Genomic DNA, 224093 nt, shown 5'->3' on the forward strand with positions numbered 1-224093 from the left:
TGCGCGCCCATGCCCGCCAGGGCGAGGACGACCAGATCAGCGTGGCCATCGTCGGCGCCGGCGCCACCGGCGTCGAGCTGTCGGCCGAACTGCACCATGCCGCGCAGGAACTGGCCGCCTACGGGCTGACCGGCATCCAGCCGGAGAACATGCGCATCACCCTGATCGAGGCCGGCCCACGCGTGCTGCCGGCGCTGCCCGAGCGCATCAGCCAGCCGGTGCACCGCACCCTGGAGAAGCTCGGCGTGCGGGTGATGGTCGGCTCGCCGGTCAGCGAGGTGACCGCCGAGGGCCTGAAGACCGCCAGCGGCGAGTTCATCCCTGCCAGTCTCAAGGTCTGGGCCGCCGGCATCCGCGCCTCCAGCCTGCTCAAGGACCTGGACGGCCTGGAGAGCAACCGCATCAACCAGTTGGTGGTGCGCCCGACCCTGCAGACCACCCGCGACGACGACATCTTCGCCTTCGGCGACTGCGCCGCCTGCCCGCTCGGCGATGGCAGCGAACGCAACGTGCCGCCCCGCGCCCAGGCCGCGCACCAGCAGGCCTCGCTGCTGGCCAAGTCGCTGGTGGCGCGCCTGGACGGCAAGCCGCTGGGGGAATACCGCTACACCGACTACGGCTCGCTGATCTCGCTGTCGCGCTTCAGCGCCGTGGGCAACCTCATGGGCAACCTGATGGGCAGCGTGAAGCTGGAAGGCTGGCTGGCGCGGATGTTCTACATCTCGCTGTACCGCATGCACCAGATGGCGCTGTATGGCGTGACGCGCACGGCGCTGATGATGATCGGCGACCGCATCGGGCGCAGCACCGAGCCGCGGTTGAAGTTGCATTGACGGCCACAAGTGGCACGGTGCGGGGCAACCCGTAGGAGCGGATCTCATCCGCGAAACGCGCCGATACGTCCGGCTATCGCGGACAAGGTCCGCTCCTACGCCCGCCGGAAAATGCCGTGCTCCCTGTAGGAGCGCGCCCTGCGCGCGAATCACGGGCAGGGCCCGCTCCTACAGGAGGGTTCGGCGGTGGGTCTATTGTTCGCGAGCAAGCTCGCTCCTACGAAAAGCCGTGCGCGATCGCAGCGTAACGTTCGCGATGTTTTTTCAGGCATGAAAAAGCCGCCCCGAGAGGCGGCTTTTTCGTACCACTGGCTTGCCTTAGAGCGCCGCGACCAGCGCCGGGGCCGGGAGGCCCTGGAAGTCGATCGACATCATCAGGCTCAGCACGCTGATGGCGATGATGGAGAACGCGAACAGCTTGCGTGCCCACAGGCGATCGTCTTCGGCGCGGAAGCCCGACACGGCGATGAACAGCCACCAGGCGCTGACCGCCAGGGCCACCACTAGGTAACCGTAGCCGGCGAAGCCGGTCAGGGTCAGCAGCAGGGTGGCGGCGCCGAAGGCCAGCACGTAGTAGAGGATCTGCCGCTTGGTCGCTTCGATGCCGCGCGCCACCGGCCACACCGGGATACCCGCCGCCTTGTAGTCGTTCAGGCGGAAGATGGCGATGGCGTAGGAGTGCGGCATCTGCCACAGGCAGAAGATCAGCAGCAGCACCGCGGCGCCCATGTCGAAATGACCGGCCGCGGCGCAGTAGCCCACCACCGGCGGCATGGCCCCGGAGAGGCTGCCCACCAGGGTGCCGTAGATCGACGTGCGCTTGAGCCACAGGCTGTAGAAGCCGACGTAGACCACGAAGCCGAACGCCGCCATCAGGGTCGCCTGCAGGTTGGTCTTCCACAGCAGCAGGCCGAAGCCGGCCAGGCCGAGCACCACGCCGTGGGCCAGGGCGGCCTTCAGCGAGATCTGCCCGGTCACGGTCACGCGGCCGCGGGTCCGCTCCATGTGGCGGTCGATGTCGCGGTCGATGCAGTTGTTCAGCACGCACCCGCTGGCCACCACCAGCGACAGCCCGATCACCGTCGCCAGCAGCAGCATCGGGTCGACACTGCCGCGCGCGGCGAGGAAGAAGCCCCCCGCCACGGCGATCAGGTTGCCGAAGATGATGCCCGGCTTGGTCACCAGGAGATAACGCTTCAGCTTCACGTCGTCAGCCTCAGTTCACCATCGGCATCATCAGGCCATCGGCGCTGAAGATGATCCACAGCGACAGGCCCACCACCAGCAGGATGACGATCACCGTGAAGATGAACGCCATCACGTTCCAGCGGCCTTCCGAGGACATGTTCATGTGCAGGAAGCACACCAGGTGCACCACCACCTGCACCAGGCCGAGGATGACCATGGTGAGGATGGTCGCGTGGCGGGTGAAGCCGCCGTCCATGACCATGTAGAACGGAATCGCGGTGAGGATGATCGACAGCACGAAACCGATTGCGTAGGAACCCAGGCTGCCGTGGCCGGCGCCGTGGTTGTCGTGTGCAGCGGCGCTCATTACACGGCCCCCATCAGGTAGACGACTGTGAATACGCAGATCCAGACGATGTCCAGGAAGTGCCAGAACAGGCTCAGGCACATCATGCGGGTGTTGGTCTGCGCGGTCAGGCCACGGCTGCCGATCTGCGCCATCAGCACCAGCATCCACAGCAGGCCTGCGGTCACGTGCAGGCCGTGCATGCCGACCAGGGTGAAGAAGGACGACAGGAAGGCGCTGCGGCTCGGGCCGAAGCCTTCGACGATCAGGTGATGGAACTCGTTGACTTCCATCGCGATGAACGCGGCGCCGCAGAGGAAGGTCACGCCCAGCCAGGCGATGGCCTTGGCCTTGGCGCCCTTGTGCGCGGCCAGCATGGCCAGGCCGTAGGTGCAGCTGGAGATCAGCAGGATCGCGGTTTCGACGGCCACGTAGGGCAGTTCGAAGATGTCCTTGCCGCTGGGGCCGCCGGCCGTATGGCCGACGAGCACAGCGTAGGTGGCGAAGACACTGGCGAACAGGATGCAGTCGGTCATCAGGTACAGCCAGAAGCCGAAGACCGTCATGCCACCCGCGTCGTGGTGTTCGTGATCGTGGTCATGCCCCGCTTCGTGGGCGACCGAGTGTTTGCTCAATACTGCCGTAGACATGGATCAGACCTGTTTGGCGAGTTGCTGGAAGTGGCGGTTCTCGATGCGCTCGATCTCGTCCGGCTGGACGTAGTAGTCCAGGTCGGTGACGTAGCTGCGCACGATGACGGAGGCGATCATGCCGACGAAGCCGATACCCGCGAGCCACCAGATGTGCCAGATCGCAGCGAAGCCGAAGATGAAGGCGAACAGCGCGATGGAGAAGCCAGCGGCGGTGTTCTTCGGCATGTGGATCGGCTTGTACGAGGCCGGGGCCTGGTAGGCGCGGCCGTTCTGCTTCATTTCGTGGAAGGCGTCGACATCACGCACCACCGGCAGCTCGGCGAAGTTGTAGTACGGCGGCGGCGAGGAAGTGGACCATTCCAGGGTACGGCCGCCCCACGGGTCGCCGGTCACGTCGGCCAGTTGCTTGCGGTTCTTGATGGAGACGAACAGCTGGATCAGTTGGCTGAGGATGCCGAACAGGATCAGCACGGCGCCGAAGAACGCCACCACCAGGTACGGCTTCCACAGCGGGTTGTCGTAGTGGTTCAGGCGACGGGTCATGCCCATGAAGCCGAGGATGTACAGCGGCATGAAGGCCATGTAGAAGCCGACCAGCCAGCACCAGAAGGAACGCTTGCCCCACTTCTCGTCCAGCTTGAAGCCGAAGGCTTTCGGGAACCAGAAGACGAAGCCGGCCAGGTAGCCGAACACCGCGCCACCGATGATGGTGTTGTGGAAGTGGGCGATCAGGAACAGGCTGTTGTGCAGCAGGAAGTCAGCGCCCGGGATGGCCAGCAGAACGCCGGTCATGCCACCGATGGTGAAGGTGATCATGAAGCCCAGGGTCCACAGGATCGGGGTGTCGAAGCGCAGGCGGCCGCGGTAGATGGTGAACAGCCAGTTGAACAGCTTCACCCCGGTGGGGATGGAGATCAGCATGGTCGCAACGCCGAAGAAGCCGTTGACGTCGCCGCCCGAACCCATGGTGAAGAAGTGGTGCAGCCACACGGTGAAGCCGAGGAAGGTGATCGCGGCGCTCGCCCACACCATCGAGGTGTAGCCGAACATGCGCTTGCCGGCGAAGGTGGCGGTGACTTCGGAGAAGATACCGAAAGCCGGCAGGATCAGGATGTACACCTCAGGATGGCCCCAGGCCCAGAAGAGGTTGATGTACATCATGGCGTTGCCGCCGAGCTCGTTGGTGAAGAAGTGCATGTCCAGGTAGCGGTCCAGCGACAGCAGGCCCAGGGCCGCGGTCAGGATCGGGAAGGACGCGACGATCAGGATGTTGGCGAAGGTGCAGGTCCAGGTGAAGATCGGCATCTGCATCAGCTTCATGCCCGGGGTGCGCATCTTGAACACGGTGACCAGGAAGTTGATACCGGTCAGCAGCGTACCCATGCCGGATATCTGCAAGGCCCAGATGTAATAGTCCACACCCACGCCCGGGCTGTAGGCCAGCTCGGACAGCGGCGGGTAGGCCACCCAGCCGGTACGGGCGAATTCGCCCAGGCCCAGGGACACGTTGACCAGCATCGCACTGACCACCAGCAGCCAGAAGCTGAGGGAGTTCAGGAACGGGAAGGCCACGTCGCGGGCGCCGATCTGCAGCGGCACGGCCAGGTTCATCAGGCCGGTCATGAAGGGCATGGCCATGAAGATGATCATGATCATGCCGTGCGCGGTGAAGATCTGGTCGTAGTGCTCAGGCGGCAGGAAGCCGTGGTTGGCACCTTCGGCCAGGGCCAGCTGGCCGCGCATCATGATGGCGTCGGCGAAGCCGCGCAGCAGCATGATCAGGGCGACGATGATGTACATCACGCCGATCTTCTTGTGGTCGATGGAGGTCAGCCATTCGGTCCACAGGTAGGTCCACTTGCGGTAGTAGGTGATCGCGCCGAAGACGCCGATGCCCAACAGGGCAACGACCGCCAGCGTGACCATGATGATCGGCTCGTGATAAGGCACGGCCGACAGAGTCAGTTTCCCGAACATCTGCGCGGTTACTCCTGGATACTCGGATTGGATTGCGATTCTGCTTCGCCTTCGGCGTGCTCGGCCTTGCCCTTGCCCATGGCCAGACCGGCACGCTCGTGCTTGGTCAGGATGTGCTGGAACAGGTCCGGGGTGACCGAGGAGAAGTAGGTAGCCGGAACGTTTTCGCTCGGCTTGGCCAGCTCGGGGAAGCCTTCCTCGGTGAGGCCGGCCTGGGCGGACTTGACCTTGGCGACCCAGTCCTGGAAGCCCTGCTCGGAAGTGGCGATGGCCTTGAACTTCATGCCGGAGAAGCCGCTGCCGCTGTAGTTCGCGGAGATGCCGTCGAACACGCCTTCTTCGTTGGCGATCAGGTGCAGCTTGGTCAGCATCCCGGTCATCGAGTAGATCTGGCTACCCAGCTGCGGAATGAAGAAGGAGTTCATCACGGTGTCCGAGGTGATCTGGAAGTTCACCGGGGTGTCTTTCGGGAAGGCGATCTCGTTGACGGTCGCGATGCCCTGTTCCGGATAGATGAACAGCCACTTCCAGTCCAGCGAGACGGCCTGGATGGTGATCGGCTTGACGTCGGAATCCAGCGGGCGATAGGGGTCCAGCTTGTGGGTGGATTCCCAGGTCAGCCAGCCGAGGATGGCGATGATGATGCAGGGCACCAGCCACACCACCACCTCGATGCGGGTGGAGTGCGCCCAGTCGGGCATGTAGGTGGCCTTGGTGTTGGAAGCGCGGTATTTCCAGGCGAATGCCAGGGTCATGACGATGACCGGCACCACCACGAGCAGCATCAGCAGGGTGCAGGTGATGATCAGCGACTTCTCGTCGACGCCGATCTGCCCCTTGGGGTCGAACAGGACCATGTTGCAGCCACCCAGCGAGAGCAGGGGGAGCAGCACGGACAATCTCTTCAGGTATCCAGAGTACTGGTCTATTTTCATCTTGCGGCCTTAATGGATGAACATAGCTACACCGCCCATGAGATTTACCCACGCAGGGTTCATGCTCGACGAACTGCCCGCCGCGCCTTCCAAGGCGAGACGTCTTAGTGGATCCATGGGGTAGCGAATCGGCGCTGCAAGAAAACAAGGCAAAAGGAACCCAGCCCGGCTTTCGCGTAGCGAAACCGATCCGTGTGCTGATTCGTTCCGTGTTATTCAGCGTGTTGGCGCCTGCCCTGCCGCTTCCTCGGAAGCCTGCCTGGCCGACACCTGTTCACGAGCGGATTGCCCTACTCGTTGTTGAGCAGAAACCCACCACAGTCAGCCCCTCGTTGTTATTCCAGCACCGCCTGCGGCGGGTGCCTGCCAAGGTTCTGCGACGCTGGAACCGAGGCGCTATGGGGTCAGGAATGGGCGGGCGATATTACAAGACATTTCAGAAACCACTGGCAAGGCCTGATGGTCTCATTTTTAACAAGACATTATCTCGCCAGGGTTAAGAGTGGCCGCCACCACTGCTCGAAAAACGAGCAATTCCCACAGGAAATGCAAGGTTGGAAAGGCGCTTTCCGGAGCCTTCCGAAAGCCCTCGCCAGGAGGGCTGAATGCCCCGGCTGGCGCTGCATCCAGCCGCATCAGAAGGTGCCTTGGCGAGGTGCCCTAGAACAACCTCGCAAGGCTGGAAATGATCTCGATCAAGAGAGCCGAAAAAGCTGTCGCAAACGCCCTGCGCAGAGTGCGACACATCGCCGCAGCAAGCGATTCGAGCGGGAAAAGCGTTTCAGATTCTAACGGCGTGGCCGTTTTTGACTGGGAAAAATCCGGCCGGATATGACTGATTTCGCGAAGGACACAAACGGTGAAAAACATTAGTCCAGCGAAATGACAGCGTGATTGGATTTGTATTTCAGCGAGGTTTCAGTCGCACCAGCCGGCACTGGAGGGATGGTTCAGCTCTTCGTAGGAGCGAGCTTGCTCGCGAATGGAGGATGCCGGATGACTTGGTGTACATCCTCAAGAGCCCCTCTCCCCAGCCCTCTCCCTGAAGGGAGAGGGGGCTTGTCCGTGCCGAGAGGAGGAATGGTTTCAGCTGGAAACCTTCAGCGCTGCCGGCTAACTCAGGAATACCCACGCACTCCGAACGGTCCCCTCTCCCTTCAGGGAGAGGGTTAGGGAGAGGGAGCGGAGTGGAACCAAAGCGCAGATATCACCGGCCGGTTCGCGAGCAAGCTCGCTCCTACAAATCCCAGCCCCAGCCCAAACACCCCAGACGAAAAACGAAAAAGCCCGCGATCTCAACGAGACTGCGGGCTTTTCGATTGCCGTTCACCTGGGCGACCGGCTGGAAGATGGTGGGTCGTGTAGGATTCGAACCTACGACCAATTGGTTAAAAGCCAACTGCTCTACCGACTGAGCTAACGACCCTCGATATGGTCGGGGTAGAGAGATTCGAACTCCCGACATCCTGCTCCCAAAGCAGGCGCGCTACCGGACTGCGCTATACCCCGCTTGGAAGTTGGCTCCGCGACCTGGACTCGAACCAGGGACCCAGTGATTAACAGTCACTTGCTCTACCGACTGAGCTATCGCGGAACGACGAGCCTTCCAATCCCTTCTACGTTTCGGCGTTGCCGTTTCCCGTATCAGAGGCGCGCCATTTTACGGGTCTCGAACGGACTGTCAACCCTCTGATCCAAAAAGTTTTTCTTCTTTTTCTTTGCAGGCCGGCAGGCAGATTGCTATATCTGCATAAAACAAGTTGCCCTCGCCTGCAGGCGCTGAGATCACGGACAGGATCGCCCATGAGTTCGAAGGACACCCCGCCGTCTTCCAACGTCGCCAGCCGGGCCATCCAGCCACGCTTCGGCGAGCTGGTACAGGGCTGCCGGCAGTTGGCGATGAACCACCTGGCGGAACTCCTGGGAGCGGTCTTCGCCCAGGTCGACGACACCCTCTTCGAATGCGCCGAGAAGGCCGAGAACAACCAGGTGCAGGCGCTGTTCTTCGACAGCATGCGCGAGATCCGCCGCCAGCGCCCCACCCTCGAGCGCCTTTATCACCAGCGCTTCGCCAAGGGCCTTGGCGACTTCATGCAGGGCACCCTGCCCTCCCGGGCGCACCTGGAGGAGCTGGACGTCGAGCAGTTGTCCCTGGTCGGCAACGAGGAATACGAGGAAACCCTGCTCATCACCAACATGGTGAACCAGGTCAAGGCGCAGTGCGCGCAATCCCTGTTCGCCCTGGACCAGCGCCTGGCCCTGCTCAACAACGGCAGCAAGCTGGCCGAGGACAGCAACCCCTTCGGCCCCCAGGCGATCGCCCAGTGCTTCCGCGAGATGCTCGCGGAAAGCCGCTTCGCCCTGCGCATCAAGACCGTGCTCTATGTCTTGTTCGACCAGCAGGTGATGCGCAACCTGCCGCCTCTATATGAACAGCTGAACCGGCGCCTGACCGAGGCCGGCATCCTGCCCAACCTGCGCTACCGCGCCCAGCAGGGCTCTCGCCCGGCACCACGCCCGAGTGCAGCGGCCCCCGGGCAAGCCACGCCAGCGGCGCCGGCCGATACCGGCAGCGGAGGCAGCAACGCCACGGTACCTCCCGGCGCCCCGGGCGCGTCCGCCAGTACCGAAGCGCCGCCGCTGGACTTCAGCGAGCTGCCGCCCTACCCGCCCAGCGACCAGCAGGCGCTCTACGGCGGCCTCAACGCCCTGCTCGCCGAACACCGGCGGCGCGGCCTGGAGAACTTCGGCCATAGCGACAGCATCGCCCGCCTGACGCCACGCAGCGCTACCCGCACCTACAGCGCCGGGGAACTGCTCGACGCGCTCAACCGCCTGCAGCGCATCTCCGCCCAGGACCTCGCCCGGCGCATCCGCCAGCCCCAGGCGGTCCAGCAGTTCAAGGAGGACCTGCACCAGCAACTGGAAGCCGGCAGCGACCGCCCCGGGCAGAACAAGCTGACCGACCAGGAAGCCGACGTCATCGACCTGGTCGGCATGGTCTTCGACTTCATCCTCGACGACGAAAGCCTGCCGGACAGCTGCAAGACCACCCTCTCCCACCTGCACACGCCCTTCCTCAAGGTGGCCCTGCAGGACAAGGCGCTGTTCACCCAGCACCACCACCCGGCCCGCCGCCTGCTCAACGCCATGGCCCAGGCCGGTTCGCTGTACGGCGGCGACGGCGAGGAGCGCGGGCTGCTGGCGAAGATGCATTGGGTGGTCGAGCGGGTGATCCAGGACTTCGCCGGCGACCTGCGCCTGTTCGACGAGCTGCTCGGCGACTTCAACGAATACATCGGCAACATCCGCCAGAAGGCCGAACTGCGCGAACGCCGCGCCACCGAGGCGGCCCGCGGCCGCGACCGCCTGCTGGGCGCGCGCGAACAGGCGATCGAGGTCATCCGCAAGGCCTGCGCCGAACGCGAGCTGCCGCAGCTGGTGCGCAACTTCCTCGACCTCAGCTGGGCCGACGCCCTGACCTTCATCCTCCTGCGCAACGGCGAGGACAGCGACGAATGGCGCCGCGCCTGCGAGATCGCCGAGCAACTGGCCTGGAGCGTCACGCCGCAGGACAGCGCCGGCCGCGAACGCCTGCAAGCCATGCGCCCGGCGCTGCTGGAAGACCTGCGCAAGGGCCTGGAAGTGCTCGGCGGCTATCACGAGGAAGGCATCCGCCGCCTGCTGCAGGACCTGGTCGCCTGCCAGCACGCGATCCAGGCGCAGCAGCCGGAAATCGCCGCCAGGCTGCACCCCGAACTGCCGGAAAGCCCGCTGGGGGCGATGCTCGACGGCGAAAGCGTGGCCGAGCGGCAGACCGAGGAAAGCCTGTCCATCCGCGCCCGGGCGATCATGGAGGAACTGCGCCGCATCGAATTCGGCACTTGGTTCGAGTTCACCGACAGCACGCCGCCACGGCGCCTGAAGCTGTCCTGGTTCAGCCCCACCACGCGCAACTATATGTTCGTCGATCACCTGGGGCAGCGCGTCGCCGTCAAACCCATCGGCCAGTTGGCGCTGGAGATGGAACAGGGCAAGGTGCGCCTGGCCGGAGCCGGGGCCCAGCCCCTGGTCGACCGCGCGCTCGGCGCCATCTACCGCATGCTGCAGCGCTTTGCCGGGCGTCCCAACAGCCCATCCGAGGAGTAAGCGATGGACGAACGCCGCCAGCACAACCGGCACAGCACGGACCTGAAGGTCGAGGTCTTCGACCGCCACACCGGACGCAGCCTCGGCCGCCTGGCCGACCTCTCCGTCGAAGGCTTCATGCTCTGCGGCGTCGACGTGCCGGCGGCGGATTCGGTGCTGGAATGCCGCCTGGTGCCCCTGCCGCCGCTGCACGAGGTAGGCGAGATCACCCTGGGCGCCGACTGCCTGTGGAGCCGCAAGGGCACCGACGGGCAGCTGGGCTGGGCAGGCTTCCACATCATCGACCTGGCGGACGACCAGGCGAAGGCGCTGGAAGAGTTGATTGCGCATCTTTGAGGGGGCTTCGTGCTACACGGACCATTCCCGATTTCCCAGCTGGGCTCCTCGTAGGAGCGAGCTTGCTCGCGAATGGAGTTTCCAGGTGGCCTGGGTGCCTCGGCTTGACCCCGCTCCCTCTCCCCAGCCCTCTCCCTGAAGGGAGAGGGGGGCTTGTCCGTGCCGAGAAATGGCGTGGTTTCAGCCGGCAATCTCTGTGCTAGCCGGCTGATTCCAGAACATCAGCGTCTGCCCCCCTCTCCCTTCAGGGCGGGGCGCGCAGCCGAGGGTTAGGGAGAGGGCGTTCTTCAGGATATGCACCGAACCTGACCAGCAGAACGCTGTTCGCGAGCAAGCTCGCTCCTACAAAAGCAAAAAACAAAAGCAAAAAAGAAAAAGCCCCGCAATGCGGGGCTTTCTATCTATAGGCACCAAGATCAGGCAAACACGATCTCGTCGCCCTCCACCTTGGCATGGATCTTCGCCCCGGGAAGGAACTTGCCGGCCAGGATCAACTGCGCCAGCGGGTTCTCGATCCAGCGCTGGATCGCCCGCTTCAGCGGCCGCGCGCCGTATACCGGGTCGAAGCCGACGGCGATCAGCTTGTCCATCGCCTCCGTGCTCAGCTCCAGGCTCAGCTCGCGCTCGGCCAGGCGCTTGCGCAGGCGGCCCATCTGGATTTCGGCGATGCCGGCGATCTGCTCGCGGGCCAGCGGTTCGAACACCACCACCTCGTCGATCCGGTTGATGAACTCCGGACGGAAGTGCGCGTTCACCGCGTCCATCACCGCCGCGCGCTGGGCCTCCTGGTCGCCGACCAGCTCCTGTATCTGCGCCGAACCGAGGTTGGAGGTCATCACCACCACCGTGTTGCGGAAGTCCACGGTGCGGCCATGGCTGTCGGTCAGGCGGCCGTCTTCCAGCACCTGCAGGAGGATGTTGAAGACGTCCGGGTGGGCTTTCTCTACCTCGTCCATCAGCACCACCGAGTACGGCTTGCGGCGCACGGCCTCGGTCAGGTAGCCGCCTTCCTCGTAGCCGACGTAGCCCGGCGGGGCGCCGATCAGGCGGGCCACCGAGTGTTTTTCCATGAACTCGGACATGTCGATGCGCACCAGCGCCTCTTCGGTGTCGAAGAGGAATTCGGCCAGGGCCTTGCACAGCTCGGTCTTGCCCACCCCGGTCGGGCCGAGGAACAGGAAGGAACCGCTGGGCCGGTTGGGGTCGGCCAGGCCGGCGCGGGAACGGCGCACGGCGTTGGCCACCGCCACCACCGCTTCGTGCTGGCCGATGACGCGCTTGTGCAGCTCGTCTTCCATGCGCAGCAGCTTCTCGCGCTCGCCTTCGAGCATCTTCGACACCGGGATGCCGGTCCACTTGGACACGACCTCGGCGATTTCCTCGTCGGTCACCTTGTTGCGCAGCAGCTGGTTCTCCGCCTTGCCGTGCTGGTCGACCATCTGCAGGCTGCGCTCAAGGTCCGGGATCACCCCGTACTGCAGCTCGGCCATGCGGTTGAGGTCGCCCTTGCGGCGGGCCAGCTCCAGCTCGGTCTTGGCCTGCTCGATCTTCTGCTGGATCTGCGCCGAGCCTTGCACCTCGGCCTTCTCCGACTTCCAGATCTCTTCCAGGTCGGCGTATTCGCGTTCGAGCTTGGCGATGTCTTCTTCCAGCTTGGCCAAGCGCTTCTTGGTGGCCTCGTCGTCTTCCTTCTTCAGCGCCTCGCGCTCGATCTTCAGTTGGATCAGGCGGCGGTCCAGGCGGTCCAGTTCCTCCGGCTTGGAGTCGATCTCCATGCGGATGCGGCTGGCGGCCTCGTCGATCAGGTCGATGGCCTTGTCCGGCAGCTGGCGGTCGGTGATGTAGCGGTGCGACAGCTTGGCCGCGGCGATGATGGCGCCGTCGGTGATGGTCACCCCGTGGTGCACCTCGTAGCGCTCCTTCAGGCCACGCAGGATGGCGATGGTGTCTTCCTCGCTGGGCTCGTCCACCAGCACCTTCTGGAATCGCCGCTCCAGGGCCGCGTCCTTCTCGATGTACTGGCGGTATTCGTCCAGGGTGGTGGCGCCGACGCAGTGCAGCTCGCCGCGGGCCAGGGCCGGCTTGAGCATGTTGCCGGCGTCCATGGCGCCCTCGGCCTTGCCGGCGCCGACCATGGTGTGCAGTTCGTCGATGAACAGGATGATCCGCCCTTCCTGCTTGGACAGCTCGTTGAGCACCGCCTTCAGGCGCTCCTCGAACTCGCCGCGGAACTTGGCGCCGGCGATCAGCGCGCCCATGTCCAGGGCCAGCAGGCGCTTGTCCTTGAGGCCGTCGGGCACCTCGCCGTTGACGATGCGCTGGGCCAGGCCTTCGACGATGGCGGTCTTGCCCACGCCGGGCTCGCCGATCAGCACCGGGTTGTTCTTGGTGCGCCGCTGCAGGACCTGGATGGTGCGACGAATCTCGTCGTCACGGCCGATCACCGGGTCGAGCTTGCCGTCCTCGGCGCGCTTGGTCATGTCCACGGTGTACTTGTCCAGGGCCTGGCGCGACTCCTCGGCATTGGGGTCGTTGACCGCCTCGCCGCCGCGCAGGTTGTTCACCGCGTTCTCCAGGGCCTTCTTGCTCACGCCCTGGCCGAGCAGCAGCTTGCCGAGCTTGGCGTTGTCGTCCAGGGCAGCGAGCAGCACCAGCTCGCTGGAGATGAACTGGTCGCCCTTCTGCTGGGCCAGGCGGTCGGCCTGGTTGAGCAGGCGCGCCAGGTCCTGCGAGAGGTTCACATCGCCCGTGGGATTCTGGATCTTCGGCAGCGCGTCCAGCTCTTTATTCAGGGCAGCGCGCAGGGCCGGGATATCGAAGCCGACCTGCATCAGCAGGGGCTTGATGGAGCCGCCCTGCTGGTCGATCAGGGCGCAAAGCAGGTGCACCGGCTCGATGGCCGGGTGATCGTGGCCAACGGCCAGGGACTGGGCATCGGACAGCGCCAGTTGCAGCTTGCTGGTCAAACGGTCGATTCGCATGGAGTTCGTCCTTCCTTCTAGATAGCGGGTCGGGGCGATACCTGCCCCTGATGAAGAAACAACCCGCCGGGATGCCAGTTAGATAAGGACGATTTTGGCCGCTTCAAGCCAATTCGCCATGACGCCGGTCAGTTCGTGCCGGCGCAAGGCCACCACGGCATAGGCATCCGAATGCAGGGGAAGGGTATTGCCGACTGCGCCGAGGCGCTCTTCGTAGGATGGGTTGAGCGAAGCGATACCCATCACCACGACCGTATGGGTTTCGCAGGCTCAACCCATCCTACGGGGCTGCGGAACCTGTTCGCGAGCAAGCTCGCTCCTACGAAGATCGGGACCTACAGAGTCAGGTCAACCAGACCAGGCTGGCCTGGCGCCCGGTGCGCGGGTTGCGGCGGTAGGAATAGAAGCGCTCGGTATCGCTGAAGGTGCACAGCCCTCCGCCGTAGACGGCGGTCACGCCACGCGCGGCCAGGCGGATGCGCGCGAGCTGGTAGATATCGGCCATGTAGCGGCCGGCATTGACGCTGGGCACGAAGGCCGCCGCGGCCTCGGCGTGGTCGGCGAGGAAGGCTTCACGGACTTCCGGACCGACCTCGAAGGCCTGCGGGCCGATGGCCGGGCCGAGCCAGACCAGCACCTCGCCAGCCGGCACCGCCAGCCTGTCCAGGGTGGCTTCCAGCACGCCGCCGGCCAACCCGCGCCAGCCGGCGTGGGCCGCCGCAACGCGGGTGCCGGCGCGGTCGCAGAACAGCGCCGGCAGGCAATCGGCGGTGAGCACCGCGCAGGCGATGCCCGGCGTGGCGCTCCAGCTGGCGTCGGCAGTGGCGACGCGGGACGGATCGGCTTCCACCACCTCGATGCCGTGCACCTGGCTCAGCCAGGCCGGCCGGCAGCCCTGGGCCTGTTCCAGGCGGCGGCGGTTCTCGGCCACCGCGGCCGGCTCGTCGCCGACGTGGTCGCCGAGGTTGAAGCTGTCGAACGGCGCCTGGCTCACCCCGCCGGCGCGGGTGCTGACGCAGGCGCGCACGTTGGCCGGCGCCGGCCAGTCGGGGATGAGCCAGGGCGAGGTCATACGAAGGACTCGTTGTCCTGACGCAGCAGGCTGAGCAGCCAGGTGAAGTCGTCGGGCAGCGGCGACTCCCACTTCATGCGCTCGCCGGTCGCCGGGTGGTCCAGTTCGAGGAAGCGCGCATGCAGGGCCTGGCGCGGGAAGTCGCGCAGCGACTCGACCAGCGTCGGGCTGGCCCCTGGCGGAATGCGGAAGCGCCCGCCGTAGACCGGGTCGCCCACCAGCGGGAAGCCGATGTGCGACATATGTACGCGGATCTGGTGGGTGCGGCCGGTCTCCAGCTTCACCCGGGTATGGGTGTGCGAGCGGAAGCGCTCCAGCACCCGGTAATGACTGATCGCCTGCTTGCCGGTGGGCACCACCGCCATCTTCTGGCGCATCACGCCGTGGCGGCTGATGGGCGCGTCGATCTTGCCGCCGGCGACTATCACCCCGACCACGATGGCCTCGTAGATACGGCTCACCGAACGCGCCTGCAACTGGGCGACCAGGTTGGTATGGGCTTCGAGGGTCTTGGCCACCACCATCAGGCCGGTGGTGTCCTTGTCCAGGCGGTGCACGATGCCGGCGCGCGGCACGTTGGCCAGGTGCGGCACGTGGTGCAGCAGGGCGTTGAGCAAGGTGCCGTCCTGGTGCCCGGCGGCCGGGTGGACCACCAGCCCCGCGGGCTTGTCGATCACCAGGATGTGCTCGTCCTCGTAGACGATGTCCAGCTCGATGTCCTGGGCCTTCCATTCGCCCTGGGCCTCCAGCTGCACCTCCAGCGCCAGGTGCGAGCCGGCGTGGACGACGTCCTTCGGGCGCAGCACGGCGCCGTCGACGGTCAGGCGGCCGTCCTTGATCCAGCCGGCCAGGCGCGAGCGGGAGTGTTCGGGGAAGAGTTGTGCGGCGACCTGGTCGAGGCGTTGGCCGCCCAGGTCGAACGGCACTTCTGCCGCCAGTTGGATGAGATCGGACATGATGGGACACAGTAGGCGCGCCACCTTTTGGTGGGCGGCACGCTGTGGTTAAATACGGGGCCTTTGTCCCAGGGGTTCGCCTGGGGCGCCAATCATAACAGACGGATGCGGCCGCGACAGCCGACCGTCCAGGGACGCAAGCCGCCATGCAAGTGAAACACCTGCTGCTGATCGCCACCCTCGTCTTGGTCTCCGCCTGCTCGTCCAAGGGCGACAAGGTCGACGAGAACCTGAGCGAGAGCCAGCTGTATCAGCAGGCGCAGGAAGACCTCGGCAACAACAGCTACACCAATGCCATCAACAAGCTGAAGGCGCTGGAGTCGCGCTACCCGTTCGGCCGCTACGCCGAGCAGGCGCAGCTGGAGCTGATCTACGCCAACTACAAGAACGCTGAGCCGGAAGCCGCGCGTTCGGCGGCAGAGCGCTTCATCCGCCTGCACCCGCAGCACCCGAACGTCGACTACGCCTACTACATGAAGGGCCTGGCCTCCTTCGACCAGGACCGCGGCCTGATGGCGCGCTTCCTGCCGCTGGACCTGACCAAGCGCGACCCGGGCGCGGCGCGCGACTCCTTCAACGAGTTCGCCCAGCTCACCAGCCGCTTCCCCAACAGCCGCTACGCCCCGGACGCCAAGGCGCGCATGGTCTACCTGCGCAACCTGCTGGCGGCCTACGAAGTGCACGTCGGCCACTACTACCTCAAGCGCAAGGCCTACGTGGCCGCCGCCAACCGTGGCCGCTACGTGGTGGAGAACTTCCAGGAGACCCCGGCCGTCGGCGATGGCCTGGCGATCATGACCGAGGCCTACCAGCGCCTGGGCCTGAACGACCTGGCCGACAGCAGCCTGCAGACCCTCAAGCTCAACTACCCGGACAACCCCAGCCTGAAGGACGGCCAGTTCGAGCCCCGCGAGGACGACGACAGCAGCCGCTCCTGGCTGGCCAAGGCCACCCTCGGCCTGATCGACTCCAACACCGCGCCGCCGCAGATGGAAACCCAGGCGAGCAAGGACGTGATGCGCCAGTACGAAGACGCGCGCCAGCAAATCCCGCGCGAGCTGCAGCCCGAGCACCAGGACGAGGAAGTCGAGAAGCCGGACACCAGCGGCAAGAAGAGCCACTCCTGGTGGCACTACCTGACCTTCGGCCTGGTCGACTGATCGACCCGCCATGCAGAGGGAGGCTCCGGCCTCCCTTTTTCATGCCCGCGCGAATCTGCCGCACAGTACCGGCCCGCGCGACTTGTTCGCCGTGGTGGCTCGGATAAACTGCGGCTCTTCACGAAAAAAGGGAACGCCATGGTCCGCCTGCTGTTCTGGATCCTCCTCATTGCCCTGATCTGGTGGCTGTGGCGCAAGGCTACCCGCCCGCAACGCCCGCCCCAGGCGCCGCCGGACGACCCGGCCGAGCCCATGGTCCGCTGCGCCCAGTGCGGCGTGCACGTGCCGCGCGCCAACGCGCTGCAGCACGAGCAGCGCTGGTACTGCAGCCAGGCGCACCTGCAGCAGGACAGCCAGCGGCATGGCTAAGGCCATCCCCATCAGCGGCCAGCAGGGGCAGCGCATCCTCCGCCTGTACCACCTGTACCGCCTGAGCATCGGCCTGCTGCTGGTGCTGCTGATTTCCAGCGACCTCGACGACCGCGTGCTCAACGTCGGCCAGTCGGCGCTGTTCCATGCCAGCTGCTGGAGCTACCTGATCGTCAACATCCTGATCGCCGTGCTGATGCCGACGCCGCGCCAGTTGCTGCCGATCTTCCTCCTGGCGCTGTTCGACATCCTCGCGCTGTGCGGCCTGTTCTACGCCGCCGGCGGCGTGCCCAGCGGCATCGGCAACCTGCTGGTGGTGGCGGTGGGCATCGCCAACATCCTGCTGCGCGGGCGCATCGGCCTGCTGATCGCCGCCGTCGCCGCGATCGGCATGATCTACCTGACCTTCTACCTCAGCCTCAGCCAGCCCACGGCGATCAACCACTACGTCCAGGCCGGCAGCCTCGGCGCCCTGAGCTTCGCCGCCGCGCTGCTGCTGCAGGGCCTGGCGCGGCGCCAGCAACTCACCGAGCACCTGGCCGAGGAACGCGCCACCACCGTGGCCAACCTCGAAGAACTCAACGCCCTCATCCTGCAGCGCATGCGCACCGGCATCCTGGTACTGGACAGCCGGCACCGCGTGCTGCTGGCCAACCAGAGCGCCCTGGGCCTGCTGGCCCAGCCGGAACTGGCGGGCAAGCTCGCCACCGAGCATTGCCCGGAGCTGCTCGACAGCCTGCAGCAGTGGGAACGCAACCCCTCGCTGCGCCCGCCCAGCCTGCAGGCGCCCGAAGGCGGCCCCATGCTGCAGCCGAGCTTCATCCCGCTGCGCCGCGGCGAGGAACAGCACACCCTGGTGTTCCTCGAAGACATCTCGCAGATCGCCCAGCAGGCCCAGCAGCTCAAGCTGGCGGCCCTGGGCCGGCTCACCGCCGGCATCGCCCACGAGATCCGCAACCCGCTGGGCGCCATCAGCCACGCCGCGCAGCTGCTGCAGGAGTCCGAAACGCTCGATGCCCCCGACCGGCGCCTGACGCAGATCATCCAGGACCAGTCGCGGCGCATGAACCTGGTGATCGAGAACGTCCTGCAACTGTCGCGGCGGCGCCAGGCCGAGCCGCAACAGCTGGACCTCAGGCAGTGGCTGCAACGCTTCACCGACGAGCAGCGCGAAGGCCTGCGCGGCGACCAGCAGATCCACCTGCAACTGGGCGGCGGCGAGATCCAGACGCGCATGGACCCCAGCCAACTCACCCAGGTGCTGGGTAACCTGGTGCAGAATGGGTTACGGTACAGTGCCCGGCAGAACGGCAGCGGCCAGGTGTGGTTGAACCTGTTCCGCGACCGGGACAGCGACCTGCCGGTGCTGGAGGTGCTCGACGACGGCCCCGGCATCGCCCCGGAGCAGCTGGGCAAGCTGTTCGAACCCTTCTTCACCACCGAGAGCAAGGGCACCGGGCTGGGCCTGTACATTTCCCGCGAGCTGTGCGAAAGCAACCAGGCCCGCATCGACTTCAAGAACCGCGACGAAGGCGGTGGCAGCTTCCGCATCACCTTCGCCCACCCGCGCAAGCAGAGCTGAAAGAAAAGAGCATGAGCCGGCAAAAAGCCCTGATCGTCGACGACGAACCGGATATCCGCGAGCTGCTGGAGATCACCCTCGGCCGCATGAAGCTGGACACCCGCAGCGCCCGCAACGTCAAGGAGGCCAAGGAATACCTGGCCCGCGAGCCCTTCGACCTGTGCCTGACCGACATGCGCCTGCCCGACGGCACCGGCATGGACCTGGTGCAGCACATCCAGCAGCGCCACCCGCAGGTGCCGGTGGCCATGATCACCGCCTTCGGCAGCCTGGACACCGCGGTCAACGCGCTCAAGGCCGGCGCCTTCGACTTCCTCACCAAACCGGTGGACCTCGGCCGCCTGCGCGAACTGGTGGCCACGGCCCTGCGCCTGCGCTCGCCGGGCGCGGAAGACGCGCCGGTGGACAACCGCCTGCTGGGCGACTCGCCGCCCATGCGGCAGATGCGCAACCAGATCGCCAAGCTGGCGCGCAGCCAGGCGCCGGTCTACATCAGCGGCGAATCCGGCAGCGGCAAGGAACTGGTGGCCCGGCTGATCCACGAACAGGGCCCGCGCAGCGAAGTGGCCTTCGTCCCGGTGAACTGCGGCGCCATCCCGTCCGAGCTGATGGAAAGCGAATTCTTCGGGCACAAGAAAGGCAGCTTCACCGGCGCCGTGGAAGACAAGCAGGGCCTGTTCCAGGCCGCCAATGGCGGCACCCTGTTCCTCGACGAAGTGGCCGACCTGCCCTTGCCGATGCAGGTGAAACTGCTGCGCGCCATCCAGGAAAAGGCCGTGCGCGCAGTGGGCGGCCAGCAGGAAGTGGCGGTGGACGTGCGCGTGCTCTGCGCCACCCACAAGGACCTGGCCGCGGAAGTCGCCGCCGGCCGCTTCCGCCAAGACCTCTATTACCGCCTGAACGTCATCGAACTGCGCGTGCCGCCGCTGCGCGAGCGCCGCGAGGACATCCCGCTGCTCACCGAGCGCGTGCTCAAGCGCCTGGCCAGCGACAGCGGCCTGGCCGCGGCGCAGGTCAGCCCCGAAGCCCTGGAAAAGCTCAAGAGCTACCGCTTCCCGGGCAACGTGCGCGAACTGGAGAACATGCTCGAACGCGCCTACACCCTGTGCGAGGACGATGTCATCCAGCCCAACGACCTTCGTTTCGCCGAGGCCACCGGCGGCGGCGAAAGCGGCGAGGCCAGCCTGGCGCAAATCGACAATCTCGAGGATTACCTCGAAGAGATCGAACGCAAGCTGATCATGCAGGCCTTGGAAGAAACCCGCTGGAATCGTACCGCCGCGGCCCAGCGACTGGGGCTGACGTTCCGTTCGATGCGCTATCGCTTGAAGAAGCTAGGGATCGATTGAGCCCCTTACGCCCCGCCCAGGCAGAACGTAGGGCGGATAACCGTTCGCCCTACGCAAAGCCCATCTATTGCCGCCCTGCCCGTCCTCGCGAACGGGATCACGCCAACGGCGTCGCCACCAACCGCCCTTCCGGCGCATAGGGCTGCGCCTCGATGATCGGCTCGCGCTTCGACATCAGGTCCGCCAGCAACCGGCAGGACGCCGGCGCCAACACCAGGCCGTTGCGGTAGTGCCCGGTGTTCAGCCAAAGCCCTTCGTACCCCAGCACCTGGCCGATGAAGGGAATGCCCTCGGGCGAGCCCGGCCGCAGCCCTGCCCAATGCCCCACCGGCGCCAGCCCGGCGAGCGCCGGCAGCAATTCCTCGGCGGAAGCGCGCAGGCTGGCCAGGGCCTCGTCCGTGGGCGTCTTGTCGAAGCCGGCATGCTCCAGGGTGCTGCCCACCAGGACATGGCCGTCGCGCCGCGGAATGGCATAGCGCCCCTTGGCCAGCACCATGCTCGACAGGAAATCCGCCGCGCACTTGTAGAGAATCATCTGCCCCTTCACCGGCGCGACCGGCAGTTCCAGGCCCAGGCCGGCCAGTAGCTCGCCGCTCCAGGCGCCGGCCGCCAGCACGGTCGCATCGGCCCGCAGCTCGCCGGCGGCGCAACGCACGCCACGAATGGCGCCTTGCTCCTGGATGAAACCGCTGACCTCGCAGCCTTCACGCACCTCGACGTTCGGCATGCGCCGCAGCGCCTCGCGCAGCGAACGCGCCAGGCGCGGGTTGCGCACGTTGGCCACGCCCGGCATGTGGACCGCTTTCTGGAAGCCGGCTCCCAGTGCGGGGACGGCATCATGGACCGCCGAGATATCCACCTCTTGCAGCGGCCGGTCGTTGGCGCGGGCCCAGGCCAGCGCCTCGGCCTGGTCGTCCAGGTCCAGCCAGTAGAGGCCGGTGACGTGCACCTCGGGGTCGACGCCGGTGTCCTCCAGCAGTTGCTGGCCCAGCGCCGGATAGAAGTCCTGCGACCAGTGCGCCAGGTTCGCCACCGCCCGGCTGTAGCGCCAGGGGTAGAGCGGGGAAACGATGCCGCCGCCGGCCCAGGAGGCCTCGCGCCCGGTCTCGCCACGCTCGACCAGAGTCACCCGCAGCCCCTCGCGCCCCAGGGTCCAGGCACTCAACAGCCCGATAACGCCACCACCGACAAGCAGAACATCCGACATACCGCTGCACCTCGAACCGACAGGAAACCGGACGGTCATCCGGCGCGCCACTATACCAACCCCACCGAAGCGAAGCGTCCCACACCTTCGCCGGAATCGACGCACGACATCCAAGGCCCAGATAACGGACCAGAAGAAAGATACTGCGGCAGCAAGGCAAAGCCAGGGACGGCTCCTCATGCCCAAGAATCGCGGATTCAGCCTGCTGGAAGCATTGCTCTCGATTCTCCTGCTCTCGCTGCTCGCCAGCCTGGCCGTACCGGCCTTCGACAACCTGCTCCAGTCAAATCGCGCCCTTGTCGCCCTGCACAGCCTGCATGGCGCCCTGAGCCATGCCCGGCAAACCGCGGTACTGACCGGCCGCCCGGTCAGCGTCGTGGCCCACGAAGGCGATTGGGCCAAAGGCTGGGCGCTGTTCCACGACGACAACAACGACGGCCAACAGCAATCCGGCGAACCCCGGCTGCGCCTACACCCGCCCCTGGAAGGCGTGCAGATATACCCGGACGAAACCTCCCGCAGCTATATCCACTACCGCCCCCAGGGCCAGGCCATCCGCCCCAACGGCGCCTTCCACGCCGGCCATTTCCGGATCTGTGCCCAGCACGCCACAGCCCACCGGATCGTGATCAACCGCAGCGGCCGCATCCGCCACGAAAGCGCCCCCAGCGCCAGCCTCTGCCCACGCTGAGCAGCGCACAGCCGCTCTGCGACCGAGGTCACAGAAGACCAGCGGATATGACCGGACATCGCGCGTTTTGTATCGGCCATCCAACAAAAAGGGACATTTCCCACACAAATTGGCAGCATTTCCTTCAAGACAAACTGGAGGAATGCGCCATGTCGCGCCCCAAGGAAATGGCGGGGTTCACGTTGATCGAGTTGATGGTGGTAATCGTTCTGGTGGCGGTCTTCGCCTCGATCGCACTGCCCAGTTTCACCAGCACCATTCGCAATAACAACGTGCAGAGCTCGGCGGACGAACTTTATCGACTTTTGCAGTACACCAGAACCGAAGCGGTGGTGCGTCAGGCAAACGTCGTCTTGAGCGCCCCGGCAGCAGATACCTGGAATGGAGATCTGACGGTGAAAGTTGGGAACACCACACTTCGCCAATTGGGAGACTCCGGGCTGGGCAGCAATGTAGCCGCGTCTTCCAGCACTGCGAACGTGATATTCAACTCTTCCGGCAGTACGGGTAGCGCCTATTGCATCACCCTCTGCTCAACCCAGGATGACAGCGTTTGCCGTTATATCGGCGTTCAGGTTACCGGCCGTGTTCTTCCGCCCAGTACCAGCAAGCCCGGGGAATGCTCATGAGCGCGTCGAAATATCATCACATGGGTTTCAGCCTGATTGAAGTTCTCATCAGTCTGTTGCTGATCTGCGTAGGAATCCTTGGAATGGTGGCCCTTCAGAGCAAAGCCATTCCCTACACCCAGGATTCGGTCCAACGGAGCAGTGCTCAAATGTTGGCCAGCGACCTCATGGAACTGATTCGTAGCGACTCCGCGAACGTCAGCAGCTACGTGAAGAATACCGGTAGCGACTTTCCGAACGCCCCCGACTCTTGCGTGCCAATGCCAGATAGCGCCAGCGATCGCCTAGGCTGCTGGGCGGCAAGAGCCAAGACACTGTTGCCTGGGGCGGATTCGCTTCTAAAAGGCGACTTCTACATTTGCAAGAGTAAAACACCGGGAGCCTGCGACGCTTCGGGCTCAGCCGTAGAAATACAGATCGCCTGGACCAGCAAGGCAGGCGAATGCATGGACGAATCCAGCGGTACGACATGCCATTACCGGCTCAGGACGGGATTGTGATGATGAGAAGTTTGAATTCACGCCACCCCCAGGCTGGCCTGAGCTTGATCGAGTTGATGATCGCCCTGACCCTTGCCAGCTTCCTAATCCTTGGCGTCACGCAGATATTCATCGATAACAAACGCAGCTATGTCTTCCAGCAAAATCAGGCTGGAAACCAGGAAAATAGTCGTTACGCTCTGGGTTTTCTAGAACAGGAACTTGCCAAGGCGGGTTATCGGCGCCAGCCCAATATAGATCCCGCCTATGCGCTACCTGCGGATGACGGCTCGCTCAGCGGCTGCAACTTTGCCGCCGGCATCAGCATTGTCGCTAACAGCGAGCAAGACATCTGCATTCGCTACCAAGCCCGCGATCCTGCCGAAGTCGATTGCCAGGGGAAGGCATTGACTGAGACAGAAAAAGACGCCATCCAGAATCCCACTGCACTTAGCGCCACCCCGGATCCGGCAACGCCGGTATTCGTCGAGAGATTCACTGTGGCGCAGAGTGCCGACAAAAAGTCCTCCAGCCTGTATTGCACAAGCAGCAGGGGCACAAAAGCCCAGGAAGTAACTCCGAACGTCGTGGCTATACGTTTCGAGTTCGGTACCGGCCCCATCAGTGATCGCACCGTCACTACCTATACGACCTCCCCCAGCCTTCCAATCCGCGCCGTACGCTATGCGGTACTGATGCAGAGCCCCGGTAACGGCGTGCGCGAGAATGCCGACAACCCTGTCCTAAGCCAATGGCAGAGTCTCTACGGAACCGGCGACAAAATTACTGACAGCAAACAGATCTATCAGATCGCCGAAGGGACGGTCACCTTGAGGAACCTGATGCCATGAAAACATCTATTCCAAGGAACCAAGGCGGCGCCGCGCTGTTCATCGCCCTGATCATGCTATTGCTGGTCACCATGCTGGCAATCTCCAGTTTGAGGGATGTAACCCTCGAGTCACGGATGACCGCCAATAGTATCGAGAACAAGCGGTTGACCAACGCGGCTGAAGCCGGTCTGCGAGCGGGCGAAGGCAGTATCGGAGGCGCCCTCGTAAGCCCCGATAGCACCAGCGACTGCAGCGATACAAAAATTCCCTGTATTCCCTATGCCAGCAAGACGAGTTCCAACGACTACACCACACCCAAGTTCTCGGATACCGCGAAGCTGGCCAGTTATGCCCCCACCGACGGAACCGTCTTCAAGAACCCGGCGGCACCAGGCGCAACAGCTACTAAAACGAACATCCAATGGTATGCCGTACCAGTGGGTAGCACTTGCGTAGAGGACAACTGCGCACTTACCGGAAAGGGTGCAGCTTTCTTCTACGAAGTAAACAGCTGCGCTAGCGCTACCAACTGCAAGACCACCGATGGCAGCGTTCAACTCGTCATGCTGCGCTCAATCCTGGCAAAAGTATTCAACTAGCGTCACGCCGCAAACGGACAGGCCCCTATGAAAAGTAATCAAAGACCTATCTCCGCCCCCAGCCTGCTCGGACTCTGTGCTGTATTGGGCGCGACTCCGCTCGTGTACGCTGCTGATACCACCACCAGCCAGGTACCGGCTCAACTGCCGCTGTTCGTCAACCAGTCAGTACCACCGCTGAACATGCTGGTAGTTGGACGCGACCACAAGTTATTCTTCCCAGCCTACAACGATGCTTCAAATCTGAAGACCGGCTCGGCCATCACTGACGACGGTTCCCTAGACATCCATTATATCTCGAACGCGAAATTCACTTATTACGGCTATTTCGATTCGGGAAAGTGCTATAGCTATGATTCCACGAACTACTTCGTCCCCAAGTACATCACCAATGACAAGACCTGTAATGCCCATAGTGATGCACGCTGGAGCGGTGACTTCCTCAACTATGTAACCACCTCACGAGCCGATGCCCTGCGCAAGGTGCTTTACGGTGGCTATCGCAGCGTCGACACCGCCACCCAGACCTATCTGGAAAGGGCCTTCATCCGCCAGGACGCCCACGCTTGGGGCAAAGAGTACTTGAGCGTAAACAACGACGGCTACAACATCGCCAACTACACCCCCTACAGTGCCTCGACGAAAAACAACTACATCATCTTCTCCAACGCCAGCACTTCGGCTCTGTTTAGCAGCAAAACCGCCTTGGTGAGCCCTACACCTATGCCCTACCTGCGGGTACTGGCTGATAGTTCATCAGGCTATCCCTCTACCCAAAGCACCACGTCAGGGTCAGGTAACAACAAAACCACCACAACCACTACCTTCTCCAATGGCAGTTTGCGCGTCTGGAGTTGGGTTGCCCGCGAAACGCTGCAAGCAGGGGAGACAGTTTCGGCGACTGGTGTCCAAACAAAGTACGACAATAAAGGCAATGTGACATCTGGCCCGAGTAGTATTTCATTTGATTTCCCTGTTACACCGGATGACTTCGTCGTACGTACCCAGGTCTGCGTTCCCAACTTGCTGGAAAGCAACTGCAAGCTCTATCCCAACGGCAACTACAAGCCAACAGGCCTTCTCCACGACTATGGGGAAGGCAATCAAATGTACTTCGGGCTGCTCACGGGCTCCTACGCGAACAATCTGCAAGGCGGAGTATTGCGCAAGGCGATGAGTTCGTTTTCCGGTGAAGTAGATGCCAGTACTGGAGTATTCGGTATCGCCAGCACCAATGGAGGAAAGACGATCTATACCAAGCAGGGACTAATTTCCAGTCTGGATGGTATACGTCTCTCCGACCCGGCGAACTCTGGCAGCTACACCTACACTGGCAACACCAGTTCGACCAACTGCAGCACCGGCAATAACCTCGCCAACGGAGTCTGCCAGAACTGGGGTAACCCGCTGGGCGAAATGATGTATGAAGCGCTGAATTACTACAGCGGAGCCACGTCTCCTACTAGTGGCTATAGCTACGACTCCACCAAGCAGAGTACGGACAGCATCCTCGGCATGAGCCAGTTGACCAGTTGGGTTGATCCATACGCTAAGGGTGGAGTTACCGGCGGCACCGCTTACACCTGCTCCAAACCGTTCATGACCGTACTGAGCGACGTCAACCCGAACTATGATTCGGACCTCCCGGGCAGTCCCTTCACTACCACCAATTCACCCACCACAAGCGGCAGCCTCGCCAAACTCAACGTGTCGACGCTGGGTACCACCATGTGGAGCGCCGAAGGCCTGACGAGTGCCTCAAACATCAATATCGGGGAAATGTCCGGACAGGCTACTGACAATGCCCCTACGGCCAAGAAAGGTGCAACAAGCTTCGCCAGCTTCCGCGGCCTGCCCGAGGAACCAACCAAACAAGGCACCTACAACGCCTCTGCGGTGGCGTTCTATGGCAACAGCAATGCCATCACCTCCACCAAGCAGAGCGTCAAGACCTTTGCTGTCGCACTATCCTCACCTCTGCCGCGTATCCAGATGCCAGTCGGGGGCAGCATTGCGAACGGCAAGTACAGCGGTGGCAGCATCGTAACTCTGGTTCCGTTCGGCAAGGTCGTCACCGGCAACCCAGACGTGACCGAACAGATCACTGGCTTCTTCGTCCAGGCTATGTACAACATGCCAGGACAAACTCAAGATTCGACAAAAAACGGCGGTTATCCCCAGGCAATTTTCCGGGTAGTTTTCGATGACGGCGGACAGGGGGCCGACTACGATGAAGATGCTGCGGTGCTCTACACCGTATCGGTGAAATCCAACGGCACCTTGAGCGTGCAGCTACAAACCACTTACGCCAACGCCGGCTACGAGTCCCATATGGGCTATACCATTGCCGGCACTACGCAGAACGGCATATACCTCGACGTGACCGGAGGGGGCAGCGGCAATAACAAGTACGCTCTCGACACTCCGAAAGCTGACTCCCTGCCTGGCGGCTGCTCCGTCAATACGAATTCCTGCACCCAGGTCACCGCTACCGGCCCGACCCGAATCTTCACGCCCTCCAGCGCCACACTGGTGACTAACCTGCAGGACCCCTTGTGGTACGCGGCCAAGTGGGGCGGTTTCGACTACAGCACCACCAGCCCAAGGCCCATCAGCGGCAAGTGGGACTCGCGTAAGGCAGGAACCCCGGACAACTACTTCTTGGTCACCAACGCCACCACGCTGAAGGACCAGATGTCTAAGGCCTTCAACCAGATTCTGCAGAGCAACGACTCCATCGCGCGGCCAGCTATTCTGCCGGTGCTCAGCACCACCAACAACTACGATACCTACACCACCGATCTGAACGTCACCTACTGGACCGGTGACCTGATCAAGAGCACCAAGACCTCTGGCAGCACCACCACCACCCTGGACTGGAAGGCTAGCGAGCAGTTGCCGACCTGGAGCAGCCGCAAGATCCAGATAGCCAACTCGACGGCCACCGCCCTGCAGGACTTCACTTTCGATAACCTGGCCAGCCGAACGTTCGCCGGTATCAACCTGCAGACCAACCTGGACGCTAACAAGGTCAACTTCCTCAAGGGCGACACCACTAATGCAGGCAGCTATCGCACCCGCACCTCGTTGATCGGTGACATCATCAATTCCGGGCCCGTGCTGGTCGGCGACGCCCAGTACCTTTCCTCGGCGGCCAACATTATCGAGCCATCCGGCGACTATGCGGCCTTCAAGAAGAAGAACACCGCCTGCGCAGCAGGAACAACCAGCACGGCCGACGCTCCCTGCCGCCGCGCCCAAGTCTACGTCGGTGCCAACGACGGTATGCTGCATGCCTTCGACGCCAACAGCGGCGCCGAAAAATTCGCCTATATTCCGACACCTGTCATCCCCAACCTGTACTGGCTGGCAGACGCCAACTACAACAGTTCCAGTTCGTCCGAACACCGCTACTACGTGGACGGCACCCCGGTCGTCGCCGACGTATTCTTCGGCAATGCCTGGCATACGGTCCTCGTCGGAACGCTGCGCGGTGGTGGTCGCGGGGTATTCGCCCTGGACGTCACCGATCCGAACAATATCTCGCTGCTCTGGGAATACACGTCAGACAACGATACCGATCTGGGCTATACCTTCTCCATACCTACGATCTCCAAGCTGCACGACGGTAGCTGGGTAGTGCTGCTGGGCAATGGCTACGGCGGCAACAACGGCAAGGCCAGCCTGCTGATCCTGAACGTCGACCCCAGCGCCAAGACTCGCCTGATCAGTAAGCTGACACCCACTTCGACAGGCAATGTCAACAATGGCCTGTCCAGTGTCCGTGCTGCAGATATCGACTCCGACGGAATCGCAGACTATGCCTACGCAGGCGACCTGCAAGGCAACGTCTGGCGTTTCGATCTGACCAAGGGAGGTGCCGCGGCGTCGGTATCCTTCGGCGGCAGCCCACTGTACAGCGCAACAGTCAGCGCCGACGACGCCACCGTACAGTCAATCACCGCACCTCCGTCGCTGATACGCCACCCTAGCGGTACCGGCTTCATCGTGATTTTTGGCACCGGACGCTACTTCACCACCCCTGACAAGACCAGTACCGCCCTGCAGTCGGTCTATGGCATTTGGGACCAGATGAGCAATACCGCGCCATCCCTCGTCCGCAACGATCTGCTGGCACAGCAGATTGTACTGAGCACAACCGCCACTATAGGCGGCGTCACTCAAAACATCCGTACTCTGACGCAGAACGCCATGGACTGGACGAAGAAATCCGGCTGGGTACTCGACCTACTAGTCAAGGGAGGAAGCAACGATGGAGAGCGTGTTACCGACGAAATGTTTGCTCGCGGCAATCTGCTACTCGTACCGACACGTATACCCAACCAGGATCCTTGTTCCCCAGGTCTGACCGGCTGGACCTACGGTATCGATCCCTATAGTGGAGGCGCTACCACATTCAATGTATTCGACATGAACCGTAACGGTATCATCGACAACGCAGACCAATACAAGAACACTGTCATCAGCGCAGTGGGGAATACTGCGGGCGGCATAGCCCTAGGCAACGATCAACTCGCGACACCCGATGTCGATGATCCTCTACGCAAGGTGAACTTCGGCCCCAACTCCACCGGCCGGCAGAGCTGGCGCATGATTCCCCTCGCCACCCAATGAACAAACGACAGGAAAGGAATATGAGGGCAGCTCCCTGCAAACAGCGCGGCTTCACTCTTATCGAGATGATGATCGTGGTGGTGATCATCTCCATACTTGCCGCTATTGCCTATCCGAGCTACCGGCAGTACGTCCTGCGGACCAACCGCGCCGAAGGATTGGCGCTGCTGAACGACGCAGCAGCTCGTGAGGAGCGTTATTTCGCACAAAATAACACTTACGCCGATACGGCAGACAAGCTGGGCTATGAAACCTCCAACTCGACCAATGGCTTGTATCAACTGAGCATCGAGGATGTGAGCGCCTCAGGCTATACCCTGACTACCACACCGCAAGGCGCCCAGGCCGAGGACAGCTGTGGCAACCTGACGCTCAATGCCGCAGGCGTCAAGGGGCCCAACGCAGATTGCTGGAAGTAGAAACCTTCGATCAACAAAAAGCCCGGTCATGTGACCGGGCTTTTTCTTGGGCCCTAAACCGCCTTCACCCGCAGTTCCTTGGGCATCGAGAAGGTAATGTTCTCCTCCCGCCCATCCAGCTCCACCTCGGGCTCCGCGCCCCATTTGCGCAGTTGTTCGATCACCCCGCGCACCAGCACTTCCGGGGCGGAGGCGCCGGCGGTGATGCCGATGAGCCGCTTGCCTTCGAACCATTCGCGCTTGAGGTCCTCGGCGCCATCGATCAGGTAGCCGGGGGTGCCCATGCGTTCGGCGAGTTCGCGCAGGCGGTTGGAGTTGGAGCTGTTCGGGCTGCCCACCACCAGCACCAGGTCGCACTGGTCGGCCAGGTCCTTGACGGCGTCCTGGCGGTTCTGGGTGGCGTAGCAGATGTCGTTCTTGCGCGGGCCCTTGATGTACGGGAATTTCGCGCGCAGGGCGTCGATCACCTTGGAGGTGTCGTCCATCGACAGGGTGGTCTGGGTGACGAAGTGCAGGGCCTCGGGGTTGCGCACTTGCAGCGCGGCCACGTCTTCCTCGTCCTCGACCAGGTAGATGTCGCCGCCATTGTCGCGGTTGTACTGGCCCATGGTGCCTTCCACCTCGGGGTGGCCTTCGTGGCCGATGAGGATGCACTCCTGGCCGTCGCGGCTGTAGCGCACCACTTCCATGTGCACCTTGGTGACCAGCGGGCAGGTGGCGTCGAAGACCTTCAGGCCGCGGTTCTCGGCCTCCTTGCGCACGGCCTGGGAGACACCGTGGGCGCTGAAGATGACGATGGTGTCGTCCGGCACCTGGTCGAGTTCCTCGACGAACACCGCGCCGCGATTGCGCAGGTTCTCCACCACGAACTTGTTGTGCACCACTTCATGGCGCACGTAGATCGGCGGGCCGAACACGTCCAGGGCGCGGTTGACGATTTCGATCGCCCGGTCGACGCCGGCACAGAAGCCGCGGGGGTTGGCGAGTTTGATTTGCATGGTCGGTCTGTCTCGGCGCGCAGAGGGGATGGCGCGATGGGCATCGCTTGGCTCAACCCATCCTACGCCTGCGAAGGGCCCTCAGAGCGCCCTTACGTCGATGATTTCCACTTCGAAGGTCAGGCTCTTGCCGGCCAGCGGGTGGTTGAAATCGATGGTCACCTGCTGTTCGTCGAAGGCCTTGACCACGCCAGGCAGCTCGGTCTTGGCGGCGTCGTTGAAGATCACCAGCAGGCCTTCGGCCAGTTCCATGTCCTGGAACTGGTCGCGCGGCATCACCTGCACGTTGGCCGGGTTCGGCTGGCCGAAGCCCTGCTCCGGCTCGATGTTCAGGGTGCGCTTGTCGCCGGCCTTGAGGCCGAACAGCGCCTGCTCGAAGCCCGGCAGCAGGTTGCCGTCGCCGACCTTGAAGGTGGCCGGCTGCTTGTCGAAGGTGCTGTCGACGACGTTGCCGTCCTCCAGCTTGAGGGCGAAGTGCAGGGTGACTTCGGTATCCGCTCCGATGCGCTGGATATCACTGCTGCTGTCAGCCATGGGCGGTCTCTCCGGATTTCTTCGTCTTGAACATGTCCAGCGCCAGCATGATGGCGCCTACGGTGATGGCGCTGTCGGCCAGGTTGAACGCCGGGAAGTACCAGCGGTTCTGCCAGTGCACCAGGATGAAGTCGATCACGTGGCCGAGCACGATGCGGTCGTACAGGTTGCCCAGCGCGCCGCCCAGCACCAGGGCCAGGGCGATGGCCAGCCAGGTGTCGCTGGGCTTCAGGCGCTTGAGCCAGATGACCAGCACCGCGCTGACCACGATGGCGATCAGGGCGAACAGCCAGCGCTGCCAGCCGGAGCTGTCGGCCAGGAAGCTGAAGGCCGCGCCGGTGTTGTAGGCCAGGGTCCAGCTGAACAGGTCGGGGATGACCACGATCTGCTGGTACAGGCTCAGCGTGCCTTCGAAGTAGGCCTTGCTGACCTGGTCGAGGACCAGGACCAGCACGGTTATCCACAGCAGGCCGAGGCGGCCGAAGCGGTTAGGCATAGTGGCGAACCTCGCCGGCGCCTTCGATGTTCTCCACGCAGCGGCCGCAGATTTCCGGGTGCGCGGCGTGGCTGCCGACGTCCTCGCGGTGGTGCCAGCAACGGGCGCACTTGGCGTGGGCCGACTTCACTACCTTCAGCTTGAGGCCGGGCAGTTCGCTCTGCACGGCATCGGCCGGGGCATCGGCCAGGGGCGCGAGGGTGGCGATGGAGGTGATCAGCACGAAGCGCAGCTCGTTGCCCAGCTTGTCCAGGCTGCGGGCCAGGTCGTCCTCGGCGTAGAGGGTGACCTCGGCCTGCAGGTTGCCGCCGATGGCCTTGGCGGTGCGCTGGTTCTCCAGCTCCTTGTTGACCGCGGCCTTGGCGGCCATGACCTGCTCCCAGTAGGCGCGGCCCAGCTCGGCGTCGGCCGGCAGTTCGGACAGGCCGTCGTACCAGGTGGTCAGCATGACCGACTCGGCACGCTCGCCGGGCAGGAACTTCCACACTTCCTCGGCGGTGAAGGCCAAGATCGGCGCGACCCAGCGCACCAGCGCCTCGGCGATGTGGAACAGCGCGGTCTGGCAGGAGCGGCGGGCGACGCTGTCGGCCTGGGTGGTGTACTGGCGGTCCTTGATGATGTCCAGGTAGAAGCCGCCCAGCTCCTGCACGCAGAAGTTGTGCACCTTGGAGTAGACGTTCCAGAAGCGGTACTCGCGGTAGGCCTCTTCCAGCTCACGCTGCAGCAGCAGGGCGCGGTCCACGGCCCAGCGGTCCAGGGCCAGCAACTGGTCGTTGGGCAGCAGGTCCTTGGCCGGGTCGAAGCCGGTCAGGTTGGAGAGCAGGAAGCGCGTGGTGTTGCGGATGCGCCGGTAGGCGTCGGCGCTGCGCTGCAGGATGGTCTGGGAGACCGCGATCTCGCCGGAGTAGTCGGTGGAGGCCACCCACAGGCGCAGGATGTCGGCGCCCAGGGTGTCGATCACGGTCTGCGGCACCACGGTGTTGCCCAGGGACTTGGACATCTTGCGGCCGGACTCGTCCACGGTGAAGCCGTGGGTCAGCAGCTGGCGGTACGGCGCGTGGCCGTCGATGGCGCAGCCGGTCAGCAGCGAGGAGTGGAACCAGCCGCGGTGCTGGTCGGAACCTTCCAGGTAGAGGTCGGCGGCCGGGCCATCGGCATGGCCCAGCTCGGCGTGGGAGCCGCGCAGCACGTGCCAGTGGGTGGTGCCGGAGTCGAACCAGACGTCCAGGGTGTCGTTGATCTTGTCGTACTGCGCGGCTTCGTCACCCAGCAGTTCGGCGGCGTCGAGCTTGAACCAGGCCTCGATGCCCTCCTTCTCCACGCGCTGGGCGACTGCTTCCATCAGCTCGACGGTGCGCGGGTGCAGCTCGCCGGTGGCCTTGTGCAGGAAGAACGGGATGGGCACGCCCCAGTTGCGCTGGCGCGAGATGCACCAGTCCGGACGGCCGGCGATCATGCCGTGCAGGCGCGCCTGGCCCCAGCTGGGCACGAATTCGGTCTGGGTGATGGCTTCCAGCGCGCGCTCGCGCAGGGTCGCGCCGCTCTCCGGCTGCTTGTCCATGCCGACGAACCACTGCGCGGTGGCGCGGTAGATCAGCGGCGTCTTGTGGCGCCAGCAGTGCATGTAGCTGTGGTTGATGCTGGCGTGCTTGAGCAGCGCCCCCACTTCGTCCAGCTTGGCGACGATGTTCGGGTTGGCCTTCCAGATGAACTGGCCGCCGAAGAACGGCAGGTCCTGAACATACACGCCGTTGCTCTGCACCGGGCTGAGGATGTCGTCGTTGCTCATGCCGTACTGCTTGCAGGTACGGAAGTCGTCCTCGCCGTAGGCCGGCGCGGAGTGGACGATGCCGGTGCCGGCGTCCAGGGCCACGTACTCGGCCAAGTAGACCGGCGAGAAGCGCTCGTAGAACGGGTGGCGGAAGCGGATCAGGTCCAGCGCCTCGCCCTTGGCGGTGGCGATGACCTGGCCTTCCAGGCCGTAGCGCTGCAGGCAGGACTCGACCAGTTCCTCGGCCAGCACCAGCAGGCGCGCGCCGGTATCGACCAGGGCGTAGGTGAATTCGGGGTGGACGTTCAGCGCCTGGTTGGCCGGGATGGTCCAGGGGGTGGTGGTCCAGATGACGATGGCGGCGGGCTTGGCCAGGCTCGGCAGGCCGAAGGCGGCGGCCAGCTTGCCTTCGTCTTCCACCGGGAAGGCGACGTCGATGGCGTCGGACTTCTTGTCGGCGTACTCGACTTCCGCCTCGGCCAGGGCCGAGCCGCAGTCGAAGCACCAGTTCACCGGCTTCAGGCCCTTGAACACGAAGCCCTGCCTGACCATCTCGGCCAGGGCGCGGATTTCGCCGGCCTCGTTGGCGAAGTTCATGGTCTTGTAGGGGTTGTCCCACTCGCCGAGCACGCCCAGGCGGATGAAGTCGGCCTTCTGCCCCTCGATCTGCTCGGTGGCGTAGGCGCGGCACAGTTCGCGGGTCTTGTCCGCCGGCAGGTTCTTGCCGTGGGTGGTCTCGACCTTGTGCTCGATGGGCAGGCCGTGGCAGTCCCAGCCCGGCACGTAGGGGGCGTCGTAGCCGGCCAGGGTGCGCGAGCGGACGATCAGGTCCTTGAGGATCTTGTTGACCGCGTGACCGATGTGGATGCTGCCGTTGGCGTAGGGCGGGCCATCGTGCAGGATGAATTTCGGGCGACCTTCGCCGGCCTTCCGCAGCTTCTGGTACAGGCCGATGTCGTTCCAGAACTTCAGGGTTTCCGGCTCGCGCTGGGGCAGGCCGGCTTTCATCGGGAACTGGGTATCGGGAAGGTTCAGCGTGGCTTTGTAGTCGGTCATCTCAGGGCCTGTTCGGAATTTCTTCAATCAAGCGGTTGGCCCAGCCAGTAGGCCCGGGCGGCGGCTATGTCGGCGAGGATCGCCGCCTTCAGTGCCTCGAGGGAGGCGAAGCGCTGCTCATCTCGCAGCTTCTGGTGGAAGGTCACATCCAGGTGCAGGCCGTAGAGGTCGCCGGCGAAGTCCAGCAGATGCACTTCCAGGTGGGGCCGGCCATCACCGTTGACCGACGGCCGCGTGCCGATGTTGGCCACCCCATTGACGCGCTGGCCGGCCACTTCCGTGCTGACCAGGTAGACGCCGTTCAGCGGCGCCTTGCGGCGCTTGAGCTGGATGTTGGCGGTGGGCGAACCCAGGGTGCGGCCGAGCTTCTGCCCGTGCAGCACCCGCCCGCTCAGGCGGAACGGCCGGCCCAGCAGGCGCTCGGCCTGGTGCAGGTCGCCGTCGGCGAGCACCTTGCGGATGCGCGAGCTGCTCACCCGCATGCCGTCGACTTCCACCGTGGTGGCGGCCTCGACGGTGAAACCCTGCTCGGCGCTGGCCCGGACCAGGAAGGCGAAGTCGCCGGAACGGTCGCAGCCGAAGCGGAAGTCGTCGCCCACTTCCAGGTGGCGCACCGCCAGGCCGTCCACCAGCACCTGGCGGACGAACTCGGCGGCCGACAGTTCGCGCAGGCGGCGGTTGAAGGTCAGGCACAGGACGAAGTCGACGCCCTGCTCGCGCAGCAGTTCGAGCTTCTCGCGCAGGCGCGTCAGGCGCACCGGCGCGGCATCCGGGGCGAAGTATTCGCGCGGCTGCGGCTCGAAGATCACCACGCAGCTGGGCACGCCCAGCTCCTGCGAGCGCTCGCGCAGACGCGCCAGGATCGCCTGGTGGCCAAGGTGGACGCCGTCGAAATTGCCGATGGTGGCAACGCAGCCCCCGGACAGGGGCCGCAGGTTGTGGAGGCCTCGAAGCAGCTGCATAGCGCGCGTATTGCTCAGAAAGTGGTCGATTATACCTGCACCCGCCGCCGCGCGACAGGCACAAAGCCGCCGCGCGTCACGGATGCACCCAAGTGCCGGCGCCGGGCTAGCTCACCGCCCGCCGCGAGAAGTCGCGCAGGCGGAAGCCCAGCAGCGCCAGCATACCGAAATAGGCCACCACGCCGGCCACCACCAGCACGCCCAGGCGCGCCAGGCGCAACGGCATGCCGCCCAGGTCCCAGGCCGGCATGAAGTGCATCAGGCCCAGCAGCACGGCGGACATCACCAGCACCGCCAGCACCAGCTTGCCGAGGAACTTCGCCCAGCCCGGCTGCGGCTCGAACAGGTCGTGCTTGCGCAGCTGCCAGTACAGAAGGCCGGCGTTGAGGCAGGCCGCCAGGCTGATGGCCAGGGCCAGGCCCGCGTGCTTGAGCGGGCCGATGAACACCAGGTTCATCGCCTGGGTGGAAATCAGGGTGAAGAGCGCGATCTTCACCGGCGTGCGGATGTTCTGCCGGGCATAGAAGCCCGGCGCCAGCACCTTGACCAGGATGATCCCGAGCAGGCCCACGGCGTAGGCGATGAGCGCGCGCTGGGTCATGAGCGCGTCGTTGGCGCTGAACTTGCCGTACTGGAACAGCGACACGGTCAGCGGCTCGGCGATCAGCGCCAGGGCCAGGGCGCAGGGCAGCACCAGCAGGAAGCACAGGCGCAGGCCCCAGTCCATCAGGCGCGAATACTCGTGGCGGTCGTCGCTGGCGTAGGTCTTGGCCAGGGACGGCAGCAGGATGGTGCCCAGGGCCACGCCCAGCACGCCGGAGGGCAGCTCCATCAGGCGGTCGGCGTAGTACATCCAGGACACCGAGCCTGCGGCCAGGAAGGAAGCGAAGATGGTGTTGATGATCAGCGAGATCTGGCTCACCGACACGCCGAGGATCGCCGGGCCCATCTGCTTGAGCACGCGCCACACGCCGCTGTCGCGCAGGTTCAGGCGCGGCAGCACCAGCATGCCGATCTTCTTCAGGTGCGGCAGTTGGTAGAGCAGCTGCGCCAGGCCGCCGGCCAGCACCGCCCAGCCCAGGGCCATCACCGGCGGGTCGAAATACGGGGTGAGGAACAGCGAGAAGGCGATCATGCTGACGTTCAGCAGGGTCGGCACGAAGGCCGGCACCGAGAAGCGGTTCCAGGTATTGAGGATGGCCCCGGCCAGCGAGGCCAGGGAAATCAGCAGGATGTAGGGGAAGGTCACCCGCAGCAGCGCTGTGGTCAGGTCGAACTTCTCCGGAGTGTCGGCGAAGCCCGGCGCGGTGATCCAGATCACCCAGGGCGCGGCGAGGATGCCCAGCGCGGTGACCAGCGCCAGCACCAGGGTCAGCAGGCCGGAGACATAGGCGATGAAGGTGCGAGCGGCCTCCTCGCCCTGCTGCGTCTTGTATTCGGCGAGGATGGGCACGAAGGCCTGGGAGAAGGCGCCCTCGGCGAAGATGCGGCGCAGCAGGTTGGGCAGCTTGAAGGCGACGAAGAAGGCGTCGGTGGCCATGCCGGCGCCGAACATGCGCGCTACTATGGTGTCCCGGACGAAGCCGAGCACCCGCGAGATCATGGTCATGGAGCTGACCGCGGCCAGCGATTTGAGTAGATTCATTGCATCCGGGACTTGTCAGCGCAGGGTGGCCCTGCCCGCGGGCGGCCGGATCGCCCGGCGGCCAGTAAAGGGCGTCGAGTGTATGGCCGCCGGTCGAATAAATCACCCACCCAGTCCGCGAATCCCCGGTCATGCCGCTCGTCGGAGGCCGCTCATACCCTTGACAAGGCACGGACTCGACGGCATCATTCGCGGCCTTAATTTATTCGCTATATCCCAAGTTTTTCTCGAGGAGCTCGACGGTGGCCAACACACCTTCCGCCAAAAAACGCGCCAAACAGGCTGAGAAGCGTCGCAGCCACAACGCCAGCCTGCGTTCCATGGTTCGTACCTACATCAAGAACGTAGTCAAGGCAGTCGATGCCAAGGACCTGCCCAAGGCCCAGGCCGCTCTGGTTGCCGCCGTACCGGTCATCGACCGCATGGCTGACAAAGGCATCATCCACAAGAACAAGGCCGCTCGCCACAAGAGCCGCCTGAACGCCCACGTGAAGGCCCTGGCCACCGCGTAAGCGTTGCGTTCTTGAAAAACCGGCCCCAGTGGCCGGTTTTTTATTGCCTGCGGAAAGCCTAAACCCGGCCCCGGACCGTAGGAGCGGAGCTTCTCCGCGAGCCGTAATCCCCGGCGCGATTCGCGGATAAGATCTCCTACGCCGCCCCACCCACGCATTCCCCTGTAGGAGCGCGCCCTGCGCGCGAATCGCGGGCAGGGCCCGCTCCTACGCCTCCAGGGAAGCACGGCTTTTCGTAGGATGGTGTTGAGCGAAGCGATACCCATCACCACGGCAGCATGGGTATCGCAAGCTCAACCCATCCTACGACGAGCACATCGGCGCAAGACAGTTGCTCCTACGAAAAGCAAAAGGCTTTTATTTCGCCGGCCAGGGCATGATCGGGATGGCGGTCACCGCGTTCTGCGGGCTGCCTTCGATGATGCGGTCGCTGTAGACGAGGTAGACCAGCGCGTTGCGCTTCTTGTCGAAGAAGCGCACCACCTGCATGGACTTGAATACCAGCGAGGTACGCTGCTTGAACACTTCCTCGCCGTCCTTGAGCTCGCCGGCGAAGCGGATCGGCCCGACCTGGCGGCAGGCGATGGACGCCTCGGCGCGGTCCTCGGCCAGGCCCAGGCCGCCCTTGACGCCGCCGGTCTTGGCCCGCGACAGATAGCAGGTCACCCCTTCCACCTTGGGATCGTCGAAGGCCTCGACCACGATCTTGTCGTTCGGCCCCACCCACTTGAACACCGTGGAGACCTCGCCGATCTCCTCCGCCCCTGCCAGCGCCGGCAGCATCAGCAGGCCGGCGCACACGCTCTTCCACAGCCTCATGGACGACAGCTTCATCGGTGACTCCTTCAGACCAGCACGAGGTTGTCGCGGTGCACCAGCTCCGGGCCGTCGACGTAGCCGAGCAGGCCCTCGATGGCATCGGTCGGCTGGCCGATGATCTTCTGCGCCTCCAGGGCGCTGTAGTTGGCCAGGCCGCGGGCGATCTCGCGACCCTGCGGGTCCACGCAAACCACCATCTCGCCGCGGCGGAAGCTGCCCTGGACCTGCTTCACGCCCACCGGCAGCAGGCTCTTGTGGTCCTCGGCGATGGCCTTGACCGCGCCGGCGTCCAGCACCAGGGTGCCGCGCATCTGCAGGTGGCCGGCCAGCCACTGCTTGCGCGCGGCCTTGCGGCTCTGCTCGGGGGTCAGGAGGGTGCCCAGGCGCTCGCCGGAGCGCAGGCGGTCGAGCACGCGCTCGATGCGCCCGCCGACGATCACCGTGTGCGCGCCGGAACGCGCCGCCAGGCGCGCCGCGCGCAGCTTGGTCTGCATGCCGCCGCGGCCGAGGGCGCCGGCACTGCCGCCAGCTACCAGGTCGAGCTGGGCGTCGTCGGCGCGGGCTTCGTAGATCAGCTGGGCTTCGGGATTGTTGCGCGGGTCGGCGTCGAACATGCCGTCGCGGTCGGTGAGGATCACCAACAGGTCGGCCTCCACCAGGTTGGCCACCAGGGCCGCCAGGGTGTCGTTGTCGCCGAAGCGGATTTCGTCGGTGACCACGGTGTCGTTCTCGTTGATCACCGGGATCACGCCGAGGTCGACCAGGGTGCGCAGGGTGTTGCGGGCGTTCAGGTAGCGCTTGCGGTCGGACAGGTCGTCATGGGTCAGCAGCACCTGGGCGGTCTGCAGGCCGTGCTGGCCGAAGCTGGACTCCCAGGCCTGCACCAGGCCCATCTGGCCGACCGCCGCCGCGGCCTGCAGCTCGTGCATGTCGCTCGGCCGGGAGACCCAGCCCAGGCGGCTCATGCCCGCCGCCACGGCGCCGGAGGACACCAGCACCAGCTCGACGCCCGCGCAGTGCAGCGCGACCATCTGCTCGACCCACACCGCCATGGCGTCGCGGTCCAGCCCGCGGCCATCGGCCGTGAGCAGGGCGCTGCCGATCTTCACCACCCAGCGCCGCGCGCCGGTCACTTTCTCACGCATACATCAACCTTACGAAGTCAGGTTTCACCAGGTTGCTTCGGGACCGGCGCACGCGGCGCCGGTCAGGGCACGTAGAAGATTTCCGGCCCGTCGCCGTCGTCCTCGTCGTCGAAATCATCGTCGTCGTCGAGGTCGTCGGCATTCTTCAGGCCGGCACGGCGCAGCGCGCGCGCGTCGTCCATGGCCTGCAGACGGGAACGCGCCTCGTCCTCGATGCGCTGGTCGAGTTCGGCCAGGGCCTCGCCGTAGGCCGGGTCTTCCTCGATGCGCAGGCTGCGCTCGTCGAGGTACTTCATGATGTCCTGGCTGAGCGCCTCGGTGCCTTCGCGCTCCAGGGCGGAGATCACGTAGACCGGACCTTCCCAGCCCAGGCGCTCGACCACCTGCTGCTTGCGCCGCTCCTGCTCTTCCGGCTCGAGGATCTGGTCCATCTTGTTCAGCACCAGCCAGCGGTCACGCTCGGTGAGCGCCGGGCTGAACTTGGCCAGCTCGTTGACGATGGTCTCGGCGGCATCGGCCGGGTCGCTCTCGTCCAGCGGCGCCATGTCGACGATGTGCAGCAGCAGGCGGGTACGCGCCAGGTGCTTGAGGAAGCGGATGCCCAGGCCGGCGCCTTCGGCGGCGCCCTCGATCAGGCCGGGGATGTCGGCGACCACGAAGCTCTTGAAGCGCCCGACGCTGACCACGCCCAGGTTCGGCACCAGGGTGGTGAAGGGGTAGTCGGCGACTTTCGGCTTGGCCGCGGACACGGCGCGGATGAAGGTGCTCTTGCCGGCGTTCGGCAGGCCCAGCAGGCCGACGTCGGCCAGGACCTTCAGCTCCAGCTTGAGGTCGCGGGCCTCGCCGGGCTTGCCCGGGGTGGTCTGCCGCGGCGCGCGGTTGGTGCTGGACTTGAAGCGGGTGTTGCCCAGGCCGTGCCAGCCGCCCTGGGCGACCATCAGGCGCTGGCCGGGCTCGGTCAGGTCGCCGATGACTTCATGGGTGCTCGCATCGATCACGGTGGTGCCCACCGGCACCGGCAGGACCAGGTCGTCGCCCTTGGCGCCGGTGCAGTCCTTGCTGCCGCCGTTCTGCCCGCGCTGGGCATCGAAACGGCGGGTGTAGCGGTAGTCCACCAGGGTGTTCAGGCTTTCGTCGGCCTCGAGGAACACCGAGCCGCCGTCACCGCCGTCACCGCCGTTGGGGCCGCCCTTCTCGATGAACTTCTCGCGGCGAAAGCTCATGAGGCCATTGCCGCCGTCACCGGCTTTCACGTGGATGGATACTTCGTCGACGAATTTCATGGGAACGCCTCCCGCCAGCGTGGCGGGTTGAATAAGAAAAGGAGCATAGGATACAGCCAAGCCCGCGCAAACGCAGGAGCCCGGGATCCGTTGCCGGGAAACGCCAGAAACAAAAAAGCCCCGTCGCGAGACAGGGCTTTTTCAGTGAAGGCTCGCTTAGGCAGCGACGACGCTTACGTAGCGACGGCCGAAGGCGCCTTTCACTTCGAACTTGATCACGCCGTCGATTTTCGCGAACAGGGTGTGATCCTTGCCCATGCCAACGCCGTAGCCGGCGTGGAACTGGGTGCCGCGCTGACGCACGATGATGTTGCCTGCTTTGACAGCCTGGCTACCGAACAGCTTCACGCCAAGGCGTTTACTTTCGGAGTCGCGGCCGTTGCGGGTACTACCGCCAGCTTTCTTGTGTGCCATGAGTCATATCCTCCAAAAAAGGAATTAGGCCTGGATGCCGGTGATCTTGATTTCAGTGAACCACTGGCGGTGGCCCTGACGCTTCATGTGGTGCTTGCGGCGGCGGAACTTGATGATGCGCACTTTGTCGTGACGACCGTGGGAAACCACTTCAGCGGTCACTTTCGCGCCTTCTACCACCGGCAGGCCGATCTTGACGTCATCGCCATTGGCGACCAGCAGAACGCGATCCAGGTTGATCGCTTCGCCGGTGGCGACGTCGAGTTTCTCGACCTTGAGGAATTCGCCTTCGGCGACTTTGTATTGCTTGCCGCCGGTAACAATAACTGCGTACATCTGGATGTCTCCGTTAGACCTGCTCACCCGACGCTTTATAGGAAGAGGTATCGGTCGGCATGGCTGCATGGGGCCGGAAGAGCGCCCGTGCAATTGCGTAAGGCAGGGTATGCCAGGGAAGTTCGGGGCCGCGATTGTACGCAAAGCCCTACGCGGACACAAGCCTTGCGGCGCTTTCCTTGACAGCCCCCACCCCGGCACCTAGCATGCCGCGCATTCTTCGAGGAGCGCCTTCGTAATATGCAACCCCAGGCTTTCTATCGGGTGGTGGCGGACGACTTCACCGCCGTCGACGGCATCATCCGTCGCCAGCTCAGCTCCCGCGTTCCCCTGGTCGAGAAGATCGGCGACTATATCATCTCCGCCGGCGGCAAGCGTCTTCGCCCGCTGCTGGTGCTGCTCAGCGGCAAGGCCCTGGGCTACTCCGGGGACGACCTGCGCCTGCTGGCCGCCACCATCGAGTTCCTGCACACCTCCACCCTGCTGCACGACGACGTGGTCGACGCCTCCGGCCTGCGCCGCGGCCGCGCCACCGCCAACGCGCAGTGGGGCAACGCGCCCAGCGTGCTGGTCGGCGACTTCCTCTATGCCCGCTCCTTCGAAATGATGGTCGAACTCGGCTCCATGCCGGTGATGCGCATCATCTCCCAGGCCACCCGGGTGATCGCCGAGGGCGAGGTGCTGCAGCTGACCAAGGTGCGCGACGCCAGCACCACCGAAGAAACCTACATGGAAGTCATCCGCGGCAAGACCGCGATGCTCTTCGAGGCCTCCACCCACAGCGCCGCCGCCATCGCCGGCGCCACCGCGGAACAGGCCGAGGCCCTGCGCCAGTTCGGCGACGCCCTGGGCATCGCCTTCCAGCTGGTGGACGACCTGCTGGACTACCGCGGCGACGCCAGCACCCTGGGCAAGAACGTCGGCGACGACCTCGCCGAGGGCAAGCCCACCCTGCCGCTGATCGCCACCATGCGCGACGGCACCCCGGAACAGGCGCTACTGGTGCGCAAGGCCATCCAGCAGGGCGGCAGCCAGGACCTGGAGGGCATCCGCGCCGCCGTGGAAGCCGCCGGCGCCCTGGACTACACCGCGAAGCTGGCGCGCGAATACGCCGCCCGCGCCATCGACTGCCTCAAGGCGCTGCCGGACAACGAGTACCGTGACGCGCTGATCGAGCTCAGCGAGTTCGCCGTCGCCCGCACCCACTGATCCGCACGCGATCCGACGAACGCCCGCCCGGCCCTGCCGCGCGGGCGTTCTGCGTTATGCGCGGTTGATCCAGGCCATGGCATTGGTCGGTTGGTGGAAAAAAATTCTGCATAGGGGCTTGCCATTGAGATAATAAGAATTATTCTCATTAACTCGGCTACCAAGGAGATGCAGAGATGACCTACATGATCGATGCCTGGCTGGACCGCCCCCATCCCTATCTGCGCATCCTCAATCGCGATACCGGGGAAGTCTGCGCCCTGCTGCAGGAAGACGCCCTGGACGAGTTGCGCGAACAGGGCGGCCTGGACCTGCACGAACTGGGCACCAGCGAGCCGCAGGTGCTCAAGGAGCTGGTGCGCAACCTGTTCCTGTTCTGCTACGCCCGCGCGCTGCGTTGAACGCTGTGGCTGTTCGCGGGAGCGCCGGGGCTTTCGTAGGAGCGGACCTTGTCCGCGATAGCCGGACGATCCGGCGCGATTCGCGGATGAGATCCGCTCCTACGCCGCCCCACCCACGCCATTCCCCTGTAGGAGCGCGCCCTGCGCGCGAATCGCGGGCAGGCCCCTCCTACAGTTCCGGGGAAGCACGGGCGTAGGAGCGGACCTTGTCCGCGATGGCGGGATGAGCGCCGGCACTGCCGGCGGAATCGCGGATAAATCCGCTACATCTCATCTGGCAAACATAACGACCCGTAGGGCCGTTCGCGAGCAAGCTCGCTCCTACGAAGAGCAAGAGCGGGATGTACAGGGCTTTTTGCGATGGCGCAGGACGCGCCATCCGTGCGGTCGCCGCCCGGGAGGCGGCTGCACAGCGGGGGCAACGTGGAGCCCCCGGCACGCCGCGGCGGCCAGGGACGGCCGCCGCGGGCTGCATCCATCAGAGGATGTCGAGCAGCTCGACGTCAAACACCAGGGTGCTGTGCGGCGGGATGCTGCCCACCGCCTGGCCGCCGTAGGCCAGTTCGGCCGGCACGTGCAGGCGCCACTTGCTGCCGGTGTTCATCAGTTGCAGGGCCTCGACCCAGCCGGCGATCACGCCGCCCACCGGGAACTCGGCCGGCTGGCCGCGCTGGTAGGAGCTGTCGAACACGCTGCCGTCGATCAGGGTACCGTGGTAGTGGGTGCGCACGGTGTCGTCGCGGGACGGCTTGGCGCCCTCGCCGGCGACCAGCACTTCGTATTGCAGGCCGGACGGCAGCACGGTGACGCCCTCGCGCTTGGCGTTCTCCACCAGGTAGGCCTTGCCTTCGGCGGCGGCCGCATCGGCCTTGGCCTGGGCTTCGGCCTGCATGCGCTGGCGGATCACCTGGAAGCTGGCGGACAGCTGCTCGGCGGGCACCCGGCTATCGGCACCGGCGAAGGCGTCGGAGAGGCCGGCCAGCACCGCGTCCAGGCTCATGCCCGGGACCGGGTTGGCACGCAGCTGGTCGCCCAGCTGGCGGCCGACGCCGTAGCTGACGCGGGCTTCGTCGGTGGAAAGGTTGAGTTCGCTCATGGCGGGGGCTCCGCTGGGTAAAAAAGGGCGGCCAGCCTAGCACAGTCGACCGCCCCGCCCCACCGCGACCTCAGTGCAGCGGCATGGGCACGCCCTCGTCGTTCTGCGCGCTGCCGCTCTGCGAGCCGCACATCTCGTCCTGCACCGCGGCATGCACCAGTTGGAAAGGGATCGGTGGCAACGCCGTCAGCAATTGGCGGGCGTGCTCCAGCGAACGCACCCCGAGCACGTGCCCCTTGGCGTCCTGGATCGGGAAGAAACGCTGGCCCACGCGCGCCTCCAGCACGTAGATGCCGCCCTCCAGGGATACCAGGTTGAGTTCGTCGATATCCCCGGCGAGGGAACGGTTGGTCAGCTCTTGCAGGTTCATCGCGCACCTCCAGGGTAGGCTCCAACGCAGCCAGTCTGGTACAGCGCGCCGGCCGCGCCCAGCGCAAACGACACCGCCCGTCAGTTGTGGCTGACGGGCGGTGTGCTGGAGGCGGGAAAAGCGATCAGTGGTCGTGGCGCGTGGCCTTGTCCAGGTAACCCATGGCGAACGCGGAGAGGACGAAGGTGAGGTGGATGATCACGTACCACATCAGCTTGTTGTCCGGGACGTTCTTGGCGTCCATGAAGATGCGCAGCAGGTGGATCGAGGAGATCGCCACGATGGAAGCGGCCACCTTGTTCTTCAGCGAACTGGCGTCCATCTTGCCGAGCCAGCTGAGCTTTTCCTTGCCTTCGGAAATGTCCAGCTGCGAGACGAAGTTCTCGTAGCCGGAGAACATCACCATCACCAGCAGGCCGCCGACCAGGGCCATGTCGATCAGCGACAGCAGCACCAGGATCAGGTCGGCCTCGGCGATCGAGAAGATGTCCGGGAGGATGTGGAGGATTTCCTGGAAGAACTTGATGGTCAATGCCAGCAGCGCCAGCGACAGGCCGATATAGACCGGCGCCAGCAGCCAGCGGGCGGCGTACATGCTGTTTTCGATGAAACGTTCCATGGCCTTCGCAAAAGGAGTTCAGAAATGGCGCAGGATTATAGCTGAAGGCCTGCGGCGAGTTATCCAGTTATTCTGTGGATAAATATGTGCAGGAGCGCCGGAAGAAACGCGCCAGCCCCCGCCCGCCGTGGGTTGGCGGCGGTCGCTCAGAGACTGCGCAATGCGCCTTCAGGACTCGGGGTGAGACTGGTAGTCCCCGAAATTGCGCACGCGCTCGCCATTGATGCGGCGCAGCTCGGCCTGCAGGTGCAGTTGCCAGATGGGCAGGTCGTCGGCGGGCACGTAGCCCTGCTGGGCCAGGCAGTCGGCGATGGCGTCGAGCACGCCCTCGGCCACGAAAGGCCCGTAGAACGGGCCCTGGGCCTTGATGGCGGTGGGCTGGGCCCCCGCCATGCCCGCGGCGCAGAGCAGTGTCCAGAGTCCATTCTCTCCGGCCAGCGGCCTGATCACGCACTCGATGCGCGTGGTCAACCCCAGACAGGGGCGGATAAGGCAGAGGTTACGCGGCATGGCGGCACCCTCGCGGTTGTCCTGTTTTCGAGCCTACACCCGGGGTTGACCTCGGGAAAGCCCGTTTTATCCACCATAGCTGTGGATATCGTTGTGGACACCACGGGGGCAAAGGCGCCCGACGAGCGCCATTGCTGGGAACCCCGCCGCTGGTCAAGGACTGGCCAGCGGCAGCGGGCTCAGTCGCTGTCCTTCTTCTTGCGCGCCCGCTCCTTCTCCACCTGGGGCGCCTTGGCGGCCTTGGCGGCGGCCGGCGCGGCCTCCTTAGCGAGCTTTTCCTTGTCCTCCTCGTCCATGCCCATGGCGTCGATCTCCTTGAGGCGCTCGACCACCCGCGCGTTGACGCTGCCGGCCGGGAACTGGCCCTTGGCGTCCGGCGCGCCGGCCGGCTCGCCGACCAGCAGGCCCAGCGCCTCGTCGACGTGGCGCACCGCGTAGACATTGAACAGGCCGTTGCGCACCGCCTGCAGCACGCGCTCGTCGAGCATCAGGGTGGTGACGTTGGAACGCGGGATGATCACCCCCTGCTCGCCGGTCAGGCCGCGGGCCTCGCAGAGGCGGAAGAAACCTTCGATCTTCTCGTTGACGCCGCCCACCGCCTGCACTTCGCCGAACTGGTTGATCGAACCGGTGATGGCGAAGCACTGCCGCAGCGGCGTGCGCGACAGCGCCGAGATCAGCGTGCAGACCTCGCCGAGCGAGGCGCTGTCGCCGTCGACGTAGCCGTAGGACTGCTCCAGGGCGATGCTCGCGGAGATTTCCAGCGGGAACTCCTGGGCGTAGCGGCTGCCCAGGTAGCCGGTGAGGATCATCACGCCCTTGGAGTGGATCGGCTGGCCCAGGCTGACCTCGCGCTCGATGTCGACGATGCCGCTGCCGCCCGGGTAGACGGTGGCGGAGATGCGCGCCGGCACGCCGAACACCGAGTCGCCCACCTCCAGCACGGTGAGCCCGTTGCACTTGCCCACCGCGGCGCCTTCGGTGTCGATCAGCACGATGCCGGCCAGCATGTCGTCGAGGATCCGCGCCGAGACGCGGCCGGTGCGGGTTTCCTTGGCCTTGAGGGCGCGTTCGATGTGGCCCAGGTCGGTGACCGGTTCGTTGGCCAGCTGGCGGATGAAGTCCGCCTCGCTGACCAGCTGGAACAGGTCGCCGATGCGCGCCGACAGCCGCCCCTGGTGCTCGGCCAGGCGCGCGCTGTAGGTGGCCAAGCGCGCCACCGCGGTGGCGCTCAGCGGCGCCATGCCCTCTTCCGAGGTGCGCGTCTTGAGCAGTTGGGCGAACTGTTCGAGGCTGTCCTCGGCCAGCGGGATGTCCTCGTCGAAGTCGACCAGCACGCGGAACATCTCCTGGAAGTCCGGGTCCAGGTCCTGCAGGGTGTAGTAGATCTGCCGCGAGCCGATGATGATGACCTTCAGGTGCAGCGGGATCACCTGCGGCGTCAGGCTCATGGCGGCCAGGCGGCCGAGTTCGGCCAGCGGCGATTCCATCTTCAGCTGGCGCGACTGCAGGGCGCGCTTGAGCGCGTCCCAGACGAAGGGCTCGCCCAGCAGCTTCTCCGCCTCCAGCACCAGGAAGCCGCCGTTGGCGCGGTGCAGCGCGCCCGGGCGCAGCTGCCGGTAGCTGGTGTAGAGGGCGCCCTGGTCGGAGGCGTACTCGATGCGACCGAACAGGTTGTCGTAGGTCGGGTGCGACTCGAACACCACCGGCGCGCCGCTGGTGGTGTGGTGGCCGATCACCTGGTTGGGCGCGTACAGTTCCTGCAGCATCAGCTTGCGCTGAGCATCGCTGCGCTCGGTGTCCACCAGTTGGTCGACCACGGTCTTCAGCAGGTTCAACTGCATGGCCTGCAGGTAGGTGCAGACGCCGGTGTTGTTGTTGTACTTCTCCACCAGCGGCGCCAGCAGCGGCTGCAGCGCGAGGGTGATGGTCTCCTCGTTGAGCTGGCGCAACTGGTTGCTGGACTCGCGCTTCCACTGCGGCAGGCTGGCCAGCTCCTCGTTGAGCTGTTCCTCGAGGTCGGCGATATCGGCGTGGAAACGCTCGCGCTCGGCCTCCGGCAGTTGGGCGAACTCGGCCTCGTCGAGGGCCTTGCCGTCCTTCATCGGGGTGAAGGCGATGTTCGCGCTGTCGCGGTACAGCGCCACGTCCTTCTCCAGGGCCAGGCGCTCGACGGTGTCCAGGGCCTTGTCGTAGCGCTGGTTGAAGGCGCGGTCGATGGCGCTTTTCTTCTGCTGGTAGGCCGGGTTCTCGAACACCGAGGGGAAGGTCGACAGCAGGTTGTCGATCAGTTGGTCGATGTCCGCGCCGAAGTCGGCGGCGCTGCCCGGCGGCAGTTCGATGGCGCGCGGCTCGCGGCCCTCCTCGAAGTGGTTGACGTAGACCCAGTCGGCCGGCGTCGGCAGGCGCTTGGCCTCGGCCTTCAGATAGCGCTGCACGAAGGAGAAGCGCCCGGTCCCCGGCTCGCCCATGACGAACACGTTGTAGCCCGGCCGCGGCATCGCCACACCGAACTGCAGGGCCTCCACCGCACGCTCCTGTCCTAGGACGCCGAGGAAGGGCTCCAGATCGTCGGTGGTGGCGAAGGCAAACTGCTCGGGCGAGAAGGGACGGGTCAGTTCATCGGGCGCCAGGCGCAGGCCGGCGGCAACGGATTGGGGCATCGGAAATCCTTGCATCGGGCGGCACGGGGCCGCGGAGAGTTGCCCGCATTCTCGCGCTGCCCGCGCGCCACTGGCAAGGCGCGCGCAAGCCCTGGCCGATCAGTGCTGCAGATCGGCGCAGCGCAGGCAGTATTCCGTGGCCGGCAGGGCGCGCAGGCGGCGGGGCTCGATGGCTTCGCCGCAGCGTACGCACTGTCCGTAGGTTCCGTCCGCCAGACGCAGGCGCGCCAGGCCCACCAGGCGCATGCCCGCCTCGGCTTCGGCCAGCAGGGCCCGCAGCACATCGTCGTTCTCCCGCTGCTGGGCCTGTTCGGCAAAGTCCGGCGAGTGGGTCCGCGCCAGGTCGCTGCGGATCGCGGCGGCACGCTGGGAATATTCGCTGGCCAGCGCATCCAGGGCAGAACGGGGGTCGAAATCATCTACGGCCATGACGCCTCTCCGACGGACAAGGAACTGTTTCAAGTGTGGCCGGTTCCAAGGGAATCGCCGCTGATACCGATCAATAGCCTGTTGCAGGGAGCATGACGCGGTTCTCCCCGCCGAGGATTCAGGGACATCGCGCCTTGACACCCTCAGGATATTCCTACAAAGCTCTGGCAGGCGCTGTTTGCTGTCAGCGGCTACGTACAGCCATGCATTCGAACAAAGAGAGATACGCAGATGAAAAGGATTCTACTCGGTACCCTCCTCGCCACCGTTTCCATCGGCGCCTTCGCCGACGCCCCCGGCAGCGACGGCTGCGGCTGGGGCCAGATGCTCTTCAAGGGCCAGCGCGGCACCGCCACCCACGTGCTGGCGGCCACCACCAACGGCTCCTCGGGTAACAACACCTTCGGCATGACCACCGGCACCAACGGTTGCCACACCAATGGCGCGCTGACCTACGGCGGCAAGCCGATGATCGTGCTCAGCAGCATGATGGACGAGCTGTCCGAAGACATGGCCAAGGGTGACGGCGAAGCGCTGACCACCTACGCCGTGGTCCTGGGCGTGAAGCCCGAAGACCGCGCGCACTTCGCCGAAGTGACCCACGAGCACTTCGCGCAGATCTTCAACAAGTCCGACGTCACCGCCGAGGACGTCTACGCCAACACCCAGGCCGTGCTGAAACAGGACACCCGCCTGGCCAAGTACGCCGAACAGGCCTGAGCCTGATGGCCCGCCCCACCGGGGCGGGCTCCCCTACCTCGACCCGCTAAGGTCCCCATGCCCAAACGCCTGTTGCCATGGCTGGCGCTGTGCGCCTGCGCATCCCTGCACGCGAGCCCCCAGTTTCCCGAATCCCGCCTCCAGGCCCTGGCCGCGCAGCCCTACTGGCTGGCCCTGGGGCACTACACGCCGAGCAAGCTGGGCGGCTGGCGCAGCTTCGTCGACGACGACAGGTTCTTCCTCGCCGAGGACGGCGACCGCTCGCCGGAGCATGAGCTCAAGGCCACCGTCGACGCCCTCTACGCCGCCCCCGACCTCGGCGACAAGCATGCCCAGTGCGTCTACCCGGCGCGCACACGCTGGCTGAAGCAGCAATTGCAGCTGACCGGCCTGCCGCGGCCGGCGTGCAAGGAGTACGACACCTGGTACGGCGACATCAACCCGCACAGCGCCGTGCTGGTATTCCCCGCCGCCTACCTGAACAGCCCCTCGTCGATGTTCGGCCACACCCTGCTGCGCATCGACCAGGCCGACGTCGACAGCAACAACACCGCCCTGCTCAGCTACGCGCTGAACTTCGGCGCCTACATCGAGGGCATGGACAACAGCATCCTCTATGCCTGGAAGGGCCTGATGGGCGGCTACCCCGGCCTGTTCGCCCTGGTGCCCTACCGCGAGAAGCTCTCCGAATACAGCCGCCTGGAGAACCGCGACCTCTGGGAATACCGCCTGAACCTCACGCCCGAGGAGACCGGGCGCATGGTCGAGCACGTGTGGGAGCTCAAGCAGGTCCGCTTCAAGTACTTCTTCTTCGACGAGAACTGCTCCTTCCGCCTGCTCGAACTGCTGGAGATCGCCCGCCCCGGGGTGAAGCTGACCGGCGAATTCCCGCTCTACGCCATCCCCACCGACACGGTGCGCGCGGTGAAGCAGGCCGGGATGATCGACAAGGTCGACTACCGCCCCTCGCGGGAGAAGGAACTGCTGGCCCGCGCCGAGCCGCTGGACGCCGGCGAAAAGCAGCTGGCCCGGCGCCTGGCCGACGACGACCGGCTGCTCGATTCCCCCGAATTCAAGGCCCTGCCCGCGCCGCGCCAGGCGCTGGTGCAGGACACCGCCTTCCGCCTGCTGCGCTACCGCGCCACCGGCAAGGAGCGCGACGAGGCCGACGCCGCGCGCAGCTACCAGCTGCTGCGGGCGATCAACCAGAACCCACCGCCGCCGGCCCAGGTGGAACGCCCGGGGCAGCCGGAGGAAGGCCACCAGTCGCTGACCTGGCAGCTCGGCGCCGGCAGCCGCGACGGCCAGGCCTTCGCCGACTACGGCCTGCGCATGGCCTACCACGACCTGCTGGACAACAGCTACGGCTTCCCCCAGGGCGCGCAGCTGGAACTGGGCGACCTGCGCCTGCGCCAGTACGAGGGCAACCGCTGGCAGCTGCAGCGCTTCGACGTGGTCAGCATCCGCTCCATGACCCCGCGCAACGCCCTGCTGCAGCCGCTGTCCTGGCAGGTCACCGGCGGCTGGGAGCGGGTGCCCGGCAAGCACAGCGACGACGACCACGACACCCTGGCCGGCCACGTCAACGGCGGCGCCGGCGGCAGCTGGAAGCTCGCCGACGACCTGCAGGCCTACGCCCTGGGCACCGCGCGCATCGAGAACAACCCCGACTTCGCCGCGACCGTGGCGCCGGCAGTGGGCTTCGACACCGGCGTGCTCTGGCGCAACCCGCTGGGCAACCTGGCCCTGGAGGGCAAGGGCGACTACTTCCACAACGGCGAGGTGCGCCGCAGCCTGAGCCTCGGCCAGCAGGTGGAACTGGGCCGCAACCTGGGCCTGAGGCTGTCCGCCGAACGCCAGTTCAGCCACCAGGCCGGGCCGGTCAGCGAGGTCATGCTGGAGCTGCGCTGGTACCATTACTGAATCACCGGATTCAGCGCCCGCCGCGATGGTGGGCGGGTAGCGCGCCATGAAAACCCCAGCCCCCACCCTGCTCGAAGTCGCCGGCGGCAAGCCGATCAAGCTCTGGACCCAGGGCGTGCCCGTGGAAGACGAGGCGCGCCAGCAGTTGATGAACACCGCGCGCCTGCCGTTCATCTTCAGGCACCTGGCGGTGATGCCCGACGTGCACCTGGGCAAGGGCTCGACCATCGGCAGCGTGATTCCCACCGTCGGCGCCATCATCCCGGCCGCGGTCGGCGTGGACATCGGCTGCGGCATGATCGCCGCGCGCACCTCGCTGCTCGCCGCCGACCTGCCGGACAACCTGCACGGCCTGCGCAGCGCCATCGAAAAGGCGGTGCCCCACGGCAAGACCTTCGGCCGCCACGACCAGGGCGCCTGGAACGAGGTGCCGGCCCACGCCGACCAGGCCTGGAAGGGCCTGGCCCGGCGCTTCCGCGCCATCACCGACAAGTACCCGCGCCTGGAGAAGACCAACAACCGCAACCACCTGGGCACCCTGGGCACCGGCAACCACTTCATCGAGGTCTGCCTGGACGAGGCCGGGCGCGTGTGGTTCATGCTGCACAGCGGCTCGCGCGGGGTGGGCAACGCCATCGGCTGCCTGTTCATCGAACTGGCCCAGGCCGACATGCGCCAGCACCTGGCCAATCTGCCGGACAAGGACCTGGCCTACTTCGAGGAAGGCAGCCGGCACTTCGACGACTACGTGGAAGCGGTGGGCTGGGCCCAGGACTTCGCCCGGCAGAACCGCGAGCTGATGATGCAGGCGGTGATCGCCGCGGCGCGCAAGGTGATCCGCAAGCCCTTCGAGGCCAGCCTGGAAGCGGTGAACTGCCACCACAACTACGTGCAGCGCGAGCAGCATTTCGGCCGCGAGGTGCTGGTCACGCGCAAGGGCGCAGTCTCGGCGCAGAAGGGCCAGCTGGGCATCATTCCCGGCTCCATGGGCGCGAAGAGCTTCATCGTCCGCGGCCTGGGCAACGAAGAAGCGTTCTGCTCCTGCAGCCACGGCGCCGGGCGCAGCATGAGCCGCACCCAGGCGAAGAAGCGCTTCAGCGTCGAGGACCAGGTGCGCGCCACCGCCCACGTCGAATGCCGCAAGGACAAGGACGTGATCGACGAGATCCCCATGGCCTACAAGGACATAGACGCGGTGATGGCCGCCCAGCGCGACCTGGTGGAAGTGGTGCACACCCTGCGCCAGGTGGTCTGCGTGAAGGGTTGAAGCTGCGGCATATCCCCGCACCCATTGCCCCGGGAGGGGCGGCTTGATCCCGGTCAATTCTCGCCCTCGCCGCCTGGCCTCTCCTTGAAACAGGAAAAACCAATAGCCTGATAACGAGGAGAACACTCCATGCAGCCCCTGAAACTGGCCCTGGGCGGCCTGTTGTTGGCCGCCAGCAGCACCGCCGCCCACGCCGACGCCTTGCGCGACCAGGCCAACGCCATCTTCAAGCCCATTCCCGAGCAGACCACCGGGCTGGATGCGGCCCAGGTGGAGCTGGGCCGCCAGTTGTTCTTCGAGCCACGCCTGTCGGCCAGCCACGTGATCAGCTGCAACACCTGCCACAACATCGGCACTGGCGGCGCCGACAACGTGCCGGCCTCCAGCGGCCACGCCTGGCAGAAAGGCGCGCGCAACTCGCCGACGGTGTTCAACGCGGTATTCAACGTGGCGCAGTTCTGGGACGGCCGCGCCAAGGACCTGGAGGAACAGGCCAAGGGCCCGGTGCAGAACCCAGTGGAGATGCACAACACGCCGAAGAACGTCGAGGCCACGCTCAAGAGCATGCCCGAGTACGTGGCGGCCTTCGGAAAGGCCTTCCCCGGCGACAAGCAGGCGGTGAGCTTCGACAACATGGCCCGCGCGCTGCAGGCCTTCGAATCGACGCTGATCACCCCCGACTCGCGTTTCGACCAGTACCTCAAGGGTGACGACAAGGCCCTGGACGCCAAGGAGAAGAAAGGGCTGCAGGCCTTCATGAGCGCCGGCTGCATCAGCTGCCACAACGGCGTGAACCTGGGCGGCCAGGCCTACTTCCCGTTCGGCCTGGTGAAGAAGCCCGACGCCAGCATCCTGCCCAGCGGCGACAAGGGCCGCTTCGCGGTGACCAAGACGCAGAACGACGAATACGTGTTCCGCGCCGCGCCGCTGCGCAACGTGGCCCTCACCGCGCCCTACTTCCACAGCGGGCAGGTGTGGGACCTGGAGGAAGCGGTGACGATCATGGGCACCGCGCAGCTGGGCAAACAGCTGGATGCCGGCGAGGTGAGCGACATAGTCGCCTTCCTCAAGACCGTCACCGGCAAGCAGCCGCAGGTGGAATACCCGCTGCTGCCGCCGAGCACCGCCAGCACGCCGCGGCCGGTGGATTGACCAGGGGCCTCCCCCTGTAGGAGCAGGCCCTGCCTGCGATTCGCGCGCAGGGCGCGCTCCTACAGGGGAAAGGCATAGGTGGCGCAGTGTAGGAGCGGATCTCATCCGCGAATCGCGCCGGGATCTCCGGCGATCGCGAACAAGGTCCGCTCCTACGAAAGGCACCTCGGTGCGCTCGCGTAGGATGGGTGGAGCGAAGCGATACCCATCGCCGTGGCCGACCGGTACGTAGGGCGAATAACCGTTCGCGGTTATCCGCCGCTACACCTATCTCATGCCCGGCTTATTGGTCGGGATCGAAGCCCCGGGAACAGGTGCTCCGAAACCGAATCCGAGCGCGCCTGGAGCCATGGCCAGGCGGCGTATAACGCGGAGCGTCATACGCCCCCCGGGCTTCAGCAGGTCAGACCACCCCTTGCGCCAGCATGGCGTCGGCGACCTTGACGAAGCCGGCGATGTTGGCGCCCTTCACGTAGTTGATCCGGCCGTTCTCCTCGCCGTGGGCGACGCAGGCGTGGTGGATGTTCTGCATGATGCCGTGCAGGCGCTGGTCCACTTCGCCGGCGCTCCAGTGCAGGCGCATGGCGTTCTGGCTCATCTCCAGGCCGCTGGTGGCGACGCCGCCGGCGTTGGAGGCCTTGCCCGGCGCGTAGAGGATGCCGGCTTCGAGGAAGATATCCACAGCCTCGAGGGTCGACGGCATGTTGGCGCCCTCGGCCACGCAGATGCAGCCGTTGTCCAGCAGGGTGCGGGCGTCCTCGGCGTCCAGTTCGTTCTGCGTCGCGCAGGGCAGCGCGATGTCGCAGGGCAGCGACCAGGGGCGCTGGCCGGCCAGGAAGCGCAGGCCGGGGCCGGCCATTTCGCTGAGACGGCCGCGGCGGACGTTCTTCAGCTCCATCACCTCTTCCCACTGTTCCAGGCTCAGGCCGCCCTCGGCGAACAGGGTGCCTTCGGAGTCGGACAGCGAGATCACCTTGCCGCCCAGCTCCATCACCTTCTGCGCCGCGTACTGGGCCACGTTGCCGGAGCCGGAGATGGCCACGCGCTGGCCGTCGAAACCGCTTTCGCGGGCCTTGAGCATCTCCTGGGCGAAGTACACGCAGCCGTAGCCGGTGGCTTCCGGGCGGATCAGGCTGCCGCCGTAGGCCAGGCCCTTGCCGGTGAGCACCGAGCTGAACTCGTTGGCCAGGCGCTTGTACTGGCCGAACAGGTAGCCGATCTCGCGGGCGCCCACGCCGATGTCACCGGCCGGCACGTCCAGGTCGGCGCCGACGTGGCGGTACAGCTCGCTCATGAACGACTGGCAGAAGCGCATCACCTCGGCGTCGCTCTTGCCCTTGGGGTCGAAGTCCGAGCCGCCCTTGCCGCCGCCCATGGGCAGCGAGGTCAGGGAGTTCTTGAACACCTGCTCGAAGGCCAGGAACTTGAGCACGCCCAGGTTCACCGAGGGGTGGAAGCGCAGGCCGCCCTTGTACGGGCCGATGGCGCTGCTCATCTGTACGCGGAAGCCGCGGTTGACCCGCACCCGGCCCTGGTCGTCGACCCAGGGCACGCGGAACAGGATGGCGCGTTCGGGCTCGACGATGCGCTCGAGGATGCCGGCCTGCTGGTAGCGCGGGTTGGCTTCGAGGAACGGCCAGAGGGAACGCAGCACCTCTTCCACCGCCTGGTGGAATTCGGGCTGATCGGGGTCGCGCCGCTTGAGGCGCTCGAGGAACGAGTCAACGGATTGCGTCATGTCTACACCGGTCTTTCTGATTATGGGCGGGGCCCTTTTGCGGCGAGACTCTAACAACCGATATCGCACCGAGACAGTGCGACATGACGCCTTTATGAATCTTTTTGGTGCAAATCTGTAAGAAAGCCCTTTCAGCTACTGGGCTACAGCAAGTATTTCTAAATGTTTCAGATTGCTTCGTACACCTACGAAAACGGGGCCCGAAGGCCCCGTCTGTCGTGAGAAGCGGCTTACGCCAGCTTCTTGTAGCGCACGCGGTGCGGCTGCGCGGCAGCCTCGCCCAGGCGCTTCTTGCGGTCGGCTTCGAACTCGGTGTAGTTGCCTTCGAAGAAGGTCACCTTGCCGTCGTCCTCGTAGGACAGGATGTGGGTGGCGATACGGTCCAGGAACCAGCGATCGTGGGAAATCACGATGGCGGCGCCGGGGAAGTCCAGCAGCGCCTCTTCCAGGGCGCGCAGGGTTTCCACGTCGAGGTCGTTGGACGGTTCGTCGAGCAGCAGCACGTTGCCGCCCTGCTTCAGGGTCAGGGCCAGGTGCAGGCGGCCACGCTCACCGCCGGAGAGGTCCTTGACGAACTTCTGCTGGTCGGCGCCCTTGAAGTTGAAGCGGCCGACGTAGCTGCGCGAGGGGACTTCGTAGTTGCCGATCCTGATCTGCTCGAAACCGTCGGAAACCTGCTCCCACACGGTCTTGGTGCCGTCCAGGCTGTCGCGGCTCTGGTCGACGCTGGCGATCTGCACGGTTTCGCCGATCTCGATGGTGCCCGAGTCCGGTTGTTCCTTGCCGGTCAGCATGCGGAACAGGGTGGACTTGCCCGCGCCGTTGCCGCCGATCACGCCGACGATGGCGCCCTTGGGAATGCTCAGCGACAGGTCGTCGATCAGCACGCGGTCGCCGTAGCCCTTGCACACGTTGCGCAGCTCGATGACCTTGTCGCCCAGGCGCGGGCCGGCCGGGATGTAAATTTCGTTGGTCTCGCTGCGCTTCTGGAATTCCTGCGACTGCATTTCCTCGAAGCGCTGCAGACGGGCCTTGGACTTGGCCTGGCGGCCCTTGGCGCCCTGGCGCACCCACTCCAGCTCGGCCTTCATGGCCTTGGCGTGGGAGGCCTCCTGCTTGGCTTCCTGGGCCAGGCGGTTGGCCTTGGATTCCAGCCAGCCGGAGTAGTTGCCTTCGAAGGGGATGCCGTGGCCACGGTCCAGTTCGAGGATCCAGCCGGCGACGTTGTCGAGGAAGTAGCGGTCGTGGGTGATCGCCACCACGGTGCCGGGGAAATCGTGGAGGAAGTGTTCCAGCCAGGCGACGGAGTCGGCGTCCAGGTGGTTGGTCGGTTCGTCCAGCAGCAGCATGTCGGGAGCCGACAGCAGCAGGCGGCACAGCGCCACGCGGCGCTTCTCGCCGCCGGAGAGGTGTTCGATCTTCGCGTCCCACGGCGGCAGGCGCAGGGCGTCGGCGGCGACTTCCAGCTGGCGCTCCAGGTTGTGGCCGTCGGAGGAATGGATGATGGCTTCCAGCTTGGCCTGCTCGGCGGCCAGGGCGTCGAAGTCGGCGTCCGGCTCGGCGTAGGCGGCGTAGACCTCGTCCAGGCGGGCCTGGGCCTGCTTGACCTCGTCCACCGCTTCCTCGACCACGTCGCGCACGGTCTTCTGCGGGTCGAGCTGCGGCTCCTGCGGCAGGTAGCCGACCTTGATGCCCGGCATCGGGCGGGCTTCGCCCTCGATCTCGGTGTCGACGCCGGCCATGATGCGCAGCAGGGTGGATTTACCCGCGCCGTTCAGGCCCAGCACGCCGATCTTGGCGCCGGGGAAGAACGACAGGGAGATGTCCTTGAGGATTTCACGCTTGGGCGGCACGACCTTGCCGACCCGGTGCATGGTATAGACGTATTGAGCCATGGATACCTAGCTTCTGGGATGAAAGTGTGAATGGCCGTTATGGCTGTCGCGGCCTGCGGGCCGGTGTTGCCCGGGGCTCCGGGCGCGACCATTGGCCGCGGGCGACCGGCGAGAACGGCGACGGCAGGGCCGGACTCGCGGAAACAGGGCGCAGCGTTCAACGCGCGCGTGCGGCAAAGCTACCGGAATGGACCGTGAAGGGCAAACGACGCTCGTCGGCGATACTGGCACTTGGCCCTGCTTCCGGGCATGCTACTGCGCGCCGAACCCCGTCGCCCCGTTCCAGGTAGCCGCTCCTTGTCCAGACCTCCCCGCCCTCCGGCCAGCCTGGCCCGGCCTGAACGGCTGGCCATCAGGAGCGCCCTGCTGCTGGTGCCGCTGATGCTCGGCCTGCTGCTCTGGCAACTGGGCCAGGAATACTTCGGCCAGGCGCGGCTGGAGCGCGAGCGCGTGGTGCACCAGAGCCAGGAACTGGCGCACCAGCTGTCCCTGGCCCTGGAGCTCAAGGCCCTGGCCGCGCGCAGCCTGGCGCTGCAACGCCTGGGCCGCGGCGAGGAACCGGCGCTGCTGCTCGACGACCTGCGCCAGGTCTACCCCGCCCTGCGCAGCCTGGCCTGGTACGCGGCCAGCGGCGCCAGGCAACTGGACACCGCGCCGGACAGCGGCGACGACGCCTTCATCGCCGGCCTGCGCCAACGCGCCGGCGCCAGCCCCTTCCACTACGCCTACAGCGACGCCGATGGCGGCCACTTCTACCTGCTGCTGCGCCTCCAGGATACCGGCGGCCCCTTCGCCGTGCTCCGCCTGGACGCCGCCGAGGCACGCCGGCAATGGACCGGACGTATCCTGGACGGCGGCCACGCCTGGGTGCTGGAAGATGAGGTCGGCCACCCGATCCTGGCCGCGCCCGACGAGCCGACCGACGCCGCGCCGGAAAGCGTCGAAGCGCCGGCGCTGAAGGTCGCCAACAGCGACTGGCAGGTCCGCCCGCTGGTCGATGCGCCCGTCCTGCAGCCCAGGCTGCCGCCGCGCCTGCTCGGCGAGCTGGGCCTGCTGCTGTTGCTGGCCGGCATCAGCTGCGCCGCCCTGCTGCGCCTGCAACGCGAACAACAGAGCCTGCGCGCGCAGACCGCCGATTCGCAGTCGCGCCTGCGCCAGGCCGCCCAGGCCCTGGCGGCGGTGGACGAGCGGGTGCTGGTGACCAGCGCCGACGGCCGCCTGGTCTACCTCAACCCGCCGGCGGAGCGGCTGCTGGGCGTGAGCGCCGAAGACGCCCCGCAGCACCATCTCGCCCGCCTGCTGCCGGAACTGGAACGGCAGAGCGGCGAAGGCCAGCCATCGGGTACCCAGCACGTCACCCTGGAACGCAACGGCCGCCGCCGGCGCTATGCCGTCAGCCGCCATCCGCTGGAGGAATCCCCGCCGGGCGAGGCGCCCGGCTGGGTGCTGCGCGGCCAGCAGGCACCGGGCGGGCATGTCTGGGTGCTGCGCGACGTCACCGAGGAACAGCGCTCGCTGCAGGTGCTGGAAGAAACCCGGCGACGCTACCAGGACATCTTCGACGGCGTCGGCGTGGCGCTCTGCGTGCTCGACCTCTCGGACCTACAGCGCTTCTTCACCGACAACGGCCTGCGCGAGCCGGGCCGCCTGGAGGCCTGGCTGGATCGCCGCGAGGAACACTGGCCGCAGCTGCTGCGGCTGATCCGCATCAGCGAGGTCAACGAGGTGGCGCGCCGGCTGCTCGGCGTGGAGAGCGGCGAGCAGGCCTGGCGGCGCCTGATCAGCGACAGCCCGCGGCGCCCCGGCAGCGCCCGCGCGCGCATCATCGAGGCGATCCTCTGCGGCACCGGCCCCATCGAGCAGGAAGTCGCCATCCGCACCGGCCAGGGCGAGCTGCGCCACTTCTGGCTACAGTTGCGCATCCCCGAGCACCTGCCGGACTACCGCGCGGTCACCCTGAGCCTGTCCGACATCAGCAGCCGCAAGCAGGTCGAGCTATCGCTGATCGAGCGCGAGAAGTTCTGGTCCGACGCCGTGCGCGCGGTGCCCGACACCCTCTACATCCACGACATCACCGCGCGCCGGGTGATTTTCAGCAACCACCACCTGGGCAGCCAGCTGGGCTACGGCAAGGACGAGCTGCAGCAAATGGGCGAGCGCTTCTGGGAATGCCTGCTGCACCCGGACGACGTCGAGTACTACTGGCGCGTGCGCAACCTGCAACAGGTGATCGGCGACAACCTGCTGCTCGACAGCCTGCTGCGCTGGCGCCACCGCGACGGCAGCTGGCACTGGTTCGACATCCGCGAGCAGGCCTTCAGCCGCGACACCGACGGCCGCGTGGCGCGCCTGATCGGCGTGGCCAAGGACATCACCGACACGGTGGAGGCGAACAACTCGCTGCGCGAGAGCAGCCGCCGCTACCAGATGCTGGCGGAAAGCATCAGCGACGTGATCCTCACCACCGACGCCCAGCTGAACATCGACTACATCAGCCCGTCGATCGAGCAGACCTTCGGCTACAGCCCGGCCTGGCTGCTGCACAACGACCTGCAGCAGATCGCCGCCAACCCGGCGCAGCTGGGGCGCCTGCACGACCTGCTGGAGCGCGTGCGCGACGCCATAGGCGCGCCGCGCCGGCTGGCCGCCCTGCGCGAATCCAGCGCGGTGCACCTGTTCACCTTCGACTGCCTGCGCGCCGACGGCCGCAAGGTCCCGGTGGAGCTGCGCATCGCCCTGATGTGGGACGACAACGGGCGCTTCGTCGGCCTGCTCGGCGTGGCCCGCGACATCAGCCAGCAGCGCCGCGCCGAGCGCGAGATGCGCATGGCCGCCACCGTGTTCGAGCATTCCACCGCGGCCATCATGGTCACCGACCCGGCCGGCTACATCGTCCAGGTCAACGACTCCTTCTCGCGCCTGACCGGCTACAGCGCCGCCGAGGTGCTCGACCAGCAGCCGCGCCTGCTCACCGCCGACCAGCAGGAAGCCAACCAGCTCAAGCACGTGCTCGACAGCCTGCAGCGCAGCGGCAGCTGGGAGGGCGAGATCCTGCAGAAGCGCAAGAGCGGCGAGCTATACCCGTCCTGGGTGGGCATCACCGCGGTGCAGGACGAGGAAGGCGACCTGGTCAGCTTCGTCTGCTTCTTCAGCGACATCAGCGAGCGCAAGGCCAGCGAGCGGCGCATCCACCGCCTGGCCTACTACGACGCCCTCACCCACCTGCCCAACCGCACGCTGTTCCAGGACCGCCTGCACACCGCGCTGATGCAGGCCGAGCGGCACCGCCAGTGGGTGGTGCTGATGTTCCTCGACCTCGACCGCTTCAAGCCGATCAACGACTCCCTGGGCCACGCCGCGGGCGACCGCATGCTCAAGGAAGTGGCCGAGCGCCTGAACCAGTGCGTCAGCGACAACGACACCGTGGCGCGCATGGGCGGCGACGAGTTCACCCTGCTGCTGCCGGGCCTGGAGGACCGCGACAAGGCGCTCAAGCGCGCCATCCAGGTGGCCGAGCGCATCCTCGCCAGCCTCGCCCGGCCCTTCACCCTGGAAGGCCGCGAGTTCTTCGTCACCGCCAGCATCGGCGTGGCCCTGTCGCCGCAGGACGGCGCCGAGCTGAGCCAACTGATGAAGAACGCCGACACCGCCATGTACCACGCCAAGGAAGTGGGCAAGAACAACTTCCAGTTCTACCAGGCCGAGATGAACGCCCGCGCCCTGGAGCGCCTGGAGCTGGAGAGCGACCTGCGCCGCGCCATCGAGCAGGACGAATTCATCCTGCACTACCAGCCGCAGTTTACCGGCGACGGCCGCCGCCTCACCGGTGCCGAGGCCCTGCTGCGCTGGCAGCACCCCACGCGCGGGCTGATCGCGCCGGCCGAGTTCATCCCGGTGCTGGAGGAACTGGGGCTGATCGCCCAGGTCGGCGACTGGCTGCTGGCCGAGGCCTGCCGGCAGATCCGCATCTGGCACCGCGACAAGGTGCGGGTGCCCAAGGTCTCGGTGAACCTCTCGGCGCGGCAGTTCGCCGATGGCCAACTGGGCACGCGCATCGCCGGCATCCTCATGGAAACCGGCATCCCGCCGGCCTGCCTGGAGCTGGAGCTGACCGAAAGCATCCTGATGAGCGACGTGTCCGAGGCCATGCACATCCTCTCCGGCCTCAAGCGCCTGGGCCTGGCCATCGCGGTGGACGACTTCGGCACCGGCTACTCGTCGCTGAACTACCTCAAGCAGTTCCCCATCGACGTGCTGAAGATCGACCGCAGCTTCGTCGACGGCCTGCCCCACGGCGAGCAGGACGCGCAGATCGCCCGCGCCATCATCGCCATGGCCCACAGCCTGAACCTGATGGTGATCGCAGAGGGCGTGGAGAGCCAGGCGCAGCTGGACTTCCTGCGCGAACACGGCTGCGACGAGGTGCAGGGCTTCCTGTTCGGCCGGCCGATGACCGCCGAGCAGTTCGCCGCGCTGTTCTCCAGCAATGCGTTGTTCCTGCTCGGCTAGCGCCAGGATTCCCCTGTAGGAGCGCGCCCTGCGCGCGAATCGCGGGCAGGGCCCGCTACAGCGCTCCCCCCGCGTGAACCCCGCTTATCCGCCACATGACCGCCTTTCATATGCCAGCGCGCGCGCCCTGGGTTAGAATGCGCCCCTTTCCCAGCACCGATCCTTATGAGGACCGCCATGTTCAGCCGTGATTTGACCCTCGCCCGCTACGATGCCGAACTCTTCGCCGCGATGGAGCAGGAAGCCCAGCGCCAGGAAGAGCACATCGAGCTCATCGCCTCCGAGAACTACACCAGCCCGGCGGTGATGGAAGCCCAGGGTAGCGTGCTGACCAACAAATACGCCGAAGGCTACCCGGGCAAGCGCTACTACGGCGGTTGCGAGTACGTCGACGTGGTCGAGCAGTTGGCCATCGACCGCGCCAAGCAACTGTTCGGCGCCGACTACGCCAACGTCCAGCCGCACTCCGGCTCCCAGGCCAACGCCGCGGTCTACATGGCCCTGCTGAACGCCGGCGACACCGTGCTGGGCATGAGCCTGGCCCACGGCGGCCACCTGACCCACGGCGCCAGCGTCAGCTTCTCCGGCAAGATCTACAACGCCGTGCAGTACGGCATCGACGGCAACGGCCTGATCGACTACGACGAAGTCGAGCGCCTGGCCGTGGAGCACAAGCCGAAGATGATCATCGCCGGCTTCTCCGCCTACTCGCAGATCCTCGACTTCCCGCGCTTCCGCGCCATCGCCGACAAGGTGGGCGCCTACCTGTTCGTCGACATGGCCCACGTGGCCGGCCTGGTCGCCGCCGGCATCTACCCGAACCCTGTGCCCTTCGCCGACGTCGTCACCACCACCACCCACAAGACCCTGCGCGGCCCGCGCGGCGGCCTGATCCTGGCGCGCAAGAACGAAGAGCTGGAGAAGAAGCTGAACTCCGCGGTCTTCCCGGGCGGCCAGGGCGGCCCGCTGGAGCACGTCATCGCCGCCAAGGCCGTGTGCTTCAAGGAAGCCCTGCAGCCCGAGTTCAAGGCCTACCAGGAACAAGTGGTGAAGAACGCCCAGACCATGGCCCAGGTGTTCATCGAGAACGGCTACGACGTGGTTTCCGGCGGCACCCAGAACCACCTGTTCCTGCTCAGCCTGATCAAGCAGGACATCACCGGCAAGGACGCCGACGCCGCCCTGGGCCGCGCCTTCATCACCGTGAACAAGAACAGCGTGCCGAACGACCCGCGCTCGCCCTTCGTCACCTCGGGCCTGCGCATCGGCACCCCGGCCGTGACCACCCGCGGCTTCAAGGAAGGCGAGTGCCGCCAACTGGCCGGCTGGATCTGCGAGATCCTCGCCAACCTGGGCGACGAAGCCGTGGAAGGCCGCGTGCGCGAGCAGGTCAAGGCCCTGTGCGCCCAGTTCCCGGTGTATGGCAAGTAAGCCGAACCGCGAACACGAACAAGCCCGGCGAATCAGGCTGTGTGAAAACCCGAGCGGCTCTTCGAAGAGTGCGTTCCTACGTGAAATCTGAAAAGGCTTGGCTATTCAGCCAACCCAGAATCCGCGTAGAAACGCGAAATCCAGGTTGTTTTTTAACCAGCTGGACCGATCCGGAGGTTTTCACACAGCCTGGAATGCCGGGCTTTTTCATTGCTGTCTAATCACCTGAGAGCGGCGGCGTGCGCTCAATTTGCCAGCGCAGGCAGACCAGATCGCGCCGATAGCGCAGATCGCTACAGAAACGCTCCAGTTCCGCCGGCGCCATGTTCGGGACTTGGCGCCGAACCTGATTTGCGTTCTTCGACACACTGCCAGCGATGGCCGCCAAGCCGGCAAGCAACAAGACGCCGATGAAGAAGGCGTTGCGCCGATAGGCCCAACCACGCTCCAGCAGTAATTGCGCACGTCCGAGCAAGCTGGTACGGCGAAGCAACTGCATGGCCCCTAGAACCGGCACGGCGAGGATCAGCCCTCCCCACCACACTTCGTGTCCCCGCCACCCTGCCAGCATCGCGGCGCCCAGCCCGAGCAGGTAGCCAATGGCACCGTCGCGCAACGGTCGTAGCCCCGCGCCATGCTCGTGCAAGGCCGCCGGTAGAAGGCTGCTCAAGTAGTAGTCAAGGCGCTTGAGCGGTGCCCCGAGGAATCGCTGGGAAATCCGGAGCAGCTTATCGAGCGACGCAGCCAGCAGCACCGAGGTGACCGGGACGCTGATGAACAGCTGCGTCAGGTTGGGCGAAGGCTTCGCCAACTCGGCCGGCATGAGGGCAATGGCATACATCAGCATGAACCCCAGCCAGAGCATCAACACCCGTGGCCAGCGGGTCTCGCTGCGGGCCAGGTCGTGCCAGAAGCCGGCATCCAGGCTATTGGCCAATGGCAGGCGTCGAGTCAGCTGCGGATAGCGATGCCTGAGCGTTTCCGCGACGCGCCGCGAACAGTCCCAGTCGGCCTCCGTGAAGTCTGCGCTGAAGCGTCGCCGCTGGAAGCGATCGAACGGACCGAGCACCAGCCTTGCCGCACGGCATTCACTGGTCAACTCCCAGCGCCGTGCGTCATTTTGCAAGCGGTCATAGAAGCGCTCAGCATCCCAGCGATCTAGAAGGGCATGCCAGAGGTGCGCGGGGCAACTGGCGTCACGTTGCCCCTCATTCCAGCGGAAGAGCGCCGCAATTTCATCGAGGGTCCTCCCGGAACAGTACGGCAAGTCCAACAGCAGCCGCACCACCGCCGTCTCCAACAGTTCACGGGCATCGAAACTCTGCAACCAGGGCTCCCCGGCCAGAGCCGCCAGCCCCCTGACGAACGCCTCTCCGCCATCCTGCTCATGCAATTCGCGCAGAGCGTCCAGACGCTCGCCAAGCAATTGCACCCACAACGGCCATAGCGTCTGTGCGCTCAGGCCCGAACGTTCGTTGGTGCGCAACCAGCCGAACGTCTCGCAGGCGGCATCACGCAACCCGGTGCCTCGCGCATCCGCCAGGCACAACTGCAGTACGCCATCCTCAAAGGACAGCGCCAGCCCTTCCGCCTCGGCCGTGCGCAGACGTTCGGACAACTCGTCTGGGCGCAGATTCTCCAGCAGCGACGCCAAGGAACGAAATGGAACCTCGACGGCAACAGAATGCAACGGGCTAGCCGCCAGAGGGGGGGCCGCAACGGCGATGTCGTCATCCCCATCCTCGGTGCCACCTCGCTCGCGCCACTGGGCGAAGCTCATAGCCTGTTCATAGGCTTCACGCAGGGCCTGGAAAGCCTGCGCATCCTCGTCCGGCCGGGTGACCTTGAGCAACCGCGCGTACTGACGCTTGATGCTCCGCTCATCGGCCTCGGCCTCCAGGCCGAGAATCTCCCAACAGCTCATCGCAGCCTCCTCAGCGCCAGGACGAACGTTCGAGCTCGTCGAGCTGCGCTTCGATCGACGCGCGCAGATTGTCGATGCGCTGCGGGTCCTGCTCGCCCAGCACCTGCTGGAAACGCCCGGCCATCTGCGCCAGCGCTTCCCGCGTGTCGCCCAGGTGTTCCTGGTAAAGGCGTTCCAGGCGCGCCAGCAAGGTCGTGTTGAGCAACTGGTCACGCGGATGCACCTTCAGCTGCGCCAGGGCCGCCAGGCGTTCGCGGATTTCCTCGGGAGTCAGTACGCCGGGGTTCTTCTCGATGACTAGGCTGTGCCGCGCGCCGCTCTCCGGCAGAGTCACCTCCGCTTCGAGAATACCGTTGTTGTCGTAGGTGAAACGCACGTCCAGCTTGACCTCGCCCGCCTTGCGCGGCGGTACCGGGATATCCAGCTCGCCGAGGGGGATATTGTCCTTCACCAGGCGACTCTCGCCCTGGTAGATCTGCAGCAGCACCCGGGTCTGGCTGTCCTGCAGAGTCTGCACCGTCTTCACCCGGCTCACCGGCACCACGCTGTTGCGCTCGATGATCGGCAGGTAGTGGCCGCCTTCGTATACCCGGCCGAACTGCGCGGTGGTCTCGATGCCCAGGGTGTAGGGGCAGACGTCGGTCAGCACCACTTCCTCCAGCGCCGCCTCACGCTGCTTCAACGCCGCCTGTACCGCGGCGCCCAAGGCAACCGCTTCGTCGGGGTTGACGTGCATGGCCGGGAAACGGCCGAACAGGGTCGCGGCCAGCTTGCGGATCAACGGCATGCGGGTAGTGCCGCCCACCAGCAGGATCTCGTCGAGGTCGGCGACGCGGATGCGCGCATCGCGCAAAGCCCGCTCGATAGGCCCGCGCAGGCGCTCAAGTAGCGGGGCGCAGACGCGCTGCAAGTCGTCCAGGGTGACTTCCAGCGCCCATTGCCGGCCACCCTGCGCCAGGGAGAAGCTGGCGCTGGGTTGCAGGCCAAGTGCATGGCGCACCCGTTCTGCTTCCCGGCGCAGACGGTTGTACATGCCGGGGGCCTCGACATCGGGAAACTGCTTGTCCTGGCGCTGGCTGGCGACGAAATGCTGGACCAGCGCGGTATCGAAATCTTCACCGCCAAGGAAGTTGTCGCCCGCGCTGGCGCGCACCTCCATGACGCCTTCGAAGAGTTCGAGGATGGAAACGTCGAAGGTGCCGCCGCCCAGGTCGAAAACCAAGAAGGAGGTCTCCTGGCCCTTCTGGTGCACGCCATAGGCCAACGCCGCGGCAGTGGGCTCGTTGACCAGCTTGTCCACCTTCAGCCCGGCCAGCTCGCCGGCGATACGCGTGGCCTTGCGCTGGGCATCGCTGAAATAGGCCGGCACGCTGATCACCGCCTCCTCTACCGGCTCACCGAAGACGCGCTCGACATCTTCCTTGAGGCTACGCAGGACCAGCGCCGAGAGCTCCTCGGGGCGGAACCTGCGCTTGCCCAGGATAATTTCCTGGGCACTGCCCATATGGCGCTTGAACAAGGCTGCAGTGAGCTGGGGGTGGGTCTGCAGGCGCTCGCGGGCAGCCTGACCGACCAGAACCAGGCCCTGGTCGTCGAGGCCAACTACGCTTGGGGTGATCACGCTACCCAGCGCATTGGGCACCAGTTGCGGGGCATCGTCGCGCCATACGGCGACGAGGCTGTTGGTGGTGCCCAGATCAATGCCGACTATCATACTGGCGCTCTCCTTGCGGGCTTGGTGGGCTCTGCAAGCCAGGCCCATCCATGGAAGGGAAAGAGCACTATTACAGCGAGATGCCAGTATCCGGTAAAGCCCCCCGAAGCAGTATCAGAGTGAGCCGGTTGGCCTCGGAAGAATTCGGGGGATTCGGACTTTCCCTCCTGCTTGCCGCTGCTCAAGGCTGCACCGGCACATCCCGCAGCGCATTGAGCTGCCGCGCCAGCGTCTCCGCTTCCACCTGGCTGTCGAAGCCCTCCAGCATCACCCGGCCGTCGCGCACCGGCTCGGATACCTGCGGCAGCATGCGCAGGCGGCCGTCGATGACCACCGCCAGGGCCTTGCCCTGCTGCTTTTCGGTCAGCCGGGCCAGGCGCTTGCTGGCGTCGGGGGCGAAGGTCACCAGCACGCCGGGGCGGCCGCCGTTGCCCAGCACCACCTCGGCGCGCTGCACGTCGCGCTGGGTGAGTTCGGCGCGGGCGATGACCAGCACCGCCTGGCCCTGCGGGTCGGCCAGGGTGCGCGTGCTGGCGCTGGGCTTGTCGGCGGTGGCGTGGATGTCGAAGCTGTGCTGCGGCAGGACTGGCGGCGCGCCGGCGCAGGCGCCCAGCAGGGCGAGGAGGCAGAGCGGAATCAGGCGTTTCATGGGTCGACGATGGGGTCAGGCAACAAGGGAATCGGGCCGAATGCCGGTTGGACAACGACGCGCGCCGGTCATTGCGTACCGGCCGGCGCATGATAACGCCGATGGCGGCCCGGCAGGCGTGGCCGAAGTCAACGAAGGCGCTGGCGCGGGCCCTGCGCTGGCAGTGACGGCCCCGGCCAACTAGGCTCGTCGTGGGGCCGGTCGACGGGCTCGATACCCGCGTTTCCGGCGAGCTGCTATCATGCCCGCCTTTTTTGCCCAGGCCGCGCAAGACGGCCAATCCTGACCGACCGGTCGAGCCGACAAGACGCCCAAACACGGGAGCACGACATGCTGGAAAAGCTGTTCCAACTCAAGGCGCACAATACCAACGTACGCACCGAGATCCTGGCGGGGATCACCACCTTCCTGACCATGGCCTACATCCTCTTCGTCAACCCGAGCATCCTCGGCGAAACCGGCATGGACAAGGGCGCGGTGTTCGTCGCCACCTGCCTGGCCGCGGCCATCGGCTCGGCGATCATGGGCCTGATCGCCAACTACCCCATCGCCCTCGCCCCGGGCATGGGCCTGAACGCCTTCTTCACCTATACCGTGGTGCTGCATATGGGCCACACCTGGCAGGTGGCGCTCGGCGCGGTGTTCCTCTCGGCGTGCATGTTCTTCGTCATTTCGATCTTCCGCATCCGCGAATGGATCATCAACAGCATCCCGCTGGCCCTGCGCTCGGCCATCGCCGCCGGCATCGGCCTGTTCCTGGCGCTGATCGCGCTCAAGGAGTCGGGCATCGTCATCGCCAACCCGGCCACCCTGGTGGGCATGGGCGACCTGGCCAGGCCCGAGCCGCTGCTGGCCATCCTCGGCTTCATCCTCATCGTCGCCCTGGAAGCGCGCCGCGTGACCGGCGCGGTGATGATCGGCATCCTGGTGGTGACCTTTGTCGCCATCGCCCTGGGCGTGACCCAGTTCGGCGGCGTGGTGTCGATGCCGCCGTCGCTGGCGCCGACCTTCCTCCAGTTGGACATCAAGGGCGCCCTGGACATCGGCCTGACCAGCGTGATCTTCGCCTTCCTCTTCGTCGACCTGTTCGACAACTCCGGCACCCTGATCGGCGTGGCCAAGCGCGCCGGGCTGATGGGCAAGGACGGGCACATGCCGAAGATGGGCCGCGCGCTGATCGCCGACAGCACCGCGGCCATGTTCGGCTCGCTGCTGGGCACCTCCACCACCACCAGCTACATCGAGTCGGCCGCGGGCGTTTCCGCCGGCGGGCGCACCGGCCTGACCGCCATCGTGGTCGCCGTCCTGTTCCTCCTGGCGCTGTTCTTCGCCCCGCTGGCGGGCAACGTCCCGGCCTTCGCCACCGCGCCGGCGCTGTTCTTCGTCGCCGTGCTGATGGCCTCGGGCCTGGCCGAGATCGACTGGGACGACCTGACCGTCGCCGCGCCGGTGGTGGTCACCGCCCTGGCCATGCCGCTGACCTTCTCCATCGCCAACGGCATCGCCTTCGGCTTCATCACCTGGACCGCCTGCAAGCTGCTGTCCGGCCGCTTCCGCGAACTGAACTGGGCGCTGGTGATCCTCTCGGTGCTGTTCGTCATCAAGCTGGGCTGGTACAACGCCTGACCGATAGCGATACCCGTGCAGCATGGGTATCGCTTCGCTCAACCCATCCCGCGAGTCGCCTGCAGGATGGGTCGGGCGCAACGAAACCCATCGCCCGCCACCGCGCGCAGCAAGAGTTCCCCATGAGCAGTCCCCGTTTCGACCCCGCCACCTACGACACCCAACTGGCCGACAAGGCCGCGCGCCTGCGCGAGCTGCTGGCGCCCTTCGCCGCGCCCGAGCCGCAGGTGTTCGACTCGCCCCGCGAGCACTACCGCCTGCGCGCCGAGTTCCGCCTGTGGCGCGATGCCGGGACCGAAAGCCGGCACTACGCGATGTTCGAGCAGGGCGACAAGCACACGCCCATCTACATCGAGCAGTTCCCCATCGCCAGCCAGCGTATCAACGAACTGATGCCGCGCCTGAAGGCCGCCTGGGCCGAGCGCGCCCTGGGCCACAAGCTGTTCCAGGTGGAATTCCTCACCACCCTGGCGGGCGACGCGCTCATCGCCCTCTGCTACCATCGCCCCATCGACGACGCCTGGCAGGCCACCGCGCAGAAGCTGGCCGCCGAGCTGGGCGTGAGCATCGTCGGGCGCTCGCGCGGCAAGCGCCTGGTGGTCGGCCGCGACTACGTCGAGGAAGCACTGCAGGTGGCCGGGCGGACCTTCCGCTACCGCCAGCCGGAAGGCGCCTTCACCCAGCCCAACGGCGCGGTCTGCCAGAAGATGCTGAACTGGGCCTACGAGGCCCTCGGCCAGCGCGACGACGACCTGCTGGAGCTGTACTGCGGCAACGGCAACTTCACCCTGCCGCTGGCCACCCGGGTGCGCAAGGTGCTGGCCACCGAGATCAGCAAGACCTCGGTGAACGCCGCCCTGGCCAACCTGGCCGACAACGCCGTGGATAACGTCACCCTGGTGCGCCTGTCCGCCGAGGAGCTGACCCAGGCGCTGAACGAGGTGCGCCCCTTCCGCCGCCTGGCCGACGTCGACCTGAAGGGCTACGACTTCGGCAGCGTGTTCGTCGACCCGCCGCGCGCCGGCATGGACCCGGACACCTGCGAGCTGACCCGCCGCTTCGAGCGCATCCTCTATATCTCCTGCAACCCGGAGACCCTGGCGCAGAACATCGCCCAACTGCACGACACCCACCAGGTGACGCGCTGCGCGCTGTTCGACCAGTTCCCCTATACCCATCACATGGAAGCGGGCGTGCTACTGGAACGCCGCGGCTAACCCAACCTGGGTTGGGCGGCGCGCATCGCGCCGCCGGCTAGGCTGCTGTGGATAACCACAAGAGAGCCTCGCCATGCACCGCTTCCTGCTTCCCCTGCTCGCCCTGTTGCTGGCCGCCTGCGCCGGCAGCGACCCGGCCAAAGTCACGGTCTCCCCGGCCGCCGATGGCCACCAGGGCAGCTTCTCCATCCAGGCGGTACGCGCCCCCGGCCATCGCCTGGACCTGGAGGACCGCTTCGACGCTGCCCTGCGCCGCGCCCTGGAAGCCAAGGGCTACCGCTACCAGGCGCAAAATGGCGAACTGAGGGTGCTCTACGCATTGGGGCTGGAGCGCCAGACCGGGGTGATCCAGCGCCCGGTGGCGACCCAGGAAGGCGTGGTGAACCAGACGCAGATCGCCGATTCCGACCTGGCGCGGCTGGTCATGCGCATCATCGACGAACGCAGTCGCGAGGTGCTCTACGAAGCGCAGTTGAGCAGCCAGCTACAGGACCCGAACCTGAGCCAGGAGGCTTTCGACAAGGCATTGGCGAAGCTGCTGGAGGACTTCCCGGCGCACCGCCCCTGAGGCGGCTCAGCTCTCAGCTATAGCTGGAAGGGGTCTTGCGCACGAACTTGATGTTGTAGCTGAAGTCCGGCTTGCGGGTGACGCTGATGGCGCGGCGGGTGACGGTGTCCAGGGTGACGTTCCAGAACCCGGTGCTGGGCACCCGGATGCGCGCCGGGAAGCGCTCGAAGGCGCCGCCGTGGTACGCGTGGCGCGCGCCGTTCTTGAAGCTGCGGAAGTTGGCGTCGGTCATCAGGCGGATATTGCAGGTGCGCGAGCATTCGATGACCACGAGGTCGCCCTCGTTGAGGTGTTCGCGCTTGTGGATGAATTTCATGTTGCGGGCCTGCGGGTGACGGTCGAACGGGGCGCAACGATAGCACGGAAGCCGGCGCCGCCCCAGCGGCGCCGGGCGGATGCGCGTCAGTTCGCGGCGCGCAGGCGGATACCGTCGGCCTCCACGCGCTGGCCCACCTGGAACTCGGCGTTGGGCGAACGCACGCTGCGCTGGCTGCCGTCCTCCGCCTGCACCACGTAGGCCTTCTGGCTGGCGCCGCTGGCCTGCTGCACGCCGCTGCCGGCCAGCCAGCCGATGCCGGCCCCCGCCAGCGCGCCGAAGGGCCCGCCCAGGGCGCCGCCGATCAGCACCCCGCTGCCCGCGCCGAAACCGCCGCCGACCGTGTTGTCCGGCCGTTCAGCCACCACCTGGTCCGCCTGCGCCACCGCGCAGGACAACAGCACCACACCCATTGCACACAGGCTCGCTACTTTCATGATCGCTCCATTGGCGTTTGAAGGTAGCCAAGCCATTACAGCAAGCGTGCCAGCCCCCGAGGGCCCATGGATCAAGGGCTGGCGCGATGACAGAGTCTAAATGACATCATCCGGCGGAGTCATCCTGACTCGCCGCAGAGTCATTCGGACCTTGTTTCAGAGCCCTTCGAAGTCGGCGTCGCGCACCTTCTCCACCGGCGCCTCCGGCAGCGGTTCGGCCGGCTCCGGCTCGCGCCGGCCGCGCTCCAGCCAGTACAGGGCGAAGATCGCCAGCAGCGACACGCTGCCGCGGTAGACCAGGCCGTAGAGGGTGGCGTCGGTGTCGATGCCCAGGCCCGAGGACCAGGCGATGAGCAGCCGCGACAGGGTCAGGGTGAGCTGCACCAGCACCACCAGGATCAGCCCGGCGCGCAGCAGCTCGCGGCGGCGCAGGGCGAACAGCAGGAACAGCGCCAGGGCGAACTGGTGGCCGCCGTAGAACACCTGGGCGTCGCTGACCGACTCCGGCTCCATCAGCAGCATGCCGCTGAGGTTGGCCATCTCGTAGGGGCGCACCCAGTACAGCAGGCCCAGGCCGGCCCACACCAGGGCCTGTAGCAGCAAGACGAAGCGGGCGAAGAGCATCCTGTTCCTCCTGGGGCCCGTCAGCCCTCGGCAAAATGAAGATGGATAAAGGACACAGACCTTGCTCGGCACGCCGAGTTCGCCGGCGGCGTCATAAGCTGATACAGAGCAGGGACGGGCGCCGCCGTCCCTGAGAGTATGCTCCACGGATTTCGTTCTGACAGGAGCTTCCCATGCGCCGCATCCTCCTTCTCGCCGCCCTCCTCGCCGGCACCGCCCAGGCCGCCCAGCCGCTGACCATCGACGTGCACCGCGACGTCAACTGCGGCTGCTGCAAGGACTGGATCAAGCACCTGCAGGCCAACGGCTTCACGGTCAACGACCACGTCGAGGCGGACATGAGCGCGGTGAAGACGCGCCTGGGCGTGCCCTACACCATGGGCTCGTGCCACACCGGGGTGATCGACGGCAAGTTCGTCGAAGGCCACGTGCCAGCCAGCGAAGTGCTCAAGCTGCGCGAGCGCGCCGACCTGGTGGGCGCGGCGGTGCCGGGGATGCCCATGGGCTCGCCGGGGATGGAGATGGGTGGGCGTTACGATGCCTACCAGGTGCTGGGGTTGGGCAAGGATGGGAAGGCGGTGGTGTTGGCGGATTATCCGGGGCGTTGAGGGGGGCTTGGAGTATCCCTGCTGCTTTGGAGCCTGGGATCAACTCCGCTCCCTCTCCCCAGCCCTCTCCCTGAAGGGAGAGGGGGCTAGTCCGTGCCGAGAGAAGAATTGGCTCCAGCCGGAAATCACCGAGGCTGCCGGATGACTCCATTACATCAGCGTCTGCCCAACGGTCCCCTCTCCCTTCAGGGAGAGGGTTAGGGAGAGGGCGCTCTCCAGCCCCCACCAAGCCCTTCCGCCCCTCCCCCACAAACAAAAAGGGGCGACCAACCGGCCGCCCCTTCTTCATTCATTCCCGCCTTATTCAGCCACCTTGGCCTTCGACAACACCCCATCCGCCCGGAACATCGCCTTGATCCCCCGCACCGCCTGGCGCAAGCGATCACGGTTCTCGATCAACGCAAAGCGCACATGGTCGTCGCCATAGTCACCAAAGCCGATACCCGGCGACACCGACACCTTGGCGTCCTTCAGCAGCTTCTTGGCGAACTCCAGCGAGCCCAGGTGCGCATAGGGCTCGGGGATCTTCGCCCAGACGTACATCGACGCCTTGGGGTTCTCGACCATCCAGCCGGCCTCGTGCAGGCCCTTGACCAGCACGTCGCGGCGCGCCTGGTACTGGCTGGCGATGTCACGCACGCACTGCTGGTCGCCTTCCAGCGCGGCGATGGCGGCCACCTGCAGCGGGGTGAAGGTGCCGTAGTCGTGGTAGCTCTTGATCCGCGCCAGGGCCGAGACCAGCTCCGGGTTGCCGACCATGAAGCCGATGCGCCAGCCGGCCATGTTGTAGCTCTTGGACAGGGTGAAGAACTCCACCGCGATGTCCTTGGCCCCCGGCACCTGCATGATCGACGGCGCCTTCCAGCCGTCGAAGACGATGTCGGCATAGGCCAGGTCGTGCACCACCAGCACGTCGTACTGCTTGGCCAGGGCCACCACGCGCTCGAAGAAGTCCAGCTCCACGCACTGCGCGGTGGGGTTGGAGGGGAAGCCGAGGATCATCATCTTCGGCTTGGGGATCGACTCGCGGATCGCCCGCTCCAGCTCGGTGAAGAAGTCGATGCCCGGCACCAGCGGCACCGAGCGCACCTGGGCGCCGGCGATCACTGCGCCGTAGATGTGGATCGGGTAGCTGGGGTTGGGTACCAGGATGTTGTCGCCGTGGTCCAGGGTGGCCAGCATCAGGTGTGCCAGGCCTTCCTTGGAGCCGATGGTGACGATGGCCTCGGTTTCCGGGTCGATGTCCACCGCGTAGCGCTCCCTGTACCAGTGCGAGATCGCCCGGCGCAGGCGCGGAATGCCGCGGGAGGTGGAGTAGCCGTGGGTGTCGTCGCGCTGGGCGACCTGCACCAGCTTCTCGACGATGTGCGGCGGGGTGGCGCCGTCGGGGTTGCCCATGGACAGATCGATGATGTCCTCGCCACGGCGGCGGGCGGCCATCTTCAGTTCGGCGGTGATGTTGAAGACGTAGGGCGGGAGACGGTCGATACGCGCGAAACGGCGTGCTGAACGGGGTTCAGTCATGATTTCCTCGGTGAACGTAAGCGCCCGGAACCGTCCGAGCGACGCCGGCCACTGCGGTGGCCTGAAAAGCTGGGCTTTTCTTGTCGGCGAACATATCCGCCGCTAGGCTCGCTGTCGAGCCCTACTTTCCACGGGAACACCATGTCCTTTCTGCATTACTGGCAACTCGACGTGTTCGCCGACCGACCGCTGGCCGGCAACGGCCTGGCGGTGTTCGCCGACGCGCGCGGCCTGGCCGACGCCACGCTGCAGGCGCTGACCCAGGAGCTGCGCCAGTTCGAGAGCATCTTCCTGTTCCCCAGCGCCGAGCTGGACACCTACGCCGCGCGCATCTTCACTCCCGAGGAAGAACTGCCCTTCGCCGGCCACCCGCTGCTGGGCGCCGCCGCGCTGCTGCACCACATCCACCAGCGTGGCGAGCAGGAACACTGGACGCTGCAACTGGCGACCAGGGACGTGAACCTCACCACCCGCCGCCACGGTCAAGGTTTCATCGCGCAGATGAACCAGGGCCAGGCGCAGTTCGGCGCCGTGCTCGACGCGGAGGAACGTCGCTGGTTCGCCGAAGCCTTCTCGCTGAACGCGGGCGACCTCGCCGACTACCCGGCGCAGGTGATCAGCACCGGCCTGCCCTACGTGCTGCTGCCGGTGCGCAGCGAGGCTCTCGGGCGCATCCGTCAGTGCGCCGAGTTCACCGCACAACTGGCCGAGCGCCTGACCGCCCTGGGCGCGGCCTTCGTCTTCCTGCTGGATGTGGATAACCGCGAGGGCCGCACCTGGGACAACGCCGGGCTGGTCGAGGATGTCGCCACCGGCAGCGCCGCCGGCCCGGTCGCCGCCTACCTGGTGGAGTTGGGCAAGGCCCGTCGCGGCGAGACCTTCGAGCTGCACCAGGGCCGCTTCGCCGGTCGCCCCAGCCTGCTGGAGGTGCGCGTCGGCGACGACGACCAGGTGCAGGTGGGCGGCAAGGTGCAGCTGCTGGCCCACGCCCAGTTGCTCTGCGCGCTGGCCTGACGGCCGGCCTGGCGGGTCGGCCGGGCGCCGACGACACTCAATCCACGAACTTTCAGGAGAAGACGCCATGCTCTGGCGCAAAGGACGACGCAGCGACAACGTGGTGGATGCCCGCGACGACAGCGGCGGCGGCATGGGCGGTGGCGGCATGCGCATCGGCGGCCGCGGCCTGAGCCTGGGCGGGGTGGCCATCGTGGTGGTGGTCGGCCTGCTGATGGGCCAGGACCCGATGCAGATCCTCGGCAGCCTGCTCGGCCAGATGGACGCCGGCCAAGCCCCGGCGCGCCCGCAGGTGCAGGGCCGCCCGGCGACCGGCGCCGACCCGCAGGTGGACTTCGTGCGCGCCGTGCTCGGCGACACCGAGGACACCTGGGGGCAGATCTTCGCCCACAGCAACGCCCAGTACGAGCAGCCCAAGCTGATCCTGTTCAACGGCGGGGTGAACTCCGCCTGCGGCTTCGCCTCCTCGGCGGTGGGCCCGTTCTACTGCCCCGGCGACCACCGGGTGTACCTGGACCTGGGCTTCTTCCGCGAGATGGAGCAGCGCTTCTCCGCCGCCGGCGACTTCGCCCGCGCCTACGTGATCGCCCACGAGGTCGGCCACCACGTGCAGAACCTGCTGGGCATCTCGGCCAAGGTCGAGGCCGCGCGCCGCCGCGGCGCGCCCATGGAGGGCGCCCACGGCCTGTCGGTGCGCCTGGAGCTGCAGGCCGACTGCTTCGCCGGCGTATGGGCCAACAAAGCCCAGCAGCGCCTGCAATGGCTGGAGCCGGGCGACATCGAAAGCGCACTGAACGCCGCCAACGCCATCGGCGACGACCGCCTGCAGAAGCAGTCGCGCGGCACCGTGGTACCGGACTCCTTCACCCACGGCACCTCGGCGCAGCGCATGCGCTGGTTCAAGCTCGGCTTCGACTCGGGCTCGCCGGGCAAGTGCGATACCTTCAAGGCGCAGGCGTTGTAACCAGTACGAAGGGATTCCGCCGCGGGGACATGTTCGCGAGCAAGCTCGCTCCCACGAAAAGCCATGCCCCCGCCATTCCCATGTAGGAGCGCGCCCTGCGCGCGAATCGCGGGCAGGGCCCGCTCCTACAGGTAGCCTGGAAGCACGGTCCTCCCCCCGTAAGCGGACCTTGTCCGCGATGGCCGGACGTATCGGCGCGGTTCGCGGATGAGATCCGCTCCTACGCTGCCCCACCCGCGCCATTCCCATGTAGGAGCGCGCCCTGCGCACGAATCGCGGGCAGGGCCCGCTCCTACAGGTAGCCGGGAAGCACGGTCCTCCCCCCCGTAGGAGCGGACCTTGTCCGCGATGGCCGGACGTATCGGCGCGATTCGCGGATGAGATCCGCTCCTACGCCGCCCCACCCATATCGTCCCCATGTAGGAGCGCGCCCTGCGCGCGAATCGCGGGCAGGGCCCGCTCCTACAGGTAGCCGGGAAAGCGCGGTGTTCCTCCCCCCGTAGGAGCGGACCTTGTCCGCGATGGCCGGACGTATCGGCGCGATTCGCGGATGAGATCCGCTCCTACGCCGCCCCACCCGCGCCATTCCCATGTAGGAGCGCGCCCTGCGCGCGAATCGCGGGCAGGGCCCGCTCCTACAGGTAGCCGGGAAAGCGCGGTGTTCCTCCCCCCGTAGCGGAGATGGCCAGGGCTATCGGAACGCCTCACAGGCAACGCTTGAGCGTCCGCAGGAACTCCTCCGGCTCCACCGGCTTGAGCAGGAAGTCCAGCACGTTCAGGCGCATCGCCTCGACCACGTCGCGGGCGCGAGTGGTGCCGGAGAGCACGATGATCGGCAGGAAGGTACCCCGGGCGTGGAGCTGGCGGATCAGCTCCAGGCCGGCCCCCTCGCCTTCCATGCACAGGTCGGTGACCAGCAGGTCGATGGCCGATTCGTCGCGGCCGATACGGCGCAGGGCCTGGGCGCTGTTGCTCGCGGTCAGGCATTGCAGGTCGGCGCTTTCGATCAGCTCACGCATCTCGGCGAGCACCTGCGGGTCGTCGTCCACCAGCAGCACCGTCGGGGGGCGCTCGGGACGGACGGTGATTTCCAGCAGCGCCTCGATCTCTTCGTCGTCGAGCAGGTTGCGGTACGCGTGAGGCAAGGGCTCACCCATGGCGGCGTTTTGCCGTGATTATAGCGGCATATCGCCACATCACAGCATCCGTCCGCCCATGAAAAAGCCGGCCCGAAGGCCGGCTCTCAGCAAGGCGACTCGACTTAGCGCACGCCTTCCTGACGCAGCGCCGCGGGGGTGAAGTCGCTTTCAGAGGCGCTGTAGTTGAAGTCGTAGGCGGATTTCTCCTCGTTCTTCAGGCCCAGCACCAGGTAACGGCTGGAGAGCAGGTCGTACAGGGTTTCCGCGGTGTACCACGGTACCTGGTTGTTGTAGTAGTACTGCGAGAAGGCCTCGGCCACGCGCCACAGGGTGCCGCGGCCGTCGTAATGGTCGATCTCGGCGGCTTGCCAGGTGTCTTCGTCGATGTAGAAGTCACGCTTGGCGTAGATGTGGCGCTCGCCGGCCTTCAGGGTCGCGACCACATGCCAGACGCGGTGCAGCTCGTAGCGGGTCAGGTCCTGGTTGAGGTGGCCGGGCTTGATGATGTCCGCGTACTTCAGCTTGGGATCGTCGAGCTTGTAGTTGTTGTACGGGATGTACAGCTCCTGCTTGCCCACCAGCTTCCAGTCGTAGCGGTCCGGCGCGCCGTTGTACATGTCCAGGTTGTCCGAGGTGCGCAGGCCGTCGGCGGCGGTGCCGGGGCCGTCGTAGGACACCTGCGGGGCGCGGCGCACGCGGCGCTGGCCGGCGTTGTAGAGCCACGCCAGGCGCGGTTCCTTGACCTGGTCGAGGGTCTCGTGCACCAGCAGCACGTTACCGGCCAGGCGCGCCGGGGCGGTGACCTGCTGCTTGAAGTAGAACAGCACGTTGCTCGGCTTGCTCGGGTCGTAGTCCTTCAGGTCGGTGCGGAACACGAACTCGTCCTGGAAGTACACCAGCGAGTAGCTGCCGTTGACCTGCGGGGTGGCCTGGGTCACCAGACGGCGCACGTGGCCGCCGCGGTAGCGGGTGATGTGGTTCCAGATGACTTCCAGGCCGTTCTGCGGGATCGGGAAGGGGTTGGCGGTCTGGAAGTTCTGCAGGCCGTTGCCGCCCTGCACCAGGTTGGTGGCGGTGGCGTTCTTCCTGGTCGCTTCCAGCACCGAGTCAGGCAGGGTGGCGGTGCGGTGCGACGGGTACACCGGCATCTTGTAGGTGTCGGGGTAGCGCTTGAACATGGCCAGTTGGCCGGGGGTCAGCTTGTCCTTGTACTGCTCGACGTTCTGCGCGGTGATGGTGAACAGCGGCTTCTCGCTGGCGAAGGGGTCGGCGAGGAAGCCCTTGCTGTCCACGGCGCCGGCGTTCTTCGGCAGGCCGCCGGTCCAGGCGGGAATGCTGCCGTCGGCGTTGCCGGCCTTCTCGGCGCCGACCGGGGTCAGGGTGGTGCCCAGCTTGGCGGCGTCGGCGGCGGACACCGCAGCCATCACCTGGGTGGCCAGCAGGCTCAGGCCCAGGGCCAGTGCGCCGGTTTGCAGCAGTCTCTTTGTTGTTCTCATTATCGCGTCGTCCTCGATGAGTCGTTACTGCTCGCGCGGCGGCCGCGCCGCCGCGCTCGCGATCTCTGTCTGCTGGCGCCCCGCCCGGGCCCGGGCGGGGCGCGGGTGCCGCTTAGAAGTTCACGCCGAAGCTGAGCGCGACGAAGTCGCGGTCGACCAGGGTGGAGTACTTGCCGTCGAAGTAGTTGGTGTAGGAAAGGCTCGCGGTGTAGGTGTTCATGTAGTCGGCGTCGACGCCCAGGCTGATCGCCTTGCGGCCTTCCTCGAAGTTGCCGCCCGGGCCGGGCGAATAGCCGTCTACGTCGTGGGACCAGGCCACGTTGGGCTTGAGGTTCACCCCGGCGAACACGTCGTTGTAGTCCCAGATGGCGCGCATGCGGTAGCCCCAGGAGTCGGCGGTGGTGAAGCCGTCGTTCTCGCAGTTGCGCGACAGGTTGTTCTTCGGCGCGCTGCCCAGGGTCGAGTTGTTCAGCACCTGGCAGGTGTTCAGGTTGCCGGTCGCTGGCAGCGGGCCGGGGCCGAATACCGGGTCGCGGCCGTAGCGCGCCTTGGAGGTGCTTTCCAGGCCGCCGACGTGGGTCCAGCCCACCTCGCCCACCAGGGTCAGACGCTCGGCGCCCATGACCTGGTCGAAGAAGTGGGTGAAGGTGGTCTGCAGCTGGGTGATTTCCTTGCGGCGGTAGCCGTGCAGGTCGGTGTCCGGAACCCCCTGGAGCACCGAAGCGTTGCCGTACACGCCGCCCAGCGGCACCACGCCGGAGAACAGGATGTCGGTGGTGTTCAGCTGCACCGGGGCGTTGGGCCGGTAGCTGATCTCGCCCTGCCAGGCCGTGCCGGTGGGTAGGGTGGTGGAGAAGCTCAGGCCATACAGGTGGATGTCTTCCGGGTACTCGACGAAGTACGAGGAGTTGCCCGCCACCAGCAGGGGGGCGAAGGCTTGCAGCGGGGTGCCGCTGAGGGAGTTGGCCAGGTTGTAGATGGACTGGGAAGCGCCGCGGCCGCTGAAGATCGGCAGGCGGCTGTGGTAGTTCATGTAGTAGCCGCCGAACTCGGTGTTCAGGGCGTCAGCGTAGTACTTCAGCGACAGGCCGTACTGGCCGCTGTCGCGGGCGTCGCGGTCCGGCCCGCGGCGCACCAGGGCGCCCTCGTTGTTGACGTCCACGCCGAACTGCTTGGCCAGCGCCACGTTCCCCGCCCCCAGCGCCTGGGCGTTGGTCAGCACGCGCAGGTTGTCGGTGCAGCCGTCGGCGATCACGTCCGGCTGGGAGAAGAAGGTGCCGCAGTTGTCCACCACCGTCTGGTCCCACTCCAGTTGGTAGAAGCCTTCGGCGGAGAGGTTGTCGGTGAGGTTCTGCGACAGGTAGAACATGTTCACCGGCACCAGGGCTTCCTTGATCTCGGAGCCAGGACGGCGCAGCGCGGTGACGTCGAACGGGTTGATCGAGTTGATGCCACCCTGGATGAAGGTGCTCTCGCCCCAGTTCACCACCTGCTTGCCCAGGCGCACGTTGCCCGGCAGGTCGGCGATGCTGTACTTGTGGTAGATGAAGGCGTCCAGCAGCTCGGCGCCGGAAGCCTTGGCGGCGGTCTTGCGGCCACTGTCGCTGAGCGGCTTGAACTCGGTGCTCTCGTCCTTCTGCTCGAAGTCGTACCAGTACTTGCCGCGCAGGAACACGCCGGTGTCGCCGTACTTCAGCTCCAGGTCGTGGATGCCCTTGAAGATCTTCGAGAAGGTCTTGCCGGCCTTGTAGTTCAGGTGGCCGTCGTCGGAAGTCTGCGACAGGCCGTGACCGCCGTTGTTGGAACCGATCAGGTTCTTGTCCGGATTCTGCGTCGACCAGCTGGCGCCGACCGACAGGCTGGAGTCGAAGGAGCCCTCGATCTCGCCGATGTTGAAGGTGACCGCCGAAGCGGGGGTGGCAAGCGTGGAAGCCAGGCTGACGGCCAGTGGCAAACGAGCCAGGCGCCAGATCTTCTTCATTTGTGTCATCGACGCTACTCCATGTGTGTTTTTTGTTATGAGTGGCAGCGACTATAGCCAGCCCCCCGGCGGGCTTGATCCCTCGAAAGTGTGATTTAGCGCGTCGCTGCGGCAACGAGCCGCAAGCTAGACGGCTCGCAGGAAGGATTAGCAGAGGCCGCGCCCCGTGCCAAGCGCTTGCTCGGGGGACGCAGCCTGTAGGGAAGGGCTTACAGGGCGGAGAGGAATTCGCTGCCGGACTCCTGCCAACGAGCGATATCCACACGGATGCGCTTCTTGTCCAGCTTGCCCACGCTGGTCTTGGGAACTTCAGTAACAACGGCGATCTGCGAAGGAATCGCCCACTTGTTGATGTGGCCCTGTTCGACGAAAGGCTTGAGGTGCTCCTTCAGCCCCTTGGCGTCCAGCTGCTGGCCCTCGAAGAGCACCAGCAGGGCGAACGGGCGCTCGCCCCATTGCGGGTCCGGCACCCCCACCACCGCCACTTCGCGCACCGCCGGGTGACGGCTGATGAGGTCTTCCAGCTCCAGCGAGGACAGCCATTCGCCACCGGTCTTGATCACGTCCTTGATGCGGTCGCGGATGTCGATGAAGCCCATGCCGTCGAGGGTGGCCACGTCGCCGGTGTGCATCCAGCCGCCGGCCCAGAGTTCCTCGCCCTTCTGCGGCTCGCGGAAGTAGCCCTGGGTCAGCCAGGGCGAACGCAGCACCAGCTCGCCCTGGGACTCGCCGTCGGCCGGCAGCAGTTGGCCGTGCTCGTCCATGATCGCCGCGTCCACCAGCGGCACCGGCACGCCGGCCTTGATCCGGTAGGTGGTGCGTTCGTCCTCGCTGCCGGCCAGGAGCTCGTCGTTGAGGTAGGCGCAGGAGATCAGCGGGCAGGTCTCGGACATGCCGTAGGCCGCGGTCAGCTGGATGCCGCGGGCCTGGGCCGCCTCGTACAGCGAGCGGGTCAGCGCGCTGCCGCCGATGATGATCTTCCAGCCCTTGAAGTCCACGCCCTGGGCGGCCTTGGCGTTCATCACCATCTGCAGGATGGTCGGCACGCAGTGGGAGAAGGTGACGTTCTCGCGTTTCCACAGCTCGACCAGCAGTTCCGGGTCGTAACGCCCCGGGTACACCTGCTTGATACCGAGCATGGTGGCCACGTAGGGAGTACCCCAGGCGTGCACGTGGAACATCGGCGTGATCGGCATGTACACGTCGCTGTTGCCCATCAGGCGGATGCTGTCCAGGCTGGCGATGGTCGAGGCCATGGCCAGGGTGTGCAGCACCAGTTGGCGGTGGGTGAAGTACACGCCCTTGGGGTTACCGGTGGTGCCGGTGGTGTAGAAGGTGGTGGCCACCGAATTCTCGTCGAAGTCGGGGAAGGCGTAGCGCGGGCTGGCCGCGGCCATCAGCGTCTCGTACTCGCCGATGCAGTCGGCCAGTGCGCAGCTCTTGTCGGCGCCATCGGTCAGCAGCAGGGTCTTCTGCACCGTGGTCAGTTGCCCGGCGATGCCCTGGTAGAGCGGCACGAACTCGGCGTTGACCAGCACGAAGCGGTCCTCGGCGTGGTTCATGGTGTAGAGGATCTGCTCCGGCGAAAGACGGATGTTGATGGTGTGCAGCACCGCGCCGATCATCGGGATGGCGAACATCGCCTCCAGGTAGCGATGGCTGTCCCAGTCCATCACCGCCACGGTGTCGCCGGCCTGCACGCCGGCCTCGGTGAGCACGTTGGCCAGGCGCGCGACGCGCTCGTTGAAGGTGGCGTAGTTGTAGCGCACCAGGTCGCGGTAGACGATCTCGTGGCTTTTTTCGTAGCGCGCGCCGGACAGCAGCAGGCTCTTGATCAGCAACGGGTACTGGTAGGCATTGCTCGCAGCGGGGAGGAGACGGGTCTTGAGCATGTTCGGCTTACCTGTGGGACCTTCGTGGGAGTCGATGCCGGTGACTGTAGAGGCGCAACCATGACCAATCATCCATCCAAAGAGTGATTTGCGGGTGACTCTTTGGCCTGATCGGGTCACGCGCTAGAATCGCCGCCACCCGGTCGTTCACGGCCGAGCCTCCAGAACACCCCGAGAACAAAAGCCAAGAGGTAGTTTCCATGTCCGAAATCGTCATCGTCAGCGGCGCCCGCACTCCCATGGGCGGCTTCCAGGGCAGCCTGGCCGGCGTTTCCGCCGTCGACCTGGGCGCCATCGCCATCCGCGAAGCAGTCGCCCGCGCCGGCATCGAGGCCGGCGATGTCGAGGAAGTGATCATGGGCTGCGTGCTGCCCGCCGGTCTGAAGCAGGGCCCGGCCCGACAGGCGGCGCTCAACGCCGGCCTGCCCGCCGCCACCGGCTGCACCACCATCAACAAGCTGTGCGGTTCGGGCATGAAGGCGGTGATGCTGGCCCACGACCTGCTCAAGGCCGGCACCAACAAGGTGATGGTCGCCGGCGGCATGGAAAGCATGTCCAACGCCCCCTACGTGCTGGAAAAGGCCCGCACCGGCCTGCGCATGGGCCACGCCGAGATCAAGGACCACATGTTCCTCGACGGCCTGGAAGACGCCCGCACTGGCCGCCTGATGGGCTCCTTCGCCCAGGACACCGCGGACAGCAACGGCATCACCCGCGAAGAGATGGACGCCTATGCCATCGAATCGCTCAAGCGCGCCCAGGCGGCGATCCAGGATGGCTCGCTGGCCAGCGAGATCGTCCCGGTCACCGTCACCACCCGCAAGGGCGAGGTGGTGGTGAAGGACGACGAACAGCCGCTGACCGCCAACCTGGACAAGATCCCCAGCCTGAAGCCGGCGTTCAAGAAGGACGGCACCATCACCGCGGCCAATGCCAGCTCCATCTCCGACGGCGCCAGCGCGCTGGTCCTGATGACCGCCGAGGAAGCCGCCCGCCGCGGCCTCAAGCCGCTGGCGAAGATCGTCGGCCACGCCACCCAGAGCCAGGACCCGAGCGAATTCACCCTGGCCCCCATCGGCGCCATGACCAACCTGTTCAGGAAGACCGGCTGGAACAAGGACGATGTCGACCTGTTCGAGATCAACGAAGCCTTCGCCATGGTCACCATGCTGGCCATGCGCGAGCACGGCCTGGACCACGCCAAGGTCAACGTCTACGGCGGCGCCTGCGCCCAGGGCCACCCGGTGGGCTCCACCGGCTCGCGGATCATCGTCACCCTGATCAACGCCCTGCAGAAGAAAGGCGGCAAGCGCGGCGTGGCCTCGCTGTGCATCGGCGGCGGCGAAGCCACCGCGGTGGCCGTCGAGTTGCTGTAACGCTGTTACCGGAAACGCAAAGGGCGCGACTTCGGTCGCGCCCTTTTCGTTTCAGCTCCGTGCAAGTCGCTGTGTATGCCATTCCCCTGCGCGCGATATCGCGGACAGGGCTGTCGCGATTCTCGGCTGCTTGAGAGCCCCTCTCCCCAGCCCTCTCCCTGAAGGGAGAGGGAGCTTGTCCGTGCCGAGAAAGGATTTGGTGTTAGCCGGGTAATCGGTACAAGCCGGCTAACGCCGAAGCAACCGAACACACCGAACGGTCCCCTCTCCCTTCAGGGAGAGGGTTAGGGAGAGGGCGCTCTAAAGCGCAACCCCCAAAGCCCCAGCCAAACACCATCCGCGAGCAAGCTCGCCCCTACAAAAGGCGGCCCCTAACCCTCAGCGCAACTCGGTGAGCGCCAGCTTGATTCCCAGTCCCACCAGCACCACCCCCATCATCCGGTCGAACCAGTGCCCCAGGCGGGCGAAGCCGGCGCGCACGCGCTGCTGGCTGAACAGCAGCGCCACGAAGCTGAACCAGGCCGCGGTGGCGCAGGCCAGGTAGACGCCGTAGCCGGCCTGCACCAGTACCGGGGTGTGCGGGTTGATAACCACGGTGAACAGCGAGAGGAAGAACAGCGTGGCCTTGGGGTTCAGGCCGTTGGTGACGAAGCCGGCGACGAAGGCGCCGCGCGGGGTGCGTTCGCTGGGCGCAGCGGCCGCCACACTGCCGTCGCCACCGCTGGGTTTGGCGCGCAAGGCCTTGATGCCGATGTAGAACAGGTAGGCCGCGGCCAGCCACTTGAGGGTGTTGAACAGCATGATCGACTGCGAAACGATCAGGCCGATGCCCAGCAGCGAGTAGGTTACGTGGATGGAGATGGCGCAGCCCACGCCCAGGGCCGTCCAGGTACCGGCGCGGCGGCCATGGGTGACGCTCTCGCGCACCACCACGGCGAAGTCCGGGCCCGGGCTGGCCACCGCCAGCAGGTGGATCAGCGCCACGGTGAGAAATTCCGTCCAGTACATGCAACCTCCACAGGGGTGGGATTAACGCCGTCAGGCTGGCAACCTTACGCCAGCCCCGCTTCCCGCAAAAGGTACAGCCACAGATGAACAGTGCCCGCGCCGTCTTCCTCGACACCGCCTCCCTCGACCTCGGCGACCTCGACCTGCAGCCCCTGCGCCAGGCTTTCGGCGAACTGGTCCTGCACCCCGCCAGCGCCCCCGGCGAAATCGCCGGGCGCCTGCGCGAGGCCAACGTGGCCATCAGCAACAAGGCGCCCATCAGCGCCGAAACCCTGGCCCAGTGCCCGGACCTCAGGCTGATCCTGGTCACCGCCACCGGCACCAACAACATCGACTTGGCCGCCGCCCGCGAGCGTGGCATCGCCGTGGCCAACTGCCAGGGCTACGGCACCGCTTCGGTGGCCCAGCACGCCATCCTGCTGCTGCTCGCCCTGGCTACCCGGTTGCCCGACTACCAGGCGGCGGTCCGCGCCGGGCGCTGGCAGCAGTCCACCCAGTTCTGCCTGCTGGACTTCCCCATCGTCGAGCTGGAAGGCAAGACCCTCGGTCTGCTCGGCCATGGCGAACTGGGTGGCGCGGTGGCCCGCCTGGCCGAGGCCTTCGGCATGCGCGTGCTGCTCGGCCAACTTCCTGGCCGCCCGCCGCGCGCCGACCGCCTGGCGCTGGACGAGCTGCTGCCGCAGGTCGACGCCATCAGCCTGCACTGCCCGCTGACCGAGCAGACCCGCGGGATGATCGGCCAGCGCGAACTGGACCTGATGAAGCCCGGCGCCTTCATCGTCAACACCGCCCGCGGCGGCCTGATCGACGAGCAGGCCCTGGCCGACACCCTGCGCCGCGGCCACCTGGGCGGCGCCGCCACCGACGTGCTCAGCGTCGAGCCGCCGAAGGACGGCAACCCGCTGCTGGCCGGCGACATCCCGCGGCTGATCGTCACCCCGCACAACGCCTGGGGCAGCCGCGAGGCGCGGCAGCGCATCGTCGGCCAGGTGACGGACAACGCCGCGGCCTTCTTCCGCGGCGACAAGCTGCGGCGGGTCGACTGAAGCGCGAAGTGCTAAACTCGCGCCCTTTTTCAGGAGGCCGCATGTCCAACGCCCCCACCAGCGAGGTGCTGCTGCGCCAGATCGAACGTTTCGCCGGCCGCGTGCTGCTGGCCGGCCTGCCCGCCGACGGCCTGCTCGGCGAGCTGCCCCAGGCCCTGGGCTGGAGCTGGCACGCCGGCGAGCAGCGGCAGTTGGACAGCCGCTACCCGGGACGCTGCCATTTCGGCGTGACGCCGCCGGAGGGCGAGTTCGACGCCGCCGTGCTGTTCCTGCCCAAGTCCCGCGAGCTGACCGATTACCTGCTGGCCGCCCTGGCCAGCCGCGTGCCCGGCGGCCAGCTGTACCTGGTGGGCGAGAAGCGCGCCGGCGTCGAGCGCGCCGCCAGGCAGCTCGGCGCCCTGGCCAAGGCCGCCAAGCTCGACAGCGCGCGACACTGCCAGCTGTGGCACACCGCCATCGACGGCGCCCTGCCCTGCCCCGACCTGCATTCCTTGGCCCAGCGCTACACGCTGGCCCTGGCCGACGGCGAACTGCAAGTGGTCACCCTGCCCGGCGTGTTCAGCCATGGCCGCCTGGACCGCGGCAGCGCCCTGCTGCTGGAGCACCTGGGCGGCCTGCCCGAAGGCCAGGTGCTGGACTTCGGCTGCGGCGCCGGCGTGCTCGGCGCGGTGCTCAAGCGTCGTTACCCGGGCAGCCGCCTGAGCCTGCTCGACGTCGACGCCTTCGCCCTGGAGAGCAGTCGCCTGACCCTCGCCGCCAATGGCCTGGAAGGCGAGGTGATCGGCGGCGACGGCATCGACGCGGCGCCGGCCGGCCTGGCGGCCATCGTCAGCAACCCGCCCTTCCACCAGGGCGTGCACACCGACTACCAGGCCAGCGAACGCCTGCTGCGCGAAGCCGCGCAGCACCTGCGCCCGGGCGGCGAACTGCGCCTGGTGGCCAACAGCTTCCTCAAGTACCCGCTGCTGATCGAACAGCACCTGGGCCCCTGCCGCAGCCTCGCCGAGGGCGACGGTTTCCGCATCTACAGCGCCCGTCGCCCCTGAGCCCGGGCGCCTCGCCGCAGCCCCACTACACTCCACCCAGACCGAAAGGGCGCGCCGGGCCGGCGCGCCTCACGAGCCGAGGATCGCCGTGAAAAGCACCGTGAAAGAAGCCGAGCTGACCTTCGTGAAGTCGCCGGAAAAGACCCCAGCGCACCTGAAGCGTTCGCTCAAGCCCAGGCACCTGAACATGATCGCCATCGGCGGCTCGATCGGCACCGGGCTGTTCGTCGCCTCCGGCAGCACCGTCGCCACCGCCGGCCCCGGCGGCGCGCTGCTGGCCTACGCGCTGATCGGCCTGATGGTGTTCTTCCTGATGACCAGCCTGGGCGAGATGGCCGCCTACATCCCCGATTCCGGCTCCTTCTCCACCTACGGCAGCCGCTTCATCGACGAAGGCTTCGGCTTCGCCATGGGCTGGAACTACTGGTACAACTGGGCGGTGACCATCGCCGCGGAACTGGTGGCCGCGCAGTTGGTGATGAACTTCTGGTTCCCCGAGGTGTCGGGCATCTACTGGAGCGCCGGCTTCCTCGCCATCATGTTCGGCCTCAACTTCTTCTCGGTGAAGGGCTTCGGCGAGAGCGAGTTCTGGTTCGCGCTGATCAAGGTGATGGCCGTGGTGATCTTCATCGGCATCGGCCTGGCCAGCATCTTCGGCATCATGCACGGCATCGACTCCCCCGGCTTCAGCAACTTCACCACCGGCGACGCGCCCTTCGTCGGAGGCCTGCAGGCCATGGTCGGGGTGGCGATGATCGCCGGCTTCTCGTTCCAGGGCACCGAGCTGATCGGCGTCGCCGCCGGCGAGTCGGAGCACCCGCACAAGTCGATCCCCATCGCCATCCGCCAGGTGTTCTGGCGGATCCTGATGTTCTACATCCTGTCGATCTTCGTCATCGGCATGCTCATCCCCTACACCGATCCGAACCTGCTCAAGACCGACAGCAGCGACATCAGCACCTCGCCCTTCACCCTGCTCTTCGAGCGCGCCGGCCTGGCCGCGGCGGCCGGGGTGATGAACGCGGTGATCCTCTCGGCGATCCTCTCCGCCGGCAACTCGGGAATGTACGCCTCCACCCGCATGCTCTACACCATGGCCCTGCATGGCCAGGCGCCGCGCCTGTTCCGGCAGATCTCGCAGAGCGGCGTGCCACGCTACGCGCTCTACGCCACCACGCTGGTGGGCGGGCTGTGCTTCCTCACCAGCTTCATCGGCGACAAGACCGTCTACACCTGGCTGCTCAACACCTCGGGCATGTGCGGTTTCATCGTCTGGCTGGGCATCGCCATCTCCCACTACCGCTTCCGCAAGGGCTACCTGCTGCAGGGCGGCAAACTGGAGGAGCTGCCCTACCGCGCCAAGTGGTTCCCCTTCGGCCCGCTATTCGCCTTCGCCCTGTGCCTGGCGATCACCCTCGGGCAGAACTACCAGGCGTTCGTCGGCGAGACGATCGACTGGACCGGGCTGGTCGCCACCTACATAAGCCTGCCGCTATTCCTCGTCATCTGGTGGGGCTACCGCCTGAAGAACGGCAGCCGCTTCGTCCGCTACCAGGAAATGGACGTCACCTCCGGCCGCGACGTCGACTGAACGCCGGGCTTGCCCAAGCCGGACGACTTGGGCAGAATGCGCCCCGTCCTAGGGGAGTAGTCTCCCGCGAGCGGTTCCCGCCCTCGCCCGGCACGCGTCAACACACTTGGTCCGCAGACCATGGCGCGTGCGGCCCCAAGGCCCGCAGCAGTCGGGCCCGGGTTTGACAAGACCTATGACACGAGCGATCCGACCCGGGGTGGGCGGATGGCGCGTGTCATTGGTGATTAGTCGACCCGCCCCCTTAGGAAAGCCTGATGGAATCCCTGTTCGTCCCCATCCTGGTGGTTGCCCTCGCCGAAATCGGCGACAAGACGCAACTGCTCGCCCTCGTCCTCGCCGCGCGCTTCCGCAAGCCCTGGCCGATCATCGCCGGCATCGTCGCCGCGACCCTGGTCAACCACTTCGCCGCCGGCGCCGTAGGCAAATGGGTCTCCACCTTCTTCTCCGAAGCCGCCCTGAGCTGGCTGCTGGCCGCCTCCTTCCTCGCCGTGGCGGCCTGGACCCTGGTGCCGGACAAACTGGATGACGACGAAGAGGGCGGCCTGAAGAAGTTCGGCCCCTTCCTCACCACGCTGATCGCCTTCTTCCTCGCCGAGATGGGCGACAAGACCCAGGTGGCCACCGTGATGCTGGCCGCGCAGTACCCGCACTTCTGGCTGGTGGTGCTGGGCACCACCATCGGCATGCTGCTGGCCAACGTGCCGGTGGTGCTGGCCGGCAACTTCGCCGCCGAGCGCCTGCCGCTGGCGCTGATCCGCCGCCTGGCCGCCTGCGCCTTCGCCGTCCTGGGCCTGGCCGCGGCCTGGCACGCGGCCACGCTGTCCGGGCTGTTCTGACAGCCGCTCCGGCGTGGCGGCCAATGCTGCCGCCACGCCTTCGTCCTACAGTGTTAGCCGTCGTCCCTTCGCTGAAGGAAACAGCCATGACCGACAAGGATCTGAAGCGCCTCGCCCGCCAGCACATCGACCTGAGCTGGAACAAGGGCCGCCTGGCCCTGGCCACCCAGCTGCACAGCCCGGACTTCCTCTACAAGAGCAGCTTCTCCGCCCAGCCCCTGGACAGCGCCGGCTACCGGCAACTGATCGAGGGCATCCGCGCGTCCATGGACGACCTGGAAGTGGTGGTCGAGGAATGCATAAGCGAGGGCCACAAGGTGTTCACATGGAGCACCCTGGTGGGCACCATCAGCCGCCCCGCCTTCGGCTACCCGGCCAGCGACAAGGTGGTCAGCATCCCCGGCATGGCCCTGTGGCTGTTCAACAGCCAGGGCAAGCTGCAGGAGCTGTGCACGCTGATCGACATGGAAAGCTTCCGCAGCCAGATGGGCCTGCAGAACCGCCCGCTGGCGGAGCAGGCGCTACCCTGAGGCAGCGGCCTTCTCCTGTAGGAGCGCGCCCTGCGCGCGAAATCGCGGGCAGGGCCCGCTCCTACAGTTTGCGGTAAGGCACGGAGTTTCCCCGTAGGAGCGGACCTTGTCCGCGATAGCCGGACGTATCGGCGCGATTCGCGGATAGGATCCGCTCCTACGCCGCCCCACCCACGCCATTCCAATGTAGGAGCGCGCCCTGCGCGCGATTCGCGGGCAGGGCCCGCTCCTACAGTTTGCGGTAAGGCACGGTATTCCCCGGCGCAGTCGGCAAGACTGTTGCGCCTACAGGTACCCGTTGGCGCGGAACCAATTGATGGCCCGCTGCAGGGTGTCTTCCAGCGGCACGTGGCTTTCGAAGCCCAGCTCCTCGCGGGCCTTGCGTCCGTCGAGGAACTGCCCGCCGGCCATCACCTCGATGGCGGTTTCGTCCAGCAGCGGCAGCTTGCCGGTCAGGCGGTAGCGCCAGCGACCCAGGGTGGCCAGGGCGCGGGCGCGGTGCAGCGGCATCGGCTGCGGCGCCGGGCGGCCCAGCAGGTGGGCGATGGTGGCGGTGAGCTCGGCCATCTCCACGTTGTGCCCGGTGAGCAGGTAGCGCTCGCCGATGCGCCCGCGCTCCAGCGTCATCAGCAGGCCGCGCCCCGCCTCGCCGGCATCGATCACGTTGCGCCGCCCCGGCACGTAGTGGGACATCTCGCCGCGGCCGATGGCGGTGATCAGGCGCCCGGTGGTCGGGCCTATGTCCAGCTCGCCCAGCACCATGCCGGGAATCCCGATCACCACCGGCAGGCCGCCGCGGGCCTGCTCGCGGGCCTGTTCGTCCAGCGCCCACTTGCACATCACGTAGGCGCTCTTGCCGGTGGGCAGGCTCTCGTAGAACAGCCCCTCGTGGCCGGGCAGGCCCTGGGGGTGCGGGGGCATGGCGAAGGCCGAACCGACGTAGAGGATGCGCGGCACCTTGTTGTGCAGGCAGGCCGCGTAGAAGTGGTTGGTCTGGTCCAGGGCGCTGGCCACCTCCTCCTGCCAGCGGCGCGGCCGCTGCGGGTAGTAGCCGGCGCTGAAGATCACCGCGTCGAGCCCCTTCAGCGCGCGCTCCAGCCCCTTGTAGTCGAACAGTTCGGCGACCCGGCATTCCGGCTCCAGGTAGGCCAGGCGCTGGATCTGCGAGGACGGGCGGTGGATCAGCACCAGCTGGTGGCCGGCGGCCTTGATGGCGCGCGCGGCGTGGTGGCCGAGGAGCCCGGTGGCTCCGAGTACTGCGATTTTCACTGGCGCTCCCTGGTGGTGGTCGAACCGGCCGCGTCGGCGGCCGGCTGCAACGGATCGACGGCGTCGATCCCCCCGCTCGTCAATTGCGGCCCTTGGCCTGCTCGTACAGCGGCATCACCTTGGGAATGGCGGCCTGCAGGTTGGCCATGCGCGTGCTGTCCGCCGGGTGGGTGCTGAGGATTTCCGGCGGCGCGTCGCCACCGGCCTGGCCCATCTTCTGCCACAGCGTCAGCGCGGCCTGGGGGTTGTAGCCGGCGCGGGCGGCCAGCTCCAGGCCGATGAGGTCGGCCTCGGTCTCGTTCTGCCGGCTGTTGGGCAGGGTCAGGCTGTACTGCACCACCTGGTCGGCCAGCTGCTTGCTGGTCTCGCCCAGGCCCAGCAGCGCGCCGCCGAGGTTCTCGCCCATCTGCACGGCGTAGGCGCGGGACATCTGCTCGCGGCCGTGCTCGCGCAGGGCGTGGGCGATCTCGTGGCCCATCACCGCGGCGATCTCGTCATCAGTGAGCTTCAGCTGATCGATCAGGCCGCTGTAGAAGATGATCTTGCCGCCGGGGCCGCAGTTGGCGTTGAGCTCGTCGCTCTTGATCACGTTGACCTGCCAGTCCCAGCCCGGGGCGTCCTGGCGGAACGCGCCGGTCTGCGGAATCAGCCGCGCGGCCACGGCCTTGATGCGCTTGGCGTCGCTGCTGTCGTTGTCCAGCTTGCCCGCCGAAGTCGCGTCAGTGAGGGTCTTCTGGTACGACTGCGAGTACATCTGGTCGACCTGCTGGCTCGACAGCATGCTGAACATGTACTGCTTGCGCTCGACGCCGACGGCGCCGCCGCTGGTGGTGTTGACCTGCTGGCACCCGGCCAGGAGCAGGGCGGCGGCCAGGCCGGTGAAGCGGAATAGGCTGGGCATGATGCTCTCCTGAAGCAATGCAATCTCCCTTGGACAGCGCGCAATGGTAGGCCGCCCCCCGATGGCCGGCAACCGCTCCGCAAAGGAGACGACACAAGGGCGTTACAACCCATTACAGGCATTTCCTAAGGAAACTCTGAAGTCCTGCCGATACAGCGGAACAGGCTGTCCCTGGTACGCGAGTATTTCGCCATGAAGTTCAAGTCGATCCAGTTTTCCGTGGTGGCGTTGGCCGGGGCCAGTGTCCTGGCTGTGGTGGCGGCGTTGGTACTCTATGCCCTGTTCGCCGGCGGGCGCACCCAGACGCTGGTGCAGGAGCGCACCCAGGCGCTGCTGGAGAAGGTCATCAACGAACGCCTGGTGGCCCTGGCGCGCGCCCAGGCCAGCCAGATCCAGCGCGAGCTGGAATACCCGCTGACGGTGGTCAAGGGCCTGGCCCAGGCCAACATGCTGATGGACGGCAAGGATGCCGAAGGCAAGCCGCTGCTGGGCATCAGCCGCGGCGAGATGTCCAACCTGCTGCGCCAGACCGTGCAGCAGAACCCCAAGCTGCTGGACGCCTTCGCCGGCTGGGAACCCGGTGCCTTCGCCGGCCCCGACAGCCTCTACGCCGGGCAGACCGGCGCCGGCTACGACGCCAGCGGGCGCTTCATGCCCTGGTGGTACCGCAAGGCCGACGGCAGCCTCACCGTGGAAGCCATGGGCGACACCCTGGAAAGCCAGAAGGTGCTGCCCACCGGCGTGCGCGAGGGCGAGTACTACCTGTGCCCGAAGGAACGCCACAAGCCCTGCGTGATCGACCCCGCGCCCTATGAAATGGGCGGCAGGACGGTGCTGATGTCGTCCTTCAACGCGCCCATCCTGGTCGACGGCCAGTTCCGCGGCGCGGTGGGCGCCGACCTGTCCCTGGACTTCATCCAGGAGTTGCTCAAGGCCGCCGACGCCACCCTCTACGACGGCGCCGGCGAGCTGGCGCTGATCTCCGCCAACGGCCGCCTGGTGGCCTACACCAAGGACGCCGGCAAGCTCGGCGAGCCGGCCGACAAGGTGCTGGACGCGAGCCAGGCCGCCAGCCTCGGCAAGCTGCAGGGCGAGCAGCCGCTGTACCAGCAGGACGAGGCCCGCGACACCATCGCCGTGTTCCTGCCCTTCGCCATCGGCGACACCGGCACGCGCTGGACGCTGATGCTGGAAATCCCCCGCCAGGCCGTGTTCGGCGAACTCAAGCAACTGCAGGGCGCGCTCAAGGCGCAGAGCGATTCCGACACCCTGGGCATGACCCTGGTCGGCTTACTCATCGCCGCCGGCGGCCTGCTGGTGATCTGGCTGGTGGGCCACGGCATCGCCCGGCCGCTGCGCCAGTTGGTCGGCATGCTCGACGACATCGCCCAGGGCGAAGGCGACCTCACCCGCCGCCTGTCCAGCGAGCGCGCCGACGAGCTGGGCTCCATCGCCCGCGGCTTCAACACCTTCCTCGGCAAGCTGCAGGGCATGATCGGCCAGGTGGTGACCTCGGTGCAGCACGTCAGCGACTCCTCCGAGCACACCGCGGACATCGCCATCCGCACCAACCAGGGCGTGCAGAAGCAACTGGCGGAGATCGAACTGGTGGCCACCGCCGTCCACGAGATGACCGCCACCGCCCAGGACGTGGCGCGCAACGCCACCCACGCGGCGGAAGCGGCCAGCCACGCCGACCAGGCCGCGCACCAGGGCAAGCAGATAGTCGAGAGCAGCTCGGCGGCGATCCAGGCCCTGGCCACCGAGATCGGCCGCGCGGTCGGCGTGGTGCAGTCGCTGGCCCGCGACAGCGAGAACATCAACGCCATCCTGGTGGCCATCCGCGGCATCGCCGAGCAGACCAACCTGCTGGCGCTCAACGCCGCCATCGAGGCGGCGCGGGCCGGCGAGCAGGGCCGCGGCTTCGCCGTGGTGGCCGACGAAGTGCGCAACCTGGCGCAGAAGACGCAGCAGGCCACCGAGGAAATCCAGAGCATGATCCAGCAGCTGCAGAACGGCACCCGCGAAGTGGTGCAGGTGATGCAGCAGAGCCAGGAGAAGACCGACGACAGCGTGCGCCACGCCCACGAGGCGGCCCAGGCGCTGGAGTCGATCACCCAGGCGGTGTCGGTGATCAACGACATGAACACCCAGATCGCCAGCGCCGCCGAGGAACAGAGTGCGGTGGCCGAGGACATCAACCGCAACGTCGCCAACATCGGCCTGGTCGCCAACCAGGTGGCCGGCGGTGCCGACGAAGCCTCCCAGGCCAGCGCCGAGCTGACCAGGCTGGCGGAGCAGCAGCGGCGGCTGGTGAATCAATTCAAGGTGTAGGGCCTGGCTGCCGCCCTGAGCCCGCTCCTACGGTTGCCCCACCACGCCATTCCCATGTAGGAGCGCGCCCTGCGCGCGAATCGCAGGCAGGGCCTGCTCCTACAGTCAGCCTGGAGGCTCCGTATTCCCCTGTAGGAGCGAGCTTGCTCGCGAATGGGGTTTGCCGGCAGCGTAGGTGCCTGGCTAAAGAACACCCTCTCCCCAACCCTCTCCCTGAAGGGAGAGGGGGCTGTTCTGAGCGGGAGGGAAGTCAGGCGTCATCCTCACACCTTCGCCGGTTCCTCGACGTAGGGCGCATAACGCCTACGGCGTTATCCGCCGTCTTTTCTCGGCAGCGGTGTCTTGAAGAGGCTACGTCGTAGGAGCCTTGCCGGCTGCGCCGGATGCTCGCTCCTACGAGAAGCCTTGCCCACCCGTAGGTAGGAGCGGACTCCGTCCGCGATTGGACCCGCAGGCTACGCCGGCTTGCCCGGTGGCACGAAAACGGCCGTCAGAGCGGCTCCGGCAACCGCTCGCACAGCCGCGCCAGCGCCAGCGCCCAGGCCTGCTGGTCGTTCAGGCAGGGGATCAGCACCAGCTCCTCGCCGCCGGCGGCGATGAACTGCTCGCGGCCGCGCTGGCCGATTTCCTCCAGGGTCTCGATGCAGTCGGCGACGAAAGCCGGGCACATCACCAGCAGGCGCTTCACGCCCTGCTTCGCCAGGACTTCCAGCTGCGCGTCGGTGTAGGGGCCGATCCACTTGGCGCGGCCCAGGCGCGACTGGAACGACACCGACCAGCGGCCCTTCTCCAGGGCGGCGTTCTCGGCGAACAGCTCCGCGGTGCGCAGGCACTGGCTGCGGTAGCACAGCGCCAGGACCTCCGGGCGCACGTGGCGGCTGTCGGCGGCGTCGAGGTCATGCTTGCGGTCGCCCACCAGCTTGCGGATGTGCCGCTCGGGCAGGCCGTGGAAGCTCAGCAGCAGGTGGTCGTAGGGTTGCTCCAGGTAGGGCTGCACGCTGGTCAGCAGGGCCTGCTGGTATTCCGGCTCGGCGTAGAACGGCGGCAGCACCAGCAGGTGCATGCCGTGCAGGCCGAGTTGGCGGATCAGCCGCCGGGCCTCCTCGATGACGGTGGTGGTGGTGCTGTCGGCGAACTGCGGGTACAGCGGCGCCAGGGTCACCTGGCGCACGCCCTGCTCGTAGAGGTCCAGCAGGGCGTTCTCGATGGACGGCTGGCCGTAGCGCATGGCCAGCGCCACCGGGCCGTGCGGCCAGTACTTGCGCATGACCTGCTGCAGACGGCGGCTGATCACCACCAGCGGCGAGCCCTGGTCCCACCAGATGGAGGCATAGGCGTGCGCCGACTCCTCCGGGCGCTTGCGCAGGATCAGCGACACCAGCAGGCGCCGCGCCGGCCAGGGCAGGTCGACGACGTACGGGTCCATGAGGAACTGGTCCAGGTAACGGCGCACGTCGGCCACCTCCGTCGAGGCCGGCGAGCCCAGGTTGACCAGCAGCAGGGCGTTGAGGGTCATGCAGCATCCTTAGTGACGGTGGGCGGCGGCCGCCGGGCGATGCGCGAGGACATCGGCGAGGGCGGCCGGCAGATCGTTGTAGCGGAACACGAAGCCGGCTTCCAGCAGGCGCCGGGGCTCCACGCGCTGGCCGCCGAGCAACAGCAGCGACAGCTCGCCGAGCAGGGTGCGCAGGGCGAAGGCCGGCACGCCCAGCAGGGTCGGGCGGCGCAGCGCCTGGCCCAGGGCCCGGGTGAAGTCGCGGTTGCGCACCGGCTGCGGCGCGCACGCATTATACGGACCGCTGGCGTCGCTTAGCTGCAAGAGAAAATCGATCAGGCCGATCATGTCCTCGATGTGCACCCAGGACATCCATTGCCGGCCGTTGCCCAGCTGGCCGCCCAGGCCGAAGCGGAAGGCCGGCAGCAGGCGCGCGAGGAAGCCGCCCTCCGGCGCCAGCACCAGCCCGGTGCGCAGGCGCACCACGCGGATGCCCAGGCCCTCTGCCTGCATGGCGATCTGCTCCCAGGCCAGGCACAGCTCGCTGGCGAAATCCTCGCCGGCCGCCGCGCTGCCTTCGTCCAGCGGACGCTCGCCGGCGTCGCCGTACCAGCCGACCGCCGAGCCGCTGATCAGCACCGAGGGCCGCTGGCTGCGGCCTTCCAGCCACTCCACCAGGCGCTCGGTGAGGCGTACCCGGCTGTCCCACAGCAGCGCCTTGCGCCGCGCCGTCCAGGGCCGCTCGGCGATGGGCTCGCCGGCCAGGTTGACCACCGCGTCGACCTGTTCGTCGCCCACCGCCTCGAAGCTGGAAACGCCCCGCACCTCGCGCCCGCAAAGCTCGGCGACGCGCTCCGGACGGCGGCTGAGCACCGTCAGCCGATGGCCGGCGGCGCTCCAGTGGCGGCACAGGCGGCGGCCGATCAGGCCGGTACCGCCGGTAATGAAGATGTGCATCTGAACCTCCTTGCGCTGAACTCCCACACCTACCATCAGTCTGGACGAGGGAACGACGCTTGCATTACTGCACCCGTCCGAGTGTGGCGAACGTCTACGCTGTAAATGCCGGAACCGATACGCGACGCCCCCGAAGGAATGGCCGCGAAGCGTGGACGAAATTCCGCTCGACCGTTCGAACGGCGACCGAACAACTATACAAATAAAACAGATTGTACAAGGCTGTTCGACTCGCTAACCTGAACACAACAACCTACGAGGCATGTCATGAGCGCCCCCATTGCCATCATTGGCACCGGAATCGCCGGACTCTCAGCCGCCCACGCCCTGCTCGACGCGGGACAGGAAGTCCAGCTCTTCGACAAGGGCCACGGCAGCGGCGGCCGCATGGCGAGCAAGCGCAGCGATGCTGGCGCGCTCGACCTCGGCGCCCAGTACTTCACCGCCCGCGACCGCCGCTTCCTCGACGCCATCCAGCACTGGCGCGACGCCGGCTGGGTCGCCGAGTGGGACCCGGCCCTGTACCAGTACCGCGACGGCATGCTCAGCCCGTCGCCGGACGAGCAGCCGCGCTGGGTCGGCACCCCGCGCATGAGCGCCATCACCCGCGCGCTGCTGCAGGGGCTGCAGGTCACCTTCTCCTGCCGCATCACCGAAGTCTTCCGCGGCCAACAGCACTGGCACCTGCAGGACTCCGAAGGCTGCAACCACGGCCCGTTCAGCCACGTCCTGGTCGCCACCCCGGCGCCGCAGGCCGCGGCGCTGCTGGCCGGCGCGCCCAAGCTGGCGGCGGCGGCGGCGAGCATCGCCATGGAGCCGACCTGGGCCGTGGCCCTGGGCTTCGCCGAGCCCCTGCAGACGCCGGTGCAAGGCTGCTTCGTCCAGGAAGGCCCGCTGACCTGGATGGCCAGCAACCGCTGCAAGCCCGGCCGCGACGAACACATGGACACCTGGGTGCTGCACGCCAGCAGCAGTTGGAGCCGGCAGAACATCGACAAGCCCAAGGAAACCGTCATCGAGCACCTGCTGGGCACCTTCGCCGAGATGATCGGCTGCGCGGTGCCCGAACCGGTGTTCGCCCTGGCCCACCGCTGGCTCTATGCCCGGCCGCTGGAAGCGCACCAGCTGGGCGCGCTGGCCGATGCCGACCTGGGCATCTACGCCTGCGGCGACTGGTGCCTCTCCGGCCGCGTCGAAGGCGCCTGGCTGAGCGGCCTGGAAGCCGCCCGCCGCCTGCTGCAACACCTCTGAGCCCGACGGCGCCCGCCTGGGCGCCGCACCCTGTACAAATGATTTGCGACTGTACAACGTTCGGCCTATGCTGAAAGCAGTTGTACACGCGAAGCCTATTTGTACAGGGTCAGACTATGCCCACCTCCCCTTCCCGGCCCAAGCTCGGCATCAGCGCCTGCCTGCTCGGCGCGAACGTCCGCTACAACGGCGGGCACAAGGCTTCGCGCCTGTGCCTGGAGGACCTCGCCCGGCACTTCGATTTCGTCCCGCTGTGCCCGGAAGTCGCCATCGGCCTGGGCGTGCCGCGCCCTACCCTGCGCCTGGTTGGCGAGGCCACGCAGCCACGCGCGGTGGCCAGTGCGGTAGATAGCCGCGATGCGACCCTGGACCACAGTGCGGCATTGCGTCGCTATGGCGCGGAGCAAGCCGGCCAGTTGAGTGAGCTGGGTGGCTTCATCTTCATGCAGAAGTCCCCTTCCTGCGGCCTGCACCGCGTCAAGCTCTACCCGGAGGATGGCCAGCCACCCATGGCCGGCGCCCGCGGCCTGTTCGCCGAAGCCTTCTGCGCCGCCCGCCCCGAGCTGCCGGTGGAAGAGGAAGGCCGCCTGCACGATCCCCGCCTGCGCGAGAACTTCGTCACCCGCGTCTACGCCCACCTCGACTGGCTCGCCCTGTGCCGCGAGGGGCTGACGCACAAGGCGATCCTCGACTTCCACTCGCGCCACAAGTACCAGTTGCTCGCCCACGCCCCGCGCCAGTACGCCGAACTGGGCCGGCTGCTGGCGGACATCGGCCGCTACCCGGCGGGGCAGTTCGGCCCGCTTTACTACCGGGCCTTCAGCCAGGCGCTGGGCCACTGCGCCAGCCGCGGCAGCCACAGCAACGTGCTGCAGCACCTGGCCGGCTACCTCAAGCGCGCGCTGGGGGCGGACGACCGCGCCGAACTGCAGCGGCTGATCGAACAGTACCGCCACGGCGAGGTACCGCTGGTGGTGCCTCTGGCGCTGCTCAAGCACCACTTCCGCCGCCACCCGCACCCGTACATCGCCCGCCAGGCGTACCTGCAACCCCACCCCGAGGCCCTGGGTCTACGCAATGCCATCTGAACCGAGCAACACCCTTCCCGACGATTATCGCCAGGCGCTGGCCGCCGGCTGGCTGCCGATCAGCGAAGTGGCGCGGCGCACCGGGGTGAACCCGGTGACGCTGCGCGCCTGGGAGCGCCGCTACGGGCTGGTCGTCCCCCAGCGCACCGCCAAGGGCCACCGCCTGTACTCCGCCGAGCAGCTGGAGCGGATCCGCCGCGTGCTCACCTGGCTGGAGCGCGGCGTGGCGGTGGGCAAGGTGCGCGACCTGCTCGACGAACCGCCACGGACGGCAGCCGATACCCACTCGCCCTGGGACGACCTGCGCCAGCAGGCGCTGAGCGCCATCGCCCGGCTCGACGAGCCACGCCTGGACGAGCTGTTCAACGGCGCGCTGTCGATCTACCCGGCGCAGACACTGTGCGAGCACCTGATGCTGCCATTGCAGCGCGACCTCCAGCTACGTTGGCAGGGCCAGTTCGGCAGCGGCCTGGAGCGCCTGCTCTACCACTCCTGGCTGCGCAGCAAGCTGGGCGGCCGCCTGTATCACTACAACCGCCAGCACCAGGGGCGGCCGCTGCTGCTGGTGAACCAGTCGGAACACCCGCGGGAAACCGGCCACTGGCTATGCGCCTGGCTGGCCAGTTCCGCCGGCTGCCCGGTGCAGGTGTTCGACGGCCCGCTGTCCTGCGCCGAAATCGCCCTGGTCGAGCAGCGCCTGAACCCACGCGCCCTGCTCCTCTATTCCGACCAGAGCCTGAGCCCGGCGCAGCTGTCGCGCCTGCTCGCCGGCTGCATCTGCCCCACCCTGCTGGTGGGCGCCAGCGTGGACATCCATGCCCAGGAGCTGGCCGAGCTGCAACGTGAAAGCCACCCGGGCCTGCACCTGGCGCAGGACCCGCTGCAAGCGCGCGCCACCCTGCACGCCCTGGGCCTGCTCAACAGCGGGGGTGGCGAATGAGGCGCCAGTTGCTCTGGCTGCGCAGCGACCTGCGCGTGCGCGACAACAGCGCCCTGGCCGCCGCCGCCCAGGCCGGCCCGGTGATCGCCTGCTACCTGCTCAGCCCCGGCCAGTGGCGCGCCCACGACGATTCGCCGAACAAGGTCGACTTCTGGCTGCGCAACCTGCAGGCGCTGCAACGCGACCTGGCGCGGCTGAACATTCCCCTGCTGCTGCGTGAAGCGGACACCTGGAGCCAGGCGCCGGAAGTGCTGCTGCAGCTGTGCCGTAGCCTGGGCATCGCCGCGGTACGGGTGAACGAGGAGTACGGCATCCACGAAAGCCGCCGCGACGAGGCGGTGAAACGGCGCCTGGCCGAGGCCGGCGTCGGCTTCCACAGCCACCTGGACCAGTTGCTGTTCGCCCCCGGCAGCCTGCTTACCCGCGGCGGCGGCTACTTCCAGGTCTTCAGCCAGTTCCGCAAGCTCTGCTACCAGCGCCTGGCCACTGCCCTGCCCAGTTGCCTGCCGGCGCCGCCAGCGCAGGCGCCGCTGGAGGTGAATAGTGCCCCCGTGCCACGGGAACTGCCCGGCTTCACGCCTAGCGCAACACTGGCGCGGGAGTTCTGGCCCGCCGGGGAAAAGGCCGCCGGCGAACGCCTGGACGGCTTCGCCGAGGATGGCCTGGCGCACTACCACGAAAGACGCGACCGCCCGGACCTCGACGGCACCAGCCAGCTCTCCGCCTACCTGGCCGCCGGCGTGCTCTCGCCGCGCCAGTGCCTGCACGCGGCGCTGGCGAACAACCGGGGCGAATTCGAGAGCGGCGGGCCGGGCCCCGTGGCCTGGATCAACGAGCTGCTCTGGCGCGAGTTCTACAAGCACATCCTGGTCGGCTTCCCGCAGGTCAGCCGCGGCCGCGCCTTCCGCGCGCCAACCGAGGCCCTGCCCTGGCGCCACGCGCCGGCGGAGCTGGAAGCCTGGCAGCAGGGCCGCACCGGCTTCCCGATCATCGACGCGGCGATGCGCCAGTTGCTGGCCACCGGCTGGATGCACAACCGCCTGCGCATGCTCACCGCCATGTTCCTCAGCAAGAACCTGCTGATCGACTGGCGCGAAGGCGAACGCTGGTTCATGCGCCACCTGGTGGACGGCGACCTGGCGGCGAACAACGGCGGCTGGCAATGGAGCGCCTCCACCGGCACCGACGCCGCGCCCTACTTCCGTCTGTTCAACCCGCTGGCGCAGTCGCGCCGCTTCGATCCCCACGGGCGTTTCCTGCGCCAGTGGCTACCGGAGCTGGCCGGCCTGGACAACGAAAGCCTGCACGAGCCATCGCGCCTGGGGCTGTTCGGCGCGCCCGGCTACCCGGCGCCGATGCTCGACCTGGCGGCGAGCCGCGAGCGGGTGCTGGAGGCCTTCCGCAATCTGCCGGGGGCTGCCTAGTCCGCCTACGTTGCAGGCGAACATGGCTTCTCGGGACCTGCAAGAGGGCCCTGCCCGCGATTTCGCGCGCAGGGCGCGCTCCTACATGGGAATGGCGCGGGTGGGGCGGCGTAGGAGATTCATCCGCGAATCGCGCCGGGGTGTGACAGGGTCCGGAAGAAACACCCCGTAGGATGGGTTGAGCGAAGTGATACCCATCGCCATGACCGCATGGGTTTCGCAAGCTCAACCCATCCTACGAAAAACCCTTTGGCGTAGTCGGCAAACAGGCATGAAAAAACCGGCCACCAGGGCCGGTTTTTCGTACAGCTAGAACTTACAGCGGATGGCTGTAGAACAGGCTGTAGGACTCGATGCCGTCGTTGGGCATCGCGAGCCCGGCATTCGAGTAGTGGATGGCGCGGATGCCCACCGACTGGCCGCCGGCGAACTTCAGGCCGAAGCCCAGGCGGTCTTCGAAGGCGAAGGCGCTGCCCAGGTCATGGTCGCCGACCTCGGAGCCGGTGAAGCCGGCGATGCCGATGCCGGCCTCGATGAAGGGCTTCACGCTGTCGCCGTTGAACTGGTAGACGAACACCGGCGCGACGGACAGCGAATAACGGGCGCCCGCGCGGTCGCCGGCCCCCCAGTAGGTGACGCCGGTGTCCCAGTAGCCGGTCAGGTGGCCGGTACTGCTTTCCCACCAGGTCTTGTCCCAGTCGAAACTCGCGCCCAGGCGCAGGGTCATGTCGCCCTGGCCGGTGGCGCCTGCCGCGGCGGTCAGATTCGCGGCCTGCGCTGCGCCGGCGGCACCCACCATCATGATTGCGGCCAAGGCGGCCAGCGAGAGTAGCTTCTTCATCGAAAGATCCTTATGGATAAGCTGAATGAAAAATCCCCGCGAATAGCTAATGATTATAAGGCGATTTGCCAGATATGGCCTGCGAAATGTCAGCGCATTGTTACGTATGCGCGGAAACTTCCTTGCTCAATCGGCAAAAAAACTGACCGATTCATCAAGGCCCCACAGCACCGGCAACACCCTCTCGAACATCTCGACCGCCCCGCTGGTGAAGAAGTGCGTTTTTTTTGCCGGCCCCCGCGCCTCCAGGCCACGGCTGGCCAGCGACGCCTGCAGGTGGCGGGCCACTGCGGCGCCGGTGTCGATCAGCGATACGCCGGGCGGCAGCATCCGGCCCAGCAGCGGGCGCAGGAAGGGGTAATGGGTGCAGCCGAGGATCAGGGTGTCGCAGCCTTCGGCCAGCAGCGGCGCGACGAAGCCCCGGAGCAGCTCGCGGGTCTGCGGCCCGTCCAGGTCGCCGGCCTCGATGCGCTCGACCAGCCCCGGGCAGGGCTGGGTGATCACCCGCACGTCGCTGGCGAAGCGGTCGAGCAGCGCGGCGAAGCGCGCGCTCTTCAAAGTGCCGGTGGTGGCCAGCACGCCGACCACGCCGCTGCGCGTTGCAGCGGCGGCCGGTTTCACCGCCGGCTCCATGGCCAGGATCGGCAGCTGTGGATAATGCTCGCGCAAGTCGGAGGCCGCCGCCGCGGTGGCGGTGTTGCAGGCCAGCACCAGGGCCTTGCAGTCGCGGGCGATGAGGAATTCGGCGATACGCCGGCAGCGCTCGCGGATGTATTCCGGGGTTTTCTCGCCGTAGGGCACGTGGCCGCAGTCGGCCAGGTACACCAGCGATTCGTCCGGCAGCCGCGCGCGGATCTCGCGCAGCACCGAAAGGCCGCCGACGCCGGAGTCGAAGACCCCTATCGGCCGCTCGTCAGCCATGCGCCACGCCGCAGACCGAGCACTGCGGGTCGCGCTTGACGCGCAGCTCGCGGAAGCGCGTGCCCAGGGCGTCCACCAGCAGCAGGCGGCCCACCAGCGGCTCGCCGAAGCCGGCCAGCAGCTTCAGCGCCTCCAGCGCCTGCAGGCTGCCGACCAGGCCCACCAGCGGCCCGGCCACGCCGGCTTCGCTGCAGGTCAGCTCGGCTTCGCTGCCGTGGCCGTAGAGGCAGTGGTAGCAGGGGCTGTCGTCGCGGCGCGGGTCGAATACCGAGAGCTGGCCTTCCAGGCGGATGGCCGCGCCGCTGACCAGCGGCTTGCCGGCGGCGACGCAGGCGGCGTTGACCGCCTCGCGGGTGGAGAAGTTGTCGCAGCAGTCCAGCACCAGGTCGACCTGGGCCAGCACCGCGGCCAGGGAATCCTCGTCCAGCGCCTGGCGGTGCGGCACCAGCTTCACCTGCGGGTTGATGGCGGCCAGGCGGGCCATGGCCGAGTCCACCTTGCTGCGCCCCACCTGGGTGCTGTCGTGCAGCACCTGGCGCTGCAGGTTGGTCACGTCGACGCTGTCGAAGTCGGCCAGGTGCAGCTCGCCGACGCCGGCCGCGGCCAGGTACAGCGCCACCGGCGAGCCCAGCCCGCCGAGGCCGACGATCAGCACGCGGGCCTGTTTCAGGCGCAGCTGGCCGTCGATGTCGATCTGCGGCAGGAGGATCTGCCGGCTGTAACGCAGCAGTTCTTCGTCGTTCAACTGTTCGTCGTTCAACTGTTCGTCGTTCAACTCTTGGTCGTTCAACATGGCAGGCGCCCCAGGCTGATGCGTTCGTGGCCGCCGAGGTCGCGGCGGCTTTCCACTTCGCTGAAACCGTTGCCCAGCAGCAGGTCGCGCACCGCCGCGGCCTGGTCGTAGCCGTGCTCCAGCAGCAGCCAGCCGCCCGGTTCGAGGAAGCGCGGGGCCTGGGCGACTATCAGGCGGATGTCGTCGAGGCCGTCGTGGCCGGCCACCAGCGCGCTCTTCGGCTCAAAGCGCACGTCGCCCTGCTGCAGGTGCGGGTCGCTGCCGGGGATGTACGGCGGGTTGCCGACGATCAGGGCGAAGCGCTCGCCTTCCAGGGCGGAGAACCAGTGGCTCTGGCGGAAGCCGACGTTGGCCAGGCGCAGGCGCTCGCGGTTGCGTTCGGCCAGGGCCACGGCCTCGGGAATGCGGTCGACGCCGCTAACCTGCCAGCTCAGGCGCTCGCAGGCCAGGGCCAGGGCGATGGCGCCGGTACCGGTGCCCAGGTCGAGCACCCGCGCCGGGCTGGCCGGCAGCAGTTGCAGGGCGGTTTCCACCAGCAGTTCGGTGTCCGGCCGCGGGATCAGGGTGTGCGGCGCCACTTCCAGGTCCAGGCTCCAGAAGCCCTGGCGGCCGAGGATGTATGCCACCGGCTCGCCGGCGCGGCGGCGCGCCAGCCAGCCTTCGAAGCGCTCACGCACCTCGCGGTCGACCACCCGCTCCGGCCAGGTGCGCAGGAAGCTGCGCGGCTTGCCCAGGGCGGCGGCCAGCAGCAGCTCGGCGTCCAGGCGCGCGCTGGGCGAATCCGGCAGTTGCGCTTCGGCGAGCAGAGTCATGATGGTGGCCATGGCGCCTCAATCCCCCAGGGCGGCCAACTGGTCGGCCTGGTATTCCTGCAGCAGCGGTTCGATCACCTGCTCCACTTCGCCCTCCATCACCTCGCCCAGGGAGTACAGGGTGAGGTTGATGCGGTGGTCGGTGACCCGCCCCTGGGGGAAATTGTAGGTGCGGATGCGCTCGGAGCGGTCGCCCGAGCCCACCAGCAGCTTGCGGGTGCTGGCGATGGCCTGCTGCGCCGCGGCCTGCTGCTGGTCGTTGAGCTTGGCCGCGAGCCAGGCCATGGCCTTGGCGCGGTTCTTGTGCTGCGAGCGCTCTTCCTGGCACTCGACCACGATGCCCGAGGGGATGTGGGTGATGCGCACGGCCGAGTCGGTCTTGTTCACGTGCTGGCCGCCGGCGCCGGAGGAGCGGTAGGTGTCCACCCGCAGGTCGGCCGGGTTGATCTCGATGGCCGCCTGCTCGTCGGGCTCCGGCAGCACCGCCACGGTGCAGGCGGAGGTGTGGATGCGGCCCTGGGATTCGGTAGCCGGCACGCGCTGCACGCGGTGCGCCCCGGACTCGAACTTGAGCTTGGCGTAGACGTTGTCGCCCTCGACGCGGGCGATCACCTCTTTATAGCCGCCGTGTTCGCCCTCGTTCTCCGAAAGGACCTCGACGCGCCAGCCCTGGCGCTCGGCATAGCGCGAATACATGCGGAACAGGTCGCCGGAGAAGATCGCCGCCTCGTCGCCGCCGGTGCCGGCGCGGATTTCCAGGAACACGTTGCGCCCGTCGTTCGGGTCCTTGGGCAGCAGCATGCGCTGCAGGGCGTCTTCCAGCTCGGCCAGGCACGCCTTGGCGCTGGCGACTTCTTCCTCGGCCATTTCGCGCAGGTCCGGGTCGCTGTCCTTGAGCAGCGCCTGGGCGCCCTCCAGGTCGGCCTGGGTCTTGCGGAAGTCGCGGAACGCCAGGATCACCGGCTCGACTTCGGCGAACTCGCGGGAATAGGCGCGGAACTTGGTCTGGTCGCTGATCACCTCGGCGTCGCCGAGCAGAGCGGTGAGCTCCTCGTAGCGGTCGCTGAGGGTGTCCAGCTTGGTCAACAGGGAGGCTTTCATCGCTTCTCAGGGCTCTCGTCGAGGGCGAACAGTTCCTGGGCCAGGGCCAGCGCATCGATGCGGCCCTCGGCGGAGAGTTTCTTCATCTGCACGCTGGGCGCGTGCAGCAGTTTGTTGGTCAGGCCGCGGGCCAGCTGGGCGAGGATGTCCGCCGGGTCGCCGCCGTTGGCCAGCAGGCGCTGGGCCTTCTGCAGTTCCTCGTCGCGCAGGCGTTCGGCCTGCTGGCGGTAGGCGCGCAGCACGTCCACCGCGGCCAGCTCGCGCAGGCGCTGCATGAATTCGTGGACGCCGTCGCCGACCAGCTCCTCGGCGGCCTGGGCGGCGCCCTGGCGGCTCTTGAGGTTCTCCGCCACCACTTCGTGGAGGTCGTCGACGCTATAGAGGTAGACGTCGTCCAACTCGCCGACTTCCGGCTCGATGTCGCGCGGCACGGCGATGTCGACCATGAACATCGGCTTGTGCCGGCGCTGCTTGAGCGCCCGCTCCACCGCGCCCTTGCCGAGGATCGGCAACTGGCTGGCGGTGGAACTGATGACGATGTCGCTGTGCGCCAGGTGCTCGGGCATGTCCGCCAGCAGGATCGCCTCGGCGCCCAGCTCCTGGGCCAGCAGGCTGGCGCGCTCGAGGGTGCGGTTGGCCACCACGATGCGCTTCACGCCCTGCTCGTGCAGGTGGCGGGCGACCAGGGTGATGGTCTCGCCGGCGCCGATCAGCAGCGCCTGGCTGCGGTGCAGGTCGCTGAAGATCTGCCGCGCCAGGCTGACCGCGGCGAAGGCCACCGACACCGGGTTCTCGCCGATGGCGGTGTCGGTGCGCACGGTCTTGGCGGTGCTGAAGGTGGCCTGGAACAGGCGGCCGAGCATCGGGCCTATGGTGCCGGCCTCGCGGGCCACGGCGTAGGCGGACTTCATCTGGCCGAGGATCTGCGGCTCGCCGAGCACCATGGAGTCCAGGCCGGCGGCCACGCGCATCATGTGGCGCACCGCGTCCTCGTCCTGGTGCACGTAGGCGCAGTTGCGCAGCTCGTCCAGGCTCAGGCGGTGGTAGTCGGCGAGCCAGGCCAGCACGTCCTCGGCTTCCGGATGCTCGATCTCCAGGTACAGCTCGCTGCGATTGCAGGTGGAGAGGATCGCCGCCTCGCGGCTGGCGGTCAGCCGGCAGAGCAGCTGCAGGGCCTCGACCATCTGCCCGGGGGTGAACGCCACGCGCTCGCGGACGGCCACGGAAGCTGTCTTGTGGTTGATGCCAAGGGCGATGAAGGCCATGCGGGATCGCTGAGGTAATTCGGGAAGCCCGCAATTGTCCTACGTCGACCGGTGGAGGACAACCACCGCAATACAAGCAGCCGATCTGTGCGTCTATGCTGGGTTTGGCAGTCCCCACCCCATGGGCTTGCCGAATGGCTTATGTCATGATGGGGCACAACCCGCCGTTCAGGTCCCTCTCTTTCGTCTATGAACAAATCCCTAGCGCTGCTGACCGCCCTGCTGCTGCTCGGTGGCTGCCAATCCATGCTGCACAAGGAACCGGCGCCGAAACCGGCCAAGGACAGTGCGGCCAGCGCGGAGAAGGGCCGCAAGTACGGCTCCTTCAGCGAGGACACCCTGTACTCCCTGCTGGTGGCGGAGATCGCCGGCCAGCGCAACCGCTTCGACATCGCCCTGGCCAACTACGTCGACCAGGCCAAGCAGACCCAGGACCCGGGCGTGGCCGAGCGCGCCTTCCGCATCGCCGAGTACCTGGGCGCCGACCAGGAAGCCCTGGACACCTCGCTGATCTGGGCCAAGGCCGCCCCCGGCGACCTCGACGCACAGCGCGCTGCCGCCCTGCAACTGGCGCGCACCGGCCAGTACGACGAATCCATGGTGTACATGGAGAAGGTCCTCAACGGCCAGGGCGACACCCATTTCGACTTCCTCGCCCTGTCCGCCGCGGAAACCGACGCGGACACCCGCGCCGGCCTGCTGCAGAGCTTCGACCGCCTGCTGAAGAAGTACCCCGACAACGGCCAGCTGCTGTTCGGCAAGGCCCTGCTGCTGCAGCAGGATGGCCGCCCACAGGAGGCCCTGAGCCTGCTGGAGAGCAAGCCGGCCAGCCGCCACGAGGTGGCGCCGATGCTGCTGCGCGCGCGCCTGCTGCAGAGCATGAAGCGCAGCGACGAGGCCCTGCCGCTGCTCAAGGCCGGCATCAAGGAACACCCGGACGACAAGCGCGTGCGCCTGGCCTACGCCCGCCTGCTGGTGGAGCAGAACCGCCTGGACGACGCCAAGGCCGAGTTCTCCGCCCTGGTGCAGCAGTTCCCCGACGACGACGACCTGCGCTTCTCCCTGGCCCTGGTGTGCCTGGAGGCCCAGGCCTGGAACGAGGCCAAGGTCTACCTGCAGGAACTGGTCGAGCGCGACAGCCACACCGACGCCGCGCACTTCAACCTCGGCCGCCTCGCCGAGGAGCAGAAGGACCCGGAAACCGCACTGAAGGAATACGCCCAGGTCGGCCCGGGCAACGACTTCCTCCCGGCGCAGCTGCGCCAGAGCGAAATCCTCATGGACTCCGGGCGCAGCGCCGAAGCCTCGCGGCGCCTCGCCGAGGCCCGCGAGCGCCAGCCCGACTACGCCATCCAGCTGTACCTGATCGAGGCCGAGGGCCTGTCCAACCGCAACCAGACCGACCGCGCCTGGCAGGTCATCGAACAGGGCACCAAGCAGTTCCCCGACGACCTCAACCTGCTCTACACCCGCTCCATGCTGGCGGAGAAGCGCGACGACCTGGTGCAGATGGAGAAGGACCTGCGCCTGATCATCCAGCGCGAGCCGGACAACGCCATGGCGCTCAACGCCCTGGGCTACACCCTGGCCGACCGCACCACGCGCTACGACGAGGCCCGCGAGCTGATCCAGAAGGCCCACCAGCTGAACCCGGACGACCCGGCCATCCTCGACAGCCTGGGCTGGGTCAACTACCGCCTGGGCAACCTCGACCAGGCCGAAACCTACCTGCGCCAGGCCCTGGAGAAGTTCCCCGACCACGAAGTGGCCGCCCACCTGGGTGAAGTGCTCTGGGCCCGCGGCAAGCAGCGCGAGGCCCGCGAAGTCTGGAGCACCGCCCTGCAGAACCAGCCCGACAGCCCGGTGCTGCGCGACACCCTGCTGCGCCTGACCGGGTCCAAGACCCCCTGAGATTCCCCATGCGTCTGATTCACGTCCTTGGCGCCGCCGCCCTGCTCCTGCTCAGCGGCTGCGCCGGCTTCACCACCCAGGAAGCCCTGCAAGGCCAGGGCAACGCCAACAGCTGGAAGACCCACAAGGAACGCGTCGCCGCCCTCGACGGCTGGCAGATCGACGGCAAGGTCGGCATTCGCGCGCCCCGGGACTCCGGCAGCGGCACCCTGTTCTGGCTGCAACGCCAGGGCTACTACGACATCCGCCTGTCCGGCCCGCTGGGCCGCGGCGCGGCGCGCCTGACCGGGCGCGAAGGCGCGGTGACCCTCGAAGTCGCCGGGCAGGGCCGCTACCAGGCCGAGTCCCCCGAGGCCCTGCTGGAACAGCAGATGGGCTGGCGCCTGCCGGTGTCCCACCTGCTCTGGTGGATCCGCGGCCTGCCGGCCCCGGACAGCAAGAGCCGCCTGACCCTCGACAGCGACAGCCGCCTGGCGCGCCTGGAGCAGGACGGCTGGGACGTGGAATACAGCAGCTACGCCCAGCAGGACGGCTACTGGCTGCCCGAGCGCCTGAAGCTGCACGGCGAAAACCTCGACGTCACCCTGGTGATCAAGAGCTGGCAGCCGCGCCTGCTCGGCCAGGCCCGCTGACATGCGCGAACGCCTGACCCTGCCGGCCCCGGCCAAGCTCAACCTGTTCCTGCACATCCTCGGGCGCCGCGCCGACGGCTACCATGAGTTGCAGACGCTGTTCCAGTTCCTCGACCACGCCGACGAACTGCACTTCGCCCCCCGCGAGGACGGGCAGATCCGCCTGCACACCGAGATCCCCGGCGTGCCCCACGACAGCAACCTGATCGTCCGCGCCGCGCGCCAACTGCAGGAACAATCCGGCTGCCGATTGGGCGCCGACATCTGGCTGGACAAGCACCTGCCCATGGGCGGCGGCATCGGCGGCGGCAGCTCGGACGCGGCCACCACCCTGGTCGGCCTCAACCACCTCTGGCAACTGGGCTGGGACGAAGACCGCCTGGCGGCCCTGGGCCTGGGCCTGGGCGCCGACGTGCCGGTGTTCGTGCGCGGCCGCGCGGCCTTCGCCGAAGGGGTGGGCGAGAAGCTCACGCCGGTCGAACTGGAGGAGCCCTGGTTCCTCGTCGCCGTGCCGCAAGTCTTTGTCAGCACAGCAGAAGTTTTCTCCGATCCCGAGTTGACACGGGATACCGCGCCCATTAAAGTTCGCAGCCTTCTCGGGGTGGACGGTCGAAACGACTGTCAGACGGTCGTCGAGAAACGTTACCCAGCTGTACGTAACGCGCTGATGTTGTTGAACAAATTCACATCGGCCAGACTGACCGGAACCGGAGCTTGTGTGTTTGGGAGCTTCCCAAACCAGGGCGATGCTGATAAAGTTCGCCGCCAACTTCCGGCCACTCTGCCAAGCTTCGTCGCACGGGGTCGCAACATCTCCCTGTTGCATCGCAAGCTTCAAGAGCTGACCTGAGAAGGGATGCAGAGCATTCGGTTGTACGATACAGGGGCGTCGCCAAGCGGTAAGGCAGCAGGTTTTGATCCTGCCATGCGTTGGTTCGAATCCAGCCGCCCCTGCCATTAACCCCACGGGGGTTTGCGTACGACGGTAACCGAAGCGCTGCACAGCAAAATTCATAGGGGCGTCGCCAAGCGGTAAGGCAGCAGGTTTTGATCCTGCCATGCGTTGGTTCGAATCCAGCCGCCCCTGCCATATACAAAAAAGCTGTTCAAAAGCCACGGCCTTTGAACAGCTTTTTGGTTCATCAGGCCCACCCTCAGCCGGCAGGTACTGCGCGTGTCCAAGATGATGGTCTTCACGGGGAACGCCAACCCCGACCTGGCACGCCGAGTCGTGCGTCAACTGCACATTCCCCTCGGTGATGTTTCCGTCGGCAAGTTCTCCGATGGCGAAATCAGTGTCGAAATCAACGAGAACGTCCGCGGCAAGGACGTCTTCCTGATCCAGCCGACCTGCGCTCCGACCAACGACAACCTGATGGAACTGGTGGTGATGGCCGATGCCTTCCGCCGCTCCTCGGCCACTCGTATCACCGCGGTCATCCCCTACTTCGGCTATGCCCGCCAGGATCGCCGCCCGCGCTCCGCCCGCGTGGCCATCAGCGCGAAGGTCGTCGCCGACATGCTGACCGTGGTGGGCGTCAACCGCGTCCTCACCGTCGACCTGCACGCCGACCAGATCCAGGGCTTCTTCGATATCCCCGTCGACAACATCTACGGCTCGCCCGTACTGGTCGACGACATCGAGGACCAGCGCTTCGAGAACCTGATGATCGTCTCCCCGGACATCGGTGGCGTGGTGCGCGCTCGCGCCGTCGCCAAGTCCCTGGGCGTCGACCTGGCCATCATCGACAAGCGTCGTCCGAAGGCCAACCAGTCCGAAGTCATGCACATCATCGGTGATGTCGAAGGCCGTACCTGCGTACTGGTCGACGACATGGTCGATACCGCCGGTACCCTCGGCCACGCCGCCAAGGCTCTGAAAGAGCACGGCGCCGCCAAGGTCATCGCCTACTGCACCCACCCGGTGCTGTCGGGCCGTGCCATCGAGAACATCGAGGGTTCCGTACTGGACGAGCTGGTGGTGACCAACACCATCCCGCTGTCCGCCGCTGCCCAGGCCTGTGGCCGCATCCGCCAGCTGGACATCGCGCCGGTCGTGGCCGAAGCCATGCGCCGGATCAGCAACGAAGAATCGATCAGCGCCATGTTCCGCTGAGGAACAGGGCCTGACGAAAGCGCCCCGCCACGGCGGGGCAATTGAAGATTCGCCCGAACGCTGGTCGCAAGCGCTCGGGCGATCTTTTCATTGTGGAGATAGAGTAATGGTTGACTTTGTTCTGAATGCCCAAGCGCGTTCCGACCTGGGGAAAGGTGCGAGCCGCCGCCTGCGTCGTAACGCCGGCCTGGTTCCCGCGGTCATCTACGGTGGCGAGAAAGCTCCGGTTTCCGTGACCCTGGAACTGCGTGAAATCGCCAAACTGCTGGAAAACGAGGCTGCCTTCAGCCACGTCATCGCCCTGAACGTCGATGGCGCCAAGGAAACCGTGCTGATCAAGGCCCTGCAGCGCCACCCGGCCAAAGGCTTCGTCATGCACGCCGACTTCCTGCGCGTCGTCGCCGACCACAAGCTGACCGCTCACGTTCCGCTGCACTTCCTCAACGAGGAAACCGCAGTTGGCGTCAAGCAAGGCGGCGGTGAAGTTTCCCACGTCATTTCCGAAGTCGAAGTTTCCTGCCTGCCGAAAGACCTGCCGGAATTCATCGAAGTCGACCTGGCGAAAGTCGAAGTCGGTCAGATCGTTCACCTGTCCGACCTCAAGCTGCCGAAAGGCGTGGAACTGGTTCAACTGGCCCATGGCAACGACCTGGCCGTGGCCAACATCCACGCTTCCCGCGTAGTCAAGGAAGAAGGCGAGGAAGGCGCGGCCGAGTAATCGCTCGCTAGCCTCCCGCCTCAAGGAAAGGGCCCCCGTCGTGACCGCCGTGCAACTGATCGTTGGCCTGGGCAACCCAGGCCCGGAATACGAACAGACCCGGCATAACGCGGGGGCCCTTTTCGTCGAGCGCCTGGCCGACCGCGAACGCGTCAGCCTGAGCCCCGACAAGAAATATTTCGGCCTGGTCGGCAAGTTCAGCCACCAGGGCCGCGACGTTCGTCTGCTCATCCCCACCACCTACATGAACCGCAGCGGCCAGGCCGTGGCGGCGCTCGCCGGGTTCTTCCGCATCCCGGTCGAAGCCATCCTGGTGGCCCACGACGAACTCGACATGCCCCCCGGCACCGCCAAGCTCAAGAAGGGCGGCGGCCATGGCGGGCACAACGGGCTGCGCGACATCATCGCCCAGCTCGGCAACCAGAACGGCTTCCATCGCCTGCGGCTTGGCATCGGCCATCCGGGGCACAGCAGCCTGGTCTCCGGCTTCGTCCTCGGCCGCGCCCCGCGCAGCGAGCAGGAGCTGCTGGACGCCAGCATCGATTCCGCCCTCGGCGTGCTGCCGGAAATGCTCGCAGGCGACTGGACCCGCGCGATGCAGAAGCTGCACAGCCCGAAGGCCTGACCCGTCTCGCCAGAGGTACACCACATGGGCTTCAACTGCGGCATCGTCGGCTTGCCCAACGTCGGCAAATCCACCCTGTTCAACGCCCTGACCAAATCGGGTATCGCGGCGGAGAACTTCCCCTTCTGCACCATCGAGCCGAACAGCGGCATCGTGCCCATGCCCGACGCGCGCCTCGACGCCCTGGCCGCGATCGTCAAGCCCGAGCGGGTGATCCCCACCACCATGGAGTTCGTCGACATCGCCGGCCTGGTGGCGGGCGCCTCCAAGGGCGAGGGCCTGGGCAACAAGTTCCTCGCCAACATCCGCGAGACCGACGCCATCGCCCACGTGGTGCGCTGCTTCGAGGACGACAACGTCATCCACGTCAGCAACAGCGTCGACCCCAAGCGCGACATCGAGATCATCGACCTCGAACTGATCTTCGCCGACCTCGACAGCTGCGAAAAGCAACTGCAGAAGGTCGCCCGCAACGCCAAGGGCGGCGACAAGGAAGCCATCGCGCAGAAGGCCCTGCTGGAAAAGCTCATCGCCCACTTCACCGCCGGCAAGCCCGCGCGCAGCCTGGTCAAGGACATGGCTGACGAAGAGAAGCGCCTGGTGCGCGGCTTCCACCTGCTGACCAGCAAGCCGGTGATGTACATCGCCAACGTCGCCGAAGAAGGCTTCGAGAACAACCCGCACCTGGACGCCGTGCGCGCCATCGCCGAAGAAGAAGGCGCGGTCGTGGTGCCGGTGTGCAACAAGATCGAAGCGGAAATCGCCGAACTGGACGACGACGAGGAGAAGCAGATGTTCCTCGAGTCCATGGGCATGGAAGAGCCGGGCCTGAACCGCGTGATCCGCGCCGGCTACGAACTGCTCAACCTGCAGACCTACTTCACCGCCGGGGTGAAGGAAGTCCGCGCCTGGACCGTGCGCATCGGCGCCACCGCCCCGCAGGCCGCCGCGGTGATCCACACCGACTTCGAAAAAGGCTTCATCCGCGCCGAAGTCATCTCCTACGACGACTTCATCCAGTACAAGGGCGAAGCCGGCGCCAAGGAAGCCGGCAAATGGCGCCTGGAAGGCAAGGACTACATCGTCAAGGACGGCGACGTGATGCACTTCCGCTTCAACGTCTAAATCGAAATATAGATTTCAGTAGGCGTTGATGAACACGAAACCCCTTGATGCCAGCGGTATCAAGGGGTTTTTCATGTCTACCAAAATCTACGAGTGCGCGTTGCGATCCACACCATAGCCGGGAACGGAGCAGGGTGACGATGGTGAGGGGAGAGAACCCTCACCGACGACGACGACGGGCAGCTAGTTTGCGCCGGTATTCGTCCGTCTCGATCCGGATGGGTTGCAGTCGCGGCGCTTGGATCAGTCCCAAGACGATGCCGAGTTTCCAGGTGAAAGTGTGGTGGTTCAATTTCCTTGGACACCTCGACCGCAAGACATTCCCCCCCCTCTATGCCTTAATGCTGTGCATCCGGTTTATAGGGATTAATCCAGAAAAACCCCGCGCAACATCAAGAAAAATATCGCATGAATTAAGTAGTACGCCTCTTAGTCTTCGTAGTCTGATCAACAGCTATCATGTAGGACTCGAAACATGTTCGTCATACGGATATCCAAGACTCTCTGCGTGCTCGCCATAGCGTTCTTTGCCAGCTTGGCCGCATTCGGGAATATCACCGACTACGCAACCAACTTTGCGTTTATCAAGCATATTTTCCTAATGGACGCAATTCCACCGGGAAGTTCGATCATATACCGCTCCATATCTTCAGAGTGGATATACTATGCAGGCTATGACCTGATCATTGCCCTGGAAAGCATCACTGCATTGCTTTGTGGTATTGGAGGCGTCCGCATGGCCCTGGCGGCTCGCAAAGACCATAAGAGCTTCTCACGCGCAAAACTCTGGGGCGTTGCGGGCTTGACCCTGGGCTTCCTGACCTGGCACATGGCTTTCATGTCCATCGGCGGCGAATGGTTCGGCATGTGGATGGCCGGTGAGTGGAACGGGGTACCTAGTGCTTTCCGCTTCCTCACCAGCATTCTGCTAGTCCTAATCTATATCAGTATACCGAACGACACCGCCCCATATACCATGGACTAGGATTGGCAAGAATAGTCTGTCCCGGAACTGGTAGACAGGTAGTTAAGAACTACGGCTCGTACTTCGCCGCTCAAACTTCCTCGGACTGAGATAGCCCAGCGTCGAACTGAGATAAGCCACCCGTTCGCTGGATGATATACATCCTCATGCACCGAAGCACAGGGGAACGAGGTAGACGGTTTTAGCAACCAGAGCGTTTATCGTAGCCTGCGACGCCTTGGACGCGGCCGATACCCGGGTATGGAAAAATATAAATAAAACCACAGTCCATAAATCGTCAGCCTATACAGCACGACTTTCAACCTAACGTCTAAGCCGCCGGCAGCGCCCCAGGGCGCCCGCCAGCAAGCCGAAAAGGCCCCGCGCATCCCGCGGGGCCTTTTTCGTTCCCGCCCTACCACTCGTCCCGCTAAACGCTTGAAAGAACAGAAAAATATCTAACCAAAGGGGGTTGACAGCCCCCTAAAAGATCCGGAAAATGCGCGCCACTCGGCTACATAGCTCAGTCGGTTAGAGCGCAGCATTCATAATGCTGATGTCCCAGGTTCAAGTCCCGGTGTAGCCACCATTATTTTCAAGGGGTTAGCGAAAGCTAACCCCTTTTCTTTTGCCTGTGGTGACTACGAAGTGACTACAGCGTGCCTACCGCCTAGCCCTTCCAGGGATCAATCAGCGGAACACCGAAGCTTTCGAAGTGCCGGACATTCCGCGTGGCGATCTGCGCGCCATTCAACCTGGCAATCGCGGCAATCTGCCCATCCGCCATATCGGCAATCTTGCCTCGCGCTTCGCTCGCAGCAACCAGTTCGGCATAGTGCACCGCTGCATCGGTATCGAACGGCAGGATGTTGCCGGAGAAGTCTTCCTCGAACATTGCGAGGGCCAGGTCATGGAGGGCCTGCTTACGCTTCCCATCGGGCATCCTGGCTATGCCGTAGAGAATTTCTGCCACAGTGATCGCACAGATGTGCAAGTCATCCACAGACCGGGCATCGAGCCAGGCCAGCACTGCCGGATCCGGCTTGGGCCTCATCAATTCCGAAAGCACATTGGTGTCGAGCAGAATCATTCGTCAAAGTCCGCAGCCCGAGCCTTGGTCTTGCGCGCCGGTAGCTCGATTTCAGCGCCACCCACGGAAGCAAAGCGAGCATGGATTCGGCTACCCAGCCCTCCCCGCTTCTCCCCCTTGGAGAGCGCCTGAGCGAGGATGATCCGCACTTCCTCCTCCATCGAGCGACCGTGGCTGGCGGCAACCACGCGAAGCTTGGCTTTGAGATCTTCATCCAGGTTTCTAATAGTGATGCTGGCCATAATAGCCTCCGACGCAATCAATGAAATCATTGATAGCATACTAGGGCATAGCCCAATTCGCCAGCGGCTCCCGATGACGCTCACAGCTCATCCAGAGAGACCTCCCGCGACGACTCGTTCACTCGCTTCTCAACGATTCGGCATAGCTCCATATCGTCTTCAGCTTCGTCGATATCTGCTGCATCCAGTTGATGCTCCGGCTGCACAAGGGGTGATAGACGCATGGCGGACTCCAGATGCTCCGGCGACAGGTGTGCATAACGCATGGTCATGGTGATGGAGGAATGCCCGAGAATGCGCTGCAACGTCAGTATGTCGCCTCCGCCCATCATGTAATGACTAGCGAAGGTATGCCGTAGGATGTGTGTCATCTGGCCGGGCGTGTGGAAACCGCAACGCCGGTATGCACTGCGAAAGGCAGCACGGCAGGACATGAACAGGCGACCAGTACCGGGTACGCCCCGCTTTGTGAGTCGCGAGCGGCTTACTCATCGTCGTAATCCCCTTGGCAGAAGATTGACTTGCCCCACTCCAGATCGCGGCGTATGCGCTGGAGGTTGATGACGCGGCGGCGGACGATCTTGGCGGTGGGGATGGTCTTGGTCTCGACCCAGCCGCGCACCACGCCCTCGGTGATCTCTTCCAGGCCTAGCATCTGGGCGAAGACCGCCTGGGAGCAGAATGGAGCGGTGCGAAAATCAGAGATTTTCTCGGCGGCTCCGGTGACGGTGAACCCCACTATTCCAGACTCTTCCATGGGTTTACCCTATAATCGATTCAAACAGTGAAATCACATAGTTGAGTCAAGCTATTTGAATAGGCTATAGAGAAGTCGCTCATCCCATTCAAGTTATTTGAGCAAAATACTTATACAAAATGAGCACTACAAACGAGCGCGTTAGACGAATCGCGTCTATGGCAGGTATGGATAGGCTAGTGCGCGAAACCCCCATCGGGTCGAATAGATGGAGGACCGTGCTCTATAACAAGGACGTCCGGATCAGCACTGAAGAGATCGATGTGCTGGGCGGCTTGTATCCGCAATACCGTTGGTGGATGGTGAGCGGCGAGGTCGCGCCGGAGATAGGACAAACGAGTCCAGAATATGACGAGGCCAATCGAAACTTGACCGGACAAAATGCGGGATAGCGATTACACAGGAAGTAGCTAGGCGCTGGTATTCCCGAGTAGACAAGGAAAGTCAATATCATGGCACCCAAAATTCTTATTTCGGCAGATAGTAACCAAGGATTGGAAATAGAAATTCTTGGCAGAAATCCCGATACTAAACCCTCAACAAAAAAACAGAATTTCAAAATCAACGAATTAAACGAGACTTAATTATGTGGGAATCATTAGGCTTCAGAGAAAGCCCCTACAACACGGACCCCCTGAAATCTCGAAAAGAAGATGTTGAGCTTTTAGTCGGACGCGAAAAAGAGTCTATAGAATTCTGTACACAACTCGAAACCGACAGGAAAGGTGTTCTGATACTCTCCGGTGCGCCAGGCGTCGGAAAAACGAGTTTCTTTAACGTTCAACAATACCTTTTAGAAAGTCAAGAAGCAATTATAGGTCCTCATGCACTAGCATCACGAAAACTATGCCCTATACAACCTGGCGACGACGTTAGGACCATTGCAGTACGAGCGCTCGACTCCCTGCACAAGTCAATTGAAGAATGGTGCAGAATCAAAGGCCAACTGATTCCAACCGAAACCAAGAAAATCGGAAAGTGGCTAACTGGTGCTAATACAGGATTCGACTTTGGGATTCAGATTTTTGGCAACGGAGGAAACATTGGACGAAGTGTCGACCTACCGAGCCTCGCAGACGCTTCTTTCGAATCAATCGTTAACGCAATCGAAGCATTAGCTTCAGAAGCCGCAGCGACCCTCGGATTTGAATGCTCAATTATAACTTTAGACAACCTTGAGAATCTGAAAGAAGATCAGCTAAAAGCGATGCTTATTTCCTTCAGGGACACACTATTCAGCATCCCAAACTTATGGTGGGTACTCATCGGACAAAGCGGACTTGGAAGCCTAATCCAATCCCTTGACCCTAGAGTATTTGAGCGCACAACAGGGTCGGGAATTGAGATCACCCCTATTGAGCTTGACGAGTTAAACTCTGCAATATCAGCACGAGTAAAGAAGTTCCACAAATCCCAAAATGGAACTGCCCCTCTAACTATCGATACTCACAAAATGCTATTTGAAGCATCCTACGGAGAAATGCGATTCGTCTTCAAATACAGCAATTCAATCTGTACAAAATTCGTAGAGAAAATTCGCCAAGTCGTCCTTGAAAAAAACAAAACAGCCAATAGACGAGCCTTGAATGAATACCTCGATCAAGCAATTGGCAAGCAGATGATTAACGACCAAATCGATCACAGTCTCTGCGTCAGCTACTTAAGACAGATTGTAGAGTCAGAGATTAAAGGCTTGTCTCTTAAGCCAAAAGAAAAAATTGTCCTTCACCAAATTGGTGAAAAAGGAAAAGCCAGACCAAGCGAGTTCAAAGACTTTAACTTCAGAACTTTGCAAGATTTTTCCAGCAATTATCTGACTAAACTTTATGGTATGAACCTCCTTGTACGAGAGCAGGAGGGGAAAGCAGTAAACTACCGACTCAGAGGCATTGCAAGACTGGGCCACTCATACGGTCTTTTCACAGAAAAAGCCGGAAAATAGCGCTTTGATGTCTGAGTCAGTGGTGACTACATCATAGCGCCAGCGTGAAACAGCGAGGTTGAACCAGCTATCAGCCCCTCGGAAGGCCCCGAATCATGGGGCTTTGGGGTGAGACGGGGGGCGTCTCATGCGATTCATAATGCTGATGTCCCAGGTTCAAGTCCCGGTGTAGCCACCATTATTTTCAAGGGGTTAGCGAAAGCTAACCCCTTTTCTTTTTGGGCGGCGATTACAAAGCGTCAGCAACCTGGCCCTCCCTCTCGCGCCCTCAAGTCCCACCGCATCCCGCTATTCATTTAAGTAAGCGATGCGTTGGCTGAGCGAAGGTGCCCAATCCTGGCTCCGCTCCCCTCACCCCAGCCCTCTCCCGGAGGGAGAGGGGGCCGTTCGGAGCTGTCGGAAACTCCAGAGTCATCCTGAACACGCAGTGCCATCTGGACGGCTGGCGTGGCCGGCAAGTCCAATCGCGGACGAAGTCCGCTCCTACGCCCATGCTTCCCTGAACCGTAGGAGCGGACTCTGTCCGCGATTCGGCGGATAACGCCATCGGCGTTATGCGCCCTACGGATTTCCCGAGAGCCTTAGGCGCTGGGAGCTCGGAGTCATCCTGATACTTTCATCGAGCCAGCAGTTCTAACCGTGAGTCGCTAGCTCGTACTGGCTCTGCAGGTTCATCCAGAACCCGGCTGAGGTGTCGAAGTAGCGGCCCAGCCGAATAGCCATATCCGCAGTGACGCCACGGCGCTCGCGGACAATGTCTTTGACAGTCGGGACCGACACGTTCAAGGCGCGAGCCAGCGCGGCCGGAGTTATCCCCAGCGCCTGCTGGAACTCTTCACGCAGGATTTCCCCAGGATGAATGGGGCGCATTCCGTTGGTTGTCATGGTCCAGCTCCCTCAGTGGCAATATCTCTGCTCCATTTGAGCCAAGGAACACGCCAGGCGGGCGGCATTGGCTGGGGACTTCAGCAGATGGACGGTTTCCATCAGGCCGTTGAAGCTATCGAGCGAAAGCAGCACGGCATTCGGCGCGTCTCGACGAGAAATCACGATGAAATCCTCGCCACCGACAACATCTTCGATGAGCTTCTTCAGGTTGTTGTGGGCATAGGAGAAAAGGATGCATGGCGGACTCCAAGACTTCCGGGCAATAGCGCATCCCATGATGATCGAAGAGTGCCCCGGAATTCGCCGCAACGGCGGTATGCCCCCTCCCCCACTCCTGTAATGACAGGCGAAGGCATGCCGTAGGACGCCGCCCCGCCCATCGGCTCCCACTCCAGATACCCGAATTGTTTCACCCCGGGAAAAACTCCTTCGCGCATTCGTTAGCTAGCTAATGTTATCCCCGGGCGCTACCTTTTCCTTCGCAGGTTCTTCCATTTCCTGCCCTCCCATAGCCATTGCCCGCCCCCGCTCCGAGCGGGCGATGGCTTCTTTTTTCCCGCTTTTCAGGGCGTTTGTATGCGTTATCTCGTCCGCACGCTGATCGTGGTCTGTCTTTCCCTGCTGCTCGGGCTGGCGGCCCAGGAATGGACGCTGTTCGTCCAGGGGTTGCCCATGGGCGGAGGATTGCGCGCGATGCTGACGGTGCTGCCCTTGCTGGCCGTGGGCAGCGGCTGCGCGGCCTGGCTGGCCGACCATCCCGAGCTGGGCTAGCCCTAGAGCCGCTGCAGGACGCCCTCGCCCACCACGCGGGTGGTTTCCAGGCCGTGGTCGAGGTGGCCTTCTTCGCGCAGGAAGCTTTCCACCGCGCGCTCGATGCGTGTAGCGCCGGTTTCGTCGTGCCAGTGGAAGCGCAGCAGCATGGCCGCGCTGAGGATGGCAGCCAGGGGGTTGGCGCGACCACTGCCGGCGATATCGGGGGCGCTGCCGTGGACCGGTTCGGCCAGGGCCAGTCGCTCGCCCAGGTTGAGCGAGGGCGCCAGGGCCAGGCCGCCACCCCAGTGGCTGGCGAGGTCGGAGAGGATGTCTCCGAACAGGTTGCTGGTGACGATCAGGTCGAAGGCTTCCGGGCGCTCCACCAGTTGCAGGGCCGCCACGTCCACCAGGCGCTCGTCGAGCACGTCGCCCCAGCCTTCGGTGGCCAGCAGGTCGCGGCAGGTGTCGCGGAACAGGCCGCAGGTCAGCGGCAGGACGTTGGCCTTGTGCACCAGGGTGATGCGCCGCGCCTGGCGTTGCCGGGCGATGCGCGATGCGGCCTGGGCCAGGCGCGTGCAGGCGGCGCGGCTGATCACCCGCTCGGCGATGGCCACGCCGTCGGCCTCCCAGTGCTCGCGGCCGCTGTACAGGCCTTCGCTGTTCTCGCGCAGGATCAGCAGGTCGATGCCGGCGTGGGGCGATACCACCGGCCAGGTGCGCACCGGGCGCAGGTTGAGGTACAGGCCCAGTTCCTGGCGCAGGCGCAGGATGGCGCTGCGGTAGCCTTCCACCTTGTGGCTGGGCGAGGACACCGCGCCGAACAGCCCGGCTCCGCATGCCCGCAGCGCTTCCAGGGTGGCCTCGGGCACCGAGGTGCCGTGGCGCTGGAAGCAGTCCCAACCCGCCTCCGCTTCGCGCAGGCGCAGGTCGGGCAGCAGTTTCTGCAGTACGGCCACGGCCGGCGGCACGACCTCACGGCCGATGCCGTCGCCGGGGATCACGCAGAGTTCGCGCATGCTCGCCTCTTCGTCAGTGGCCTTGCCCTATCTTCGGTCTGCCCGGCGCGCCCGGCGAGGCGGGCCGGACGACCGGCACGGGGCGGCTCAGGCCTCGCCCATGGGGCGCAGGCGGTACTGCGGCGGCAACTGGTCGAGGCCGCTGACAGTGACGTTGAGGTTCTTCCAGCGGCCGTCCTTGATGCCGTAGATGCAGCCGTGCACCGACAGCGACTGGCCGCGGTGCCAGGCGTTCTGCACGATGGTGGTGTGGCTGACGTTGGCCACCTGCTGGATGACGTTCAGCTCGCACAGGCGGTCGACGCGCTCTTCCTCGCTGGCGAACTGGGACAGGTGGTCGCGGTACTCGTAGGCGAGGTCGCGGATGGTCCGCAGCCAGCCGTCGATCAGGCCGAACTGCTGGTCCTGCAGCGAGGCGCGCACGCCGCCGCAGCCGTAGTGGCCGGTGACCAGGATGTGTTTCACCTTGAGTACGTCCACCGCGTACTGGATTACCGACAGGCAGTTGAGGTCGGTGTGCAGCACGACGTTGGCGACGTTGCGGTGGACGAACAGGTCGCCGGGCAGCATGCCGACGATCTCGTTGGCCGGCACCCGCGCATCGGAGCAGCCGATCCACAGGTATTCCGGTGCCTGCTGGCGGGCCAGCTTGGCGAAGAAGTCAGGGTCCTCGCGATTGATTGCTTCGGCCCAGCGGGCGTTGTTCTCGAACAGTTGTTCCAGGTCGCTCATGGTGGCTCCTCCTCTGCGGCTGGCGCACCTTACGTAACGCCGACGGCCTTTGACAAGCACTATGGCTCAAGGCGTGGCGTGCTGCCGCCACCAGCGCGGCAGGCGCGGCTCCAGTTGCCCGGCGAGTTGCTGCCAGGCCGTGTGCCAGGCCTCGGCTTCGGCGGCCAGGTGCGCCCAGTCGGGGTTGCGGCGGTCCAGCGCGGCGAGTTGCTCGGCCTCCAGCCAGGCGTGCCCGGCGCGCAGGGCGGCGGCGAATTCGGCATCCACCAGGGCGCGGCGGTGCACCGCTTCGAAACGGCACCAGAGGGATTGCTCCAGCGGCTCGTCGGCCTTGCTGAGCAGGCTGGCGCCGGCGGCCGCCTCGAAGCCCAGCGGCTGGAACAGCGACAGGCACGGCGCCGAGGTGCCGGTGGCGGCCAGGCGCGGGCCGTCCGGGCCCAGGCGGGCGATGAGGCTGGCGGTGGTCTGCGAGGGGCGCCAGAAGCTGCCGGCGTGCATGCACACCTGGCGGTTGTCGTGGCGGGTGAAGTTGTGGTCGCGCCGGCCGTGGTTGCGCAGGGCGACCACCAGGGCCTCCCAGCCGGGCTGGCGCGGGCAGCTGGCGAGGAACTCCTGGTTCATTCGCCGGCGCTGGTGCGCCCCGGCCACCCAGGGCAGCAGGCGGCCGTCGAAGGCGCGGGCGAAGTGGAAGTCGCCGCGGCCGTTCCAGCAGCCCAGGCGCCGGGCGTGGGCCGGCAGGTCGTGGCTGCACAGGTCGTATTCGTGGCCGATGCTCAGGGCGTTGGAGATGGCGCAGCGCTCCACCCGCCGCGCCGCCCACAGGCGGCCGGCGGTCTCCAGCACCCAGGCCTCGCCGGCATCGGCGATGACGAAGCTGTTGTCGTAGCGCAGGCGCTTGTTGCGAAAGCCCGCCGGCCCGCCCTGGCCGTGGCGCTCCAGCAGGCCGGTGATCACTTCCAGGGCTTCGCGCGCGCTGGCGCCGCGCTCCAGGCCCAGGCGCACCAGGTCCATGCCCAGCAGCGCCTCGCCGGTCGGGTCCAGCAGGCGGGTGAAGACCGCTTCGTTGCCGATGGCCACGCCGTGCTCGTTCACGCCCATTTCCGCGCCCCACAGCCAAGCGGGCTGGCTGAGGATGACGGCATGGCGGTCGGCGACCTGGGGAATTTCCAGGTAGGTGGCGCGCATCTGCCTGGCCGTATCGCCACGCACCGCGGGCAGGCGCAGCAGGCGCTGGGGTTCGGAGGGTTCGCGGTCGCTGTTCTTGGCGAACCAGGTGCAGCCGTCGGCGCGCAGGACGAGGGTGTCACACATGGACGCCCTCCTGCCGCGCGCCGGCGGCATGTGAGGCGGGAAGCGGATGACGACGGGCAGGCGCCGCCGCTGCAGCGGTTGGCTTCATGTCGCGACCTTGTTCTTGTTATCGATCGCCAGCCTACGCCTGTGCGCGGCGGCCGGATATGGCCTGGATGACGGTCAGTCGAGCAGCGTGCAGGCCATCACCAGGGCGTCCTCGCGCCCGCCCACCGCCGGGTAGTAGCCGCGCCGGCGGCCGATCTCGTTGAAGCCGAAGCGCTCGTACAGGCGGTAGGCGCTCTGGTTGGTCTCGCGCACCTCCAGGAAGCATTCCCGCGCGCCCAGCTCGCCGGCCCGCGCCATCAGGTGTTCGAGCAGGCGCAGGCCGAGGCCGCGGCCCTGGCTCTCCGGCTTCACCGTGATGTTCAGCAGGTGCGCCTCGTCGAGGATGATCTGGATGACGCCGTGGCCGACCTGCTGGGTGCCTTCGAACATCAGCCAGCAGTCGTAGCTCTTCAGGCCGTCGGTGAAGATGCCGCGGGTCCAGGGGTGGCTGAAGGCGGCGTATTCGATCTTGAGCACGGCGTCGAGATCCGCCTCGGTCATCGGGCGGAAGGAAATGGCGTCGGTCATTCTGCGTCCTGGTCCAGCCAGCGTTGGCGCACCCGGCGCATGGCGCGCCACAGTTCGCCCTTGAGGGCGGGTTCGTCGCTCAGCCGCTCCAGGCCGGGGATGGCCCAGGCCACGCCCAGTTCCTCGATCTGCAGCTCGCGCAGCATCGCCTCGTCGTCCGCCTCGCCGGCGAAGCGCACGGCGGGCCGGCCGACCAGCCACAGGCAGCGGCACGGGCCGCTGTCTTCCAGGCGCGCGGCGACGAAGCCCTGGACGAACTCGCGGGCCGCCTGCGGGCCCTGATCCATGTTGCCGCCGGAAAGCAGCGGCCAGCGCACCGGCTCGCCGAGCAGTTGCGGGCTGTCCGGCAGGCCGGCGGCGCGCAGCAGGTCCTTGAGCAGCAGGTAGGCCGGGTCACGGCTGGCCAGGGGCTCGCCGGTGGGCAGCTCGACCAGCAGCGCGCAATCGCCGGCGCGCAATAGTTGCAGGCTGAAGCGCGGCGGCGGCTCGACCGGCGCACGGGGCGCAGGCGCCTCGGCTTCGGCAGGCGCCTCGGCGGCCACCGGCATGCGGGCCTGGGCGGCGGGGCGCGGCACCACTACCGGGATCGCTGGCCGGGCCTCGGGCGTCGGCGCCGGTTTCTCCGGCGCGGCGACCGGCGTGCGGACGGTTTCGGGCGTGGCGCTCGGCGCCGGAGCCTGGACGGGCTCCGGCACTTCCAGCAACTGCGGGCGCGAAGGCGCGGCGAAAGGCAGCACCACGCGCGGCAGCCAGGAGGCGACCTGCATGGCGCCAAGATAGGCGCGGCGGCGGGCTTCTTCGATCAAGAGTCCTGTACCTGTGGGCATCCTGCGGGCGCAGGGCTAAACGCAACGGAGCGGAATTGTCGCGTGAAACGCGCCCGACGGAAAGGCCGGCCGGCGGATGGGCCGCTCAGCAGCCCTTGTTCATGCCGACGCAGGTGTCCTGGCGGGGGATGCCGTTGAAGGCCTGGTTGAAGTCGATGTTGATCGGCGAAACCAGGTTGCCGTTGGCGTCGCGGTACTTGGGCATGTTCATGAAGGCGCCCTTGAGCGCGGTGATCATCTGCCCGGAGTCCATGTCGCGCCACTGCACGTCCTGGCTCTGCAGGGAGATGAAGAAGCCCTTGGCGGCGCCGGCCAGGCCGGCCTGGCTCAGGTCGCCCACCGGCAGCGACTGGAACTGGCTGAGCTTGAAGCAGGTGGTGATGCCAAGGATGGCGCAGCTGTTGGAGGTGAACAGCCCGGTGACGATGTCCGTCCACAGCGGCACGCAGCCGTTGGTGCAGTCCAGCCGCGAGCCGTTGGTCATGCCGGCGTAGGTGCCGCGCACCGGGTCGCTGGCGCCGCCGGAGGTGACCAGGCCGGCATCCGCCTCCACCGTGCTGCTGCGGTAGATGCCCGCCAGGCCGAGCAGCAGTTGCTGCCCTACCGTGGCCTTGTTGTAGATGGCGTCGGCAGTGCCCTTGATGTGCACCGGAATGTTCCCGGTCAGCGACTGGATGTCGCCGGAAAGCACGCCCTTGGCCTGGTTGAAGCCGATGCGCACGCCGACCATCTTGTTGCCGTCGTAGGCGAACTCGACGTAGGGATCGACGATGGTGAAGGGGTTGATCTGCCCGGTCTGGTTGTTGACCGTGCCCAGGGCGAAGTTGTTGATGGAGATGTCCGCGCTGTTGGCGGCTTCGCCGGCGCGGTCGTAGAGGCCGAGCTGCAGCTTGTTCATGTTCAGCTGCGTTTCCACCGTGGCGCCGATGTTCAGCCGGGTGTAGTTGATGCCCGCGGCGGCGTCGGTGGCCAGGTTGATGAAGGCCTGGCCGGTGACGTCGGACAGCTGGCTGTCGCTCAGCGCCCGCAGCTCGGCGTTCGCGCCGCCGGCCAGACACAGCAGCACGCCGGCCAGCAGCAGGCGCCGTACGCAAAGGAAGGTCATGGGTTTTCCCCCTGGAGCTTGGTCCCGGCCATGCGCGCTCCCATCATCGGGCCGGGACCTGGAACAGGTTGAGGTTGCCCTGCACGTGCAGCACGCCGTCGACGCGGGCGCTGAGCAGGTCGGTCTGCACCAGGCCGGCGTCGGTGCTGCGGGCCTTGTTGGCGCCGGCCAGGGTCAGGCTGATGTTGTCGAAGTTGACGTCCTTCAGGCCGACCCGCAGGACCTGGCGATTGAAGGCGGCGCCGTCGCCGCCGAAGCCGCTGTTGATGGAGAGGATGTCCACGGTGACCTCGTCGAAGCTGAAGGTCCCGCTGATGTTGTCCAGCACCAGGAAGTTGTTGCCGCTGCCCGCCGGCTGGATCGCCACCCGTGCGCCGCAGCCACCCGGGCAGCGGGTGATGCTGGGGGTCTTCTGGATGTTGACCGTGACGCCCAGGCTCAGGCCGTCCTGGCCGACCACCTGGCCGAGGTCGTCGTCCGGCAGGGTGCGCAGTTCCGCCTGGGCGAGCGGGCCAGCCAGCATCGCCAGCAGGGCGACGGCGGCGGCCCGGAGCCGGCGGCGGGGCGGAAGCAGCGGTGGAAAGCTCATCGTGCCGTGCTCCGTCAGAGGTTGTGGGAAGTGACTTTGAGGTAGTTGAAGCTCAACCCGGACAGCTCGCTGCGCCCCAGGTTGACGCCGCCGGTCGGCACCGCGCCGTAGGAGGCCCGGGTGCCGCCGATGTTCAGGTTGTCGATCACCAGGCTGGTGCGCGGCGCGTTGGCGTAGAAGTCCGCGGCGTTGGCCGCGGTCAGCATGGGCAGCTCGAAGGTGAAGTTGCCGTCGGCGGTCACCGACAGCAGCAGCGGCTGGGACTTGCCGTAGCCCAGGGCGACGCTGGCGTAGGCGTTGGTCAGGTAGACGCTGCGCGCGGCCTTCTCCGCCGCGCTGGCGCAGTTGGCGTTGCCCGCGGCGCAGGAAAGGATGTCGAGGGTCTTGGCGTAGAGGTTCAGGCGCAGTTCGCCGACCAGTTGGCTGCGCGCGCTGGAGCCCCACAGGCGCAGGTAGCTGCCGTCCATCGCCAGGTCCTGGAAGTCCAGGGCCAGCACGTCGGTGCGGGTGCCGCCGCTGACCGGCACGGTGAAGTCGAAGCGCGCGCCCAGGTCGACCTTCTCGCTGGCGCGGCTCGAACAGCCGCTGCCGGCGCCGGCGTAGCCGCTGATGCAGGGCTGCCCGGCGTTGTTGGCGATCAGCGGCGGGAAGGCCAGTTCGAGCACGTCGGCGTCGCTGGGCAGGGTGTTGACCACGCGGCCGTCGGCGAGTTGGGTGGTGAGCACCGAGCCCTTGGCCAGATTGAGCTTGAAGGGATAGGTCAGGCGGCCGATGGTCACCGGCTGCAGGTTGCTGCCGTGGTTGCTGCCGGTGGCGCCCAGGTAGAGGTTGCGCACCGCGATGGAGACGTCCTTGCCGTTGGGGTCCTTCAGCCCGGTGATGTTGGTGGTGGCCTTGCTGCCGTCGATCATGGCGTTGTCCACCACGAAGCCGATGCCGGCGCCCTGCACGTCGGACAGCTGCTCGTCGTCCAGGGCGACCATGTCGGCGCGCGCCGCCAGGGCCATCCAGGCAAGGCAGGCGCCGGTCGCCAGCGCAATGCGGGCGGGGCGCGGAAGGCTGATACGGCTGCTGGCCATGGCCACCTCTTGTTCTTTTCTCGTTCGCCGACCAAGGGGCAAAAAACCCTGTCTGCCACTATAGGGAGTCGCCGGCCATCGTGGCCCGACCCATAGTCGAGAATCGCCTGCTGGCAGGTGGCCGCCGTGTTACCCAAGGTCACACCGGCGTAACAGCCGCGTCAGCCGTGGCGGAACAGCCCGATCAGGTGCTCGGCGATGGCGCCTTTTATGGCCTCCAGGTTCAGCCGCGACTGCGCCTGCAGCTTCGCGCTGTTCAGCCGGTGCAGGTGCAGCGAGGGCATGCGCGCCTCGTACTCGCGCAGGTCGCCCTTGACCAGCACCGGCAGGAAGGGCTCGTCGCGCATGCGGTAGCGGCGGATCAGCAGCTTCAGGCCGTCCTGGAACGGCAGTTCGGCGGAGCCCACCAGGCGGTGCTCGCCGGGGATCTTCAGGTACAGGCCGCTGTGGCCCATGGTCTCGCCGGGCAGGATGTGTATGCCGGTGGGCTCCACGGCGTCGGCGGGGATGTCGTGGAAGGTGTCGAACCAGGCCTGCTCGTTGGGCAGGATGGTGATGCCGCCCTCCTGGCTCTCCGGGATCACGAAGCTGTAGTTGCTGTAGAGCTTCTCCACGTAGGAGGAATAGATGCACAGGCGGTTCTCGAAGCGCCTGAGGAAGTCGATGGCCTCGCTGCGGTCGGTGATGGCGTCCAGGTCCCAGTCCAGGTCGTCCTGGCGCTCCAGTTCGGCCCAGCGGGCCTTGGCGAGTGCGGCGTCGTATGTCATGGCAGCAATTGGCTAGTGGCTGTTAGCCAACTGGCAGAAAACATGCCAGGAATTTCAGGGGGTTAACGCCGTTTTTCAGAGCCGTGGCGACATCCCGCACGGCGTAAACTGCCGCGTTTCGTCACCCCTTCCGCCGCGGGCGAACCTTTGCAGTACAATCGCCCCCTTTACCCGTCAACAGCGGCTACCCGATGATCGACCCCCGACGCGTACTGCGCGCCCTCGCCGAACACTGGGCCCTGCTCGAACCGCTCTGCGAGCGCTTCGACAGCGGCACCCTGGCACTGGCGGAGCTGCGCCTGCAACTCACGGCGCAGTTGCCCGAAGGCAGCCCGGCGGACGTCACCGCCCTGCTCGACCAGTGGATCCGCCTGGACATCCTGGTGCCGGTGGCCAAGAGCCCCAACCGCTTCGAGCTCAACGCCCAGATCCACGACTTCCTCGCCTACCTGCGCCACGAGCACCGCCTGGGCCTGTGCCTGGAGATCGAGGCCTACCTGCGCCACCTGGAGCGCCTGGCCGGCTACATCCGCGACGCCTTCGAGGTGCGCGACGGCAACGACCTGGCGCGCCAGCTGCGCCTGCTCGACATGCGCGTGCGCGACGTGCTGAAGAAGCTGGCCAACGACGAACAGGCGCTGATCGCCGTGGCCGAGCGGGCCAAGACCAGCGACCGGCAGATTCCCCTGCGCCAGCGCTACGCCGAGGTCCTGGCGACCTGGGACGAGTACGTCGAGCCGATGATCCAGTTGGTCTCCGCCGACGGCGCCTTCGAGCAGGGCGTGCGCCGCGTCGAGCAGGTGCTGCTGCGCCTGCTGGGCGAACAGCAGCGTCTCGGCCAGCTGGTGGACGACGACCAGCTGCTGCGCACCCACGCGCGCATCCTGGAGATGCAGACCACCGCCCAGCTCACCCTGCGCCGCGCCCGCGAACTGCTGCTGCCGCTGCGCGAGGAAGCCCGCCGGCACAACGCGATCACCCGCGGCGCCGCGCTGGCCCTGTCGGTGATCCGCCGCAAGGGCATCGACGCCGTGCCCCAGGCCTCCCTGCCGCTGTTCACCCGGCCGCAGAGCACCTTCCTCGGCAGCGCCTCGCAGGTGGAAAGCTACGTCTTCGCCCTGGCCCGCTTCGAGCCCAAGCCGGCGCACTTCCCCAAGGCCACCGGCAAGCGCGGCGGCGACGGCCCGCGCAACGCGCCACGCACCGCGCGGGAGATGCTCGAGCGCTGCCAGGCCGCCCTGCCGCTGCCGGACCTGATGGTCTGGTTGCTGGAGCAGGAGCCCGAGGGCGCCACCGACGAACTGCTCTACTGGTTCTCGCGCCTGTCGCGCGACGGCCGCTTCCAGCGCGAGCGCCTGGAGCGCCGCGACTACGATACCGCCCAGCACAGCGTCAGCCTGTGCTCCTTCGCCCTGCTCGCCGCCCCGAGCGGCAAGGCCGACAAAGCGAGCGAACCCCATGCAAATTGATCTTTCCGAACTGACCCAGCTCGGGCCCATCTTCCGCGAGCTGTTCAAGGGCTTCCACATCAGCCGCCGCGACCCCGAGCTATACAGCCAGCTGTCCAACCAGCAGGACCAGTACCGCGCGCTGTTCCGCTCGCTGGGCTTCGAGCTGGTCTGCGACACCCGCGGCTTCTACTACTTCGTCCCCGAGCAGATCGGCGCCCAGGTCAACAAGACCGCCCAGCGCCTGGCGCTGTTCACCTTCATCCTGGTGGAGCACCTGGCCGACCAGGGCCGCGACCCGCTGGCCGTGCTCGACGGCGGCAGCATCGGCCGCGACGAGCTGCCGCCGCTGCTGGAGAAGTACCGCGACCTGTTCCTGCAGGCCGAGGTGACCACCCAGGAAGAACTGGAAGAGAAGGTCATGCGCCGGATGACCCAGCTCGGCTTCGCCGCCGAGGACAACGGCGTGTACCGCTTCCTGCCGCCTGTGCACCGCTTCCTCGACGTCTGCCTGTCGGTGCAGCAGGACCGCGACCTGGCCGCCAGCCTGCACGCCAAGGACCTGGCCTACGTCGCCCCGGCCCTGGCCGAGGAGGACGAAGAGCCGATCGTCAGCCTGGAAGAACCCGCCGAGCCGGCCGCGCCGCTGGTTGAAGAAGCGGAAAGCGAGGAAGACGCCCTCGCCCGCGCCATCGCCGAAGAACAAGCCGACATGGAGGCCCAGGCATGACCCAGGAACGCTACGGCATTCGCCGCTTCGCCCTGCTCAACACCGCCGGCTACAGCCTCGGCGTGTTCCCCCTGGAGCAGCCGTTGTCGGTGTACGGCGCCAACAACCTCGGCAAGTCCGCCTCGATCAACGCGCTGCAGTTCCCGATCCTGGCGCGCATGTCGGACATGAGCTTCGGCAAGTACAGCCTGGAAGCCTCGCGCAAGTTCTACTTCGCCACCGACACCAGCTACATCCTCATCGAGCTGGAACTGCCCCACGGCCGCCACGTCATCGGCTGCGGCGGGCGCGGCCCGGGCGGCGGCTTCGGCCACCAGTTCTTCGCCTACCAGGGCGAGCTGGACCTTGAGCACTACCAGAAGAACGGCACCTGCCTGCGCCTGCGCGAGCTGTATGCCAGCCTGGAGCGCGCCGGCCTGAAGGCCTACGAGCTCAAGCCCGACGAACTGCGCCGGCTGCTGGTCGGCGGCCACACCTCGGTGCCGCTGGACCTGACGCTGATCCCGCTGCGCTCCACCAGCGAACAGAGCCTGAAGACCTTCCGCTCGCTGTTCATCAACCTGCTGCACATGCGCGAGATCACCGCGGCCAAGCTCAAGCAGCTGTTCCTCGACGCCTTCGAGCACAGCCTGCGCTCGGGCAGCGTCGACTACATCGCCGCCTGCGAGGAAGCCTTCCGCGACGTGCGCCGCATGGAGGGCGACTACCAGGCCCTGGTCGCCGCCGGCCCGCTGGTCGAGGCCCTGGCCAACGGCGTGCAGCAGCGCGAATTCCTGCGCGGCAAGATGCACCGCCTCTCGCCGCTGCTCGACAACCTGCTGGGCACCTGGGAAGACTACGCCGGGGCGCGCAAGGAAGAGCTGGTGATCCAGGCCGAGCACTACCGCAACGAGCAGGACGGCCTGCAGAACGAACAGCGCGGCGGCACCGCCGAGCTGATGCGCCTGGAGCGCGAGATCAGCGAGATCCAGCGCTGGATGGGCGAGCTGGCGGTGCTGAAGAACCGCTTCGCCCTGGTCGAGGACGCCAAGGTCCTGGAGCAGCAACTGCTCGCCGCCAAGGACGCCCACGACGAGCTGGCCGGCGCCCTGGCCCACTCGCGGCAGTTCTCCAGCGAAGACCTCGACGAGCGCGTGCGCGACCTGGAGAAGCGCGTGAAGAGCGTGCGCCAGCAGCTCGAACACGCCGACAACAACAGCTATGCGCGCCTGCGCGAGGAATTCTCGCAGCAGGACGTGGAGCGCCTGATGCGCCTGTTCAACGGCGCGCTGTTCAGCCTGCCGCTGGGCGACAAGGGCGTGAGCCTGGACGAGGACGGCCAGTGGGTCGGCAGCGTCGAGAAGATCCTCGACGCCTTCAAGGGCGAGCGCTTCGAAGTGCCCGGCCTGAGCATCGACCTGTCGCACATCGAGCCGCCGGCGCTGCAGGCCCTGGCCGACCGCGCCGCCCTGCGCGACCAGAAGGAGCGCCTGGAGAAGGAGCTCAAGCAACTCAGGACGCAGCAGGCCGTGGCCGCCGACCGCCACGCCAGCAAGGCCCAGGCCGACAAGCTGTACCAGGACGTGCTCGACGCGCAGAAGGCCCTGGAAGACTTCCGCCGCAGCGAGACGCTGAGCGCCGAGGAGCCGGCCAAGCTGGAAAAGCTCGCGCAGCTGGAAGCCACCCAGGACGAGCTCAAGCGCTCGGCCGACGCCTTCACCGAGCGCGTCCAGCAGCTCTCCGCCAAGCTGCAACTGGTGGGCCGCCAGTTGGCCGACCTGGAAGCCAAGCAGCGCACCCTCGACGACGCCCTGCGCCGCCGCCAGCTGCTGCCCGCCGACCTGCCGTTCGGCACGCCGTTCATGGAGCCGGTGGACGACTCCCTGGACAACCTGCTGCCGCTGCTCAACGACTACCAGGACACCTGGCAGCAACTGCAGCGCATCGACGGCCAGATCGAGGCGCTGTACGCCCAGGTGCGCCTGAAGGGCGTGGCCAAGTTCGACAGCGAGGACGACCCCGAGCGCCGCCTGCAACTGCTGATCAACGCCTACGCGCACCGCACCGACGAGGCCCTGACCCTGGCCAAGGCACGGCGTGCGGCAGTGACCGACATCGCCCGGACGCTGCGCAACATCCGCAGCGACTACGACAACCTCGAGCACCAGCTGGCGCTGTTCAACCGCGAGATCAACAAGCGCCAGGTGTCGAACCTGCAGAGCTTCCGCATCGTGCTGGCGCCGAACAAGGAAGCGCTCAAGCACATCGACCAGATCATCCACAGCGCCGGCCAGTACGAGGAAGGCGAGAACCTCTCGGTGTTCGACCTGACGCAGAGCGCCGAGCAGGATGCGAAGAACGAGGAAGCCAAGGACTACCTGTCGCGCCTGGTGGCGGCGAACAACAACCAGTTGGGCCTGAAGGACCTGTTCGAGCTGGCGTTCGAGATCACCAAGGTCGGCGGCCAGCCGATCGTCCACACCGACATCGACGGCGCCGCCTCCAACGGCACCACCATGACCATCAAGGCGCTGACCAACATGTACCTGTTGCTGCACCTGATGGACCGCGAGCAGGCCGGGCGCATCCGCCTGCCCTACTACCTCGACGAGGCCGCCGACATCGACGAACGCAACCAGGCCGCGCTGCTGGAAACCAGCCTGCAGCTGGGCTTCGTGCCGATCCTGGCGAGCGTCAAGCCGCAGGTTTCGGCGCAGGTGGCCATCGACCTGGAAGGCGGCAGCGGCCCCAACGGCATCTACATCGACGAGGCCGACTGGAAGTTCATCCGCCGCCGCGAACTGGCCGTCGACCACCCCGCCGCCACGGCCGAAGAGGCCGCGGAGCCGGCCTGAGCGCCCCCGCCGCCGGCGCGCAGCCGGCGGCGGCATTCATGAGCAGGCTATGGAGTTTGGCCGGAAAGGCCAGGTTACATATAATGGCTTGCATTCTCATTGGCGACACCACGGGAGTTTCCATGTCTGTTCGTCTGCTCGCCGGCGTCAAGGGCGCTGTCCTGGCCTGCCTGCTCGGCGGCCTGTCTCTGCACGCCGCTGCCGATCCGGTCACCCTCACCCTGTACAACGGCCAGCACGCCGCCACCGGCATCGCCATCGCCAAGGCCTTCACCGACAAGACCGGCATCCAGGTCAAGATCCGCAAGGGCGGCGACGGCCAGTTGGCCAGCCAGATCACCGAGGAAGGCGCGCGCTCGCCGGCCGACGTCATCTACACCGAGGAATCGCCGCCGCTGATGCGCCTGTCCGGCGCCGGCCTGCTGGCCCCTCTGGACGCCGGTACCCTGGCCCTGGTCGAGGCGCAGAACGCCGGCGGCAAGGGCGACTGGGTGGGCATCACCGCCCGCGCCCGGGTGCTGGCCTACAACCCGAAGAAGATCGACGAGAAGGACCTGCCCAAGAGCCTGATGGACCTGTCCGACCCGCAGTGGTCCGGGCGCTTCGGCTTCGTTCCTACCAGCGGCGCCTTCCTCGAACAGGTTTCCGCGGTGATCAAGCTCAAGGGCCGCGACGCCGCCGAGGACTGGCTCACCGGGCTGAAGGCCTTCGGCTCCATCTACACCAACAACGTCACCGCCATGAAAGCCGTGGAGAACGGCGAGGTCGACATGGCGCTGATCAACAACTACTACTGGTACACCCTGAAGAAGGAGAAGGGCGAGCTGAACTCGCGCCTGTACTTCTTCGGCAACCAGGACCCGGGCGCGCTGGTCACCGTCTCCGGCGCCGCCGTGCTCAAGTCCAGCCAGCACCCGCAGGAGGCCCAGCAGTTCGTCGCCTTCATGCTCAGCGAAGAGGGCCAGAAGGCCATCCTCAGCCAGTCCGCCGAGTACCCGCTGCGCAAGGGCATGCAGGCCGACCCGCAGCTCAAGCCGTTCGCCGAGCTGAACCCGCCGCAACTCAGCCCCGCCGACATGGGTGAGGCCAAGGACGCGCTGGACCTCGAACGCGACGTCGGCCTGAACTGATGTCCATCGCCGCGCCCGTGGTCCAGGCCCGCGGCGGCCACGGGCGCAAGGCGCCGCTGTGGCTGCTGCCGCCGGTGCTCCTGCTCGCCTTGCTGGCGGCGCTGCCGCTGTTCTACGTCGCGGCCAAGGCCTGGGACTCGGGTTGGCACCTGGCCTGGGAACTGCTCTGGCGGCCCTACGTGTTCCGCCTGTTCGGCAACACCCTCAAGCTGCTGGTGCTGGTCACCGTGCTCAGCGCCCTGCTCGGCCTGGCCTGCGCCTGGCTGGTGGAGCGCAGCGACCTGCCCGGGCGGCGCTACTGGAACGTGCTGCTGTGCCTGCCGTTCGCCATCCCCTCCTTCGTCAGCAGCTTCACCTGGGTGTCGCTGAGCCCGGCCTACGAAGGCCTGGGCGGCGCGGTGCTGGTCATGGCCATGTCCAAGTACCCTCTGGTGTACCTGCCGCTGGCCGCCACCCTGCGCAACCTCGACCCGTCGCTGGAGGAAAGCGCGCGCATGCTCGGCGTGTCGCGGCGCCAGGTGTTCTGGCGGGTGACCCTGCCGCTGCTGCGCCCGACCCTGGCCGCCACCAGCCTGCTGGTGGCGCTGCACATGCTGGTGGAGTTCGGCGCGCTGTCGATCCTGCGCTTCCAGACCTTCACCACGGCGATCTACCAGGAGTTCGAACTGGAGTTCAGCAACGCCACCGCGGCCATGCTCTCCTCGGTGCTGCTGGCGCTGTGCTTCCTGCTGCTGTGGCTGGAACTGCGCATGCGCGGCCGCGGCCGCCTGGTGCGCACCGGCCAGGGCAGCGCGCGGCAGGCCGAGCGGGTGCGTCTGCACGCCTGGAAATGGCCGCTGCAACTGCTGCTGGTGGCGCTGGTGGTGATCGGCACCGGCATCCCCATGGCCATGCTCGGCTACTGGCTGCTCACCGGCGCCTCGGCGGCCTTCCCGCTGCTGGAGATCGGCCAGTCGCTGCTGTCGTCGCTGTCGCTGTCCTTCGGCGGCGCCCTGCTCGGCTGCCTGCTGGCGCTGCCGGTGAGCATCCTGGTGGTGCGCTACCCCGGCCCGCTGGCGCGCTGGGCGCAACGCCTGCCCTACCTGCTGCAGGCCCTGCCGGGGCTGGTGATCGCCCTGTCGCTGGTGTACTTCGCCCTGCACTACGTGCCGGACCTGTACCAGACCAGCGCGCTGCTGCTGATCGCCTACGCCCTGCTGTTCCTGCCCCTGGCCCAGGCGCCGATCCGCGTGGCCCTGGAAAAGGCCTCGCCGCAACTGGAAGAAGCCGCCCGCACGCTGGGCCAGACACCGCTGCGCGCCTTCCTGCGCATCACCCTGCCGATCATCTCGCCGGCCATGGGCGCGGGGTTCGTGCTGGTGTTCCTCGACAGCATGAAGGAGCTGACCGCCACCCTGGTGCTCGGGCCTACGGGGCTGACGACCCTGGCTACGGCGGTGTGGGTGCATACGTCGACGCTGGAATATGCGGCGGCGGCGCCGTATGCGGCGTTGCTGATTCTGATCTCCGGGGTGCCGGTGTACCTGCTGACGACTCGGGCGGCGCGGAGCGGGCGCTGAAGGCGGAAGCGCTTTCGTAGGAGCGAGCTTGCTCGCGAACCAAGCTCCTTGTGACATAGACGCGATGGGACACTCCGCCCCCTCTCCCTAACCCTCTCCCTGAAGGGAGAGGGGACCATTGGGCAGACGCTGGTGCTCCTGAGTCAGCCGGCAACACCGAAAGCTACCGGCTGAAACCATCACTTCTCTCGGCACGGACAAGCCCCCTCTCCCTTCAGGGAGAGGGCTGGGGAGAGGGTGCTCTTTGAGCCAAACACCAAGCCGCCTGTTGTTCGCGAGCAAGCTCGCTCCTACGAAAATCAAAAGCCCCGCACGCCCTAAACAAAAACGCCCCGCCGGTCTCCCGGCGGGGCGCTTGGCCTCGGATAAGCGGCGTATAACCGCGAACGGTTATACGCCCTACTCGCCCACCGCCTTCCCCAACGGAATCTTCGGCGCCCACTGCAGCCACTCGTCCTGGTACTCGTCGAACAACGCAAAAGTCTGCCCCGGCCGCGCCGCAGCGCCCATCTGTGCATTGTCCGGCGTAGCGAAGGCCACGCCCCCGGCGAGGATGGTCTCGAAGGACTCGGTACGCACCTTCACCCCCTTGAACAGCCCGGCATCCACGCCCACCCCGCTGGTGTTCCAGAAGCGGCTGCCGGTGCGCACCAGGGGCGCGTAGCGCGGTTCGATGAGGATGTGGATCAGCACCCGGTCGCCCTGCTCGCCCAGTTCGAAGGAGGTCACCTTGCCCACCTGCACCTCGCGGTAGGTCACCGGCACGCCGGGCTTCAGCGAGCCACGGCGGGCGGCGCTGAGGGTCAGGCGCAGGCCGTCGGCGTCGAGCAGGCGGTTGGGCTGCTGCGCCAGCAGGTTGAAACTGTTCTGCGCCGGGCCCGGCTTGGCCGCCGGCAGCACTTCGATGTACGGGCCGCTGACCAGGGTGCCGAGGTTCTCCGCGCCGCCCAGGCCGAGCTGCGCCGAGACCACCCAGAAGCGGCTGCCCTGGCGGGCGATGCTGTCCTGGGCCTTGATCAGGCGCGCCTTGAGCACCACGCCGCCGAGGTCGCGGCTGAGGTCCACCTGTTCCACGCGGCCCACGTCCAGGCCGCGGTAGCGGATCACCGTGCCCTCGCGCAGGCCGTCGGCCGAGTCGGCGCGCAGCTCGATCAGTTGGCCCTTGGCGTGGGCGCTGTCCTCGCTGTCGTAGAGGGCGAAGCGGCGCACCTTGGTGACGGGCGCGGCCTTGGGATCGGGGGTGTCGAAGGCGATGCCGCCGCTGATCAGCGTCTGCAGCGATTCGCTCTTGAACTTGATGCCGTTGAGGTCGCCGCTCAATGTCACGCCGCTGACGTTCCAGAAGCGCGTCGAGGTGTTCACCAGGGCTGCGTATTCAGGCTCGATGTGCACGCCCACCACCACCCGCTGGCGATCGCGGGACAGCTGGTAGCTCTGCACGGTGCCGACCTTCATCTGCCGGTAGAGGATGGGCGTGCCCACCTCCAGCGAGCCCAGGCGGTCGCTGGTCAGCACCAGGTGCAGGCCGGGCGCGTCCAGGTTCAGCGGCGGCGCCTTCGGGCGCACGGTGAACTCGCGGGTGGGTTCGCCCGCCTTGGAGAAGCGCACGGCGATGTAGTTGCCCTTCACCAGCGCCTCCAGCCCGGTGATGCCGGCCAGCGAGATGCTCGGCTTGACCAGCCAGAACTCGCTCTTGGCGTTGAGGAACTCCTCGGTGCGCGGGTCCATGGACAGGGTGGCGGTGGCGCCGTTGAAGTCCTTGTTCATGTCGATGGCCTTCACCGTGCCCACCTGCACGCCGTTGTACATCACCGGGGTGCTGCCGGCGGAAAGGCCGCTGACGTCGTCCACCTTCAGGCGCACCGCCAGGCCCGCCTGGGCGGCGTCGTAGTCCTCGTAGAGGCGGAACGGCTTGGTCGGGTCGGTGGGCGGGCTGTCCGGGTAGCTGTCCGGGGTGGCGAAGGCGATGCCGCCGGCGGCGATGCTGGCCAGCGACTCGGTGCGCAGCTTCAGGCCGCTGAGGCTGCCGGACAGGGTGATGCCGCTGGCGTTCCAGAAGCGCGTGTGCTTGCGCACCAGGTTGGCGTAGGCCGGCTCGATGTGGATCTTCACCTCGATGGTCTTCTGGTCGTCGGCCAGCTGGTAGCTCTTCACCTGGCCGACCTGGATCTGCCGGTAGTAGATGGGGCTGCCCTGCTCCAGCGAACCCAGGCGCTCGGCCTTGAGCATCAGGTGCAGGCCGGGCAGGCTGTCGGACAGCGGCGGCGGCTCCTTGAGCGCGACGAAGTCGTGGTTGAGCTCGCCCTTCACCGGGTCGACGGCGATGTAGTTGCCCGACACCAGTGTCTCCAGCCCGGTCACCCCGGCCAGGGACACGCGCGGCTTGACCAGCCAGAAGCGCGTGCGCTTGCTCAGGTACTCGATGCTTTCCTTGCGCATCTCGACCACCGCGGTGACGCCCAGGGTAGGCTTGTTCACGTGCAGGTCGACGACCTTGCCCACGGCGATGCCCTTGAAGATCACCTCGGTCTTGTTCGGCTGGATGCCATCGCCGCTCTCGAACTGGATGTTGATGGTCACCCCGGCCTGGTCGTAGGCGCGCCAGGCCAGCCAGGCGCCGATGGCCAGGGCGATCAGCGGCAGGATCCAGATCGCCGACCAGTTGGTGGTCTTGCGCAGTTTCGGGGTGGGGAGTTCACTCATCGTCGTTTTCCGCGTCCGTGTTATCCCAGATCAGCCTGGGATCGAAAGTCACTGCCGCCAGCATGGTCAGCACCACCACAGTGGCGAAGGCGGCTGCACCGAGGTTCGCCTCGATGCTGGCCAGGTTGCCGAAGTTCACCAGGGTCACGAGGATGGCGATGACGAAGATATCGAGCATCGACCAGCGACCTATCCACTCGATGAAGCGGTACATCAGGATGCGTTGCCGCGCCGACATCGGCTGGTGGCGCTGCACCGAATAAAGCAGCAGGGCGATGCCGACCAGCTTGAAGGTCGGCACCAGGATGCTGGCGACGAACACCACCGCGGCCACCGGGATCATGTCCGCGTGGATCAGCTCCACCACCCCTTCCATGATGGTCGCCGGGGTGCCGCTGCCGAGGAAGTTGACGGTCATGATCGGCAGCAGGTTCGCCGGGATGTAGAGGATGGCCGCGGTGATCAGCAGCGCCCAGGTGCGGGTGAGGCTGTTCGGCCGCCGCGCGTGCAGCACCGAGCCACAGCGCGAACAGTGCTGCGGCTCTTCGTCGGTGGCGCGGTTGAGCTGGTGGCATTCGCCGCAGGTCAGGATGCCGGCGTCAATGGCCCTCATCGTCGAACTCCCCGGCCAGCGATTCCCACACCTGGTGGCGCGACATGGTCACCTCCAGCCATATCTGGCTGAGCAGCAGGCCGATGAAGCAGGCCAGGCCCACGCCGATGTGCAGTTCGGCCATGTCGATCAGCTTGACGATGGCCACCAGGATGCCCATCAGGTAGACCTCCAGCATGCCCCACTCGCGCAGGTGCTGGTACCAGCGCAGCAGTTGCATGGCCTGCGCGCGCGCCACGTCGAAGCGCAGGCTGCAGAGGACGAACAGCTGGCACAGCAGCTTGGCCAGGGGAATCACCATGCTGCACAGGAACACCAGCACGGCCACTCCGTGCATGCCCGAGGCGTACAGGCCAAGCACCCCGCCCCAGACGGTGTCGATACCGACCTGGCCGAGGATGTCGATCTTCATGATCGGCAGGAAGTTGGCCGGGATGTAGAGGAAAAGCGCGGTGAGCACCAGCGCCATGGCGCGGCGCACCATGTGCGGCCGGTGGATTTCCAGCTCGTAGCCGCAGCGCGGGCAGACCGAGCGGCTGCCCGTGGGGACCGGCTCGCGGCGCATCAGCAGGTCGCATTCATGGCAGGCGATCAGCTGCTCCAGCGGCAGGTCTTGCAGCGCACGGCTGTCGGTTTCGGACATGGGGGGACTCAGGATGGTTTGTGCCTATTGTAGACGAGGCGGCCCCCGCGGCGCTGCGCCCGCAGCGCCTCGGAATCGGCCGAAAAGCCGCTCGCGGGGCTTGCCGTAGACGGCATTTTCAAGTCTTGCGCGGCTTGGCCCGTGCGGTGGGTTCGGCGATCAGCGGATCGTCCGGCCAGTAGTGCTTGGGGTAGCGGCCCTTGAGGTCCTTCTTCACCTCGGCGTAGGTGCTGCGCCAGAAGTTGGCCAGGTCCTGGGTTACCTGCACCGGGCGCTGCGCCGGTGACAGCAGGTGCAGTTTCACCGCCAGGCGGCCGCCGGCGATGCGCGGGGTATCGGCCAGGCCGAACAGCTCCTGCAGGCGCACCGCCAATACCGGCGGGAATTCGCTGTAGTCCAAGCGGATGTTCGAGCCGGACGGCACCTGCAGGGTGCGCGGCGCCAGCTCGTCCAGGCGTTGCGGCAGCGGCCAGGGCAGCAGGCCGTGGAGGATGCCGGGCAGCTCCAGGTTGGCGAAGTGGGCCAGGCGCGAGACCTTGCCCAGGTACGGCAGCAGCCAGTCCTCCAGGGAGGCCAGCAGGGCCGCATCGCTAACGTCCGGCCACTCGCTCTCGCCCTTGCTTTCCAGGTCGAGGCGGCGCAGCAGATTCACCCGCGCCTGCCACTGGCGCAGTTCCGGGGTCCAGGGCAGCAGTTCCAGGCCCTTGCGTCGCACCAGGCCGAGCAGCGCGCGGCTGCGGGCTTCGGCGTCGAGGCCGGGCAGCGCCTCGCGGCTGAGCACCAGTTCGCCGACCTTGCGCTGGCGTTCGGCGCGCAGCACGCCTTCGCGCTCGTCCCAGTCCAGTTCGTCGTGCACCCTCACCTGCTCGGCCAGCACCGAGTCGAACAGCGCCGCGTCCAGAGCGGCGGCCAGGTAGATGCGCTCTTCGCGCTGGCCCTGGCGGCTGCCGAGGTCGGCGACCACCAGCCAGGGCTCCTTCATCAAGGCATCAGGCTCGCCGAACTGCGCAGCGCGGCCGTTGGCCAGGCGGTATTCGCCGCCGCCATCGCGACGTTGGCGGGCCACGCGGTCGGGGTAGGCGAAGGCCAGCAGCGCGCCCAGCCAGCGCGGGTGGTCGGGATCGGCCACCGCTTCGCTCGGCTTGCCGCGCAGGTAGCCGCGGAACTGCCGGGCCAGTTGCTTGGCCCGTTGTACTGCGCCGCGACTGGCGCGGTTGCCGGCCGACTCTCCGGCAAGCAGCGCCGTGCGTTCGTGCAGGTCGGCGCCAGCGCCGCGCAGGATGTCGCGTTCGCCCAGCAAGGCGGCGACGTCGCAGGCCAGGCTGCCCAGGCCCAGCGCCTGGCCGCGCAGCAGCAGGTGGGCGATGCGCGGGTGCGCCGGCAGTTCGGCCATGGCCTGGCCGTGGGCGTTCAGCGCGCCGCTGTCGTTCAGTGCGCCGAGACGCGCGAGCAGCTCGCGGGCCTGGGCGTAGGCCGCGGCCGGCGGCACGTCGAGCCAGGCCAGTTCCTCCGGCGCCACGCCCCAGCGGCCCAGTTGCAGGGCCAGGCCGGCGAGGTCGGCCTGGAGGATTTCCGCCGTGCCGTAGGCCGGCAGTTGCTCGTGCTGCGCCTCCGACCACAGCCGGTAGCACACGCCCGGCTCCAGGCGCCCGGCGCGGCCGGCGCGCTGGGTGGCCGAGGCGCGGGAGATGCGCTGGGTCTCCAGGCGGGTCATGCCGCTGCCCGGGTCGAAGCGCGGCACCCGTGCCAGGCCGGCGTCGACCACCACGCGCACGCCGTCGATGGTCAGGCTGGTCTCGGCGATGTTGGTGGCCAGCACCACCTTGCGCTTGCCGGCCGGCACCGGCTCGATGGCGGCGCGCTGGGCGGACAGTTCCAGCTCACCGTGCAATGGGCACAGCAGCACCTCGTCGCGGCCGGCCAGGGCCTCGCCCAGTTGCTCGGCGACGCGGCGGATCTCGGCCTGCCCGGGGAGGAACACCAGCAGGCTGCCGGGCTCGTCGGCCAGGGCCTGGAGCACCGTCTGCACCACCCGCGGCTCGACGAATTCGCCAGCCTGCCAGGGCCGGCCCCAACGCAGCTCCACCGGGAACATGCGCCCCTCGCTGCGCACCACCGGCGCCTCGCCGAGCAAGGCGGACAGCCGCTCGCCCTCCAGGGTGGCGGACATCACCAGCACCTTCAGCGGCGTGTCGCGCAGCAGCTCGCGGCCGTTCAAGGTCAGCGCTAGAGCCAGGTCGGCGTCCAGGCTGCGCTCGTGAAATTCGTCGAAGATCACCAGGCCCACGCCTTCCAGCGCCGGGTCGTCCTGCAGGCGGCGGGTGAGGATGCCCTCGGTGACCACCTCGATGCGCGTCTTCGGCCCCACCCTGCTGTCCAGGCGGATGCGGTAGCCGACCGTCTCGCCGACCTTCTCCCCCAGCTCCGCGGCCAGGCGCTCGGCCGCGGCGCGGGCGGCCAGGCGGCGCGGTTCGAGCATGAGGATGCCCTGCCCGGCCAGCCAGGGCTCGTCGAGCAGCGCCAGCGGCACCCGGGTGGTCTTGCCGGCGCCAGGCGGCGCCTCCAGCACGGCCTCGTCGCGCTCGCCCAGGGCCTGGCGCAGAGATGGCAGAATGGCATCGATGGGAAGGGCATTCATGGCTATATTTCATCCACCCTTAAGCACGCGGAAACAACGAACCGGCGATTATAACGGCGAACCACGACCGACCCGCCGCAGTCCTATGCAACAAGGGCGGCGGCCGACGATAGAGGCCCCTGCGCCGCATTGATATAGTTGCCCGAAGCCTATTCCGGAGGTTCTAGATGCGTCTTGCCACCCGAGTTTCCTGCGCGGTTCTCAGCGCAGCCCTGCTGAGCCAACTGGCCGCCTGCGGCACCCTGTTCTACCCCGACCGCCGCGGCCAGATCGACGGCCGCATCGACCCGGCCATCGCCGTGTTCGATGCCATCGGACTGTTGTTCTACATCATCCCGGGGCTGATCGCCTTCGGCGTAGACTTCGCCACCGGAGCCATCTACCTGCCGGACGAAAAATACTCCGTCGCCCCCGAGAAACTGCACGAGGCGGTCGGCGCCGACGGCCAGGTGGACCGGACTAAACTCAAGGCAATCATCGAACGCGAGACCGGCCGCGCCCTGCCGCTGGACGACCCACGCCTGATCCAGCGCGTCGGCAACCCGCAGCAACTGGCCAGCCTGGGGCTCAAGCTGGAGGGCTGACATGCACGCGGCACTGGGGCGCCACCTGGAAAAACTCCTCGACTACCACCTGTGGGCCCACGAGCGCATCCTCGAGGCCGTCGCGCCCCTGGACGAGGCCGCCTACCGCGAACCGCGCGGGCTATTCTTCGGCAGCCTGCACGGCACCCTCAACCACCTCGCGGTGGGCGACCGCATCTGGCTCGATCGCGTCGAGGGCCGGCCCTGGCAGTTCACCCGCCTGGACAGCGAGGCCGCGCCGGACCGCACCGCCCTGGCCGACTTCCTCCGCGAGGGCGTACAGGGCTGGAAACAGTGGCTGGCCCGGCAGGACGAGCGCGACCTCGGCAAGCTGCTGGAATACCGCAACATGGCCGGCCAGGACCACCGCCAGAGCCTGGCCGACATCGTCCAGCACCTGGTCAACCACGGCACCCACCACCGCGGGCAGATGAGCGCCGCGCTCACCGCCCTCGGCCAGCCGGCGCCGCTGCTCGACTACATCTATTTCCTGCCGCAACGCCAGGACACCCGCTGAACTTGGACAACCGACGCGCCCGCCTGCTGCACCTGGCCACCAGCGCCTCGCTGGCGGCGGCCGTCACCCTGGTGGTGGCCAAGGCCCTGGCCTGGTGGCACAGCGGCTCGGTGAGCCTGCTGGCCGGCCTGACCGACTCCCTGCTCGACGGCGCTGCCTCGCTGCTCAACCTGCTGGCGGTGCGCTATTCGCTGCGCCCGGCGGACGACGACCACCGCTACGGCCACGGCAAGGCGGAGTCGCTGTCGGGCATGGGCCAGGCGCTGTTCATCTCGGTCAGCGCGGTGCTCATCGGCTCCCAGGCGCTGGACCGCCTGCAGCACCCCGAACCGCTGGGCGCCACCGGCTGGGGGATCCTGGTGATGCTGCTGTCGCTGGCGCTGACCGCCGCGCTGCTGGGCGTGCAGCGCTACGTCATCAAGCACACCGGTTCGCTGGCGGTGCAGGCCGACTCGCTGCACTACCGCTCCGACCTGCTGCTCAACGGCAGCATCCTGGTTGCCCTGTTGCTGGCGCACTACGGCTTCCCGCGGATGGATGCGGTCTTCGGCCTGGGCATCGCCGCCTACATCCTCTGGAGCGCCGTGCGCATCGCCCGAGAGTCGGTGGCGGTGCTGATGGACGAGGAACTGCCGGCGGACGTCAGCGAGCGCATGCTCGAACTGGTGCGCCAGGTGCCCGGAGTGGTCGGCGCCCACGACCTGCGCACACGGATTTCCGGCGATCGCTGGTTCGTCCAGCTGCACCTGGAGCTGCCCGGCGACATGCGCCTGTCCCAGGCCCACACCCTGTGCGACCAGGCCGTGCTGGCGATCCGCGCCGAGTTCCCCCGGGCCGAGGTGCTGGTGCATGCCGACCCACTGGAAGTGGTGGGCCGGGAAACCATCAGTTGATGCTGTAGCCGCGCCCCTGCAGGCAACTGCCCAGCGCGCCGCGGTAGGTATCCACGGCCTGCTGCGACGGCGCGTAGCCGGCCATGGCCGGGTCGAAGCCGCTCTGCCCGACCGCCCAGGTGTGGCACTCGTAATGGTCCTGGGCCTGCTGCTGCGGGCTCTGCCCGTACATCGGGTAGGCGATCACGTCGTAGGGATTGCCCGTCGGCAGCGGGGCCTGCGCCACCTGCGGCGGGGGCGGCACCACCTCGTAGGTCTGCGAGGAATTGTCGAACAGGTAGTAGGTGCCGGCAGCGAGGAAGTACAGCATGCTGCCGAACCACAGCTGCTCGGCGTAGGACGGCAGGTAGCGCACCCGCACGCCGTAGGGCGGCGCCACCACCACGTAGCGCGCGCCATGGGGGCGGTACCAGTAGCCGTCGTTGAAGAAATAGTCGCTGCCGCGCCAGGGCACCCGGTAGTAGCCCGAAGGCACGCGGTCCACCACATAGCCCGGCCGCCAGTTCGACGGATGCGGCCCCCAGTTGCCGCCCGGGCGGCCATGCCAGGCATTGCCGGGCGCGGACGGCGGACGGCCCTGCCAGGAGCTGCCTCCGCCGGAAGGCCGGCCGGGGCCGTGGTCGTCATGACCGGCGGAAGGGCGACCCTGCCATTGGCCGTTCCAGTTGTTCTGGGGTCGGCCTTGGCCCTGATTGGCCTGGGGTCGGCCTTGCCACTGGCCGCCCTGATTGCCTTGCGGACGGCCCTGCCACTGTCCACCCTGGTTGCCTTGCGGACGGCCCTGCCACTGGCCACCCTGGTTGCCTTGCGGTCGACCTTGCCACTGGCCGCCCTGGTTGCCTTGCGGTCGGCCCTGCCACTGGCCACCCTGGTTGCCTTGCGGACGGCCCTGCCATTGGCCGCCCTGGTTACCTTGCGGTCGGCCCTGCCACTGGCCACCCTGATTGCCTTGCGGACGACCTTGCCACTGGCCGCCCCCATTGCCGCCACCATGCCCACCCTGTCCGCCATGGCCGTCCTGCCCGGGCCCCTGGCCTTCGGCGAAGACCTGGCCGGCGATGGCCAGTGACAGCAACCCAACGGATGCCAGACGCCAGATGCTCGACTTCATGAATGCCTCGCAGCGGCCTGCCGGCCGACCTCGCTCGTTTGCATGACAGATAGACAACCGCGCAGACCGCGCATCCCCGGGGCCAGGGTAAAGTCAAGGTAAAGGTCGGCGGGCAAATCGCAGGCAAGAAAAAAGGGAGGTCAGTGACCTCCCCTCGGGGAATTCGTCCTGGCTCGTCGCTTCTGGCGCCGGCTCACCTCGCTCCACCTTCTGGGCGGTGCGTAGCCCGGTGGCCTGGGCGACCCGATCGGGTCGGCAGGCCGCGATGCGCCTGATTGGGCGGATCGCCGTGGACGTATGGGTCCGGGCCGTGATTTCTGGAGCCATGTTACGGGGAGCGAAGCGGCAGCGGATTGCGAAGATTGCGCATCGAACTACCCATTGCGCAATAAATCACCAAGAATGTATAAAAACATGCAAGCCGATAAATTTTCGAGGCCACAATGAACAAACTGGACCGCTACGACCTGCGAATCCTCGCCGAATTGCAGCGCGACGCGCGTATCTCCAACCAGGAGCTGGCCGAACGCATCGGCCTGTCGCCCTCGCCCTGTTCGCGACGCGTCAAGCAACTGGAAGACGACGGCTACATCCTGCGCCAGGTCGCCCTGCTGGACAGCAAGAAGCTCGGCCTGAGCCTCACCGCCTTCGTCCTGATCGGCATGGACAGGCACACCCCGGAGCGCTTCGAGCACTTCCAGTCGATCATCGCCCAGTGCCCGGAGGTGCTGGAATGCAGCCTGGTCACCGGGATGGACGCGGACTACCAGCTGAAGGTGATGGTGCCGGACATGGAGCACTACCAGCACTTCCTGCTCGGCACCCTGACGCGCATCGAAGGCGTGACCAGCGTGCGGTCGAGCTTCGTGCTGCGCAACATCATGGCCAGCACCGAACTGCCGCTGGAGCACCTGCGCAGCTGACCCGGCAAATGTAGGAGCGCGCCCTGCGCGCGAATCGCGGGCAGGGCCCGCTCCTACAGGGGACCGGCGCGGCTGGGGCCGCGGATCTCATCCGCGATCCGCGCCGATACCTCCGGCAAACACAAGACCCGTAGGATGGCGTTGAGCGAAGCGATACCCATCACCACGACCGCATGGGTTTCGCCAAGGCTCACCCCATCCGTTGAGGCGCGCCTTGGCACAGCCGGCAAGACAGTTGCTCCTACCGTCCAGGCGGGCACGGCTCGCTCCTACGAAGGGCGTCCGCTGCGACAAATCCGCGCACCCCGCGTCCTGCCAGCGCCGCCCGGCGCTCGACTATTTCCCGCCGGGGCCGCTGCGGCGGGACTTCTTCGGCCGTCGCCGGCCCCGCGCGGGAAATTCTGCTCACTTTCTGCACAGCGCTGATCAACCGGCGACCAAGCCCTTATAATGCCGCCCGTCCTCGCGACCGCCGGACCTTCCGGCCCCCACTCAAGCGCCCGCGCCGGGCAGGAGCAGCAATGAACGAGAGTTTCGAAGACTGGATGATGTACGGGCTGGTCAGCGCCCTGGTCCTGTTCATGGCCTTCATCGTCTGGGACCTGGCCAAGAAGTCCAAGGCCGGACGCATGGGCACCATGGTGCTGTTCTTCGCCCTCGGCCTCGGCGTCTTCGGCTTCCTGGTCAAATCCTTCGTGGTCGCCGGCCTGGAAGGCGGTTTCTGATCCAGCCCTAGGGCTGCACCTCGCGCCACTCCCCCGGCTGCAGCCCGTCCAGGCCCCAGGGGCCGATGCGCACCCGCACCAGGCGCAGGGTCGGCAGGCCGACGGCCGCCGTCATACGCCGCACCTGGCGGTTGCGTCCCTCGCGGATCACCAGCTCCAGCCAGGCAGTGGGCACCGACTTGCGGAAACGCACCGGCGGCACCCGCTCCCACAATTGCGGCTCGTCGATGCGCCGCGCCTCGGCCGGCAATGTCGGGCCATCGTTGAGCTGCACGCCCTCGCGCAGGCGCTGCAACTGCGCCTCGTCCGGCTCGCCCTCCACCTGTACCCAGTAGGTTTTCGGCAGCTTGTGCTTGGGGTCGGCGATGCGCGCCTGCAGGCGGCCATCGTTGGTCAGCAGCAGCAGACCCTCGCTGTCGCGGTCCAGGCGCCCGGCGGGATAGACGCCGGGCACCGGCACGTAGTCCTTGAGCGTCGCCCTGCCCTCGCCATCGCTGAACTGCGTCAGTACGTCGAACGGCTTGTTCAGCAGGATCAGCCGCGGCTGCGCCGGCGGCGCCTTGGCGACACGGCGGGGAGCGGGACGGCGGGAGGTGGGACGAGGCGGACGGGGCATGGGCAAGAAACGGCAACGAGTCGGCGGAGCACAAGGATGGGCCGGCATGCTAGGTTGTGCCACCGTTCCCCCGCAAGAGCACGCAGAGCATTCCACCATGCCCAAGGCCCGTCGCTCCCCCTGGCTGATCACCCTGCTCAACCTCGCCGGCCGCCTCGGCGGCGGCTACAGCGGTCCGCAAAGCACGAACTTCGACGGCCTGCGCTTCCGCAACCTGGACGCCAAGCCGCACCACGGCTTCCGTGAATTCCTCAAGTGGCAGCTGGAGCGCGACAGGCAACTGGCCTGGATCGAACAGCCCGGCGCCGAACGCCGTCCGGAAACCCCGGCGCAGGTCAGCGGCGAGGAACTGCGCGTCACCTACATCAACCACGCCACCCTGCTGATCCAGCACCGCGGCCTGAACATCCTCACCGACCCGCTGTGGTGCGAGCGCACCAGCCCCTTCAGCTTCGTCGGCCCCAAGCGCCACCACCCACCGGGCCTGGCCCTGGACGAACTGCCGCCGATCAACCTGATCCTGGTCAGCCACAACCACTACGACCACCTGGACGTCGGCAGCCTGGGCGAACTGGCCCGGCGCTTCCCGCAAGCGAAGGTGGTGACCGGCCTGGGCAACGCCGAGCTGATCCGCGCCTGCGGCTTCGTCGACGTGCACGAGCTGGACTGGTGGCAGAGCCTGCCGCTGCACGAGGGCATGCTGCTCACCGGCGTGCCGGCGCAGCACTGGTCGGCGCGCTCGCGCTACGACACCAACCGCACCCTGTGGCTGGGCTTCGTGCTGAAATCGGCGGACGGCCCCGTGCTGTTCCCCGGCGACACCGGCCTGGGCCCGGAATTCGCGCTGATCCGCGAACGCTTCGGGCCGATGCGCTTCGCCGCGCTGCCCATCGGCGCCTACGAACCGCGCTGGTTCATGCGCCACCACCACATGAACCCGGACGACGCCGTGCAGGCCCACCGCACGCTGGAATCGCAGTGCAGCATGGCCATCCACTTCGGCACCTTCCGCCTCAGCGACGAAGGCCAGTTCGCCCCCGTCCACGACCTGGCCCGGGCGCTGGACGAACAGGGCGTGGAAAGCCAGGCGTTTCGTGCGCCAAAGCCGGGGGAGCAGTGGTTGGTGGGGCGGATGGGTGGGTGAAGGGGCCTAATGCTTGTTCGCGAGGGGAGTCTCCCGGAACCATTGGTGCCGACCTGAACGCCGCCCCTCTCCCCAACCCTCTCCCTGAAGGGAGAGGGGGCTAGTCCGTGCCAACGTTGAGAACGTGCCTCATGGAGAGATCAGGCGCTATGCGAGGCATCAGGGAGAGCTAAAGCACCGGCGCACGCCGAACAGCTCCCTCTCCCTTCAGGGAGAGGGCTGGGGAGAGGGTGCTCTTCGGGATAAACACCCGGCATCGCCGAGAGGCACCGTTCGCGAGCAAGCTCGCTCCTACACAAGTCACGCCTCCATTTCGCGCAACAGCTCATCGAGCAACCCCGAAGCCCCAAAGCGCAGATGCTCGGACGTGATCCAGTCATCCCCAAGCATCTCCTCCGCAATAGCCAAGTAGACCTCAGCATCGTCCAGGCTACGAATACCACCAGCCGCCTTGAAGCCCACCTTGCCGCCCGCCTCCACGATGCATTCCAGCATCACCCACACAGCCTCCGGCGTGGCATTCACCGCCACCTTGCCAGTACTGGTCTTGAGAAAATCGGCGCCACCGGCAATAGCTTCGCGACAGGCCGTGCGAATCAACTCGGGTTCACCCAACTCGCCGCTTTCGACGATCACCTTGAGCCGATGGTAGGGCCCGCACAGCGCCTTGCAGGCCCGGATCAGTTCCACCGCACCATCGGCCCGCCCAGCCTTGAGCGCCTTCCACGGATAGACCAGGTCAATCTCATCAGCACCCTCGGCAAGGGTGCGCCGCACTTCCTCCACCACCTCGGCCAAAGGCGCATCCCCGGCGGGAAAGTTGCACACACTGGCGACCTTCACCGCCCGCGCACCAAAGCCATTGAGCGTGCGCCGCGCCACATGCACGAAACGCGGATAGACGCACACCGCAGCCACCTCGCCATAGGGCGTCAACGCCCGGCGGCAGAGCTGGACGATGCGCGGCATGTCGTCGTCGGCGTTCAGCGAGGTCAGGTCGAGCAGCGACAGTACCCGCGCAGCGCGCTCGGCGCGGGTCGGTTGCAGGGGTTCAGCCATGGCGTCCTCCGGTTGCGGCCTTTGCGCCATCCTGCCACGGGCCCTCCCCGCGCGGGCGGGAAAGGGCCGTGGCCATGCGCCGGATCAACGGAACGGCGGCTCGTCGAAACTGCGCAGCTTGCGCGAGTGCAGCGAGTTGAGCTGGGTGCGCAGCAGGTCGACGGCGGCGATGCCGATCGCCAGGTGCTGGCTCACCGCGCGCTGGTAGAAGGCGCTGGCGGCGCCGGGCAGCTTGATCTCGCTGTGCAGCGGCTTGTCCGACACGCACAGCAGCGTGCCGTAGGGCACCCGCAGGCGGTAGCCCTGGGCGGCGATGGTGCCGCTCTCCATGTCCACCGCCACGGCCCGCGCCAGGTTGATCAGCGGGCGCTCCTGGGCCCAGTGCAGCTCCCAGTTGCGGTCGTCGTAGGTCAGCACGGTGCCGGTGCGCAGGCGCCGCTTGAGCTGCTCGCCGCGTTCGCCGGTAACCAGCGCCGCGGCCTCCTGCAGCGCCACCTGCACCTCGGCCAGCGCCGGGATCGGGATGTGCGGCGGCAGCACCCGGTCGAGGATGCCGTCGCGGCGCATGTAGGCGTGGGCCAGCACGTAGTCGCCGATGGTCTGCGACTGCCGCAGGCCGCCGCAGTGGCCGATCATCAGCCAGCAGTGCGGGCGCAGCACGGCCAGGTGGTCGGTGATGTTCTTGGCGTTGGACGGGCCGACGCCGATGTTGATCAGGGTGACGCCGTCGCCGTCGCTGGCGATCAGGTGGTAGGCCGGCATCTGGAAGCGGTGCCACTCGACGCCGGCGATGATGGCATTGGCTTCGCCCCGATCCATGTCGCGCTCGATCACCACGTTGCCCGGCAGCACCATGCGCACGAAGCGCGGGTCCTCGTGCAGGCGCTCCAGGCCCATGTGGATGAACTGGTCGACGTAGCGGTGGTAGTTGGTCAGCAGGATCCACGGCTGCACGCAGCGCCAGTCGCTGCCGGTGTAGTGCACCAGGCGGCGCAGCGAGAAGTCGGTGCGCGCCGCGTCGAACAGCGCCAGCGGCATGGGGTCGGCGCCTTCCCACTGGTACAGGCCGTCGGCGATGCCGTCGGAAGTGGCCGACAGATCGGTGCTGGGGAACACCCGCGCCAGCTCGGCGGCGGTCACGCCCGAGCCGGCCAGCTCGTCGCCCTGCTCCACCACGTAGGGATAGGGAATGTTCTGCTCGCTGGGGCCGACCTCGATGCGCACGGTGAAGTCTTCCATCAGCGGGCGCAACTGCTCCAGCAGGTATTTGCGGAAGGCCGCGGGGTGGGTGATGGTCACGGCATAGGTGCCGGGCGTCTGCACCTTGGCGTAGGCGCGGGTGGTCGAGGGCACCTCGCCCTGGCACAGGTAGGTCAGGCGAAGCTGCGGATAGCGGAACAGCGCGCGCTCCTCGGCGCCCGGCTGCTCGCGGGTCTTCAGGTAGCGCCGCAGAGCCTGGCTGAGCGCCCCGGTGGCGCGCTGGTGCAAGGCGGCAAGGCGGTCGACCGCTTCTTCTGCGGTATGGGCGACGACGAAAGCGTCGCCGAGCTCGGCATTCATGGTGGGCTTCCTGTCTGAGCGATCAGCTCCATCTTGCCTGCTTATTTGCAGGAAGGGGATGACTGAATCATGTCCTTGGTTCCCCATCCAGCCGGGAGGACTCCCACTGTGCGGGCAACCATTAAAAGACTATATTCAGTCCTTAACTCTTCCAGGTGCCGCCACCATGCGCTACTCCTCCCAGGTCAAACCCATCAGTTACCTCAAGGCCAATGCGGCAGAGGTGCTCAAGCAGCTCGGCGAGCAGCAGGAGCCGCTCATCATCACCCAGAACGGCGAAGCCAAGGCGGTGATTCAGGACGTCCGCAGCTATGAGGAAACCCAGGAGACCCTGGCCCTGCTGAAACTACTGGCACTGGGCAACCAGGAAATCGAGGAAGGCCGATTCGCTGCCCTGGACGAAGTGGCGAAACGCCTGCGCGGGGACGCCTGATGGGGGCAGAATCGCCCTATCGCGTGTTCATCACGCAGGGCGCCGAACGCGATTTGAAGTCCATCCACGACTACGTTGCCGAATTCGACGGGCCGCAACATGCGGTTCATGTCCTGAGCATGCTGCTGGAATGCATCGGCGAGCTGAGTCACTCACCGGAGCGCGGAAATTTCCCCAAGGAACTGCTGAGCCTGGGCATCCGCGAATACCGCCAGCTGTTCTTCAAGCCCTACCGCATCATCTATCGCCAGCGTGAACGGGACATTCACGTCTATCTGGTAGTGGACGGCCGCCGCGACCTGCAACACCTGCTGAGTCGGCGCCTGCTGGGCTAGGCCGGGAACCTCGCGGCTCCCGGCCAGCGGCATCAGGCCAGATGCGGCGTGGCCCGCGCCACCAGCGCCTCGACGTCCGTGCCGCGCGGCAGGGTGCCGTAGACGCGGCCACCGCCGCCCAGGCGGCTGCCGATGAAGGCGTCGGAGACGGTGGCGTTGCCGGCTTCCAGCAGCAGCTTGGCCTGCAGGGCCACGGCCACGTCCTCGGTGAGCTGGCGGGCGCGGAACTGGATGTCGGCGGTGTCGGCGAAGGAGGCCTTGAGGTTGCCGATGAAGGACGCCAGGCGGGCGTCGCCGTGGCCGTCGCCGAGTTCGTGGAACAGCGCGTCGAGCACGCCCGGCTCCTTGGACAGGGCGCGCAGCACGTCCAGGCACTGGACGTTGCCCGAGCCTTCCCAGGTGGAGTTCACCGGGGCCTCGCGGTACAGGCGCGGGAGGATGGTGTCTTCGACGTAGCCGGCGCCGCCCAGGCATTCGGCGGCTTCGTTGATCATCGCCGGGGCGCGTTTGCAGATCCAGTACTTGCCCACGGCGGTGACCAGGCGGGCGAACTTGTCTTCCTGCTCGTCGTGCAGGTGGTCCAGGGCGCGGCCCATGCGCATGGTCAGGGCCAGCGCGGCCTCGCTTTCCAGGGCCAGGTCGGCCAGCACGTTCTGCATCAGCGGCTGTTCGGCCAGCACCCGGCCGCCGACCTGGCGGTAGGCGCAGTGGTGCGCGGCCTGGGTCAGCGCCTGGCGCATCAGCGCGCTGGAGCCGACCATGCAGTCGAAGCGGGTCATGGCCACCATTTCGATGATGGTCGGCACGCCGCGGCCCTCCTCGCCCACCATCCAGGCCAGGGCGCCGCGGTACTCCACCTCGCTGGAGGCGTTGGACCAGTTGCCCAGCTTGTTCTTCAGGCGCTGCACGTAGAACTCGTTGCGCGTGCCGTCCGGGCGGTGGCGCGGCAGCAGGAAGCAGGTCAGGCCCTTGTCGGTGTAGGCCAGGGTGAGGAAGGCGTCGCACATCGGCGCCGAGCAGAACCACTTGTGCCCGACCAGCTCGTAGGCCTGCCCCGGGCCGGGGATGCCCACCGGGTAGGCGCGGGTGGTGTTGGCGCGCACGTCGGTGCCGCCCTGCTTCTCGGTCATGGCCATGCCGATGGTGGCGCCGGCCTTCTGCTCGATCGGCAGGTTGCGCGGGTCGTATTCGTTGGCGAGGATCTTCGGCAGCCATTTCTCGGCGATGTCCGGCTGCAGGCGGATCGCCGGGACGCTGGCGAAGGTCATGGTCAGCGGGCAGCCGGTGCCGGCCTCGGCCTGGCTGTGCAGGTAGCTCAGACCGGCGCGGGCGACGTGGGCGCCGGCGCGCGGGTCGGTCCAGGGCATGGACGGGATGCCGTGCTCGATGGCCGTGCGCATCAGCTCGTGGTAGGCCGGGTGGAACTCCACCAGGTCGATGCGGTGGCCGTAGCGGTCGTGGCTCTTGAACACCGGCTTGTTCTCGTTGGCCAGGAAGCCGGCGGCCATCAGCGGCCCGCCGGCCAAAGCGCCGTAGGCTCCCAGGCGCTGCTCGGCCCAGCCGCCGTCGTAGCGGCGCACCCATTCCTGCAAGGGCAGGTCGATGCGGTAGAGGTTGGCGCCGTCCAGCGGCGGCACCTGGTTGGTCACTTCGTGGGTCTCGGCGTACTGGTGCAGGTTCATCGCTGTTCCTCCGGCTGGGGCGCGCCGACGGCGCGCAGGCAGAAATCGACGAGGGCCTGGCTGACTTGCTCCAGGCCAGGGCTGGGTTGCCCGGCATCGCGGGCGGCACGGGCCGGCGGCGACAGCGGGCCGACCAGGGATTCGGCGATCGCCCCCACCAGGCAGGCGGCGATCAGCGGCGTGGGGCCGCAGTGGAAGTGGCCGCTGCGCGCGCCCTCTTCCAGCAGTTCGATGAACAGTTCGGCGTAGGCCTCGCGGTAGAGCAGGCGCTGCTCGTCCACCTCGGGGTCGACCGGTTCGGCGATCAGGGCGAAGGCCAGGCGCCGGCTCTCCCAGGCGCGCCGGGCGAACTGGCGCAGGCCACGGGCCAGGCGCCCGGCGGGCCCGCCTGGGCCGCGCAGGACGACGGCCAGGGCGTCCACCTCACGTTGGCTGGCGCGGGCGAAGACTTCGGCGGCCAGTTCGCCCTTGCCGCGGAAATGCCGGTACAGGCTGCCGGTGGCGATGCCCGCCTCTTCGGCCAGGCCCTGCATGGTCAGCGCCGCGAAGCCGCCCTCGGCGACCCGCGCCAGGGCCAGTTGGAGGATGCGTTCGCGCAGCTCCACATCTTTCTGCAGGCGGGCTTCGGTGAGACGGTAGACCATGCTCTGAATCCGGATTCACTGTTTCAAGCAGTGAATCACGGTTCAGGACTTGGCCATAGGGGGAATTGCGCCAGCGGTGCGGGCGTTCCGGCCAGCGGAGCGCGCCGCGTGACGCAACGGGCGCGGCGGATCAGGCGTGGCTGGGCAGCGCCGGCTGGCACAGCAGCCAGTCGTGCAGCAGGGTCTGCAGCTCCTCGAACTTCACCGGCTTGGCCAGGTAGTCGCTCATCCCCGCCGCCAGGCAGCGCTCGCGGTCGCCGCTGTGGCTGTGGGCGGTGATGGCCAGCACCGGCAGCTCGCCGCCCTGGGGCAGCGCGCGGATCGCCCGGCAGGTGGCGAAGCCGTCCATGATCGGCATCTGGCAGTCCAGCAGCACGGCGTCGACGCCTTCGCGGCGCAGCAGGTCGATGGCTTCCGAGCCGTTGTCGGCGGTGCGCACCCGGTAGCCCAGCTTGAGCAGCATGCCGCGGATCACCAGTTGGTTGATGGCGTTGTCCTCCACCACCAGCACCGTGCACTGTTCCGGACGGCGCAGGGCCTGGCCGCCGGCGCGGCGTGGCGGCACGCTGAAGCTCTGCGCCGGCTGGCCGAGGTTCAGTTCGAGGACGAAGCGGCTGCCGCGCCCGGGGCTGGAATGGTGCTGCAGCTGCCCGCCGAGCAGCTCGGTGAGCTGGCGGCACAGCGCCAGGCCGATGCCCAGGCCGCCGTACTCGCGGGTCAGCGAGCCGTCGAGCTGGTGGAAGCGCTGGTACAGCGCATCGTCGGCCGGCGTCTCGAAGCCGATGCCGGAGTCCTGCACCGTCACCCGCAGGGCGACGCCGTCGCTCTGCCGCTGGCCGTCCACGCGCAGGCTCACGCCGCCCTGGTGGGTGAACTTGATGGCGTTGTCCAGCAGGTAGCCGAGGGTCTGGGCCAGCTTGCCGGCGTCGCCTTCCAGGGTGTCGGGCAGGTTCTCGTCCAGCTGCAGGTCGAAGCGCAGGCCCTTGGCCTCGGCGCGCGGCGCATACTGGGCGCGCAGGCTGTCGAACAGGCCGCGCAGGCTGAAGGGCTCGCGCCGCGGGTAGAGCTTGCCGGCCTGCAGTTCAATCAGCGCGAGGATGTCGTTGACCATGCGCATCATGTCGCGCGCCGAGCCGGTGGCGGTCTTCTGGTACTGCGCCAGCTCCACGTCCATGGGCACCGTCTGCATCAGCTCCAGCGAGCCGATCACCCCGCTCATGGGCGTGCGCAGCTCGTGGGTGACGGTGGCCAGGAACTCGTCCTTCAGGCGGTTGCTGTTGGCCAGCTCGAGGTTGAGCTGCTCCAGCTTGCGACTGGATTCCTGGAGGATGCGCGTGCGCTCTTCCTTCATGGCGTTGATGCGGTCGGCCAGGGCCAGGGACAGCAGGCCCACCTCCAGCGCCGAGCCGATCTGCCCGGAGTACATGGTGAAGAACACGTTGGGCAGCAAGCCCAGCACCATCAGAGTGTTGATGGTCCCGCCGAGGAGGAAGGCGGTCCAGGCGAAGATGAAGTAGCGCGCCACGCGCATGCCGCGCAGCCAGGCGAGGATGCCGGCGCTGAAGATCACCACCACGAAGGCCAGCGCCAGGTAGGTGGCCAGGCGCAGCGACAGCGCATAGCTGGCCGAGAACGCCAGCAGCATCACCAGCGCGCCCACGGCCATCAGCGCCAGCAGGGTGCGGTCGACCCACGGGCTGTGTTCGCGGGTGTGCAGGAAGCTGCGCGCGAACTGGCAGCCGAACAGGCTGGCGGAGCCGATCAGGAAGGGCGTGGCGGCGTTGGCCCACCAGGGGCTGTTGGGCCAGAAGTACTCGATGCCGGCGCCGTTGACCGAGACCTGGTAGAGGCCGAAGGAGGCGATGTAGAGGATGTAATAGAGGTAGCTGGTGTCGCGCACGCTGACGAAGATGAACAGGTTGTACACCAGCATCACCAGCAGCACGCCGTAGATGATGCCGAGCACGTAGACGTTGCCCGGCAGGTTTTCCATGTAGGCCTTGGGCGACCAGAGCGTCAGCGGCGCCTGGATCGAGCCCTGGCTCTCCAGGCGCAGGTACACCCGCAGCGGCTTGCCGGGCGCAAGCTTGAGGTCGAACAGGTAGTTGGTCAGGCTGATCGGCCGGCTGGCGAACGGCAGGGTGTCGCCGGTGCGCTGGGCCAGCTGGTACTTGCCGTCGGCGCCGGGCAGGTAGAGGTCCAGGCGGTCCAGCGGCGGGTAGGCCAGTTCCAGCAGCCAGGGCGCCGGGTCCTGGGACTCCTGCGGGCGGTAGTCCAGGTCCAGGCGGATCCAGAACACCGAGCGCGAGTAGCCGGCGTTGAGCACGTCGCGGTCGTGGCGGCGGAAGCTGTCGGCCAGGGCCGCGGAGGTGATGTCGGCGATGTCGGCGGTGCCGCGCACGTCCTCGAAGACGTCGATCGAGTGGCCCAGCGGCAGGCGGCTGGTGTGCTCGTCGAAGCTGACCGCGCCGGCCAGCGGCGAAAGAAGGAGAAGGAAGAGGATCAGCCAGCGCTGCATGCTACCCCGCAGTGCCCCTCCGGACGGCGCCCAGGGGCCCCATCCCCCGCGATCGGCGCGCCCTGTGGGCGTGATTTTCGAATCGGCCAACTTTAGCACGCCGGCATGACGATCAAGCAGCGCCGGGCCGGGGGTCGGGGCAAACGACGCCTGCCGGGTTTAGTGGTAAGCTCCCGCGCCATGAAAACGCCAACCTCCCGTCCCGTAGTGCTCTGCCTGTCCGGCCACGACCCCAGTGGCGGCGCCGGCCTGCAGGCCGACATCGAAGCCCTGATCGCCCAAGGCTGCCATGCGGCGCCCGCCGTCACCGCGCTGACCGTTCAGGACACCGTCAACGTTTCCGACTTCCGCGTGCTCGACCGCGAGTGGGTGCTGGCCCAGGCCAACGCCGTGATCGCCGACCTGCCGGTGGCCGCGGTCAAGCTGGGCATGCTCGGCTCGGTGGAGATGGTCGACACCGTGGTCGAGATCATGCAGTCGCTGCCCGGCGTGCCGCTGGTCTGCGACCCGGTGCTGCGCGCCGGCGGCGGCGGCGCCCTGGGCAAGGACGAAGTCGGCTACGCGATCCGCGAGCGGCTGTTCCCGGTAGCCGCCATCGCCACGCCGAACCTGCCGGAGGCGCGCATCCTCGCCGAGCTGCCCGAAGGCAGCGCCGAGGAATGCGCCGAGAAGCTGCTGCCGTACATCCGCAACCTGCTGATCACCGGCGGCCACGGCGACGAATCCGAGGTGCACAACCGCCTGTACGGCCGCGACGGCAGCCGGCACACCTTCACCTGCCAGCGCCTGCCGGGCAGCTACCACGGCTCCGGCTGCACCCTGGCCAGCGCCCTGTCCGGCCGCCTGGCCCTGGGCGAGGAGTTGGCCAGCGCCGTGCGCAGCGCCCTCGACTACACCTGGCGCACCCTGCGCGACGCCGAGGCCCCTGGCCACGGCCAGTACGTCCCGCGCCGGCTGCCGCTGGACTTCTGCTCCTGATTCACCTGCCGAGGCCTTCATGAAACTCCGCGGACTCTACGCCATCACCGATAGCAAGCTGCTCGCCGACGGCCGCCTGCTGCCCTACGTCGAGGCCGCGCTGCGCGGTGGCGCACGCCTGCTGCAGTACCGCGACAAGTCCGCCGACGAGTCGCGCCGCCTGCGCGAGGCCGAGGCCCTGCGCGAGCTGTGCGAGCGCCACGGCGCCACCCTGATCATCAACGACGACGCCGAGCTGGCCGCGCGCCTGGGCGTGAGCGTGCACCTGGGCCAGACCGACGGCTCCCTGGCCGCCGCCCGCGCCCTGCTGGGCCGCCAGGCGATCATCGGCGCCACCTGCCACGGCAGCCTGCAACTGGCCGACCAGGCCGTCGCCGAGGGCGCCGACTACGTGGCCTTCGGCCGCTTCTTCCAGTCGCTGACCAAGCCCGGCGCCTCCGAAGCCAGCCCCGAGCTGCTGGAACAGGCCCGCGCGCGCTTCGCCAACGTGCCGCTGGTGGCCATCGGCGGCGTGAGCCTGGACAACGCCCCCGAGCTGATCGGCCGCGGCGCCGACCTGCTAGCGGTGATCAACGCGCTCTTCGCCGCCGACACCCCGGCCGAAGTGGAGCGCCGCGCCCGCGCCTTCGCCGCGCTGTTCTAACCCTTTCCCGCGGCGCCGCTGCGCGCCGCTTTCACGGATCCCAACGAGAGGTCGCCATGTCCCGTTCCGAACTCCTCTTCGCCAACGCCCAGAAGCACATCCCCGGCGGCGTCAACTCGCCGGTGCGCGCCTTCAAGAGCGTCGGCGGCACCCCGCTGTTCTTCAAGCACGCGGAAGGCGCCTACGTGGTGGACGAAGACGACAAGCGCTACGTCGACTACGTCGGCTCCTGGGGCCCGATGATCCTCGGCCACGCCCACCCGGAAGTGCTCGACGCGGTGCGCCGCCAGCTGGAACACGGCCTGTCCTACGGCGCGCCGACTGCGCTGGAAGTGGAAATGGCCGACCTGGTCTGCTCGCTGGTGCCGTCCATGGACATGGTGCGCATGGTCAGCTCCGGCACCGAGGCGACCATGAGCGCCATCCGCCTGGCCCGCGGCTACACCGGCCGCGACGACATCATCAAGTTCGAGGGCTGCTACCACGGCCACTCCGACAGCCTGCTGGTGAAGGCCGGCTCCGGCGCCCTGACCTTCGGCGTGCCGAACTCCCCGGGCGTGCCGGCGGACTTCGCCAAGCACACCCTGACCCTGCCGTTCAACGACCTGGAAGCGGTGGAGAAGGCCCTGGACGAGTGCGGCCGGAACGTCGCCTGCATCATCGTCGAGCCGGTGGCCGGCAACATGAACTGCGTGCCGCCCGCCTCGGGCTTCCTCCAGGGCCTGCGCAAGGCCTGCGACAAGCACGGCGTGGTGCTGATCTTCGACGAGGTGATGACCGGCTTCCGCGTCCACCTCGGCAGCGCCCAGGCGCTGTACGGCGTGACCCCGGACCTGTCGACCTTCGGCAAGATCATCGGCGGCGGCATGCCGGTGGGCGCCTTCGGCGGCAAGCGCGAGATCATGCAGCAGATTTCCCCGCTGGGCCCGGTCTACCAGGCCGGCACCCTGTCGGGCAACCCGCTGGCCATGGCCGCCGGCCTGACCACCCTGAAGCTGATCAGCCGCCCGGGCTTCCACGACGAGCTGACCGACTACACCAGCCGCATGCTGCAGGGCCTGCAGGAGCGCGCCGATGCCGCCGGCATCCCGTTCGTCACCACCCAGGCCGGCGCCATGTTCGGCCTGTACTTCAGCGGCGCGGACGACATCGTCACTTTCGCCGACGTGATGGCCAGCGACGCCGAGCGCTTCAAGCGCTTCTTCCACCTGATGCTGGACGGCGGCGTGTACCTGGCGCCCAGCGCCTACGAGGCCGGCTTCACCTCCATCGCCCACGGCGACACCGAGCTGAAGCTGACCCTGGACGCCGCCGAGCGCGCCTTCGCCGCCCTCAAGTAAGCCCCTCCGGCCGCGGCGTCCGCCGCGGCCAATTTTCCGTCGTTACGCTTTCCCGGCGAGCCCTACGCCGGTTTCTTGGCCATTCGGACGGAAACCGCGAAAAACACCGTAAAGACTTTGTAAGGAAGCATCGGCTTATTTCATAATGTGCAGGCCGGCACGTTTTCGCCGGCCGGGCATTGTGCCCGCCCCGTTGCCGGAGGCCGTTTCTCCCCATGTACCGTTCTGGTCGCGCCCTGCTGCTGGGCAGCCTGTTGTTCATCTCGCCCCTGTTCGCGCAGGCGGGAGGCAACTCGCTGCTGGTCCCGGCGACCGGCCGTTGCACCCTGAACACCGTCCCCGAGCAACTGCAGCAGGCCCTGGCCAGCTGCCAGCAGATCGCCAATGGCGGCGACGCCCAGGCGCAGTTCGAACTGGGTGAGTACTACTACACCGGCGAACGCGCCCCGCGCGACTTCCCCGCCGCCCTGCGCTGGTACGAAAAAGCCTCGCTGCAGGGCCACGCCCAGGCCCAGTGGCGCCTGGGGACCATGTTCTTCCGCGGCGAAGGGGTCAAGGCCAACAACATCCAGGCCTACATAGTGCTGAAGATGGCCGCGGTGAACGGCGCCGAAGACGCCATGGACAGCGCCGACCTGGTCGCCGAGCAGATGAGCAAGGACGAACTGGACATCGCCAGCAAGGTGCTGGGGCAGATCTTCCGCAACTACCTGATCGAACTGCAGACCGCGGGCAATACGCCGTTTTCGCCGTTGCCCTAAAAAAAGAAGCTGGAAGCTAGAAGCTAGAAGCTAGAAGCTAGAAGCTAGAAGCTAGAAGCTAGAAGCTAGAAGCTAGAAGCTAGAAGCATGCAGCCACTTCCAGCTCATGGCTTCAAGCTTCTAGCTCTTGTCCGGCATCGGCATCGGAAACGGCATCACGTTGCCGCCGCCCTTGGCTTCGCTGATCTTCGGCGTGCCCAGGCGCTCGACTTCGTCGATGCGGATGATCGCGTGCAGCGGCACGAAGCTGCGGATAACGCCCTCGAACTGGGCCTTGAGCTTCTCTTCGCTGGGGTCCACGACCACCTGGGTGCGCTCGCCGAAGACGAACTCCTCGATTTCCAGGAAGCCCCACAGATCGCTCTGGTAGATCTGCTTGGCGTACATCTCGAACACCTGGCCCTGGTTGAGGAAGACGACTTTGTAGATCGGGTTCTCGCGCTTGTTCATGAACGACGGGTGACAGTTCTGCGAAAAGGAGGGCGCGAATCATAGCACAGCCGCCTGGCGCGCAACCCTAGGAACGGGCCCGGCGCGCCCCTATAATGGCCGGTCATTTTGGATTTCCCCGACGAAACGCGCATGGCCAAGAAGCTTTTCATCCAGACCCACGGCTGCCAGATGAACGAGTACGACAGCTCGCGCATGGCCGATCTGCTGGGCGAGGAACATGCCCTGGAGCTGACCGCGAAGGCCGAAGAAGCCGACGTGATCCTCCTCAATACCTGCTCGATCCGCGAAAAGGCCCAGGAGAAGGTGTTCTCCGAACTGGGCGCCTGGCGGGCCCTGAAGCAGCGCAAGCCGGAGCTGGTGATCGGCGTCGGCGGCTGCGTGGCCAGCCAGGAAGGCGCCGCCATCCGCGAGCGCGCGCCGTTCGTCGACGTGGTGTTCGGCCCGCAGACACTGCACCGCCTGCCGGAAATGATCGACGCCGTGCGCACCACCCGCAAACCGCAGGTGGACGTGTCCTTCCCGGAGATCGAGAAGTTCGACCGCCTGCCCGAACCGCGGGTCGACGGCCCCACCGCCTTCGTCTCGGTGATGGAAGGCTGCAGCAAGTACTGCAGCTTCTGCGTGGTGCCCTACACCCGCGGCGAGGAAGTCAGCCGGCCGTTCGACGACGTGCTCGCCGAGGTCATCCACCTGGCCGAGAACGGCGTCAGGGAAGTCACCCTGCTGGGGCAGAACGTCAACGGCTTCCGCGGCGCCACCCATGACGGGCGCATCGCCGACTTCGCCGAGCTGCTGCGGGTGGTCGCCGAGGTCGACGGCATCGAGCGCATCCGCTACACCACCTCGCACCCGCTGGAGTTCAGCGACGCGCTGATCGCCGCCCACGCCGAGCTGCCGCAGCTGGTGCCCTTCGTCCACCTGCCGGTGCAGTCCGGCTCGGACCGCGTGCTGGCCGCCATGAAGCGCAACCACACCGCGCTGGAATACAAGTCGCGCATCCGCAAGCTCAAGGCCGCGGTGCCGGACATCTGCATCAGTTCGGACTTCATCGTCGGCTTCCCCGGCGAGACCGACAAGGACTTCGAACAGACCATGAAGCTGGTGGAAGAAGTCGGTTTCGACTACTCCTTCGTCTTCATCTACAGCCAGCGCCCGGGCACCCCGGCGTCGGACCTGGCGGACGACACCCCGGAAGAAGTGAAGAAGCAGCGCCTGATGATTCTCAACACGCGCCTGCAGCAGCAGGGCTTCGAGATCAGCCGACGCATGGTCGGCAGCATCCAGCGCATCCTCGTCACCGACTACTCCAAGCGCGACCCCGGCCAGCTGCAGGGCCGCACGGCGAACAACCGCGTGGTCAACTTCGCCTGCGACAATCCGCGCCTGATCGGCCAGTTCGCCGAGGTGGAGATCTACGAAGCGCTGCCCAACTCGCTGCGCGGCCGCCTCATCGAGCCCACCCGCCACTGAAGTGCATCCCGGCGCCCGACTTTCCCACAGAGGCCGCCGGGGTTATTCTTCGGTCATCCCTAATTTCCCAACGGTCATACCGACAGCACCTTGAACGCCCCCCTGGATCTTCATCGCTTCACCCTGGAACCCTTCGACGCGCGCAGCTTCGCCAATCTCTGCGGGCAGTTCGACGAGCACCTGCACCAGATCGAGAAACGCCTGGACATCGAGATCCGCAACCGCGGCAACCAGTTCGAACTGGTTGGCGAGGCCGCGCGCACCCAGGCCGCCGAGCACCTGCTGCAGCGCCTGTACCGCGAGGCGCAGAGCGGCACCGAGCTGACCCCGGACATGGTCCACCTGTTCCTCCAGGAATCCGGCCTGGAAGACCTGGCCAGCTCCAGCGAAGCGCCCAGCATCACGCTGAAGACGCGCAAGGCGCACATCCGCCCGCGCGGCGCCAACCAGCAGCGCTACGTCAAGGCCATCCTCGACCACGACATCAACTTCGGCATCGGCCCGGCCGGCACCGGCAAGACCTACCTGGCGGTGGCCTGCGCGGTGGACGCCCTGGAGCGCGAGCAGATCCGCCGCATCCTGCTGGTGCGCCCGGCGGTGGAGGCCGGCGAGAAGCTCGGCTTCCTCCCCGGCGACCTGTCGCAGAAGATCGACCCCTACCTGCGCCCGCTGTACGACGCCCTGTACGAAATGCTCGGCTTCGAGACCGTGGCCAAGCTGATCGAGCGCCAGGTGATCGAGGTCGCGCCGCTGGCCTACATGCGCGGGCGCACGCTGAACAACAGCTTCATCATCCTCGACGAAAGCCAGAACACCACCATCGAGCAGATGAAGATGTTCCTCACCCGCATCGGCTTCGGTTCCACCGCGGTGATCACCGGCGACGCCACCCAGGTCGACCTGCCGCGCGGCACCCGCTCGGGCCTCAAGCACGTGATGGAAGTGCTGCGCGACGTGCCGGGCATCAGCTTCACCCACTTCAAGCCCAAGGACGTGGTGCGCCACCCGCTGGTGCAACGCATAGTCGAGGCCTACGAGCGTTTCGAGGCACGCCAGCCGCTGCGCCAGGACGGCGAGCGCGCCCCCGGGGAAACCCGCGATGCTTGAACTCGACCTGCAGGTCGCCAGCCAGGCCGCCGACCTGCCCGCCGAGGCGCAGCTGCGCCAGTGGTGCGAACTGGCCCTGCGCCAGCGCCAGGCCGACTCCGAGCTAACCATCCGCCTGGTGGACGAGGCCGAGGGCCGCGAACTGAACCGCACCTGGCGGCACAAGGACTACGCCACCAACGTGCTGTCCTTCCCCGCCGACGTACCCGACGAGCTGCTGGACATCCCGCTGCTGGGCGACCTGGTGATCTGCGTGCCGGTGGTCGAGCGCGAAGCCGCCGAACAGGGCAAGGCGCCGGCGGCGCACTGGGCCCACCTGGTGATCCACGGTTGCCTGCACCTTTTGGGCTACGACCATATCGAAGACGCCGAGGCCGAGGAAATGGAGGCCCTGGAACGGCAATTGCTGGCCGAACTGGGCTACCCCGACCCGTACGCGGCGGATGAAGAATAAAAGCCAACGAGCAAAGGAAAGATGAGCGAAGACCGATCGAGCAACGGGCATAAGTCCTGGCTGGACAAGATCACCCAGGCTTTTGCCCATGAGCCGAGAAACCGCCAGGAGCTCCTCGAGCTGCTGCGCGACGCCCACGACAACAAGCTGCTGGACAGCGAGGCGCTGTCCATCGTCGAGGGCGCCATCCAGGTCGCCGACCTGCAGGTGCGCGACATCATGGTGCCGCGTTCGCAGATGATCAGCATCAAGGCCAGCCAGAGCCCGCGCGAGTTCCTTCCGGCGATCATCGAGGCGGCGCACTCGCGCTACCCGGTGGTGGGCGAGAGCCTCGACGACGTGATGGGCGTGCTGCTGGCCAAGGACCTGCTGCCGCTGATCCTCCACGACGACAGCCACGCCTTCAACATCAAGGACCTGCTGCGCCCGGCCACCTTCGTGCCCGAGTCCAAGCGCCTGAACGTGCTGCTGCGCGAGTTCCGCGCCAACCACAACCACATGGCCATCGTCATCGACGAATACGGCGGCGTGGCGGGCCTGGTGACCATCGAGGACGTGCTGGAGCAGATCGTCGGCGACATCGAGGACGAGCACGACGTCGAGGAAGACAGCTACATCAAGCCGCTGCCCAGCGGCGACTTCATCGTCAAGGCGCTGACCCCGGTGGAAGCCTTCAACGACTTCTTCGGCGCGGAATTCTCCGACGAGGAATTCGACACCGTCGGCGGCCTGGTGATGAGCGCCTTCGGCCACCTGCCCAAGCGCAACGAGACCACCGAACTGGGCGGCTTCCGCTTCCGCGTGCTCAACGCCGACAGCCGCCGCCTGCACCTGCTGCGCCTGACGCCGCTGCGCGACTGAGGCGGGCCTGCTGCTCTGTAGGAGCGCGCCCTGCGCGCGAATCGCGGGCAGGGCCCGCTCCTACAGTTCCAGGGAAGCACCATCGTAGGATGGGTTGAGCGAAGCGATACCCATCACCGCAACCGCATGGGTTTCGCAAGGCTCAACCCATCCTACGAAGAGCGCCTCCCGCCGCGGACAAGCTCCGCGCCTACGGGCCGTTCAGACATCCTGCAACACAGCGTCGCAGACGCCTCGTGGCTTTTCGCCCTCGTCCCCATAGCCGACCGTTCGTCTCTCCATTACTCTTGCGCATCGCCAAATCGCTTCCAAGGAATACCGATGCGCTGGATCACCCGTCCCGGCTGGCCGGGCCACCTGCTGGCCCTCGCCGCCGGCGCCATCACCCCGCTGGCCCTGGCCCCCTACGGCATCTGGCCGCTGGCGCTGCTCTCCGTCGCCCTGTTCTACCTCGGGCTGCGTGGCGTCACCCCGGGCTCGGCGTTGTGGCGCGGCTGGTGGTACGGCTTCGGCGCCTTCCTCGCCGGCACCGGCTGGATCTATTACAGCATCCACGACTTCGGCGGCGCCTCGCCGGCCCTGGCCGGTTTCCTGGTGGTCGGCTTCAGCGCCGGGGTGGCGTTCTTCTTCGGCCTGCCGGCCTGGGCCTGGGTGCGCCTGCTGCGGCGCAACAACGCACCGGTCAGCGACTCCCTGGCCTTCGCCGCGCTGTGGCTGGGCCTGGAGGTGTTCCGCAGCTGGTTCCTCACAGGCTTCCCCTGGCTCTTCACCGGCTACAGCCAGCTGCAGGGCCCCCTGGCCGGCCTGGCGCCGATCGGCGGCGTGTGGCTGATCTCCTTCAGCATCGCCCTGTGCGCCGCGCTGCTGATCAACCTGCCGCAGCTGACCTTCCGCCCGGCGCAACTGGTCGTCGGCCTGGTGCTGCTGCTGGCGCCGTGGATCGCCGGCCTCGTCCTCAAGGGCCACGCCTGGACCGCCCCCGCCGGCGCGCCGCTGACCGTCGCCGCCATCCAGGGCAACGTCGCCCAGGACATGAAGTGGGACCCCAAGCACGTCACCGCGCAACTGGAGCTGTACCGCGACCTCAGCGCCGAGCAGCACGATGTCGACCTGATCGTCCTGCCGGAAACCGCCGTGCCGCTGCTCAAGGACCAGGCCGGCGGCTACCTGGCCATGCTCGACGAGATGGCGAAGCAGAAGCGCGCCGCGCTCATCACCGGCGTGCCCATGCGCCAGCGCGACGCCGACGGCGTGCACTACTACAACGGCATCACCGTGGTCGGCGACGGCAGCGGCGACTACCTCAAGCAGAAGCTGGTGCCCTTCGGCGAGTACGTGCCGCTGCAGGACCTGCTGCGCGGCCTGATCACCTTCTTCGACCTGCCCATGTCCGACTTCGCCCGCGGCCCGGCCGACCAGGCGCTGCTCAAGGCCAAGGGCTACGCCGTCGCGCCGTACATCTGCTACGAAGTGGTCTACCCGGAGTTCGCAGCCGGCCTGGCGGCACAGAGCCAGCTGCTGCTGACCATCAGCAACGACGCCTGGTTCGGCACCTCCATCGGCCCGCTGCAGCACCTGCAGATGGCGCAGATGCGCGCCCTGGAAGCCGGACGCTGGATGGTCCGCGGCACTAACAACGGCGTCACCGCGCTGATCGACCCGCAGGGCCGCATCGCCCACGAGATCCCGCAGTTCCAGCAGGGCGTGCTGCGCGGCGAGGTCACCCCGATGCAGGGCCTGACGCCCTACCTGAAATGGCGCCTGTGGCCGCTGGGCAGCCTGGCGGTGGTCCTGGCGCTCTGGGCCGTAGCGCGCCGCCAGACCGCGCCCGAGCAGCGCCGGATGTTCGGCTGAGCGTAGGGCGTACAACCGTTCGCGGTTGTACGCCGAGGTTGAGTTCAACAGCGGCTCCGTGCTCGACACCGAGCGGAATGCAGCCAAGGTCAGGCGGCGGATAACCGCGAACGGTTATCCGCCCTACGTTGCCCCATCCACATCGTTCCCCTGTAGGAGCGCGCCCTGCGCGCGAATCGCGGACAAAGTCCGCGATGCATCCCTTCAGCGATATAACAACCGGTACCCCAACAACCCCAGCGCCTCGTTGAGCAACTGGTTGCTCTGCCAGAACGCCTTGGCCTCCGGCAGCCAGCCGCCGAACGGGCGGGCGTTGTCCACGCCGATGAAGCCCATCGGCGCCGGCACCACCTCCAGGCCGTTGGCCTCGAAACTCCAGAGCGCACGCGGCATGTGCTGCGCCTGGGTGACCAGCACCACGCGGCGCACGCCGGCCTGGCGGAGAATTTCCGCGCTCATGGCGGCGTTCTCCCAGGTGGTGCGGCTGCGCCCTTCCTGCCAGCGCACGCTCACGCCGTAGTCGTCCGCCAGGCTGGTGGCCATGATCTGCGCCTCGCTGGGCGGCGTGCCGTAGTGCAGGCCGCCGGAAGTCAGGATCGGCAAGCCGCTGGCCTTGGCCAGGCGCGCGGCGTAGCGCAGCCGCTCGCGGGCCATGAGCCCGGGCTGGTCGTCGCCCCAGGCCGGGTCGCCGCGCTCGCGGCCCGCGCCGAGGATGACGATGGCCTCGGCGCGCTGCGCCAGCCCCGCCCACTCCGAACGCGCCAGGGCTGGCTGGCGCTCCAGCAGGCGCGCGCCCCACTCCACCGTCAGCGGCAGGCTGAGCAGCCAGAAGCCGGCGAACCCGGCGACGAAGCAGGCCAACGCCAGCCTCGGCCGACGGCGGCGCAGGACGAAGCCCAGCAACAGGAGAATGAGCAGGATGCCCGGCGGCATCAGGATCTGCTTGATGAGATAGCGCAACGGCATCGGCGGCTCCTTTCATGGAGCGCCACAGCCTAGCGGATGAACGCGCGGAATCAACGCCCGCGGGAGCCGCGGAACAACTGCGAACCACAGGAAGCGCAGGGCATCACCCCGTGCTGGCGGTTGTACACAACCGGCGTGCCGCACAGCGCGCAGAGCAATTGCAGGTGGCGGTGGGACGGACGCGTCTTGCCGGCGCTGCCGCCCAGGCGCGCCCGCGTGGAGCGGGCGGGAGCGTGCTCGATCAGCGCCAGTTCCTCGGCGGCGGCGTGCCAGCCGCGCAGCCAGTTGACGTCCTGGTCGAGGTAGGCGCGGATCAGCTGCATCTCGGCGCTGCTCAGGCCGCGCAACTCCAATTCCTCGGGATGCTCATCGCGCAGGCGTTCCGCGGTCTCGGCCTCGTCCAGGGCCAGTTCAAGTCGATGCAACAACCGCTCATAAAGACCGGGACCCGACAAACTTGCACGATGCAGCTCAGCCATCAGTCACCTCAAGCAGGCGGAAACCTCCCGCCCTCAGGCCAAGCTTAGCGCCCCGGCCCCCGGGCCACCGAGCGCGCGACAAACGGCGCGGGCTACCGGCTCGGGGAGGGCTCATGTATGCTACGAGGCTTTATGCAGCCCCTTGCCGACCGACCGCCGCGGTGCCCCGGCAAGACGGGAGCGCCCGCTCCGCTCCCACGGCCGCGCCGTCTATTCCGTACAGGTCCAAGTCGCGCCATGCACGAGCAATACCAGCCTCTCGAGATCGAATCCCAGGCCCAGAAGTACTGGAACGAACACAACTCCTTCCGCGTCGAGGAAGTCCCCGGCAAGGAGAAGTTCTACTGCCTGTCGATGTTCCCGTATCCGAGCGGCAAGCTGCACATGGGCCACGTGCGCAACTACACCATCGGCGACGTGATCAGCCGCTACCAGCGCATGCAGGGCAAGAACGTCCTGCAGCCGATGGGCTGGGACGCCTTCGGCATGCCGGCGGAAAACGCCGCGATGAAGAACAACGTCGCCCCCGCCGCCTGGACCTACGACAACATCGCCTACATGAAGGCCCAGCTCAACAGCCTGGGCCTGGCCATCGACTGGTCGCGCGAAGTCACCACCTGCAAGCCGGACTACTACCGCTGGGAACAGTGGCTGTTCACCCGCCTGTTCGAGAAGGGCGTGATCTATCGCAAGAACGGCACCGTGAACTGGGACCCGGTGGACCAGACCGTGCTGGCCAACGAGCAGGTCATCGACGGCCGCGGCTGGCGCTCGGGCGCGCTGATCGAGAAGCGCGAAATCCCGATGTACTACTTCAAGATCACCGCCTACGCCGAAGAGCTGCTGGAAAGCCTCGACCACCTGCCGGGCTGGCCCGAGCAGGTCAAGACCATGCAGCGCAACTGGATCGGCAAGTCCCGCGGCATGGAGATCGCCTTCCCCTACGACCAGGCCTCCATCGGCGAGGCCGGCCAGTTGAAGGTCTTCACCACCCGTCCGGACACCCTGATGGGCGCCACCTACGTGGCCGTGGCCGCCGAGCACCCGCTGGCGACCCTGGCCGCCCAGCGCGAGCCGGCCCTGCAGGCGTTCATCGACGAGTGCAAGCGCGGCGGCGTCGCCGAGGCGGACATCGCCACCCAGGAGAAGAAGGGCGTCGCCACCTCCCTGTTCGTCGAGCACCCGCTGACCGGCGAGAAGCTGCCGGTGTGGATCGCCAACTACGTGCTGATGACCTACGGCGAAGGCGCGGTGATGGCCGTGCCGGCCCATGACGAGCGCGACTTCGAATTCGCCAACAAGTACCAGCTGCCGATCAAGCAGGTGATCACCCTGGCCGCCGGCGACGACGGCTACGACGCCAGCGCCTGGCAGGAGTGGTACGGCGCCAAGGACGACAGCATTCGCACCGTCAACTCCGGCAAGTACGACGGCCTCGGCTACCAGGCCGCCTTCGACGCCATCGGCGCCGACCTGGCCGCCAAGGGTCTGGGCCAGGCGCGCACCCAGTTCCGCCTGCGCGACTGGGGCATCAGCCGCCAGCGCTACTGGGGCTGCCCGATCCCGATCATCCACTGCGAGACCTGCGGCGACGTGCCGGTGCCGGCCGAGCAGCTGCCGGTGGTGCTGCCGGAGAACGTGGTGCCGGACGGCGCCGGTTCGCCCCTGGCGAAAATGCCGGAATTCTACGCGTGCAGCTGCCCGAAATGCGGCCAGCCGGCCAAGCGCGAAACCGACACCATGGACACCTTCGTCGAATCGTCCTGGTACTTCGCCCGCTACGCCTGCCCGCAGTTCGAAGACGGCATGCTGGACAAGAAGGCCGCCAACTACTGGCTGCCGGTGGACCAGTATATCGGCGGCATCGAGCACGCCATCCTGCACCTGCTGTACGCGCGCTTCTTCCACAAGCTGATGCGCGACGAGGGCCTGATCGACTCCGACGAGCCGTTCAAGGACCTGCTGACCCAAGGCATGGTGGTCGCCGAGACCTACTACCGCACCACCGCCAACGGCGGCAAGGACTGGTTCAACCCGGCCGACGTGGAAGTCGAGCGCGACGCCAAGGCCAAGGTCATAGGCGCGCGCCTGAAGACCGACGGCCTGCCGGTGGAGATCGGCGGCACCGAGAAGATGTCCAAGTCGAAGAACAACGGCGTGGACCCGCAGGCCATGATCGACGCCTACGGCGCCGACACCTGCCGCCTGTTCATGATGTTCGCCTCGCCGCCGGACATGAGCCTGGAATGGTCCGACTCCGGCGTCGAGGGCGCGAGCCGCTTCCTGCGCCGCGTCTGGCGCCTGGCCCAGGCCCACGTCAACGCCGGCTTCGCTGCCGCCGTGGCGCAGGACACGCTGGACGACGCGCAGAAGGAAATCCGCCGCGCCATCCACCTGGCCATCAAGCAGGCCAGCCAGGATATCGGCCAGAACCACAAGTTCAACACCGCCATCGCCGCGGTGATGACGCTGATGAACGTGCTGGAGAAGGTCCCGCAGGAAGGCGCCGGCAACCGCGCCCTGCTGCAGGAAGGCCTGGAGACCGTCGCCCTGCTGCTGGCGCCGATCACCCCGCACATCTGCCACGTGCTCTGGCACGAGCTGGGCCACACCGGCGCGGTGATCGACGCGCCCTGGCCGCAGGTCGACGAGAGCGCGCTGGTGCAAGACACCCTGCAACTGGTGGTGCAGGTCAACGGCAAGCTGCGCGGGCACATCGAGGTGCCGGCCGAGGCCAGCCGCGAAGACGTCGAGGCCACCGCCCGCGCCAACGAGAACGTGCTGCGCTTCACCGACGGCCTGACCATCCGCAAGGTGATCGTGGTCCCCGGCAAGCTGGTCAACATCGTCGCCAACTGATGGCATTCGCCCGCGGCGCTTGCCGCGGGCAACCCGGATCAACAGGAGTGAGGGAAGCTTGATGAAACGTATCCTGACCGGCATCGCGCTGATCGGCCTGACCACCGTGCTGGCCGCCTGCGGTTTCCACCTGCGCGGCCTGGGCGATACGAACTTCGCGCTCAAGGAAGTCGACCTGAGCGCGCGCAACGCCTATGGCGACACCGTCAAGGACCTGCAGCGCCTGCTGGAGAACAGCGGCGTGAAAGTGACCAAGGGCGCGCCCTACCACCTGTTCCTCGCCCGCGAGGCCGAGACCCAGCGCACCGCCAGCTACAGCAGCTCGGCGCGCAGTGCCGAGTACGAGCTGACCACCACGGTCGACTACGAAGTGCGCGGCGCCGACAACCTGCTGCTGATGACCGACAAGGTCGAGGTGCAGAAGGTCTACCTGCACGACGAGAACAACCTGATCGGCTCCGACCAGGAAGCCGCCCAGCTGCGCAAGGAAATGCGCCGCGACCTGGTGCAGCAGCTCTCCCTGCGCCTGCAGATGCTCACCCCGGCCCGCCTGGAATACCTGCAGCAGCAGGCCGAAGCCAAGGCCAAGGCCGAAGCCGACGCGCTCAAGGCCGCGGACGAGGCGGCCAGGCAGCAGCCGCAGCAGTCGCCGATCGAACTGCCCAAGGCGCAGTAAGAGGACCAGGGGGCCGGCCATGCCGGCCCCAGTACTTTCATGAAGCTCAATCCCGCCCAACTCGCCAAGCACCTGCAGGGCAGCCTGGCCCCCGTCTACGTGGTCAGCGGCGACGAACCGCTGCTCTGCCAGGAAGCCTGCGACGCCATCCGCGCCGCCTGCCGCCAGCGTGATTTCAGCGAACGCCAGGTGTTCAACGCCGAGGCCAACTTCGACTGGGGCCTGCTGCTGGAAGCCGGCGCCAGCCTCTCGCTGTTCGCCGAAAAGCGCCTGCTGGAACTGCGCCTGCCCTCCGGCAAGCCCGGCGACAAGGGCGCCGCCGCCCTCCAGGAATACCTGCAGCGCCCGCCGGAAGACACGGTGCTGCTGGTCACCCTGCCCAAGCTCGACGGCGCCACCCAGAAGACCAAGTGGGCCAAGGCGCTGATCGACGGCGAGGCCGCGCAGTTCATCCAGATCTGGCCGGTGGACGTGCACCAGTTGCCGCAGTGGATCCGCCAGCGCCTATCCCAGGCCGGCCTCGCCGCCAGCCAGGACGCGGTGGACCTGATCGCCGCAAGGGTGGAAGGCAACCTGCTGGCCGCCGCGCAGGAAATCGAGAAGCTCAAGCTGCTGGCCGACGGCAACCAGCTCGACGCCGCCACCGTGCAGGCGGCGGTGGCCGACAGCGCGCGCTTCGACGTGTTCGGCCTGATCGACGCGGCCCTGGCCGGCGAAGCCGCGCACAGCCTGCGCATGCTCGAAGGCCTGCGCGGCGAGGGCGTGGAGCCGCCGGTGATCCTCTGGGCCCTGGCCCGGGAAATCCGCCAGCTGGCCGGCATCGCCCAGCAGTTCGGCCAGGGCGTGCCCCTGGACAAGGCCTTCGCCCAATGCCGCCCGCCGGTGTGGGACAAACGCCGCCCCCTGCTCACCCGCGCCCTGCAGCGCCACAGCGGCAACCGCTGGAACCAGCTGCTGCAGGACGCCCAGCTGATCGACGCGCAGATCAAGGGCCAGGCCCAGGGCGACGCCTGGAACGGCCTGGCGCGCCTGGCGCTGCTGCTGGCCGGCCAGCGTTTGCCGCTGCCGCCGGGCTGATCTCCGGCCTGGCGCAATCGCGAATACATCCTCCGACAAACACGACACCCGTAGGATGGGTTGAGCGAAGCGATACCCATCACCACCACCGCATGGGTTTCGCAAGCTCAACCCATCCTACGAAAAGCGCCTCGGTGCAGTGGGCAAGACAGTCGCACGGCATCTCGTAGGAGCGCGCCCTGCGCGCGAATCGCGGGCAGGGCCCGCTCCTACAGATTGATGCCGGAAAGCCCCCGTTCGGCACCTGTGCGCTGTACGACAAAAACCACTGCGCTGCCGCGCAATACGCCCGGCCGGCGCCTCCCTATCGTCGCCCCATCGACCCGCCGATAAGGAGAACAAAGCGATGCCGGCCGATCCTATTACCCTGGCCGTGGTGCGCGGCGCGCTGGAGATGACCCAGCGCGAGATGACCCTGACGCTGGAGAAAACCAGCCGTTCCAGCGTCTTCAACCTCGCCCACGACTATTCCAACGCGCTCTTCGACCACCACTCGGAAATGATCCTGCAGGGCCAGGACATCCCCATCCACCTGGGCTCGCTGATCCCGGCGATGAAAGCCGTGTCCGGCTACTTCGGCGACGACATCGCCGAAGGCGACGTGATCTACCACAACGACCCCACCTACGCCGGCAGCCACATCATCGACTGCTGCATGTACAAGCCGGTGTTCTACCAGGGCGAACTGGTGTTCTGGACCGTGTGCAAGGGCCACCTCACCGACATCGGCGGCCCGGTGCCGGCCGGCTACAACCCCGACGCCAAGGAAATCTACGCCGAAGGCCTGCGCATCCCGCCGGTGAAGCTGTGGGAAAAGGGCCGCCGCCGCGAGGACGTGATCAACCTGCTGCTCACCAATATGCGCGCCCGGCGCAACCAGGAGGGCGACCTCAACGCCCAGTACGGCGCCTGCCGCGTCGGCGAGCGCAACCTGGTCGCCCTGCTGGACAAGTACGGCGTGGCCACGGTGCGCGAGTGCATCGCCGAGCTGAAGGACATGGCCGACCGGCAGATGCGCGAGCTGATCCGCTCGGTGCCCGACGGCAGCTACACCGGCCACGCGGTGCTGGAGGACTCCGGCCACGGCCTGGGCGAACTGGCCATCAGCGCCACCGTCACCATCGAGGACGACAGTTGCCACATCGCCGTGCAGAGCCCGCCGCAGGTGCCCTACTTCATCAACTCCTACGCCGGCAACTCGATGTCGGGCATCTACCTCGGGCTGATGATGTTCGCCCAGGTGCCGCCGCCCTATAACGCCGGGCTGTACCGCTGCGTGACCGTGGACCTGGGGCCGAAAGGCACCCTGTGCAACGCCGAGGAACCGGCGCCCCACGTCAACTGCACCACCACGCCCATGGAAACCCTCACCGACGCCGTGCGCCAGGCCTTCGAACAGGCCGCGCCGGAACGCGTCACCGCCTCCTGGGGGCACACCAGCGGGGTGAACATCGCCGGCGTCGACCCACGCACCGGCGAGGAATACGTGACCATGGTGCTGGCCTCGATCATCTCCGGCGCCGGCGCCACCTCGGAGCTGGACGGCTGGCACGCCTGCGGCCCGCTGTGCTGCTTCGGCGCCCTCTACTCCGGGGACATCGAGCTGCTGGAGTACAGCTACCCGATCCTCATCCACCGCTACGGCCTGATGGCCGACAGCGCCGGCGCCGGCCAGCTGCGCGGCGGCTCGGGCACCTGCCTGGAAGTGGAGCCGCTGGACCACGAGATGACCGTGATCTCCTTCGGCGAAGGCCGCCAGCGCACCACCATGGGCGCCGCCGGCGCGGCCAACGGCCTGGACGCACCCAAGCTGGGCGGCGTGGAGATCGTCCGCGGCGGCGCGCACGAGAAGCACACCCGCAACGTCATGACCGTGCTCAAGCCCGGCGAGCGCCTGGTCAACCGCACCCCGGGTGGCGGCGGCTACGGCCCGGCCTTCCGCCGCCTGCCCGAGGCGGTCGCCCGCGACGTGCGCGACGGCCTGGTCTCGCCGCAGGGCGCCGAACTCGACTACGGCGTGGTGCTGAGCCCCGCCGGCGAAGTCGACCAAGCTGCCACCGCCCAACGCCGCCAAACCGCCTGAGGAAACCGACATGCACAGCCAATACCGCCTCGGTGTCGACGCCGGCGGCACCTTCACCGACTTCATCCTGGCCGAGCGCGAAGGCCGCGTTCACCTGTTCAAGGCCCTTTCCACCCCGCAGGACGGCACCCTGGCCATCGCCGACGGCCTGCGCCAGATCAGCCAGGCGCTGGGCCGCCCGGTGCAGGAGGTCGTCGCCAACTGCGACCTCTGCATCAACGGCACCACCGTGGCGCTCAACGCGCTGATCGAGCTGAAGGGCGTCAAGGTCGGCCTGCTGGCCAGCGCCGGCCACGAGGACAGCATCGAGATCCGCCTCGGCCACAAGGAAGAAGGCTACCGCTACGACCCCGACTACCCGCCGGCGCCGCAACTGGCCCCGCGCTTCCTGCGCCGCCCGGTGCGCGGGCGCATCCTCGCCGACGGCCGCGAGCACGCGCCGCTGAACGAGGACGACGTGCGCGAGGCCGCGCGGCTGTTCGCCGAGCAGGGCGTGGAGGCGGTCGCCGTGTCCTTCCTCTGGTCGGTGCGCAACCCGGCCCACGAGCAGCGCGCCGCGGCCATCCTCCGCGAGATGCTGCCGGGGGTGTTCGTCTGCAGCGGCACCGAGGTGTTCCCGCAGATCCGCGAATACACCCGCACCTCCACCACCCTGGTCAACGCCTACCTGAGCCCGGTGATGGCGCGCTACGTGGCGAAGATCGACGACTACTTCCGCCAGCTCGGCGCGCAGCGCCCGGTGCGCTACTTCCAGTCCAACGGCGGCCTGGCCACCGGCGAGCACATGCGCGGCCGCGCGGTGAACGCGATCAACTCCGGCCCGGCCTCGGCGCCCCAGGCCGGGCTGTTCGTGGCCCAGCCGTTCGGCATCCGCAACGTCATCACCGTGGACATGGGCGGCACTTCCTTCGACATCACCCTGACCCGCGAAGGCAAGACCAACCTCAGCCGCGACGCCGACTTCCTGCGCCAGCGCATCGGCGTGCCGATGATCCAGGTCGAGACCCTCGGCGCCGGCGGCGGCTCCATCGCCCACATCAACCCCTACGGCATGCTCGAAGTGGGCCCGCAGAGCGCCGGCTCCAGCCCCGGCCCGGTGGCCTACGGCCAGGGCGGCGAGCAGCCGACGGTGACCGACGCCAACCTTGCCCTGGGCTACCTCAACCCCGAGGCGCGCCTGGGTGGGCGCATCAGCCTGGACCGCGAGGCGGCGCTGGCGGCGATCCGCGGGAAGATCGCCGGGCCCCTGGGCATGGACGTGGACAAGGCGGCCTGGGGCATCCATGCCATCGTCAACGCCAACATGGTCAACGGCATCCGCCGCGTGTCCATCGAGCGCGGCTACGACCCGCGCGACTTCGCCCTGATCGGCGCTGGCGGCGCGGCGGGCGTGCACATGACCGCGCTGGCCGAGGACATGGGCATCGACACCGTGCTGATCCCCAAGGTCGCCTCCGGCCTGTGCGCGCTCGGGCAGATTCTCTCCGACGTGAAGCACAACTACCTGGCCACCTACCCCATCCTCGCCCGCGAGGACGCCGACCTGGCCGGCCTGGAAGCGGCCTTCGCCGAACTGGAGCAGCAGGGCCGCGCCACCCTGCGCGGCGACGGCTTCCGCGACGAGGACATCGCCGTGGTGCGCAGCCTGGAGATGCGCTACGTCGGGCAGATCCACGAATGCACGGTGGAAATCGGCGACCTGCAGGTCAACGCCGACACCCTGCCGGCCATAGTCGAAGCCTTCCACCGCCGCCACGAGGCGCTCTACACCTACGCCGAGGCGGACAACCCGGTGGAGATCGTCAACCTGGAAAGCCAGGTGATCGGCCGCGTCTCGCGCCCGCCCTTCCCCAGCCTGGCGGCCAGCGACGGCCACGCCCGGCGGGCCCTGGCCGGCAGCCGGCCGATGCTCTTCGGCGAGGACGGCATCCGCACCGACACGCCGGTCTACCAGGGCGCCCTGCTGCTGGCCGGCGACCGCCTGCACGGCCCGGCGGTGATCGAGGAAGCCACCACCAACATCCTCATCCGCCCCGGCTGGGTCGTCGAGCTGCACGAGTCCGGCTGCTACCGCCTGACGCGCCAGCGCTGAGCCGCACGGCCGGGGCCCCGCCCCGGCCGTTGCCCGGGATGCGGCACGGGACCTGCTTGGAAAACGCCCCTGCACGCCAGCCACACAGCGCCCGCCATGACCGCCATCGCCCGCTTCGACACCGCCAGCCAGCCCGAACAACAGCGCCAGGCCTACTGGAACCAGTGCGTCAGCGGCGCCTATTTCCCGCTGGAACTGGACTACACCGGGCCCCAGCCCCTGTGCGCCAGCCTGGAGCTCTTCGACCTGGGCGAAGTGTCGCTCTCCCAGTTGCGCTCCACGCCGCTGTGCTACCGCCGCCAGACACGCCACCTGAGCGCCTGCGACGAGGCGTCGTTCCTGCTGACGCTGCCGCTGCACAGCTGTTTCGAATTTACCCAGCGCGGCCGCAGCATCCGCTGCGCGCCCGGGTCCTTCGTCCTCGAGCGCAGCGCCGAGCCCTACGAGTTCCACTACGCCCAGGACAACCTGCTGCGCGTGCTCAAGCTGCCCGAGACCACCCTGCGCCGCCACGTGGCCGCACCCGATCGCCTCTGCGCCCTGGCCTTCGACGCCAGCCAGGGCGCCGGCGCCCTTTTCGTCGACTACCTGGAGCTGTGCGTGCGGCGCCTCGGCGAACTGCACCCCGGCGACGAAGCGCACCTTGGCCGCCAGCTCATGGAACTGCTGGGCCTGGCCCTGGAGCGCCAGGCCCCGGGCGAGAGCGGCGAAAGCGCGGTGAGCGCCGCCCACCTGCTGCGCATCGAGCGGCACATCCACCGCCACCTCGGCGACAACGACCTGAGTCCAGCCAGCATCGCCGCGGCTTGCGGCATTTCGGTGCGCTACCTGCACCGCCTGTTCCAGGGCAGCGGCCGCAGCGTGCAGGAATGGATTCGCGCATTGCGTCTGCTGGCCTGCCACGAGGCCCTGAGCAGCGGCCCGCCGAACCTGCCGCTGGGCGAGCTGGCCTACCGCTGGGGCTTCGCCGACCAGGCCCACTTCAGCCGCCTGTTCAAGCAGCGCTTCGGCGTCACCCCCGGCGAGGTCCGGCGCAACCGACCAAAGGCCTGAGCCGAGCATGGACATTCCCGGCGAAAGCGCCGATGATGCCCGCGCCCGCAATGGGCGGGCGTTCATCCCGAGGAGAAGAGCATGGCGAAGAAAGCCAAGCGGCCGAACAAGGCCAAGTCCCTGGTAGCCCAACCGCTGTTCCGCAGCCGCCAGGAAAAACCGCTGAAAGGCAAAGGCAGCTACCGCCGCGAAGCCTCCCACAACTGGGAGGCTTCGTCGCTTCTGGCAGCCTGAAAACCGCACGTCCCTCCGCATCGCCCCGCCCTCGTCCCTCCCCGCCCCCTGCGCTTCCCGGCCAGTTCGATTGAACTTGGCAGCCCGTTCGAGCCTCCATGGAATAGGCACAACACCCGGAGAAGCACGATGAACACCAGGACACTCGCCGCCGGCCTGGTGCTGGCCCTGCTGCCCATGGCCGGCTCGGCCTGGGCCTTCTGTTCCGACCAGCAGGCCCTGGCCAAGGGCCGCCAGGTCGCGGACAAGGTCGCCGCCATCACCCAGCGCGACCCGGAAACCGCCAAGCGCCTCAACGCCCAGCTCGCCGCCATGAAGAAGAGCCGTTCCAGCAAGGAGCGCCCGGACGACTGCGCGGCCTACGACCAGATGCTCAAGGAGCTGGACCAGAGCGCCGCCAAGGCCAAGCCCGCCCCCTGAACCTGCAACAACCTGTCATCGCGGCGCCCGGCCCGGCGGCAGACGCTCCGGCGTCCGCGTGCTAAGGTGGCCGCTGCCTGAAGAACCCGCCGAGGAGCGCAATGCGCACACCCGCTTCACCCTTCCGTCTGTTTCCCCTCTGCCTGACCCTTCTCAGTGCCTGCGTGCTCTCCGCCTGCGCCGACGCGCCGGCGGCGAATTCGCAGCCGTCCACGGCCAGCGTGCTGCTCGACGCCGATGGCCAGCCGCTGCCGTCCATCAGCTTCGAGACCTGGCGCGAGGGCTTCCGCCAGCAGGCCCTGGCCGCCGGCATCAGCGCGCAGACCTTCGACCAGGCCTTCGCCGGCCTGGAGCCCGACCCGGCGGTGGTCACCGCCGACCGCAGCCAGCCGGAGTTCACCCGGCCGGTGTGGGAATACCTGGCCGGCGCCGTGTCGCCGGCGCGCATCCGCAATGGCCAGGGCAAGCTGACGCAGAACGCCGCCGTGCTGCAGCGCATCGACAGCCGCTACGCGGTGGATGCCGAGGCCGTGGTGGCGATCTGGGGCATGGAAAGCAACTTCGGCAACAACATGGGCGAGCGCAACGTGATCCGTTCCCTGGCCACCCTGGCCTACGAAGGGCGCCGCCCGGAGTACGCCCACGGCCAGTTGCTGAGCGCCCTGCGGATCATCCAGCACGGCGACGTGCCGGCCAGCGCCATGGTCGGCTCCTGGGCCGGCGCCATGGGCCAGACGCAGTTCATCCCCACCACCTACGACCAGTATGCGGTGGACTTCGACGGCGACGGCCGCCGCGACATCTGGCGCTCGGCCGACGACGCCCTCGCCTCCACCGCCAACTACCTCCAGGCCTCCGGCTGGAAGCCCGGCCAGAGCTGGGGTTTCGAGGTGCGCCTGGCCCAGGGCTTCGACTACGCCCAGGCCGACATGAGCATCCGCAAGCCGATCGGCGAATGGCTGCGCCTGGGCGTGCAGCCGGTGGGCGGGCGCCTGCCGGGCAACCCCCAGGCCACGGCCTCGCTGTTGCTGCCGGCCGGCTACCGCGGCCCGGCGTTCCTGGTGCTGGACAACTTCCGCGCCATCCTCAGGTACAACAACTCCACCGCCTATGCGCTGGCCGTCGGGCTGCTGTCGGACAGCTTCAAGGGCCTGGGCCGCATCGAGGCCGGCTGGCCGGTGGAAGACCGCCCGCTCAGCCGCAGCGAGCGCATCGCCCTGCAGCAGGGCCTGGCCGCCCGCGGCTACCAGCCGGGCAACCCGGACGGCATCATCGGCGCCAACACCCGCACGGCCATCCGCGCCTACCAGCAGAGCCAGGGCCTGCCGGCCGACGGCTACCCCACTCCGGCGCTGCTGGCGCGCCTGCAGCAAGGCGACTGAAAGGTCCAGTGCGGGCCGGCAACGCCGGCCCGCACCGACCGCCTCATTCGTAGAACAGCGTGAACATCGCCGAAGCCCGCACCGCGCCGCCGCTGATGCGGTTGGAAGTCTTGTAGTACCTGGCCACCAGCGGGATCGACAGCGGCAGGTTGGAGCCCGAGACGTTCGCCTGGGTCAGGCGGGTGGACAGCGGCAGCACCGTGGAACTGGACGCGTCGCCCTGGAACAGCTGGATGCCGACGCCCGCCGCGTAGTCCGCGCCCTTCGCATTGTCGATGACGTTGGCGACGGTCGCGGCGTTCAGCGGATCGATCCTGTAGCTGACCTTCATGCTGCCGCTGCACAGCAGGCCGATATTGAACGGGGCGGCCTTGCTGTCGTCGGTCATCACCCCGATGCCCGGCGGGAAGTCGGTGACCGTCACCTGGGGCATCCGCACGCGCACGTCGGTGCCCGAGGTGATCTGGCAGGCGGGCGCGCTGACGATGGTCTGCCCCGACAGGGTCAGCTGGGAGACCTCGATGGTGTTGTAGAACACTTGTGACAGGCCACCGATCCGTATCACGCCGGGGCTGACGTCGCCGGTCTTCACCAGATACACGATGAAGTGCGTGAAAGGATCGTAGGTGCCGGCCCGGTAGCTCCAGTTCAGCGCCGAGACTTCCGACCAGGTGCGGTTGTCGGTCAGCCCGAGCGGAAACGGATCGGGCACACAGGAAGACTGGCCCACGTTGCACCAGAACACCGCGATGCCGATACCGGGAACGTTCGTGGCATGGACCGCAGGATTGCCGGTGGGCTGGCCGATGTCGCTGCTCAGGCGGCCGCTGATACGCCCCGCCGAACAGCGGTTGAGCATGCCGGTGGCCCCCCATTTCCAACCCGAACGCCAGAGCACCGCGCCTACCGGTTTATCCCGCGGGACCGACAGCGTGGCAGGTAGAGGCCAATCGACTTTGCCGGGGCCAGCATACCCCGAGCCGCCGTTGCTCCAGGAGCAGTCGGCCTGGGCCAGCACCGGCGACAGTAGCGCCAGGCCCGAGGCGATCGACAACCCCAGGGATTTCATGGGCAATGACAAGGATCCGACACGCAAGCATTTCCGTGACACTTCTCGTTCTCCATCCAGTGGCAGACGAACGGTGCCCGGAACCTCCGCACACGACTCCCCCGCTCCGTGGCAATGTGCCCCGGCTCGGCGGCAGGCGCCTGCCGGGTCGGACCATGATCGGGGTGTCGCCGCCCTGGCTCAACGGCCCGTCCGCGCAAATGCAAACGGGTTCCGCCGCCAGGGCTCAGGATGTCGAATGCGTCACTCGTAGATCATGCTGAAGGTCGCAGCAGTGTTGAGGGCGCCGGGCGTGACCCGCGCGCCGGTCTGGTAGTAGCGGGCGAACAGCGAGATACGCTGCGCGCCGCCCTGGGTCCAGCCCTCGAACACCGTCATCCGCAGCGGCAGCACCACGCTCTTGCCGCCGAGCTCGCGGAACAGCTGGATGCCGACGTTGCGCGCCAGGCCGTCGCCCTGCCGGTTGGCCAGGACGTCGGGGAAGTTGCTGGGGTACAGCGGATCGATGCGGTAGCTCAGGCGGATGTCCGGATCGCACTCCATGCGCAGGTCGAACGGCCGCCCCAGCCAGGGGTCGGGCAACACGCCGCCCTCCTGGAAGGCATCCACCGGGACCGTCGGCAGGCGTATGGTCTGGGTGCTGCTGGCGGGGTCGAGCCGGCAGCCCCGGGCGGTCACCTTCAAGCGCCCGTGGATGCTCAGCTCGCCGACGTCCAGGTTGTCGTAGCGCACCGTCGCGGTGCCGAGGAAGTCGTGCACGCCCGAGGCGATCGGCCCGGTCTTGACCAGCAGCACCAGCCAGTTGTTCTCCGGATCGTAGTCCCAGGGCCCGACCTCCCAGTCCAGGCTGGTGACCGGCAGCGAGGGCTCGCAGCTGTTGCCCCGGTTGCACCAGTACACGGCGACGCCCACGCCCGGCACGTTGGTGGAATGCACGCCGCCGTTGTACCAGCCCGGCACCTCGAGCAGCGGGCCGATGTGCCCCGCCACCCGCCCGGACACCCTGCCCGAGGCGTTGCAGGCGATGCGCACGCCGGTGGCGTTTTGCCAGGCGCTGGAATACAGCATCCGGCCTGGCGCCAGGTCCTGGGGGAAGTCCAGGTCCGCCGGCAGCTCGACGTTGTAGACGGACTTCCTGTAGCCCTGCTTGAAACTGCATTTCGCCCAGGCCGCCGGTGCGGCGAGGCACAGCAGCAGGCACAGGGCACAACCCAGGGTTCTGTTGAGCATGGGAGGCCTCACTCGTAGGTCAGGGTCAGCGTGGCCGAGGTGGTCACCAGCCCCGAGGTGACCTTCGGGGAAATCTGGTAGTACCTGGCCAGCAGCGGGATGCGCACCAGGCCGGCCGCGGTCGAGGGGGTGTGCAGCAGCTTGGTCATGATGGGCAGCGGCTGCGCGTCCTCGCCATCGCCGTGGAACAGCTGGATGCCGACGTTCCTGGCCATGTGCGGCCCCTCGCGGTTGGCCATGACGCCCACCGCCGCGGCCGACAGCGACAGCGGGTCGACCCGGTAGCTGAGGCGGATGCCGGCGTCGCACTGCAGGTTGATGTCGAAGCGCTTCTGCCAGGGCTCCGGCAATACCCCCGGGCCCTGGAAGGCATCCAGGGGCGCGGTGGGCATCTGCACCACCAGGTTGGGCGTGTCCAGCCGACAGGTCGGTGCGCTGGTGGTCAACGAGCCCTGGACGCTGAGCGTACCGATGTCCAGGTCGATGTAGCGTACCGTCGCCGTGCCAGCGAAGCTGTGGAGGCCAGCCTGGAGCGGCCCGGTCTTCACCAGCCGCACCCACCAGTTGTTCCTGGGCGAATAGGTCTCGGCAAACACCCGCCAGTCCAGCTTCTGTACCAGCGACACGCTCTCGTTCGGCACGGGAGGGCTTCCGCACTTGGAGTCGTAGTTGCACCAGAACACCTGGATGCCCACACCCGGAATGTCGGTATCCAGCACCTCGCCATTGCCGAACCCGGGAATGCCCGACAGTGGCGCACCGAAGCCGCCGCCCAGTTGGCCCTGGGCTTGGCCGCTGCTGTCGCAGCGGATGGTCACGCCGGTCGCGCGCCGCCAGCCGCTGTCGAACAGCGCGGTGCCGACCGGCACGTCCCGCGGAACGGCCAGGACGTTATCGATGTGCACGCCGAAGGCCGAGGTCATGTAGCCCTCGTCGAAGGCGCAGGAAGCCCAGGCCGAGGGCGCGGCGAACAGCAGCAGGCAGAGCGACAGGGTTGTTCTCAGCATGGGGAGTCTCCGTGGACGCCGGGCGCCCACCTGTCAGTTGGCGGATCGGCGGCAGAGCGCCTCGAGACGGAAGAACGGCTGGCCTTCGGCCTTCGCTTCCGGCAGTTGGTAGGCGGCCGCGCACTGGCGGTCGGGGCTGGTTCCCCAGCGCACCAGCAGTTCGCCCTGCGCCTGTTCGGCGCGCAGGAACACGCGGCTGCCCTGCCCCACCAGGGTCAGGCTGGTACCCTCGGCATCCAGCACCTCGGCGCCCACCGGCAGCTTGCCGCCGTCCTCGTCCCGCAGCGTCAGCAGCAGCGGCTGGCCGTTGCGCGTCGGGTACTTGAGCAGGGCCACCGAGCCGAAGCGCGGGGCCACCGTCTGCTCGGTCAGTTGCAGTTCGACGTCCTCGCCCAGGCCCTTGGGGTCCAGCCCCACGCGATTGCGCCGGTAGGGGGTGAGGCCGCTGGTGAAGGCGAAGCCGTTGCCGGCGACCTGCGCGCCGGTGCTGTTGACCAGGCCGGCGCCGCTGGCGCCGCGGGCCTCGACCAGGACCTTGGTCTCGCCCTGGTCGGGGCTGAAGTTGATGCCGCCGGCATGGGCCAGCAGGCTGCCGGACAGGCCCACGCCCAGTTGCCGGTAGCCGTCGCCATCGCTGACGCTGGCCGACAGCGAGGCGGCCGAGGCGCGATACTGGGCGTTGGCGCCGCTGCTGGTGCTGCTGCCGCCGTCGTTGCGGCTGCGCGATGCGTAGACGCCGTAGCTGAACGCGCTGCGCTCGCCGAGGGAGCCGGACAGGCCGAGCTGGGCATCGCTGGCGCCGTTGTCGGTGCGGCTGTAGGAACTGCTCAGGTAGGGCGAGCTGGGCGCGCGGCCCAGGGGCAGCGACAGGCTGAGCATGTACTGGTTCTGGCTCTGCCCGGACTGCGAGCGGGTGCGGCTGGCCGACAGGTTCAGGCTGCCCCAGCGCCAGCCGTTGCTGTAGCCGGCCTGGTAGCTGAGGTCGCTGCCGGCGTCGACGTTCCAGTAGTTCTGCGCCGAGCCGCTGAGGTAGAAGCTGCCCCAGCCGTCCGCCAGGGGCTGGCTGATGTTGGCCTGCAGGCGGTTGCGCTGGCGGAAGCGCCCGGTGCCGCCGGAGCCGTCGCTCAGTTCGGCGAACTCGCCCAGCCCCAGGTAGCCTTCGCTGGAAAAGCGGTAGGCGGCGACCGCGAAGTTGGTGCGCGTCGACTCCACCAGCTTGCTGTAGCTCAGCCGGTAGCTCTCCCCGCTGGCCTCGCCGCCCAGGCCGTGGACCGGGTCCAGGCCGGAGGCGCTGGAGCGGGTGACGTCGAAGGCGAAGGCGCCCACCGGCGTGCTCAGCGCCACCCCGCCCTGCAGCGCCAGGTAGTTCTGCGCGACTATGCCGCCGGTATAGCCGGTCCACAGGTTGGACAGGCCGCGCTGGTAGGTGCCCTGGAGGAACTTAGGCGCGTCGTCCAGGCGCTCGTCGCGGTACTCGCCGGCGCTGAGGCTGTAGCGCGACACGCCCGGACGCAGCAGCTGCGCCACGCTGGCGAAGGGCACGGTGAAGCGCCGTTCGCGGCCGTCGGCCTCGGTCACGGTGACTTCCAGGTCGCCGGCATAGCCGGTGCCGTAGAGCTCGTCGATGATGAAGGGGCCGGGCGCCACCGTGGTTTCGTAGAGGATGTTGCCGCCCTGGCGCACCGTGACCTTGGCGTTGGTCTCGGCGGTGCCGCGGATGGCCGGGGCGAAGCCGCGCTGCGAGTCGGGCAGCATGCGCTCGTCCGAGGCCAGCTGGACGCCGGTGAAGGGCACGCTGTCGAACAGGTCGGCGGGGGTGTAGTACTCGCCCAGGGTCAGCTGCGACTTCAGCGCGGTGATGTCGCGCTGGGCGTAGCTGCTGATGGCGTCGTACTCGGAAACGCCGTCGGAGCGGCTGTAGCTGCCGTTGTGGCGCAGGCGCCAGTCGCCGAGGTTCACCCCGCTGTTGAGCCCGGCGTAGTACTGGCTGGAGCTGCTGCCGCCGACGTCGCTGCGGTAGGCGTTGGCGTTGTAGTCGACGAAGGCCGCGGTGATGCCGCGGTCCCAGTCGCGCGGGTCGACGTGGTCGGCGCGGGTGCGGCGCAGGTAGGCCTGGGGAATGCTCAGTTCCAGGCGCATGTCGGCCAGGTCGGGCGCAACCCGGCTGTCCGGGATCAGGCGCTGGAGGTCGATGCACGCCGGGTCGGCGGCCTGCAGCGCCTCGCGGGCCTCGGCTGGCAGGCGGTCGATGGCCAGCCCCAGCAGCGGCAGTTGCTCGCGCGCCCAGCACACGCTGGCGTCCTCGCGCACCTCGACGCGCTGCCGCCCCTGCCAGTTGTCGTTGAGGTACAGGTCCAGCGTGTAGCTGCCGGGCTGCACCGGGCTGCCCTGCTCGAAGCGCGTCAGGTCGACCGTCTGGCCCGGCGCGTTGCGCAGGAAGTCGGTGTCGAAGCGCACCGGCTGGTCGTCCGCCCAGCCGACGAGGCTCGGCAGGCCGGCCAGGGCGGCGGCGAGCGAGCCCAGGGCGACGGTGGTCCCGCGCCGCCCGCTCCAGCGCCGGATGAAGCCTGTGCAGGAGCCCATGCCGGTCACGGCAGCTTGACCTTGTCGTCGGTGGCGACGCCGTAGTCGCTCATCCAGCTGTACTCCAGGGTGCCGCCGGCGGCCTGCAGGGTGGCGGGCAGGGCGAAGTCCTCGTGGGAGAATGGCTTGAGCATGCCCGGGCCGAGATCGTGGCCGCGCCCGCCCTGCTTCAGCCCCAGGCTGGCGTAGGAGACGTGGTAAGGCGTGGGATTTTCCCCGCGCAGTACGCGCTTGCCCGCCTGCTCCAGCACCTGCCAGCGCACCTTGCGCACCGCCTCCGCGGCGCTGCCGGGCAGGCCCGAGGGGCGGTAGAACAGCTTCAGCCGCGAACGCACGGCAATCTGCATGTAGCTGCGCTCGCTGGCGTCCGGCAGCGGCGGGATCTCCAGGGCGTTGAACCAGAACAGCGACTCGCGGTCGTCCGGCAGCGTCTCGCCGCTGAAGGCCACGCGCACCGACTGGCCCTTGGCGGGGTCGAGGCGGAAGATCGGCGGGGTGATGACGAAGGGCGCGTCGGCATCCTGGGGTTGCGTCTGGATGTCGCCTTCGTCGACCCAGATCTGCATCAGCGCCGGGACCTTGCCGTCGTTGCTCAGGCGGACGGTGATTTCCCGCTCGCCGGCGGGGTAGACCAGGCGGGTGCCCTGGACGGTGACGGCGGCCCAGGCGGAAGTGCTCAGGCACGCGGCAAAGGCGAGCCCTGCCGTCATTGCGACAGCACGAATCAGCATGCTCATGGAAACCTCGGTGGATGCCCCGGGAGTCGCCTCCCGGGGGAAGCGGGACTTACTGGTAGCTCATGGTGTACTGCAGGTTGGTCTTCAGTACGCCAGGGGTGGTGGTGGCACTGCTCGCGGCATACTTGGCGACGAACCCCAGGGAGGCCTTGCCGTCGGCACCGGACTCCACCTGGTAGCCGCCGGAGCTGGAGATGTCGCTCAGGTCGATCTTGGTGGTGCCGTCGGCGCGGAACAGGGCGACTTGCGCATTGGTGCCGCCGTTCGCGGGAGGGATGGTGTTGTTCAGGTTGCCGGTGGCGGGGTCGACGTTGCCGCCGGTGGCGAACACCGCGGCGACCATGGCATTGGCGTCGCAGCCGGTGGTGTTGAGGGTGAAGGTCTGCGAGCCGGCAACCGTCCCTGCGCCCTGCAGGAGGTCGGCGTTCACCGGCTGCAGGGTGACGAGCTGGCTGGCGCTGGAAGGCTCGAGGGTGCAGGTCTTGGCGTTGACCAGGCCCTCGAAGGTCAGGGTACCGTCGGCAGCCGTTGCCGCACCGGACAAGCCGGCCACGGAAAGACACGCCAGGGCGGCGATTAGCTTCTTGCTCATTTGTTCGAACTCCAGGTCGATACGGCGTCAGGCAGCGCTTGGCTGGCACTGACTCGTTGGTTGTCAGGGCGTCTTCAAAGGCCCGGACAAATGGTCGAACAAACTCGGAAATGAATTAAGGTAAGGGAACCCCCAAAAAACGTAGGAAACGCCCTATACGCCCAATCGAACTTTTCCCCTATACAGTCAGGGAAAGGCGCCTTCAGCCCCACTTATTTCCTGGCAATGTGCCACTATTCCCGTAAGCCATATCTGTGACCGGCCGCACAGAGGCCCGGGGCAAGCGCGGTTCGTGGGTATGGCGCGGAGGGGAAAGAGAGGTGTCGCAGGGAGGGGAAAATTCGCAGGATGAACGGCCGGCCCCTTGCGGGCCGGCCGGGGTATCGGGCGCCGGTCAGCCGATCTTGCCGCCGTGGGCCTGCTGGTCGGCGTGGTACGAGGAGCGCACCAGCGGGCCGGAAGCGACGTTCTTGAAGCCCATCTTCGCGCCTTCCTCGGCGAACCAGGCGAAGGTGTCCGGGTGGACGAAGCGCTGCACCGGCAGGTGGTTGCGCGAGGGCTGCAGGTACTGGCCGAGGGTCAGCATGTCGATGTCGTGCTCGCGCATGCGCTGCATGACCTCGATGACCTCGTCGTCGGTCTCGCCCAGGCCGAGCATCAGGCCGGACTTGGTCGGCACGTGGGGCACCAGTTGCTTGAACTTCTGCAGCAGGTCCAGCGACCACTCGAAGTCCGAACCCGGGCGCGAGGACTTGTACAGCCGCGGCACGGTTTCCAGGTTGTGGTTGAACACGTCCGGCGGCTCGGCGGCGGTGATTTCCAGGGCGATGTCCATGCGTCCGCGGTAGTCCGGGACCAGGGTTTCCAGCTGGATGCCGGGGGACAGCTTGCGGATTTCGCGCAGGCAGTCGGCGAAGTGCTGGGCGCCGCCGTCGCGCAGGTCGTCGCGGTCCACCGAGGTGATCACCACGTACTTCAGGCGCAGGTCGGCGATGGCGATGGCCAGGTTGGTCGGCTCGTCCACGTCCAGCGGCTTCGGCCGGCCGTGGCCGACGTCGCAGAACGGGCAGCGGCGGGTGCAGATGTCGCCCATGATCATGAAGGTCGCGGTGCCGCCGGAGAAGCACTCGCCCAGGTTCGGGCAGGAGGCCTCTTCGCACACGCTGTGCAGCTTGTGCTTGCGCAGCAGTTGCTTGATGCGGTCCACCTCGGGCGAGACCGGGATGCGCACGCGGATCCAGTCGGGTTTCTTCGGCAGTTCCTCGGTGGGGATGATCTTCACCGGAATGCGCGCCACCTTCTCGGCGCCGCGCAGTTTCACGCCGACTTCCACCTTGCCCGGCTTGCCTTGGCCCGGGGTCTCCACAACAGTGCTCATCTCAGTTCGATCCCGCCCGTTAGGGTCTTCTGTTCAGCGTAGCCAAGACGCTCGGTGAGTTCGCCGCGCAGGCGTTCGCGCACCTCGGCCAGGGTGATGGGGCCGGCCAGCTCGCGCAGCTGGGTCATGGCCATGCCTGCGTAGCCGCAGGGATTGATACGACGGAAAGGCTCCAGGTCCATGTCGACGTTCAGCGCCAGGCCATGGAAGGACCGGCCGTTGCGGATGCGCAGGCCGAGGGAGGCGATCTTCGCGCCGTCCACGTAGACGCCCGGGGCGTCGGGTTTGGACACGGCGCTGACGCCGAAGCCCTCGAGCAGGCCGATCAGGCTCTGTTCGATGCGCGTGACCAGCTCGCGCACGCCCAGGTGCGAGCGGCGCACGTCGAGCAGCAGGTAGGCCACCAGTTGGCCGGGGCCGTGGTAGGTCACCTGGCCGCCGCGGTCCACCTTGACCACCGGGATGTCGCCGGGCATCAGCACGTGTTCGGCCTTGCCGGCCTGGCCCTGGGTGAACACCCGCTCGTGCTCCAGCAGCCAGACTTCGTCGGGCGTGCCCTCGTCGCGCTCGGCGGTGAAGCGCTGCATGGCGTGCCAGGTCGGCTCGTAGGGCAGCACGCCGAGTTCGCGGAAGCCCAGGGAAGAACCGGCCTCGGGCATCACAGCACCATGTGCACGCGGCCGCTGGCGCGCAGGTCGCTGTGGATGTTCTGCAACTGGTCGACGCCGGTGGCGGTGATCAGCACCTGCACCGAGAGGAAGCGACCGTTGCGGCTGTCGCGGCTCACCAGGGTGGTGACGTCCAGGTCCGGCGCGTGGCGCTGGATGATCTCCACGACCAGGTCGGCGAAGCCGTCGCCGGCGTCACCGATCACCTTGATCGGGTAGCGTTCGCAGGGGAACTCGATCTTGGGCGCGGGAGGAGTGCTGGTATCAGTGGTTTCAGTCATGGCTGTCGCGGGCGGGTAGCCCGCCTCCGCACGAAGCTCCCGGGTCGGGAGGTTCCGGATGGATCGGACCTGACGGCTGCCGACGCCACGGGGGAGGTCGATCAGGCGCAGGCGCGCATTTTACCTGAGTCGAGCGCGCGCATGCGTAGAAATTCCCGGGCTTGTATACAAAAGTACGAGCCCGGGGGACCGTCGGTCAGTTGAACAGGCCGTAGAAGAACAGGCGGATGCTATCCCACAGGCGGCGGAAGATACCACCCTCCTCCACGGCGTTCAGGGCCACCAGGTCGGAGGTGCGCACGACCTTGTCGCCCAGCTTCACTTCCACCTTGCCGATCACCTGGCCCTGCTGGATCGGGGCCATCAGCTGCGGCTGCAGCACCATGTTGGCCTGCAGCTGCTTGAGCTGGCCACGCGGCACGGTCATGGTCAGGTCTTCGGACAGGCCGGCCTTCACTTCATGCTCGGAGCCCTTCCAGACCATGGCCTTGGTCAGCTCGGCGCCCTTCTTGTAGAAGGTCTGCGATTCGAAGAAGCGGAAGCCGTAGGTCAGCAGCTTCTGCGTCTCGGCGGCGCGGGCCTGCTCGCTGTTGGTGCCGAACACCACGGCGATCATGCGCTGGCCGTCACGCACGGCGGAGGCCACGAGGCAGTAGCCGGCTTCCTCGGTGTGGCCGGTCTTCAGGCCGTCGACGGTCTTGTCGCGCCACAGCAGCAGGTTGCGGTTGGGCTGCTTGATGTTGTTCCAGAGGAATTCCTTCTGCGCGTAGATGGCGTAGTGGGTCGGCTCGCCGTAGATGATGGCGCGGGCCAGGGTCGCCATGTCGCGGGCCGAGGAGTAGTGCTCCGGGTTCGGCAGGCCGGTGGCGTCCATGAAGTGGGAATTGGTCATGCCCAGCTTCTGCGCGGTGTTGTTCATCATGTCGGCGAAGGCGTCCTCGCTGCCGGCGATGTGCTCGGCGAGGGCGACGGAGGCGTCGTTGCCCGACTGGATGATGATGCCGTGCAGCAGGTCGCTGACCGACACCTGCGAGCCCAGCTTGATGAACATGCGCGAGCCGCCGGTGCGCCAGGCGTGCTCGCTGACGGTCACCATGTCGCTCTCGGCGATGCGCCCGCCCTCGATTTCCTTGGTGGCGATGTAGGCGGTCATCAGCTTGGTCAGGCTGGCCGGGGGCAGGCGCTCGTCGGCGTTGTTCTCCACCAGGACCTGGCCGCTGGCGCCGTCCATCAGCACCCAGGCCTTGGCCGCCAGTTGCGGCGCGGCGGGGACAACGGATTCAGCCGCCCAGCCGGCCACGGGGGCGCTGAGCAACACGAGCATGGACAGGCGTTTGGCGATGGTGATGATATTCATCCGTCTCTCTGGGTTCACTAATGGTCAAACAATCCCTTGGGGGAATTCCCGGGCGGCCTCTGGCGTGCCGCTTGATCGGTGCGCCGCGTTCAGTCCGGGCGCACCAGCTTGGGTTGGCCGAGGTTGGCCAGGCGGATGCTGTCCTGCATCCGCGCCGCTTCATCCTGCGTTCCGATCGGCCCCAGGCGTACCCGGTGCAGGGTCTGCTTGTTGACCACGACCGAGCTGATAAAGACCTGGGCCGAGGTCATGCCGCTGATCTTGTCCCTGAGCAGTTCCGCAGCGTCCGGGTTGGCGAAGGCACCCACCTGGAGATACAGGCCAGCGGCTGGTAATGAAGCGTTTTTTTTTGAGTCGACCTGCACCGGCGCCACGGGCGCGGCGTGCTGCGCCGGCGGCGGGGTGTAGACCTCGATCGGCTGGGCCATGGCCACCGCCTGGGGCTGCGCGCCGGCCGCCGGGGCGCTCTGCACCGGCGCCATCTTCGGCTGCGCCAGGACCATCGGCACCGGGCGCCCCTGGGCGGCCCACCAGCGCTGCGGGTCGATGCCCTCGACCTTGACCCGCGCGGTGCCGGTCTCGGCGTAGCCGAGCTTCTTGGCCGCGGCGAAGGACAGGTCGATGACGCGGTCGGAATAGAACGGGCCGCGGTCGTTGACGCGGACGATGACGCTCTTGCCGTTGTCCAGGTTGGTCACCCGCACGTAGCTGGGCAGCGGCAGCGTCTTGTGCGCCGCGGTCATGCCGTAGAGGTCGTACATCTCGCCGTTGGCGGTGGCCTGGCCGTGGAACTTGGTGCCGTACCAGGACGCCGTGCCGGTCACGCTGTAGGCGCGCGCGTCGCTGAGCGGGTAGTAGGTCTTGCCCAGCACGGTGTAGGGGTTGTTCTTGAACGGGCCGTTGTGCGGCATCGGCACGGCATCGGGGATGCGCGACACGTCGACGTCCCACCAGGGGGCGCCGTCGCGGTGCGGCCGGTTGTAGTCCATCGGCCCGGAAAGGCCGCCGCTTTTCGCCGGCTGCGGAGCCCGGGAGCTGGTGCAACTGGCGAGCAGCACGGCGCTCAGGCCGAAGCACGCCGCCGCCGACCAGAAGCCCGGTCGCTTCAGTCGCTGGTTCACTGGACACCTCGCGCCCGGACGATTTCGCCGGCCAGCTGATGGACCGCCATGGCGTACATGGCGCTGCGGTTGTAGCGGGTGATCACGTAGAAGTTGGGCAGCCCGACCCAGTATTCGGGGCCGTCGGCGCCTTCGAAGCGGATGGCGGTGACCTTGAGGTCGTCGCGCAGCACGTCATGGGTGCGCCAGCCCGCGGCGCGCAGCTGGCCGAGGCTCATCTGCGGCTCCAGGCCCTGGGTGATGGCGTCCTGGGCGCTGTCCATGCTCAGCTCGGCCTGCGACACCACCGGCTCGCCGGCCTGCCAGCCATGCTGCTTGAAGTAGCTGGCGACGCTGCCGATGGCATCGGTCGGGTCGGTCCAGATATTGATGTGGCCGTCGCCGTCGAAGTCCACGGCGTAGGCGCGGAAGCTGCTGGGCATGAACTGCGGCAGGCCCATGGCGCCGGCGTAGGAACCGTTCAGGCCGAGCGGGTCGACCTGCTGCTCGCGGGCCAGCAGGAGGAACTGCTTGAGTTCCTTGCGGAAGAAGTCGGCGCGCGGCGGGTAGTCGAAGGCCAGGGTGGACAGCGCGTCCATCACCCGGTAATTGCCGGTGTTGCGGCCGAAGAAGGTCTCGACGCCGATGATCGCCACTATGTACTGGGCCGGCACGCCGTAGTCCTTCTCCGCGCGGGCCAGGGCCTCGGCGTTCTGGTTCCAGAACTCCACGCCGCGCTTGATGCGCGCGTCGGTGAGGAAGATCGGCCGGTAGTCCTTCCACGGCTTGACGCGCTCGGCGGGCCGGGAAATGGCGTCGAGGATCGACTGCTTGCGTTCGACGTCCTGGAACAGCGAAAGCAGCTGCTCGTCGGCGAAGCCGTAATCGCGGGTCATCTCGCCGACGAACTGGGCGACCTGGGGCGAACCGTCGTAGTCGCCCGCCTGGGCGGCGCCGCCGAAGCCGATGGCCCCGGCCAGCCCCACCCAATGGACACCCCTGACGGCCCACTCGCGCAGTATCTGCATTCCTTTCTTCACTCTGGTCTCAACGTTTCTTCTTCAAACCTGGGCGATCCATTTCCGGTGCGTATGAATCGACATCAAAACCCCGAACCCTGACATCAGCGTCACCAGCGAAGTTCCGCCGTAGCTGATGAAGGGAAGCGGAACCCCCACGACCGGCAGCAACCCGCTGACCATACCAATGTTGACGAACACGTACACGAAGAAGGTCATGGTGATGCTGCCGGCCAGCAGCTTGCCATACAGCGTCTGGGCCTGCGCCGTGATCACCAGCCCGCGGTAGATCACCATCAGGTACAGGGCCAGCAGCAGGCATACCCCCACCAGGCCGAACTCTTCGCCGAGCACGGCAATGATAAAGTCCGTATGGCTTTCCGGCAAAAAATCCAGGTGCGACTGGGTGCCCAGCAGCCAGCCCTTGCCGAACACGCCGCCGGAACCGATGGCCGCTTTTGACTGGATGATGTTCCAGCCGGTGCCCAGCGGGTCGCTTTCCGGGTCGAGGAAAGTCAGCACGCGCTGCTTCTGGTAATCGTGCATGACGAAGAACCACATGGCCACCGCCACCGGTACCGCCGCGGTCACCGCGCCGAGGATCCAGCGCCACTGCAGGCCGCCGACGAACAGCACGAAGGCGCCGGAGGCCAGCACCAGCATGGCGGTGCCCAGGTCCGGCTGCTTGAGGATCAGTACGAAGGGCACGCCGATCAGCGCCAGGCTGATCGCCAGGTGCTTGAGGTTCGGCGGCAGGTTGCGCTTGGACATGTACCAGGCCAGCGTCATGGGCATGAACAGCTTCATGAACTCGGCGGGCTGGAAGCGGATCACCCCGGGGATGTTGATCCAGCGCGTGGCGCCCATGGCGTTGTGGCCCATGACGTCCACCACCACCAGCAGCAGCACCCCGATCAGGTAGCCCAGCGGCACCCAGCGCGCCAGGAAGCGCGGCTCGATCTGGGCGATGACGAACATCATCACCAGGCCCAGGCCGAAGGACGAGGCCTGCTTGAGCAGCAGGTCCCAGCTCTTGCCGCTGGCCGAATAGAGGACGAACAGGCCGGCCGCGCCCAGCACCAGCAACAGCAGCAGCAGCAGGCCGTCGATGTGCAGCCGCTGCAGCAGGCTGGCGCGCCGCTTCATCACGTCCTCGTTGGACAGCGTGCGGTCGAAGTTGGGGTTCATGTTCATGCTCATGGCTTCGGCGCCTCCGCCACCTGTGGCGCGAATTCGGGCTTGAGCTTGCCGCTCTCGTCCAGCAGCCAGGCGTCCATCACCTGCTTGAGCACGGGGGCGGCGACGCCGGAGCCGGACTCGCCGTTCTCCACCATCACCGACACCGCGATCTGCGGGTTGTCCGCCGGGGCGAAGCCGATGAACAGCGCGTGGTCGCGGTTGCGCTCGTTGAGCTTGGAACGGTCGTAGCGCTCGTTCTGCTTGATCGCCACCACCTGCGCGGTACCGGACTTGCCGGCGATGCGGTAGACCGAGGCGGCGCCGACCTTGTGCGCGGTGCCGCGGGCATTGTGCACCACTTGCTGCATGTCGGAGTCGATCAGTTCCCAGTTGCCCGGCTCGCGCAGCTCGATGTCGGGCATCGGCTCGGGGTCGACCGGCGGCTGGCCGTCGACGGTCCTGGCCAGGTGCGGGCGGATCCACTTGCCGTGGTTGGCGATCAGCGCGGTCATCTGCGCCAGCTGCAGCGGCGTGGACTGCATGTAGCCCTGGCCGATGCCGAGGATCAGCGTCTCGCCGGGGAACCAGACCTGGCGGCGGGTGGCGCGCTTCCACTCGCGCGAGGGCATCAGCCCTGGCGACTCGCCGTACATGTCCAGGGACACGCGCTGGCCGAAGCCGAAGCGGCTCATGTAGTCGTGCAGCCTGTCGATGCCGAGCTTGTGGGCGAGGTCGTAGAAGTAGGTGTCGTTGGAACGCATGATCGCCGTCTCCAGGTTCACCCAGCCCTCGCCGGAGCGGTTCCAGTTGCGGTACTTGTGGTCGTAGTTGGGCAGTTGGTAGTAGCCGGGGTCGAAGACCCGCGAGCTGGGCGTGACCACTCCGGCGTCGAGGCCGGCCAGGGCCACCGCCGGCTTCACCGTCGAGCCCGGCGGGTACAGGCCGCGCAGCACGCGGTTGTACAGCGGGCGGTCGATGGAATCGCGCAGCGCCGAGTAGTCCTTGAAGCTGATGCCGGTGACGAACAGGTTGGGGTCGTAGCTCGGCTGGCTGACCATCGCCAGCACCTCGCCGGTGGCCGGCTGGATCGCCACGATGGCGCCGCGGCGCCCGCCCAGGGCCTCCTCGGCCTTGGCCTGCAGCTTGCTGTCGATGCTCAGGACGATGTCCTTGCCCGGCACCGGGTCGGTGCGCTTGAGCACGCGCAGCACGCGGCCGCGGGCGTTGGTCTCGACCTCCTCGTAGCCCACCGTGCCGTGCAGCTCGGCCTCGTAGAATTTCTCCACGCCGGTCTTGCCGATGTGGTGGGTGCCGGAATAGTTGACCGGGTCGAGCACCTTCAGCTCTGCCTCGTTGATCCGCCCGACGTAGCCCACCGAGTGGGCGAAGTGCTCGCCCAGCGGGTAGTGGCGGACGAACTGCGCGGTGACGTCGATGCCCGGCAGGCGGTACTGGTTCACGGCGATGCGGGCGATCTGCTCCTCGGACAGCTCGAACATGATCGGCACCGGCTCGAACGGCCGCCGGCCCTGCTTCATGCGCTTCTCGAAGATCGCCTTGTCCTCCTCGGTCAGGCCGAGAATCTCCACCAGCGCCTGCAACTCCTGCTGCAGGTTCTCGGTGCGCTCGCGGGTGACCGTGAGGCTGAAGCTGGGGCGGTTGTCGGCGATCAGCACGCCGTTGCGGTCGTAGATCAGGCCGCGGTTCGGCGGGATCGGCTGGACGTGGACGCGGTTGTTCTCCGACAGCGTCGAGTGGTACTCGTACTGGGTGACCTGCAGGTGGTACATGCGCGCCACCAGCACCAGGGCCAGGAGGAAGATCGCCACCGCGCCGACGACGACCCGGCGACGCACCAGGCGGGCATCCTTCTCGTGGTCCTTGAGTTGTATCGGCTGCGGCATCGGGTACGGCTACGACTACTTGTGGTAGGGGTGCCCGGACAGCACCGTCCAGGCGCGGTAGATCTGCTCGCCCACCAGGATGCGCACCAGCGGGTGCGGCAACGTCAGCGGCGACAGCGACCAGCGCTGTTCGCTGCGCGCGCAGACCTCCGGCGCCAGCCCTTCCGGGCCGCCGACCATGAGGTTGACGGTGCGTGCGTCCAGGCGCCAGCGATCCAGCTCGGCGGCCAGTTGCGGGGTGCTCCAGGGCTTGCCTTCGACTTCCAGGGTCACCACCCGTTCACCGGGCTGCACCTTGGCCAGCATGGCTTCGCCTTCCTGGCGGATCAGCCGGGCCACGTCGGCGTTCTTGCCGCGCGTGTTCAGCGGGATCTCCACCAGTTCCAGGGACAGCTCCGAGGGCAGGCGCTTGACGTACTCCTGCCAGCCCTCTTCGACCCAGCGCGGCATGCGCGAGCCGACCGCGATCAGACGCAGGCGCAAGGGCGCTTACTCGCCGCTGTGGTGGGCGCGGCTCTGTTCGGCGCCGAGCCAGAGGCGCTCCAGGTCGTAGAACTGGCGGGTGGCCGGCTGCATGACGTGGACCACGACGTTGCCCAGGTCGATCAGCACCCATTCGCCGCCTTCCTGGCCCTCGCTGCCGATGGGCTTGACGCCCTGTTCCTTGACCTTCTCCAGGACGTTGTCGGCCAGCGACTTGACCTGGCGGCTGGAGGAGCCGGAGGCGATGACCATGACGTCGGTGATGCTGGTCTTGTCGCGCACGTCGAGGACGGTGATGTCCTGCGCTTTCATGTCTTCCAGAGCGGCGACGGCCAGCTCGACCAGTTGTTCGGTTTGCATTGAATGACTCTCTAGTTTGCCAGGGACGCGCGGTACAGCCCGTGCGCCTCGATGTAGTTCAATACCGCGTCCGGCACCAGGAAGCGCGGCGAGCGCCCCTGCGCCAGCAGGGCGCGGATCTGGGTGGCCGACACCGCCAGGGGCGTCTGCCAGATGAAAGTGACCTGCCCGGCCGGCCCGGCGAGGGCGTTGGGGTCGGCCATGCTACGCGCCGCCAGCAGATCGCGCAGGGCTTCCGGCGCTTCCACGTCGGCATCCGGGCGCTGCAGCACCAGCATGTGGCAGTGCTGCAGCAGTTCGTCCCAGCGGTGCCAGGTGGGCAGGCCGCAGAAGGCATCCCAGCCGACCATCAGGAACAGCTGCGCCTCGCTCCCCAGCTCCGCGCGCAGCGATTCCAGGGTGTCGATGGTGTAGGACGGCTTGTCGCGGGCCAGCTCGCGGGCATCCACCGTCAGGGGCGCGACGCCGGCCACCGCCAGCTCGACCATGGCCAGGCGCTGCTGCGCCGAGACCTGCGGCGTCTCGCGGTGCGGCGGGCGCGCCGCCGGCAGCAGGCGCAACTCGTCCAGGCCCAGCAGCTCGGCGGTTTCCAGCGCACTGCGCAGGTGCCCGATGTGCACCGGATCGAAGGTGCCGCCGAAGAGGCCGATCCGCCGCGCTTGCCATTTACTCATCAGGTGCGCACGTGCCCGTCGCCGAAGACCACGTACTTCTCGCTGGTCAGGCCTTCCAGACCGACCGGGCCGCGGGCGTGCAGCTTGTCGGTGGAAATGCCGATCTCCGCCCCCAGGCCGTACTCGAAGCCATCGGCGAAGCGCGTCGAGGCGTTGACCATGACCGAAGCCGAGTCCACCTCGGCGAGGAAGCGCCGGGCGTTGCTGAAGTTCTCGCTGACGATGGCGTCGGTGTGCTGCGAACCGTAGGTGTTGATGTGCTCGATGGCGCTGTCCAGGTCGTCGACGATGCGGATCGACAGGATCGGCGCGTTGTACTCGGTGCGCCAGTCTTCCTCGGTCGCCTCCAGCACCTCGCTGCCCAGCAGCGCGCGGGTGGCGGCGTCGCCGCGCAGCTCCACGCCCTTGTCGCGGTAGATGGCGGCCAGCGGCGGCAGCACGCGCGCGGCAATGGCCTTGTGCACCAGCAGGGTTTCCATGGTGTTGCACGGCGCGTAGCGCTGGGTCTTGGCGTTGTCGGCGATGCGGATGGCCTTGTCGAGGTCGGCCGACTCGTCGATGAACACGTGGCAGATGCCGTCCAGGTGCTTGATCACCGGCACCTTGGCCTCGCGGCTGATACGCTCGATCAGGCCCTTGCCGCCGCGCGGGACTATCACGTCGACGTACTCGGGCATGCTGATCAGCGCGCCCACGGCGGCGCGGTCGGTGGTCTCGACCACCTGCACGGCGCTCGCCGGCAGGCCGGCCGCGGCCAGGCCTGCCTGGATGCAGCGGGCGATGGCCTGGTTGGAATGGATGGCCTCGGAGCCGCCGCGCAGGATGGTGGCGTTGCCCGACTTCAGGCACAGGCTGGCGGCGTCGATGGTCACGTTCGGCCGCGACTCGTAGATGATCCCGACCACGCCCAGGGGCACGCGCATCTTGCCGATCTGGATGCCCGAGGGCACGAAGCGCATGTCGCGGATCTCGCCGATGGGGTCCGGCAGCTTGGCCACCTGGCGCAGGCCCTCGATCATGTCGTCGATGCGCGCCGGGGTCAGCGCCAGGCGGTCAAGCATGGCTGGCTCCAGGCCATTGGCCCGGCCGGCGGCCAGGTCCTGCTCGTTGGCTTGGGCGAGCTGCTCGCGGGCAGCGTCCAGGGCATCGGCGGCGGCCAGCAGGGCGGCGTTCTTCTGCGCGGTGGAGGCCCGCGCGAGCACGCGCGAGGCTTCACGGGCGGCGCGGCCCAGGCGGCTCATATAGTCGAGGACGGACTCGGTCATGGTTCGTACGCGTCTGCGTGAGGGAAATGCGCGATTATAGCGACCCCGCCTGCGCCCGCCCAGCCACAGCAGCCAGCCGGTAGACAGGGCGTCCCACCGGCGCGCCGGTAACGCCGCCGGGGCGCCGCGGGCCGCGCCCCGGCCGCGGAACGGTGACACCCGCAACAGCGCGTTGCGATTTCCCCCGCCCGAAGGTTGGGTAAACAAAAGGCCGGCCTCTGTCTACCTTGGAGCCACCCCGCCGCGCACTGCCAGCCGTTCGCCATCCGGCACGCCAGGGAAGAACAACAAGAGGCGGAACACCGCCGGAGATTCGCCATGCGCTACCGCACCGATTACAGCGCCCAGGCCCTCACCGCCGCCCCGGCGGTGCTCGAACTGGACGGCTGGCAACTCCACTACCAGGCCTTCGCCCACCGCGCGGACGACCCGCGCCCGCCGGTGCTGCTGCTCGGCGGCGCCTTCCAGAGCTTCCGCTCCTTCGCCGGCGAAGTCAGCGAGCTGCTCGCCGAGCACCCGGTGATCCTCCTCGACCTGCCCAGCCAGGGCGGCAACCTGCAACTGGCGCCGCAGCTGAGCCTGGAGGACCTGGCCGACCTGATCGCCGCCTTCGCCGAGGCGCTGCGCCTGCCACCGCTGATGCCCATCGGCCTGTCCTACGGCTCGGCCCTGGCCGCCCTCTTCGCCGCCCGCCACCCCGGACGCTGCGCGCGCCTGCTGCTGGCCGGCATCACCGCCTTCGGCCGCCCCGGCGCCCGCGCCCTGCTGGAAGAAGCCCTGGCGCGCCTGGACCTGGGCCAGCACGAAGCCTTCGCCAACGGCGTGCTGACCGGCCTGGTCAACCCGCTGCGCCTGGCCGATACCGGCGTCTCCCCGGTGTTCCGCAAGGCCCTGCTGCGCCAGTTGCAGCGCCTGATGCCGGCGGAAGTCGAACGCTACCGGCAGAACAGCCGGCGCCTGCTGGCCTTCGGCGGCTTCGAGCGCCACCCGCAATGCCCGACCCTGGTGCTGGCCGGCGAATACGACCACTTCACCCAACCCTGGGAACACGCCGAATTCGCCCTCGCCTGCGCCGACGCCCAGTTCGCCCTGATCCACGACGCCGACCACCTGGCCCAGTTCGAACGCCGCGGCGCCTGCGCCCGGCTGTACACGCCCTTCCTCGACGGCCAGCCGCTACCGCGCAACGCCGCCGGCAGCACGCGCTTCCAGCGCCAGCAACTGCCGCACCTGGAACGCCGCTTCGAACCGCGCCTGGCACCACCGCAACCCCGCGTCCTGCTGCGCCACGCCGACGGCGGGCAATGGCGCGCCGAACTGATGGAGATCGGCTACTTCGGCGGCCTGGCCCACGCCGACCTGCCACCGGAACTGCCGCAACGCGGCTGGCGCCTGGCCATCCCCGGCGTGGAAGAACTGGACATCCTCCCGCTGCGCCGCACCACGGACGGCGTCGCCTTCATCTTCCCCCACGGCGATCCCCGCGCCAGCGCCAGCCTGGCGGAGCTGGTGGTGCCGTTGCAGCAAGGGGCCTGCGCGGCCTGAGGCAACGGAACGGCGTATAACCGCGAACGGTTATACGCCCTACGCCCAAACTCCCGTAGGGCGCATAACGCCCCGTAGGATGGGTGGAGCGAAGCGATACCCATCACCGTGACCGCATGGGTTTCGTAAACTCAACCCATCCTACGAAGAGCCGGTCAGGTGCGGGCTTCGATGACGCGCACCAGGCTCGGCATCCGCCCGCGCGGCAGGCACAGTTCGGCGCCGTGCACCTGTGGATCGAGCACTTCCACGCCGGCGAAGCCGCAGCCGCGGAAGGCCGCGGCTATTTCCGCCTCGCTGCGGTAGTGCAGCGGGTAGCCGCCGCGGGTGAGCCGGCCGATCAGGCCGACGCCCCAGCGGATCTGCCGGTAGCGCGGGTGTTCGCGCAGGTCGGGGTAGAGTTCGGTAAGGTAGGTGGCGGCCGGGAAGTCGGCCAGGACCGCCGCCAGGCGCGTCCAGAAGCCCTCGATCAGCGGGCGCTGGAAGTAGTTCACCAGGCCCTCGGTGATCACCACCACGGGGCGCTGGCGATCGAGCTGGGCGAAGAGCGCGGCCAGGGTGTGCGGGCCGGTCTCGGCGAGAATGTCCACGGGGTGCACCCGGTGCCTTTCGTCCAGCCAGCCCTGCCCTTGCAGCAGGGCCGACTTGCGCGCGGCCATGGGCGGCAGGTCCGCCTCCAGGTAGTCCAGTTGTGGGTAACGCTGACGGAAGCGCCTGCCGCGCGGCGACAGGCCGCAGGCGATCTCCACCACCTGGGTGACGCCGCGCTGCTCGATGGCCTGGCGCAGGCGCGCGTCTATCAGCAGGTGGCGCTGCAGCAGGAAGTCCTCGATGTTCAGCCCGAAGCCCAGGCGCGCGCCCCAGGCGATCGGCGCCACGCAGCCGTGCACCCAGCGCCCGAAGGCGGTGGCGAAGGCCGGCTCGGCGAGCTTGTGGCGGAACCAGACATAGCCGGTGTAGTGCGCACTGGGGGTGATGTGCGCGCTGTCGGCGCGGATGCGTTCAGCCATGATTCAGTCTCTTGTTGTTATCATCCGCCAGCCTAAGAGCGCCCTGGTGCCCACGACAATCCCATGCCTGCCGATCCCATCCTTGGTTTGCCCTGGCCCGAAGCGCGGCCACTGCCCCATTCCTTCTTCGACCGCGACGCCCTGCTGGTGGCGCGCCAGCTGCTGGGCAAGGTGATCCGTCACCGCGTCGGCGAGCTCTGGCTGTCCACGCGGATCATCGAGACCGAAGCCTATTACCTGGCCGAGAAAGGCAGCCACGCCTCGCTCGGCTACACCGAGAAGCGCAAGGCGCTGTTCCTCGACGGCGGGCACATCTACATGTACTACGCGCGCGGCGGCGACTCGCTGAACTTCAGCGCCGGCGGCGCCGGCAATGCCGTGCTGATCAAGTCCGGCCACCCGTGGATGGACCGCGTCAGCGGCGACGAGGCCCTGGCCCGCATGCGCCAGCTCAACCCCGCCGCCGATGGCAGCGAGCGCCCGCTGGGCAAGCTCTGCGCCGGCCAGACCCTGCTGTGCAAGGCCATGGGCCTCAAGGTGCCGGACTGGGACGCCAGGCAGTTCGACGTGCAGCGGCTGTTCGTCGACGACATCGGCGACACCCCGGCCCAGGTCATCCAGACCACCCGTCTGGGCATCCCCCACGGCCGCGACGAGCACCTGATGTACCGCTTCGTCGACGCCGCCTTCGCGCCCTTCTGCACGCGAAACCCGCTGCGCCGCGGCCAGGTCGAAGGACACGACTATTACCTGCTGGATAGCTCGGAAGCGCACCGCACATGAGCCTGGACCTGTTCAACCAATGGATCGCCGGCCACCCGCAGTGGCTGGGGCTGGTGGTCTTTCTCATCGCCTTCCTCGAATGCGCGGCGGTGGTCGGCCTGGTGCTGCCCGGCGTGGTGATGCTCTTCGCCGTGGCCGTGCTGGCCGGCGGCGGCGCCCTGGGCCTGGGGCAGACGCTGCTGCTGGCCTTCGCCGGCGGCCTGCTGGGCGACCTCTGCTCGTACTTCCTCGGCCGCCGCTTCCACCAGGACATCCGCCGCCTGCCGCTGCTGCGCCACCATCCGGAATGGCTGGCCGGCGCCGAAGGCTTCGTCGCCCGCTACGGCGTCACCAGCCTGCTGGTGGGCCGCTTCATCGGCGCCCTGCGGCCGTTCCTGCCGCTGGTGGCGGGCATGCTCGACATGCCCTTCGGGCGCTTCCTGGCGGTCTCCATCCTGGCCGCCGCCGGCTGGTCGGTGGCCTACCTGCTGCCCGGCTGGACCACCGGCGCGGCCCTGCGCCTGCCACTGCCGGAAGGCTTCTGGCCGGAAATGGCGGTGGTCGCCGGCGGCCTGGCCGTGCTCGGCGGCGCCTTGATCCATGCCTGCCTGAAGCGGCGCCACGGCACCGCGCTGATCGCCGCCGGGCTGAGCAGCGCCCTGCTGCTGGGCATCCTGATCGGCTGGCCGCACCTGGATGCCCTCGACCACGGCCTGATGACGCTGATCCAGCAGGAACGCAGCCCGCTGCTGAACCAGATCATGGTGGCGGTGACGCGCCTGGGCGACTTCCGCACCCAGGTGATCGTCGGCATCGTCGTCAGCGGCCTGCTGCTGGGCCTGGGCAAGTGGCGCCACGCGCTGTTCGCCGGCGGCACCCTGCTGGCCACGGCGCTGCTCAACACCACCCTCAAGCACTTCTTCGGCCGCGCCCGCCCCGAGGTGATCGCCGACCCGCTGAGCGCCTTCAGCATGCCCAGCGGGCATAGCTCGGCGTCCTTCGCCTGCTTCCTGGTGCTCGGCGTGCTGGCCAGCCGCGAGGGCTCGCCGCGGGTGCGCCTGACCTGGCTGCTGCTGGCCATGCTGCCGGCCGCGTGGATCGCCGGCTCGCGTCTGTACCTGGGCGCGCACTGGCCCAGCGACGTGATCGCCGGCGCCCTGCTCGCCGCCGCCGTCTGCGCCGCCGCGCTCTGGGCCAGCCAGTTGCGCCAGCCGCTGCCGGCCCTGCCCAGGCGCATCTGGTGGTGCCTGGTGCCGACCCTGCTGCTGGTGTTCTCGGTCTCGGTCGGCTGGGACCTCAGCCACGCCGTGGCGCGCTACACCCCGCTCTGAGCCTCAACGCCAGGGCGCGCCGCGCAGATGCTCGGCGCAGCGCTGCTGGACGAACTCGCGCAGCAAGGTCACCGGCGGGCTCAGCTGCGCGCGGTGGGTGCAGAACAGGTTCAGCGGCGCCGCCTCGCCCCGGTGGTCGGCCAGGGCCACCTCCAGGCGCCCGGCGCGCACGTCGGCGGCCACGTCCAGCCAGGACTTGTAGACCAGCCCGCGCCCGGCCACCGCCCAGCGCCGCACCACGTCGGCGTCGTCGCTGACGCGGTCGCCGCCCACCTCGACCGTCTCGTCACCGAAGCGCCAGCGTTCGTGCACACGGCCGCCGAGCATGTACAGCAGGCAGTTGTGCCGGGCCAGGTCCTGCGGCCGCTGCGGCCGGCCATGCAGGGCGAAATAGGCCGGCGCGCCGCACAGCACGCGGCGGTTGTCCGCCGCCAGGGGCAGCGCCACCAGGCTGGAGTCCGGCGGCTGGCCGAGGCGGATGGCCACGTCCACCGGCTGGCGGTAGAGGTCGGCCTGGCGGTCGCTGAGCAGCAGGCGCAGGAGCAGCCGCGGGTGCTGCGCCTGGAACTCGTCGAGCCAGGGCAACAGCACGTTGCGCCCCAGGTCCGAGGGCGCCGAGACCTGCAGTGGCCCGGCGATCTCGCTGCGCCCGCCGGCCAGCAGCTGGCGGCCCTCCTCCAGGCTCTGCAGCGAGGCCCGCGCATGGGCCAGGAACTGCTCGCCCTCGGCGGTCAAGCGCAGGCTGCGGGTGGAGCGGGCGAACAGGCGCGCCTGCAGGGCGCCCTCCAGGCGCTTGAGCGCGGCGCTGGCCACCGCCGGCGACACCTCCAGCTCGCGGGCCGCGGCGGACAGGCTGCCGCGCTCGGCGGTGCGGACGAACAACTGCAGGTCGTCGAAGCGCAGCATTTTCAATTTTCCTTTGAAAGAGACTTTCTTCCTACCCGGTTTTTCTTCACAACGAAAGAGCGGAGGATGCGCCCATCCCCCACTGCCGCAAGGAAGAGTCCCGATGAGCAGCCCCATTACCCTGATCGCCATCATCCGCGCCAAGCCCGGCCGCGCCGACGCCCTGCAGGCCCGCCTGGCCGAGCTGCGCGTGCCCTCGCGGGCCGAGCCCGGCTGCATCCAGTACGACCTGCACCGCGACCGCAAGGACGCGGACCTGATCTACATGATCGAGCAATGGCGCGACGAGGCCGCACTCGCCGAGCACGAGGCCAGCGAGCACTTCCAGGCCTTCGTCGCCGCCAGCCGGGACGACCTGGCCGAGCTCGACATCCGCCTGATGAACCGCATCGACTGAGGAGCCGCCATGAAAGCCATCGGTTACACCCACAGCCGCCCGATCGGCGCCGACGACGCCCTGCTCGACATCCAGCTGCCGGAGCCGACGCCCGGCCCGCGCGACCTGCTGGTGGAAGTCCGCGCCATTTCCGTCAACCCGGTGGACACCAAGGTGCGCCAGCGCGCGGAGCCTGCGGCTGGCGAATACAAGGTGCTGGGCTGGGACGCCGCCGGCGTGGTCCGCGCGGTGGGCAGCGAGGTCAGCCTGTTCCGCCCCGGCGACGAGGTGTTCTACGCCGGCGACCTGACGCGCCCGGGCAGCAACGCCGAACTGCAGCTGGTGGACGAACGCATCGTCGGCGCCAAGCCGGCCAGCCTCGACTTCGCCCAGGCCGCGGCCCTGCCGCTGACCAGCATCACCGCCTGGGAGCTGCTGTTCGAACGCCTGCAGATCGCCGAGGGCCCGGGCAGCACCGGGCAGAGCCTGCTGATCGTCGGCGCCGCCGGCGGCGTGGGTTCCATCCTCGTCCAACTGGCCCGGCACCTGACCGGCGTAACCGTGATCGGCACGGCCTCGCGGGCGGAAACCCAGGAATGGGTCCGCGACCTCGGCGCCCACCACGTCATCGACCACGGCAAGCCGCTGAGCGAGGAACTGCAGCGCATCGGCATCGGCCAGGTAAGCCACGTGGCCAGCCTGACGCACACCGACAGCCACCTGCAGCAGATAGTCGCCAGCCTGCGCCCGCAGGGCCGCCTGGGCCTGATCGACGACCCGGCGAACCTGAACGTGAGCCTGCTCAAGCAGAAGAGCCTGTCGCTGCACTGGGAGTTCATGTACACCCGCTCGATGTTCCAGACCGACGACATGATCGAGCAGCACCGTCTGCTGCAGCGCGTGTCCAGCCTGGTCGACCAGGGCGTGCTGCGCACCACCCTGGGCGAGCACTTCGGCCGCATCGACGCCGCCAACCTGCGCCGCGCCCACGCGCTGCTGGAGAGCGGCAAGGCCAAGGGCAAGATCGTGCTGGAGGGGTTCTGAGCGGCGGGGAGGCACGGTACGCCGCCCCCACGCCATCCCCATGTAGGAGCACGCCCTGCGCGCGAATCGCGGGCAGGGCCCGCTCGCCGGGAGGCACGGCATTCCTTTCCTGTAGGAGCGGACCTTGTCCGCGATAGCCGGAGGTTTCGGCGCGATTCGCGGATAAGATCCGCTTGCGCTGCCCCACCCGCACCGCTCCCCTGTAATTGGATGGACTCACCCTCACCGAGGCGTCGAGGCGCCACGGTGGCGGTCTAAGAAGCCACCGACAGTGAGGGTGAGTCCATGAAAAAGCATACGACGATGAATAAGCCGGTGTCTGCAACCGATGTATCGGTGTGCATGACAGTCGCCGTGGATCTGGCGAAAAAGGTCTTTCAGGTGGCGGGGGAAGACGCCCAGGGTCAACTGGCGTACGAACAGCGAATCAAGTCGCGTGAAGCGTTTCAGGTGTTTCTGCAGAAGCTGCCGGAGGGCGTGACGGTGCTGATGGAAACCGGCCCTGGAGCACAAGCCTGGGCCCGGCTGCTGCAGGCGCAGGGCAACCCGGTGCGTATCCTGCCGGCCCAGCGGGTGGCCGAGCACCGGAGCGGAGCGAAGAATGATCGCAATGATGCCCACGCCATTCTGCGGGCGGGCCGGGATAGCAGTATCGCGTCGGTGCCGGTGAAGAGCGTCGCGGCACTGGCGATGCAGGCCTGGCACCGGGTTCGGCGGGGCTATGTGCGGCGGCGCACCGCCATGGGTAATCAGATCCGCGGGCTGCTGCTGGAGCAGGGTATCGCCCTGGCGCAGGGGGATGTGGGCTTGAAGCAAGGTGTCACCCGGGTGCTGGAAGACGCCAGCCAGCCGTTGCCGGCGCTGCTGCGCGAGCTGATCGACGAGATGCTGAACGAATGGAAACGGCTGGGCGAGCGTATCGCCGCGCTGACCGGGCGTCTGGAAGCCTGTGCCGCCGCCGACCCGACAGCGAAACGGCTGATGACGGTACGCGGTATCGGTCCGATCACGGCCACGGCCTTGCTGGCCAAACAGGTCGAGCCGGAACGTTTCGCCAATGCGCGTCAGTTCGCTGCCTACTTCGGCATCGTGCCCGACCAGCACAGCAGCGGGCAGAAGGTAAGGCTGGGCAAGATGACCAAACGTGGCGACGCCTATGTGCGCAGCCTGATGGTCGTAGGCTCGCATGCGGTGTTGAAGCAACTGCGGCCCGATTCCGAACACCCGGACGATCGGCGCCTGCAGCGCTGGCTACAACGCCTGGGGCGCAAGGGCGCGGCAGTGCGACTGGCCAACCGCAACCTGCGTATCGCCTGGGTGCTGCTGTGCAGCGAACAGACCTACCAGCGCAAGCCGAATGCTTGCCGGGAGATGGAAATGAGCCACTGATCAACGAGTTCCCGCCAACGGGGCGCCAAGTCGCTCCAACCCTTGCTGAAGAACATTGACCCCTGGTCAGACCGTCGCGGATCGATGCCTACGCTCCTACCGGCCTTCGAGGCCTCTTTGTAATCGGCATTCCGCGGGCTTACCCAATGTTGGCCAGAAGCCCGACGTGGCTTCCTCGAACAGGCCTAATACATAGATGCAGTCGGGTTTTCATGTTCAAAAGCGGGTTGACGGTGGGGGTGAGTCCATACATAGGAGCGCGCCCTGCGCGCGAAATCGCGGGCAGGGCCCGCTCCTACAGTCCGCCGGGAGGCACGGCATTCCTCCCCCGTAGGAGCGGACCTTGTCCGCGATAGCCGGACATACCGACGCGATTCGCGAATGAGGTCCTACGCAGCAGGCGAGCACAGCTTTTCGTAGGAGCGCGCCCTGCGCGCGATTTCGCGGGCAGGGCCCGCTTACAGGTTATGGGGAGGTACGGCATCCCGGCCGGCGGATAACCGCGAACGGTTATCCGCCCTACGGCTCGGCCTTGGCGAGCAGGCGGCAGAGTTTTTCGGTGGCGGCCAGCATGGCGTAGCTCGGCCGCTCCAGGTTGCGGTCGGGCAGTACCCACAGCTGGTTCAGGCGCGTTGCGCTCAGCTGTTTCATGGTCCGCCATTGCGCCGCCTGTTCGGCATTGGGCGCCAGTATCACTTGCGGATCGCGGGCCAGCACCGCTTCCATGCCCACCTGCGGCGCCGGCTGCTGCAGGTCGTCGAACAGGTTGCGCGCGCCGCAGACCTGCAGGGCGTCGCTGACCACCTGGCGTCCGCCCAGGGTGTACAGCGGGCGGTTCCATACCTGGTAGAACAGCCGTAGCGGGTGCTCGCGGGCGTACTGCTGGCGCAGTTCGGCGATGCGCTGGCGGAAGCTGGCGGCCAGGGCCGTGGCCTTGTCCTGGGCGTCGAGCAGCGCGCCCAGCTCTTCCAGTTGGCTGGGGATATCCTCCAGCCGGTGCGGTTCGGCGACGTAGAGCTTCAGGCCCAGGCCCTTCAGCCGCGCCATCTGCGCATCGGGAATGCTGCCGGGCCAGACCAGCACCAGGTCCGGCCGCAGGCTCAGCAGGCGCTCCAGGTTCAGCTGCCCGTAGCGCCCCAGCGACGGCAGGGCCGCCAGTTGCGCCGGACGTTCGTCGCCGTCGAGCACACCCACCAGGCGCGCGCCGGCGCCCAGTTCCAGGACGCTGTCGGTCATCGAGGGCGACAGGCTCACCACCCGCTGCGCCGCCAGTGCCGGCAGGCCTAGCGATAGCAGCAGGATGGCGGCGAGCAGGCGCATCAGAGCAACTGGCGCGGCAGGCGGTACAGCCAGAGGATCAGCAGGCTGGTCAGCCCGAGGAGGATCAGCGCCACGCCGGACAGGTCGGTGAAGCACGCCAGCACGCCGATCCAGGCCGGCAGGCTGGCGCCGAGGACGCCATTGCGCCAGGTGCGCGCCAACTCCGCCCAAGCGGCGGGCTCTTCGGCCGTGTCACGGGCCTTGCCGGCGTCGATCAGGGCAAGCTTGTAGCGGCGGAACAGCGGCAGGGTGAAGTACATCGAGACCAGCGCAACGACGTACAGCGGGGTGGCCAGCACGGCCAGGGCGTCGATCTCGAAGCCCCATAGCAGCAGCGCCAGCAGCGGCCCGAGAGCCAGGGCCAGGTGCAGCCACCACAGACGCCCCAGGCGGCCGAACTCGGCGGCGCGGTTCACTGCGCCTCGATCTCCGCCTCGCCCTGGTGCAGCTCGCCGAGCATATGCCCGAGCTTGCCGGCCTTGGTCGCCAGGTAGCGCTTGTTGTGCGGGTTCAGGCCCTTCTGCAGGGGCACGCGCTCGGCCACGGTGAGGCCGTAGCCTTCCAGCGCCTTGACCTTGCGCGGGTTGTTGGTCATCAGCTTCAGCGAGCAGACGCCCAGGTGCTGCAGCATCGGCAGGCACATGGCGTAGTCGCGCTGGTCGGCGCCGAAGCCCAGCCTGAGGTTGGCTTCGACCGTGTCCGCGCCTTCGTCCTGCAGGGCGTAGGCGCGGATCTTGTTCAGCAGGCCGATGCCGCGGCCTTCCTGGCGCAGGTACAGCAGCACGCCGCGGCCTTCGCGGGCGATGGCCGAGAGCGCGCCTTCGAGCTGGAAGCCGCAGTCGCAGCGCAGGCTGAACAGGGCATCGCCGGTCAGGCATTCGGAATGCAGGCGACCGAGCACCGGCTGGCCGTCGTCGATGGTGCCCATGGTCAGGGCGACATGTTCCTTGCCGGTTTCCTCGTCGAGGAAGCCATGCATGGTGAATTCGCCGAAGGGAGTGGGCAGCTTGGAGGCGGCGACGAACACGACGGACACCGGAAACTCCTGAAAGTCAGACAGTAGTAGGGAGCCGGCATTGTAACAGCAGTGCCGGGGCCGCCGTCATTGCGAAATCCGCAACTTGGCTATCGAAGCCATCGATGGATCGGCGATCTGGCAGAGTCCATTCACGGCCTCGCGAGCTAGAGCAGAACAAGGCGGGAACAGGTTCGGAAGCGCAGTTCAGGCCGCTAAATGAGCATTTCGAACCTGTTCCCAACGCAGTTATGCCGACGCGCAGCAGGCTGTGGAGGGGCTCTCAGTGTTTGGACTGGATATACATCATCCCCTGCTCCTCCCGCCAACCGACGCGGTTGAGGAAGCTCATGCCCAGCAGGATCTCGGTGGGGAACTCGCCTTCCAGCACGCTGGCGTCGACGCCCAGCACCTCGATGCCGCCGAGCTTCACGCTGTTCAGGCTGATGCGCCAGCCCTTGACGGTGCCGCTGGCGGTGGAGGCGACCATGGGCTTGCCGACCACCCGGTAGTCGATGCCCAGGCGCCGCGCCTGGGCTTCGTTCATGGCCACCGTGGTGGCGCCGGTGTCGACCAGGAACTGGGCGTTCTGGCCGTTGATCGAGCCGGACACCCAGTAATGCCCGCCGGTGCCGCGGGCGATGCTCATTTCCTGCACCGGCGCCGGGGCCGAGTAGCCGCTGGCGTTGTATTCGCGGCTCAGTTCGTAGGTGCGTTCCACGCCCTCGACGCGCAGCACCGCCTTGTGCGCGTCGGCGCTGACCACCTGCACGCCCTGCGGCCCGGTCTCGCCGACGCGGAGGAACTTGCGCTGGCCGTCGATGTTGACCACCGCGGCGTTGGGGAACAGCCCCACCACCCACACCTGCGGGGCGGCGAGGGCCGCGCTGGCGGCAAGGGCGAGGCTCAGGGCGGGCAGCAGGCGCAGCATGGTGGGGCTCCTTGTCGGCTGGCGCGAGGGTGGCGCCACGTTACACCGGCGCCGCTGCGCCGTCAGTGATGAAGTCGGCTGTCGTCAGGGCGGCTGTCGTCAGAGCAGCCAGGTGGCCCAGGCCCAGACCAGGCCCTGCATGGCCAGCCAGGCGAAGACCCCGGCGAGGACGTCGTCGAGCATGATGCCAACGCCGCCGTGCACGTGGCGGTCGACCCAGCGGATCGGCCAGGGCTTGAGGATGTCGAAGAAGCGGAACACCAGGAAGCCCACCAGCAGCCACCACCAGCCCTCGGGCACCAGCCAGAGGGTGATCCACATGCCGACCATCTCGTCCCAGACGATGCCTTCGTGGTCGTGCACGCGCAGGTCGTCGGCGACCTTGCCGCACAGCCAGAAGCCGAACAGCATGGTCAGCCCCAGCATCAGCCAGTAGCCCCAGTCCGGCAGCAGCTGCCACAGCGGGACGAAGGGGATGGCCACCAGCGAGCCCCAGGTGCCCGGCGCCTTGGGCAGAGTTCCGGAGCCGAAGCCGAAGGCCAGGAAATGCCAGGGGTTGCGCCAGACCGACGGCGGCACGGGCTGGGCGGGGGCTTGGTCGGGATGTTCGGGCACTGCGGTCACTCCGTGAAATGCAGGTAGCCGCCCTGGCGCGGCGTGATGTCGTGGCCTGCGGCGTCCAGCACGTGCACCCCGCTGCCGGCCTCGACGCGGCCGATGGCCGCCAGCTGCGGCCATTGCGCCTGCAGAACCGGCAACTGCGCGGGCGGCAGGGTGAAGGCGATGACGTAGTCGTCGCCGGCGCCGAGCTTGGCCTGCAGCGCGCGCTCGGCGCCCAGCAGGCTTTCCAGCGACGCGCTGGCCGGCAGGCGTTCGGCTTCGATGATCAAGGCCACATTGGAGGCGCGGGCGATGTGGCCGCAGTCGGCGAGCAGGCCGTCGGACACGTCCAGCGCCGCCGTGGCGCGACCGCGCAGGGCCTGGCCGAGGGCCAGTTGCGGCTGCGGCGCCCAGTAGCGCGCCAATAACGGCTCGGCCACTCCGGGTTCGGCGGCCAGGCGGCCGAGCACCAGCTCCAGGGCGCCGCCGGCCTCGCCGACCGGGCCGCCGACGCAGAGCAGGTCGCCGGGACGGGCGCCGCTGCGGGTCAGCGCCTGGCCGACGGGCACCTGGCCGAATACGGTGAGGGTCATGCTCAGCGGGCCGCGGGTGGTGTCGCCGCCGACCAGCGCCAGGCCGCAGGCCGCGGCCATGCGGTTCAGGCCCTGGGCGAAGGCTTCCAGCCAGGTCGGATCGGCTTCGGGCAGGGTCAGGGCGAGGGTGAAGGCCAGGGGCGCGGCGCCCATGGCCGCCAGGTCGCTGGCGGAAACCGCCAGGGCGCGCTGGCCGAGCAGGAAGGGATCGCACAGCGCGGGGAAATGCACGCCGGCCACCAGGGTGTCGGTGGACACCGCCAGTTGCTGCCCGGCGGCCGGCGCCAGCAGGGCGCAGTCGTCGCCGATGCCCAGGGCCACGCCATCGGCCGCGGCCGCACAGGCGGCCGCGGCGAAATAGCGGCGGATCAGTTCGAACTCACCCATGCCTTGCGGCGGACTCAGCGCTTGGCGCCGCGCAGCTCGGCGGCGCGCAGACGCGGCGCCAGCTTGTCCAGCACACCGTTGACGAACTTGTGGCCGTCGGTGGCGCCGAAGGTCTTGGCCAGCTCGATGCCTTCGTTGATCACCACCTTGTAGGGCACGTCCAGGCGGTTGCGCAGCTCGTAGGTGGCCAGGCGCAGGATGGCCAGCTCGACCGGGTCGATCTCTTCCAGCGGGCGGTCCAGGCAGGGGGTGAATTCCTGGTCCAGCTCGGTCTTCAGGCGCGGCACGCCGTGGATGATCTCGTGGAAGTAGGCGCCGTCGACGTCGCTGAAGTCGTTGTCGGTGCGGAAGGTCGCCTCGATCTCGTTCAGCGGCTGGCCGGCCATCTGCCAGGAGTACAGGGCCTGCACCGCTAGGCTGCGGGCCTTGCGGCGCATGGCGATCTTGTTGGGCTTGGCCGGCTTGGACGGAGCGCCGTTGTCGTTGCTGCTCACTTGGCCTCCAGCTGCGACAGCAGGCTCACCATTTCCAGGGCGGACAGCGCGGCCTCGGCGCCCTTGTTGCCGGCCTTGGTGCCGGAGCGCTCGATGGCCTGCTCGATGGAATCGACGGTCAGCACGCCGAAGGCCACCGGCACGCCGAACTGCAGGGAAACCTGCGCCAGGCCCTTGGTGCACTCGCCGGCAACGTATTCGAAATGCGGGGTGCCGCCGCGGATCACCGCGCCGAGGGCGATGATGGCGTCGAACTCGCCGCGCTGGGCGACTTTCTGGGTCACCAGGGGGATCTCGAAGGCACCCGGGGCGCGGATGATGGTGATGTCGCCTTCGGTGACGCCGTGGCGCACCAGCGCGTCGATGGCGCCTTGCACCAGGCTTTCCACCACGAAGCTGTTGAAGCGGCCAACCACCAGGGCGAAGCGGCCTTTGGGGGCGATGAAGGTACCTTCGATGGTCTTCAGGGTCATGGGCAGGTCTCGTTTCGTTAAAGAGCCAGAGCGTCGGCGACGCTCCGCGAAATTAGGCTAGAAGAACAACGCCGCCGTGCCAGGGCACGGCGGCGCGGGTTCATTCGGCGGGCAGGTATTCTACAACTTCCAGGTCGAAACCGGATATCGCGTTGAAGCGCATCGGCGCCGACATCAGGCGCATCTTGCGCACGCCCAGGTCGCGGAGGATCTGCGAACCGGCGCCGACGGTGCTGTAGGTGGTGGTGGGCTTGGGCGCCGGCGCGCTGGCGGCGATCTCGCGCACGTGGGCCAGCAGGTCCTCGCCGCCGATCTGGTGGCCCAGCAGCAGCACCACGCCGCTGCCGGCCTCGGCCACCTTGGCCATGGCCGCGCGCAGGCTCCAGCGCCCGGCCTGGTTGACCATCAGCAGGTCGCGCAGCGGGTCCATGTTGTGCACGCGCACCAGGGTCGGCTCTTCCGCGCAGATCTCGCCCAGGGTCAGCGCCAGGTGCACCTCGCCCTCCACCGAGTCGCGGTAGGTGATCAGGTTGAACTGGCCCAGCTCGGTGTCCAGCGGCTGCTCGGCGAGGCGCTCGACGGTGCGCTCGTGGATCAGGCGGTAGTGGATCAGGTCGGCGATGGTGCCGATCTTGATGCCGTGCTGCTCGGCGAAGGCTTCCAGTTCCGGGCGGCGGGCCATGCTACCGTCGTCGTTCATGATCTCGCAGATCACCCCGGACGCCTCGAAGCCGCCCATGCGCGCCAGGTCGCAGGCCGCCTCGGTGTGGCCGGCGCGGGCCAGCACGCCGCCGGGCTGGGCCATCAGCGGGAAGATGTGGCCGGGGCTGACGATGTCGGCGGCCACCGCTTCCTTCGCGGCGGCGGCCTGCACGGTGCGTGCGCGGTCGGCGGCGGAGATGCCGGTGGTGACGCCTTCGGCGGCCTCGATGGAAACGGTGAACTTGGTGCCGAAGCCCGAGCCGTTGCGCTGCACCATCAGCGACAGGCCCAGGCGCTCGCAGCGCTCGCGGGTCATCGGCATGCAGATCAGGCCGCGGGCGTACTTGGCCATGAAGTTGATGTCTTCGGTGCGCACGCACTCGGCGGCCATGATCAGGTCGCCTTCGTTCTCGCGGTCCTCGTCATCCATGAGGATGACCATCTTGCCTTGGCGGATGTCTTCGACCAGTTCTTCGATGCTGTTGAGTGCCATCTGGGCAGCTCCTATCAATGCTTCATGAAGCCGTTTTCGGCCAGGAATGCTTCGGTGATGCCGCTGGCGGCGGGCTCGGCGGCCTTGTCGCCGAGCAGCAGGCGCTCCAGGTAGCGCGCCAGCAGGTCCACTTCCAGGTTCACCTGAAGACCGGGGCGGTAGTCGCCCATGATGGTCTCGCCCAGGGTGTGCGGGACTATGGTCAGCTCGAACTCGGCGCCATTCACCGCGTTGACCGTGAGGCTGGTGCCGTCGACGGTGATCGAGCCCTTCAACGCGATGTACCTGGCCAGCTCGCGCGGGGCGCGCACGGTGAACTGGATGGCGCGGGCGTTATCCTCGCGCTTGACGATCTCGCCGACGCCGTCGACGTGGCCGCTGACCAGGTGGCCGCCCAGGCGGGTGGTGGGGGTCAGGGCCTTCTCCAGGTTGACGCGGCTGCCGACCTTGAGCTGGGCGAAGGCGGTGCGCGCCAGGGTCTCGCGGCTGACGTCGGCCCAGAAGCCGTCGCCGGGCAGCTCCACGGCGGTCAGGCAGATGCCGTTGACGGCGATGCTGTCGCCGAGCTTGACGTCGGCGAGGTCGAGCTTGCCGGTCTGCACGTAGAGGCGCACGTCACCGCCCTTGGGGGTGATCGAGCGGATGCTGCCGATGGCTTCGATTATGCCGGTGAACATGGGGCCTCCCGGACGGCGCAATGCGGTTGCGCGCAGGCGTGCCGGCCGGCGCGAGCCAGCGCAGTGGAAACGAAGGGGCGGTGCATGGTGTTGGAACTCCTGTTTTGGGAAAAACAGGGCATACCGATCGAAGGGATACGACGCGCAGGCGTGCAGACGCACCTTGCGCAGGTTCATCCCGTTCTCTCTTCATCCGGACTGTTACCGTCGGCCCCGGGATCGCACCGGGTCTGCTGACCTTGCCGCTGCGGCGGTAAGCCGGTCGTGGCAAGCGCTCGCGGGCTCGACGCGTTGCGCGCCATCACCGCCGGTGGGGACTTGCACCCCGCCCTGAGAACGTCAATCGCGGCCGTTACAGCGTTGGCCGCGTGTGGCGTTTTACCACAGGCCGGCGCAAGTCGGAAGGTTCAGTTTGCTCTTCCCCCGCATTCGCAGGGAGTAGCGCAGACAATTCCGTCAGACCGGCCGCGCCGTGACCAGCCAGTCGTCGCCCACGGCGCGGATGTCGGCGATCTTCAGTTCGCGCGCCTCGGCCATCTTCTCCAGCGGCAGCTCCAGCAGCGGGCGGGCGCTGGAGCCCAGTAGCTTGGGCGCAACGAATATTTGGTACTCGTCCACCAGCCCCAGTCGGGCGAAGGCCCCGGCCAGGCGCGGGCCGGCTTCCACCAGCACTTCGTTGGCGCCGCGCGCGCCCAGTTCGGCGAGCAGCTTCGCCAGGTCGACGTGGCCATCGGCGCCGGGCAGCACCAGCAGTTCGCGGCCCTCGGCGGCGAAACCGTCGCGTTCGGCGCAGCTGGCCACCAGCGCCGGGCCGGCCTGGTAGAAAGCAGCGTCGGTCGGCACCCGCAGGCGGCCGTCCACCAGCACGCGCAGCGGCTGGCGCGCGGCGGCCAGGGCGGTCTGCTCGGCGTCCAGGCCCAGTTCGTCGGGGCGCACGGTCAGGCGGGCAGCGTCCAGCAGCACGGTATCGGCGCCGGAAAGCACCACGCTGGAGCGCGCCCGCAGGCGCTGCACGGCGCAGCGCGCGGCGGGGCCGGTGATCCACTGGCTCTCGCCGCTGGCCATGGCGGTGCGCCCGTCCAGGCTCATCGCCAGCTTGACGCGGACGAAGGGCAGGCCGGTCTCCATGCGCTTGATGAAGCCGGCGTTGATTTCCCGGGCCTCGGCCTCCAGCACGCCGCAGGCCACCTCGATGCCGGCCTCGGCCAGGCGCCGCAGCCCCTGCCCGGCGACCTGCGGGTTGGGGTCCTGCATGGCCGCCACCACACGGGCGACGCCGGCCTTCACCAGGGCATCGGCGCAGGGCGGGGTGCGGCCGAAGTGGCTGCAGGGCTCCAGGGTGACGTAGGCGGTGGCGCCGCGGGCGTTGTCGCCGGCCTGGCGCAGGGCGTGGACCTCGGCGTGGGGCTCGCCGGCGCGGACGTGCCAGCCTTCGCCGACCACCACGCCGCCCTTGACCAGCACGCACCCGACGCGGGGGTTGGGGTGGGTGGAATACAGCCCCTTGCGCGCCAGCTCCAGCGCGCGGGCCATCCAGGCCTGGTCGACGGCGCTCATTCCTTGGACGGCTCCCGGGCCAGGCGCTCGATTTCCTCGCGGAACTCGTTGAGGTCCTGGAAGCGCCGGTACACCGAGGCGAAGCGGATGTAGGCCACCTCGTCGAGCTTCTGCAGCTCGGCCATCACCAGCTCGCCGAGCACCCGCGACTTCACCTCGCGCTCGCCGGTGGCGCGCAGCTTGTGCTTGATGTGGGCGATGGCCTCTTCCAGGCGCTCGACGCTGACCGGACGCTTCTCCAGCGCGCGCTGCATGCCGGCGCGCAGCTTGTCCTCGTCGAACGGCTGGCGGCTGCCGTCCTGCTTGATCAGCCGCGGCATGACCAGCTCGGCGGTCTCGAAGGTGGTGAAGCGCTCGCCGCAGGCCAGGCACTCGCGGCGGCGGCGGACCTGGTCGCCCTCGGCGACCAGGCGGGAATCGATGACTTTGGTGTCGTGGGCACCGCAGAAGGGACAATGCATGGCAGAGAATGGCCCTACGAAATGGTGGCCCATGGTACCCCATCCGCCCGGGCCCTTCGACCGGCCGTTCGACGAAACATCCGGCGCCGCGCTCCCCGAGACAAGCCGCAGGCTTTACGCTATACAGGCGCCGCCCTGGAAACCGCCGCGAGGGAAATCGCCCATGCCGCACCGCCTTCTCTGCCTGCTCGCCCTGGCCCTGCTGGCCGCCTGTTCGAGCAAGCAACCCGCTCCGCAGCCTCCCGCCGCCAGCGCCCCGGCCAAGGCCGTCGCGACGCCGCTGCCGGCCAACCAGCGCGAATTGTCCGGGGTGCTCACCAGCAGCCGCGGCGCCTTGCCCGATGGCGCCGAAGTGGAACTGGCCCTGTTGTTGATGGACGAACGCGACCGCCCGCAGCGCGCCCTGGCCAGCCTGGAACTGGTGGGAAATGGCGGCGCCCTGCCTTTCAGCCTGCGCTACGACCCCAGCGACTTCCCCAGCGGCGGGCGCATCGAACTGCATGCGCGGGTGGCGCAGAACGGCCAGTTGGCCTGGCGCCTGCGCCCGCTGACCATCGCTCCCGGGCAGTCCCAGGCCCTCGGCGAGCTGCGCCTGGAGCCGGCGCCATGAAGGCTCCGCAGGACCTGCAACAGGCCCTGGGCGAACTGCTCGGCGACGCCCGCCTGGGCGCCGAGCGCCTGCCCGGCACCGACCTGGCGCTGTGGCTGATCGATGCGCAGAACATGGACCGCCAGTTCAGCCCCGACGAGACCCGCCGCATCCTCGAAGAGCCGCCCTACTGGTGCTTCTGCTGGGCCAGCGGCCTGGCCCTGGCGCGCTGGCTGGCCGAGCGCCCGCAGTGGGTGGCCGGAAAGCGTGTGCTGGACTTCGGCGCCGGCTCCGGCATCGCCGCCATCGCCGCGGCCAAGGCCGGCGCCGCCGAAGTGGTGGCCTGCGACCTCGACCCGCTGGCCCTGGCCGCCAGCTGCGCCAATGCCGAGCTGAACGGGGTGCAACTGAGCTATTCGGAAGACTTCTTCGGCGAGGAGGACCGCTACGACCTGATCCTGGTCGCCGACGTGCTTTACGACCGCGCCAACCTGCCGCTGCTCGACGCCTTCCTCGGCAAGGGCCGCGAGGCCCTGGTGGCCGACTCGCGGGTGCGCGACTTCCAGCACCCGCAGTACCGGCGCCTGGACATCCTCGACGCCTGCACCTGGCCGGACCTGGCCGAGCCCCACGAATTCCGCAAGGTCAGCCTCTATCACGCCAGCCGTCCCCTGTAGGAGCAACCGTCTGCGTCGAGGTGCTTTTCGTAGGATGGGTTGAGCTTGCGAAACCCATCGGGCCATGGTGATGGGTATCGCTTCGCTCAACCCATCCTACGGGCTTTCCTGGAACTGTAGGAAGCGGGCCCTGCCCGCGATTCGCGCGCAGGGCGCGCTCCTACAGGAACCCAGGGCGCGGCATTGCCTTGTTTCCGTCCGCCGCGCCCCCACTTATAGTGACCAGCCCCCTTTCGCCCCTTTCGCCCGACGAGAGCCCCCATGAGCGACACGCCCTACATCTTCGACGTCACCAGCGCCGACTTCGACCAGTTGGTGATCCAGAACTCCTTCCACAAGCCGGTGCTGGTCGACTTCTGGGCCGACTGGTGCGCGCCCTGCAAGGCGCTGATGCCGATGCTGGCGCAGGTCGCCGAGTCCTACCAGGGCGAGCTGCTGCTGGCCAAGGTCAACTGCGACGTCGAGCAGGACATCGTCATGCGCTTCGGCATCCGCAGCCTGCCCACCGTAGTGCTGTTCAAGGACGGCCAGCCGGTCGACGGCTTCGCCGGCGCACAACCGGAATCGGCGGTGCGGCAGATGCTGGAGCAGCACGTGCAGCCGCCGGCGGCCCCCGCCGCCAACCCGCTGGACGCCGCCGAAGCCGCCTTCGCCGAAGGCCGCTTCGCCGAGGCCGAGGCCCAGCTCAAGGCCCTGCTGGGCGAAGACAACACCAACGCCGCGGCGCTGATCCTCTACGCCCGCTGCCTGGCCGAGCGCGGCGAACTGGGCGAAGCCGAGACGGTGCTGGACGCGGTGAAGAGCGACGAGCACAAGTCCGCCCTGGCCGCCGCCCGCGCCCAGCTGACCTTCCTGCGCCAGGCCGCCGACCTGCCCGACGCCGCCACCCTGAAAACCCGCCTGGCGGCCGACGCCGGCGACGACGAGGCCGCCTACCAACTGGCCGTGCAGCAACTCGCGCGGCAGCAGTACGAAGCGGCGATGGACGGCCTGCTGCGCCTGTTCCAGCGCAACCGCGGCTACGGCGAAGACCTGCCGCGCAAGACGCTGGTGCAGGTGTTCGACCTGCTGGGCAATGAGCATCCGCTGGTGATCGCCTATCGGCGGAAGTTGGCCAATCTGCTGTATTGAGTGGCGGGGTTCGTTTCGTGTAGGAGCGAGCTTGCTCGCGAACCTGGCGCGGGGTTCAACTCCGCTCCCTCTCCCTAACCCTCTCCCTGAAGGGAGAGGGGACCGTTGGGCATAACTGGGGGTTCTGGAGTCAGCCGGCAGCGCCGTTGGTTTCCGGCTGAAACCATTCCTCCTCTCGGCACGGACTAGCCCCCTCTCCCTTCAGGGAGAGGGCTGGGGAGAGGGAAAGGCGCCACACCCAGCATCAGAGCATCCGGTTGGCACCGTTCGCGAGCAAGCTCGCTCCTACGAAAAGCAAAAATCAAAAAGCTCCTACTCCCCCACCCAGGTAAACACCTGAGTCCCCTCCCGCACCTCGATCCTCACATCCGGACTGTGCCGCAAACGCACCAGCAACCCCTTGGCCGCGCCGGCACTACCAGCCAGGGCGGCCAGTTCGTCGAGCAACTGCGGGCCTTCATAGCTGCCGGCCTGGCGCAGCAGGTCGCGGGCCGCCTGCCACAGGCGATCAACGCCGCTGGGCGCCACCGGCGGGTTATCCACAGGCGCTGCCGGCGCGGCGACCGGTGCGGCGGGCGCATGGCGCAGTGCCGCGCCCAGGCGTTGCCACTCTTCCTCGTCCAGTTCCAGGCTCAGGTCCACCGGCCAGTCGCCGATGCTTCCACGGATTCGCATGTCGGTTTCCTCCTGCATGGCCGGCATGCTCCCACGCCTGCCCGGCCGCGCCAATCTCCCGGAGCGCCTCTAGCCAGCCGCAATATTTCGTTATAACGTAACGCACCCTCGATTTTCCCCTCCCGGAGACCGTCCATGCGCCCCTTGCTGCTTGCCCTCGCCCTGATCCCCTTCGCCGCCGCCCAGGCCCATGACGAACACGAGCATGGCAGCCTCGGCAAGCACGAGCACGGCGTGGCCCAGCTCAACGTCGCGCTGGACGGCAACACCCTGGAGCTGGAAGTGGACAGCCCGGCGATGAACTTCGTCGGCTTCGAGCACCCGGCCAGCAGCGCCGCCGACCAGGCCACCGTGGCCGCCGCCCGCGCCCAGCTGGGCAAGCCGCTGGAGCTGGTGCAGGCGCCGGCCGCGGCCAAGTGCGGCGTCGCCGAGGTGGAACTGGAAAGCCCGCTGTTCGGCAATGCCAAGGCCCATGAGCACGACCACGACGACGATGGCGACGAGCACAAAGGCCACCAGCACAGCGACATCAACGCCCACTACAAGCTGACCTGCGCCGCGCCCGAGGCCCTTACCAGCCTCGATTTCGCCCCGCTGTTCAAGCGCTTCCCCGGCACCCAGAAGCTGGTGGTGCAGCTGATCGGCCCGAACGGCCAGCAGGGCGCCGAGCTGACCCCGGCCAGCAGCCTGCTGAAGTTCTGACGCGCCCCATGGACACCCTGCTCGAACTCCGCGACCTCGGCTTCGCCTGGCCCGGCCAGGCGGAGCTGCTGGACATCCCGCAGTTTTCCCTCGGCCGTGGCGAGACGCTGTTCCTCAAAGGCCCCTCCGGCAGCGGCAAGACCACCCTGCTCGGCCTGCTGGGCGGCGTGCAGAAGCCCCGGCGCGGCAGCATCCGCCTGCTCGGCGAGGATCTGGCGCAGCTTTCCGCCGCGCGCCGCGACCACTTCCGCGTCGACCACACCGGCTACATCTTCCAGCAGTTCAATCTGCTGCCGTTCCTCTCGGTGCGGGAGAACGTCGAGCTGCCCTGCCACTTCTCGCGCAGCCGCGCGGCCCGCGCCCGCGAGCGCCACGGCAGCGTCGGCGAAGCCGCCAGCGCCCTGCTCGCGCACCTGGGCCTGGGCGACGCGGCGCTGCTGCAGCGGCGCGCCGACAACCTCTCGATCGGCCAGCAGCAGCGCGTCGCCGCGGCGCGCGCGCTGATCGGCCAGCCGGAACTGGTGATCGCCGACGAGCCGACCTCGGCGCTGGACGCCGACGCCCGCGAAGCCTTCCTCCAACTGCTGTTCGCCGAATGCCGCGCGGCCGGCGCCAGCCTGCTGTTCGTCAGCCACGACCAGAGCCTGGCGCCGCTGTTCGACCGCAGCCTGTCGCTGGCCGACCTCAACCGCGCCGCCACCGCCCCCGGGATCTGAGCATGTACCTGTTGCGCCTGGCCCTGGCCAGCCTTTCCAACCGCCGTTTCACCGCGTGGCTCACGGTCTTCGCCATCGCCCTCTCCGCCTGCCTGCTGCTGGCCGTGGAGCGGGTGCGCAGCGAGGCCCGCGCCAGCTTCGCCAGCACCATTTCCGGCACCGACCTGATCGTCGGCGCGCGCTCGGGCTCGATCAACCTGCTGCTGTACTCGGTGTTCCGCATCGGCAACGCCACCAACAACATCCGCTGGGAGAGCTTCGAGACGGTCAAGGCCAGCCCGCTGGTGAAATGGGCCATCCCCATCTCCCTGGGCGACTCGCACCGCGGCTACCGGGTGATGGGCACCGACACCGGCTACTTCGAGCACTACCGCTACGGCCGCGACCAGCAGCTGCAACTGGCCGAGGGCCGGCCCTTCGGCCAGGACCTGTTCGACGTGGTGCTCGGCGCCGAGGTGGCCGAGGCGCTGCACTACAAGCTGGGCGACCACATAGTGCTGAGCCACGGGGTGAGCACCATCAGCCTGGTGCAGCACGACGACAAGCCATTCACCGTGGTCGGCATCCTCAAGCGCACCGGCACCCCGGTGGACCGCACCCTGCACATTTCCCTGGCCGGCATGGAGGCGCTGCACGTCGACTGGAAGAACGGCGTGCCGGCCCGCGGCGCCGGGCGCATCAGCGCCGACCAGGCACGCCACATGGACCTGCAGCCGACCGCCATCACCGCCTTCCTGCTCGGCCTGAAGAGCAAGGTGGCG

At 67.2% G+C, this 224093-nt stretch carries 207 protein-coding genes, 6 tRNA genes, 2 pseudogenes and 2 riboswitches (2 of these 217 cut by a window edge); of the genes and pseudogenes, 98 read left to right on the plus strand and 117 right to left on the minus strand.

From position 1 onward, the window contains the following. Window positions 1-833: the 3' portion of an NAD(P)/FAD-dependent oxidoreductase gene (locus PM1_RS25575; protein WP_009617610.1), read on the plus strand. 466 nt of this gene lie to the left of the window's left edge; 833 of the gene's 1299 nt are visible here — the last part of the coding sequence; the start codon falls outside the window, past its left edge; it ends in the stop codon at window positions 831-833. A 318-nt stretch (window positions 834-1151) separates the two neighbouring features. On the opposite strand, the gene cyoE is transcribed toward PM1_RS25575, so the two are convergent. The 8 genes from cyoE to PM1_RS25615 all read right to left on the minus strand — a co-directional run bounded on the left by cyoE (window position 1152) and on the right by PM1_RS25615 (window position 7526). Beyond that, on the minus strand, window positions 1152-2039 hold the full coding sequence (cyoE, locus tag PM1_RS25580) for a heme o synthase (protein WP_009617609.1): 888 nt from the start codon (window positions 2037-2039) through the stop codon (window positions 1152-1154). 10 nt (window positions 2040-2049) lie between these two features. Further along, entirely contained in the window at window positions 2050-2388 is a 339-nt protein-coding gene (gene cyoD / locus PM1_RS25585; protein ID WP_009617607.1) for a cytochrome o ubiquinol oxidase subunit IV, read from the minus strand. Continuing rightward, complete coding sequence (cyoC, locus tag PM1_RS25590; protein ID WP_009617605.1) at window positions 2388-3017, minus strand: cytochrome o ubiquinol oxidase subunit III; 630 nt, start codon at window positions 3015-3017, stop codon at window positions 2388-2390. Before cyoC ends, cyoD begins: the two co-directional genes overlap by 1 nt. A gap of 3 nt (window positions 3018-3020) precedes the next feature. Continuing rightward, window positions 3021-4997: a cytochrome o ubiquinol oxidase subunit I gene (gene cyoB, locus PM1_RS25595; protein ID WP_009617603.1), complete on the minus strand. Its 1977-nt coding sequence runs from the start codon at window positions 4995-4997 to the stop codon at window positions 3021-3023. A gap of 8 nt (window positions 4998-5005) precedes the next feature. Then, window positions 5006-5932, minus strand: a complete 927-nt coding sequence (gene cyoA / locus PM1_RS25600) for a ubiquinol oxidase subunit II (protein ID WP_009617601.1) — start codon at window positions 5930-5932, stop codon at window positions 5006-5008. Window positions 5933-7282: 1350 nt separating this feature from the next. After that, window positions 7283-7358, minus strand: a tRNA-Lys gene (locus tag PM1_RS25605). A gap of 6 nt (window positions 7359-7364) precedes the next feature. Continuing rightward, a tRNA-Pro gene (locus tag PM1_RS25610) sits at window positions 7365-7441 on the minus strand. A gap of 9 nt (window positions 7442-7450) precedes the next feature. Beyond that, window positions 7451-7526: transfer RNA gene (locus PM1_RS25615), tRNA-Asn, on the minus strand. Between the two features lie 209 nt (window positions 7527-7735). Between PM1_RS25615 and PM1_RS25620 the strand changes: the two genes are divergently transcribed. After that, window positions 7736-10081 (plus strand): DUF1631 domain-containing protein, encoded by a 2346-nt coding sequence (locus PM1_RS25620; RefSeq protein WP_009617599.1) that lies wholly within the window; start codon window positions 7736-7738, stop codon window positions 10079-10081. 3 nt (window positions 10082-10084) lie between these two features. Then, window positions 10085-10417 (plus strand): PilZ domain-containing protein, encoded by a 333-nt coding sequence (locus PM1_RS25625; protein WP_009617596.1) that lies wholly within the window; start codon window positions 10085-10087, stop codon window positions 10415-10417. Window positions 10418-10833: 416 nt separating this feature from the next. On the opposite strand, the gene clpB is transcribed toward PM1_RS25625, so the two are convergent. The 4 genes from clpB to rluD form a co-directional block, all read right to left on the minus strand. Then, on the minus strand, window positions 10834-13398 hold the full coding sequence (gene clpB / locus PM1_RS25630; protein WP_009617588.1) for an ATP-dependent chaperone ClpB: 2565 nt from the start codon (window positions 13396-13398) through the stop codon (window positions 10834-10836). 78 nt (window positions 13399-13476) lie between these two features. After that, the gene (locus tag PM1_RS25635) at window positions 13477-13641 is read right to left on the minus strand and encodes a hypothetical protein (RefSeq protein WP_024128152.1); all 165 of its coding nucleotides are present in this window, start codon (window positions 13639-13641) and stop codon (window positions 13477-13479) included. Between the two features lie 100 nt (window positions 13642-13741). Beyond that, window positions 13742-14470 carry a peptidoglycan editing factor PgeF gene (gene pgeF / locus PM1_RS25640; RefSeq protein ID WP_009617587.1) on the minus strand — a complete coding sequence of 243 codons (729 nt, stop codon included), beginning with the start codon at window positions 14468-14470 and terminating at the stop codon, window positions 13742-13744. Beyond that, entirely contained in the window at window positions 14467-15426 is a 960-nt protein-coding gene (gene rluD / locus PM1_RS25645; protein ID WP_009617586.1) for a 23S rRNA pseudouridine(1911/1915/1917) synthase RluD, read from the minus strand. The genes pgeF and rluD overlap by 4 nt, the downstream gene beginning before the upstream one ends. Before the next feature lie 146 nt (window positions 15427-15572). Between rluD and PM1_RS25650 the strand changes: the two genes are divergently transcribed. From PM1_RS25650 to PM1_RS25665, 4 genes are all read left to right on the plus strand, one after another. After that, window positions 15573-16586, plus strand: coding sequence for an outer membrane protein assembly factor BamD (locus PM1_RS25650; RefSeq protein ID WP_009617585.1), 1014 nt, complete (start codon window positions 15573-15575; stop codon window positions 16584-16586). 138 nt (window positions 16587-16724) lie between these two features. Continuing rightward, window positions 16725-16955, plus strand: coding sequence for a PP0621 family protein (locus PM1_RS25655; protein WP_009617584.1), 231 nt, complete (start codon window positions 16725-16727; stop codon window positions 16953-16955). After that, entirely contained in the window at window positions 16948-18537 is a 1590-nt protein-coding gene (locus tag PM1_RS25660; protein WP_009617582.1) for a sensor histidine kinase, read from the plus strand. The genes PM1_RS25655 and PM1_RS25660 overlap by 8 nt, the downstream gene beginning before the upstream one ends. 11 nt (window positions 18538-18548) lie before the next feature. Next, window positions 18549-19886, plus strand: a complete 1338-nt coding sequence (locus tag PM1_RS25665) for a sigma-54-dependent transcriptional regulator (RefSeq protein WP_009617580.1) — start codon at window positions 18549-18551, stop codon at window positions 19884-19886. A gap of 97 nt (window positions 19887-19983) precedes the next feature. Here PM1_RS25665 and thiO read toward each other — a convergent pair whose 3' ends face one another. Further along, window positions 19984-21093, minus strand: a complete 1110-nt coding sequence (thiO, locus tag PM1_RS25670) for a glycine oxidase ThiO (RefSeq protein ID WP_009617577.1) — start codon at window positions 21091-21093, stop codon at window positions 19984-19986. A gap of 178 nt (window positions 21094-21271) precedes the next feature. On the opposite strand from thiO, the gene PM1_RS25675 reads away from it, so the two are divergent. From PM1_RS25675 to PM1_RS25705, 7 genes are all read left to right on the plus strand, one after another. Next, window positions 21272-21784, plus strand: coding sequence for a GspH/FimT family protein (locus PM1_RS25675; RefSeq protein WP_009617575.1), 513 nt, complete (start codon window positions 21272-21274; stop codon window positions 21782-21784). Window positions 21785-21933: 149 nt separating this feature from the next. Next, window positions 21934-22413, plus strand: coding sequence for a GspH/FimT family pseudopilin (locus PM1_RS25680; protein ID WP_009617574.1), 480 nt, complete (start codon window positions 21934-21936; stop codon window positions 22411-22413). Continuing rightward, window positions 22410-22913 carry a type IV pilus modification protein PilV gene (gene pilV, locus PM1_RS25685; RefSeq protein ID WP_024128151.1) on the plus strand — a complete coding sequence of 168 codons (504 nt, stop codon included), beginning with the start codon at window positions 22410-22412 and terminating at the stop codon, window positions 22911-22913. Before PM1_RS25680 ends, pilV begins: the two co-directional genes overlap by 4 nt. Before the next feature lie 2 nt (window positions 22914-22915). Next, entirely contained in the window at window positions 22916-23743 is an 828-nt protein-coding gene (locus PM1_RS25690; protein ID WP_043300181.1) for a PilW family protein, read from the plus strand. Next, window positions 23740-24324, plus strand: a complete 585-nt coding sequence (locus PM1_RS25695; RefSeq protein WP_009617569.1) for a pilus assembly PilX family protein — start codon at window positions 23740-23742, stop codon at window positions 24322-24324. The genes PM1_RS25690 and PM1_RS25695 overlap by 4 nt, the downstream gene beginning before the upstream one ends. 27 nt (window positions 24325-24351) lie before the next feature. Continuing rightward, window positions 24352-28959, plus strand: coding sequence for a PilC/PilY family type IV pilus protein (locus PM1_RS25700; RefSeq protein WP_009617566.1), 4608 nt, complete (start codon window positions 24352-24354; stop codon window positions 28957-28959). Beyond that, the gene (locus PM1_RS25705; RefSeq protein WP_446731345.1) at window positions 28956-29378 is read left to right on the plus strand and encodes a type IV pilin protein; all 423 of its coding nucleotides are present in this window, start codon (window positions 28956-28958) and stop codon (window positions 29376-29378) included. Before PM1_RS25700 ends, PM1_RS25705 begins: the two co-directional genes overlap by 4 nt. Window positions 29379-29431: 53 nt before the next feature. On the opposite strand, the gene ispH is transcribed toward PM1_RS25705, so the two are convergent. The 6 genes from ispH to murJ all read right to left on the minus strand — a co-directional run bounded on the left by ispH (window position 29432) and on the right by murJ (window position 36840). After that, window positions 29432-30376 (minus strand): 4-hydroxy-3-methylbut-2-enyl diphosphate reductase, encoded by a 945-nt coding sequence (ispH, locus tag PM1_RS25710; RefSeq protein ID WP_009617562.1) that lies wholly within the window; start codon window positions 30374-30376, stop codon window positions 29432-29434. Window positions 30377-30457: 81 nt separating this feature from the next. Continuing rightward, complete coding sequence (gene fkpB / locus PM1_RS25715; RefSeq protein WP_009617560.1) at window positions 30458-30910, minus strand: FKBP-type peptidyl-prolyl cis-trans isomerase; 453 nt, start codon at window positions 30908-30910, stop codon at window positions 30458-30460. Then, entirely contained in the window at window positions 30903-31406 is a 504-nt protein-coding gene (gene lspA / locus PM1_RS25720; protein ID WP_009617559.1) for a signal peptidase II, read from the minus strand. Before lspA ends, fkpB begins: the two co-directional genes overlap by 8 nt. After that, entirely contained in the window at window positions 31399-34233 is a 2835-nt protein-coding gene (ileS, locus tag PM1_RS25725; RefSeq protein ID WP_009617558.1) for an isoleucine--tRNA ligase, read from the minus strand. Before ileS ends, lspA begins: the two co-directional genes overlap by 8 nt. A 23-nt stretch (window positions 34234-34256) precedes the next feature. Beyond that, window positions 34257-35195 (minus strand): bifunctional riboflavin kinase/FAD synthetase, encoded by a 939-nt coding sequence (gene ribF, locus PM1_RS25730; RefSeq protein WP_009617557.1) that lies wholly within the window; start codon window positions 35193-35195, stop codon window positions 34257-34259. A gap of 106 nt (window positions 35196-35301) precedes the next feature. Continuing rightward, entirely contained in the window at window positions 35302-36840 is a 1539-nt protein-coding gene (murJ, locus tag PM1_RS25735) for a murein biosynthesis integral membrane protein MurJ (RefSeq protein WP_009617556.1), read from the minus strand. A 242-nt stretch (window positions 36841-37082) separates the two neighbouring features. Here murJ and rpsT point away from each other — a divergent pair, with 242 nt between their 5' ends. Then, window positions 37083-37352, plus strand: coding sequence for a 30S ribosomal protein S20 (gene rpsT, locus PM1_RS25740; RefSeq protein ID WP_009617555.1), 270 nt, complete (start codon window positions 37083-37085; stop codon window positions 37350-37352). Between the two features lie 357 nt (window positions 37353-37709). Here rpsT and PM1_RS25745 read toward each other — a convergent pair whose 3' ends face one another. The 5 genes from PM1_RS25745 to rplU form a co-directional block, all read right to left on the minus strand. Further along, window positions 37710-38171, minus strand: coding sequence for a CreA family protein (locus tag PM1_RS25745; protein WP_024128148.1), 462 nt, complete (start codon window positions 38169-38171; stop codon window positions 37710-37712). Between the two features lie 26 nt (window positions 38172-38197). Continuing rightward, the gene (gene proB / locus PM1_RS25750) at window positions 38198-39316 is read right to left on the minus strand and encodes a glutamate 5-kinase (RefSeq protein ID WP_009617553.1); all 1119 of its coding nucleotides are present in this window, start codon (window positions 39314-39316) and stop codon (window positions 38198-38200) included. Between the two features lie 62 nt (window positions 39317-39378). After that, window positions 39379-40599 carry an Obg family GTPase CgtA gene (gene cgtA, locus PM1_RS25755; protein WP_009617552.1) on the minus strand — a complete coding sequence of 407 codons (1221 nt, stop codon included), beginning with the start codon at window positions 40597-40599 and terminating at the stop codon, window positions 39379-39381. A gap of 156 nt (window positions 40600-40755) precedes the next feature. Beyond that, complete coding sequence (gene rpmA / locus PM1_RS25760; protein ID WP_009617551.1) at window positions 40756-41013, minus strand: 50S ribosomal protein L27; 258 nt, start codon at window positions 41011-41013, stop codon at window positions 40756-40758. Window positions 41014-41037: 24 nt separating this feature from the next. Beyond that, complete coding sequence (gene rplU / locus PM1_RS25765) at window positions 41038-41349, minus strand: 50S ribosomal protein L21 (RefSeq protein ID WP_009617549.1); 312 nt, start codon at window positions 41347-41349, stop codon at window positions 41038-41040. 240 nt (window positions 41350-41589) lie between these two features. Here rplU and PM1_RS25770 point away from each other — a divergent pair, with 240 nt between their 5' ends. Then, window positions 41590-42558, plus strand: coding sequence for a polyprenyl synthetase family protein (locus PM1_RS25770; RefSeq protein WP_009617548.1), 969 nt, complete (start codon window positions 41590-41592; stop codon window positions 42556-42558). A gap of 176 nt (window positions 42559-42734) precedes the next feature. Then, window positions 42735-42959 (plus strand): PA4570 family protein, encoded by a 225-nt coding sequence (locus tag PM1_RS25775; protein WP_009617547.1) that lies wholly within the window; start codon window positions 42735-42737, stop codon window positions 42957-42959. 478 nt (window positions 42960-43437) lie between these two features. On the opposite strand, the gene PM1_RS25780 is transcribed toward PM1_RS25775, so the two are convergent. The 6 genes from PM1_RS25780 to PM1_RS25805 form a co-directional block, all read right to left on the minus strand. Next, window positions 43438-44055: an FKBP-type peptidyl-prolyl cis-trans isomerase gene (locus PM1_RS25780; RefSeq protein ID WP_009617545.1), complete on the minus strand. Its 618-nt coding sequence runs from the start codon at window positions 44053-44055 to the stop codon at window positions 43438-43440. A 70-nt stretch (window positions 44056-44125) separates the two neighbouring features. Beyond that, a complete protein-coding gene (locus PM1_RS25785) occupies window positions 44126-44425 on the minus strand; it encodes a DUF6482 family protein (protein ID WP_009617543.1) in 300 nt (99 codons plus the stop codon). Window positions 44426-44549: 124 nt separating this feature from the next. Beyond that, window positions 44550-45044, minus strand: a complete 495-nt coding sequence (locus tag PM1_RS25790; RefSeq protein ID WP_009617541.1) for a TIGR00645 family protein — start codon at window positions 45042-45044, stop codon at window positions 44550-44552. 168 nt (window positions 45045-45212) lie between these two features. After that, entirely contained in the window at window positions 45213-45554 is a 342-nt protein-coding gene (locus PM1_RS25795) for a PA4575 family protein (protein ID WP_009617539.1), read from the minus strand. A 179-nt stretch (window positions 45555-45733) separates the two neighbouring features. Next, complete coding sequence (locus PM1_RS25800) at window positions 45734-48217, minus strand: Lon protease family protein (protein ID WP_009617537.1); 2484 nt, start codon at window positions 48215-48217, stop codon at window positions 45734-45736. 99 nt (window positions 48218-48316) lie between these two features. Then, window positions 48317-48646 carry a TraR/DksA family transcriptional regulator gene (locus tag PM1_RS25805; protein ID WP_009617535.1) on the minus strand — a complete coding sequence of 110 codons (330 nt, stop codon included), beginning with the start codon at window positions 48644-48646 and terminating at the stop codon, window positions 48317-48319. Between the two features lie 231 nt (window positions 48647-48877). Between PM1_RS25805 and PM1_RS25810 the strand changes: the two genes are divergently transcribed. The 4 genes from PM1_RS25810 (at window position 48878) to PM1_RS25825 (ending at window position 53708) form a co-directional block, all read left to right on the plus strand. Continuing rightward, window positions 48878-49366 (plus strand): DUF3015 domain-containing protein, encoded by a 489-nt coding sequence (locus tag PM1_RS25810; protein ID WP_009617533.1) that lies wholly within the window; start codon window positions 48878-48880, stop codon window positions 49364-49366. A gap of 57 nt (window positions 49367-49423) precedes the next feature. Beyond that, window positions 49424-51289, plus strand: a complete 1866-nt coding sequence (locus tag PM1_RS25815) for an Lnb N-terminal periplasmic domain-containing protein (RefSeq protein ID WP_009617531.1) — start codon at window positions 49424-49426, stop codon at window positions 51287-51289. A 46-nt stretch (window positions 51290-51335) separates the two neighbouring features. Then, entirely contained in the window at window positions 51336-52556 is a 1221-nt protein-coding gene (locus tag PM1_RS25820) for an RtcB family protein (protein ID WP_009617529.1), read from the plus strand. A 129-nt stretch (window positions 52557-52685) separates the two neighbouring features. Beyond that, complete coding sequence (locus tag PM1_RS25825; RefSeq protein ID WP_009617528.1) at window positions 52686-53708, plus strand: cytochrome-c peroxidase; 1023 nt, start codon at window positions 52686-52688, stop codon at window positions 53706-53708. A 403-nt stretch (window positions 53709-54111) separates the two neighbouring features. On the opposite strand, the gene gdhA is transcribed toward PM1_RS25825, so the two are convergent. Then, window positions 54112-55446, minus strand: a complete 1335-nt coding sequence (gene gdhA / locus PM1_RS25830) for an NADP-specific glutamate dehydrogenase (protein WP_009617526.1) — start codon at window positions 55444-55446, stop codon at window positions 54112-54114. Between the two features lie 230 nt (window positions 55447-55676). Next, on the minus strand, window positions 55677-57341 hold the full coding sequence (ettA, locus tag PM1_RS25835; protein WP_009617524.1) for an energy-dependent translational throttle protein EttA: 1665 nt from the start codon (window positions 57339-57341) through the stop codon (window positions 55677-55679). 249 nt (window positions 57342-57590) lie between these two features. Between ettA and PM1_RS25840 the strand changes: the two genes are divergently transcribed. Continuing rightward, the gene (locus PM1_RS25840) at window positions 57591-61850 is read left to right on the plus strand and encodes a sensor domain-containing protein (protein WP_152604493.1); all 4260 of its coding nucleotides are present in this window, start codon (window positions 57591-57593) and stop codon (window positions 61848-61850) included. Between the two features lie 177 nt (window positions 61851-62027). Further along, entirely contained in the window at window positions 62028-63281 is a 1254-nt protein-coding gene (glyA, locus tag PM1_RS25845; RefSeq protein WP_009617520.1) for a serine hydroxymethyltransferase, read from the plus strand. 217 nt (window positions 63282-63498) lie between these two features. Here the strand turns inward: glyA and PM1_RS25850 are convergent, their stop codons facing one another. The 3 genes from PM1_RS25850 to PM1_RS25860 form a co-directional block, all read right to left on the minus strand. Then, window positions 63499-65205 carry a J domain-containing protein gene (locus tag PM1_RS25850; RefSeq protein WP_009617518.1) on the minus strand — a complete coding sequence of 569 codons (1707 nt, stop codon included), beginning with the start codon at window positions 65203-65205 and terminating at the stop codon, window positions 63499-63501. Between the two features lie 10 nt (window positions 65206-65215). After that, window positions 65216-66919 carry a molecular chaperone HscC gene (locus PM1_RS25855; protein ID WP_009617515.1) on the minus strand — a complete coding sequence of 568 codons (1704 nt, stop codon included), beginning with the start codon at window positions 66917-66919 and terminating at the stop codon, window positions 65216-65218. A gap of 181 nt (window positions 66920-67100) precedes the next feature. After that, the gene (locus PM1_RS25860; RefSeq protein ID WP_009617513.1) at window positions 67101-67568 is read right to left on the minus strand and encodes a SecDF P1 head subdomain-containing protein; all 468 of its coding nucleotides are present in this window, start codon (window positions 67566-67568) and stop codon (window positions 67101-67103) included. 330 nt (window positions 67569-67898) lie between these two features. Between PM1_RS25860 and PM1_RS25865 the strand changes: the two genes are divergently transcribed. From PM1_RS25865 to PM1_RS25875, 3 genes are all read left to right on the plus strand, one after another. After that, on the plus strand, window positions 67899-69194 hold the full coding sequence (locus PM1_RS25865) for an NCS2 family permease (protein WP_009617503.1): 1296 nt from the start codon (window positions 67899-67901) through the stop codon (window positions 69192-69194). 122 nt (window positions 69195-69316) lie between these two features. Next, complete coding sequence (gene trmA / locus PM1_RS25870) at window positions 69317-70411, plus strand: tRNA (uridine(54)-C5)-methyltransferase TrmA (RefSeq protein ID WP_009617501.1); 1095 nt, start codon at window positions 69317-69319, stop codon at window positions 70409-70411. 73 nt (window positions 70412-70484) lie between these two features. Further along, window positions 70485-70979: a DUF4136 domain-containing protein gene (locus tag PM1_RS25875; RefSeq protein WP_009617499.1), complete on the plus strand. Its 495-nt coding sequence runs from the start codon at window positions 70485-70487 to the stop codon at window positions 70977-70979. Window positions 70980-70992: 13 nt separating this feature from the next. On the opposite strand, the gene PM1_RS25880 is transcribed toward PM1_RS25875, so the two are convergent. The 3 genes from PM1_RS25880 to PM1_RS25890 all read right to left on the minus strand — a co-directional run bounded on the left by PM1_RS25880 (window position 70993) and on the right by PM1_RS25890 (window position 72356). Then, complete coding sequence (locus PM1_RS25880) at window positions 70993-71295, minus strand: DUF1883 domain-containing protein (protein ID WP_009617497.1); 303 nt, start codon at window positions 71293-71295, stop codon at window positions 70993-70995. An 86-nt stretch (window positions 71296-71381) separates the two neighbouring features. Continuing rightward, window positions 71382-71732, minus strand: coding sequence for a hypothetical protein (locus tag PM1_RS25885; protein WP_009617495.1), 351 nt, complete (start codon window positions 71730-71732; stop codon window positions 71382-71384). Between the two features lie 156 nt (window positions 71733-71888). Next, entirely contained in the window at window positions 71889-72356 is a 468-nt protein-coding gene (locus PM1_RS25890) for a DUF4345 family protein (protein WP_009617493.1), read from the minus strand. 173 nt (window positions 72357-72529) lie between these two features. Here PM1_RS25890 and PM1_RS25895 point away from each other — a divergent pair, with 173 nt between their 5' ends. After that, window positions 72530-72964: a DUF411 domain-containing protein gene (locus PM1_RS25895; RefSeq protein WP_009617490.1), complete on the plus strand. Its 435-nt coding sequence runs from the start codon at window positions 72530-72532 to the stop codon at window positions 72962-72964. A 300-nt stretch (window positions 72965-73264) separates the two neighbouring features. Here PM1_RS25895 and alaC read toward each other — a convergent pair whose 3' ends face one another. After that, on the minus strand, window positions 73265-74488 hold the full coding sequence (alaC, locus tag PM1_RS25900; protein WP_009617489.1) for an alanine transaminase: 1224 nt from the start codon (window positions 74486-74488) through the stop codon (window positions 73265-73267). Window positions 74489-74629: 141 nt separating this feature from the next. Between alaC and PM1_RS25905 the strand changes: the two genes are divergently transcribed. Then, entirely contained in the window at window positions 74630-75502 is an 873-nt protein-coding gene (locus PM1_RS25905) for a PhzF family phenazine biosynthesis protein (RefSeq protein WP_009617487.1), read from the plus strand. Window positions 75503-75569: 67 nt separating this feature from the next. Continuing rightward, complete coding sequence (gene ypfJ / locus PM1_RS25910; RefSeq protein ID WP_009617485.1) at window positions 75570-76466, plus strand: KPN_02809 family neutral zinc metallopeptidase; 897 nt, start codon at window positions 75570-75572, stop codon at window positions 76464-76466. A 704-nt stretch (window positions 76467-77170) separates the two neighbouring features. Here the strand turns inward: ypfJ and PM1_RS25915 are convergent. The 4 genes from PM1_RS25915 to PM1_RS25930 all read right to left on the minus strand — a co-directional run bounded on the left by PM1_RS25915 (window position 77171) and on the right by PM1_RS25930 (window position 82974). Continuing rightward, a complete protein-coding gene (locus PM1_RS25915; protein WP_009617483.1) occupies window positions 77171-77623 on the minus strand; it encodes a response regulator in 453 nt (150 codons plus the stop codon). A 104-nt stretch (window positions 77624-77727) separates the two neighbouring features. After that, window positions 77728-79101, minus strand: a complete 1374-nt coding sequence (locus tag PM1_RS25920; protein ID WP_009617481.1) for a DUF1329 domain-containing protein — start codon at window positions 79099-79101, stop codon at window positions 77728-77730. 112 nt (window positions 79102-79213) lie between these two features. Then, on the minus strand, window positions 79214-81091 hold the full coding sequence (locus PM1_RS25925; protein ID WP_009617480.1) for a DUF1302 domain-containing protein: 1878 nt from the start codon (window positions 81089-81091) through the stop codon (window positions 79214-79216). A 200-nt stretch (window positions 81092-81291) separates the two neighbouring features. Beyond that, the gene (locus PM1_RS25930) at window positions 81292-82974 is read right to left on the minus strand and encodes a fatty acid--CoA ligase (RefSeq protein WP_009617479.1); all 1683 of its coding nucleotides are present in this window, start codon (window positions 82972-82974) and stop codon (window positions 81292-81294) included. Between the two features lie 200 nt (window positions 82975-83174). Here PM1_RS25930 and PM1_RS25935 point away from each other — a divergent pair, with 200 nt between their 5' ends. Then, window positions 83175-84350, plus strand: coding sequence for an acetyl-CoA C-acyltransferase (locus tag PM1_RS25935; RefSeq protein ID WP_009617478.1), 1176 nt, complete (start codon window positions 83175-83177; stop codon window positions 84348-84350). A gap of 378 nt (window positions 84351-84728) precedes the next feature. Here PM1_RS25935 and PM1_RS25940 read toward each other — a convergent pair whose 3' ends face one another. Further along, a complete protein-coding gene (locus PM1_RS25940; protein ID WP_009617477.1) occupies window positions 84729-85358 on the minus strand; it encodes a LysE family translocator in 630 nt (209 codons plus the stop codon). 83 nt (window positions 85359-85441) lie between these two features. Between PM1_RS25940 and PM1_RS25945 the strand changes: the two genes are divergently transcribed. From PM1_RS25945 to PM1_RS25965, 5 genes are all read left to right on the plus strand, one after another. Beyond that, a complete protein-coding gene (locus tag PM1_RS25945; protein WP_009617475.1) occupies window positions 85442-86404 on the plus strand; it encodes a 2-hydroxyacid dehydrogenase in 963 nt (320 codons plus the stop codon). A 41-nt stretch (window positions 86405-86445) separates the two neighbouring features. Beyond that, window positions 86446-87450 carry a class I SAM-dependent methyltransferase gene (locus tag PM1_RS25950; RefSeq protein WP_009617473.1) on the plus strand — a complete coding sequence of 335 codons (1005 nt, stop codon included), beginning with the start codon at window positions 86446-86448 and terminating at the stop codon, window positions 87448-87450. Between the two features lie 124 nt (window positions 87451-87574). Next, window positions 87575-89041: an amino acid permease gene (locus PM1_RS25955; RefSeq protein WP_043300179.1), complete on the plus strand. Its 1467-nt coding sequence runs from the start codon at window positions 87575-87577 to the stop codon at window positions 89039-89041. Between the two features lie 39 nt (window positions 89042-89080). Beyond that, window positions 89081-89231, plus strand: a riboswitch (yybP-ykoY riboswitch). Between the two features lie 67 nt (window positions 89232-89298). Beyond that, the gene (locus PM1_RS25960; RefSeq protein ID WP_009617469.1) at window positions 89299-89880 is read left to right on the plus strand and encodes a TMEM165/GDT1 family protein; all 582 of its coding nucleotides are present in this window, start codon (window positions 89299-89301) and stop codon (window positions 89878-89880) included. 86 nt (window positions 89881-89966) lie between these two features. Continuing rightward, on the plus strand, window positions 89967-90410 hold the full coding sequence (locus tag PM1_RS25965) for a ketosteroid isomerase-related protein (protein WP_009617468.1): 444 nt from the start codon (window positions 89967-89969) through the stop codon (window positions 90408-90410). A gap of 285 nt (window positions 90411-90695) precedes the next feature. On the opposite strand, the gene PM1_RS25970 is transcribed toward PM1_RS25965, so the two are convergent. Together PM1_RS25970 and PM1_RS25975 are read right to left on the minus strand one after the other, a co-directional pair. Continuing rightward, the gene (locus tag PM1_RS25970) at window positions 90696-91679 is read right to left on the minus strand and encodes an NAD-dependent epimerase/dehydratase family protein (RefSeq protein WP_009617466.1); all 984 of its coding nucleotides are present in this window, start codon (window positions 91677-91679) and stop codon (window positions 90696-90698) included. A 79-nt stretch (window positions 91680-91758) separates the two neighbouring features. Then, complete coding sequence (locus tag PM1_RS25975) at window positions 91759-92580, minus strand: M48 family metallopeptidase (protein WP_009617464.1); 822 nt, start codon at window positions 92578-92580, stop codon at window positions 91759-91761. A gap of 192 nt (window positions 92581-92772) precedes the next feature. Here PM1_RS25975 and PM1_RS25980 point away from each other — a divergent pair, with 192 nt between their 5' ends. Next, complete coding sequence (locus PM1_RS25980; protein WP_009617463.1) at window positions 92773-94914, plus strand: methyl-accepting chemotaxis protein; 2142 nt, start codon at window positions 92773-92775, stop codon at window positions 94912-94914. A gap of 490 nt (window positions 94915-95404) precedes the next feature. On the opposite strand, the gene hemH is transcribed toward PM1_RS25980, so the two are convergent. Both hemH and PM1_RS25990 read right to left on the minus strand, forming a co-directional pair. Beyond that, window positions 95405-96430, minus strand: coding sequence for a ferrochelatase (hemH, locus tag PM1_RS25985; RefSeq protein ID WP_009617462.1), 1026 nt, complete (start codon window positions 96428-96430; stop codon window positions 95405-95407). Window positions 96431-96439: 9 nt separating this feature from the next. Further along, on the minus strand, window positions 96440-97366 hold the full coding sequence (locus PM1_RS25990) for a TIGR01777 family oxidoreductase (protein ID WP_009617461.1): 927 nt from the start codon (window positions 97364-97366) through the stop codon (window positions 96440-96442). A 267-nt stretch (window positions 97367-97633) separates the two neighbouring features. Between PM1_RS25990 and PM1_RS25995 the strand changes: the two genes are divergently transcribed. The 4 genes from PM1_RS25995 to phrB all read left to right on the plus strand — a co-directional run bounded on the left by PM1_RS25995 (window position 97634) and on the right by phrB (window position 102069). Continuing rightward, a complete protein-coding gene (locus PM1_RS25995; protein ID WP_009617460.1) occupies window positions 97634-98617 on the plus strand; it encodes an NAD(P)/FAD-dependent oxidoreductase in 984 nt (327 codons plus the stop codon). 116 nt (window positions 98618-98733) lie between these two features. Then, entirely contained in the window at window positions 98734-99705 is a 972-nt protein-coding gene (locus PM1_RS26000; protein ID WP_009617459.1) for a YbgA family protein, read from the plus strand. Next, complete coding sequence (locus tag PM1_RS26005; protein ID WP_009617458.1) at window positions 99695-100645, plus strand: MerR family transcriptional regulator; 951 nt, start codon at window positions 99695-99697, stop codon at window positions 100643-100645. The genes PM1_RS26000 and PM1_RS26005 overlap by 11 nt, the downstream gene beginning before the upstream one ends. Then, window positions 100642-102069: a deoxyribodipyrimidine photo-lyase gene (gene phrB, locus PM1_RS26010; RefSeq protein WP_009617457.1), complete on the plus strand. Its 1428-nt coding sequence runs from the start codon at window positions 100642-100644 to the stop codon at window positions 102067-102069. Before PM1_RS26005 ends, phrB begins: the two co-directional genes overlap by 4 nt. Window positions 102070-102385: 316 nt before the next feature. Here the strand turns inward: phrB and PM1_RS26015 are convergent, their stop codons facing one another. The 6 genes from PM1_RS26015 to hemA form a co-directional block, all read right to left on the minus strand. After that, window positions 102386-102910 (minus strand): acyloxyacyl hydrolase, encoded by a 525-nt coding sequence (locus PM1_RS26015; protein ID WP_009617456.1) that lies wholly within the window; start codon window positions 102908-102910, stop codon window positions 102386-102388. Window positions 102911-103036: 126 nt separating this feature from the next. After that, window positions 103037-103831 carry a glutamate racemase gene (gene murI / locus PM1_RS26020; RefSeq protein WP_009617455.1) on the minus strand — a complete coding sequence of 265 codons (795 nt, stop codon included), beginning with the start codon at window positions 103829-103831 and terminating at the stop codon, window positions 103037-103039. After that, entirely contained in the window at window positions 103824-104624 is an 801-nt protein-coding gene (locus tag PM1_RS26025; protein WP_009617453.1) for a molybdopterin-synthase adenylyltransferase MoeB, read from the minus strand. Before PM1_RS26025 ends, murI begins: the two co-directional genes overlap by 8 nt. Then, window positions 104618-105448 carry a peptide chain release factor N(5)-glutamine methyltransferase gene (gene prmC / locus PM1_RS26030; RefSeq protein WP_009617451.1) on the minus strand — a complete coding sequence of 277 codons (831 nt, stop codon included), beginning with the start codon at window positions 105446-105448 and terminating at the stop codon, window positions 104618-104620. The genes PM1_RS26025 and prmC overlap by 7 nt, the downstream gene beginning before the upstream one ends. A gap of 6 nt (window positions 105449-105454) precedes the next feature. Next, window positions 105455-106537, minus strand: a complete 1083-nt coding sequence (gene prfA, locus PM1_RS26035) for a peptide chain release factor 1 (RefSeq protein WP_009617449.1) — start codon at window positions 106535-106537, stop codon at window positions 105455-105457. Continuing rightward, window positions 106534-107802 (minus strand): glutamyl-tRNA reductase, encoded by a 1269-nt coding sequence (hemA, locus tag PM1_RS26040; protein ID WP_009617447.1) that lies wholly within the window; start codon window positions 107800-107802, stop codon window positions 106534-106536. The genes prfA and hemA overlap by 4 nt, the downstream gene beginning before the upstream one ends. Window positions 107803-107991: 189 nt before the next feature. On the opposite strand from hemA, the gene PM1_RS26045 reads away from it, so the two are divergent. The 9 genes from PM1_RS26045 to ychF all read left to right on the plus strand — a co-directional run bounded on the left by PM1_RS26045 (window position 107992) and on the right by ychF (window position 114929). After that, window positions 107992-109713, plus strand: coding sequence for a tetratricopeptide repeat protein (locus PM1_RS26045; RefSeq protein ID WP_009617445.1), 1722 nt, complete (start codon window positions 107992-107994; stop codon window positions 109711-109713). 8 nt (window positions 109714-109721) lie between these two features. Continuing rightward, complete coding sequence (gene lolB, locus PM1_RS26050) at window positions 109722-110345, plus strand: lipoprotein insertase outer membrane protein LolB (protein WP_009617438.1); 624 nt, start codon at window positions 109722-109724, stop codon at window positions 110343-110345. Between the two features lies 1 nt (window position 110346). Then, entirely contained in the window at window positions 110347-111195 is an 849-nt protein-coding gene (ispE, locus tag PM1_RS26055; RefSeq protein WP_009617437.1) for a 4-(cytidine 5'-diphospho)-2-C-methyl-D-erythritol kinase, read from the plus strand. A gap of 32 nt (window positions 111196-111227) precedes the next feature. Then, window positions 111228-111302, plus strand: a tRNA-Gln gene (locus PM1_RS26060). Window positions 111303-111360: 58 nt separating this feature from the next. Further along, window positions 111361-111435, plus strand: a tRNA-Gln gene (locus tag PM1_RS26065). An 84-nt stretch (window positions 111436-111519) separates the two neighbouring features. Further along, the gene (locus PM1_RS26070) at window positions 111520-112461 is read left to right on the plus strand and encodes a ribose-phosphate pyrophosphokinase (protein ID WP_024128138.1); all 942 of its coding nucleotides are present in this window, start codon (window positions 111520-111522) and stop codon (window positions 112459-112461) included. A gap of 106 nt (window positions 112462-112567) precedes the next feature. Beyond that, a complete protein-coding gene (locus PM1_RS26075) occupies window positions 112568-113179 on the plus strand; it encodes a 50S ribosomal protein L25/general stress protein Ctc (protein ID WP_009617434.1) in 612 nt (203 codons plus the stop codon). Between the two features lie 40 nt (window positions 113180-113219). Continuing rightward, a complete protein-coding gene (gene pth, locus PM1_RS26080) occupies window positions 113220-113804 on the plus strand; it encodes an aminoacyl-tRNA hydrolase (RefSeq protein WP_009617433.1) in 585 nt (194 codons plus the stop codon). Window positions 113805-113828: 24 nt separating this feature from the next. Continuing rightward, window positions 113829-114929, plus strand: coding sequence for a redox-regulated ATPase YchF (ychF, locus tag PM1_RS26085; RefSeq protein ID WP_009617432.1), 1101 nt, complete (start codon window positions 113829-113831; stop codon window positions 114927-114929). A gap of 160 nt (window positions 114930-115089) precedes the next feature. On the opposite strand, the gene PM1_RS31245 is transcribed toward ychF, so the two are convergent. Then, on the minus strand, window positions 115090-115221 hold the full coding sequence (locus PM1_RS31245; protein WP_305775704.1) for a PA1414 family protein: 132 nt from the start codon (window positions 115219-115221) through the stop codon (window positions 115090-115092). Window positions 115222-115404: 183 nt separating this feature from the next. On the opposite strand from PM1_RS31245, the gene PM1_RS26090 reads away from it, so the two are divergent. Beyond that, complete coding sequence (locus PM1_RS26090) at window positions 115405-115914, plus strand: DUF2165 family protein (RefSeq protein ID WP_009617431.1); 510 nt, start codon at window positions 115405-115407, stop codon at window positions 115912-115914. 491 nt (window positions 115915-116405) lie between these two features. After that, a tRNA-Met gene (locus PM1_RS26095) sits at window positions 116406-116482 on the plus strand. Window positions 116483-116563: 81 nt separating this feature from the next. Here the strand turns inward: PM1_RS26095 and PM1_RS26100 are convergent. From PM1_RS26100 to PM1_RS26115, 4 genes and pseudogenes are all read right to left on the minus strand, one after another. Then, window positions 116564-116983: a type II toxin-antitoxin system VapC family toxin gene (locus PM1_RS26100; protein ID WP_009617430.1), complete on the minus strand. Its 420-nt coding sequence runs from the start codon at window positions 116981-116983 to the stop codon at window positions 116564-116566. Next, complete coding sequence (locus PM1_RS26105) at window positions 116980-117225, minus strand: FitA-like ribbon-helix-helix domain-containing protein (protein WP_009617429.1); 246 nt, start codon at window positions 117223-117225, stop codon at window positions 116980-116982. The genes PM1_RS26100 and PM1_RS26105 overlap by 4 nt, the downstream gene beginning before the upstream one ends. 80 nt (window positions 117226-117305) lie before the next feature. Further along, window positions 117306-117692, minus strand: a pseudogene (locus tag PM1_RS26110) (tyrosine-type recombinase/integrase); the annotation flags it as partial. 17 nt (window positions 117693-117709) lie between these two features. Next, window positions 117710-117982 (minus strand): hypothetical protein, encoded by a 273-nt coding sequence (locus PM1_RS26115; protein ID WP_009617428.1) that lies wholly within the window; start codon window positions 117980-117982, stop codon window positions 117710-117712. Between the two features lie 218 nt (window positions 117983-118200). On the opposite strand from PM1_RS26115, the gene PM1_RS26120 reads away from it, so the two are divergent. Next, window positions 118201-118374, plus strand: a complete 174-nt coding sequence (locus tag PM1_RS26120; RefSeq protein WP_306151184.1) for a hypothetical protein — start codon at window positions 118201-118203, stop codon at window positions 118372-118374. A gap of 194 nt (window positions 118375-118568) precedes the next feature. After that, window positions 118569-119924: an ATP-binding protein gene (locus PM1_RS26125; RefSeq protein ID WP_009617427.1), complete on the plus strand. Its 1356-nt coding sequence runs from the start codon at window positions 118569-118571 to the stop codon at window positions 119922-119924. A gap of 633 nt (window positions 119925-120557) precedes the next feature. Here PM1_RS26125 and PM1_RS26130 read toward each other — a convergent pair. Continuing rightward, window positions 120558-120809, minus strand: coding sequence for a HigA family addiction module antitoxin (locus tag PM1_RS26130; protein ID WP_009617426.1), 252 nt, complete (start codon window positions 120807-120809; stop codon window positions 120558-120560). A 12-nt stretch (window positions 120810-120821) separates the two neighbouring features. After that, a complete protein-coding gene (locus tag PM1_RS26135) occupies window positions 120822-121088 on the minus strand; it encodes a type II toxin-antitoxin system Phd/YefM family antitoxin (protein WP_052059012.1) in 267 nt (88 codons plus the stop codon). Between the two features lie 300 nt (window positions 121089-121388). Here PM1_RS26135 and PM1_RS26140 point away from each other — a divergent pair, with 300 nt between their 5' ends. After that, window positions 121389-121583 carry a hypothetical protein gene (locus PM1_RS26140; RefSeq protein ID WP_009617424.1) on the plus strand — a complete coding sequence of 65 codons (195 nt, stop codon included), beginning with the start codon at window positions 121389-121391 and terminating at the stop codon, window positions 121581-121583. A gap of 2 nt (window positions 121584-121585) precedes the next feature. Here PM1_RS26140 and PM1_RS26145 read toward each other — a convergent pair whose 3' ends face one another. From PM1_RS26145 to PM1_RS26185, 9 genes are all read right to left on the minus strand, one after another. Further along, window positions 121586-122581 carry an isocitrate/isopropylmalate dehydrogenase family protein gene (locus PM1_RS26145; protein WP_009617422.1) on the minus strand — a complete coding sequence of 332 codons (996 nt, stop codon included), beginning with the start codon at window positions 122579-122581 and terminating at the stop codon, window positions 121586-121588. A gap of 87 nt (window positions 122582-122668) precedes the next feature. Continuing rightward, entirely contained in the window at window positions 122669-123313 is a 645-nt protein-coding gene (can, locus tag PM1_RS26150) for a carbonate dehydratase (protein WP_009617419.1), read from the minus strand. Between the two features lie 66 nt (window positions 123314-123379). Further along, window positions 123380-124624 (minus strand): C69 family dipeptidase, encoded by a 1245-nt coding sequence (locus tag PM1_RS26155; protein WP_009617417.1) that lies wholly within the window; start codon window positions 124622-124624, stop codon window positions 123380-123382. 162 nt (window positions 124625-124786) lie between these two features. Then, window positions 124787-125239 carry a ribosomal protein S18-alanine N-acetyltransferase gene (rimI, locus tag PM1_RS26160; RefSeq protein ID WP_009617416.1) on the minus strand — a complete coding sequence of 151 codons (453 nt, stop codon included), beginning with the start codon at window positions 125237-125239 and terminating at the stop codon, window positions 124787-124789. Continuing rightward, window positions 125236-126045: a hypothetical protein gene (locus PM1_RS26165; protein ID WP_009617414.1), complete on the minus strand. Its 810-nt coding sequence runs from the start codon at window positions 126043-126045 to the stop codon at window positions 125236-125238. Before PM1_RS26165 ends, rimI begins: the two co-directional genes overlap by 4 nt. 106 nt (window positions 126046-126151) lie before the next feature. Further along, window positions 126152-127171 (minus strand): DUF6160 family protein, encoded by a 1020-nt coding sequence (locus tag PM1_RS26170; protein ID WP_009617413.1) that lies wholly within the window; start codon window positions 127169-127171, stop codon window positions 126152-126154. 43 nt (window positions 127172-127214) lie between these two features. Continuing rightward, complete coding sequence (locus tag PM1_RS26175; protein ID WP_009617412.1) at window positions 127215-127760, minus strand: DUF6160 family protein; 546 nt, start codon at window positions 127758-127760, stop codon at window positions 127215-127217. 14 nt (window positions 127761-127774) lie between these two features. Further along, on the minus strand, window positions 127775-128839 hold the full coding sequence (locus tag PM1_RS26180; protein ID WP_009617411.1) for a hypothetical protein: 1065 nt from the start codon (window positions 128837-128839) through the stop codon (window positions 127775-127777). Window positions 128840-129000: 161 nt separating this feature from the next. Further along, a complete protein-coding gene (locus tag PM1_RS26185; protein WP_009617406.1) occupies window positions 129001-129606 on the minus strand; it encodes a hypothetical protein in 606 nt (201 codons plus the stop codon). Between the two features lie 191 nt (window positions 129607-129797). Here PM1_RS26185 and mksB point away from each other — a divergent pair, with 191 nt between their 5' ends. The 5 genes from mksB (at window position 129798) to PM1_RS26210 (ending at window position 137307) form a co-directional block, all read left to right on the plus strand. Next, window positions 129798-131075: an Mks condensin complex protein MksB gene (gene mksB, locus PM1_RS26190; protein ID WP_009617402.1), complete on the plus strand. Its 1278-nt coding sequence runs from the start codon at window positions 129798-129800 to the stop codon at window positions 131073-131075. Continuing rightward, on the plus strand, window positions 131065-131784 hold the full coding sequence (mksE, locus tag PM1_RS26195; RefSeq protein ID WP_009617400.1) for an Mks condensin complex protein MksE: 720 nt from the start codon (window positions 131065-131067) through the stop codon (window positions 131782-131784). The genes mksB and mksE overlap by 11 nt, the downstream gene beginning before the upstream one ends. Continuing rightward, on the plus strand, window positions 131781-134618 hold the full coding sequence (gene mksF, locus PM1_RS26200; RefSeq protein ID WP_009617398.1) for an Mks condensin complex protein MksF: 2838 nt from the start codon (window positions 131781-131783) through the stop codon (window positions 134616-134618). Before mksE ends, mksF begins: the two co-directional genes overlap by 4 nt. Window positions 134619-134740: 122 nt before the next feature. After that, the gene (locus PM1_RS26205; protein WP_009617396.1) at window positions 134741-135748 is read left to right on the plus strand and encodes an iron ABC transporter substrate-binding protein; all 1008 of its coding nucleotides are present in this window, start codon (window positions 134741-134743) and stop codon (window positions 135746-135748) included. Further along, entirely contained in the window at window positions 135748-137307 is a 1560-nt protein-coding gene (locus tag PM1_RS26210; protein WP_009617394.1) for an ABC transporter permease, read from the plus strand. The genes PM1_RS26205 and PM1_RS26210 overlap by 1 nt, the downstream gene beginning before the upstream one ends. A gap of 399 nt (window positions 137308-137706) precedes the next feature. On the opposite strand, the gene PM1_RS26215 is transcribed toward PM1_RS26210, so the two are convergent. From PM1_RS26215 to hrpB, 4 genes are all read right to left on the minus strand, one after another. Next, window positions 137707-140010, minus strand: coding sequence for a PqiB family protein (locus PM1_RS26215; RefSeq protein WP_009617391.1), 2304 nt, complete (start codon window positions 140008-140010; stop codon window positions 137707-137709). Beyond that, window positions 140003-140623 (minus strand): paraquat-inducible protein A, encoded by a 621-nt coding sequence (locus PM1_RS26220; protein WP_009617390.1) that lies wholly within the window; start codon window positions 140621-140623, stop codon window positions 140003-140005. Before PM1_RS26220 ends, PM1_RS26215 begins: the two co-directional genes overlap by 8 nt. Beyond that, window positions 140610-141266: a paraquat-inducible protein A gene (locus PM1_RS26225; protein WP_009617388.1), complete on the minus strand. Its 657-nt coding sequence runs from the start codon at window positions 141264-141266 to the stop codon at window positions 140610-140612. The genes PM1_RS26220 and PM1_RS26225 overlap by 14 nt, the downstream gene beginning before the upstream one ends. A gap of 118 nt (window positions 141267-141384) precedes the next feature. Beyond that, window positions 141385-143904, minus strand: a complete 2520-nt coding sequence (gene hrpB / locus PM1_RS26230; RefSeq protein WP_009617386.1) for an ATP-dependent helicase HrpB — start codon at window positions 143902-143904, stop codon at window positions 141385-141387. A gap of 167 nt (window positions 143905-144071) precedes the next feature. Here hrpB and PM1_RS26235 point away from each other — a divergent pair, with 167 nt between their 5' ends. Genes PM1_RS26235 through PM1_RS26245 form a run of 3 tightly spaced genes read left to right on the plus strand, consistent with a single transcriptional unit; the run spans window position 144072 to window position 145898 of the window. Then, window positions 144072-144488 (plus strand): hypothetical protein, encoded by a 417-nt coding sequence (locus tag PM1_RS26235; protein ID WP_009617385.1) that lies wholly within the window; start codon window positions 144072-144074, stop codon window positions 144486-144488. A 1-nt stretch (window position 144489) separates the two neighbouring features. Then, window positions 144490-145005, plus strand: a complete 516-nt coding sequence (locus PM1_RS26240; RefSeq protein ID WP_009617384.1) for a DinB family protein — start codon at window positions 144490-144492, stop codon at window positions 145003-145005. A gap of 2 nt (window positions 145006-145007) precedes the next feature. Next, the gene (locus PM1_RS26245) at window positions 145008-145898 is read left to right on the plus strand and encodes a cation diffusion facilitator family transporter (protein ID WP_009617383.1); all 891 of its coding nucleotides are present in this window, start codon (window positions 145008-145010) and stop codon (window positions 145896-145898) included. Here the strand turns inward: PM1_RS26245 and PM1_RS31255 are convergent. Next, a pseudogene (locus PM1_RS31255) lies at window positions 145891-146409 on the minus strand (DUF6515 family protein); the annotation flags it as partial. The gene PM1_RS26245 and the pseudogene PM1_RS31255 sit on opposite strands and share 8 nt — an antisense overlap. A gap of 105 nt (window positions 146410-146514) precedes the next feature. Between PM1_RS31255 and PM1_RS31260 the strand changes: the two are divergent. The 3 genes from PM1_RS31260 (at window position 146515) to PM1_RS26260 (ending at window position 148657) form a co-directional block, all read left to right on the plus strand. Next, the gene (locus PM1_RS31260; RefSeq protein WP_052058986.1) at window positions 146515-146967 is read left to right on the plus strand and encodes a hypothetical protein; all 453 of its coding nucleotides are present in this window, start codon (window positions 146515-146517) and stop codon (window positions 146965-146967) included. Window positions 146968-147452: 485 nt separating this feature from the next. Continuing rightward, complete coding sequence (locus PM1_RS26255; RefSeq protein WP_009617381.1) at window positions 147453-147932, plus strand: Lrp/AsnC family transcriptional regulator; 480 nt, start codon at window positions 147453-147455, stop codon at window positions 147930-147932. A gap of 521 nt (window positions 147933-148453) precedes the next feature. Continuing rightward, complete coding sequence (locus PM1_RS26260; protein ID WP_009617380.1) at window positions 148454-148657, plus strand: DUF2788 domain-containing protein; 204 nt, start codon at window positions 148454-148456, stop codon at window positions 148655-148657. Between the two features lie 7 nt (window positions 148658-148664). On the opposite strand, the gene PM1_RS26265 is transcribed toward PM1_RS26260, so the two are convergent. Then, window positions 148665-149273, minus strand: a complete 609-nt coding sequence (locus tag PM1_RS26265) for a pseudouridine synthase (protein WP_009617379.1) — start codon at window positions 149271-149273, stop codon at window positions 148665-148667. Window positions 149274-149370: 97 nt separating this feature from the next. Here PM1_RS26265 and PM1_RS26270 point away from each other — a divergent pair, with 97 nt between their 5' ends. Beyond that, window positions 149371-150417: an MBL fold metallo-hydrolase gene (locus PM1_RS26270; RefSeq protein WP_024128131.1), complete on the plus strand. Its 1047-nt coding sequence runs from the start codon at window positions 149371-149373 to the stop codon at window positions 150415-150417. 300 nt (window positions 150418-150717) lie between these two features. Here the strand turns inward: PM1_RS26270 and deoC are convergent, their stop codons facing one another. Both deoC and amn read right to left on the minus strand, forming a co-directional pair. Then, entirely contained in the window at window positions 150718-151476 is a 759-nt protein-coding gene (deoC, locus tag PM1_RS26275; protein ID WP_009617377.1) for a deoxyribose-phosphate aldolase, read from the minus strand. An 84-nt stretch (window positions 151477-151560) separates the two neighbouring features. Further along, a complete protein-coding gene (gene amn, locus PM1_RS26280; RefSeq protein WP_009617376.1) occupies window positions 151561-153036 on the minus strand; it encodes an AMP nucleosidase in 1476 nt (491 codons plus the stop codon). 166 nt (window positions 153037-153202) lie between these two features. On the opposite strand from amn, the gene PM1_RS26285 reads away from it, so the two are divergent. After that, window positions 153203-153469: a type II toxin-antitoxin system Phd/YefM family antitoxin gene (locus PM1_RS26285; RefSeq protein WP_009617373.1), complete on the plus strand. Its 267-nt coding sequence runs from the start codon at window positions 153203-153205 to the stop codon at window positions 153467-153469. A 23-nt stretch (window positions 153470-153492) separates the two neighbouring features. Continuing rightward, on the plus strand, window positions 153493-153804 hold the full coding sequence (locus PM1_RS26290; RefSeq protein WP_242935540.1) for a type II toxin-antitoxin system RelE/ParE family toxin: 312 nt from the start codon (window positions 153493-153495) through the stop codon (window positions 153802-153804). A 32-nt stretch (window positions 153805-153836) separates the two neighbouring features. Here the strand turns inward: PM1_RS26290 and PM1_RS26295 are convergent, their stop codons facing one another. The 3 genes from PM1_RS26295 to PM1_RS26305 all read right to left on the minus strand — a co-directional run bounded on the left by PM1_RS26295 (window position 153837) and on the right by PM1_RS26305 (window position 158648). Further along, window positions 153837-155486 carry an acyl-CoA dehydrogenase family protein gene (locus PM1_RS26295; RefSeq protein WP_009617368.1) on the minus strand — a complete coding sequence of 550 codons (1650 nt, stop codon included), beginning with the start codon at window positions 155484-155486 and terminating at the stop codon, window positions 153837-153839. Further along, a complete protein-coding gene (locus PM1_RS26300) occupies window positions 155483-156130 on the minus strand; it encodes a TetR/AcrR family transcriptional regulator (RefSeq protein ID WP_009617366.1) in 648 nt (215 codons plus the stop codon). The genes PM1_RS26295 and PM1_RS26300 overlap by 4 nt, the downstream gene beginning before the upstream one ends. A 130-nt stretch (window positions 156131-156260) precedes the next feature. Continuing rightward, complete coding sequence (locus PM1_RS26305) at window positions 156261-158648, minus strand: hybrid sensor histidine kinase/response regulator (RefSeq protein ID WP_009617364.1); 2388 nt, start codon at window positions 158646-158648, stop codon at window positions 156261-156263. 180 nt (window positions 158649-158828) lie between these two features. Here PM1_RS26305 and PM1_RS26310 point away from each other — a divergent pair, with 180 nt between their 5' ends. The 4 genes from PM1_RS26310 to PM1_RS26325 all read left to right on the plus strand — a co-directional run bounded on the left by PM1_RS26310 (window position 158829) and on the right by PM1_RS26325 (window position 162370). Beyond that, a complete protein-coding gene (locus PM1_RS26310) occupies window positions 158829-159626 on the plus strand; it encodes a hydroxymethylpyrimidine/phosphomethylpyrimidine kinase (protein WP_024128129.1) in 798 nt (265 codons plus the stop codon). 19 nt (window positions 159627-159645) lie between these two features. Then, window positions 159646-160269, plus strand: a complete 624-nt coding sequence (thiE, locus tag PM1_RS26315; RefSeq protein ID WP_009617352.1) for a thiamine phosphate synthase — start codon at window positions 159646-159648, stop codon at window positions 160267-160269. A 56-nt stretch (window positions 160270-160325) separates the two neighbouring features. Further along, complete coding sequence (gene hemL / locus PM1_RS26320) at window positions 160326-161609, plus strand: glutamate-1-semialdehyde 2,1-aminomutase (protein WP_009617350.1); 1284 nt, start codon at window positions 160326-160328, stop codon at window positions 161607-161609. Between the two features lie 215 nt (window positions 161610-161824). Then, entirely contained in the window at window positions 161825-162370 is a 546-nt protein-coding gene (locus PM1_RS26325) for a tetratricopeptide repeat protein (protein ID WP_009617348.1), read from the plus strand. Between the two features lie 120 nt (window positions 162371-162490). On the opposite strand, the gene PM1_RS26330 is transcribed toward PM1_RS26325, so the two are convergent. Beyond that, window positions 162491-162820, minus strand: coding sequence for a DUF1820 family protein (locus PM1_RS26330; RefSeq protein ID WP_009617346.1), 330 nt, complete (start codon window positions 162818-162820; stop codon window positions 162491-162493). Between the two features lie 132 nt (window positions 162821-162952). On the opposite strand from PM1_RS26330, the gene miaB reads away from it, so the two are divergent. The 5 genes from miaB to lnt all read left to right on the plus strand — a co-directional run bounded on the left by miaB (window position 162953) and on the right by lnt (window position 168569). After that, window positions 162953-164293 carry a tRNA (N6-isopentenyl adenosine(37)-C2)-methylthiotransferase MiaB gene (gene miaB / locus PM1_RS26335; protein ID WP_009617344.1) on the plus strand — a complete coding sequence of 447 codons (1341 nt, stop codon included), beginning with the start codon at window positions 162953-162955 and terminating at the stop codon, window positions 164291-164293. 90 nt (window positions 164294-164383) lie between these two features. Beyond that, on the plus strand, window positions 164384-165400 hold the full coding sequence (locus PM1_RS26340) for a PhoH family protein (RefSeq protein WP_009617342.1): 1017 nt from the start codon (window positions 164384-164386) through the stop codon (window positions 165398-165400). Continuing rightward, window positions 165393-165854, plus strand: coding sequence for an rRNA maturation RNase YbeY (gene ybeY, locus PM1_RS26345; protein WP_009617340.1), 462 nt, complete (start codon window positions 165393-165395; stop codon window positions 165852-165854). The genes PM1_RS26340 and ybeY overlap by 8 nt, the downstream gene beginning before the upstream one ends. A gap of 21 nt (window positions 165855-165875) precedes the next feature. Next, window positions 165876-166715: an HlyC/CorC family transporter gene (locus PM1_RS26350; protein ID WP_009617338.1), complete on the plus strand. Its 840-nt coding sequence runs from the start codon at window positions 165876-165878 to the stop codon at window positions 166713-166715. Between the two features lie 321 nt (window positions 166716-167036). After that, window positions 167037-168569: an apolipoprotein N-acyltransferase gene (gene lnt, locus PM1_RS26355; protein ID WP_009617336.1), complete on the plus strand. Its 1533-nt coding sequence runs from the start codon at window positions 167037-167039 to the stop codon at window positions 168567-168569. Window positions 168570-168773: 204 nt separating this feature from the next. Here lnt and PM1_RS26360 read toward each other — a convergent pair whose 3' ends face one another. Then, window positions 168774-169535: a YdcF family protein gene (locus PM1_RS26360; protein WP_009617335.1), complete on the minus strand. Its 762-nt coding sequence runs from the start codon at window positions 169533-169535 to the stop codon at window positions 168774-168776. A 50-nt stretch (window positions 169536-169585) separates the two neighbouring features. Next, window positions 169586-170014, minus strand: a complete 429-nt coding sequence (locus tag PM1_RS26365) for a hypothetical protein (protein WP_009617334.1) — start codon at window positions 170012-170014, stop codon at window positions 169586-169588. A gap of 237 nt (window positions 170015-170251) precedes the next feature. On the opposite strand from PM1_RS26365, the gene leuS reads away from it, so the two are divergent. The 9 genes from leuS (at window position 170252) to PM1_RS26410 (ending at window position 181890) form a co-directional block, all read left to right on the plus strand. Then, entirely contained in the window at window positions 170252-172873 is a 2622-nt protein-coding gene (gene leuS / locus PM1_RS26370; RefSeq protein ID WP_009617332.1) for a leucine--tRNA ligase, read from the plus strand. A gap of 61 nt (window positions 172874-172934) precedes the next feature. Beyond that, entirely contained in the window at window positions 172935-173549 is a 615-nt protein-coding gene (locus PM1_RS26375; RefSeq protein WP_009617331.1) for an LPS-assembly lipoprotein LptE, read from the plus strand. Between the two features lie 39 nt (window positions 173550-173588). Then, window positions 173589-174626: a DNA polymerase III subunit delta gene (gene holA, locus PM1_RS26380; RefSeq protein ID WP_009617330.1), complete on the plus strand. Its 1038-nt coding sequence runs from the start codon at window positions 173589-173591 to the stop codon at window positions 174624-174626. A 346-nt stretch (window positions 174627-174972) separates the two neighbouring features. Further along, window positions 174973-176709, plus strand: coding sequence for a caprolactamase subunit beta (gene capB, locus PM1_RS26385; RefSeq protein WP_009617328.1), 1737 nt, complete (start codon window positions 174973-174975; stop codon window positions 176707-176709). A gap of 10 nt (window positions 176710-176719) precedes the next feature. After that, a complete protein-coding gene (gene capA, locus PM1_RS26390) occupies window positions 176720-178801 on the plus strand; it encodes a caprolactamase subunit alpha (protein WP_009617326.1) in 2082 nt (693 codons plus the stop codon). A gap of 96 nt (window positions 178802-178897) precedes the next feature. Then, window positions 178898-179854, plus strand: coding sequence for a helix-turn-helix domain-containing protein (locus PM1_RS26395; RefSeq protein ID WP_009617325.1), 957 nt, complete (start codon window positions 178898-178900; stop codon window positions 179852-179854). A gap of 81 nt (window positions 179855-179935) precedes the next feature. Then, complete coding sequence (gene arfA, locus PM1_RS26400; RefSeq protein WP_009617322.1) at window positions 179936-180088, plus strand: alternative ribosome rescue factor ArfA; 153 nt, start codon at window positions 179936-179938, stop codon at window positions 180086-180088. A 129-nt stretch (window positions 180089-180217) separates the two neighbouring features. Beyond that, entirely contained in the window at window positions 180218-180508 is a 291-nt protein-coding gene (locus PM1_RS26405) for a hypothetical protein (RefSeq protein WP_009617320.1), read from the plus strand. 77 nt (window positions 180509-180585) lie between these two features. Further along, window positions 180586-181890, plus strand: coding sequence for a lytic murein transglycosylase (locus PM1_RS26410; RefSeq protein WP_371263889.1), 1305 nt, complete (start codon window positions 180586-180588; stop codon window positions 181888-181890). A gap of 43 nt (window positions 181891-181933) precedes the next feature. Here PM1_RS26410 and PM1_RS26415 read toward each other — a convergent pair whose 3' ends face one another. The 18 genes from PM1_RS26415 to PM1_RS26500 form a co-directional block, all read right to left on the minus strand. Continuing rightward, window positions 181934-182959 (minus strand): fimbrial protein, encoded by a 1026-nt coding sequence (locus PM1_RS26415; RefSeq protein WP_009617316.1) that lies wholly within the window; start codon window positions 182957-182959, stop codon window positions 181934-181936. Window positions 182960-183202: 243 nt separating this feature from the next. Next, window positions 183203-184189: a fimbrial protein gene (locus PM1_RS26420; protein WP_009617314.1), complete on the minus strand. Its 987-nt coding sequence runs from the start codon at window positions 184187-184189 to the stop codon at window positions 183203-183205. A gap of 8 nt (window positions 184190-184197) precedes the next feature. Next, the gene (locus PM1_RS26425) at window positions 184198-185196 is read right to left on the minus strand and encodes a fimbrial protein (RefSeq protein ID WP_009617310.1); all 999 of its coding nucleotides are present in this window, start codon (window positions 185194-185196) and stop codon (window positions 184198-184200) included. 33 nt (window positions 185197-185229) lie between these two features. After that, window positions 185230-187779, minus strand: a complete 2550-nt coding sequence (locus PM1_RS26430) for a fimbria/pilus outer membrane usher protein (RefSeq protein ID WP_009617308.1) — start codon at window positions 187777-187779, stop codon at window positions 185230-185232. A 5-nt stretch (window positions 187780-187784) separates the two neighbouring features. Then, window positions 187785-188516 carry a fimbrial biogenesis chaperone gene (locus tag PM1_RS26435; protein ID WP_009617306.1) on the minus strand — a complete coding sequence of 244 codons (732 nt, stop codon included), beginning with the start codon at window positions 188514-188516 and terminating at the stop codon, window positions 187785-187787. A gap of 49 nt (window positions 188517-188565) precedes the next feature. Beyond that, complete coding sequence (locus tag PM1_RS26440; protein ID WP_009617304.1) at window positions 188566-189108, minus strand: fimbrial protein; 543 nt, start codon at window positions 189106-189108, stop codon at window positions 188566-188568. A gap of 394 nt (window positions 189109-189502) precedes the next feature. Continuing rightward, window positions 189503-190486, minus strand: a complete 984-nt coding sequence (lipA, locus tag PM1_RS26445; RefSeq protein ID WP_009617302.1) for a lipoyl synthase — start codon at window positions 190484-190486, stop codon at window positions 189503-189505. After that, on the minus strand, window positions 190483-191145 hold the full coding sequence (gene lipB / locus PM1_RS26450) for a lipoyl(octanoyl) transferase LipB (RefSeq protein WP_009617300.1): 663 nt from the start codon (window positions 191143-191145) through the stop codon (window positions 190483-190485). The genes lipA and lipB overlap by 4 nt, the downstream gene beginning before the upstream one ends. Next, window positions 191145-191435, minus strand: coding sequence for a DUF493 domain-containing protein (locus tag PM1_RS26455; protein WP_009617299.1), 291 nt, complete (start codon window positions 191433-191435; stop codon window positions 191145-191147). Before PM1_RS26455 ends, lipB begins: the two co-directional genes overlap by 1 nt. Before the next feature lie 196 nt (window positions 191436-191631). Then, entirely contained in the window at window positions 191632-192792 is a 1161-nt protein-coding gene (locus tag PM1_RS26460; RefSeq protein ID WP_009617298.1) for a D-alanyl-D-alanine carboxypeptidase family protein, read from the minus strand. A gap of 89 nt (window positions 192793-192881) precedes the next feature. Further along, window positions 192882-193913, minus strand: a complete 1032-nt coding sequence (locus PM1_RS26465; RefSeq protein ID WP_009617297.1) for a septal ring lytic transglycosylase RlpA family protein — start codon at window positions 193911-193913, stop codon at window positions 192882-192884. After that, complete coding sequence (gene mltB, locus PM1_RS26470; protein WP_099049029.1) at window positions 193910-194932, minus strand: lytic murein transglycosylase B; 1023 nt, start codon at window positions 194930-194932, stop codon at window positions 193910-193912. Before mltB ends, PM1_RS26465 begins: the two co-directional genes overlap by 4 nt. A gap of 21 nt (window positions 194933-194953) precedes the next feature. Next, a complete protein-coding gene (gene rodA / locus PM1_RS26475; RefSeq protein WP_099049098.1) occupies window positions 194954-196057 on the minus strand; it encodes a rod shape-determining protein RodA in 1104 nt (367 codons plus the stop codon). A 50-nt stretch (window positions 196058-196107) separates the two neighbouring features. Further along, window positions 196108-197994 (minus strand): penicillin-binding protein 2, encoded by a 1887-nt coding sequence (gene mrdA, locus PM1_RS26480; RefSeq protein WP_009617294.1) that lies wholly within the window; start codon window positions 197992-197994, stop codon window positions 196108-196110. A gap of 15 nt (window positions 197995-198009) precedes the next feature. Further along, window positions 198010-198477, minus strand: a complete 468-nt coding sequence (gene rlmH, locus PM1_RS26485) for a 23S rRNA (pseudouridine(1915)-N(3))-methyltransferase RlmH (protein ID WP_009617293.1) — start codon at window positions 198475-198477, stop codon at window positions 198010-198012. Between the two features lie 6 nt (window positions 198478-198483). After that, window positions 198484-198837: a ribosome silencing factor gene (rsfS, locus tag PM1_RS26490; protein WP_009617292.1), complete on the minus strand. Its 354-nt coding sequence runs from the start codon at window positions 198835-198837 to the stop codon at window positions 198484-198486. Window positions 198838-198848: 11 nt separating this feature from the next. Continuing rightward, window positions 198849-199511, minus strand: a complete 663-nt coding sequence (gene nadD, locus PM1_RS26495; RefSeq protein ID WP_009617291.1) for a nicotinate-nucleotide adenylyltransferase — start codon at window positions 199509-199511, stop codon at window positions 198849-198851. Next, the gene (locus PM1_RS26500) at window positions 199511-200776 is read right to left on the minus strand and encodes a glutamate-5-semialdehyde dehydrogenase (protein WP_009617290.1); all 1266 of its coding nucleotides are present in this window, start codon (window positions 200774-200776) and stop codon (window positions 199511-199513) included. The genes nadD and PM1_RS26500 overlap by 1 nt, the downstream gene beginning before the upstream one ends. Window positions 200777-201094: 318 nt before the next feature. Between PM1_RS26500 and PM1_RS26505 the strand changes: the two genes are divergently transcribed. Further along, the gene (locus tag PM1_RS26505) at window positions 201095-202321 is read left to right on the plus strand and encodes an alpha/beta fold hydrolase (protein WP_009617288.1); all 1227 of its coding nucleotides are present in this window, start codon (window positions 201095-201097) and stop codon (window positions 202319-202321) included. A gap of 155 nt (window positions 202322-202476) precedes the next feature. On the opposite strand, the gene PM1_RS26510 is transcribed toward PM1_RS26505, so the two are convergent. Further along, entirely contained in the window at window positions 202477-203331 is an 855-nt protein-coding gene (locus PM1_RS26510; protein WP_009617287.1) for a class I SAM-dependent methyltransferase, read from the minus strand. A 63-nt stretch (window positions 203332-203394) separates the two neighbouring features. Here PM1_RS26510 and PM1_RS26515 point away from each other — a divergent pair, with 63 nt between their 5' ends. Both PM1_RS26515 and PM1_RS26520 read left to right on the plus strand, forming a co-directional pair. Further along, window positions 203395-204114, plus strand: a complete 720-nt coding sequence (locus PM1_RS26515; RefSeq protein WP_009617286.1) for a DNA-3-methyladenine glycosylase — start codon at window positions 203395-203397, stop codon at window positions 204112-204114. After that, window positions 204111-205424 (plus strand): bifunctional DedA family/phosphatase PAP2 family protein, encoded by a 1314-nt coding sequence (locus PM1_RS26520; RefSeq protein WP_009617285.1) that lies wholly within the window; start codon window positions 204111-204113, stop codon window positions 205422-205424. Before PM1_RS26515 ends, PM1_RS26520 begins: the two co-directional genes overlap by 4 nt. A gap of 3 nt (window positions 205425-205427) precedes the next feature. Here PM1_RS26520 and PM1_RS26525 read toward each other — a convergent pair whose 3' ends face one another. Then, window positions 205428-206330, minus strand: coding sequence for a LysR family transcriptional regulator (locus tag PM1_RS26525; RefSeq protein WP_009617282.1), 903 nt, complete (start codon window positions 206328-206330; stop codon window positions 205428-205430). Between the two features lie 103 nt (window positions 206331-206433). Between PM1_RS26525 and PM1_RS26530 the strand changes: the two genes are divergently transcribed. The 3 genes from PM1_RS26530 (at window position 206434) to PM1_RS26540 (ending at window position 209139) form a co-directional block, all read left to right on the plus strand. Continuing rightward, a complete protein-coding gene (locus PM1_RS26530; protein WP_009617281.1) occupies window positions 206434-206727 on the plus strand; it encodes a putative quinol monooxygenase in 294 nt (97 codons plus the stop codon). A gap of 9 nt (window positions 206728-206736) precedes the next feature. After that, window positions 206737-207750, plus strand: coding sequence for a zinc-binding alcohol dehydrogenase family protein (locus tag PM1_RS26535; RefSeq protein ID WP_009617280.1), 1014 nt, complete (start codon window positions 206737-206739; stop codon window positions 207748-207750). A gap of 285 nt (window positions 207751-208035) precedes the next feature. Next, a complete protein-coding gene (locus tag PM1_RS26540; protein ID WP_009613826.1) occupies window positions 208036-209139 on the plus strand; it encodes an IS110 family transposase in 1104 nt (367 codons plus the stop codon). A 519-nt stretch (window positions 209140-209658) separates the two neighbouring features. Here the strand turns inward: PM1_RS26540 and PM1_RS26545 are convergent. From PM1_RS26545 to nrdR, 12 genes are all read right to left on the minus strand, one after another. Then, window positions 209659-210459 carry a cobalamin-binding protein gene (locus PM1_RS26545; protein WP_009617278.1) on the minus strand — a complete coding sequence of 267 codons (801 nt, stop codon included), beginning with the start codon at window positions 210457-210459 and terminating at the stop codon, window positions 209659-209661. Next, window positions 210459-210875: a hypothetical protein gene (locus PM1_RS26550; RefSeq protein WP_009617277.1), complete on the minus strand. Its 417-nt coding sequence runs from the start codon at window positions 210873-210875 to the stop codon at window positions 210459-210461. Before PM1_RS26550 ends, PM1_RS26545 begins: the two co-directional genes overlap by 1 nt. Then, complete coding sequence (ribA, locus tag PM1_RS26555; protein ID WP_009617276.1) at window positions 210872-211495, minus strand: GTP cyclohydrolase II; 624 nt, start codon at window positions 211493-211495, stop codon at window positions 210872-210874. The genes PM1_RS26550 and ribA overlap by 4 nt, the downstream gene beginning before the upstream one ends. A gap of 262 nt (window positions 211496-211757) precedes the next feature. Continuing rightward, complete coding sequence (locus PM1_RS26560; protein WP_009617275.1) at window positions 211758-212405, minus strand: retropepsin-like aspartic protease family protein; 648 nt, start codon at window positions 212403-212405, stop codon at window positions 211758-211760. A gap of 99 nt (window positions 212406-212504) precedes the next feature. Continuing rightward, window positions 212505-213020 carry a phosphatidylglycerophosphatase A family protein gene (locus tag PM1_RS26565; protein ID WP_009617274.1) on the minus strand — a complete coding sequence of 172 codons (516 nt, stop codon included), beginning with the start codon at window positions 213018-213020 and terminating at the stop codon, window positions 212505-212507. A 5-nt stretch (window positions 213021-213025) separates the two neighbouring features. Next, entirely contained in the window at window positions 213026-213985 is a 960-nt protein-coding gene (thiL, locus tag PM1_RS26570; RefSeq protein WP_009617272.1) for a thiamine-phosphate kinase, read from the minus strand. A 14-nt stretch (window positions 213986-213999) separates the two neighbouring features. Then, on the minus strand, window positions 214000-214479 hold the full coding sequence (gene nusB / locus PM1_RS26575; protein ID WP_009617270.1) for a transcription antitermination factor NusB: 480 nt from the start codon (window positions 214477-214479) through the stop codon (window positions 214000-214002). Next, window positions 214476-214952 carry a 6,7-dimethyl-8-ribityllumazine synthase gene (gene ribH, locus PM1_RS26580; RefSeq protein WP_009617268.1) on the minus strand — a complete coding sequence of 159 codons (477 nt, stop codon included), beginning with the start codon at window positions 214950-214952 and terminating at the stop codon, window positions 214476-214478. The genes nusB and ribH overlap by 4 nt, the downstream gene beginning before the upstream one ends. A gap of 100 nt (window positions 214953-215052) precedes the next feature. Next, window positions 215053-216147, minus strand: coding sequence for a bifunctional 3,4-dihydroxy-2-butanone-4-phosphate synthase/GTP cyclohydrolase II (ribBA, locus tag PM1_RS26585; protein WP_009617266.1), 1095 nt, complete (start codon window positions 216145-216147; stop codon window positions 215053-215055). Between the two features lie 14 nt (window positions 216148-216161). Then, window positions 216162-216824: a riboflavin synthase gene (locus tag PM1_RS26590; RefSeq protein WP_009617264.1), complete on the minus strand. Its 663-nt coding sequence runs from the start codon at window positions 216822-216824 to the stop codon at window positions 216162-216164. Window positions 216825-217000: 176 nt separating this feature from the next. Continuing rightward, window positions 217001-217166: riboswitch (FMN riboswitch) on the minus strand. 114 nt (window positions 217167-217280) lie between these two features. Beyond that, window positions 217281-218381, minus strand: coding sequence for a bifunctional diaminohydroxyphosphoribosylaminopyrimidine deaminase/5-amino-6-(5-phosphoribosylamino)uracil reductase RibD (gene ribD / locus PM1_RS26595; RefSeq protein ID WP_009617262.1), 1101 nt, complete (start codon window positions 218379-218381; stop codon window positions 217281-217283). Then, window positions 218378-218842 (minus strand): transcriptional regulator NrdR, encoded by a 465-nt coding sequence (nrdR, locus tag PM1_RS26600; protein ID WP_024128042.1) that lies wholly within the window; start codon window positions 218840-218842, stop codon window positions 218378-218380. Before nrdR ends, ribD begins: the two co-directional genes overlap by 4 nt. Window positions 218843-219005: 163 nt before the next feature. Between nrdR and PM1_RS26605 the strand changes: the two genes are divergently transcribed. The 3 genes from PM1_RS26605 (at window position 219006) to trxA (ending at window position 221239) form a co-directional block, all read left to right on the plus strand. Continuing rightward, complete coding sequence (locus PM1_RS26605; RefSeq protein ID WP_009617258.1) at window positions 219006-219452, plus strand: YbaY family lipoprotein; 447 nt, start codon at window positions 219006-219008, stop codon at window positions 219450-219452. After that, a complete protein-coding gene (locus PM1_RS26610) occupies window positions 219449-220108 on the plus strand; it encodes a class I SAM-dependent methyltransferase (RefSeq protein ID WP_009617255.1) in 660 nt (219 codons plus the stop codon). Before PM1_RS26605 ends, PM1_RS26610 begins: the two co-directional genes overlap by 4 nt. 261 nt (window positions 220109-220369) lie before the next feature. Beyond that, window positions 220370-221239, plus strand: coding sequence for a thioredoxin (gene trxA / locus PM1_RS26615; RefSeq protein WP_009617254.1), 870 nt, complete (start codon window positions 220370-220372; stop codon window positions 221237-221239). A 312-nt stretch (window positions 221240-221551) separates the two neighbouring features. On the opposite strand, the gene PM1_RS26620 is transcribed toward trxA, so the two are convergent. After that, window positions 221552-221914: a hypothetical protein gene (locus PM1_RS26620; protein ID WP_024128041.1), complete on the minus strand. Its 363-nt coding sequence runs from the start codon at window positions 221912-221914 to the stop codon at window positions 221552-221554. 135 nt (window positions 221915-222049) lie between these two features. Between PM1_RS26620 and PM1_RS26625 the strand changes: the two genes are divergently transcribed. The 3 genes in view from PM1_RS26625 to PM1_RS26635 are tightly spaced (at most 8 nt apart) and all read left to right on the plus strand, a layout consistent with a single transcriptional unit that may run on beyond the window. Next, the gene (locus tag PM1_RS26625; protein ID WP_009617251.1) at window positions 222050-222616 is read left to right on the plus strand and encodes a DUF2796 domain-containing protein; all 567 of its coding nucleotides are present in this window, start codon (window positions 222050-222052) and stop codon (window positions 222614-222616) included. Between the two features lie 8 nt (window positions 222617-222624). After that, window positions 222625-223332 (plus strand): ABC transporter ATP-binding protein, encoded by a 708-nt coding sequence (locus PM1_RS26630; protein WP_009617249.1) that lies wholly within the window; start codon window positions 222625-222627, stop codon window positions 223330-223332. 2 nt (window positions 223333-223334) lie between these two features. Next, window positions 223335-224093 carry the 5' portion of an ABC transporter permease gene (locus PM1_RS26635; protein ID WP_009617248.1) on the plus strand. Its footprint extends 507 nt past the window's final position, so the window shows 759 of its 1266 coding nt (coding positions 1-759); the start codon lies at window positions 223335-223337; its stop codon lies beyond the right edge, outside the window.

It is taken from the genome of Pseudomonas sp. M1 (assembly GCF_022760135.1).
GTDB lineage: Bacteria > Pseudomonadota > Gammaproteobacteria > Pseudomonadales > Pseudomonadaceae > Pseudomonas > Pseudomonas citronellolis.

Excerpts from the sequence above, each read along its gene's own strand:
- PM1_RS25825 (WP_009617528.1), top strand. The coding sequence starts at position 52,686 with ATGCAGCCCCTGAAACTGGCCCTGGGCGGCCTGTTGTTGGCCGCCAGC.
- PM1_RS26535 (WP_009617280.1), top strand. The coding sequence starts at position 206,737 with ATGAAAGCCATCGGTTACACCCACAGCCGCCCGATCGGCGCCGACGAC.
- PM1_RS26090 (WP_009617431.1), top strand. The coding sequence starts at position 115,405 with ATGTTCGTCATACGGATATCCAAGACTCTCTGCGTGCTCGCCATAGCG.
- PM1_RS25800 (WP_009617537.1), bottom strand. The coding sequence starts at position 48,217 with ATGCCCCAATCCGTTGCCGCCGGCCTGCGCCTGGCGCCCGATGAACTG.
- PM1_RS26045 (WP_009617445.1), top strand. The coding sequence starts at position 107,992 with ATGAACAAATCCCTAGCGCTGCTGACCGCCCTGCTGCTGCTCGGTGGC.
- can (WP_009617419.1), bottom strand. The coding sequence starts at position 123,313 with ATGAGCGACCTGGAACAACTGTTCGAGAACAACGCCCGCTGGGCCGAA.
- PM1_RS25915 (WP_009617483.1), bottom strand. The coding sequence starts at position 77,623 with ATGGGTGAGCCCTTGCCTCACGCGTACCGCAACCTGCTCGACGACGAA.
- leuS (WP_009617332.1), top strand. The coding sequence starts at position 170,252 with ATGCACGAGCAATACCAGCCTCTCGAGATCGAATCCCAGGCCCAGAAG.
- PM1_RS26210 (WP_009617394.1), top strand. The coding sequence starts at position 135,748 with ATGTCCATCGCCGCGCCCGTGGTCCAGGCCCGCGGCGGCCACGGGCGC.
- PM1_RS26330 (WP_009617346.1), bottom strand. The coding sequence starts at position 162,820 with ATGAACAAGCGCGAGAACCCGATCTACAAAGTCGTCTTCCTCAACCAG.
- PM1_RS26220 (WP_009617390.1), bottom strand. The coding sequence starts at position 140,623 with ATGAGGGCCATTGACGCCGGCATCCTGACCTGCGGCGAATGCCACCAG.
- hrpB (WP_009617386.1), bottom strand. The coding sequence starts at position 143,904 with ATGAATGCCCTTCCCATCGATGCCATTCTGCCATCTCTGCGCCAGGCC.
- PM1_RS25625 (WP_009617596.1), top strand. The coding sequence starts at position 10,085 with ATGGACGAACGCCGCCAGCACAACCGGCACAGCACGGACCTGAAGGTC.
- PM1_RS25975 (WP_009617464.1), bottom strand. The coding sequence starts at position 92,580 with ATGCCCAGCCTATTCCGCTTCACCGGCCTGGCCGCCGCCCTGCTCCTG.
- PM1_RS26300 (WP_009617366.1), bottom strand. The coding sequence starts at position 156,130 with ATGGTCTACCGTCTCACCGAAGCCCGCCTGCAGAAAGATGTGGAGCTG.
- murJ (WP_009617556.1), bottom strand. The coding sequence starts at position 36,840 with ATGAATCTACTCAAATCGCTGGCCGCGGTCAGCTCCATGACCATGATC.
- thiE (WP_009617352.1), top strand. The coding sequence starts at position 159,646 with ATGAAACTCCGCGGACTCTACGCCATCACCGATAGCAAGCTGCTCGCC.
- pilV (WP_024128151.1), top strand. The coding sequence starts at position 22,410 with ATGAGCGCGTCGAAATATCATCACATGGGTTTCAGCCTGATTGAAGTT.
- hemA (WP_009617447.1), bottom strand. The coding sequence starts at position 107,802 with ATGGCCTTCATCGCCCTTGGCATCAACCACAAGACAGCTTCCGTGGCC.
- PM1_RS25950 (WP_009617473.1), top strand. The coding sequence starts at position 86,446 with ATGTCCAACGCCCCCACCAGCGAGGTGCTGCTGCGCCAGATCGAACGT.
- rimI (WP_009617416.1), bottom strand. The coding sequence starts at position 125,239 with ATGACCGACGCCATTTCCTTCCGCCCGATGACCGAGGCGGATCTCGAC.
- PM1_RS26155 (WP_009617417.1), bottom strand. The coding sequence starts at position 124,624 with ATGTGTGACACCCTCGTCCTGCGCGCCGACGGCTGCACCTGGTTCGCC.
- cyoD (WP_009617607.1), bottom strand. The coding sequence starts at position 2,388 with ATGAGCGCCGCTGCACACGACAACCACGGCGCCGGCCACGGCAGCCTG.
- PM1_RS25790 (WP_009617541.1), bottom strand. The coding sequence starts at position 45,044 with ATGGAACGTTTCATCGAAAACAGCATGTACGCCGCCCGCTGGCTGCTG.
- PM1_RS25990 (WP_009617461.1), bottom strand. The coding sequence starts at position 97,366 with ATGCACATCTTCATTACCGGCGGTACCGGCCTGATCGGCCGCCGCCTG.
- ribBA (WP_009617266.1), bottom strand. The coding sequence starts at position 216,147 with ATGGCACTCAACAGCATCGAAGAACTGGTCGAAGACATCCGCCAAGGC.
- PM1_RS26605 (WP_009617258.1), top strand. The coding sequence starts at position 219,006 with ATGCCGCACCGCCTTCTCTGCCTGCTCGCCCTGGCCCTGCTGGCCGCC.
- ettA (WP_009617524.1), bottom strand. The coding sequence starts at position 57,341 with ATGGCTCAATACGTCTATACCATGCACCGGGTCGGCAAGGTCGTGCCG.
- PM1_RS25980 (WP_009617463.1), top strand. The coding sequence starts at position 92,773 with ATGAAGTTCAAGTCGATCCAGTTTTCCGTGGTGGCGTTGGCCGGGGCC.
- cyoA (WP_009617601.1), bottom strand. The coding sequence starts at position 5,932 with ATGAAAATAGACCAGTACTCTGGATACCTGAAGAGATTGTCCGTGCTG.
- PM1_RS26135 (WP_052059012.1), bottom strand. The coding sequence starts at position 121,088 with ATGGGATGCGCTATTGCCCGGAAGTCTTGGAGTCCGCCATGCATCCTT.
- cyoC (WP_009617605.1), bottom strand. The coding sequence starts at position 3,017 with ATGTCTACGGCAGTATTGAGCAAACACTCGGTCGCCCACGAAGCGGGG.
- pgeF (WP_009617587.1), bottom strand. The coding sequence starts at position 14,470 with ATGACCTCGCCCTGGCTCATCCCCGACTGGCCGGCGCCGGCCAACGTG.
- PM1_RS26435 (WP_009617306.1), bottom strand. The coding sequence starts at position 188,516 with ATGAGCATGCTGATTCGTGCTGTCGCAATGACGGCAGGGCTCGCCTTT.
- PM1_RS26455 (WP_009617299.1), bottom strand. The coding sequence starts at position 191,435 with ATGACTGAAACCACTGATACCAGCACTCCTCCCGCGCCCAAGATCGAG.
- PM1_RS26360 (WP_009617335.1), bottom strand. The coding sequence starts at position 169,535 with ATGCCGTTGCGCTATCTCATCAAGCAGATCCTGATGCCGCCGGGCATC.
- PM1_RS26350 (WP_009617338.1), top strand. The coding sequence starts at position 165,876 with ATGAGCGAAGACCGATCGAGCAACGGGCATAAGTCCTGGCTGGACAAG.
- PM1_RS25880 (WP_009617497.1), bottom strand. The coding sequence starts at position 71,295 with ATGAAATTCATCCACAAGCGCGAACACCTCAACGAGGGCGACCTCGTG.
- PM1_RS26235 (WP_009617385.1), top strand. The coding sequence starts at position 144,072 with ATGCGTCTTGCCACCCGAGTTTCCTGCGCGGTTCTCAGCGCAGCCCTG.
- capA (WP_009617326.1), top strand. The coding sequence starts at position 176,720 with ATGCACAGCCAATACCGCCTCGGTGTCGACGCCGGCGGCACCTTCACC.
- PM1_RS26270 (WP_024128131.1), top strand. The coding sequence starts at position 149,371 with ATGCCCAAGGCCCGTCGCTCCCCCTGGCTGATCACCCTGCTCAACCTC.
- PM1_RS26515 (WP_009617286.1), top strand. The coding sequence starts at position 203,395 with ATGCCTGCCGATCCCATCCTTGGTTTGCCCTGGCCCGAAGCGCGGCCA.
- PM1_RS26365 (WP_009617334.1), bottom strand. The coding sequence starts at position 170,014 with ATGGCTGAGCTGCATCGTGCAAGTTTGTCGGGTCCCGGTCTTTATGAG.
- deoC (WP_009617377.1), bottom strand. The coding sequence starts at position 151,476 with ATGGCTGAACCCCTGCAACCGACCCGCGCCGAGCGCGCTGCGCGGGTA.
- PM1_RS26425 (WP_009617310.1), bottom strand. The coding sequence starts at position 185,196 with ATGCTGAGAACAACCCTGTCGCTCTGCCTGCTGCTGTTCGCCGCGCCC.
- thiL (WP_009617272.1), bottom strand. The coding sequence starts at position 213,985 with ATGGGTGAGTTCGAACTGATCCGCCGCTATTTCGCCGCGGCCGCCTGT.
- PM1_RS26610 (WP_009617255.1), top strand. The coding sequence starts at position 219,449 with ATGAAGGCTCCGCAGGACCTGCAACAGGCCCTGGGCGAACTGCTCGGC.
- PM1_RS26460 (WP_009617298.1), bottom strand. The coding sequence starts at position 192,792 with ATGAATATCATCACCATCGCCAAACGCCTGTCCATGCTCGTGTTGCTC.
- proB (WP_009617553.1), bottom strand. The coding sequence starts at position 39,316 with ATGCGTGAGAAAGTGACCGGCGCGCGGCGCTGGGTGGTGAAGATCGGC.
- phrB (WP_009617457.1), top strand. The coding sequence starts at position 100,642 with ATGAGGCGCCAGTTGCTCTGGCTGCGCAGCGACCTGCGCGTGCGCGAC.
- lspA (WP_009617559.1), bottom strand. The coding sequence starts at position 31,406 with ATGCCTAACCGCTTCGGCCGCCTCGGCCTGCTGTGGATAACCGTGCTG.
- PM1_RS25920 (WP_009617481.1), bottom strand. The coding sequence starts at position 79,101 with ATGAGAACAACAAAGAGACTGCTGCAAACCGGCGCACTGGCCCTGGGC.
- ispH (WP_009617562.1), bottom strand. The coding sequence starts at position 30,376 with ATGCAAATCAAACTCGCCAACCCCCGCGGCTTCTGTGCCGGCGTCGAC.
- PM1_RS26590 (WP_009617264.1), bottom strand. The coding sequence starts at position 216,824 with ATGTTCACCGGCATAATCGAAGCCATCGGCAGCATCCGCTCGATCACC.
- prmC (WP_009617451.1), bottom strand. The coding sequence starts at position 105,448 with ATGGCCACCATCATGACTCTGCTCGCCGAAGCGCAACTGCCGGATTCG.
- PM1_RS26255 (WP_009617381.1), top strand. The coding sequence starts at position 147,453 with ATGAACAAACTGGACCGCTACGACCTGCGAATCCTCGCCGAATTGCAG.
- holA (WP_009617330.1), top strand. The coding sequence starts at position 173,589 with ATGAAGCTCAATCCCGCCCAACTCGCCAAGCACCTGCAGGGCAGCCTG.
- PM1_RS25770 (WP_009617548.1), top strand. The coding sequence starts at position 41,590 with ATGCAACCCCAGGCTTTCTATCGGGTGGTGGCGGACGACTTCACCGCC.
- PM1_RS26405 (WP_009617320.1), top strand. The coding sequence starts at position 180,218 with ATGAACACCAGGACACTCGCCGCCGGCCTGGTGCTGGCCCTGCTGCCC.
- mrdA (WP_009617294.1), bottom strand. The coding sequence starts at position 197,994 with ATGCCGCAGCCGATACAACTCAAGGACCACGAGAAGGATGCCCGCCTG.
- PM1_RS26375 (WP_009617331.1), top strand. The coding sequence starts at position 172,935 with ATGAAACGTATCCTGACCGGCATCGCGCTGATCGGCCTGACCACCGTG.
- nadD (WP_009617291.1), bottom strand. The coding sequence starts at position 199,511 with ATGAGTAAATGGCAAGCGCGGCGGATCGGCCTCTTCGGCGGCACCTTC.
- PM1_RS26510 (WP_009617287.1), bottom strand. The coding sequence starts at position 203,331 with ATGGCTGAACGCATCCGCGCCGACAGCGCGCACATCACCCCCAGTGCG.
- PM1_RS26505 (WP_009617288.1), top strand. The coding sequence starts at position 201,095 with ATGCGCTACCGCACCGATTACAGCGCCCAGGCCCTCACCGCCGCCCCG.
- ribH (WP_009617268.1), bottom strand. The coding sequence starts at position 214,952 with ATGACCCTGAAGACCATCGAAGGTACCTTCATCGCCCCCAAAGGCCGC.
- mksE (WP_009617400.1), top strand. The coding sequence starts at position 131,065 with ATGCAAATTGATCTTTCCGAACTGACCCAGCTCGGGCCCATCTTCCGC.
- PM1_RS26075 (WP_009617434.1), top strand. The coding sequence starts at position 112,568 with ATGGTTGACTTTGTTCTGAATGCCCAAGCGCGTTCCGACCTGGGGAAA.
- PM1_RS25855 (WP_009617515.1), bottom strand. The coding sequence starts at position 66,919 with ATGATAGTCGGCATTGATCTGGGCACCACCAACAGCCTCGTCGCCGTA.
- PM1_RS26310 (WP_024128129.1), top strand. The coding sequence starts at position 158,829 with ATGAAAACGCCAACCTCCCGTCCCGTAGTGCTCTGCCTGTCCGGCCAC.
- PM1_RS26240 (WP_009617384.1), top strand. The coding sequence starts at position 144,490 with ATGCACGCGGCACTGGGGCGCCACCTGGAAAAACTCCTCGACTACCAC.
- PM1_RS26000 (WP_009617459.1), top strand. The coding sequence starts at position 98,734 with ATGCCCACCTCCCCTTCCCGGCCCAAGCTCGGCATCAGCGCCTGCCTG.
- rpmA (WP_009617551.1), bottom strand. The coding sequence starts at position 41,013 with ATGGCACACAAGAAAGCTGGCGGTAGTACCCGCAACGGCCGCGACTCC.
- miaB (WP_009617344.1), top strand. The coding sequence starts at position 162,953 with ATGGCCAAGAAGCTTTTCATCCAGACCCACGGCTGCCAGATGAACGAG.
- PM1_RS26225 (WP_009617388.1), bottom strand. The coding sequence starts at position 141,266 with ATGTCCGAAACCGACAGCCGTGCGCTGCAAGACCTGCCGCTGGAGCAG.
- PM1_RS25895 (WP_009617490.1), top strand. The coding sequence starts at position 72,530 with ATGCGCCGCATCCTCCTTCTCGCCGCCCTCCTCGCCGGCACCGCCCAG.
- PM1_RS26420 (WP_009617314.1), bottom strand. The coding sequence starts at position 184,189 with ATGCTCAACAGAACCCTGGGTTGTGCCCTGTGCCTGCTGCTGTGCCTC.
- PM1_RS25960 (WP_009617469.1), top strand. The coding sequence starts at position 89,299 with ATGGAATCCCTGTTCGTCCCCATCCTGGTGGTTGCCCTCGCCGAAATC.
- PM1_RS25875 (WP_009617499.1), top strand. The coding sequence starts at position 70,485 with ATGCACCGCTTCCTGCTTCCCCTGCTCGCCCTGTTGCTGGCCGCCTGC.
- arfA (WP_009617322.1), top strand. The coding sequence starts at position 179,936 with ATGGCGAAGAAAGCCAAGCGGCCGAACAAGGCCAAGTCCCTGGTAGCC.
- mksF (WP_009617398.1), top strand. The coding sequence starts at position 131,781 with ATGACCCAGGAACGCTACGGCATTCGCCGCTTCGCCCTGCTCAACACC.
- PM1_RS25820 (WP_009617529.1), top strand. The coding sequence starts at position 51,336 with ATGAAAACCCCAGCCCCCACCCTGCTCGAAGTCGCCGGCGGCAAGCCG.
- PM1_RS25655 (WP_009617584.1), top strand. The coding sequence starts at position 16,725 with ATGGTCCGCCTGCTGTTCTGGATCCTCCTCATTGCCCTGATCTGGTGG.
- PM1_RS26540 (WP_009613826.1), top strand. The coding sequence starts at position 208,036 with ATGAAAAAGCATACGACGATGAATAAGCCGGTGTCTGCAACCGATGTA.
- PM1_RS26295 (WP_009617368.1), bottom strand. The coding sequence starts at position 155,486 with ATGAACCTGCACCAGTACGCCGAGACCCACGAAGTGACCAACCAGGTG.
- PM1_RS26215 (WP_009617391.1), bottom strand. The coding sequence starts at position 140,010 with ATGAGTGAACTCCCCACCCCGAAACTGCGCAAGACCACCAACTGGTCG.
- lnt (WP_009617336.1), top strand. The coding sequence starts at position 167,037 with ATGCGCTGGATCACCCGTCCCGGCTGGCCGGGCCACCTGCTGGCCCTC.
- PM1_RS26630 (WP_009617249.1), top strand. The coding sequence starts at position 222,625 with ATGGACACCCTGCTCGAACTCCGCGACCTCGGCTTCGCCTGGCCCGGC.
- PM1_RS25650 (WP_009617585.1), top strand. The coding sequence starts at position 15,573 with ATGCAAGTGAAACACCTGCTGCTGATCGCCACCCTCGTCTTGGTCTCC.
- PM1_RS26530 (WP_009617281.1), top strand. The coding sequence starts at position 206,434 with ATGAGCAGCCCCATTACCCTGATCGCCATCATCCGCGCCAAGCCCGGC.
- amn (WP_009617376.1), bottom strand. The coding sequence starts at position 153,036 with ATGAATGCCGAGCTCGGCGACGCTTTCGTCGTCGCCCATACCGCAGAA.
- PM1_RS25810 (WP_009617533.1), top strand. The coding sequence starts at position 48,878 with ATGAAAAGGATTCTACTCGGTACCCTCCTCGCCACCGTTTCCATCGGC.
- PM1_RS25885 (WP_009617495.1), bottom strand. The coding sequence starts at position 71,732 with ATGAAAGTAGCGAGCCTGTGTGCAATGGGTGTGGTGCTGTTGTCCTGC.
- PM1_RS26260 (WP_009617380.1), top strand. The coding sequence starts at position 148,454 with ATGAACGAGAGTTTCGAAGACTGGATGATGTACGGGCTGGTCAGCGCC.
- PM1_RS25795 (WP_009617539.1), bottom strand. The coding sequence starts at position 45,554 with ATGCCGCGTAACCTCTGCCTTATCCGCCCCTGTCTGGGGTTGACCACG.
- PM1_RS25925 (WP_009617480.1), bottom strand. The coding sequence starts at position 81,091 with ATGACACAAATGAAGAAGATCTGGCGCCTGGCTCGTTTGCCACTGGCC.
- PM1_RS25680 (WP_009617574.1), top strand. The coding sequence starts at position 21,934 with ATGTCGCGCCCCAAGGAAATGGCGGGGTTCACGTTGATCGAGTTGATG.
- fkpB (WP_009617560.1), bottom strand. The coding sequence starts at position 30,910 with ATGGCTGACAGCAGCAGTGATATCCAGCGCATCGGAGCGGATACCGAA.
- nrdR (WP_024128042.1), bottom strand. The coding sequence starts at position 218,842 with ATGCATTGTCCCTTCTGCGGTGCCCACGACACCAAAGTCATCGATTCC.
- PM1_RS26140 (WP_009617424.1), top strand. The coding sequence starts at position 121,389 with ATGCGTTATCTCGTCCGCACGCTGATCGTGGTCTGTCTTTCCCTGCTG.
- PM1_RS25905 (WP_009617487.1), top strand. The coding sequence starts at position 74,630 with ATGTCCTTTCTGCATTACTGGCAACTCGACGTGTTCGCCGACCGACCG.
- PM1_RS25785 (WP_009617543.1), bottom strand. The coding sequence starts at position 44,425 with ATGAACCTGCAAGAGCTGACCAACCGTTCCCTCGCCGGGGATATCGAC.
- lipA (WP_009617302.1), bottom strand. The coding sequence starts at position 190,486 with ATGAGCACTGTTGTGGAGACCCCGGGCCAAGGCAAGCCGGGCAAGGTG.
- PM1_RS25965 (WP_009617468.1), top strand. The coding sequence starts at position 89,967 with ATGACCGACAAGGATCTGAAGCGCCTCGCCCGCCAGCACATCGACCTG.
- glyA (WP_009617520.1), top strand. The coding sequence starts at position 62,028 with ATGTTCAGCCGTGATTTGACCCTCGCCCGCTACGATGCCGAACTCTTC.
- rodA (WP_099049098.1), bottom strand. The coding sequence starts at position 196,057 with ATGAAGCGGCGCGCCAGCCTGCTGCAGCGGCTGCACATCGACGGCCTG.
- PM1_RS25860 (WP_009617513.1), bottom strand. The coding sequence starts at position 67,568 with ATGAAACGCCTGATTCCGCTCTGCCTCCTCGCCCTGCTGGGCGCCTGC.
- thiO (WP_009617577.1), bottom strand. The coding sequence starts at position 21,093 with ATGTCGGATGTTCTGCTTGTCGGTGGTGGCGTTATCGGGCTGTTGAGT.
- PM1_RS25705 (WP_446731345.1), top strand. The coding sequence starts at position 28,956 with ATGAACAAACGACAGGAAAGGAATATGAGGGCAGCTCCCTGCAAACAG.
- PM1_RS26525 (WP_009617282.1), bottom strand. The coding sequence starts at position 206,330 with ATGCTGCGCTTCGACGACCTGCAGTTGTTCGTCCGCACCGCCGAGCGC.
- PM1_RS26305 (WP_009617364.1), bottom strand. The coding sequence starts at position 158,648 with ATGCAGCGCTGGCTGATCCTCTTCCTTCTCCTTCTTTCGCCGCTGGCC.
- rplU (WP_009617549.1), bottom strand. The coding sequence starts at position 41,349 with ATGTACGCAGTTATTGTTACCGGCGGCAAGCAATACAAAGTCGCCGAA.
- cyoB (WP_009617603.1), bottom strand. The coding sequence starts at position 4,997 with ATGTTCGGGAAACTGACTCTGTCGGCCGTGCCTTATCACGAGCCGATC.
- PM1_RS26175 (WP_009617412.1), bottom strand. The coding sequence starts at position 127,760 with ATGAGCTTTCCACCGCTGCTTCCGCCCCGCCGCCGGCTCCGGGCCGCC.
- PM1_RS26185 (WP_009617406.1), bottom strand. The coding sequence starts at position 129,606 with ATGACATACGACGCCGCACTCGCCAAGGCCCGCTGGGCCGAACTGGAG.
- PM1_RS25930 (WP_009617479.1), bottom strand. The coding sequence starts at position 82,974 with ATGCTCAAGACCCGTCTCCTCCCCGCTGCGAGCAATGCCTACCAGTAC.
- PM1_RS25840 (WP_152604493.1), top strand. The coding sequence starts at position 57,591 with ATGCTACTGCGCGCCGAACCCCGTCGCCCCGTTCCAGGTAGCCGCTCC.
- PM1_RS25775 (WP_009617547.1), top strand. The coding sequence starts at position 42,735 with ATGACCTACATGATCGATGCCTGGCTGGACCGCCCCCATCCCTATCTG.
- ispE (WP_009617437.1), top strand. The coding sequence starts at position 110,347 with ATGCGCGAACGCCTGACCCTGCCGGCCCCGGCCAAGCTCAACCTGTTC.
- alaC (WP_009617489.1), bottom strand. The coding sequence starts at position 74,488 with ATGACTGAACCCCGTTCAGCACGCCGTTTCGCGCGTATCGACCGTCTC.
- lipB (WP_009617300.1), bottom strand. The coding sequence starts at position 191,145 with ATGCCCGAGGCCGGTTCTTCCCTGGGCTTCCGCGAACTCGGCGTGCTG.
- PM1_RS25940 (WP_009617477.1), bottom strand. The coding sequence starts at position 85,358 with ATGTACTGGACGGAATTTCTCACCGTGGCGCTGATCCACCTGCTGGCG.
- PM1_RS26125 (WP_009617427.1), top strand. The coding sequence starts at position 118,569 with ATGTGGGAATCATTAGGCTTCAGAGAAAGCCCCTACAACACGGACCCC.
- ychF (WP_009617432.1), top strand. The coding sequence starts at position 113,829 with ATGGGCTTCAACTGCGGCATCGTCGGCTTGCCCAACGTCGGCAAATCC.
- PM1_RS26620 (WP_024128041.1), bottom strand. The coding sequence starts at position 221,914 with ATGCGAATCCGTGGAAGCATCGGCGACTGGCCGGTGGACCTGAGCCTG.
- PM1_RS26430 (WP_009617308.1), bottom strand. The coding sequence starts at position 187,779 with ATGGGCTCCTGCACAGGCTTCATCCGGCGCTGGAGCGGGCGGCGCGGG.
- PM1_RS25660 (WP_009617582.1), top strand. The coding sequence starts at position 16,948 with ATGGCTAAGGCCATCCCCATCAGCGGCCAGCAGGGGCAGCGCATCCTC.
- PM1_RS26265 (WP_009617379.1), bottom strand. The coding sequence starts at position 149,273 with ATGCCCCGTCCGCCTCGTCCCACCTCCCGCCGTCCCGCTCCCCGCCGT.
- ribF (WP_009617557.1), bottom strand. The coding sequence starts at position 35,195 with ATGCAGCTGCTTCGAGGCCTCCACAACCTGCGGCCCCTGTCCGGGGGC.
- PM1_RS26415 (WP_009617316.1), bottom strand. The coding sequence starts at position 182,959 with ATGAAATCCCTGGGGTTGTCGATCGCCTCGGGCCTGGCGCTACTGTCG.
- PM1_RS25850 (WP_009617518.1), bottom strand. The coding sequence starts at position 65,205 with ATGAGCTGTTGGGAGATTCTCGGCCTGGAGGCCGAGGCCGATGAGCGG.
- hemL (WP_009617350.1), top strand. The coding sequence starts at position 160,326 with ATGTCCCGTTCCGAACTCCTCTTCGCCAACGCCCAGAAGCACATCCCC.
- PM1_RS26395 (WP_009617325.1), top strand. The coding sequence starts at position 178,898 with ATGACCGCCATCGCCCGCTTCGACACCGCCAGCCAGCCCGAACAACAG.
- PM1_RS25665 (WP_009617580.1), top strand. The coding sequence starts at position 18,549 with ATGAGCCGGCAAAAAGCCCTGATCGTCGACGACGAACCGGATATCCGC.
- PM1_RS26115 (WP_009617428.1), bottom strand. The coding sequence starts at position 117,982 with ATGGAAGAGTCTGGAATAGTGGGGTTCACCGTCACCGGAGCCGCCGAG.
- PM1_RS25805 (WP_009617535.1), bottom strand. The coding sequence starts at position 48,646 with ATGGCCGTAGATGATTTCGACCCCCGTTCTGCCCTGGATGCGCTGGCC.
- PM1_RS25675 (WP_009617575.1), top strand. The coding sequence starts at position 21,272 with ATGCCCAAGAATCGCGGATTCAGCCTGCTGGAAGCATTGCTCTCGATT.
- PM1_RS25935 (WP_009617478.1), top strand. The coding sequence starts at position 83,175 with ATGTCCGAAATCGTCATCGTCAGCGGCGCCCGCACTCCCATGGGCGGC.
- PM1_RS26625 (WP_009617251.1), top strand. The coding sequence starts at position 222,050 with ATGCGCCCCTTGCTGCTTGCCCTCGCCCTGATCCCCTTCGCCGCCGCC.
- capB (WP_009617328.1), top strand. The coding sequence starts at position 174,973 with ATGCCGGCCGATCCTATTACCCTGGCCGTGGTGCGCGGCGCGCTGGAG.
- PM1_RS26500 (WP_009617290.1), bottom strand. The coding sequence starts at position 200,776 with ATGACCGAGTCCGTCCTCGACTATATGAGCCGCCTGGGCCGCGCCGCC.
- trxA (WP_009617254.1), top strand. The coding sequence starts at position 220,370 with ATGAGCGACACGCCCTACATCTTCGACGTCACCAGCGCCGACTTCGAC.
- PM1_RS26130 (WP_009617426.1), bottom strand. The coding sequence starts at position 120,809 with ATGACAACCAACGGAATGCGCCCCATTCATCCTGGGGAAATCCTGCGT.
- ribD (WP_009617262.1), bottom strand. The coding sequence starts at position 218,381 with ATGAGCGCCGTCGACCAGGCCTGGATGGCCCGCGCGCTGGAGCTGGCG.
- trmA (WP_009617501.1), top strand. The coding sequence starts at position 69,317 with ATGAGCAGTCCCCGTTTCGACCCCGCCACCTACGACACCCAACTGGCC.
- PM1_RS25780 (WP_009617545.1), bottom strand. The coding sequence starts at position 44,055 with ATGAGCGAACTCAACCTTTCCACCGACGAAGCCCGCGTCAGCTACGGC.
- PM1_RS26145 (WP_009617422.1), bottom strand. The coding sequence starts at position 122,581 with ATGCGCGAACTCTGCGTGATCCCCGGCGACGGCATCGGCCGTGAGGTC.
- ileS (WP_009617558.1), bottom strand. The coding sequence starts at position 34,233 with ATGACCGACTACAAAGCCACGCTGAACCTTCCCGATACCCAGTTCCCG.
- PM1_RS26005 (WP_009617458.1), top strand. The coding sequence starts at position 99,695 with ATGCCATCTGAACCGAGCAACACCCTTCCCGACGATTATCGCCAGGCG.
- PM1_RS26560 (WP_009617275.1), bottom strand. The coding sequence starts at position 212,405 with ATGCTGCGCCTGCTGCCCGCCCTGAGCCTCGCCCTTGCCGCCAGCGCG.
- PM1_RS26015 (WP_009617456.1), bottom strand. The coding sequence starts at position 102,910 with ATGAAGAAGCTACTCTCGCTGGCCGCCTTGGCCGCAATCATGATGGTG.
- PM1_RS25890 (WP_009617493.1), bottom strand. The coding sequence starts at position 72,356 with ATGCTCTTCGCCCGCTTCGTCTTGCTGCTACAGGCCCTGGTGTGGGCC.
- cgtA (WP_009617552.1), bottom strand. The coding sequence starts at position 40,599 with ATGAAATTCGTCGACGAAGTATCCATCCACGTGAAAGCCGGTGACGGC.
- PM1_RS25700 (WP_009617566.1), top strand. The coding sequence starts at position 24,352 with ATGAAAAGTAATCAAAGACCTATCTCCGCCCCCAGCCTGCTCGGACTC.
- PM1_RS26170 (WP_009617413.1), bottom strand. The coding sequence starts at position 127,171 with ATGACCTTCCTTTGCGTACGGCGCCTGCTGCTGGCCGGCGTGCTGCTG.
- lolB (WP_009617438.1), top strand. The coding sequence starts at position 109,722 with ATGCGTCTGATTCACGTCCTTGGCGCCGCCGCCCTGCTCCTGCTCAGC.
- PM1_RS25945 (WP_009617475.1), top strand. The coding sequence starts at position 85,442 with ATGAACAGTGCCCGCGCCGTCTTCCTCGACACCGCCTCCCTCGACCTC.
- PM1_RS26520 (WP_009617285.1), top strand. The coding sequence starts at position 204,111 with ATGAGCCTGGACCTGTTCAACCAATGGATCGCCGGCCACCCGCAGTGG.
- PM1_RS26440 (WP_009617304.1), bottom strand. The coding sequence starts at position 189,108 with ATGAGCAAGAAGCTAATCGCCGCCCTGGCGTGTCTTTCCGTGGCCGGC.
- PM1_RS25865 (WP_009617503.1), top strand. The coding sequence starts at position 67,899 with ATGCTGGAAAAGCTGTTCCAACTCAAGGCGCACAATACCAACGTACGC.
- PM1_RS26025 (WP_009617453.1), bottom strand. The coding sequence starts at position 104,624 with ATGTTGAACGACCAAGAGTTGAACGACGAACAGTTGAACGACGAACAG.
- PM1_RS25690 (WP_043300181.1), top strand. The coding sequence starts at position 22,916 with ATGAGAAGTTTGAATTCACGCCACCCCCAGGCTGGCCTGAGCTTGATC.
- murI (WP_009617455.1), bottom strand. The coding sequence starts at position 103,831 with ATGGCTGACGAGCGGCCGATAGGGGTCTTCGACTCCGGCGTCGGCGGC.
- clpB (WP_009617588.1), bottom strand. The coding sequence starts at position 13,398 with ATGCGAATCGACCGTTTGACCAGCAAGCTGCAACTGGCGCTGTCCGAT.
- PM1_RS25995 (WP_009617460.1), top strand. The coding sequence starts at position 97,634 with ATGAGCGCCCCCATTGCCATCATTGGCACCGGAATCGCCGGACTCTCA.
- prfA (WP_009617449.1), bottom strand. The coding sequence starts at position 106,537 with ATGAAAGCCTCCCTGTTGACCAAGCTGGACACCCTCAGCGACCGCTAC.
- mksB (WP_009617402.1), top strand. The coding sequence starts at position 129,798 with ATGATCGACCCCCGACGCGTACTGCGCGCCCTCGCCGAACACTGGGCC.
- PM1_RS26545 (WP_009617278.1), bottom strand. The coding sequence starts at position 210,459 with ATGCGCCTGCTCGCCGCCATCCTGCTGCTATCGCTAGGCCTGCCGGCA.
- PM1_RS26100 (WP_009617430.1), bottom strand. The coding sequence starts at position 116,983 with ATGATTCTGCTCGACACCAATGTGCTTTCGGAATTGATGAGGCCCAAG.
- PM1_RS26325 (WP_009617348.1), top strand. The coding sequence starts at position 161,825 with ATGTACCGTTCTGGTCGCGCCCTGCTGCTGGGCAGCCTGTTGTTCATC.
- gdhA (WP_009617526.1), bottom strand. The coding sequence starts at position 55,446 with ATGACGCAATCCGTTGACTCGTTCCTCGAGCGCCTCAAGCGGCGCGAC.
- PM1_RS26205 (WP_009617396.1), top strand. The coding sequence starts at position 134,741 with ATGTCTGTTCGTCTGCTCGCCGGCGTCAAGGGCGCTGTCCTGGCCTGC.
- PM1_RS26105 (WP_009617429.1), bottom strand. The coding sequence starts at position 117,225 with ATGGCCAGCATCACTATTAGAAACCTGGATGAAGATCTCAAAGCCAAG.
- PM1_RS25620 (WP_009617599.1), top strand. The coding sequence starts at position 7,736 with ATGAGTTCGAAGGACACCCCGCCGTCTTCCAACGTCGCCAGCCGGGCC.
- rsfS (WP_009617292.1), bottom strand. The coding sequence starts at position 198,837 with ATGCAAACCGAACAACTGGTCGAGCTGGCCGTCGCCGCTCTGGAAGAC.
- PM1_RS26180 (WP_009617411.1), bottom strand. The coding sequence starts at position 128,839 with ATGGCCAGCAGCCGTATCAGCCTTCCGCGCCCCGCCCGCATTGCGCTG.
- PM1_RS25635 (WP_024128152.1), bottom strand. The coding sequence starts at position 13,641 with ATGGGTATCGCTTCGCTCAACCCATCCTACGAAGAGCGCCTCGGCGCA.
- hemH (WP_009617462.1), bottom strand. The coding sequence starts at position 96,430 with ATGACCCTCAACGCCCTGCTGCTGGTCAACCTGGGCTCGCCGGCCTCG.
- PM1_RS25745 (WP_024128148.1), bottom strand. The coding sequence starts at position 38,171 with ATGAGGCTGTGGAAGAGCGTGTGCGCCGGCCTGCTGATGCTGCCGGCG.
- ypfJ (WP_009617485.1), top strand. The coding sequence starts at position 75,570 with ATGCTCTGGCGCAAAGGACGACGCAGCGACAACGTGGTGGATGCCCGC.
- PM1_RS25695 (WP_009617569.1), top strand. The coding sequence starts at position 23,740 with ATGAAAACATCTATTCCAAGGAACCAAGGCGGCGCCGCGCTGTTCATC.
- ybeY (WP_009617340.1), top strand. The coding sequence starts at position 165,393 with ATGCTTGAACTCGACCTGCAGGTCGCCAGCCAGGCCGCCGACCTGCCC.
- PM1_RS25815 (WP_009617531.1), top strand. The coding sequence starts at position 49,424 with ATGCCCAAACGCCTGTTGCCATGGCTGGCGCTGTGCGCCTGCGCATCC.
- PM1_RS26285 (WP_009617373.1), top strand. The coding sequence starts at position 153,203 with ATGCGCTACTCCTCCCAGGTCAAACCCATCAGTTACCTCAAGGCCAAT.
- rluD (WP_009617586.1), bottom strand. The coding sequence starts at position 15,426 with ATGTCCGATCTCATCCAACTGGCGGCAGAAGTGCCGTTCGACCTGGGC.